The following is a 226371-nucleotide window of genomic DNA, read 5'->3' as shown; positions in this document are numbered from 1 at the left end:
CGACATTGCCCGCCGGGATTCCTGTGCTGGATACGACCGAGCTGGACACGGCCATCTGCGTCAGCCAGGCACTGATCGCGCGTTGCCTGGCCTTCGCCTCCAACGACAGCATGGGGCTGCACATTGCGGTGGCCCACGGTGTGCCCACCATCGGGCTGTTCGGCAGCAGCCCGCCCATGCATTACGCGCCGTGCCTGCACGCGCTGGCGCCGGCGCAGGGGGCGGGGATGGACGCCATCGCGCCGGCCGATGTGGCGAACGCGGTATGGAGCCGCCTGCCGGGATAGGGCTCCTATAGAATGGGGTACATCCCGACGCACTGGCTGATGCCCCCATGCCGCCCACCGAACCGGACCGTTCCAATGTCGTGAACCTCGACCGCCGCGCGCGCAAGAAGCGGCGACCGGTGCCGGCGATCGTGGTGGCCGGGGTGGTGCTGGTGGTCATCGTGCTGACCTTCCTGGTGGTCGACACTCTGCGCGAGACCACGCCGCAATGGCGCGAGCGCGTCAGCACGGCGTCGAATCAGCACAGCACGGTGTACCTGCCCGATGGATCGTTCATGGCCGTCAATGGCAACACGGAGCTGCTGGCCGAGGTGTTTCCGCGCAGACGCGAGATCGCGCTCACGCGCGGCGAGGTCTGGCTGCAGGTGAGCTACCAGTATTTGTCCACGTTCAGCGTCAAGACCGGCACCGAAGGCGTCGACATCGTGCCGGCCTCGGATTCCACGCCGGACCTCGCCTTCAACGTTCGCTACGTGCCCGGCACCGAGCTCGCCGTGCAGGTCGAGCGCGGGCCGGTGCGCGTGCGCACCCGCACCGCCGGCACGCGCGACTTCATCGAACTCAAGACCGGCGAGGCCATCAAGGTCGATCTCGAGATGCGCCGCCACAGCATCGGGCCCGTCGATCCCGACCACGTCGGAGCGTGGCGCGGCTAGGGTGATGTGCGGTCGCGATGGTGAAGACGACCAGGCGGACGAGTAAGCGCAGACGCGCACGATCGACCAGCGGCCGGCGACCAGCGACCAGCGGCCAGCGACCATCGACCAGCGACCAGCGACCGCCGACCGGCGACCATCGACCATCGACCATCGACCGGCGACCAGCGACCAGCGACCATCGACCGGCTACCAGCGACCATCGACCATCGACCAGCGACCAGCGACCATCGACCGGCGACCGGCGACCGGCGACCGGCGACCAGCGATCAGCGACCGGCGACCAGCGATCAGCGACCGGCGACCATCGACCATCGACCGGCGACCGGCGATCAGCGACCGGCGACCGGCGATCAGCGACCGGCGACCAGCGATCAGCGACCGGCGACCGGCGATCAGCGACCGGCGACCATCGACCATCGACCTTCGACCATCGACCATCGGCCATCGACCATCGACCAGCGACTAGCGACCAGCGACCAGCGACCAGCGACCAGCGACCGAGCGACCGAGCGGCCAGCGGCCAGCGACCGAGCGGCCAGCGGCCGAGCGATCGAACGCCCTCGACGGCCGCTGTCTCAGCGCGGCAGCGGCAGCACTGCCGTGGCTTCGATCTCGACCAGCATGCCATCGAGCGCGAGGCGTGGCACCGGGATCAGCGTGCAGGCCGGGGCCAGGCGCTTCTCGCCCCAGCGCCGTGCGATCTCCGCGCTGTAGTGCGCCAGCTTGGTTTCGTCGTGGTCGACGATGAGTAGTTGCAGCCGCACGATGTCGCCCAGCCCCGCATGCACGCCGCGCAGGGCCGTCTCGACGTTGTCGAGCGCCTGCCGCAACTGGCTGGGGAAGTCGCCGGCGAGTTCGCCGCGCTCGTTTTCGCCGCCCTGACCCGAGGCCAGCACGAGCCGTGCGGGCGTGTCGGCCACCGCCACGTGGGAATAGCCGTTGGCGCGCGGGTCGTACAGGCCCGGAGGATTGAAGAACACCGGGCCGGGATGGCTGGCGGGCAAGGGGAGGGAAGTGACGGCCATGAAGCGTCTCCGTGCGGCGAGCATGCAGGATCTCCGACATGCGAGGTTCTGAGGAGCTGCTAGTATCAGACCTCAACTTAACTTGAGGTCAAGTATGCCGGCCGGAAAATCTCGAGCACCCGCGAAGATCACGCGCGACCGCCCGCTGTCGGTGGGCGAGCTGGCCGAACGCACCGGGGTCGCCGTCTCGGCGTTGCACTTCTACGAATCGCGCGGGCTGATCGCGAGCGAGCGCAGCGACGGCAATCAGCGGCGCTATGCCCGGGCCACGCTACGGCGCGTGGCGGTCATCAAGGTGGCGCAGCGCATGGGCTTGCCGCTGGCCGCGATTGCCGATGCGCTGGCGCGCCTGCCGCAGGGCCGCACGCCCACGGTGGCCGATTGGCGCAAGATGTCGGCGGGCTGGCGCGGCGAGCTCGACGAGCGCATCCGCACGCTCACGCAGCTGCGCGATCAACTAGACGGCTGTATAGGCTGCGGCTGCCTGTCGCTCAAGCAATGTCCGCTGCGCAATCCGCAGGACATGATGGCGAGCCACGGCCCGGGGGCGCACTTTCCGCCCGATGCGCCGGGTGCTGCGCCATCGGCCGTGCCTGCGCCACGCAAGCGTTAGGCGGCGCGCGGCTGATCGGGATGTAAGGGGTCGGCCGGTCCGATGGGATCGTTGCCGGCGTCGGGGCGGGGGGCGAGCGGGCGCAGGCCGCGCGCCAGGCGCAGCCGCTGGCAATCCGGATTGACCTGGCCGTCGGCTTGCCACACGTCGAACTCGCGGCAGGGCGTGGGGCGCTGTTCGTAGATCGCGCAGTGGATGCCAGGCTGGCCGAGCTCGCCGCGCAAGGCCACGCAACGGCCGCCGCCCTGTTCGGTGCCCTGCATGCAGGCGCGCAGCGGACCGATCTGGGTCACGAGGTCGGCGGGCACGAGACCGCCGTCGGGGCCGGCAATCTCGCCGCAGTAAAAGGACACCCGGAAATGCGAGCAACAGGCCCCGCAGGACAGGCAGGGATTGGGGTCGAACGACACGCCTTCGAGCGTGGCGAGAGGGGTGGGCTGCGCAAACGGAGGGAGCTGCGACATGGACGTGTCCTGGAAGCCCGGCGCATGAGGTGGCCGGGCGCTGATATTAGCAGGGCGCACGGTTCGTGAGGAGCCCGCAAGTCTCTGAAATCATGAGGAAAAGCCCGGATTGTGGGCGGCGTGCAACGTCGCGTTTTCGGCACGCGCCGGGCCTGCATCGCGCCCCCGCGGGTTAGCATGGCGCCGCTACGCACAAGGAGAATGGCATGCAGGCTCGTACGGACTTCGAAGACGGCAAACCGCGCTGTGGCTGGGCCGACGGATCGCCCGAATACACGGCCTATCACGACGACGAATGGGGCTGGCCGCAGGCCGATGAACGGGCCCTGTTCGAGCAGCTTTGCCTCGAGGGCTTTCAGGCCGGGCTGAGCTGGCGCACGATTCTCAACAAGCGCGAAGCGTTTCGCCGTGGCTTCGCCGGATTCGACTACGCCAAGGTGGCGCGATATACCGAGAAGGACGTGACGCGCCTGCTGGGCGATGCGGGCATCGTGCGGCACCGCGGCAAGATCGAAGCCGTGATCAACAACGCCAAGCGCCTGCTCGAGATGCACCAGCGTGGCGAGTCCTTGGCAACGCTGGCATGGTCGCATGCCCATGCGCCGCGTGGCCCCAAGGCCGCGTTCGAAGTGCGAGCCACCTCGCCCCAGGCCACGGCGCTGTCCAAGGCGCTCAAGAAGCTGGGATGGGGCTTCGTGGGGCCGACCACGGTCTATGCGTTCATGCAATCGGTGGGCATGGTCAACGACCATCATCCCGATTGCTTCGCCTGCAAGCCCTGCGACCGCGCACGGGCGGGCTTCGAGCCCCCGCGCTGACCCCGGCGGGGATCCCCTCGGGCACGGCAGTTGCTCGACTACCATCCCCTGATGCTCCGGGTCGGGCATGACCGGTCGTTGCTTTTTGTGTCGATGCGTCCTGGCCGGCTGTGCCGGGGACAGGTCTGCGCTACCCTGATTTGAGCGGCATTCGGTGACGGATCGCAGCCCAGCTGCGCCCGGGATGCGCTGGCCGCTGCGGCATCGAGGGTGCTTCGCGCAGCGGAGCCTGGCTAAGAAAAAAGGCGGACAGACAATGACGCGTACACGCAAAACCCTGATTGGCATCCTGGTGATCCTGCTGTTGATCCCGGTTGTCCTGGTCGTGGTGATCGCCACCTTGGACTGGAACCGTTTCAAGCCCACGATCAACGAGAAGGTGTCCGCCGCCATCGGCCGTCCCTTCGCCATCAATGGCGACCTCAGCGTGAAGTGGGCGCGCGATCCCGAGGAGGGCGGCTGGCGTGGCCTCGTGCCGTGGCCGCACGTGCGTGCACAGGATCTGACCGTCGGCAACGCGCCCTGGGCCGAGGCGCCCACCTTCGCCAAGCTGAATGAGGCGTCGTTCCGCCTGTCGCCGCTGCCGCTCATCGTGCGTACCGTGCGCATCCGCAGCATCCAGCTGACGGGCGCGGAGGTCGACCTGCAGCGCCGTGAGGATGGCGAGGCGAACTGGGTGTTCAAGATGCCCGAGAGCGGCGAGCCGTCGCCCTGGACCATGGACATCGATGCGATCGGCTTCGACCAGGGGCGTATCACCTACAAGGACGTGCCGCTCAAGGCCGACCTCGAGGTGCTGATCGATCCGCTGGGCAAGCCGATTCCGTTTGCCGAGATCGCGGGCGGGCCGACGGCGGTGCCGGGCGAGAAGGACGGCGACGGCAAGAACGCGAAAGATGCGAAGGACGCGAAGGAAAGCAAGGACGCCAAGGACGCCAAGGACACGAAGGAAAGCAAGGACGCCAAGGACGCCAAGCGCGGCGAGAATGCCGCCGACAAGCCCGCCGGCAAGGCACCCGAAAAGGCCGCGGACAAGACCGCTGCCGCGTCCGACAAGGCGACGGACAAGGCCGGGGCCGAAGCCCCCGCGAAGGCCAGCGGCGCGAAGCCCGCGGACGTCCGGACGGCGGACAAGACCGCCGCCACCTCGGCCGCGAAGCCCGGCGACAAGCCGGCGGACGGAGCGACGGGCAACTCCGCGGACGCCGCCGGCCAGCCCGGCGATGCCAAGACCACCGATGCCGTTGCCGAGGCGCGCAAGGAGCAGCCGCCCCCGGACTACCTGTTCGGCTGGAAGGTCAAGGGCAAGTACAAGGACCTCGCCGTGCAAGGCGAGGGCAAGATCGGCGGTCTGCTGGCCCTGCGTGACGGCAATGTGCCGTTCCCCGTGCAGGCGGACGTCAGCGCCGGTTCGACCAAGGCCGCCATCATCGGCACCGTGACCGATCCGCTGAGCCTGGGCGCGCTGGACCTGCGCCTGAAGCTCGCGGGCAATTCCATGGCCAACCTGTATCCCCTCACCGGCGTGACGCTGCCGGACACACCGCCGTATTCCACCGACGGCCACCTCACGGCCAATCTGCAGGATCCGCAGGGCCCGGTGTTCGATTACCGCAACTTCAACGGCAAGGTGGGCGCCAGCGACCTGCACGGCGATCTGCGCTTCGCGCTGCAGGCGCCCCGGCCCAAACTGACGGGCAAGCTCACGTCCCGCCAGCTGCGCATGGAAGACCTCGGGCCGCTGATCGGCGTGCAATCGGGCGCCGGCACGACGGCCAAGACCGTGCGTGCCGAAGGCGAGAAGGCGTCCAAGCAGCCCGCCGACAAGGCCCTGCCGGTGCAGGAGTTCCGCACCGATCGCTGGCGCGACATGGACGCCAACGTCGCACTCGCGGCGGGCCGCATCATCCACAGCAGCAAGCTGCCGTTGTCGGACCTCGACACGCGCGTGGTGTTGCAGGACGGCGTGCTGAACGTCGATCCGCTCAATTTCGGCATGGCGGGCGGGCGGCTGACCTCGTCGGTGCGCCTCGATGGCTCCAAGGCGCCGATGGACGGCCGCGCCCGCATCTCGGTGCGACGATTGCAGCTCAAGCAACTCTTCCCCGAGGTGGAGTCGATGCAGAAGACGCTGGGCCAGTTGCAGGGCGACGCCAACCTGGCCGGCACCGGCAACTCGATCGCGGCGCTGCTGGGCACCGCCAACGGCGACGTGCAACTGCTCGTCAACGATGGCGTGATCAGCCGCTCGCTGATGGAGATCGCCGGCCTCAACGTGGGCAACTACGTGGTCAACAAGCTGTTCGGCGACGACGAGGTCAAGATCAACTGCGGCGCGGCCGACCTCAGCATGAAGTCCGGTCTCATGAAGACCAATCTGTTCGTGTTCGACACCGAGAACGCGCTGGTGACGGTCGACGGCACCATCAACTTCAAGAACGAGCAGATGGATCTGGACATCACGCCGGACAGCAAGGGCTTTCGCATCTTCTCGCTGCGCTCGCCGCTGTATGTGCGCGGTACGTTCAAGGATCCCAAGCCCGGCGTGCACGCGCTCCCGCTGGCCGCGCGCGGCGCGGGCGCCGTGGCGCTGGGCGTGGTGCTCACCCCGGCCGCCGGCCTGCTGGCGCTGATCGCGCCGAGCAACAACGACGAGGGCAACCAATGCGCCGAGCTGTTCGCGCGCATGAAGCAGACGCCGGCCAAGAAGCCCGCGCCGGCGAAGAAGTGAGGGATGCGGCACTGAACCGGCGGGTGCCACGAATTTGTAAAAATCCGGGGTGAGTTGGACAAGATCAAAAAATCATGTATGATTCGGCCTCTCGCAATTGCAGCAGTTCTGCGGCGGGGCTGACAGGCAAGTCTTGTTGGTCGCGAAGTTGGATAACACTGCATGCGTCGGGCTGTTAGCTCAGTTGGTAGAGCAGCGGACTCTTAATCCGTAGGTCGAGTGTTCGAGCCACTCACAGCCCACCAGAATTCTCTAGTAGTATCAAGCGCTTAGCCCACCGGAAACGGTGGGCTTTTTGCTTTCTGGGAATTTTGACCGCACTTCTAACGCACTCCGGTGTTTTGGCGGACTCTGGCAGCGACCTTCGAGCGCTGTTACAGAAAAAATTTCTGCCTCCATTTGCTGGCAGTTTTCGGCGAATCGGAGCCCCGCGAAGCAAGGGTCCACCCGCGTTGGCGCTTATACCTCAATCCTCAAATTGTGAGATAAGCAGCATGGCTAACATTCAAAAGCGCGGAGAGTACCAGTACCAAGCAGACATTCGTCGTAAAGGCTTCCCGCGGCAAACCCAGACGTTCTTGACCAAAGACGACGCCGAACGGTGGGAGCGAAAGCACGAGGGGCAAATGGACGAGGGGAAATTCAGAGACCTGCGCCCCGTCGCGAAACTGACCCTCGGCGATGCCTTGGACCGCTACATGGACGAAGTCGTCCCGACCAAGGCCGTAGGCGGGCAGCGCAACGAGCGCAATCGAATTCGACTGCTGAAAAAGCATCCACTGGCCAGGCGTGAGCTGAGCACTCTTCAGTCCTCTGACTTTGCCAAGTACCGTAATGAGCGGACCGCACAAGTAGGCAGCGCTAACACCGTGCGGCTGGAGCTGGCGCTGCTCTCGCATCTGTACACGATCTGCAAGAAAGAGTGGAACTGGCCACTCGACAATCCCTTGAAGGACGTGAGGCGACCTTCTGCTCCAGAGGGCGGTGAACGCCGGCTTCGTGGGGATGAGGAGGCCCGGCTCCTCTTGGAAGTCAGCGTCGAGCGCGTTCGGCAACCAGTTTGGCTGGAAGCATGCATTCGACTCTCGCTGGCCACAGGTTTGCGTGCCGGTGAACTGCTGACTCTCGAGTGGTCACAGGTTGATCTGAAGGGTGGCGTCATGAACCTGACTAAGGCCCGCAATGGCAGCAAGCGATCAGTGGGCTTGAACCTCGAGGCTGTACGCGTCCTTCAGAGCCTTCCTCGTTCGACTCAGAAGGTCACCAAGGGCTATCACGAGACCGGCAAGCTAGATTGCGATTTCAAAGCAGCCTGCATTGCCGCTGGTCTGGTCGACTTGCACTTTCACGATCTTCGTCACGAAGCGGCGACTCGCTTGGCTCCGCACATGATGCCTCAGGAGCTGGCCAAGATCATGGGCTGGAAAACGCTGCAAATGGCCATGAGGTACTACAACCCGACCGCACAGGAATTGGCGACGCGAATGCGTGCCGTGGAGGCGGCTAGATCGGAACCGTCACCCGGTTCGCCGAATGCTCTGGCTGTGCCCAGGGCTATCGAATTGGCTTCTGGGCCGACGCTGGATGTGCCTGTCCAGCGCGTTGGCGACCCGACCACGAGCAACGTCATTCGAGTGCAGTTCTTGCGTGATCTGCCATCGCGGACTCGCGCTATTGCCTAGTTTGGGCATCTGATAGGGATTGTTGGCGGGCAGCGGAAGAGGTCTGCTCGTCCGCCAACGATCAAGATAAAACCCGCCGCAGCGGCGAGGACATATTGCTGCTCAGTTAGGAAACATTGAATTCGTTGCGGCACGTCATTTAGGCGTGCCATGTCAGCAGCTTTGCTTGCTCGCATTGAAGCGTCTGCGCCACGTCGGCCGTGGTGTGGACCAGAGAAAGACCGTTGCCGTGTTCGGCCGTTAGCGACTGCCTTAACGGAACCCTACATTCAACTCAACCCGCCGGCGCATGTGTACTGGCTCCAGTTTGATATCGACAAGGGGGAAGCGTCTCACACCTGGGACGACTGTAATCTCCCTCCTCCCACGTATGTCGCCGTAAATCCCTCCAACGGCCATGCGCACTACGGATATGCGCTTACCAGTCCAGTCTGCAAAACGGACGCCGGTCGTCAGAAGCCCTTGGCTTATCTTGCGGCCATTGAGTACGCCTACAACCGTAAGCTTGTCGCTGATCGCGCGTTTCGAGGCCCTCTGGCGAAGAATCCGTTGCATGCTAACTGGCATCTATGGCAGCCCGCGAACGACGTTCAATACGAGCTCAGTGAACTCGCTGAATATGTTGAGCTGCCTCGCTTGGAGGAGATGAGAGCAGATCGAATCAATCCGGACTATGCCGCCTTGGGGCGGAATTGCTGGTTATTCGAAGGCTTGAGACAGCAGGCGTACTTGCAGGTAAAGGCGTTCTGGCGACCGGCGGGAGACGAGCTTTTTTATGAATGGCTCCTGCGGGAGGCTGAGTCCCTGAACCGAACTTTCCCTGCCCCATTGGACTTCGGAGAGGTGAAGAGCATTGCACGCAGCGTCTCTCGCTGGGTGTGGAAGCGATTTACGCCAGGTGACTTCCGGGCTATCTAGGCTGCTCGAGGGCGAGCCTCTGGCGTCGCGCGAAGGTTCGCCACTCAGGAGCTGCGGGAGAGGGCTGCGATGCTGACCGCCTCTGGTTTGACCTCGCGGCAAGTGGCAGGGCAGCTGGATGTGAACCAATCCACCGTGGTCAGATGGTTGCGGGCTAAAGAAGCCGGTGAGGCTTGATATGGGCCTGCCGGGATTTGCCTCTGTGGATGGTGACGGCAATTGATCTCGTGTGTCTGCGCACTCGCCGAACTCCGTTGATATACTGGCGAGGCTGAAATCGACGATGAGTCCGGCCGGAGTGACATTACGGTCGAGGCTTGTGGAACAGGACTGGAGTCACTCAGCGTAGCTGTCCAGTCGAACGGGGTGCCTCAATGAGGCGCAATTTGCGAATAGCATTTTGCGGGCGCCGTTCCGAAGAGTTAAACAGGGCCCATGCATAGCGTGGGCCTTTCCTTTGGGTGGTTCAAAGCTCAGCCCTGCTTTGGCTTATGGGGCCTCGCCACTCACAACGCTGCACGGTTCGCTTTCTCTGATGTCAGTAGGCAGACAACAAAGCTTCTGCGCCTTGGTTTGATCGGATTTCCGCAAGCGTTTCGGTGATGCACGAACCATATCAGGTAACAGCGAACTTGGGGCGCTTCTCGCCTATTCAACGGTGAGGGTGTGATCGGGTCCCTCCATAGATATCGCTATTGCAAGTTTGTGGACTCGCTATACGGCGGTTAACACTGGGTTGCCACCACGAAGCCCGAATCAAGCGCGTTACTGAGCGAGAGTGATTCGATGTTTATCTGAACGGCCTTCTCACCTTGGGATGGGCGCACAGGGAGCCGCAGAATGCGGAACTGCACGTATGGTGGGGTGGGACAAGCTGGGGGATCCCTTACCCAACCCAATGACGGTTGGTTGACATACTGACTTACTTCAGGCGGGTGAGCTTCTAGTGCGATGCACGAGCCATGTCAGGTAACAGCTTATCCCAGGCCGTTCAGCTCCCGGCCAGAGCAGGGCAGTCAGGACCATTGACGTCGTCCGCTTCCGACCCTGAGCCTCCGTTGAGCAACGGCACCCTGAAGCTGCCATCGATTTGCCGCCCGCTACTGTTGGAAATTCCGGTCTCCGCCTACTAGCAATCTATAGTGTGGCAAGTTGGCGTGTGACGGGTTTCACGGAATTCTTATATTCGTACCTTTGACTGGGTCGTCCCGTGCAAACCTTTGTCGCGAGCCTCTTCCAGGAGAAGTCAATGTCCAGAATATCCCGCACGTCCTGGTTTATTTCGTAGGTTTTGCGGGGGGCTGCGGCTTAAGGAAGCTGCGGCGGTCCACGGCGCGGCCTGAACAGCCATATTGGTCACCGACCGAGACGGCGCAACACCTCTGACTCTAAGTGACCAGAAAATGAACAGAGACTGGATTCTTCAAACACGCGAGACGCGCCGATCCTTTGCGAACGCGACATGGGTGCCGCTGCGCGCATCACAAGATGCTGAGCAGGGCAAAGCTCTGGTTACTCAAGTTGGCTATGTCAGCGAGTTCTTTGGCTGTGGATCGGTCGCGTTCCCTCCGCAACACCGAGAATTCGCAGAGACACTGGGCTGGAGCGATCTGGGCATCGGCCACAGCGCGCGACCGTACGCATATGAGGATGGCTACTACTCGCCGGTAGACCAGTACCAGTACAACGACAAAGAGCCGTTTGGAGTTGAGCTGGTATTCGTGCATGACCAGCCTGTCGTCGGAGGCACAAAGTGGATATTGAATCCAGACCTTGTCATCGCGCTCCGCCTAGTTAAGGAAGGCAACAACTGGGTGAGGCCGGAGGAAGACTTCGTTGTCGTCGCTCGCGAGTTTTTTGATGATGATGGCAGCTATCGGCTTATCGAGATCAAACGAGAGTTTCTGATTGATTATCTTGCCGCCAGAGGTCTAGCGCTACGTCTCTCCTACTATCGGCAACGTGTTGAAAATGTAGGTTCGCTTGAAGGCGCTGAGTACGAAGGGCTGGAGAACCATCAGGACGATCGAGATGGCGGTGGCTTTGAACTCCTCAGTCGAAGCCTCAATGACGTCTATGGCGGAAGTTGGGCGTCGTTCCGCATCTGGAGAACTGATGTCGATGAGGAAGAAGACGCTCCAGTGCTGGGACCGGAGAGGGACGACAACACAGAATCCGAGCAGTCGGAAGGCGTCCGATCCGGGCCCGACGGAGTCCGCGTTGAAGGTGAGTTCTGGAAAGATGAATGGATCGATCACCGAGGCGTGACCGTGCGGGTTCGCGGCGACACCGATCAATCTTTGCCGCACTTCATCATTGAGACTGATGGAACAAGGGCGGCGTCCTCAGTGCTCGACTCTGAAGATATTGGTCGCTGGCTATGGTTTCGCACAAGCGTGGTGACCGACCTACTCGGTCGTCGAGGTTTCTCCCTCAAGTGGTACACCGCAGAGACTGGTGCCATTGGGTCTACGTCTGGCTACGCACGCATTTCGGTATCAATTCCGCTGACTTGCTAACTGTCTACGCCTACGATATCGCTCGGCTCGCGGCGTGGGAGCAGCATATCTGGGCAGCACACAACGTTCCTCCCGATGGGAAGGTCTCAGGAGAACTGCTATCTGCGCAAGTTAAGGCGCAACCGGCGTCCACACATGCCGTGGAAGAGTTGCTCTTTGTGAGCATGCGAATGCTCGAACAGGGCTTCCGCAACAAGTTTGGGGTTGAGTTGTTCAGCCACAGTATCGACGACGATTCAGCCATGCAGCAGGTATCTCGCTTTCACAGCAAGGACCAAGCCTCATTGCTGCGTCTCGCGAAGGAGATCATCAGAGTCTTTTCGGATCGCCTTAACGTTCGAGAGCTCCGTAATCTCTCGACTCACAAGGAGAAGGACAAGCTTGGCTCCAACAAACTCCTTCAGGACGTACTAGCCAAGCAAGTCGGGGAGGATAGAGCGCGAACGGTGCTTGGTCCCATAGTCGGCGCTTATGAGATGAGAGTCGGCGATGCGCATCCGACTGGATCGAAGATTGGGGACGCCCTGAAACTCGCCGGGATCGACGAGAATTTCTCGTGCCTGCGCCAGGGCGAGCAACTTATCCACAACGTCGGGCGCGCCGTGTGGTGGATCGGCAAGCTACTCTTCGAGAAGAACGCGAGTCCGTGAGGGCGTCGCAAATGCCGCATAACAGGTCGGTGGACTCGGACAAGTTGCGGCAAGGCGCTGCTCACCTTCACATTGAACGTCCGCTTTCATTTGCGGTGACCGGCTGCTCCTGGCCGGCAGGGGCCTCTGTCTGGGGGCGGACCCCTTTCGGCCATCGGATTTTTCGTTGGCCATTGATTGAGCTCTGAAAATTTTCCGATTTGCCCAGACGCGACGACACTAAATTTACAACCAACGCGGCTTACTTTTGTGGTGTTAAACTACGTAATAATATTTCACATTCAGCATAGAAATCGAATTATTAACAATCGGAAGAATCATGACAGTTCGAACTGAGGAAGAGCTTGGAGAAGCACTGAAGAATGATCAAGACACCATTGAAATTGAAGGTGACCTGCAAAATAAGGTTCTCAGAATCAAAGCAACAGGCACGGTTGCCTGGGTAGTCGCCATCGGCGCAATTGGCATTGCGGTAGCTATCACTTTAGGTACTGGCGGGGCTGGTGCGCCAGTCAGCGGGCCCGTTGGTATAGGTGCCGTCACAGTACTTGGGCTCCCTACCGCTTTGTCGGCGGTAAGTATCGCAGTCGCTGCCGGTGGTGTAGGCGCTCTCAACTCCTTGCGCAGGTACAAAGTTGTTTCCAATGCCGGCGGAAAGCTGGTTTTGTCTCGCGACTGAATTTGCACTCAGGCTGAACTTCAAGACAAAGAATCGGACTTCATCTTGTCAATTGCGCTTTGGAATTGAACATATCTTCCCAGCCGAATCTAATCCGTTGGCGCTTATTACTGATAGGCGCGTTATCTGTCGAAGTAGAGAGATGGACCAGCACCTCTTAAAAGCCCTACAGGACTTATGGATCGCGGCGCCGCGGTACCGGGGTGGCGTTTTTTCTACTCCAGAACTAGCGAAAGTCATAGAAGCCTGCGGGCCGTACACCGACGGTGCGGCGCAATATTTTGGACATCAATTCGCCTTCCTCAACGCGCTCAGGTCTCTTGGCCTTCCGGCATCGACAGGGGGAGCGGTCTCGCCGGACAATCTTGAAGACGTCGCAGCCCAGCTGATAGATGCGTGTACTTGCACTCATCGGATGCGCATCCACTACTGTCCATTGGATTTGGCTGATGACTGGCCGGATCTGGCATTTGGCGAAGCAGTAGTGCGGAACTTCACGCCTCAAGAGCTTGGTGTCGCCCTGGATGCCCAACGACTCGCAGCTCATCATGTAACTAACGGAATGGACCTTCACCGTCTCTCCATGGTTAAGTGGCTGATTGTCAAAGAGACTTACTCTATTGAAAGCTCCCCGGGACGAAGGTCCAGCTTTTTCCTAGATCAATTCCTTGAACCAGACAGAGGTGTGCTGAAGCCACACGAAAATGGCTGGCCACGCGCAGTCGAAGATGCTCTCTTCTTCCTGTTACTAGCTCCCTGGGAGCAATGGGTATCGTATCCGCAGAGCAACATCTTTGGATTCGAAATCCCGTGGGTATACACGCAGGACACAGATCTCTTCACATCCCCCGTGATGCCGCCAAATCCCGACAGACTCAGCATCTACCCTAATATCTACCTCGACCCGGAAGGCAACGAACACGAGACCGATACTCCCGAGCAAATCCACCTGCATTTCAACGTAGCAGCACAACTGGCTAGGTGGGATCACGCCTATTGGGGGAAGCTCGAACAAGCTAAGTCGACTTCTTTATTCGAAACCCCAATTCAACACTTCCTGGTTAGAGGATTCCAAGCCAATGGGATCGACGAATTCCTCGCGCACATGACGACCATTGAAGCAGCAGTTGGCACCGAAGCTGACTATGGCCCCGGGAATCGTCCGTATCGACGGCTGAAGGGAGCAAAGCGAGTAGCTGCCAGGCTGGCCGGACTACTCCGCACTCCCGATGCAGCACAACAGTATGAGGAGCTGTTTCATCTTCGGAGCGTCTTCCTCCACGGGCGAGCGGGCATCGAGCCTGTCTCAGCCACGCAAAGGATCCGCGCACGCAGTCTCGCCCGACGTGCCGCAGCCGAGTTGGCCGACAGGGCCATCACCCTACCTTTAAGTAGGGAAACTTTGCTCGACGAGTTGTTGGAAACGGGCGTGCCGCTGGCTGGTTACACTGCAACGCGTTAAGCGTCTGCTCCGCGTATGGGCCAAGGACCATCTCCAAGCAAGTCTTGCCGACTGACCGGTTGGCGTCCATCGAAAACAATAGGAGGAGGCGCAGAACCCGAGGCAACCGCAGCCCCCAGGGACCGACCGCTTCTGGTCGACGCTGCCGTTTCGGGCTTAGCAACATACATGACCGGGTTTCAGCTTATACCGGACGCTGGGCTGCGCCGCGTGCGGGCGGCATATAGGCCAGCAGTGTGATTTTTATGGAGACGTTAGCCCCGCTGTTGACGCTCGCGGCTCGGCGACCAGTGCCAGCAATTGATCGACGCCCTCACGCCCTCCCGATATACGCCTTGCCTGCGCAAGGCGGAAAGGCGCTTCGACGCGACAGCGCTCTGCGAATCGGACGAAGTTCTTGTCAGCTGAGACGAACTGGTCGACCTCAACAAGGTGAGTCGCAAGTCGTGAATCACCCGGCGTGCCGTCAGTAACCTTATGCCAAGCCTGGAGGAACTCGAACGCGCCGCGCAGCCATTGGCGGGGCACATTGTGAGGATCCATCTCATGAAGCCAAAGGCGATTCATCGAAGCCGAATCACTCATCATCGCCGCGACATCGACTTCCGCGTCGATCCACTCACGCACGGGGCTGGCGTAGATGAGTAATTCGCTTTGGAAGAAGTACAAACTCGGCACTCGCCAGTAGTGCACTGGATCACCCGACCAGCCAGCGGTTCCAGCGTCGGGAAGCCCAGCGACGTACTGTAGATGCGTGTTAGCTGCCGGCCTTGCGCTGACCAAGCGCTGGCGGATTTGGTAGGACTCCTCCTTTGCAAGCGCGAATTCGCGATCAGCGCGAAGGCTCTCATCAGTTTCCTGCGATGCGACGCTCGCGCGTGCACGATGCCAGAAGCCGCCACTCCGACGCACCCAGTCATAACGTAAGCGGTTTACTTCTGCAAGTTTTGGTGACGTGACCTTCCATGCCGGGCGAAGCCGAAGAATTTCCTTCTTGACTTCGACGGACTCCGAGAAGGACTCGGGCATTAGTCGTTTCCACTGCGGATCGGTGACCAACGCCAACGCTTTCTTGCGGGCACCCTCATTGGGTAGTGCCGTCACTTCATCCACGATTGCTGGAGAAACGACAATCTCGACTTTTGAACGCCTCGCAACGCGCGCGAGATCGCTAGCCGCCCCGCAGTCAGCTACATAGCTCCAGACATTCGTATCAAGAAATAGGCGCATTTACGGTTTCTGAGCTAGTAGCCCACAATGATCGCCTGTCTGTCGTTGACCAGTCTTGACCAGACCGATCGTCCAGGCATCGAACGCGAACAATTCTCACCAGTCTGAAGCAGGCGCTCAACAGTTTACCGTGGCTGACCGGCTTTTAGCCGTGAGCCGTCGTTCGTGACTGTCCCCTACTTACCCCCCCCACACACACATTTCGGAGCCCTGTGAGAGTGATCCCCTGCCGGTACCCTCTGGCCTTCGGCGAATGTCGGTTGAATAGGTTGCTCAATGATCATCAGCATTCTCTGCCCGGACTTGTTGGGTGACCTACGCCATGCCCGTTGGAAGTCGAGATGACGCAGTAGAGAGAGCGACGCCCTGAATGTTGTAGTGCGATAACTGCCTAGAAGGCCCAGAGTGATCGCCAATCTTCCAATCAGTCTGGCCGCAGAGTTGACACTCTGGAATGCTAGATCTGAGAGCCACGTCGGCGACCATCAGGACGGTATCGGGCGTGAGTTTACGGGAGGTTCAACTCGGCGTTGGCGTAGCTCCAGTAGTGCACGCGCGAGCCCCTGGTCAGCTGGCTCATAGGGATGTTCGAAACAACCGATCCTCACCCACTGAGAATGCTGCCCGGGATGGACATATCCTTCGAAGTCATCGACAAGAAGGCATTGCTGAACCGTTGAGCCAGGGATCCATGCCAAGTCCTTGGTAGTCCCCTTCCACCGCACGTATTCAATTTGTGCAAACCAGTCGGGTGCCAGGCCTTCATCAACGAGAAGTTCTGCGATTGGGCGAAACCTCGATTCGCTTACCGTCGTGTACATCACGATTCTCGGGAAGATCTCATAGCACTGAATCAGGAACTCGTTGAGTCCAGGTCGAGGGATTTGGCTCGCCGCGTTAGAAATTAACGTGCCTTCTAAGTCGAGGGCAAGGATGTTGGGGCGAAACATAGGTGAGGCCTGTCTCAAAGGGAAGGGTGGCAATACTGAGGACATGCTCCAGCACTTGAAGTGGAGGCAGGCCGCGCCGGGAGGACTATGGAGCTCATTCTTGGCCGCCATCCTCACGGGCAGCGGGCACTTCGCTTTCCTTTGTGGCAACACGAGCTTCTAACGTGCCATCTGCGCGTAGTTCGAATTGCAGTCTGTCGCCAGGCCTAAGAGACAGTTGTTCGCGGATCGCGCGTGGGATTGTCACCCTGCCTCCGGTGCTCAGCTTCGCTGAGGTCCTCTCATCCGTCATGCTTTAGATGCATTGTCACTTCCCCGAAGTTTTTGGAGTTCCGAACGCATCGAGTTGGCTGATTTGAGGAGGTCTATGACTGAGTTCCAGTATTCCGCGCCCAAGTCCCCGTCCTCATGAGCGAGTCGCCAGAGTGTTCGAATGGCCTCGTTCAGGTCGATAGGTCGGTCAGAGTCAGCGGCTCCTGCGTTTGCCTGGCATGTGTGGTTTGGGTTTGAGGTCTCGATCATCTCGTTGCTTCCTGGCCAGCCTTGGGCGGATCCGGCACGAGTGTTGAATGACGCACTTTCGTTTGCGATTCGCGTCGGAAGAAGCGGGACAAACTTGTGCGGCCGTAGAGGAAGCAGGCGTTGCAGTTCTGACGCCGACAGTCCATAAATGGGCCGCCACAGTCGGTAGATCACTTCATCATGGTCTTGGGCGACATATTGGAAGACAGGGCAGCTTGCGTCTAGCGCGTCGTCGTCGCTGTCGTGTTCCGGCTCAAGCAAACCCAAGGCCTTCGTGCATTCGATGAGCAGGTCCCGCATTTGCGATCGACTGTCTCGTGGCAGCTCTGCTCGTCGAAGAAGTTCCTCAGCCTCCACGCGATGATGGTCTCTCTCGCCTAACTCGATTCCGATGGCCATCATTGTGTGAAGGAGTCGCTTTGCCGGATCACCTAGGTCAGAGGTGTCAAGAGCGTTGGGGTGAAAGTAGATCATCTGGGGGCCGAGAAAATATGCTCCAGCCTACTGGTCTCTACTTGGCATGGGGTCTTTATTGCTGGGGGCAATGGGATTGCACTGACGGCAATGCCTCATCGCGCGCCACATCTAGCTATACGCCTGTGGGCATGTGCCCGTTCTATTAGGCAAAAATTATGGAGAAAGGAAATAAGGGCCTTCGGCTCCGACACGCATTGCGAGTTGCTATGCGCGAACGTTCGCATACCGTTTCGCAGCTGGCCTCTCACGTCGGAGTCAGTCAGAGCTACCTGTCTCAGTTGTTGAACGGCGATAAGGCGATGGATGCAGTGAGCGATCAACATTTGCGGCGGTTAGCTGCGTATCTCGGTATGCCGGCTATCGCTGGCTTTATGCTTGCCGGACGGCTTGAGCTAGCTGATTTCATCGAGGGGACACCTACGCTGGAGCAGCAGTTGGAGTCCGGACTTGCGGTGGTTTCCGGCAGTCCATCGGCGGCCGAGGCAGGAATTGAGTTGGCCGACCTGGATCAGTTGCCTGTTCCGGTGAAGTCGCTCATCGTTTTGCTGCATCAGCGTGCTCAGGTCGAAGATATTCTCAGGCCAACGACTGCCTGGTGGTTGGCGCGGCATATCTTGATCCATGACTGATTGGTGACGAGCTCGGCCCCCACTCTCGGTAGAGGTGGGGGCCTTTGCACGGCCATAGGTGGACGCTAAGCCGCAGCTATCTGCTGTCACATCCGACTGAAGGCGCTTTCGAGCAGCTCCGCCATTCGCGTAGACCCTTCGCCGCTGCGCAAGAATGCATAGTGCTTCTCGACGGTGCCAACGCGATCGTTGAGTACAAGTGCGGCTGTCTTGAAATCGCCGCCGTCGGCTTTCAAGATGGATGTAGCAGCGAGATGACGAAACGCATGGGCGCCGAAGCCGTGGCAGCTAGGCAGATAGTTGGCGGTCAGTGTTTTGACTGTTGCGCCCATGTCGACCCAGGGCGTGTGCTTGGCGCCAGGCTTTCTAGATTTCCGCGTCAGAAACACCAGGTCAGTCGGTGCCACCATCAGGATAGGGCGGAGAGTGAACAGGTACTTTTCGATGTCGATCCGGGCTGACGCGTGCACAGGACTGTCGTAAGGCACATCCTGAGCCGCGCCGTACCAGTTCTTGAATTTGTGCTTCGGAATTCTGATCCACCAGGATTTGTCGCTCTTCTGGTAAAGCTCTCCCGTGTTGTCTGCTCGCCAAGTGAGATGAGCGAGGTTGCGGCGACGCAGCGGGTTGGACGCAAGGATCTTGATCAGCACCAAATCGCGAGCCCAGATGGCCTCCTTGCTAGGTGCCGCACCGACAGGCCGAGCCGCACGCATTCGTTGGATCATGTCTGCTACCGAATCCATGGGATTCTTCTGATCGATGAGGTGGCGGAGCGGCTCGAACGAGTCGCGCGAGACCTCGATTTCGTTGTAGTACGACGAGGCAAGCTGTTCGAGCAGATCGAACTGACGATCACACATGGCCTCCCACTTCTCCTTTCGATACCGCTTAGGCAGCGTGGCTTGCCATTCCGGATGCTGCCGCAGAAAGCCGAATCGCGGACGGACCAGGGCCGTCAGGAAGGCTAGCGCCTGGTTAGCCCCTTGATTACGCCGACCTGAGCGTGCCTTGCGCCAGTCCAGATAGGCCTCGATGTAGTCAGACACAACAAGCCATGCCATGGATTGCGTCTCCGACGGATTCAGGCCCGCTCCTCCTGCTTCGGTGCTCATCTTGAGCCACCCCAGGTACATCGCGGTGTTTCCCCAACCGTAGCGGGCTGAGGCCACCTCGCGCCCGTCCAGGAACGCCCACCAGTTTGCGTCCGTGGTCGCCGTCAAAGGGCACGGCGAGAACCGCCACCTTCCCCGCTTCGTGCGTTGAAGCCCGACAGGCAATGCTGCCGCCGTCTTGTAGCGCATGAATTCGGTCCATTGACGACGCAGGAGAGATTCAGGCGCCGGCTTCTCACCATAGATCTGGCGCGTCAGGTCCCCAAGGATCGTGCGATAGACGATAGGGGCTGGTGCCTTCCCGACGCGCGCCTGGCGTTGGCCGATCAGCCGCATGCCTGACAGTTGCACCAAGCTGTGCCTCTCAAGGCCGAAGAACGCTTCCAGCCGCAGAAGGTGATTCACGTTGTTCCCGCGGGGAATCTTGCCCTTGATCCAGCCGTACATCATGTCCCGGGGGATGCCGACTCGCTTGGCAACAGTGGCTGCCGCCCGGTTCTCCAGCAGTGCGGCCAGAGTCGACTGAAAGGGAGTGGCCTTGCCTGCGTGCGCCGCTTGGATGGTGTCATGGGCGATCACCGCGTCCTTCCAGTGGCGGAATGCCGACTTGGTGTTGGACACGGTACGGGCAGACTGCCCCAACTCTTGCAAGCCCAGCAGGAACCGTTCGAGAGCGGCGCTGTGACCGGCCCGCATCTCGTCGCCGACCACGTCGTCGATGTGGATGCCGTTGGCCTTGAGGAAACCACGCAACGCCGTCGCGCGGTTCGATGCTGTCTGTTCGTTGAGGCCCTCGCCGATCACTTGGCGTTGCTGATTGTCGAGAAGGGTTTGGTAAGTAAGTTGAGCCACGGCTCGTCTCCGAGCCCGCGCCTCCGTTGGTTTGGCCGCCTGCGAGTCAAGTAAAGGCGACGGGACGAAATACCGGACGGCGCTGTAACCATCTGATATTTTGGAGTTTTTCCTGTTCACTGTTTCCCACCCTTAAAATTAGTGGGCGGTCAGAGCGCAGGTTGTTTCCGGTCCGAGGAGGCGCGGGCATCAATGCCTCGCCGTGTGTATAGCTCCAACCGGTGGGAATAATGACCTTCGTGTGGGGCAAAGGACTTAATCGCCCCAGTTGTCTAGGCACTTCGGAGCCTCCAAACCTGAGATTCAATAGGTGGCATCAAGGAGCACTAGTACAATGCATGTATCAAAAAATTGCGGTTGTGTCTTATTGTCGTTTTAGATCGAGTGCCACTGAGAAACTAGAGAAAAGAAACGAGCCATGTCCTTTGAGAATCTGTCGATCGGTCGAATCATTATCCATGAGGTCTTTGTTCGCGGAGAAGACAGAGCGCCCGCAGAACCCAGTTACGGGACCCAACTGCTAACTTTGCCGCAGGAGGCTAGGGATGCTCTTCAAGATCGCATCACAAATACGCTGGGGAGGTCCTCTCACGGCGTCGAGATGACAATCAGCGATGCCGGGCCAGAGAGTGCTTGGCAGTCTGCCAAGGCAATTGTTGAGTCCCTGGGGAACGACGAGCAGTTTGTGAATTTGTCTCAGGCAATCACTAGCAAGCTGGCTGCCGCGCAAACCAGCCGAACAATTCCAGGAGGGATTGTCGTGGTTATCGATGGCACGTGTGGCAATCCGTCGCGGCCGTTCATGTGCGTTATCAAGGCTGAGCCGCATGGGGGGTTTACAAAGCGGCAGGTGAACAACACGCTGACGCTGGAATACCTCAAAGAGCTGATCCTCACACCCCAGGCGAAGCTCTACAAGATCGGCGCGTTTGTGCGGCAGGATCCCGATGCTGCTACCGAGCAACAGCCTACCAACGGCTGGCGTGCATTCCTCTTCGATGACCAAATTACGCAAAGTAATAAGCTGTCGGCGGCGCTCTATTTCCGCGAGACGTTCCTCGGGCTGGATTTCCCGTCAAACAGCGCATTCCAGACCAAGCAGTTCCATTCCTTGACCAAGGATTTCATTCGTAACGCAGACATTGATGCGGAACGCAAGATAGACCTTTTGAACGCACTGACCACCTATCTGAAAACGGACCAGACGGCTACGATTCAGGTAGAGGCGTTTTCCATGGCCTACCTAGGAGATGCTCCGTTGCAAGATGCCTATACGGCATACATGCAGCAAAGGAATTTTCCGGACACGGCGATCCACAAGGATCTGTCCGAGGTTCAAAGTCAGTTAAGACTGAGAAAATTGACCTTCGGCCATGACATCAAGCTGACGGCGCCAGCAGATCAATTCGAGAACCTCGTGCGACTCGAATCCATTGATGGCGATCCGGACGAGCACGGCAACATTCCTAAGTGGACCAAGATCACGGTCCGGACGCATATTCGAGACCAAGAGTGAGCGAGAAAGATATCCTGGAGCGATGGGAGAAGGACAAGCCCCTGTACAGGGCTTGGGCCTCGCTTATCGGTCAGGAAATCGAACGGCGGCTAGTACCCGCAATTGCTCCTACACCGTTGGGTTATTTCCTGAAGGTGCCGATGGAGCCACGCCTGAAAGGCGACACGAGCTTGATCGACAAAGCTCTATATCGAGGGAAGGCCTACAAGGATCCGTACGGCGACATTACTGACAAGGTCGGTATGCGCTACGTCGTCCTGCTGACGACGCACATCAACCAGTTCTGTTCGATTATTGAGAGTCCGGAATGTGGCGCATTCTGGGATTGGTCCAAAGACAAGGACTACGAAGCCGAGCGGCTGGCGAAACCCTTGGAGTTCGCATACCAGTCCGTGCATTACGTATTGCGCTCCAAGGCCGGCCTGTCGTTTGGAGATGTGATCATCCCGGAAGGGATCGCATGTGAAGTGCAGATACGCACACTCCTGCAACATGCTCACAGTGAGTTGACGCACGACACGTTGTACAAGCCGAAGACTACTGCGCAGCCGTCAGTAAAGCGCACGGTGGCGAAGAGCATGGCTCTGATCGAGGCTACGGATGAGTTTTTTGAGCAGGCCATGCGCGATTTGGCTGCCGCAGATGAGCCGCAACGCAGTCTGCTGGACTACTTGGCTACGGCCTACAGGGATGGCACAGGTTTGGAGCCGGGCCAAGAGCGCTCCAACCAGCTCGTGATTGACGCATTCAATGATCTCTTGCCAACAGACGTCATAGACGAGTTGGAAGCCTTTTTGCGAGACAAGAGTTATGTTTTCGGCAAGATCAAAGAGCAGAACGGCCAGCGGCACTTCTTTAATCAGCCGGCTGTTTTGCTAGCGTATTTCCTGTCGGAACGGATGGCGGCGCAGACACGCGAGAATTGGCCGATCGGTACTGATGACCTAGCGAAGGTGTTCAGTGACCTGGGGAAGAAGTACGACGGCTGACCAGGTGGTAGCTAGCTTCTGGCCAATCCCGGTGAAATTTCGCCAGGAAATGACCACTCGTCAAGCCCACTCAGCGCTTCTTCACCCTTGTCTCGCAACTGTCGGTACACCTCATCTACCAAGAGGTTCGCCAACCCTTTGAATACCTTTTCATGCCTCAATGCCTGGTCAGCCATGGCGTTGTGACCCTCTAGGGCATCTACGACAGCATCGTTGAGCTTGGTTTCGTAGGCGCCATTTGCGAATGCTGTAACCGTGTCGTTAGCCTCGGCCTGTTCCTTTAGAGTTGGGTCGTTGACCATCTTGCCAATCAGAGTGGTTGCATACCCGCGGAAATCCGCATCGGAGAGATTGCCCGAGAACACCTCATTCATCTTCTTGATGATGGCGGACAGTCGGTCTTCTGGGTCGTCCCAGGCCCGACCACCTCCCGTTCCCAGCGGCTTCATCGGTTCGGCTGATCCCGCTTCGAGGTTTAGCTTGTGCTTTTGCTCGTTGATCACTTTGTATCCCGCCAGCCGCACGGATTCATCCAGGGCTTCATCGCCACCAGCCTTTCCTTGTAAGCGGGGCAGCAGCATCCGGCAGAAAGCGTGTAGGCGTTCCAGATCCGCATCGTCGTAGGAGCGCAGTTGCGACAGGAAATCGTAGGCGCTGATGTACGACGAAACGTCACTACGGAACACATCCTGCACTTCCTTGGCTTGTGCCTTGAACCGTTCGTGTGCCTTCTTCAACGGCGCTTGAATCGTGGCTTGCTTGCCCTTGGGTTCGAAGTACCCCTTGGCAAATTGCAGGACCTCTTCCCAAAGGTAGATGCCTGCGTCATCTAGCTTCTGGCGCAATGTGTGAACCAGGTTGGGATCTGTGACGGCAGACATCTTCGCAGTGCGATAGAACGGAAGGAATGCTTTGAGGATGCCGTCGGCTTCGTTGCGGAAATCCAGCACGAAGGTGGTTTCCTTGCCGGGGTACATGCGATTCAAGCGTGAGAGCGTTTGCACCGCCAGCACGTTGTCCAAGCGTTTGTCTACGTACATCGCACAGAGCTTGGGTTGGTCGAATCCAGTCTGAAACTTCGATGCCACGATCAACAGCTGATAGGCATCGGTCTTGAATGCCTCCTTGATGCCGTCGTCGTGTTCCTTGCAGTCGTTGAGGTCACCTTCCTTGGCCTTGAGCACCTTCGACTCTTCGTCCGTCACTTCGCCCGAGTAGGCCACCAGTGCTTTGCAGTCGGCGTACTTCATCTTCTTGATGTAGTCGTCGAACGCTTTCTTGTAGCGCACGGCCGCGATGCGGCTGTCCGACACCACCATGGCCTTGGCTTGCCCGCCCAGTTGGTGCATGACGTGCTCGCGGAAGTGCTCAACGATGACCGTGACTTTCTGTGCGATGCTGGTCGGGTGCAGCTGTGCGTATCGGAAGAGTTTGGTTTTGGCCTTACCGGCCTTTACCGCCTTGTCGTCACCAGCTTGTTCCAACTTGAAGGCGAAACCATAGGTGGTGTAGCCCCGCAGCACGTCAAGAATGAACTTTTCCTCGATGGCTTGGCGCATCGAATATACATGGAAGGGCTCAGGTGTTCCGTCTACGCCTGTCCGCCCAAAGAGCTCCATTGTTTTGGGCTTGGGCGTTGCTGTAAAGGCGTAGTACGACACGTTGGGCGGGCGCTGGCGAGACGCCATGATCTGGTTCAAGACATCTTCGTCCGTCAGCTCTGCATCTTCCTGTGCGGCGGCGATAGCATCCTCATACGCTGTTGACGGCGAGAGTTCTACGCTTAACGGTGTGCTTTGTGTTCCCGTAGTCAGGACTTGGCGCAGTTTCACCGCGCCTTTGCCTGCTTGGCTGGAGTGAGCCTCGTCCAGGATCAGGGCGAATCGGCGGTCACCCAAATCCCCAACTTTGTCCAGCACCCACGGAAATTTTTGTAGGGTAGTGATGATGATTAGCTTGCCCTTGTCCAGGGCTTGGGCCAACTGCGTGCTGTTTTCGTCGATCTTTTCGACTACACCTTGTTGGTGGTCGAACTGGTAGATGGTGTCTTGCAATTGCGTGTCCAGTACCCTGCGGTCTGTGATTACGATCACGCTGCTGAACACTTTTTGGTCCGTCGCGTCGTAGAGGGAGGCAAGGCGGTGTGCCAACCAGCCGATTGTGTTGGACTTTCCAGATCCCGCTGAGTGTTGAACCAGGTAGGTATGTCCCACGCCCTCTGTGAGGGTAGCTGAAAGCAATCGGTTGACCGCATCCCACTGGTGGTAGCGCGGAAACAGTAGCGAGGTGCTGAATACCTTTTTACCTTTGGCGTCCTTGGTCTCAGAGACTTCGACAGACAGAAATTTGCCGATAACGGTCAACCACGCATCAGGCTGGAACACCTCGTGCCACAGGTATCCGGTGGAATAGCCCAATACGTCGTCAGATGGATTGCCTGCGCCCGCGCCACCCATGCCATCTGGGTTGCCACGGTTGAACGGCAGGAACCGGGTGGCTACGCCAGCCAGCCTAGTGGCCATCTGCACCTCATCAGTGCTGACAGCGAAATGAACCAGGGCCCTCTTGCCGAACGATAGCAAGGGCTCGGGTTGCCTGGTGTTTACGTCGATGGGGTTGCGGTCGTATTTGTACTGCCGAATCGCTTCTTCGATATTTTGCGTGGTGTCGGTTTTCAGCTCGATGGTTGCCAAGGGCAGGCCGTTGAGGAACAGCACGAAGTCGATGCATAACAGGTTGTGCATCGAGTAATGCAACTGCCGCACTACACGCAGGCGGTTCCTTTTGTAGTGCTCCCAGGTGGTGGCATTCTGCCGATTGCTAGGGGCGAATTGCGCCATCTTGAATGTGGCGTTGATATCCTTGAAGCCCTTACGCAGAACGTGGAGCGTTCCCCAGAGCTGTGGCGTTTCTTTCTTGATCGTCGGGCGGTCTTTGTCCAGCTCTTCCGCCAGCCGCTGGATGAACACAGCCTCTGGGTTCTTTGCATGGTTCTTGGAGAACTTCTCCCAGGCGTCGGGCTGTGTTTCCTTCACCCAGGCAATGGCATCCTCAGGGTACAGAGCCGTATGGCGATCGTAGCCTTCGTCATAGGCAAATCCCTTCTGATAGGGCAGAGGACCGTCAATAAGCCAGCCTTGAGCCTTCATGGCCTCGCAAATTTCGTCCTCAAACTGCTCTTCAGTGTGGATGGCTGCCATGGATGTCCCTCTCGTATTTTTCTCTGTTGTTATTGCTGCGTTGCGGTACGAACGTCGATGCGTCCTAGCACTGCGTCTGCGATGGTCGCGGCCCGGAGTTCTTTCAGCAGCGTGATTTCGTCGTTGGTGTGGGCGATGAGGTCGTCAAATGCCGCCAACTCCGCCCCTAGCTTTTTAAGCAGTGCCTTGCGCTGGTCCTTGGGCGGCAGCAGGATGGGCAGCTCCTTCACGTTTGCCTGACTGATGGATGCCAGATTGGTGCTCTGCTTGGCGTTGTTCATGAAATAGAACTTCGCGTACCGCGTTTGGGTGATGGCTGACAGCCATTCGGACAAGCTGCGCTCCACCGGTCGCACGGCAAAGACATGGTTCTGATGCAGACACGGGGAAATTTCGCCCGTCCAGACCGCCCCGCGCCCAACCTTGTCGTAGTCGCCGCCTTCATTCATGAGTACGTCACCTTCCATCAGGGAAAAGCGCTCCACGGCATCCACCTCAACCGGCATGGTTGAGATTTCGCGCAAATCAAGGCTCCCTTCCTGTACGTTGGCAACTCGCAAATACGGCAGTTCCACCGTTGGATTGCTGCCGTTGTTCTTGCCCTTGGCCAAACCCGAGCGCACTTGGGCAAGGTGTTTTAGCCGCTTTAATTCCCAGCCCTCCGGAAGGTGGGGTGCCCAGGGGTTGCCCGTGGGAGCACCGGTCAGGCCATCGCCAGAAACCAACTCGCTGATACGACTGGACCGGGCCTCCCGCAACAACCCGATCAGTTCATCCTTCTCATGAAGCAGGGTGTCGATGCGAGCAATTTCGGCATCAAGATAGTCGGCAATGGCTTGCTGCTCATCCGGGGATGGAACAGCCAAACGCGAATCAACCATTCGCTGATGTTCAATACTCTCGACGGTTGCCCCTTGCTTAACCCACTCATCTCGTAGTTCCTTCTGGCATCCCTCAATCTGGTACGCGAGATATCGGCTATCCATCCTGCCATCCGGAATGAGCGCTTTCATATCCTGATTCAACGTAACCGGAACGGTATTGATAGCTACTGGGATGGTGTGTTGCAGAATGCCTGAACGTACCACCGTTAGTACGGACGATGGGGGGATCAACGCGCAGGGGCTATTCCCAAGTCCTTCGGAAGTGATGTAGTCCTCAGTCTCCCTGATAAGGGGCTGCTTCATATCCTTTGGTGAAACCCATGGAATTTCGCCGCCCCAGTAAATTGGCTCATCCTTGCTTGGGGTGCCTCCGCCAACGAATTTGGCAAAGAACTTCAACTTCTCAACGGTCCAATCACTCGGAACATCCCCCAACCACGGTACGCCCGAAGGCTTGTAGCTCGCGTACGGCTTCATGGGCAAACTTCGCCCTTAATGCCTCGCAGCAGTTCCATGAACTTGTGCTCCTTGGCCTCGATATCCGCTGCAATGGCTTCACGGCTGCGCGGAGGCGTGTACACGTAGAACTCGCGATTGAAGTTGATTTCGGTGCCCACCATACCTGTCTTTCCGTCCGCAGAGTCCTTCACGTCGTAGTTGATCCACGCGTCTGGCCAGTGGGGGCGTACCTCTTTGTCAAAGTACGCTTCGATATCGTCGTTGAAGGGCACGTATTCGGCATCGCGCAGTTCGGAGTCACTCAGAACTTCGCCCTTTTCGTTGGTGGTCGGCTCGGCATCTTTGTCCTTGGTGCCGAAGTATTTGCGAGCCAGTTCTACGGTCTTGGCTGTAAGCTTGGCGGCCTTTCCTGTCAACTCCAGTTCGTTTGCAGCAGCTTCGGCTGCTGCATGCAGCGCGGAACGAAATGACTCCGCGTCCCTGTAGATCACGTCGTTGTCCATGCGATTCACTGCTTCGGACAACAGGATCGATTGGTCCTGAGTAAGTTTGGCGGCGGCTGTGTCGTAGCCCAAATCAACCCAGCGTTGAAGCTCAATCTGGAAGCGCATGCGCAAGGGCCGTTCAATGGTGACGCGGCGATAGAAGAAGTGCTCGTGGTCAAATACCTTGGCTTTGAGCACACGACCACTTTTTCCTTCGGGATCTTCTGACCATTCCATGGCTTTGAAGTCGGCATAGGCTTTGGTGATGCGTTCCACACAGTCGGCGGTGAACTCACGGCGCTTCTTGCCCAGGTTCTTCTTCATCAGCACACTCATGGCGGTGGCATCGATCAGCAGAACCTTGCCCTTGCGGTCAGCGGGCTTGCGGTTCGTCATGAACCACAGATAGGTGGTGATGTTGGTGTTGTAGAACATGTCCGTGGGTAGTGCGACGATGCAATCGAGGTAGTCATGCTCTAAGATGTGGCGGCGGATTTCGCTCTCGCCGCTGCCTGCGTCGCCGGTGAAGAGCGGGGAGCCGTTGTGCACCACGCCGATGCGCCCGCCGCCCTTGCCAGCAACTACGGGCTGCATTTTGGACAGTAGGTGCAGGGAAAACAGCATTTGCCCATCGCGGATGGCGGGCAGGCCAGGACCGAAACGTCCAGCAGCCCCTTTGGCGTGTTCTTTCTTGACGGCGGCTTCAGCCGGCTTCCACTCCACGCCGTAGGGCGGATTGGCTGCCTGGTATTCAAAGGTCTTGTCTGGGTGAAGATCGTTGGCCAGCGTGTCGCCGCTCTTGATGTCTGCTGGGTTTTGACCGCGGATGAGCATGTCGGCCTTGCAGATGGCGTAGGTCTCGTCTTCCAGCTCCTGCCCAAACAGTTTCAGGGTGGCACGGTCGTTGAACTTGCGTAGGTGCTCTTCGGCCACACTTAAAATGCCCCCGGTGCCTGCGGTGGGGTCGTACATGGTGCGTATCACCCCAGGAACGGACAGCGCCTCGTCGTCGCCGCTGAAAAGCAGCGTTACCATGAGCTCAATTACATCGCGAGGGGTGTATTGCTCGCCAGCAGGGGAGACGTCGTTGAACTTTCGCAGCAGCTCTTCGAATGCCTGCCCCATGTCGTGGTTCGTCACGGTGGCTGGGTCAAGGTCTGTTTCTGCAAAACGCTGGACTACGAGGTACAGACGATTTTTCTCTGCCAGTTTGTCCAGGGTGGCAGCGAATTCGAACTTGTCGAAGATGTCGCGCACATTCTGCGAGAAGCCATTGATCATCGCTTCCAGGTTGTCGCGGACGTCATCTGGAGTCTCTGCGATGTTGGGAAGGGTGAAGGAGGACGTGTTGAAGAACGGATAGCCACTGACGGGCGTCAGCATCTTGTCCAAGTCGTAGCCCTTGCTTCGTACGGCGGCATATCTAGCCCGAACGGCCTCACGGGTGGGCTGCAAGACGCAATCTAGGCGACGCAGGATGGTGAACGGCAGGATGACCTTGCGGTATTCGTTTTCCTTGTAGGCGCCGCGCAGTAGTTCGGCATTCTTCCAGATGAGGTCGGCTAACTTGGACATTCAAAGCTTCTTGGTTGTGTTCTTGTTGAGCTCGGGCTCGGCTGCTGGCAAGGCGATGCCATGGCTTGCGGCATAGGTGTGCACCATGTGCTCCATCATCGAAGCCATGCTGCGGTGCTCATGTTGCGCGCACAAGGCAAGCAGCGCTTTGCCTTGAGGTGTCATACGCAAGGACATAAGCGCGGATTTGGGCTGGGTCATGAAGGCTATACCATTCGCAATCGTTTGTATTGCAAAAGGTATCATTTGCGATTCGGTGCCGTCAAATTGGGGTTGTCACGACAAATTAAGTGCGGCCGTGTGGCGTGTTGCTGTCAGCCCCGTATTGCTTGGGAGCGGAGGCAGGAAATCTGTCCTTTAAGGTAAGGGCAGTGCATGTCGGTCTGGGCAGTCGCTACAGCTCTAGCGAGCCTGGATGGATTGTCGAGATGGGTGTCGAGCGTCTCGGTAAAGTGACATTCTCCGCCCTCCACGCGGTCGCTCGGAGGGCGGTACGATGCGGTTGAGGCGGATCCTAGGCTTGTTTTTCCAAAATCGGGTACAGAACCGAGTATGTGACGGGCAAGAACACCATGCAATGGGGGACTTTTTGGGCGATTTATGACTCAACGTCTAATCTTGCCTTGCCAGCTGCCGTCGTTGATGCTGTTCAGCCTTGGTTGGCCGCCCACGTCGGCGTGCAACCTGTGGCGCAGCTGTTGGTTCAGGTGTGGCAAGCGCTACTTGTTGGGCTTGCTGAGCTTCGCGCTGTGATACCAACCAAGTATGCACCTCCGCTTGTTCGTAGCGCAGCAGTCTGCCAACTTTCACACAAGGAGGGAGGGGCTCTCCGCGCGTGCGTCGGTTGTACAAGGTCTGCACAGACAAGCCCAGGACGGCGGCCAGTTGATCGGAGGTAAGAAGTTTGTCCATCTTTACTTTCGCGAAGGCACTGGCACATGCCAGCAAAAAGTATAGACAGGGAAGGGCAGCCATGGCCGCCTGGCAGTACCTCCCGGTAGGCCGTACAATCCGCGTCGGCGCCATCGAAATTGACCGCACTTTTAACGCACTGACCGCAGTAAAGTGCGTTAAGTCGCGGTAAGTTCCGGTAAGCTAAGCTCATGATTTTTCTAGATATTCATGTTGGTCTGCCCATGGCAAAACACCCCTAAAACGGACTCTTAATCCGTAGGTCGAGTGTTCGAGCCACTCACAGCCCACCAGAATTCTCGAGGTCACCCTCGATCAAAAAGCCCACCGGCAACGGTGGGCTTTTTGCATTGGTCTCGTTGATCGGGTGCTGCTTGGGTCTCGCTGCGTTGAGGATCGCGGATGTGCGTGGGCGTCGCCAATGAAGCGCATTGCCAGCGCCACCAGGGGCGCGCATGGCCAGCGTCTTCAGAGACGCGCGTTTCCCGCGCCATCAGGCACGCGCATGCCAGCGTCTTCAGGGGCGCGTCTTTCCTGCGCCATCATGCATGCGCATGCCAGCCGCAAAAAAATAAGCCTCCCGCGTGCGGGAGGCTTATTGCTATTGGCGTGTCGGCGCAGGTTGGGGCGACCATCACGCGCTGAACGCGGCGCAAGGCCGTGAGAGGGCGTTCTCGCCAACTTGCCGATGGAGGCGGGCTGCGCGGCCTCCATCGGGCGCCCGATGCGTCAGAAGCTTTCCCAATCGTCTTCGGCCGGCTTGCCGCGCGGGGCGGGGGGAGGCGGCGCGCTGACGGAGGGGCGCGGACGGCGCGGCGTGCGGGCGTCGGTGGCGCTGGCGGCGCGGCCGGCGGCGGTCTTCGGCGTGGCCGGGCGCGCCGTGGCGCGTGCGGGGGCGGCCACGCGAGGCGCGGCCTGTGCCGATGCGGTCGGTGCGGCGGGAGTCGATGTTGCTGCGGCCGATGTTGCGGCGGCCGACGCTCCGCCGGTCTGCGATGCGCCTGCCGAAGCGGTGCCTGCCAGAGGTGCGGCAGCGGAAGCTGCGCCGGCCGACCCAGCCGGCCCAGCCGACCCAGCCGACCCAGCCGATGCCGCGGCGGCCGATGCCGCGGCGGTCGGTACCGCGGCGGCCGGTGCCGACGCGGAGACGCGTGCGGGGGCCTGAGCGGGCGCGTGAGCGGGGGAAGTGGCCGCGGGGCGGGCGTGGGGCTGCCGCGGTGCGTGCACGGCGCCAGGCGTCGTTGCGGGCGCGGCATGCGACGCCGCGCTTTCTTCGCTGCCCAGCTGGAACACGCTGACCAGCTTCACCAGCGTGGCGGCCTGTTCGTTGAGGCTGGCGGCGGCCGCGGCGGATTCTTCGACGAGGGCGGCGTTCTGCTGCGTGGTCTGGTCGAGCTGGTTGATGGCGTCGCTGACCTGCGAGATGCCCTGGCCCTGTTCCTGGGCCGCGGCGCCGATTTCGCCGATCAGGTCCGCCACGCGGCGCACCTGGGTCACGATGTCGGTCATGGTGCTGCCGGCTTCGGACACGAGCTGCGAGCCGGTCTGGACGTTGCCCACGCTGTCGCCGATCAGCTGCTTGATCTCCTTGGCGGCGCCGGCGCTGCGCTGGGCCAGCGCGCGCACTTCGCTCGCCACCACGGCAAAGCCGCGGCCCTGTTCGCCGGCGCGCGCGGCTTCGACCGCGGCGTTGAGCGCCAGGATGTTGGTCTGGAACGCGATCGAGTCGATCACCGCGATGATGTCGACGATCTTGCGCGAGCTGGCCGAGATCTGATCCATCGTGCTCACGACATTGCCGACCACCTCGCCGCCGCGCGCGGCGGCCTGGCTGGCGGAGCCGGCCAGCTGGGTCGCGGTCTGGACCGAGTCAAGATTCTGTTTGATGGTGGCGTTCATCTGCTCCATCGAGGCGGCCGTCTCTTCGACGTTGGCTGCCTGCTCTTCGGTGCGCTGGCTCAGGTCGCTGTTGCCGGTGGAGATCTGCGTGGCGCCGGTGGCGATCGATTCGCTGGTCTGGCGCACCTGGCTCACGAGGCGGGCCAGGTTGGCGCGCATGGCCTCCATGTTTGCCAGAACGCTGGTGTCGTCGCCGTCGCGGCGTTGGACGCGCACGCCCAGGTTGCCCTTGGCCACTTCCTGCGCGATCCGCGCGGCGTAGGCGGGCTCGCCGCCGAGGCGGCGCATGACGGAGCGCACCAGCGACAGGCCGAGAATCATGCCGATCAGCGCGCACAGCACGATGAGGGCGGTGAGCGTCCAGAACGTGCGCTCGACGGCAGCGGCCGCGTCTTCGGTGTCGAGATGCGCCAGCTCTTCCTGGCGCTTGGCCGCTTCCATCAGGATGTTGCGCGCGGCCACATGCAGTTCGGCCGAGTCCTTGTGCAGCACGGTCATGGCGGTTGGGTCGTTGCGATCCGCGAGACCCTTCACGTTGTTCACGGCGGCCTTGTAGCGCGTCCAGGTGTCGGCGAGTCTGCCGCCCAGCGCGCGCAGCGCGGGATCCTGTTCCTGCAGGAGGCGGTCGCGCGCCTGCAGCACCGACTTCTCCGAGTCCTCGTTCAGCCGGAGCTCGTTCTGCCGCGCCTGCGGGTCCGTGTTCCAGATATAGACATACATGCGCCGGAAGTGCGTGGCGCCCTGGCGGGCGGCGTCGACCACCACGCGCAGCGGCATCACGGTCTCGGTGTACATGGCGCGCTGCTTCTGACTGATGCTCCAGAGCTGCTGCATGGCGATGGCGCCGACGGCCAACAGCGTCACGATGAAGAACAGCACCAGGGCAATCAGGCTGCTCCGGAGCGAGAGATTTTTGAGTTTGGACATGATGGACATGCGATGGGGGCGCGGAATGCGCCGCTACCCGAGCACTAGAGCACAGGATGTCGCAATGCAATATGCGGAACTCCGGGCGAAAAAGCCGTATCGGATGCCTTTGCATTGGCGTCGTCCCGATATTCGGGATTACCCTAGTCCAAAGCGGCTAAGCCCCTGATATCAAGCGACTCTAGGGTCGGGAGAGACCCGGGGAGGGGCGAGCGACCGAAAGCGCGCAACCAGACCGGCGCCGGCATGGAATTGCTGCGTTGCAGCATCGGGGGCGCAGACCGCTTGGAGCCGGACGACGGGCGTTCGCGGCTCCGCCAGATGCGGCCCTCCGCAATGACGAGTCCGAAAGCCGCGCGAGCGGAACCTTTCGGCAGGCGTTCGCGGCTCCAACGCAGCGCCCCGCGCAGGCGCGCCCGAAAGCCGCGCGAGCAAAATCTTTCGGCGGGCGCCGCGGCGGCGGAGGACCCTAAGCCGCCGTCCAGACGGCCAGTTCGTAGCCGTCGGGATCGATGAAATGGAAGCGGCGGCCACCCGGGAATGCGAAGACCGCGCGGCTGATCGTGGCGCCGGCGGCTACCAGGCGCTGCTGCGTCGCGTCCAGATCGTCGGCGTACAGAATGACCAGCGGGCCACCCGGGCGCACCGGTTCACCAGTGGTGAAGCCGCCCTTGAGACGGCCGTCGTTGAACTCGGTGTAGGTCGGCCCGAAGTCGATGAAGCTCCAGCCGAACGCCGCGCCGTAGAACGCCTTGCTGCGCGCGATATCGGTGACGTTGAATTCGATGTTGTCGATCTGACGGTCGGGGCCGGCCTGGCTCATGGTGTGTCCTGGTGATAGGAAAGGACGCCATTGAAGCACGACAGGCCCGGGCCTGGCCGCGGCGCGGCCCGGCCCGGAAGCGCCGGTCGGCGAAACGCGGCGCGATGAGCTATCCGGCCGCGTTTCGGAAACCCGTCTCAGGGCGCCGGGTTGGGATGGCGCGTGTGGATCTCGTCGATGGCCTTCCAGAGGTCTTCGTCGATGCCGACATCGACGCTGTCGATGTTTTCCTTGAGCTGTTCCAGGTTCGTGGCGCCGATCAGGTTGCTCGTGACGAACGGGCGCTCGTTCACGAAGGCCAGCGCCAGGTGCGTGGGCGACAGGCCGCGCGCACGGGCCAGTTCGACGTAGTCGCGCGTGGCGGCTTCGCTCTCCGGGTTGCTGTAGCGGGTAAAGCGCGTGAACAGCGTGAGGCGCGCGCCCGCCGGCTTGGCGCCGTCGAGGTACTTGCCGCAGAGCATGCCCATGGCCAGCGGCGAGTAGGCCAGCAGGCCCACGTCTTCGTGATGGCTGAACTCGGACAGGCCCAGCTCATAGGTGCGGTTGAGCAGGCTGTAGGGATTCTGGATCGAGGCGATGCGCGGCAGCTTGTCCACCTCGGCGTGCTTGAGGAACTGCGCCACGCCCCACGGCGTTTCGTTGGAGACGCCGATGTGGCGGACCTTGCCCTGGCGCACGAAGTCCTGCAGGACCTCGAGCGTTTCGGCGATCGGCACGGTGTGCTCGTCGTCGACGTAGGGGTAGTAGGGGCGGCCGAAGGTGGTGGTAGTGCGATCGGGCCAGTGCAGCTGGTACAGATCGAGGTAGTCCGTCTGCAGGCGCTTGAGACTGGCGTCGAGTGCTTCGGTCAGGTTCTTGCGGTCGAGGTAGGTCTTGCCGTCGCGGATATGGCCGGGGCGCTTGGGGTCGCGGACCGGGCCGGCGACTTTGCTCGCCAGCACGATGTCCTTGCGGCGGCCGGTCTTGGCCAGCCAGGTGCCGATGTAGGCCTCGGTGCGGCCCTGGGTCTCGGGCTTGGGCGGCACCGGATACATCTCGGCGGTATCCACCAGGTTCACGCCGCGCGACAGGGCGTAATCGAGCTGTTCGTGCGCTTCTGCCTCGGTGTTCTGTTCGCCCCAGGTCATGGTGCCCAGGCCGATGAGGCTCACCTCGAGGTCGGTGCGGCCGAGTTTGCGGTATTTCAAGTCGATGCTCCGTAATGCGAAGAAGGGGAGGCGAGGCCCGCCGGGCCCCGTCGCGTGGACCCGATCTTACTCGCCATGAGGCGCCGTTCCGGTCCTTGCGCCACGCGGCGCAGGGGTTTAAGCGTGCCGACAGTTCGCCATGGATGCTCGCAAGTCTGCGATGGTGCGGCTACAAATTGTCGCTGGCCAGACACACGCCGCTTGCTAGGATGATCCGGCCGGCATATGCCGGTTATTACCCGAGGAGGTCGTCATGCGAGCAAAAACAATACTTGGACGCGTCGCCGTCATCGGCGTGGCAGGCGCGCTGCTGGCGGGTTGCGCCACTCCGCAACAGACCAACACCGCCGTCGGCACGGGCGCGGGCGCCGCCGTGGGCGCGGGCATCGGTGCGTTGATCGGTCAGGGCAAGGGCGCGGCGATCGGCGCCGGCATCGGCGCGGTGGCGGGCGGCCTCGTCGGCTACAACTGGAAGGCGGTGCGAGACGACGTGCAGCAGTCGGCCCAGCAGTCCGGCGCGGCCTCGCTCGGCGTGGATGTGGTCGAGATGCCGGACGGCACGCTCAAGGTCAATCTGCCGGGCAATGCGTCGTTCGACACCGACAAGTACGTGCTCAAGCCCGTGATGCTGCCGGTGCTCGACAGCGTGGCACGGGCCCTGGCCCAGCATCCGGAACTGCGCACCAAGGTCGTCGGCCACACCGACAGCACCGGCGCGCTGGCGCATAACCAGACGCTGTCGGTCAATCGCGCACGCGCCGTGACCGATTACCTGGGTCAGAAGGGCGTGGCGCAGAACCGCATGAACGTCGAGGGCCGCGGTCCGAACGATGCCATCGGCGACAACAACACGCCCGAGGGCCGTGCGCTCAATCGCCGCGTCGAAGTCTATCTGTACGCGGTCAAGCAATAACGCGGCTAAATCGTGGCGGCCGATGGCGTAACATGAAGTTCGAATCACCACGCCAGGAGCCGCCATGAGCATGCTGCCTCCCGCGCCGATCGGCGCCGCCTACGCGCTGCCCGCCCTGACGGGCTGGCAGGCGCATCCCACCCGCGACGCGCTGCAGAAGCGTTACCGCTTCGAGAGCTTCAACCAGGCTTTCGGCTTCATGACCCATGTGGCGCTGTTCGCCGAGCGCCTCGATCACCATCCCGAATGGCGCAACGTCTACAACCGCGTCGACGTGCTGCTGACCACGCACGAAGCCGGCGGCGTGACCGAGCTCGACGTGCGCATGGCGCAATTCATGGATGAGGCCGCCGCGCGCCTGGGCGGCGTGGGCCTGGCGGTACCCGACTGAGCGCGGCGCGCCCGTCGCCTGAAAAGCAAAAAGCCCGGCGAGCCGGGCTTTTTGTCGTGGGGACCGGAGGTCAGCCGCGCACGTTGTAGATGCGGATGGCGACCTGCTTGTCCTGCGCATCGAGCACGCGGATCGTGACGGTGCGCGCGTTGTAGTTGTCGGGCAGCGGCATCACGCCTTGCGCGTGATCGTAGCGGGACAGGTTGAGCGGCATCGGATCGGATTTGACGCGATCACGCCGGCCGTTGGAATACGTGCCGTCGATGTCGAGTTCGACCTTGCCCTTGAACGTGTTGTCGGTGACGTTCTCGCGCATCACGAGGATCTGATAGGCGAGCCCGCCCGGCTGTTTGCGGAACGACGCGGCGCGTACGCCGATGTCGCCGCCGCGCGGATCCGGCGGCATGGCGTCCTGGAACAGCACGAGCTCCTGGTTCAGCTCTTCGATGCGGCTCTTGGCCTTGCCCAGGTCCGTGGTCAGCGTTTCGTGGGTGCTTTTGTTGTTGTCACGCTGGGTGATGGCCTCGTCGAGCTGCGCCTGCAGGCGCTGGCGCTCGACGTTCGACGCGCTCAGCTCGGTGTGCAACTGCTCGGATTGCTCGACGGTCAGGCGTTGCGGACCGTAGTTGGTCTGCAGGAACAGCACGCCGCCCGCACCGAGGCCGATGCCCACCAGCAGCAGCACCAGCCAGCGCGGCATGCGGCGCTGACGCTTGCCAGGTTGATAGACCGATGGCTTGAAAACCGATCGTTGCGAGCGTCCGAACATCCCCATGCGAGCAAACTTCCTTCAATGCGTGTCCGCCGTGGCCGCGAGGTTCGCGGTGCCGGCGATTTCGATAAAGTGCCAGAGGATACCGCGAGGCGGGGCCCGGGTCTTCATCTGACAATTCTGGTTTCTTACGTAGATACCGTGAAATACGGGACGTACGTAGCCGATCTGGGACAAAAAGCAGCCCAGTGCGTCACGACACACCGGCCGATCAAGGCGCCGTGCGCAGTGCGCTGTCGAGTTGGGCGAGACGCTCCGGGGTGCCGACGTCGGTCCAGCGGCCCGGATGACGGGCGCCGCCCACCTGCCCGCGACCCATGGCCGCGCGCATCAGCGGCGCCAGCGGCGCGGCGACGCCCGCCTCGAGTCCGGCAAACATGGCCGGATCGTAGATGCCGATGCCGGCATAGGTCAAACGGGGCTCGGTCGCGGGCGCGTCGGCGACGCGTCCGTCCGCCAGGGCGAAATCCCCGTGCGGATGCTGCGGCGGGTTGTCGACCAGCAGCAGCCAGGCCTGATCGCCCCGGGCGCGCAGGGCCTGCGCACGCGGCGCGGCCTCCGCCGGATCCCAGTCGCACCAGACGTCGCCGTTGATCACCAGGAACGGCTCCGTTCCGAGCAGCGGCAGCGCCTGGACGATGCCTCCGGCGGTCTCGAGCGCTGCCGCTTCGGCCGAGTAGCGGATGCGCACGCCCCAGAGCGTGCCGTCGCCCAGGCGGGCTTCGACCTGGGCGCCCAGCCAGGCGTGATTGATCACGACATCGCGCAATCCCGCCGCCGCCAGCCGCTCGAGATGCCAGACGATCAGCGGCTTGCCGGCGACCTCGAGCAGGGGTTTGGGGGTGTGGTCGGTGAGGGGGCGCATGCGCTCCCCGCGCCCGGCCGCAAGAATCATCGCGCGCATCCGGGATCCCTCAGAAGGTGTAGCCGACCTTGACCTCGCGGTCATCGAGCTTGTCGAGCAGGCGCAGCAGCGGCGTGAAGACGCCATAACGCTGCGCGACCTGACGCACATAGGCGTTCATGCGCGGCATGTGGGCCAGGTAGTGCGCCTTGCCATCGCGGTGGTTGAGCCGCGCGAACACGCCCATGATGCGCAGGTTGCGCTGCAGGCTCATCCATTCGTAGGCGCGATGGAACTCGGCGAAATCCGGGTCGACGGGCAGGCCGGCGGCGCGCGCCAGCTCCCAGTAGCGGATCGCCCAGTCGAGCTGTTGCGGCTCTTCCCAGGTGGTGCGGGCGTCGGTCACGAGCGAGGCCAGGTCGTAGGTGATCGGGCCGGCCAGCGCGTCCTGGAAGTCGAGGACCCCCGGATTGGGACCGTAGGCCGCCTCGTCGCAGACCATCAGGTTGGGCGAGTGATAGTCGCGATGCACCAGTACCGTGGGCTGGCTGCCGTTGGTCTGCGACAGCAGCGTGAAGATCTGCTCGAGCGCGGCCGTGGTGCGTTCGTCGAGCGTCACGCCGTGGTGCACGCCCACGTACCACTGCGGAAACAGCGTGAGCTCGTCGCGCAGGCGCGCCGTGTCGTAGGTGGCCAGGCCGGTGGTGGCGGCCTGCTGCAGCTTGACCAGCGCGGCCAGGGCGTCGCGGTAGAGCGCCTGTAACTGGCGATCGTCGATGCCGGCCTGGATGCGGTGGTAGTAGGTGTCGCGGCCGAGGTCGGTCAGGAGCAGGAAGCCCTGGCCGGCATCCTGCGCCAGGATGCGCGGCACGTTCAGGCCGGCCTCGAGCAGCAATCCGTCGACGTGCACGAACGGCCGCACGTCTTCGTGGGGCGGGGGCGCGTCCATCACCACGAGGGTGCCGGCGGCGGCCTGCAGGCGGAAGTAGCGGCGGAAACTGGCGTCGGCGGAAGCGGGCGCCAGGGTGTCGAGGTGCAGGCCGAGGTCGGCGGGCAGGCTTTGCAACCAGGCGCGCAACAGCGCCAGGCGGGGATCGTCGGGGGTGTTCAAGGAGCCGTCTCTAGAGGGAGCAGGGGGCAATTTCGGGACGCGCGAAATCCCGTAGGCCGGGGGTCGCGCGGCTTCTCTATAATACCGGGTCATTCCAGCCCCGGTGGCCGCCTTGTGGCGGGCGGGTATTCTCTGTCACAAGGTTTTCGACTCGTGCAAATGGTCAGGTGGTTGATCCTCTCTGCTCTCGGCGTTGCCGGGGCCGTCCACGCCCAGGGCACTCAGGACAACGTCAAGCCGGCAACCGCCGCCGAACCCCGTCTCACGGCCAGCCCACGCATCGAATCCGGATTGCGCCAGGACAGCCGGCTGCGCGAACGCCGCATGACCGACGACGCGGTGCCGGCCTTCATGGAAGCCGATGACATCCAGGGGGATCCCTCCTCCGAAGTCACCATGACGGGCAACGCCCAGGTCCGCCGCATCGATGGCGTGATCAAGGGCGATCGCATCAATTATCAGCACGAGACCGGCGACATCGATATCCAGGGCAGCGCGCGCATGATGCGCGACGGCACCCTGATCACGGGCCCCTCGGCCCGGATGAACGTCAATACCTATAGCGGCGAGATCGAGAAGCCCAATTTCTGGATCGGCGCCAATGGCGGCAAGGCCGTGGCCGAGCACGCCGACCTGTTCAGCAGTTCGCAGATGCGCCTGACCACGGTGACCTACAGCGGTTGCCCGTGCGAGAAGCCGTCGTGGTACATCAAGGCCAACACGGTCGACATCGACTTCGACGAGAACGAAGGCGTGGCGCGCAACGGCGTGCTGTACTTCAAGGACGTGCCGATCCTGGCCTCGCCCTACCTGACCTTTCCGGTCCGCAAGGAGCGCAAGTCGGGCTTCCTGATGCCGACCTACGGCACCTCGAGCAAGAGCGGCCTGGACATCGCGCTGCCCTACTATTTCAACCTCGCGCCCAACTATGACCTGACGCTCACGCCCCGCTACCTGGGCAAGCGCGGCATGCAGCTGGGCGGCGAAGCCCGCTACCTCGGCAACACGTACTCGGGGTTCCTGCAGGGCACCTATCTGTCGAACGACAAGGACGCCGGCTTCGACCGCTGGATGTACCGGTCGGTGCATTACCAGTTGCTCGGCAATGGCTTCTACGCCGACTGGGATATCGCCAACGTCTCCGACGACAACTATTTCCGCGACATGTCGACGCTCGGCCTGAATCAGGCCTCGACGACCTACCTGACCCGGCGCGGCCGGGTGGGCTGGAGCTCCACGTACTGGGATACCTACGCCCAGGTGCTGAAGTACCGCACCCTGCAGGATCCGGGCGCGCCGCTCGCGCCGCCGTACGACAAAGAGCCCGAACTGGTCCTGAACGGCGCGCGCTACAACTGGCTGGGCGGCTTCGACACCGAATGGAACACGCAGGCCGTGCGATTCCGCCGTCCGCTGTTCCAGGGCGGCCGCATCGGGCCCGAGGGCGACCGACTGGTGTCGGTACCGACGATTTCCTTCCCGGTCGTGCGGCCGGGCTGGTACGTCACGCCCAAGGCGGCGCTGAACTACGCCAAGTACCAGACCGACTGGTACAACCGTGACTGGTTCGGCCTGGGCAACCTGTCCGAGTACCGCCGCGGCGCGTCGCGCACCGTGCCGATCTTCTCGGTCGATGCCGGCATGACCTTCGAGCGCGACACCACGCTGTTCGGCAAGGATTCCACCCAGACGCTCGAACCGCGCCTGTTCTATCTGCGCGTGCCGTACCGCAACCAGGACGCGCTGCCGGTCTACGACACCTCGCTGGCCGACTTCAGCTTCGAGCAGGCCTTCCAGGACAACATCTATACCGGCTACGACCGCATCGCCAACGCCAATCAGCTCACGATGGCGCTGACCACGCGCTGGCTCGATGCCAACAGCGGCTTCCAGCGCGCGTCGCTGGGCGTGGCCCAACGCCTGTATTTCGAAGACCAGCGCGTGACGCTGCCGCGCGAAACGCCGCGCGAGAACGTGCGCTCCGATTTCCTGGTGGGCGCCAGCGCCGCACTGACCGACACGCTGTCCACCGACGTGGCGGCGCAGTACAACCCCTACGACAACCGCTGGTCGCGTGGCCTGGTGAGCGCGCGGTGGTCGCCGCAGCGCCTGACCACCATCGCGCTGGCCTATCGCTACCAGCGCGATCCGCAGCTCGATCAGATCTATTCGCCGCAAGGTCAGAACCAGGTCAGTCTGGGCGTGCAGTGGCCGTTCACCAACCGCTGGTATGGTGTGGGTCGCGTCGATTACTCCATGCGCCGTGACGAAAGCCAGGACGAAGGCCCCCGTATCACCCAGGCCATCGCCGGTCTGGAGTACAAAGGCGATTGCTGCTGGGTCGGACGCGTGGTTTACCAACGTTATGCCGTCGCCGCCAACGACACCAATAGCGCGATCTTTTTCCAGCTCGAGCTGACCGGCCTCGGTTCGCTCGGTACGGATCCGATCAAACTGCTTGACCGGAGCATTCCGGGTTATCAATCGGTCACGCCGCCCACTCAGGCGGGTACGACTTTTGAAAGGTATGAATGATGCGTAGGTTGCATACGTCGCGCCGTTTCTGCGGCAGCCTGCTGGCGCTCGCCCTGGGTGCCGCCCTGCCTGGCGCCGCCTCGGCCCAGTCGGGCTCGCGCCCGGCCGCGCCCGCCGCCGCGCCCGCTGCCCCGTCCAATGTGCCCGCGCCGTCGGAGCGCTTTGTCGACGGCATTGCCGCGGTGGTCAACAAAGACGTCATCACGATGCGCGAAGTGCGTGAAGCGTCCGCACAGGCCAGTGCCGACCTCAAGAAGCGCGGCATCCAGGTGCCGCCCACCGCCGACCTCGAGCGTCAGGTGCTGCAGCGTCTGATCTATGAGCGTCTCGAGCGCGGCGAAGCCGATCGACTCGGCATCCGCGTCGACAACGCGCAGGTCGATCAGGCGATCAATATGGTGGCCGCCCGCAACAAGATGACGCCGGTGCAACTGCGCGGCGAAGTCGAGAAGAGCGGCATCCCCTGGGATCAATACCGCAAGTCGCTACAGGACGAGATCCGCATGGACCGCCTGCGCCAGCGCACGATCGACTCCAACATCGTCATCTCCGATGCCGAGGTCGATGCCTTCCTGCGCGATCAGGAGCACAACCCGGCTTCGATGATGAACGCCCCGGCCCAGGCCCAGCAGGCCCCGCAGGCGCCCCAGCCGGCGCCGCAGGCCCAGACCCAGGCGGGTCCGGTGCAGATCGCGCTGGCTCAGATTCTGGTGCGCGTGCCCGAAGGCGCGAGCTCCGACGAAGTCGCGACCCTGCGCAAGAAGGCCGAAGGCCTGCTGGCGCGCGTGAAGCGCGGCGACGATTTCGCCAGCGTGGCCGCCGCCTCGTCGGATGGCCCCGAAGCGCTGCAAGGCGGCGTCATGGGTGCGCGTCCGCTCGACGGCTGGCCCGATCTGTTCGTGAAGGCCGTGGCGTCGGTGCCGGCGGGCCAGGTCTCGGGCCTGGTCCAGAGCGGCAACGGCTTCCATATCCTCAAGGTGCTGCAACGCGCCGGTGGGGGCGCACCCGCGCCGGCACCGCAGCAGCAGGCCCAGCAGCCCGCGCCGCAGCAGGCGCCGCAAGCGCCGCGTGACGCCGGCCTGGCCAAGCAGGGCCCGGTGCAGGTCACGCAGACCCATGCGCGCCACATTCTCATCAAGACCTCCACCGTGATGTCGGATGAGCAGGCTCGCCAGCGCCTCGAGCAGATCTATCAGCGCCTGGTGAACGGCAGCGTCAAGTTCGAAGACATGGCGCGCCAGTACTCGCAGGACGCAACCGCGCCGCAGGGCGGCGATCTCGGCTGGGTCAATCCCGGCGAGATGGTGCCCGCCTTCGAGGCCGGCATGAACGCGCTCAAGGACGGCCAGATCAGCCATCCGGTGATGTCGCCGTTCGGCTGGCACTTGATCCAGGTGGTCGAGCGCCGTCAGCACGACGTGGCCGACGAAATGCAGCGCATGCGTGCCCGCCAGATCCTGTACGAGCGCCGCGCGGGTCCGGCCTTCGAAGACTGGATGGAACAGCTGCGCAGCCAGGCCTACATCGACAACCGGCTCGAGAAGCGTGAGCGTCTCGAGCAGAACAACCGCTAGTTCGAGAGCTCTTCATGTCCCAGCACCAGGCGCGCAAGCGCTTTGGTCAGCATTTCCTGACCGACGAGAGCGTGGTCGAATCCATCGTGCGGGCAATCGCGCCCGCACGTGACGATCACGTCGTCGAGATCGGCCCTGGCCTGTCGGCGCTGACCGCGCCGCTTCTGCAACGCCTCGATCGCCTCACCGCGGTCGAGATCGACCGCGATCTCGCCGCGCGGCTGCGCAAGCACTATCCGCCCGAGCGTCTGACCGTGGTCGAGGCCGACGCCCTGACCGTCGACTTTGCTCAGTTCGGCGGCGCGCTGCGCGTGGTCGGCAATCTGCCCTACAACATCTCCAGCCCGCTGCTGTTCCATCTGATGGCGGCGGCCGATCAGGTGCGCGACCAGCATTTCATGCTTCAGCGCGAAGTGATCGATCGCATGGTGGCCGCACCCTCCGAGGCCGACTACGGCCGCCTGTCGGTGATGCTGCAGTCGCGCTATCGCATGGAAAAGCTGTTCGACGTGCCGCCCGAGGCCTTCGATCCGCCGCCGCGCGTGGTGTCGGCGGTGGTGCGCATGGTGCCGCTGCCGGCCGATCGGCCGCAGCCCGTCAGCGCGGCCGCGTTCGAAACCGTGGTGGCGCGCTCGTTCTCGCAACGGCGCAAGATGCTGCGCCGCGTGCTGGGCGATTGGGCGGGTCTGGTGCCCTGGGACGAGATCGGTATCGCGCCCACCGCGCGCGCCGAAGAAGTCGGCGTGCGTCAGTTCATCGCGCTCGCGGACGCGCTCGTCGCGGCCAAGGCGATCGGCGCCTGAATCGGCTTGTCTGCATGCACAAGGCGCCCCGCGGGGCGCCTTGTTTTTTGGAGCGTGGCCGGGTTCAGAGCCTGCGTTTGCCGGCAGCCAGCCAGAGTTGCGTGACGTCGCGTGCGCGGTCGGCCAGATAGCTGTCGGCATGCGCCAGCGCGTCGGCCAGCGTGACGGGGCCGGGGGCCAGGCTGAAGGCCGCCGTGATGCCGTGCGCATGCAGCTCCTGGTAGCCCGCGCCGAGCGAGCCGGCGAGCGCGACCACCGGCACGCCGCGCGCGTGCGCGACACGGGCCACGCCGGCGGGCGTCTTGCCACGCAGCGTTTGCGCGTCCATGCGGCCTTCGCCGGTGAACACCAGCGCGGCGCCTTCGATCGCGCTGTCGAGCGCGTTGAGCTCGGCCACCACCTCGACGCCGGGTCGGAAGCGCGCATCCAGAAAGGCGCGCGCGGCGAAGCCCAGACCGCCCGCGGCGCCCGCGCCGGGATGGTCGCGCGCGTCGTGGTCGAGGGTGTCGCGGGCGATGTCCGCGAGGCGGGCGAGGGCGGCGTCGAGCTGCTCGACCTGCGCTTCGGTCGCGCCTTTTTGCGGGCCGAACACATGGGCCGCACCCTGCGGACCGCACAGCGGATTGTCGACGTCGCAGGCCACCTCGACCTGCACCTCGGCCAGGCGCGCATCGAGACCGCTCAGGTCGATCGATGCCAATCGCGCGAGTGCGCCGCCACCGGGGGGCAACGCCTTGCCGTCGGCATCGAGAAAGCGCGCGCCGAGGGCGCGCAGCATGCCGGTACCGCCATCGGTGGTCGCCGATCCGCCGAGACCCAGGATGAGCCGGCGTGCGCCCGCGTCCAGCGCGGCGCGCAGCAGCTCGCCCACGCCATGGGTGTCGGCCGCGAGCGCATCGCGGCGCGCTTCGGGAATCTGGTCCAGGCCCGCCGCGGCGGCCATCTCGATGATGGCGGTGCCTTCGTCGAGTTCGCCCCAATGCGCGGTGATGGATTCGCCCAGGGCGTTGTGCGCCGGGCTGTGACGCAGCTTGCCGCCGGTGGCGGCCAGCACGGCGGAGACGGTGCCTTCACCGCCATCGGCCATCGGGATGCAGACGGTTTGCGCGCCGGGGCACGCGGCCTGTACGCCACGCGCGATCGCGCGGGCCGCGGCTTCGGCGGAAAGGCTTTCCTTGAATGAGTCGGGAGCGATGACGATCTTCACGAGCACGATCCTGATTTGAGGTTTCAATCAACGGCGGTCGAAGGGCGATGATACCCGGGCGCCGCGCTCCGGCGTACCATAGGCGTTCGTCTCAACCCTGTCAGAGAGTATCCATGCCTGTATTGCGCCGCACCAAAATCGTCGCCACGCTCGGCCCCGCCACCTCGACGCCCGACCGCCTGTCGGCATTGATCCAGGCGGGGATGGACGTGGCCCGGTTGAACTTCTCGCATGGCACCGCCGACGACCACCGCGAGCGCGCGCGGCTGGTCCGCAAGCTCGCGGCCGACCAGGGACGTTTCGTGGCGCTGATGGGCGATCTGCAGGGGCCCAAGATCCGTATCGCGCGCTTCACCGAGAAGCAGGTCATCCTGCACGTGGGCCAGCCTTTCGTGCTGTCGCGCGTGCATCCCAAGGATGCCGGCACCGACCAGATCGTGGGCATCGATTATCCCGAGCTCGTCGAAGACTGCCGCGAGGGCGATGAGCTCCTGCTCGACGATGGCCGCGTGGTGCTGGTGGTCGACCGCACCGCCGGCGACGAAGTGCACACCACCGTGACGGTGGGCGGCGTTCTGTCCAACAACAAAGGCATCAATCGCCGCGGCGGGGGCCTGTCGGCGCCCAGCCTCACCGACAAAGACCGCGCCGACATCAAGGTCGCCGCCGAACTCGAGCTCGATTATGTGGCGGTGTCGTTCCCGCGATATGGCCATGACATCGACGAGGCGCGCGCGCTGCTGCAGGCAGCCGGCAGCAACGCCTGGATCATCGCCAAGATCGAACGCGCCGAAGCCGTGGCCGACGACGAGGCGCTCGATGCGCTGATCCGTGCGAGCGACGGCGTGATGGTCGCGCGCGGCGACCTCGGTGTCGAGGTGGGCGATGCCGAGCTCGTCGGCATCCAGAAGCGCATCATTCAGCACGCCCGCACGCTCAACAAGGTCGTGATCACCGCCACGCAGATGATGGAATCGATGATCTCCAGCCCCATGCCCACGCGCGCCGAAGTGTCGGACGTGGCCAATGCGGTGCTCGACTACACCGATGCCGTCATGCTGTCCGCCGAAAGCGCGTCGGGCCAGTATCCGGTCGAGGCGGTGCAGGCCATGGCGCGCATCTGCCTGGGCGCCGAGAAGCATCCGACCACCACGCATTCGCACCATCGCCTGGGCGAAACCTTCACCCGCTGCGACGAGACCATCGCGCTCGCCGCCATGTATGCCGCCAATCATTTCCCCGGCGTGAAGGCCATCATCGCGCTGACCGAAAGCGGCCATACGCCGCTGATCATGTCGCGCATCCGCTCGGGCGTGCCGATCTATTGCTACAGCCCGCACCCGGTCACGCAGCATCGGGTGTCGATGTTCCGCGGCGTGTACACGATCCCGTTCTCGCCGGCGGATCACGATCCGGCGGTGTTGAGCGACGTGGCGATCGAAGAGCTGCGCAAGCGCGGCCGTGTCGAAGCGGGCGACTGGGTGATCCTGACCAAAGGCGATTTCTATCGCGACAGCGGCGGCACCAACGGCATGAAGATCCTGAAGGTCGAATGAGGCCAGGGCCGGGGCCGGCCCCGGCCCCGGCCCCGCTCGCGTCTGCCACGTCGCTGCGCCCCGGCCTGCCCCGGGCTCAGCCGAAGAACCAGTAGCACACGCCGATCGCGGCCAGCACGCCGGCCAGATCGGCCAGCAGCGCGCAGCCCACGGCATGGCGCGCCCGCATGATGCCCACCGCGCCGAAGTACACGGCCAGCACATAGAACGTGGTTTCGGTGCTGCCTTGCATGACGGCCGCCAGCAACGCGGGGAAGCTGTCGACGCCATGGTGCGTCATGGTCTCGAGCATCATGGCGCGCGCGGCGCTGCCCGAAAAGGGTTTGACGAGTGCGGTCGGCAGCGCGTCGACGAAGCGCGTGTCCCAGCCCGCCCCGCTGGCGATCCAGCGGATGCCGTCGAGCAGGAAGTCCAGCGCGCCCGAGGCACGCAGCACCCCGACCGCGCAGAGCATCGCCACCAGATAGGGCAGCAGATTGCGCGCGATCTCGAAGCCTTCTTTGGCCCCTTCGATGAAGGCCTCGTACACCGGCACCTTGCGCCAGGCGCCCACGACCAAAAAGGCCAGCAGCACCGCGAACAGCGTGAGGTTGCCCAGCAGCGACGACAGCGCCGCGATGGCGCTGGCCGACATGCTCGCCAGCAGCGCCATGAAGCCGCCCAGCAGCAGCGCCGTGCCGCCCAGCCAGGCCAGCACCACGGGATCCCACAGGCGCAGGCGCTGGCAGAACGCGACGGCGAGCAGGCCGGCCAGCGTGCTCATGCTGGTGGCGAGCAGAATGGGCAGGAACACCAGGGTGGGATCGGCGGCGCCTTGTTGGGCGCGGAACATGAAGAGCGTGACCGGCAGCAAGGTCAGCGACGAGGCATTCAGCACCAGAAACAGGATCTGCGCGTTGCTCGCGGTGTCGGGGCGCGGATTGAGCGACTGCAACGCATGCATGGCGCGCAGGCCGATCGGCGTGGCCGCATTGTCGAGCCCGAGGCCGTTGGCCGCGAAGTTGAGCGTGATGAGGCCGATGGCGGGGTGGTTGCGCGGCACCTCCGGCATCAGGCGTGCGAACAGCGGCCCCAGCAGGCGGGCCAGGGCCTCGACCAGACCGGCGCGCTCGGCGATGCGCAGAAAGCCCAGCCACAGCGTGAGCGTGCCGAACAACAGCACCATCACTTCGACCGAAACGCGCGCCATGTCGAACAGGCTCGCGACGATGAGGCGGAACACGTCGGCATCGCCGAGAGCGATCCAGCGATAGCCGCCGGCCAGGGCGGCAACCAGAAAAAAGGCCAGCCAGAGCTTGTTGAGCATGAGTGCGGAAAGAAGGTGGGCGTGGTGAGGCGCCGCCCATTGTCGCAGACTCGCCGGCGCAATCCAGCACGTTCGCCGTGCGGCGCGCATAGGCCGTCCCGTGCATTTCTGGTAAGTTGCCCCCTATCTGTCACCATCTGAAACGAGGACGGGCATGGACTTCAAGGATTGGCGCCGGCGCCGCATTTCCGAACCCGCATTCCGCTGGGCGCGCGCGGCGCTGCCCGGTCTGTCGGACACGGAGCGCGAGGCGATCGAGGCCGGTGATGTCTGGTGGGACGGCGATCTGTTCACGGGCAACCCCGACTGGAATCGACTGCTGGCCGTGCCGCCCGCCACGCTCACGGCCGAGGAGCAGGCCTTCATCGACGGGCCGGTGGCCGAGTTGTGCGGCATGCTCGACGAATGGGACATCACCTGGAAGCGGCGCGATCTGCCGCCCGAGGTCTGGGCCTTTCTCCGCGCGCATCGCTTTTTCGGCATGATCATCCCGAAGGAATACGGCGGGCTGGGCTTCTCGCCCTACGCGCATTCCGAGGTGGTGCGGCGCATTTCCGCATGGTCCATCACGGCCGGCGTGACCGTGATGGTGCCCAACTCGCTCGGACCCGGCGAGCTGCTGATGCAGTTCGGCACCGACGCGCAGCGCGAGTTCTGGCTGCCGCGCCTGGCCGATGGCAGCGAGATCCCGTGCTTCGGCCTCACCAGCCCCGAGGCCGGATCCGACGCCGCGTCCATGACCGACACGGGCGTCGTGTGCCGCCAGGTCGTCGACGGCCAGGAACTGCTCGGCATCCGCCTCAACTGGCACAAGCGCTACATCACGCTGGGTCCGGTCGCGACCGTGCTCGGCCTTGCCTTCAAATTGCAGGACCCCGACGGCTTGCTGGGCGGCGCCGTGGATATCGGCATCTCGGTGGCGCTCGTACCGACCGATGCGCCGGGCGTGGAGATCGGGCGGCGTCATCTGCCGTCGATGCAGGTGTTCCAGAACGGGCCCAATCGCGGGCGTGACGTGTTCGTGCCCATCGAAGCGCTCGTCGGCGGGCCGGCCCGCGCCGGTCAGGGCTGGCAGATGCTGATGAGCGCGCTGGCGGCGGGACGCGGCATTTCGCTGCCCTCGCTGTCGGCGGCCGGCGCGGTGATGTCGGCCCACGCCACCGGCATGTACGCGCGGGTGCGGCGTCAGTTCAATATTCCGGTGGGGCAGTTCGAGGGCGTGCAGGAGAAGCTCGCGCGGCTGGCCGGCAACGCCTATCTGGTCGAAGCGGCGCGGCGCCTGACCTGCGCGGCGCTCAATCAAGGCCCCAAGCCGGCCGTCGTGTCGGCCATCATGAAATACCACGCCACGGAGCGCCTGCGCGTGTCCGTGAACGACGCGATGGACGTGCACGCCGGCAAGGCGGTGATCGACGGCCCGCACAACTATCTCGGCTCGCTGTATCGCGCGCTGCCGATCGCGATCACGGTGGAGGGCGCCAACATCCTCACGCGCTGCCTGATCGTGTTCGGCCAGGGTGCGATCCGCGCCCATCCGTATCTGATGAAAGAAGTGCTGGCGCTGGGCGATGCCGACGAACGCGAGGGTCAGCGCGTGTTCGATCAGGTGTTCTGGCAGCATATGCGGCATACGGCCGGCACGGCGCTGCGCGCCTGGGGCCGTGCCTGGACCGGCGGCCTGCTGGCACCCGCGCCCGCGGCGGGCCCGGTCACGCGGCATTACCGTCAGCTCAGCCGCTATGCGGCGGGCTTCGCGCTGCTGGCCGACGCGGCCATGGGACTGCTGGGCGGCGCGCTCAAGCGGCGCGAAATGATTTCGGCCCGATTGGGCGATGTGTTGTCCGAGCTGTATCTGCTGTCGGCCGTGCTCAAGCGCTGGGACGACGAAGGCCGCCATCATGCCGATCTGCCGCTGGTGGCGTGGTGCATGGAAGAGGGCAAGCTGCGCATCGAACAGGCGCTCGACCAGGTGCTGGCCAATCTGCCCAACCGGCCGGTCGCGGTGCTGTTGCGCACTCTGATCCTGCCGGTGCGCACGGCGCGGGGGCCGTCGGATGCGCTCACGCGCGAATGCGCGGCATTCCTGATCGAACCCTCGCGTACGCGGGACCGGCTGTCGGCCGATCTGGTGCGGGGCGGCGGCAGCGATGCGCTGGGTCAGCTCGAAGATGCGTTCAGGGATGTGTGCGCCGTGCAGAGTCTGCAGGACCGGCTGCGGCGCGAGGGCGTGCGCAATTGGCGCGATGCCCATCTGGGCGGCGCCATCACCGATGAGCAGGTGGAGGCCTTGATGGCGGCCGAAGCGGCCGTCGCGCGGGTGGTGGCGGTGGACGATTTCGCACCCGACGAGCTCACGCCGCCGGGCGCGGGGTTCAGTCGTCCTGGTTCGGATCCAGATCCGGAAACAGCACCTCGGTAAAGCCGAACTGCGAGTAGTCTTCGATGCGCGAGGGGTAGAGCCGGCCGATCAGATGATCGCACTCGTGCTGTACCACGCGCGCATGGAAGCCTTCGGCTTCGCGCTCGATGGGATTGCCATCGGGATCGAAGCCGCTGTAGCGGATATGGCGCCAGCGCGGCACCAGGCCACGCAGGCCCGGCACCGACAGGCAGCCTTCCCAGCCGCTTTCGCGCTCGTCGGAGAGGGGCGTGATGACCGGGTTGCACAGCACGGTCTGCGGCACCGCAGGGGCGTCCGGGTAGCGCGGGTTGCGCTCGAAACCGAAGATCACCAGTTGCAGGTCCACGCCGATCTGCGGCGCGGCCAGACCCACGCCGTTGGCATGGATCATGGTCTCGAACATGTCGTCGATCAGCGCGCGCAGCTCGGGCGTGCCGAAGCGCTCGACCGGCGGCGCCACGCGCAGCAGGCGCGGGTCGCCCATCTTCAGGATCGGGTGGATCATGACGGCGCGCTCCGATCAGTCGTTGCGATCCTTCTTCTGGATGAACTCGATCTTGTAGCCGTCGGGATCTTCGACGAAGGCGATGACGGTGGTGCCGTGCTTCATGGGGCCCGCTTCGCGCGTGACCTTGCCGCCCTTGGCCTTGACCTTGTCACAGGCTTCGTAGGCGTTGTCGACTTCGAGGGCGATGTGGCCATAGCCCGTGCCGAGGTCGTACTTTTCGGTGTCCCAGTTGTGCGTGAGCTCGATCACGGCACCCTTGGATTCGTCTTCGTAACCCACGAAGGCCAGCGTGAAGCGGCCGTCCGGATAGTCTTTCTGACGCAGCACGCGCATACCCAGCACATGGGTGTAGAAGTCCAGGGACTGTTGCAGGTTGCCGACGCGCAGCATGGTGTGGAGGAGGCGCATGGAGGTGTCCTTTTTTGCACAATTGAAGCCAGGCCTCAATCGTAGCAGTTGCGCCCGCCGCCACGCCACGCCGCCGCGTCAGGGGAACGTCAGTTGAGCGTGGCGCCGGAGTCCTTGATCGCCACCGCCCAGTTCTTGATTTCCTGGTCGATGAAGCCGGCGAAGGCCTGTTGCCGCATGTCGGCGGCCAGGGCGCCTTCTTCGAGCAGGCGCTGCTGCACCTCGGGGCTCTTGAGCGCCGCGGTGAACGCCTGGTCGAGCTTGTCGATCACGGCCGGCGGCGTGCCCGCCGGGGCCACCACGCCGTGCCACGACAGCGCCGAGAAGCCCGGCAGGCCGGCTTCGCTCATGGTGGGCAGGTCGGGCAGCGCCGGCGAGCGTTGCGGCGAGGTCACCGCCAGGGCCTGCAGGGTGCCGGCCTTGATGTGCGGCAGGGCGCCTGGGATGGTGGTGAACATGAAGTCCACCTGCCCGCCGATCAGATCAGCCAGTGCCGGGCTGCCGCCCTTGTACGGCACGTGCGTGAACTTGAGCTTGGCCTGGCTGCGATACATCTCGCCGGCCAGGTGGCCCGGCGTGCCCGCGCCCGCCGAGGCCATGTTGAAGCTGTCGGCCTGGGCACCGATGCGTTTGCTCAACGCCGCCACGCTGTCCGCCTCGACGCCCTTGCGCACGACCAGGACGTTGGGCACGGTGGCCAGCAGCGCCACCGGCGCAAAGTCCTTGCGCGCGTCGTAGCTGATGGCGGGATAGAGGGTGGGGTTGATGCCGTGCGTGCTGGCGGTGGCCAGCAGCAGCGTGTAGCCGTCGGGCTTGGCGGTCGCCACCGTTTTGGCCGCGATGCTGCCGTTGGCGCCGCCCTTGTTTTCGACGATCACGCTCTGGCCCAGCGTTTTGGCCACTTCGGCCGCGACCGTGCGCGCCAGAATGTCGGAGGTGCCGCCCGCCGAGTGCGGCACGATCAGCGTGATCGGCCGGGCGGGAAAGTCCTGCGCCAGCGCGCCGCCGGTCATCAGGAGCAGGGGCGCGGCCAGCGCCGCCATACAGAAGCGCCGGCGTGGGGCGCGAGAGGTCCGGGAGGTCATGAGCGTCTTCTCCAATCGTTGTTATGAATACGAATGCCCGCCGGCGTCGCGCCGGCGTGGCGGATGTGCGGCGATCAGTCGGCGCCGAGCTGCAGCCGGTTGGCCTGACGCTTCTCGATCGCGAACTTCAGCAGCGCGGCGCTGCGGAAGATGCCGTGGGCGAACTTGCCGTAGGGCAGCGTGAGAAAGAGCGCCATCACCACGCCGAGATGGATGGCCAGCATCAGCCCCATCAGCGAGGTCTCGCGCAGCACCAGCAACAGCAGGCCGGTCAGGCTGGTCACGAACAGCAGGGCGATGAAGCCGCGGTCCATGGGCTTCTGCTCGGCGTCGCCGTGCTCGGGATGGCGGCGCAGGTTGAGCCAGAGCAGCCCGGCCGGGCCGACGAGCAGCCCGATGCCGCCCACGGTGCCGAGCACGACCGGCGCGCTGAGGTAGGGATAGGGCGCCTGCTGGCCCAGCACGTAGTGATAGAGCGTGGCCACGCAGGTGGCGGCGAAACACAGCATGAAGCCGTAGAAGGTCATGTGATGGAAGCGGCGGCGCCAGAGCGTGAAGGCATCGTCCGTCTCATTGCAGCCTTTGCCGTGGCCGCCATCCAGATACTTGAGCCGCAGCGCCGCGTGCGCGGCTTCGGCGGCGGCCGCGGCGCCCGCGCCTTCGCGGCCCGGGCTCACGTCCCGCCAGAAGCGCCGCACGCCGAGCGCGAGCGCCAGCATGGCGAAGCCGAACACCGCGCCGAACATCAGCGCGAGGGTGTTGTGCGGAAAGATGGCGTAGAAGTTGCCGGCCAGCGGTGCGTGCAGCAGCCCGCCGTTGATGCTGACCACCAGCACCAGGAAGAGCGCCAGCGCGGCCGCGGTGGCCAGCGAGAGCGTCAGGCCGTTGCGGCGGTACAGCAGGCCGGCCGCGCGCGGCCAGGCGTAGTCGCCGTAGGTCTGCATGCGCACCTTGGCCATCGCCTGCGGCACGTTTACCGCAAATTCGTGCGGCGGTGCGTATTGGCACGCGTGCAGACAGGCGCCGCAGTTGTGGCAGAGGTTGGCGAGATAGTTCACGTCGGCCTTGCCGAATTCGAGGCGCCGCGTCATGGCCGGAAACACCGCGCAGAAGCCCTCGCAATAGCGGCAGGCATTACAGATCTGCATGATGCGCGACACCTCGCCTTCCTGAGGACTGAGCGTGGCGCCGGCGCGTGTCGCGTCGCGCACGAACGAAATCGATTGGGCCGCCGGGGCGGCGCCTTCCGCCTCGGCCTGGCGCGCGAGGTCTTCAAGCTGCTTCACGTTGTTCTCCCTGTGCCTGGGCCAGCGCCGCCTGGGCGGCGCGTGTGCCGGCGATGCGTCCGAAGGCGGTGCCGATCGACATGCCCACGCCCGCGGTGTATCCCTTGCCCAGCACATTGCCGGCCATCATTTCGCCCGCCACGAACAGGTTGTCGCTCGGGCGATCGCCGAAGCGCACGGCGGCGGTCTCGTCGACCTTCAGGCCGAGATAGGTGAAGGTGATGCCGGGGCGCAGCGCGTAGCCGAAGTAGGGCGCGGTATCGAGCGGGCGCGCCCAGTGGGTTTTGGGCGGCGTGAGCGATTCGGTGTGGCAGTCGTCGAGCGCCGTGTGGTCGAAGGTGCCGACGCGACAGGCCGCGTTGTAGCGTTCCACGGTGTCCATGAAACGCGCATCGTCCAGGCCAAGCGCGCGGGCCAGCTCGGGCAGGGTGTCGGCGCGCACGCCCGGAAACACCGGCGGCATGAAGCGGCCGACCGCTTTGGCGTCGATGATGGAGTAGGCGATCTGGCCGGGCTGCATGGCCGTCAGCCGGCCCCAGATGGCGTAGCGCTTGGGCCAGAAATCCTCGCCTTCGTCGTAGAAGCGCTCCGCGTCGCGATTGACCACCACGCCCAGCGACACACAGTCGATGCGGGTGCAGATGCCGCCGTCGTAGAGCGGCGCGCGCGCGTCGATGGCCACGCAGTGCGATTGCGACGGGTCGCCGATGATGTCGGCGCCCGCGTCGATCATGAACTTGAGCAGCACGCCCTGGTTGTAGCGGGTGCCGCGGATCAGGAAGTTGTCGGCGGGCCATTCGCCGCGCTCGTTCTGCCCCCAGGCCTCGCGCAACCACTCGCGGTTCGACTCGAAGCCGCCCGCGGCCAGCACACAGGCGCGCGCCTCGATGCGCTCGCCGTTCACGTAGGCCGCGCGGAACCGGCCCTGCGCGTCGAGGTCGAGCCGGTCGACGGGGGCGTCATAGCGGATCGCCACGCCGAGGGCTTCGGCGCTGCGGTAGTAGGCATTGACCAGCGCCTTGCCGCCGCCCATGAAAAACGCGTTGGTGCGTGCCACATGCAGCGCGCCCGAGAGCGGCGGCTGGAAGTTCACGCCATGGCGGCGCATCCAGTCGCGGCAGGTGGACGACTCGCGAATGACGAGGCGGGCCAGTTTTTCATCGGTCAGGCCGCCCGTGACCTTGAGCAGGTCCTGCCAGTATTCCTCTTCGGGATAGGCTTCCACGAGCACGTCTTGCGGCGCATCGTGCATGCAGCGCAGGTTGCGGGTGTGTTGGGAATTGCCGCCGCGCCATTCGCGCGGCGCGGCTTCGAGCAGCAGCACGCTGGCGCCCGCTTCGCGCGCCATCAGTGCGGCACAGAGGGCCGCGTTGCCGCCGCCGATCACCAGTACGTCTGTCATGTCGCCATCCATCAATGATGCGGCGACTATAGGGAGGCGGGCGCGTGGCCGCCATCACCTCAGAGGCAAGGCGTGTTCACGCTTTGTGAAGACTTGCCCCGGGCCAATGCCCGTCGCGGACGAGTTCGGCGACGGTCTGAGCCAGCAGCACGCGCACGGCGAGGGCCGCCGGCGAGAGCTCGTCGTCGGACAGGCTGGCCAGCAGGTTGGCGCGTTTGAGCTGGCGGTCGGCGATGCGCCACAGGCCCAGCGGCTCGCCGTGCAGGCGCACCGCGGCGGCACCCGGCTGAATCGTGGCGCCGATGCCTTCGCGCACCAGCTCCATCAGCACGGTCAGGCCGTCGACCTCGGCGGCGATCGTGGGCGCGAGGCGCAGGCGGGCGAAGCCGGTGTTCACCAGCGCGCGCAGGCCGTGGCTGCCGCTGGGCAGCAGCAGCGGCACGCCCGCCAGATCGCGCAGCCGCGCCAGGTCGCCCGTCGGCAGACCGGGTTGGTCGGGCCGGGCGATCAGGAACAGGCGTTCGTCGAGCAGGGGCAGCACGCTCCAGCGCCGCGCGGTTTCGGTGTGGAAGACGACGGCCAGATCGAGCTGGCGCGCGTTGAGCATGGTGGCGAGGTGGCCCGACAGGCTTTCGACCAGTTGCACGCGCACGTCGGGGTAGCGGGCCTGCATCGCGCGCATGAACGGCACGGCCAGCACCGACGCGGTGGTCGGGGCGAGCCCCACGCTGACGTGGCCGCTCAGGCGCGACTGGCGCGCGGCCTGGGCCGCGTCGTCGGCATGGCGCAGCGCAAGCTGGGCCTGGCGCAGGAACGCCAGCCCGGCGTCGGTCGGCACCACGCCGGTGGAGGTGCGCACCAGCAGGCGCGTGGCGAGCTCGCCTTCGAGACGGCTGATCTGCTGGCTCAGCGCGGAGGTGACGATGCCCAGCTCGGTCGCGGCGCGGCCCATGCTGCCGCACTCGACCAGCTTGGCGAAATATCGGAGTTGCCGCAGTTCCATGGGCGGCGCCGCCTCAGAACTGCGGCAGCATGGCCGGGTCGTGCTGCTTGAGCACGCGCTTGGCCTGCTCGTAGTTGGGCAGGATCTGGCCGACCTCGCTCCAGAAGTTGGGGCTGTGGTTCATCTCGCGCAGATGGGCCAGCTCGTGCGCGATCACGTAATCGATGATGTCCGGGCTGAAGTGGATCAGGCGCCAGTTGAGCATGACGTTGCCGTCGCTCGTGCACGAGCCCCAGCGCGTGGTGGCCGACGACAGGCGCCAGCGGCTGATCTTGAGCCCGGAGATCTGCAGGAAATGCGCCAGGCGGGCGCCGAACCACGCGCTCGCGCGTTGCTGCAGCCAGGCCTGCGCGGCGTCGCGGATGCGCGAGCCGTCGGCATTGGCCGGCAGCGGCAGCCAGAGCGTCTGACCTTCCTCGGGCGCGTCGGCGTCGCCGTCGAAATGCGCCTGGCGGCGATCGGCGCCAAGGTCGAGCCGGATGCGCTTGCCCAGATAAGGCAGCTCGCCGCCGGCCTGCCAGCGCGTCTGCGTGAGCGCCAGTTGTTCGCGGCGGGCATGCCAGTCGCGCAGCTTGGACAGGATCCAGCGGGCCTTTTCGCGGACCGCGTCGTCGATCTGGCCCAGCGTGACCCAGTTGGGGGCCGTGACGCGCAGGCCGTCGTCGGCCACGACGAAGCCGATGCTGCGGCGGCGCGAGCGCAACAGCACGAAGCCGATGGTCTGCTGCGGCGTGGCGACCTCGCGCCAGCGCGCGCCGTGCGGCAGCGAGTCGGGGCAGGGCGTGGGGATCAGGGTGCTGCCCGGCGTGGGCGCGGGCGTGGGGCGCAGCGTGAGCGCGGGGCCGCCGGACGGGGCCGGCGCGCTATCGGAGGCGGCGCCGGTGGGGGCGCCCGATGTGGCAGGCTTGCCGGCGCGGGGGGCGTCGGGGGCGACCGGGGCGGCCGCACCCGCGCCTGCCGCCGCGCCGTGGGACGCCTCATTGGGCGGCCCGGCGTCGAACAGCAGCTCGAGCTGGTCAGTCCTGGTCATACCTTTCGGGATTGAGTACGCGCATTTCCCCTTCGATCCAGGCCTGTACTTTGGCGTTGAGCTCTTCGGGGGTGATTCCCTGGGATTCTATCGCGGGTCCGATGGACAGGGTGATGAGACCGGGCGTTTTGACGAAAGCGTTGCGGCGCCAGCATTCGCCGGCGTTGTGCGCGATCGGCACCACGCGGGCACCCGTGCGCGAGGCGAGCAGCGCGCCGCCCATCTTGAAGCGGCGGGTCTCGCCGGGCGGCACGCGCGTGCCCTCGGGAAACAGCAGCGGCCAGCGCCCTTCGTTGAGGCGGGCCTGACCCTGGCGCACCACCTGTTCGAACGCATCGCGGCCCTTGGAGCGGTCGATGGAGATCATGCGCAGCAGCGCCAGTCCCCAGCCGAAGAAGGGCACGTAGTTGAGCGACTGCTTGTAGACGAAGCAGACCTCGCGCGGCATGTAGCCCGGGAAGAACAGGGTTTCCCAGGCCGACTGGTGCTTGGACAGCAGCACGGCGGGACCGTCGGGCAGGTTTTCCCAGCCCTTGACCTGCCAGCGCAGGCCGCAGATCACCTTGGCGCCCCAGATCGCCAGGCGCGGCCAGCCTACGGTGAGGCGGTAGCGCAGGTGCAGCGGCAGCGGCGCCCACAGAATGCAGGCGAACGCGTAGGGGATGACGGTGACGATGAGGAACAGCAGATAGACGAACGAACGCAACCAGGCCATGGGCTCAGGCATCCTGTAGCAGAGTGTCGACCACGGCGGCCAGATCGGCCGCGACGCGCGTGCCCTCGGGCAGGCCGCCCTTGGCCTGGGTCTTGGGACCGTTGCCGGTCTGGACCAGCCACGGCTGGCAGCCGGCCGCCGAGGCGGCCTGCAGATCGCGCAGCGAGTCGCCGATGGCGGGCGTGGCGGTCAGGTCGACGTCGTAGCGGTGGCCGATGTCGAACAGCATGCCCGGCAGGGGCTTGCGGCAATTGCAGCCGTCGTCGGGGCCGTGCGGGCACATGAAAATGGCGTCGACATGGCCGCCCACCGCGGCCAGCTCGCGCCGCATCTTGCCGTGGATGGCGTTGAGCGTGGCCATGTCGAACAGGCCGCGCGCCACGCCGGACTGATTGGTGGCAACGACCACGGTCCAGCCGGCCTGGTTCAGGCGTGCGATGGCCTGCAGACTGCCAGGCAGCGCGATCCATTCGTCGGGACTTTTGACGAAGGCGTCGCTGTCCTGATTGATGACGCCATCGCGGTCCAGGATGATGAGTTTCACTGTGCCAGCCTGGAAAGATCCGCCACCTGGTTCATCAGGCCGTGCAGTTGGTTGAGCAGCGCCAGACGGTTGGCACGCAGTGCGGGGTCTTCGGCCATCACCATCACATCGGCGAAGAACGCGTCGACCGGGCCGCGGGCCTGGGCCAGCGTGCGCAGGTTGCCGGCGAAGTCACCGGCGGCGAGCTGGGCCTGGGCCTGCGGCGCGAGCTGCGCCACCGCGGTGGCCAGGGCCTGCTCGGCGGCATCGGTGAGGCGGGCGGGGTCGACCGCGCCGATCTCGCCTTCGGCCTTTTTGAGCAGGTTGCCGATGCGCTTGTTGGCGGCGGCCAGGCTGGCGGCCTCGGGCATCTGCTCGAAGGCGATGACCGCGCGCACGCGCTCGGCCACCTGGTGCAGCGGCGGTGTCAGGGCGATCACGGCCTCGACGGCATTGCGCTCGTATTCGCCGATCAGCTGGTTGCGGTAGCGTTCGAAAATGAAGGCGCGCACCTCGGCGACCGTGGCGGCCTCGATCTTGCCGGCCGGGAAGCTGCGTGCGGCCAGATCGAGCAGCGTGTCGAGCGACAGGGCGCCGGCCTCGCTGATCTTGAGCCAGCCACCCGCGGCGAGTTGCTCGAATGCGCTGATGACGCCCAGCGCGGCACGGCGCAGCGCGAACGGATCGCGCTCGCCCGTGGGGGCCAGGCCGATGCTCCAGATACCGATCAGCGTTTCGGCGCGTTCGGCCAGGAACAGGACGGCGGCGGTCAGGCTTTCGCGCGTGACCGGGGCGTCGTAGCGGTTGCGGTATTGCGTGCGCAGGGCTTCGACGACGCTGTCGGGCTCGCCATCACCGGCGGCATAGTAGGCGCCCATGATGCCTTGCAGCTCGGGGAACTCGCCCACCATGTTTGAGCCCAGGTCGGCCTTGGCCAGCAGGGCCGCGCGGTCGCTGGCGGCGACATCCGCGCCCAGCGCCTCGGCCACGCCGCGCGCGATCGCGCGCACGCGCTCGACGCGCTCGAGCTGCGTGCCGAGTTTGTTGTGATAGACGATGCTGCCCAGCTGCTCGACGCGCGCGGCCAGCGGGACCTTGCGGTCGGTCTGGAAGAAGAACTGCGCATCGGCCAGACGCGGACGCACCACGCGCTGGTTGCCTTCGACGATGTTGACCGGGTTGGCGACCTGCATGTTGCTCACGATCAGGAAGCGGTGCGTGAGCTTGCCGGTGGCCGGATCGAACAGCGGGAAATACTTCTGGTTGAGCCGCATCGTGAGGATCAGGCACTCCTGCGGCACCTGCAGGAACTCCTCTTCGAACTGGCCCACGTAGACGGTCGGGTGTTCGACCAGCGCGGTGACCTCATCGAGCAGCGCGGCCACTTCGGGATCCACGCCCAGCGTGGCGCCCAGGCGCGAGGCCTCGGCCTGCAACTGGCGATCGATCTCGTCGCGGCGTGCCTCGAACGAGGCGATGACGTGGCCGCGTTCGGCCAGCGTGGACACGTAGCTGTCGGCGTCGGTGATTTCGATGTCGCCTTCGCTCATGAAGCGGTGGCCCAGCGTGAGGCGGCCGGCCTGCAGGCCCAGCATGCCGACGGGCACGATGTCGGCGCCGTGCAGGGCGATCAGGCCATGCGCCGGGCGCACGAACTTGACCGTGCTCACGCCGTCGGCCAGCTGATAGCGCATGACCTTGGGGATGGGCAGGGCGTCGGTGGCGGCCTGGATGCCTTCTTGCAGGCCCGTGGCCAGCCGTGCGCCGGCGGCGGTGCCGCGCGCGACGAGGTAGTCCTGCTTGCCGTCGGATTCGCGCTCGAGCTGGTCGGGCGTGAGGTGCTCCAGGCCCTTGGCCGCGAGCTTCTTGGTGAGCGCGGGCGTGGGCTGGCCGTCTTCGGTGAGACCGACCTTGGCCGGCATCAGCTTCTCGGTGTAGGCCTGGTCGGGTGCCTGCGCCAGCACGGCGCTCAGGTGCACGGCGAGGCGGCGCGGCGTGGCGTACGGCGTGACGACGCAGCCGTCGGCCAGCAGGCCGAGGCGGGCCAGCGTGGCGCGCACGCCTTCGGCGTAGGCCTGACCCAGCTTTTGCAGGGCCTTGGGCGGCAGCTCTTCGGTGAGCAGTTCAACCAGCAGGGGGCGGATATCGGTGGTCATGTCAGGCAGCCTCCCCGGCGGCCTTGCGGCCTGCAAGCATCGGGAAGCCCAGTCGTTCGCGGGATTCGAAATAGGCCTGTGCGACGGCGCGCGACAGGTTGCGGATGCGGCCGATGTAGGCCGCGCGTTCGGTCACGCTGATCGCGCCACGCGCGTCCAGCATGTTGAAGGTGTGGGCCGCCTTCAGCGTCGCCTCGTAGGCCGGCAGCGCCAGCGGCACTTCCATCAGGCGCTTGGCCTCGGCTTCGTAGTCGTTGAAGTGCGAGAACAGCATGTCGGCCGACGAGTGTTCGAAGTTGTAGGTGGACTGCTCGACCTCGTTCTGGTGGAACACGTCGCGGTAGAGCACGGGCGTGCCGTCCCAGCCTTCGGTCCAGACCAGGTCGTAGACGCTCTCGACGCCCTGGAGATACATCGCCAGGCGTTCGAGACCGTAGGTGATTTCGCCGGTGGTGGGCGTGCAATCGAGGCCGCCGACCTGCTGGAAGTACGTGAACTGCGTCACTTCCATGCCGTTGAGCCAGACCTCCCAGCCCAGGCCCCAGGCGCCGAGCGTGGGATTTTCCCAGTCGTCTTCGACGAAGCGGATGTCGTGCTGCGTGGGATCGATGCCCAGCGCCTTGAGCGAGCCGATGTACAGATCGAGGATCTCGGGCGGAGCGGGCTTGAGCACGACCTGGTATTGGTAGTAGTGCTGCAGGCGGTTGGGGTTTTCGCCGTAGCGGCCATCCTTGGGACGGCGCGACGGTTGCACGTAGGCAGCGCGCCAGGGTTCCGGGCCGATGGCGCGCAGGAACGTGGCGGTGTGCGATGTGCCGGCCCCGACTTCCATGTCGATCGGCTGCAGCAGGGCGCAACCCTGTTTGTCCCAGTATTCCTGGAGCGTGAGGATGATTTGCTGGAAGGTAAGCATAAAGTCCGTGAAAACGGTGCGCCCGGCCGGGGCCGGAGGTGCGGCCGCGCCGGCGTGGCCGCGAGGCCGGTTGGCATGGAAAACCCGGCATTTTAACTGCCCCGGGGCCAGGATGGGCGCGCATGCCGCCCGGGCCGCCAAACCGGCGCAAATACAGGCTTTGCCGGCCGCTGTCCGACCCGCGGGACGCGGGGGCGCGCAAGCGCCGACGGACCGGGCGCACACCTTTCCGGCGCGCCGGCGCAGGGCCACGCGCCGCCCGCGGCGTGGACCTTCGCGCAGGGGGACATACCGGGCCCCGGCGCAATGGTCGTATGATTCCGTCTTTCCCAGGTCTTATATAAAACCCAGAGCCCGGGGCCACGCCCTGGAGGCCCTCACGGAAGGAGCAGGCATGTCTGAATTGATCAAGGTCGAAGTCAGCGACGGTATCCAGATCATCACGGTGAATCGCCCGGAAGCCAAGAACGCCATCAATCTCGAGACGGCGCAGGCCATGGCGGCCGCCCTGGACGAACTGGACGCGCGCGACGACATCCGCATCGGCATCCTGACCGGCGCCGGCGGCACCTTTTCCTCGGGCATGGACCTCAAGGCGTTCGCGCAAAGCGGCCAGCGTCCGCTGATCCCGGGCCGTGGCTTCGCCGGCCTGAACGAGCGTCCGCCCAAGAAGCCGCTGATCGCGGCGGTCGAGGGCTATGCCCTGGCCGGCGGTTGCGAAATGGCGCTGGCGTCCGATCTGATCGTGGCGGCCAACAATGCCAAGTTCGGCCTGCCCGAAGTGAAGCGCGGCCTGGTGGCGGGCGCGGGCGGCATGCTGCGTCTGCCGCGCCGGCTGCCGTATCACGTGGCCATGGAAGTCATCCTGACCGGTGACATGCTGGGCGCCGAGCGCGCCTACGCGCTGGGCCTGGTCAATCGCCTGACCGAGCCGGGCCAGGCGCTGGCCGGCGCGCTCGAGTTGGCCCGTGTGATCGTCGAAAACGGCCCGCTGGCCGTGCAGACGGCCAAGAGCATCGTGTCGCAGGCCACCGACTGGGAGCAGGAAGGCATGTTCGATCGCCAGCGCCCGCTGATCGCCCACATCTTCACGTCCGCCGACGCCAAAGAAGGCGCGACGGCCTTCGCCGAAAAACGCAAGCCCGTCTGGCAAGGCAAATGACTGTTAGCCCCCACGCTGCGCCTTCGGCTTGCTGCCCCCCGAGGGGGCCTTTTCGCCTAGGGGCGGCCCGTCGGCGAAAATGCCCCCACGCGGCGCCTTCGGCTTGCTGCCCCCCGAGGGGGCCTTTTCGCCTAGGGGCGGCCCGTCGGCGAAAATAAATTTTTCTCCGGCTCGCGCGCCGCGCGGGTCGGCCATTTTTTGTTCGTCACGCACCATCGATATCGCCATGACCGTCATCATCAAAGAAGAGGATCTGATTCAGTCCATCGCGGACGGGATTCAGTTCATCAGCTACTACCACCCCGTTGACTACATCCGCCATCTGGCGCGCGCTTACGAGCGCGAGGAGAGCCCCGCCGCGCGCGACGCGATGGCGCAGATCCTGACCAACTCGCGCATGTGCGCCGAAGGCAAGCGTCCGCTCTGCCAGGACACCGGCATCGTCAACGTGTTCCTGAAGATCGGCATGGACGTGCGTTTCGAGACGAAGCGCACGCTGCAGGAGCTCTGTGACGAGGGTGTGCGTCAGGGTTACCTGAACCCCGACAATCCGCTGCGCGCGTCCGTGCTCGACGATCCGATCTTCGCGCGCAAGAACACGCGCGACAACACGCCCTGTATCCTGCACGTCGACCTGGTGCCTGGAAACACCGTCGACGTGCAGATCGCTTCGAAGGGCGGTGGTTCCGAGAACAAGACCAAGTTCGCGATGCTCAACCCCAGCGATTCGCTGGTCGACTGGGTGCTCAAGACCGTGCCGTCGATGGGCGCCGGCTGGTGCCCGCCGGGCATGCTCGGCATTGGCGTCGGCGGCACCGCCGAGAAGGCCATGCTGATGGCCAAGCAGTCGCTGATGGAAGACATCGACATGTACGAGCTGCTGGCCCGCGGCCCGCAGAACAAGCTCGAAGAGCTGCGCATCGAGCTCTACGAAAAGGTCAACGCGCTGGGCATCGGCGCGCAGGGCCTGGGCGGCCTCACCACCGTGCTCGACGTGAAGATCTCCACCTTCGCGACGCACGCCGCCTCCAAGCCCGTGGCGATGATCCCCAACTGTGCCGCCACCCGTCACGCTCACTTCGTGCTCGATGGTTCCGGTCCGGCCCGTCTGGATCCGCCGTCGCTGTCCGAGTGGCCCGAAGTGCACTGGGCCCCCGACTACAACAAGTCCAAGCAGGTCGACCTCGACACGCTCACGCGTGAAGAAGTGGCGAGCTGGAAGCCGGGTCAGACGCTGCTGCTGTCGGGCAAGATGCTCACCGGCCGCGACGCCGCGCACAAGCGCATCCAGGACATGCTGGCCAAGGGCGAGAAGCTGCCCGTGGACTTCACCAATCGCGTCATCTACTACGTCGGTCCGGTCGATCCGGTCGGCGACGAAGTGGTCGGCCCGGCGGGTCCCACCACCGCGACCCGCATGGACAAGTTCACCGAGATGATGCTGGCGCAGACCGGCCTGATCTCGATGATCGGCAAGTCCGAGCGCGGCCCGGTGGCGATCGAGGCGATCCGCAAGCACGGCTCGGCCTACCTGATGGCCGTGGGCGGCGCCGCCTACCTCGTGTCCAAGGCGATCCGCGAAGCCAAGGTCCTGGCGTTCGAGGACCTGGGCATGGAAGCCATCTACGAGTTCAACGTGAAGGACATGCCCGTCACGGTGGCCGTGGATGCGCAGGGCACCTCGGTGCACACCACCGGCCCGAAGGAATGGCAGGCCCGGATCGGCAAGATCCCCGTCGCCACCGCCTGACCGGCACGGCCCCGAAGAAACCCGCCCCGGCGGGTTTTTTCATGGGCGCGCGCCGCGTTGCCCGAGCGCCCGGCACCTCTTCGCAAAGCCGAAACCCCGCCTTGAGGAAAAACGAATTTACAAGGGTGGGGCAGGGCGGGCATGCTGCCAGCCTGACTCAGTTTCATCGAAGAGGATGTGCCATGAACGACGCCAACCCCGCCGATTGGATCGGCAGCACCGAACGCGTGGCCGACACGCTCGATCCGGTGCACGCCGCCCGTATCGCCGCCACGCTGGGGGAGCCGGCGCCGGCCGCGGGCGAGGCCCTGCCGCCGCTGTGGCAGTGGGCCTACTTCATCAAGGCGGTCGAGTCCGATGGGCTGGGCAACGACGGCCATCCGGCGCGCGGGGGATTTCTGCCGCCGGCCAATGACCGCAACCGCATGTGGGCGGGTGGCCGGGTCGAATTCCGCGAGCCGCTGCGTGTCGGCGTGCCGGCCGAGCGCGTGTCCACCGTGGCCGACGTCAAGGAAAAGACCGGCCGCACGGGCTCGCTGCTGTTCGTGACCGTGCGCCACGAGTATCACCAGGAAGGCCGCGTCGCCATCCAGGAAGAACAGGACATCGTCTACCGCCAGCCCTCGCCGCCCAAGCTCGAGGGCAGCGAGCCGGCGCCGCAGGCTCAGTGGTCCGACACGATCGAGCCCTCCGCCGTGCTGCTGTTCCGCTACTCGGCGGTCACGTTCAACGGTCATCGCATTCACTACGATCATCCCTATGTCACCGGCACCGAGGGCTATCCCGGTCTGGTGGTGCACGGCCCGCTGATCGCCACCTCGATGGTGGCGGCGTTTCGCCGGGCCCAGCCGCGGGCGCGTCTGTCGCACCTCAGCTATCGCGGCCTGCGCCCGCTCATCAGCCCCGCGCCCTTCCAGGCCGCGGGCGCCATCGTCGAGCCCGGTCTGGCCCGCCTGTGGGCGGAGCAGGGCGGCACGCTGGCGCATCAGGCCGAACTGAGGTTCGAAGCATGAGCGCGGCGCCCGGGATTCTGCCACTCGAGGGCATCACGGTCGTGAGCCTGGAGCATGCCATCGCGGCGCCGTTCTGCACGCGCCAGCTCGCCGACATGGGGGCGCGCGTCATCAAGATCGAGCGTCCCGGCGTAGGCGACTTCGCGCGCGGCTACGACGAGCGCGTGCGCGGCCTGTCGTCGCACTTCGTCTGGACCAACCGCTCGAAAGAAAGCCTCGGGCTCGACCTGAAGCAGCCGGATGCCGCCGAGGTCATGGAGCGCCTGTTGGGCCAGGCCGACGTGCTGGTCCAGAACCTCGCGCCCGGCGCCGCCGCGCGCCTCGGTCTGTCGTTCGACGCGCTGCACGCGCGCTTTCCTCGCCTCATCGTGTGCGACATCTCCGGCTACGGCGAGGGCGGTCCGTACCAAGACAAAAAGGCCTACGACCTGCTGATCCAGAGCGAAAGCGGTTTCGTGTCCGTGACCGGCACGCCCCACGAAGGCGTGAAGGCGGGCTGCTCGATCTCGGACATCGCGGCCGGCATGTATGCCTACTCGTCCATCCTCAATGCCCTGCTGCTGCGCCAGCGCACGGGCGAGGGCAGCCGTGTCGACGTGTCCATGCTGGAGAGCATGGTCGAGTGGATGGGCTACCCGATGTACTACGCGTTCGACGGCGCCCCGCCGCCCGCACGCGCGGGCGCGGCGCACGCCACCATCTATCCGTATGGCCCGTTCCCCGTCGCGGGGGGCGACACCATCATGCTGGGGCTGCAGAACGAGCGCGAATGGAAGGTGTTCTGCGAACAGGTGCTGCGCCAGCCCGAGCTCGCGGCCGACGAGCGCTATGCCTCGAATTCCCGCCGCACGGCCAATCGCGATGCCTTGCGCGCGCTGATCGTGCACGCGTTTTCCACGCTCTCGATCGATGAGGTCACCGAGCGGCTGGAGGCCGCGCACATCGCCAACGCGCGCGTGAACGACATGCGCGGCGTCTGGAGCCATCCGCAGCTCGCCGCGCGCGATCGCTGGCGCGAGGTCGACAGCCCTGCGGGGCCGATCCCGGCCCTGCTGCCGCCGGCTGTCAGCAACCGCTACGAGCCGCGCATGGGCGCGATCCCCGCGGTGGGCGAAAACACCGATGCGGTGCTAGCATCGCTGGGATACGCGCCCGACGAGGTGGCGCGCCTGCGTGCAGCGGAGGTGGTGTGATGGCGACAGTGATTCGAACCGCGCTGTTTGTACCGGCCAATCGGCCGGAGCGCATTCCCAAGGCCCTGGCGGCCGGCGCCGATGCCGTGATCGTCGATCTCGAAGACGCGGTCGAGCATCTCGGCAAGGACGCCGCGCGCGAGTCGCTCTGCGACTTCCTCGGCACCCATCCCGAGGCGCGCGTGTGGGTTCGGATCAACGACGCCAGCACCCCCTGGCACGAGGCCGACATCAAGGCCTGCCGGGGCCGCGGCAATATCACCGGGCTGCTGCTTCCCAAGGCCGAGAGCCTGGCTCAGGTGCGCCATGTGGCGCAGAGCGGCATCGCCGTGCTGCCGATCATCGAAACCGCGCAGGGCCTGATCAACGTGGCCGAGGTGGCCGCCACGCCGGGCGTCGCCCGGCTCGCCTTCGGCAGCCTGGATTTCGCGCTCGATCTGGGCCTGAGTCCCGACACCGACGGGGCCGACGTCGTGCTCGATCAGGCACGGGTCCAGGTGCTGTTGCACAGCCGCGGCGCCGGCCTGGCCCAGCCGCTCGACGGCGTGTTTCCCGGCATCCAGGACAGCTCCGGCCTGCGCGCCGCCGCGATGCGCGCGCGCGACATGGGCTTCGGCGGCATGCTCTGCATTCATCCGAATCAGGTGCCGGTCATTCACGAGGCGTTCCTGCCGCCGCTGGCCGACGTGGCCTGGGCGCGCGAGGTGCTGCGCGCCGCCAAGGAGAGTGGGGCCGCCGCCTTCAAGCTCGATGGCAAGATGGTCGATGCGCCGGTGATCGCGCGCGCGCGCCGCCTGCTTGAGCTCGCGGGCGAATCGCCGGTCGCACGATGAGCGCCCGCGCGCTCTTCGTCGGCCACACCTATATCGACGTCACGGTGCTGGCCGAGCACTGGCCCACCGGCGACGACAAAGCCGTCGCGCAGGACTACGCCGTGTCGTTCGGCGGCAATGCGGTCACCGCGGCCTTTGCCTACGCCCGGCTGGGCGGCGCGCCCGACCTCATCTGCACCGAGGCGCCCGACGCCTTCGGCAGCCTGTTCGCCACGATGGCGCAGCGGCACGGTGTCGCGCTGCACGGCCGGCCCGTCGCCCGCTCTTCGTTGTCGTTCATCATGCCCAACGCGGGCCGGCGCGCCATTGTCCGCGCGCGCGATGACCACCATCTCGCCGCTTATCCCCAGCTCGATGTCGCGCCGTATCGCGTGCTTCACCTCGACGGGCATCAGCCCGACGCGGCGCTGCACTATGCGCGTGCCTGCCGTGAACGCGGCATCCTCACCTCGCTCGATGGCGGCGGTCTGCGCAGCAGTACCGAAGAGCTGCTCCAGTACATCGATGTGGCGGTGTGTGCCGAACGCCTGTGCGAGCAGATGGGCCTGTCCGCCGAAGGCTTGCTCGCGCTGCTGCGTGGCCGCGGCTGCCGGGTGGGCGCCGTGACCCAGGGCGAGCGCGGCATGCTCTGGTACGGCGAGGACGGCGTGCTGCAGCGCCTGCCGGCGCTGGCCGTGCCGGCCGAACAGGTGGTCGACACCTCGGGTGCCGGCGACGTGTTTCATGGCGCCTATGTGTGGTCGTATGCGTTGCGCCCGCAACTGCCCTGGATCGAGCACTTCCGCTGGGCGCGCGCGGCCTCGGCGTACAAGATCCAGCATCTGGGCAACGAGGCGGGCCTGCCGGGCCAGGCCGATGTCGAGGCGGTGCGGGCGCGCTATCCCGAGCGCGCACCGGCCTGATTCAGGCCAGCGGTTCGATGGCCTGATCGGCCACGCCGGCGATCAGGGCCGGCAGGGCGCCCTGCGGCAGGATCAGCGCGGGGGCCAGGTCGGCCAGCGGCCGCAGCACGAAGGCGCGCTCGTGCATGCGCGGATGCGGCAGCGTGAGCCGGGGATGATCCAGCGTCACGCCTTCATAGATCAGCAGATCGAGATCGAGCGTGCGCGGCGCGTTGCGATAAGGGCGTTCGCGGCCGTGGGCCAGCTCGAGGCGTTGCAGGACATCGAGCAACGCCAGCGGCGCCAGCGTGGTGTGCAGCGCGGCGACCGCATTGATGAAGTCGGGGCCGGTCGCGTCGACCGGCGCGCTGCGATAGAACGGGGAGACCGTGACCATCTCGATGCCCGGCGTGGCGCCGAGCTCGCCGGCCACGTGCCGCAGGGTCGCGGCGCTGTCGCCCAGGTTGGCACCCAGGCCGACGTAGGCGAGTGTCATTCGGCGGCCGGTGCCGAACCACCGGAAGAGCGGCGGCGGCGCGGGCGGCGCTTGCGCGTCGAGGCCGGCGCGTCGCCCGGCTCGCGCGGCAGGCGCGCGGTGTCTTCGATCATCTCGGCACGGGTGTCGTCGTCGGCGTTGGCCAGGTCCATCCACCATTGCGCCAGCACGCTGTCGAACTCGCCCGCGGCGGCACGCAGCTGCAGGAAGTCGCAGGCGGCGCGGAAGCGCGGCTGCTCGATCATGCGATAAATGGTCTTGCCGGCGCGGCGCTCGAAGCGCGGCTGCATGAACCAGATCTCGCGCATGTCCGACGAGAAGCGGCGCTGGATCGCGAGCTTTTCGGTCTGCTCGTCGAGCACCGAATCGGCCGCCTGGATCAGCGCGGGAATGGTGTGCTCGCCATTGGCGCGCAGCTGCTTCCAGCGCACATCCACCAACTGCCACAGCAGCGCCGCAAACAAGAAGCTGGGGCTGATGCTCTTGCCCGCGCGCACGCGCGCGTCGGTGCGCTCGAGGGCCAGTTCGACGAAGTGTTCGCCGCCGGGCTGCTCCAGCACGACGTCGAGCAGCGGCAGCAGGCCGTGATGCAGACCTTCGCCGCGCAGCTGGCGCAGACAGTCCATCGCATGACCGCAGGTCAGCAGCTTGAGCATTTCGTCGAACAGGCGCGAAGCCGGCACGTTTTCGATCAGCGCGGCCATCGTGCGGATCGGCGCGCGCGTGGCGGTGTCGATGCTGCCGTTGAGCTTGGCCGCGAAACGCACGGCGCGCAGCATGCGCACCGGGTCTTCGCGGTAGCGCTTGACCGGATCACCGATGATGCGCACCTGGCGCTTCTTCAGGTCCTGCACGCCCTGGTGATAGTCGATCACCTCTTCGGTGTGGGGATCGTAGTAGAGCGCATTCATCGTGAAGTCGCGGCGGGCCGCGTCTTCTTCCTGCGAACCGAACACGTTGTCGCGCAGGATGCGGCCGTGCTCGTCGGTCTCCTGGCTTTCGGTGGCGGGGGCGCGGAACGTGGAGGTCTCGATGATCTCCTGGCCGAACACCACGTGCACCAGCTGGAAGCGGCGGCCGATGATGCGGGCACGGCGGAACAGCGGGCGGATCTGCTCGGGCGTGGCGTTGGTGGCCACGTCGAAGTCTTTGGGTTCCAGGCCGACGATCAGGTCGCGGACGGCGCCGCCGACCACATAGGCTTCGTAGCCATGCTGGCGCAGCACTTCGCACACCTTGATGGCGTGGCGCGACACGTTGCGCCGGTCGATCCCGTGACGGTCATGCGGGATGCGCTGCGGCCCCCCTCGCAGGGCGGGGCCGAACAGACGTCCGACGAATTTTTTGATGGTCTCGGTGATCATTAGGACTTGGAATCTTCCATGTGGTCGAACAGATCCAGCACTTGCCAGCCGCGTTCGGCAGCGATGCTCCGCAGGCGCGGGCTGGGGTTGGTGGCAACGGGCTGCGTGACCACTTCGAGCAGCGGCACGTCGTTGACCGAATCGCTGTAGAAGAACGATTCGCTGAAATCGGCGAGCGACAGGCCGAGACCGGCCAGCCACTGGTTCACGCGCACGACCTTGCCTTCCTTGAAGGCCGGCGTGCCCTCGATACGGCCGGTGTAGCGGCCGCCGAGATACTGGGGATCGGTGGCGATCAGGACCGGCACGCCGAACGCGCGCGCGATCGGCGCGGTCACGAAGCTGTTGGTGGCGGTGACGACCGCGCACAGGTCGCCGGCGGCGAGGTGGCGTTCGACCAGCTCGCGCGGACGCGCCTCGAAAGCCGGGCGGATCACCTGCGTCATGAATTCTTCGTGCCAGGCCGCCAGCTCGAACGGTGAGTGCGCGGCAAGCAGACCCAGCATGAACTCGGCCGCCTGCTCGGCGGTCAGCTCGCCGCGGTTGTACTGCTCCATCAGGTCGTCGTTGCGGCGACGCGCCTCGTCCGGGTCGCCGGCGCGGCCGGTGCGGGCCAGGAAGTCGGCCCACTGATAGTCGCTATCGAGCGGCAGCAGGGTGTGGTCCAGGTCGAACAGGGCGAGGCGGCGGGTGGTCATGTCGATGAGGAGTGGGGGTCTGCGAGCATGGCGCGCAACAGAGCGGTGGTGATCGGGCGGCCCGTGGCCAGCGAGTAGCGGTCCAGCGCGTCGAGCAGGGCGGCAAGCTTGCGGATGTCGCGCTCGTGGTGCGTCAACATCCAGTTGATGATCTCGGGCGCCAGGTGCAGGCCACGGTCGGCAGCCTGCGCGGACAGCGCCGCCAGCTTGTCGGCGTCGGACAGCGGATCGAGGCGGAACACGAGGTCCCAGCCCAGCCGCGTACGCAGGTCTTCGCGCAACGGCAGCGACATCGGGGCGCGGTCGCCCGATACGGCCAGCGCGAACGCACGGTCGGTCGCGGCGGATTCGCGCCAGCGATTGTACAGGGCGAACAGGCCGGCCTGCCGCCGTTCATCCATCCGGTGCACGTCGTCGACGGCGATGAACTTCGGCATCGGCGCCGTGGAATCGGCTTCGGCCAGCGTGCGCAGGGCCTGCAGGCCGCGCTCGGCATCGATGTAGATGGCGTCTTCGCGAGCGGTCAGGCCACGCAGCAGGTGCGAGCGGCCGCAACCGGCCGGGCCCCAGAGGTAGATGGCACGGCCGGCACGCAATGCGCGCGCCGCTGCCAGCGCCTCCCCGTTGGGGCCGGCAATATAGTTGTTCAGCGAGGGCGCTGGCGCAGGAAGAACGTCGAGCAGCAGCTGGCGGTTCATGAAATGGCGATAAATCGGGCTTCGGTACGCGCGGCCCGCGAAAGTCCACGGAAAGCCGGCCGCGCGCGGCCAACCCCGAACTTTAAACCACGGCGGGCGGTATGTCGCGCGCGCGCTACCGCGCGAGGCCGGGAAGCGGGCCACTCGCGGGCCGTACAGCCAGTCTGCATGCGCTTTTGCGCGGTATTCGGCGCTTTCGGCGGCTAACGTCGTAAAATCCCGAAGTTCCACCTAATTCCGCAATTGTTACAACCCCCACGGTTTCTCCATGACGACTGAACACTCCGCTCCCCTGACCTACCGCGACGCCGGGGTCGACATCGACGCGGGCGACGCGCTGGTCGACCGCATCAAGCCCCTGGCCGCGCGCACCATGCGCGCCGGTGTGCTGGCCGGGATCGGCGGCTTCGGCGCGCTGTTCGAAGTGCCCAAGAAGTACCGCGAGCCGGTGCTGGTCTCGGGCACCGACGGCGTGGGTACCAAGCTGCGCCTGGCGTTCGAATGGAACCGTCACGACACCGTCGGCATCGACCTGGTCGCCATGAGCGTCAACGACATCCTGGTCCAGGGCGCCGAGCCGCTGTTCTTCCTCGACTACTTCGCCTGCGGCAAGCTGTCGGTCGACACCGCCGCTTCGGTGGTGGGCGGCATCGCCCGCGGCTGCGAGCTGGCCGGCTGCGCGCTGATCGGCGGCGAAACCGCCGAAATGCCGGGCATGTACCCCGATGGCGAATACGACCTGGCGGGCTTCGCCGTCGGCGCCGTCGACAAGTCGGCCATCATCGACGGCAAGTCGATCCAGCCGGGCGACGTGGTGCTGGGCCTGGCATCGAGCGGCGCGCATTCCAACGGCTACTCGCTGGTGCGCAAGATTCTCGAACGCGCGGGTGCCCGTCCCGACCAGGACTTCCACGGCCAGCCGCTGGTCGACGTCGTCATGGCGCCCACCCACATCTACGTCAAGCAGGTGCTGGCCGCGCTGGCCGCGCACGGCTCGGCGATCAAGGGTCTGGCCCACATCACCGGCGGCGGTCTGGTCGACAACGTGCCCCGCATCCTGCAGAACGGCCTGACGGCCAAGCTGCACCGCGATGGCTGGGAAATGCCCAAGCTGTTCCAGTGGCTGCAGCAGCAGGGCGGCGTGGCCGACGCGGAAATGCACCGCGTGTTCAACTGCGGCATCGGCATGGTGCTGGTGGTGTCGGCCGATCAGGCCGACGCCGTCGCGGCCACGCTGCGCGCGCAGGGTGAAACGGTCAACCGCATCGGCGAGATCGTGCCCCAACAAGACGGCATGGCCCAGACCATCGTGGTCTGAGCGCGGGCGGCCGCGGCCGCATCGCATCGAAAAAGCCTGGCCCGGAAACGGCGCCAGGCTTTTTTGTTTGCCGCGCGGCGAACGCGTGCGACGGGGTGCGGCGGTTGCGCGGAGGATGCGCGCTGGCTGCCGCGTCAGCGCGTCAGGCGCAGGGGCGGCACGTCGGCGAGCCGGGATTCGGCAATGGGCGCGCCGTCGTTCAGATGCGCCGCGAGATCGCGGGTCGTGGAGCGGCGGGTCAGCATCAGGCAGCGCGCCTCGGCGCCGGCGGTGCGCGTGGCGTGCCACGTGCCAGGCTTCATGCAGATGCCCTGGCCCTGCGGCACCAGGAAGGCTCTGAGCGTGCCGAGGTCCGGCGTGCCGGGGGCCGTGCTCGCCGCCACGACCTGCACGATGGCGGCGGTCAGCGGCACGACCGCCTGCTCGGTCAGGTCATGCACCTCGAGACGGGCGATCACCGGCTCGGCCGAGCGATAGTCCACCCACAGAATCTCGGGCTCGCCACCCGTGCCGGTATCGAAGACATGCTCCTGCCAGAAGTCGGAGGCCGGGCTGGCGAACGCGGTGCCGGCGGGCGCCGACTCGACCGGCTTGCCCAGCATCCACCCGTAGGGCAGCACGGCGGTGGCGTGGAGGGGTTCGATGCGCAGCGGAAGGGTTTCGTTCATGGGTGCGGTGGCGTTGGGCGAAGCACGGCGGGGCGGCGCGGGCTGCTCAGCGCGGCTCGAGCAGGCGGGCGGCGTGGTCGATCGTGCGCGCGACCGCGTCGGGCGCGAGGCAATCCACCACGAGACGATCGGGTTGCGCGCGCAACCAGGTGAGCTGACGCTTGGCCAGCTGGCGCGTGGCGGCGATGCCTTGTTCGCGCGCGGTGTCGAGGTCGATCTCGCCGTCGAGGTGCGCCCACATCTGGCGATAGCCCACGCAGCGCACGGACGGCAGGGCCGGGTGCAGATCGGGGCGGGCATGCAGGCCGCGCACTTCGTCGAGCAGGCCGGCCGCGAGCATTGCGTCGAAGCGTTGCGCGATGCGTGCATGCAGGCCCGCGCGATCGCCGGGTTCGAGGCTGAGCGTGACGTAGCGATGCGACTGCGGCGTGGCGCGCGGGCCGGTGAGCAGTGCCGACATCGGCCGCCCCGAGAGGATGCAGATCTCGAGCGCGCGCGAAATGCGCTGACTGTCGTTGGGCGCGAGGCGCGTCGCGGTGACCGGATCGAGGCGGGCCAGTTCGGCATGCAGCGCCGGCCAGCCGGACTGGGCGGCGCGCGCGTCGATCTCGGCGCGCAGGGCGGCATCCGCCTGCGGCAGGTCGTCCAGGCCCTCGCGCAGCGCCTTGTAGTACATCATCGTGCCGCCCGCGAGCAGCGGAATGCGGCCGCGTGCCTCGATCTCCGTGATGAGGCGCTCCGTGTCGTCGCGGAACTCGGCGGCGGAATACGACTGCGCCGGATCGCGGATATCGAGCAGATGCTGCGGCACGCGGGCCTGTTCGGCGGCGGAAGGTTTGGCCGTGCCGATGTCCATGCCACGGTAGATCGTGGCCGAATCGACGTTGATGATCTCGAGCGGCCAGCGCTCGGCCAATGCGAGGGTCGATGCGCTCTTGCCGGCGGCGGTCGGGCCCGCCAGGCACAGGATCGGACGATTGCTCATCGGTCGTCCTACTGACCGCGCAGGAACAGCTTGTCGAGGTCGGAGATCGACCACTGCACCCAGGTAGGCCGGCCATGATTGCACTGATCGGCGCGCTCGGTGGCTTCCATCTGGCGCAGCAGGGCGTTCATCTCTTCGATCGTGAGCTTGCGGTTGGCGCGCACGGATCCGTGGCAGGCCATGGTGGCGAGCAGTTCGTTGCGTTGCTCGGTGAGCAGGCGCGATTCGCCCACGGCCGCGAGGTCGCGCAGCATGGCGCGGGCCAGGCTTTCGATGTCGCCGCGGGCCAGCAGCGCGGGCACGCTGCGCACCGCGATCGAGGTGGGGCCCGACGGCCGCATCTCGAAGCCGAGCTCGGCCAGCTGTTCGCCGTGTTCTTCGACCAGGGCCACGTCTTTTTCCTGGGCATGGAACACCACCGGCACCAGAAGATCCTGGCGCGGCAGGGCGCGCGCATCGAGCGCGCGCTTGAGCTGTTCGTAGACCACGCGCTCGTGCGCGGCGTGCATGTCCACCAGCACCATGCCGCGCGCGTTCTGGGCGAGCACGTAGATGCCGTGGACCTGGGCCAGGGCCATGCCGAGCGGATGCTCTTCGTCGGCGGGCAGGGGCGTGGCCGGGGCCGAGAAGGCGCGCGCCACGGGCGCGGGCGCGGTCTCGGCAGGCGCGGCCGGCGCCTGCCAGGCGGCCACGGTGGCCGAGGCCGGCGGCGCGGCGTCGTCGGGCAGCGGCCGGTACAGGCTCTGCCAATCGCGCACCGGCACGCCCTCTGGCTCGGCGAGGCGGAACGGAACCTGGCTGTGCGCGGGGCGCGCGGCGGGCGCGGTGTAGGGCTGGGGGCGGCTCGCGGACTCGGCCATGGCCGGGCTGGCGCCGCCCGCGCCGGCGGCGTCGGTGTGGACTTCGCCGGTGGCGGGATCGGCAGCGACGGCGGCGCCGCCGGTCTGGGCCAGGGCCTGGCCGATCACCTGATTGACGAAGCGGTGGACCGCGCCGCTGTCACGGAAGCGCACTTCGCTCTTGGCGGGGTGGACGTTGACGTCGACCGCCGTGGGATCGATGTCGAGGTACAGCACATAGGCCGGCTGGCGGTCGCCGTGGAGCACGTCGGCGTAGGCCGAACGCAAGGCGTGGCTGACGGTGCGGTCGCGCACGTAGCGGCCATTGACATACAGGTATTGGCGATCGGCGCGGGCGCGCGCGGCGGTGGGCCGCGTGACCATGCCGATCAGGCCGATGGCGCCAAAACGCGTATCGACGGGCAGCGCCTGGCTGGCGAACTCGGCGCCCAGCACGTCGCGGATGCGCTGGCCGTGGTCGGCCGGCAGCCATTGCTTCTGCGCGCGATCGTGATGAAACAGGCGGAAGGCGATCTCGGGGTGGGCCAGTGCGATGCGTTCGAGTGCGTCGACGCAGTGGCCGAACTCGGTGGCCTCGGCCCGCAGGAACTTGCGGCGTGCCGGCACGGCGTCGAACAGCTGGCGCACATCGACCGTGGTGCCGGCCGGGCCCGAGGCGGGCGTGATCTCGCCGCTAGACGCGTCGATCTGCCAGGCGTGTTCACCGTTGCGCGTGCGCGAGATGATCGACAGCCGCGCGACCGATGCGATCGAGGCCAGTGCTTCGCCGCGGAATCCCATCGATGCGACGGACTCGAGTTCGTTGAGCGAGCGGATCTTGCTGGTCGCGTGGCGCGCCACGGCCAGCGGCAACTCGTCGGGCGGGATGCCGCCACCATCGTCGCTCACGGCGATGCGGCGGATGCCGCCGCCCTCCAGCCGCACCTCGATGGCCCGGGCGCCCGCGTCGATCGCGTTCTCAAGGATTTCCTTCAAGACCGACGCCGGACGTTCGATCACCTCGCCGGCGGCAATCTGGCTGATCAGCAGGTCGGGGAGCGGGGCGATGGAACGGCGTTCGGACATGAGGCGCAGGGCTTGGGCCGCGCGGGGCGGCGACAGTATGGGCAGACTCGACGATTTTAGCGCTGCCGTGGCGGGGCCGCGCGGCGGGTATAGTGAGGCCCCAATTCGGGCGCAGTACGCCCTATCGAGATGGTGATGGAATTTCTGAATATGGTGCTCCATATCGATCAGACCTTGGGCGTCTGGATCGAGAACTACGGAGCATGGGTGTATCTCGCGCTCTTCGCGATTGTGTTCGCCGAGACCGGGCTGGTGGTGCTGCCGTTTCTGCCCGGCGATTCGCTGTTGTTCATCGCGGGCGCGTTCGGCGCCACCGGCGCGATCAATCCGCTGTGGATGGCGGCGCTGCTGGTGGTCGCGGCCATCACGGGCAACAGCCTCAATTACGCGATCGGCCGCGCGATCGGTCCGCGTGTGTTCACCATGAACGTGCGTTTCCTCGATCGCGGCGCGCTGATGCGCACGCACATGTTCTACGACCGCCACGGCGGCAAGACCATCGTGATGTCGCGCTTCATCCCGGTGGTGCGCACCTTCGCGCCTTTCGTGGCGGGCGTGGCGCAGATGCCGATGGGGCGGTTCCAGTTCTTCAACGTGAGTGGCGCGCTCCTGTGGGTGGTCGGCCTGGTCACGCTGGGCTACTTCTTCGGCAACATCCCCATCATCAAGGATCACCTCAACACGATCGTGCTGCTGGGCCTGGCCGCGGCCATCGTGCCGCTGATCGCCGCCGCGGTGGTGCGGCTGTGGCAGCGGCGCCGGGGTCGGCCGAACACCTGATATCGACCAGCCAAAAGAAAACCTGCCCGAGGGCAGGTTTTCTTTTGGCCGCTACGCGCGGTGCCGGAAGCGAACTCAGCCGGCGTCGCCCAGCCGCGCGAGCGGCGGGTTGGCGGTGAAATAGCGCGAGATGCCGGTCATCATGGCCTGCGCGAGCGCGTCCTGGTGCGAGGCCGAGCGCAGCTTGGCCTCTTCCTGGGGATTGCTGATGAAGGCGGTCTCGACCAGGATCGACGGGATGTCGGGCGCCTTGAGCACCGCGAAGCCCGCCTGTTCGACGCTGTTCTTGTGCAGGCGGTTGATCTTGCGGATCTCGTCCAGGAAGGCCGAGCCGACCTTCAACGAGTCGTTGATCTGCGCCGTGGTCGAGAGGTCGAGCAGCACGCGTTGCACCTGGCGGTCGTGGCTGCCGAGGTTCACGCCGCCGATCAGGTCGGCTGCGTTTTCCTTGTCGGCCATGTAGCGCGCCTGCGCGCTGGTCGCGCCGCGCTCGGACAGCGCGAACACCGACGAGCCGTTTGCCGTGGGCTTGATCCAGGCATCGGCGTGAATCGAGATGAACAGATCGGCGCGTACGCGGCGGGCCTTCTGGACACGCACGTGCAGCGGCACGAAGTAATCGTCGTCGCGCGTGAGGTAGGCGCGCATGTAGGGCTGCGCGTCGATCAGCGTCTTGAGGCGCCGCGCGATCCGCAGCACCACGTCTTTTTCGCGCAGACCGCTCTTGCCGACGGCGCCGGGGTCTTCGCCGCCGTGGCCCGGATCGAGCGCGATGGTCAGCATGCGCTTGCGGCCCGCGCTGGCGCGGCCGGGCGAGGGCGCCGGGCTCGTGATTGCCGGAGAGGGCAGCGTGGGCGCCTGCTGCTGGCCACGCGCGAGCGGCGCGGGCGCGGGGGCCTGCTGGCCCGGCGAGGGCGTGACCGGATTGCGCGAGATCTCATCGAGAATGCGCGCGAGCGGATCCTCGACGTCGGGACCGGCGCCTTGCTTGTTCAGGATGGCGACCAGCGGATCCTGCGCCACCTTGGGATAGAGGTCGAGCACCAGACGGAACTGGTAGTCGGCCACGGGCTTGAGGGTGAAGACCTGCGGCGCGACGGCCTGCTTCAGGTCGAACACCATGCGCACGACATTGGGGCGGTTCTGCGCCACGCGCAGGCCCTGGATGTAGGGATCGTCGGGGCGGACCTTGGAGACCAGATCGTTGAGCGCGGGGCTCAGCGACAGGCCTTCGATGTCCACCACGAGACGGTGCGGATTTTCGAGCGTGAATTGCTCGGCCTTGAGCTCGTGATCGAGTTCGAGGGTGACGCGGGTGTATTCGTCGGCCGGCCAGGTCCGCACGGCAAGAATGGTGGCGGCCTGGGCAAAACGGGGGATGACGGGGAGAACGAGCAGGGTTGCGGCGACGCTGATCAAGCGTCGCCGGGTGGCTGAGCGGGGCGAGGATGCGCCGCTTGCCGTATTGCCATCGCGTTCAACCATTTTTGTCCTCGGGCGGTAAAGGCAGACAGATCAGCGTTCCGTCCCTGGTCCGCGTATACCAGGGCAATCTGCAGGTCCGGCGGAGGCAAAAGCCCTCCCGCACGTTCGGGCCATTCGATCAAAACTACCGCGTCGTCACGCAGCAAATCCCGGAATCCGGCGTCCAACCATTCGCGCGAATCGCTAAATCTATAGAAATCAAGGTGATAGAAGTATAAGTTAGAAACTTTATAGGATTCAAGCAGGGCGTAGCTCGGACTTTTGATCCGGCCCTTGATACCGCTCGCCCGCAGTAGTGCGCGACTGAACGCCGTCTTGCCGGCGCCGAGATCGCCGCGCAGATGTATGTGTCCCCCGACGTTCCCTTCGCGGCCGTCGAGAAAGGGGGCCAGTTGCTGCGCGAGCGCGTCGGTCGCGGCCTCGTCGGGCAGGTGCAAAGCCAGCGTCGCTAGCGGGGGCGTGGAGGACATGGGCGTGGGCCGGTGGTAAAACGATCAGGGATGCCGATTATAGAAAGTGAGTTTCTGGTACGCTTGCAGTTGAAAGTAATTCTTATTCAATAAGCCTTGCCGATGGAGCAGCGATTCATGAAGACCCGCACCGAAAAAGACACTTTCGGACCGATCGAAGTGCCCTCCGACCACCTCTGGGGCGCGCAGACGCAGCGCTCGCTGCACTTCTTCGCGATCTCGACCGAGAAGATGCCGGTGCCGCTCGTGACCGCCGTGGCGCGCCTGAAGCAGGCCGCCGCCAAGGTCAACGCCGAGCTGGGTGAGCTCGACGCCACCATCGCCGACGGCATCGTGCGCGCCGCCGACGAGGTGATCGCGGGCAAGTGGCCGGACGAGTTTCCGCTGTCCGTGTGGCAGACCGGCTCGGGCACGCAGAGCAACATGAACATGAACGAAGTGCTGGCCAACCGCGCTTCGGAGCTGCTGGGCGGCGAGCGCGGCGAGGGGCGCAAGGTTCACCCCAACGACCACGTCAATCGCGGCCAGTCGTCCAATGACACCTTCCCCACCGCCATGCACGTGGCGGCCGCGGTCGAGGTCGAGCACCACCTGCTGCCGGCGCTCAAGGCGCTGCGCGCCACGCTGGCGGCCAAGAGCGCCGAGTTCTTCGACATCGTGAAGATCGGCCGCACCCACCTCCAGGACGCCACGCCGCTCACGCTGGGCCAGGAGCTCTCGGGCCACGTCGCCCAGCTCGACCTGGCCGAGCAGCAGATCCGCGCGACGCTGCCGGGCCTGCACCAGCTGGCCATCGGCGGCACCGCCGTCGGTACCGGGCTGAACGCCCATCCTGAGTTCAGCGCCAAGGTCAGCGCCGTGCTCGCGCACGACACCCGCACGGCCTTCGTTTCGGCGCCCAACAAATTCCAGGCGCTGGCATCGCACGAGGCCCTGCTGTTCGCGCATGGCGCGCTCAAGTCGCTGGCCGCCGGCCTCATGAAGATCGCCAACGACGTGCGCTGGCTGTCGAGCGGCCCGCGTTCGGGCCTGGGCGAAATCAGCATCCCCGAAAACGAACCGGGCAGCTCGATCATGCCGGGCAAGGTCAACCCGACGCAGTGCGAAGCCATCACCATGCTGGCCGCGCAGGTCCTGGGCAACGACGTCGCCATCAACATCGGCGGCGCGAGCGGCAATTTCGAGCTCAACGTCTACAAGCCGCTCGTCATCCACAATTTCCTGCAATCGGTGCGCCTGCTCACCGACGGCATGCACAGCTTCGACCAGCATTGCGCGCAGGGCATCGAGCCCAACCGCGAGCGCATCGCCGAGCTGGTGGATCGTTCGCTGATGCTCGTCACCGCGCTCAATCCGCACATCGGCTACGACAAGGCCGCTCAGATCGCCAAGAAGGCGCACAAGGAAAACCTGTCGCTCAAGGAATCGGCGCTGGCCCTGGGCCACGTGACCGAGGCGGAGTTCGAAGCCTGGGTCGTGCCGGCCGACATGACCAACGCCAAGCGTTGATCAGCCGCCGATGACAAGGCCGCGCCCTGACAGGCGCGGCCTTTTTCATGGCCGCTGCCGCCACGGCGCGTCAGAGCATCAGCAGCCAGAGCGGGATGGTGACGGCCGAGAACAGCGTGCCCAGCGAGATCAGCACGGCCACCATGCGGCCGTCGCCGCCCATGCGCATGGCCAGCACATAGGCCGCGGAGGCGGTGGGCAGGGCGCCGAACAGCACCAGCATGCGGGTGGCGAGCGGATCGAGGCCGAGCAGCCAGGCCGCGCCCAGCGCCACCAGGGGCATCAGCCCGAGCTTGACGACCAGCATCCAGCTGATGAGCCGGCCATGGCCCTTGCCGCCTTCCCAGGAGAGGCTGGCGCCCACGCAGATGATGCCGAGTGCGATGGCCGCGCTGCCGAGCCGGCTGAACACGATATCGACGGGGCCCGGCAGGTGCAGGCCCGCGAGGTTGCAGAGCAGCGCGAGCACGGTGGAGACGACGAGGGGATTGCGCAGCAGCTCGCCGAAGAGGTTCTTGCCGTTGTGCCGCGCCAGCCCGTACACGGCCGAGAGATTGGCCATGGGCACCGCGAAGCCGATGATCAGCGCCATGACCGTCTGGCCCGGCTGCCCGCCCAGGCTCGCGGCCAGCGCGAGGCCGATGTAGGTGTTGAAGCGATAGCCGCATTGCGCCGCCGACGCCAGCGCCACCGGGGCCGGCCGCAGTATCGGGCCCGCCAGCCACGACAGCAGCGTGCCGGCGCCGATCATGATGGCCGCGGCCTGCAGAAGCAGGGCGGCGTTGCCGGCGCTGATCGGGGTGCGCAGGATGGACTGGAACAGCAGCGCGGGGAACAGCACGAAGTAGACGAGGCGCTCGGTGCCGGCGAAGAATTCGCGCGCGAAACCCAGTCTGTGACGCAGTACCCAACCCAGGGCGACCAACAGAAAATCCGGCAGGACCAGCAGTGCGACCGACATGGTGTTTCGTTCAGGACTCGGAAAGGAATGCTGGCGGGCATGCTACCGCAATCGCGCGATTTGCTGCTATTCTCCATGGTTCTGACGTGGCGGGGCCCGCCCTGGGCTTGCATGAGACACACCGCATTTCACGTCCGCAAACAATCATAGATATCGCTCATCCACAGAGGGCGATCGGCACATCGGCATCTCTCACGCGGGGACGCCGTAAATCTAGGAGGAAGCACACCCATGATCAAAGTCCGCACCCTGGTCCAGGCCATTGCCATGGCCGCAGGTATCGCTGCCGTAACGAGCGGCGCACAAGCCGCCAATTTCCCGGACAAGCCCATTCGTGTGATCGTGCCGTTCGCGCCGGGTGGCTCGACGGACATCATCGCGCGCATCGTGACCCAGCGCATGAGCCAGGAGCTCGGCCAACCCATGGTGGTCGAGAACAAGGGCGGCGCCGGCGGCGCCATCGGCGCATCGGAAGCCGCGCGTGCCGCGCCCGATGGCTACACGCTGTCGATCGCCACGGTCTCGACCATGGCCGTGAACCCGGCCTGCCGTCCCAAGGATCTGCCCTACAACCCCCTGACCGACTTCCAGCCGGTCACGAACTTCGCGAACACGGCCAACGTCGTTGCCGTGAACCCCAAGTTCCCCGCCAAGGACTTCAAGGGCTTCCTCGAAGAGCTGAAGAAGAACCCCGGCAAGTACTCGTACGGCAGCTCGGGCACCTGCGGCGTGCTGCACTTGATGGGTGAGTCCTTCAAGATGGCCACCGGCACCGACATCGTGCACGTGCCCTACAAGGGTTCGGGCCCGGCCGTGGCCGACGCCGTCGGCGGTCAGATCGAAATCATCTTCGACAACCTGCCGTCGTCCATGCCGCAGATCCAGGCCGGCAAGCTCAACGCCATGGCCATCGCCTGGCCCGAGCGCATCGACTCGATCAAGGACGTCCCGACGTTCAAGGATGCCGGCTTCCCGGTGCTGAACCAGCCCGTCTGGTATGGCCTGCTGGCGCCCAAGGGCACCCCGATGGAAGTCGTGAACAAGCTGCGTGACGCCGCTGTCGTGGCCCTGAAGGATCCGAAGGTCATCAAGACCCTCGCCGATCAGGGCTCGGCCCCGTCGGGCAACACCCCGGAAGAATTCGCCAAGGAAATCAAGGCGCAATACGACTGGGCTGCCGACGTGGTCAAGAAGCAGAACATCAAGCTCGACTGATCCCGGGCCCGCCTCGCGCGGGCATGCCGGATCTGACAGGGGCACCCGCGAGGGTGCCCTTTTTCATGGCGCGGCGGTGCAGGCCGTGCGCAGGCGTTCGATAAAGTCGCGGTGCAGCGCCGACAGCGCTTCGTGGCTGCGCGTGAGCAGGCTGATCGGCACCCGCAGCGGCGGCTCGAGACGCCGCGACACCATGCCGGGCCGCAGCATCGCGCGCGCGGTGTAGGCGTCGACGATGGCCTCGCCGCAGCCGGCCTCGGCCAGCGCGCACGCGACGTAGTGCGTCTGGACCTGGATCGCCACCGGCGGCGCCAGGCCTTGCGCGTCGAGCGCCATCTGCAGCATCGAGCCCGAGGCATCGCGCGCGTCGAGCACGATCAGCGTGTCGCCGGACAGGTCGGACAGACGCGTGGGCGCGTCGTCATCGGTGGCCGGGCGCCGGCTCAGATGCACCAGTTCCGTGTGGCCCAGCGGCGCGCGGGTGAGGCCGGCGTAGTCGTTGGTATCGAACGTGATCGCCAGATCGAGCTCGCGGGCCATCAGGCCCTGCACCAGCTCGGCGCTGTGATGGGTGTGAATATCGAACGTGATGCCGGGCTGGGCATCGCGGCTGGCGCGGATCACGCCGGGCAGCAGGCCCAGGCCCAGCGCGGGCGCGCAGCCCACGCGCAGATGGCCGTTGGGGCTGTCGCGCAGGCTCGCGGCGAGGCGTCGCACGCTGTTGAGATCCTGATTCAGCCGTGCCACCTCGGGCGTCAGGATCTCGGCCTCGCGCGTGGCCACCAGCCTGCCCTTGACCCGTTCGAACAGCTTGAATCCCAGCTGCGTTTCGGCATGCGCCAGCAGCTTGCTGGCCGCGGGCTGCGAGATATGCAGCGCGGCCGCCGCTTCGGTCAGGGAGCCGGTGCGGCGGATGGCTTCGAAGATTTCGATGTGACGCAGGCGCATGGTGGAAGGAATGGATCGGTCCAGCAGCGATTCTATGCGAGACCCGGGCGCCGCTTGGCTATCATGGGGTCTCCGAGGCGAGGGGACAGGGATGACGATGCAAATGAAATGGGCGGCCGGTCTGGTGCTGCTGGCCACGCTGGGACTGAGCCCGGCACAGGCGCGCCAGCCCGCCGCCGACGTGAACCCCGAGGGCGCGTCCGGTTTTCAGGCGAAGCCGCTGGTGCAGACGCGCCAGGAGATGATCGCCACGGCCAATCCGCTGGCGAGCGAGGCCGGCGCGGCGGTGCTGCGCGAAGGCGGCAGCGCCGTCGATGCCGTGATCGCGGCGCAGCTCGTGCTGAATTTGGTGGAGCCGCAATCGTCGGGCATCGGGGGCGGCGCCTTCATGATGCATTACGACGCGGCGAGCGGCGAGCTCGTGTCATACGACAGCCGCGAGACCGCGCCGGCCGCCGCCCGCCAGGACCGCTTCTGGCGCGACGGCAAACCGCTGTCGTTCGCCGAGTCGGTGAACAACGGCCGCGCGGTCGCCACGCCCGGCCTGCTGCGCGGACTGGAGCTGGCGCATCGCGCGCACGGCAAGCTGCCCTGGGCGCGTCTGTTCGAGCCCGCCATCGCCCTGGCCGAGCAGGGCTTCGCGGTGTCGCCACGGCTGCACGAAATGCTGCGCCAGACCCCCGCACTGGCAAAGCAGCCGGCCGCGGCGGCGTATTTCCTGGACGCGGCGGGGCAGCCCTGGCCGGTGGGGCACCGCCTGCGCAACCCCGCGCTTGCCGAGGTGTTGCGCCGCGTGGCGGCGCAGGGCGCCGATGCCTTCTATCAGGGCGAGATCGCGCGCGACATCGTGGCGGCCGTGCACGGCCACGCGCAACCCGGCGACCTCACCGAAGCGGACCTCGCCGGCTTTCGCGCCCAGATCGAGCAGCCGGTGTGCAGCCGCTATCGCGGCTATCGCCTGTGCGGCCCGCCGCCGCCGTCCAGCGGTCCGCTGGCCGTGCTGCAGATGCTGGGCATCCTCGAGCACACGCCCATCGCCCGCCTCGCGCCCGACAGCGTCGAGGCCGTGCATTACTTCGCCGAGGCCGGCCGCCTGGCCTACGCCGATCGCGATTTCTATGTGGCCGACCCGCGCTTCGTGTCCGTGCCGGTCGCGCAGATGCTGGCGCCGGGCTATCTGCGTCAGCGTGCCGCCCTGATCCGGCCGGACCGCAGCATGAAGGTGGCCCTGCCCGGCGATCCGGCCGGGATGCTGGCCGAACGCGCCCGCGACGATGCGCTCGAGCTGCCGTCCACCACCCATCTGACCGCCGTCGACGCGGCGGGCAACGTGGTGTCGATGACGTCGACCATCGAATCGGCGTTCGGCAGCAAGATCTTCGTGCGCGGCTTTCTGCTCAACAACGAGATGACGGACTTTTCTTCGTCGTGGCGCGATCCGGAGGGACGCGCCGTGGCGAACCGCATCGAGCCCGGCAAGCGTCCGCGCAGCTCGATGGCGCCCATGATCGTGTTCCGTGGCGGCAAGCCCTATCTCACGGTGGGCTCGCCCGGCGGCAGCGCCATCATCAACTACGTCGCCAAGACGCTGGTGGGCGTGCTCGACTGGAATCTCGATATCCAGCAGGCCATCGCGCTGGCGAATCGGGGCAGCCGCAACAAGGCCACCGAGCTCGAGGCCGGCAGCGCGCTGGAAGCCCTGGCGCCGCGGCTGCGCGCGATGGGTCACGAGGTGAAGATGGAGGCCTTCCCCAGCGGCCTGCAGGGCATCGTGATCGGACTCGATGGCCTGCAGGGCGGCGCGGATCCGCGCCGCGAGGGTGTGGCGCTGGGACGCTGAGCCGGCTCAGGACGACGGGGCGTCGTGCGCCGCGTTGTCCTCGCCCAGGGCGGGAGGCAGGCGGCGCAGGGTGGCCGGTGTGCGCGACAGCTTGATCGGGCTGCCGATGCCGAGGTAGTCGCCGTGTTCGATCACCATGCCGCGATGGCGCGTGTGCGGGTGCGCCAGTACCTCGGCCACGTCCTGCACCGCGGCGGCGGGCACGCCGCGCGCCAGCAGCACCTCGGCGAATCCCGCGGCCTCCTTGTCGGCCAGCAACGCCGTCAGCGCCTCGTGCAGCGCCGCGCGGTGCGCCAGGCGGGCCGCGTTGCTGGCGTAGCGCTCGTCTTCGGCCAGCGCGGGCGCGCCCAGCGTGGCGCACAAGGTGGCGAACTGACGCTGGTTGCCCACCGCCAGAAACAGCGTGCCCTGCGCCGTGGCGAAGGTCTCGTACGGCGCGATGTTGGGATGCGCATTGCCGCTGCGCCCGGGCACCTTGCCGCCGTAAAAATAATTGGGCGCGTGCGGATGCAGCAGGGACACCGCGCAGTCGTACAGCGTGATGTCCAGAAACTGGCCCAGGCCACTGCGCACGCGCTCGTTGAGCGCCAGCAGGATGGCGACCGTCGCGTTCAGCCCCGTCACCATGTCGACGACGGGCAGCCCGACCCGCGTGGGCTCGCCCTCGGCATCGCCATTCACACTCATCAGCCCGCACATGGCCTGCGCGCACGCGTCGTAGCCGGGCAAGCCGCCCAGGGGGCCGTCGGCGCCGAAGCCGCTGACACGGCAGTGGATGAGGCGCGGAAAGTCGTCTTTGAGCGTGTCGTAGCCCAAGCCCCACTTTTCCATGGTGCCCGGCTTGAAGTTTTCGACCAGCACGTCCGCCTCGGCCAGCAGACCGCGCAGAAACGTGCGGCCGGCCTCCTGCGAGAGGTCGAGCGTGAGCCCCTGTTTGTTGCGGTTCACGCCCACGAAATAGGCCGCCGTGTCGCCGCCCACCCCCTGCGCGAACGGCGGGCCCCAGCCGCGGGTTTCGTCGCCCGAGGGCGGCTCGATCTTGAGCACGTCGGCGCCGTGATCGGCGAGCACCTGCGTGCAGTAGGGCCCGCCCAGCACGCGCGAGAGGTCGATGATGCGGCAGCCGGCGAGCGCGCCGGCCTGCGGTATGGAAGGATGCATGGCGTCAGTCGATCGAGATGTTGGCGTCGCGGATGACCTTGCCCCATTTGTCCACCTCGGCCGAGATGAAGGTGGCCAGGGCCTGCGGCGTGCGGTCGGTCGCGGGCACGATGCCCTGCTTCGTGAGCGTGTCCCGCACGGCCGGCGAGTCCAGGGTGGCGATGAAGGCGCGGTTCAGGCGGGCGACCACGTCGGGCGGCGTGTCCTTGGGAGCGACGATGCCGAAGAACACGCTCACGTCGTAGCCGGCGAGGCCCTGTTCGGCCAGCGTGGGAAGCTCGGGCAGGGCGGTGGAACGATCCGCGCTCGCCAGGCCGATGGCGCGCAGGCGGCCGCTCTGCACGAACGGCAGCGCGGTCAGGATGTCCGTGAACGACATCGACACCTGGCCGCCGAGCAGATCATTGAGCGCGGGCCCGGTGCCCTTGTAGGGCACGTGCATGATGCGCGTGCCGGCCATGCGATTGAACAGCACGCCCGCCAGGTGCGACGAGGCGCCGTTGCCGGACGAGGCATAGCTGAGTTGATCGGGATGGCTGCGGGCGTAGGCGATCAGCTCCTGCGCGTTGTCGGCCTTGACCGAGGGATGCACCACGAGAATGTTCGGCAGGTGGCCGATACGCACGATGGGCGCGAAGCTGGTGCGCGGGTCGTAGCCCTGGTTTTTGTAGAGGCTGACGTTGATCGCAAGCGGACCGGACGTGCCGAACAGCAGCGTGTAGCCGTCGGCTTTGGCGCGCGCCACGGCCTCGGCGCCGATGTTGCCGCCGGCGCCGCCCCGGTTCTCGACCACGACGGTCTGGCCGAGCTCCTGTTTGAGGCCTTCGGCCAGGCGGCGGGCCATGGCGTCGGTGGGGCCGCCCGGCGGGAAGGGCACGATCAGCGTCACGGGGCGATCGGGAAATTCGGCGTGGGCCGGGGCGGCCAGAACGCCCGCGCCGAGCGCGAGCGCGGCGCCGAAACGGGCCAGGCGGGAAAGCAGAGGCTGGGTCATGGTGGATGTCTCCTGTGTTGTGGACACGCGGCGGATCGAGCCGCCGGTGGTCGAGCATGCGGTGGCGTGCGCCACCGTTGAAATCAGGGTTGGGCCGCGAGCACGCGCTGGTTGAGGGCGTCGTCGTCCTGGGCCGGTGCGCAAGGATCCTGGGGCATCAGGCGATGGCGCAGCACCTGGTCGGCCAGCAGCGCGCGCCCCGCCAGTCCGTCGGCGCGGGCTTCGTGCCTGAGCGCCGCGATCGACAGCGCGTGATACAGCGCCGACGCGGCCTGCCGCGCCAGGGCATCGAGATTCTCCTGCGCGGCGCGGTCGGCCAGCCCGAAGGCCGCGTCGATCGCCGCATCCTGTTGCGCGCGCAACGAGTCGGGGCAGGGCACCCCTTGCGCCAACAGGCGGTCGACATGGGCGCGCAGCGCCGGCAACGACTGCTCGCGGCGGATCGCGCGCAATACGTCGAGCGCCACGATATTGCTGGTGCCTTCCCAGATCGAGCCGAGATGGGCGTCGCGCAGCAGGCGGGGTTCGACCCATTCTTCGATGTAGCCGCAGCCGCCGCGCACTTCCATCGCGTCCCCGGTGACCTTGCGCGCATCGCGGCAGGCGCGAAACTTGATCAGCGGCGTCATGATGCGGGGCAGCGCCGGGTCGCCGCGGCCCGCCTCGGCGTCGGCCAGGGCCTGCGCGGTCTGATACATCACGCTGCGGGCCTGCTCGGCCCACAGCATCATCTTCGCCAGCTGGCGCCGCATCAGCGGCATGTCGGCCAGCGCCTGCCCGAAGGCGCGCCGCTCGCGCGCCACGTACATCGCCTCCGCGCAGGCGCGCCGCATGAGGCCGGCCGCGCGCATCCCGTTCGACAGGCGCGAGTTGTTGATCATGTCCGCCATCTGCTTGAAGCCGCGGCCCCTTTCGCCCACCAGCCACGCGTGCGCGCCTTCGAGGCGGATCTCGCCGCTGGCCATCGAGCGCGTGCCGAGCTTGTCCTTCAGGCGCAGGATGCGGTAGTGATTGTGGCGGCCGTCGGGCAGGTCGCGCGGCAGCAGGAACAGCGACACGCCCTTGAGCCCCGGCTCGCGCTCGCTGCGCGCCAGCACCATGGCATAGCCTGCGTCCGGATTCGAGCAGAACCACTTGTCGCCCTGCAGCAGCCAGTTGCCGTCGGCGTCCTGATGCGCCTCGGTGGTGGTGGCGCTGACGTCGGAGCCCGCGCCTTGTTCGGTCATGAACATCGCGCCCTGGCGCAGCGTGTCGAAGTCCAGGCTGGTGACCTCGGGCAGCACCTGTTCGACCAATGCCGGATCGCCATAGCGGCGCAGCGTGCGCGCCAGCGAGTCCGTCATGCTCACCGGGCAGCACAGGCCGAACTCGGCCTGCACGAAAAGGTGGCTCAGCGCGTACTTGGCCGCGGCGGGCATCGGGTCGGCCCAGCCCAGCACACCGCCGCGATGCGAGAGCGCGGCGAGGCCGAATTCGCTGTAGGCAAGGCGCTCGAGCGCCACGTAGTCGGGGTGTTTCTCGACCCGCGACGCATCCACGCCCGTGCGATGCCGCACCGCCAGCGTGGGCGGATGCTGATCGGCCGACATGGCCAGCGCGTCCATCTCGCCGCCGGCGAGTGCGCCGAGTCTGTGCAGATGCGGCAGCAGATGGGCATACAGGTCGGCGGGCAGATAGCGCGCGGCCATCGGGCCGGCGTACGGATCGCAGTCGAAGAGATTCTGGCCGCGCGAGTCGGGTACGGCCGTGTCGGCGGGCAAGGTGGCAGGCATGTCCATGGCAGATCGCAAAGGGATATGCCTGGCATGGTGCGCCGGTGGATTGATCTATACAAATACCGTTTAGGTGTTGAACAATACAGAGAAAATATAGATCGGAGACGCGTATGGACCTCGACCCCCGGCTGTTGCGGTACTTCATCGCGGTGGCCGAAGAACGGCATTTCAGCCGCGCGGCGCAGCGCCTGCACATATCGCAGCCCCCGCTGTCGTACGCCATTCGCCAGCTCGAGACGCAGCTGGGCGCGCGCCTGCTCGAGCGCACGAGCCGCCACGTCGCGCTGACGCCGGCAGGGCACACGCTCTATACGCAGGCCCTGGCCCTGTTGCGGCAGTCGGAAGAGATCGGGGTGCTGGTGCGGCGCGTGGACGCCGGGCTGCAGGGACGATGCCGCATCGGCTTCGTGGGCTCGATGCTGTATCGCGGGCTGCCGCGGCTGCTGGCCGAGTTGCGCCAGGCCATGCCACAGGTGGAGCACGTGTTGAGCGAGCTGAACTCACACGACCAGATCGAAGCCGTGCGGCGCGGTGAGCTGGACCTGGGTTTCGTGCATGCCAATCCCCTGCCGCCGCAGGTGCGCGGCCAGGATCTGATGGCGGAGCCCTTCGTGGTGTGCCTGCCGCAGGATCATCCGCTGGCGCATCGGCGCCGTATCGATCTGGCGGCGCTGGCCCATGACGATTTCGTGTTCTTCGCGCGGGAGGCCTCGCCCAGCTATCACGAGACGGTGCTGTCGCTATGCGTGGCGGCGGGGTTCCGGCCCGCGGTGCGGCACGAGGTGCGGCATTGGCTCAGCGTGTGTTCGCTGGTGTCGCAGGGCCTGGGGGTGTCGATCGTGCCGGCCTGCCTGCGCCGCAGCGGGCTGGCCGGCACGCGCTTCGTGAACTTCGCCCACACCGCGCGTTCGCAGAGTCAGCTGATCTGGCCGGCCGGGCCGGCGAGTCCGCTGGCCGCCCGGGCCCTGGCCAGCGTGCGGCGGCACTTCGGCGCGCCGGCGCAAGGCTGAAAACCGATCAGCGGAACACGACGGTCTTGTTGCGGTTGAGCAGGATGCGGTGTTCGACGTGGCTGCGCACGGCGCGCGAGAGCACCAGCGATTCGACGTCGCTGCCGACCTGCGTGAGCGCCTGGGCGGTCATGCCGTGGTCGACGCGCTCGATGTCCTGCTCGATGATCGGGCCTTCGTCGAGGTCCGAGGTCACGTAGTGCGCGGTCGCGCCGATGATCTTCACGCCGCGGGCGTGGGCCTGGTGATAGGGCCGCGCACCCTTGAAGCTCGGCAGGAAGCTGTGATGGATGTTGATCGCGCGGCCGGTGAGGGCCTGGCACATCTCGGCCGACAGAATCTGCATGTAGCGCGCCAGCACCACCAGATCGATGTTCTCGCGATCGACGATCTCCAGCACCTGGCGTTCTTGCTGCGTTTTGGTGTCGGGCGTGACCGGCAGGTGATGGAACGGGATGCCATACGACGCGGCCAGGCCGGCGTAATCATTGTGGTTGGACACGATGGCGGCGATCTCGGCCGGCAGCTGGCCGCTGCTCACGCGGAACAGCAGATCGTTGAGGCAGTGCCCCTGCTTGCTCACCATGATGAGCAGGCGCGACTTCTTCTTGGCGTCGTGGATCTGCCAGTCCATCGCGGCGTCGGCCATCGCGGCGAAGCGCTCACGCAGGGAGTCCGCGCTGATGGCGGTGGGCAGGTCGAAGTGCACGCGCAGAAAGAAGCGGCCCGTTTCGTCGTCGCCGAACTGCTGCGAGTCGAGAATGTTGCAACCGAGTTCGAACAGCAGGCCGCTGACGCGGTACACGATACCGGTGCGGTCAGGGCAGGACAGGGTAAGGATGTAGTCGTTGTGCTGCATGTTCGAATGAGATCGCGGTGAATGCGGTGGAAAACGGGGCAAGCCGGGGATTTTAGCCCGACAGCGCCGTGAGGGTTTCTTCGGCCAGCGCCAGGCTGGACGTGAGGCCCGGCGATTCGATGCCGTACAGGCCGACGTAGCCGTCGATGCCGTGGTCGGCCGGACCCGAGATCATGAAATCGGCGGCCGGCTCGGTGGGGCCGGAAATCTTCGGGCGGATGCCGGTGTAACCCGGCGCCAGCGCGTGATCGGGCAGGGCGGGCCAGTACGTGCGCACGGCCGCGTAGAACACCTCGGCGCGGCGCGGGTCGAGGGTGTAGTCCTCGGTGTCGATCCACTCGGTGTCGGGGCCGAACTTGGCCTGCCCGCCCATGTCGAGCGTCAGGTGCACGCCCAGGCCGGCATGTTGCGGCACGGGGTAGATCAGGCGCGAGAACGGCGCGCGGCCGCTCAAGGTGAAATAGCTGCCCTTGCACAGATACTCGGGCGGGATGCTCGCGGCCGGCAGGCCCTCGATGCGGCGCGCCAGCGTGGGCGCGTGCAGTCCGGCCGCGTTGATCAGCGTGTGACAGGTGAGGCTCATCGGCTCGGCGCCGCCGAACGACAGCGCGAAGCCGCCCTGCGGCAGGACCTCGGCGCGCTCGAGCGGCGTATGGAAGACCACCTGTGCGCCGGCCTGTTCGGCGTCGCCCTGGTACGACAGCATCAGAGCGTGGCTGTCGACGATGCCGGTGGAGGGCGAGAGCAGCGCGGCGGTGCACGACAACGCGGGCTCGTCGCGCATGGCCTGCGCGCCCGAGACGAGCTGCATGTCGTCCACGCCGTTGGCGGCCGCACGCTTGGCAATGCCGTCGAGCAGCTCGGCCTCGGCCGCGCTCGTGGCCACGATGAACTTGCCGAGCCGCTTGTGCGGCAGGCCGCGCTCGGCGCAGTACGCGTACAGCAGATGCTTGCCGCGCACGCAGAGCCGCGCCTTCAGGCTGTTGGCGGGGTAATAGATGCCGGCATGAATGACTTCGGAGTTGCGCGAGCTGGTGCCCGTGCCGATGGCCTCGGTGGCCTCGGCGACCAAGACCTCGCGGCCTTGCAGCGCGAGCGCGCGGGCGATGGCCAGCCCGACCACGCCGGCGCCGATCACCACGCAGTCGATGTCTTTTTGCGTTGAACTCATCGAAAAATACTCAGGATTGACGTTCGCGTGCCGGGGTGAGGTCGAAGCCGCCGGCATGGAACACCAGCGGGTCTTCGCGCGAATGACCGCAGGCCAGCACTTCGCCCACCATGATCACGTGATCGCCTTCGACGTAGCGGCTGCGATTGCGGCATTCGAACCAGGCCGCGTTCAGCGCGTCGAGCATGGGCGTGCCGCCGGGCGCCTCGATCCGCGGCAGGCCGTTGAAGCGCTCGGCGGTCTTGCCGGTGGCGAAGCGCCGCGCCAGTGCCAGCTGCTCGGCCGACAGGACGTTGATCACGTAGCGCTCGCATTGCTCGAACGCCGCGAGCGACGAGGACGCGCGCGACAGGCTCCAGAGCACCAGCGGCGGCTCGAGCGAGACCGAGTTGAACGAGCTCACGGTCAGGCCGATGCGCTCGCCCTCCAGGCCCGTGGTCGTCACGACGGTCACGCCGGTGGCGAAACGGCCCAGCGCGGTACGGAAAAACTTGGCGTCGAATTCGGTAAGGGCAGCGGACATGCAGAGGCGGCTAGAAAAATCGGTCAGGGCGAGAGGCGGTCGAGCGTCCAGCCCGCGCCGCCGGCGTCGCGCTGATAGCGCAGACGGTCGTGCAGACGCGAGGGGCGGCCTTGCCAGAATTCGAAGCGGGTCGGGGCGAGGCGGTAGCCGCCCCAGTGCGGCGGCCGCGGGGGCGCGTCGCCGTAGCGTTCGCGGAACTCGCGTTCGCGCGCTTCGAGCGCCTCGCGGGTGATCGGCCGGCTTTGTTCGGAGGCCCAGGCGCCGATGCGCGAGCCCACCGGGCGGCTGTTGAAGTAGGCGTCGGACTCGTCGGCCGCGACACGCTCCACCACGCCTTCGATGCGGACCTGGCGCTCGAGCGGCTGCCAGAAGAACAGCAGCGCGGCGCGCGGGTTGGCCAGCAGGTCGCAGCCCTTGCGCGATTCGTAGTTCGTGAAGAACGTGAAGCCGTGGTCGTCGTAGCCCTTGATCAGCACGATCCGCGCCGAGGGCTGGCCGCTCGCGTCGACGGTGGCGAGCGTCATGGCATTGGGCTCGGGGCCGCCGGCCACCAGGGCCTCGTCGAACCAGAGCTTGAACTGATCGAACGGCGAGGCAGCGGCCTGGCCTTCGAGAAGAACGCTTTTTTCGTAGCTTTGACGCAGATCGGATACGGACATGGGAGCGTGCGAACCGGCGGTTGGGGGAGCTATGAGTGTACCTGTAACGCTGGTACGGATCAGGGATAGCCCTGAGCGCCGCGCAGGCTCCGGGCTATGGAGGGACGGATCACGCCCTCAGGTCTGGGCTTCGGGCAGGACCTGGGCGTCGCGCTCGAGTTCGCGGGCGATCGCGTCGAGGCGGGCGTCGTGGATGCCCGCCGACCGCAGCGCCTGGGCGGTTTGCACCACGTATTCGGTGCAGGGGCCGTAGCGGCCGGCGGCGCGGCGCACGATGGCCAGCAGCTCGCCCTCGGGCAAGGCGCTGATATACGCGGGGTTGGCGCGGTTCATCACGAAGACCAGCGCCCGCACATTGCCGTGCTCGGTGGCGCAGGTGATCCAGCGCGGCAGATAGGCGCCGGTGGACATCTCGCGGTCCCAGAGGGCCGGGAAGTAGTCGGGCACCTGCTTGCCCGCCAGGCGATACACGACGCCACGGCACGAGCCGCCGCGGTCCAGCCCGAACACGAGGCCGGGGCACTCCGGCGTGCCGCGGTTGACGCGCGACCAGAGGCACAGCGCGCGATGATGGCCGCGCAGGGTGGCGAGACGGCGCTCGAGAAAATCGAAGTCAGGCCGCCAGATCAGCGAGCCGTAGCCGAACACCCACACGTCTTCGTCGCTGCGCCAGTCGGCCAGCGCCGCCTCCATCGAGGCGCGCCTTTCTTCGGCCGTCCAGAGACGAAACGGCGTATCGGCACCGGAAACCAAGGGGACGGATGAAGCGGGAGAAGAAGACTGCGTGTTCACGACTGGCGTTCGGACTCTTGCGGCGGATTACGGTTGAACCACCCGCCCGCGACCAGCGCGAGCGAGTAGGCCCAGAAGAGGGGGGCTACCCCAATTACCGCACCGAGTGCGCCGAAGGTCAATGGCAGGGACACCTGCGAGCCGTTGATCAGCGCCATGCGCAGACCGACCGCTTCGGCGGCGCGGCCGGGCGGGGAATACTGATGCAGCAGCGACAGCATGCTCGGCTGACAACATCCCAGGGCGAGCCCGAGGATGAACGACAGCACGATCAAGGTCGTAACGTCGGTGAACATCGGGTAAATCAAAAAGTCGCATGCAGCGGTGGCCATCGCGACCCGGACCAGCGTCCAGGATCGCACGCGGTTCTGGATGAAGGGCAGAAGCAGGCGGATGACGAACGTTGCCAGCGCGAACGACGCCAGGATCATGCCGATGGTGGTGGCGGACAGCCCGATCGCGACGCCGAAGATGGGCACCACGAACAGATGGGTGTCCCAGGCGCCCGACAGGATCGTATTCACCATCAAGACCCGCCGCAGCGGCGGCACCGCGAGCAGCTCCGTGATGCGGCGCCGCTCTTTTTCGCGGTTGCCACTGCCGCGCAGGTGCTCGTTTGCGGCGCGCAACTGATGGCGCAGCAGATACAGGCCGCCCAACGAAAGGATCGGGCCCAGCGCGAGCAGGCCGAAGGCGATGCGGTTGCCGAGATGGTCGATGGCCAGGCCGGCGATCAGCGGGCCGGAGAAGCCCGAGCCGGCGAGCGCCAGCGACATCCAGGAAAAGTTGCGCAGCCGCTCCTTGGGCTCGGCGTGGCCGAGCAGGTCCTGGGTGGCGACCTGATGCAGCATGAAGCCGATGCCGATGGAACAGGACGCCACCAGCAAGGCGAAGGGATCTGGGAACAAAAACGGCAGAACGGTGCCGAACGAGACCAGGGCAGTGCCGATCACCAGCGGCCGCAGGATGCCGACCTTGTCGACCCAGCGCCCGGCATGCACGGAGGCGAGCATGGGCAGGATCGCGAATACCGCCACGAGGGTGCCAACCTTGAAGGTCGAGAGCCCGAGCTGCAGCGCGGTGAGCGAGACCGTGATCCGTCCCCCCGTGAGCGCCACGTGGTTGAGCATGGCCAGCACGCACAACAACGCGGCCCCTGAAAAGACAGGGGCGCCGTGTTTGGAAGAGGGGGAAGAGGCAGGATTAGGCACGGTGTAACTGCTACGATTCTGTGCCTATCGTCTGGCAATGTCGAGACGCCTGTCTATGCCGCGCTGCAGCATACAGACGGGGCGTCTGGCTTATGACTTTGGAATATAGGATCAGGTTGCAAACGATATGGCGGCATAACTGCGCGGTTCGGCGCAGCTTGGCGACGGCGCTGTCCTGCAAGATGGAATGATGTTCTGTCCCTTCTACTGTGTCAGGTTTGCAACGTCGGGCCTGCCGGCGCCCCATGAAGCCGGTTCCTTGCGTTGCCATACGCAATTTCACAGTTGCGACGGCCCTGACACGTAGAATCCGTCAGGCATGACCCCTTTTTCAGCCCTCTGGACTATCCACCTTCAGCATGACGACCACGCCCGGGCAAGCCACGCGCGCACGTAAGAGCAAAAGAAAACGCTATATCTGGATCGCGATCGCGATCGTGCTGCTGTTGTTGGTGGCGCGGGGAGTCTTCTTCAGCAAGCCTCCGGCACCGTCCTACGCGACGGCCGAGGCCCGCGTCGCGGATATGGAGAACAGCGTGCTGGCGTCCGGCACGCTCGAGGCCGTGCGGCAGGTCAGCGTCGGCGCCCAGGTCTCGGGCCAGGTCAAGTCGCTCAAGGTGAAACTCGGCGACGAGGTGCGCCAGGGGCAGCTCGTGGCCGAGATCGACGACCTGACGCAGCAGAACGACCTGCGCAATGCCCAGGCCGCGCTCGAGACGCGCAAGGCCGAGCGGCGCGCCAGGCAGGCCACGCTCAAGCAGGCCGAGCTGGCGTTCCGGCGCCAGCGCGACATGCTGGCGCGCGACGCCAGCTCCCGCGCCGACTACGAGGAGGCCGAAGCCACGCTGGCGGTCACGCGCGCCGACATCGCCGCGCTGGACGCGCAGATCGCGCAGGCCGGCATCGAGGTCGACACCGCGACGGTGAACCTCGGCTACACCCGGATCAGTTCCCCGATGGACGGCAAGGTCGTGGCCATCGTGACCAAGGAAGGGCAGACGGTGAACTCGTTCCAGACCGCGCCCACCATCATCAAGGTGGCGCAGGTCGACACCATGACCGTCAAGGCGCAGATCTCCGAGGCCGATGTGACCCGGGTGCGCGCGGGACAGAAAGTCTACTTCACCATTCTCGGCGAGCCCGATCAGCGCTACGAGGGCACCTTGCGCGCCATCGAGCCCGCGCCCGATTCGATCCAGCGCGACGAGAGCACCGCGGCGCTGACCGGGTCCAGCACGAGCGGGGGCTCGAGCAGCGCCGCGGTCTATTACAACGGCCTGTTCGACGTGCCCAACCCCGACCAGACGCTGCGCATCTCGATGACGGCGCAGGTCTTCATCGTGCTAGGCGAGGCCAAGCAGACCCTCGTCATTCCGGCGTCGGCGCTGGGCAAGCGCGGCGCCGATGGACGCTACACCGTGCAGCTGGTGAACGCGGACGGCACCCTGACGCCGCGCGAGGTCAAGGTGGGCATGAACAATAACGTCAGCGCGCAGATCCTCGAGGGGCTGACCGCGGGCGACAAGGTGGTGTCCGCCGAGGCGGCCACGCTGCCGCAACCGGGCGCCGCGCCGCGATGACGGCAAGCCAGAACCCTGGCGCCGGGCAGCCGGGCGCCGGGCAGACGAACGCCGGGCAGACGAACGCCGGGCTGCCGGGCGCCGTGCCAGCCGACGCGGCCGACATGCCACTGATTTCGCTCGTGGACGTGTGGCGCGAGTTCGCCGCCGGCGACCAGACCGTGGCGGTGCTGCGCGACGTGAACCTCACCATCGCCGCGGGCGAGATGGTGGCCATCGTGGGCGCGTCGGGCTCGGGCAAGTCGACCCTGATGAACATCCTGGGCTGCCTGGATCGACCCAGCCGCGGCGCGTACCGCGTCGATGGCAGGGCGACCTCGGACATGGATCCGGACGAGCTCGCCGAGCTGCGCCGTGAACATTTCGGCTTCATCTTCCAGCGCTATCACCTGTTGTCGGACCTGACCGCCCAGGGCAACGTCGAGATGCCGGCGGTGTACGCCGGTTTGGGCCGCTTGCCGCGTCACGAACGCGCGCAGGCCCTGCTCGAGCGGCTGGGCCTGGGCGAGCGCCTGGATTACCGGCCGGGGCAGCTCTCGGGCGGGCAGCAGCAGCGCGTGAGTATCGCGCGCGCCCTGATGAACGGCGGCCGCATCATCCTGGCCGACGAGCCCACCGGCGCGCTCGATACCCACACCGGCCAGGAAGTGCTGCGCATTCTCGAGGAGCTGAACGCGGCCGGTCACACCATCGTGCTGGTCACCCACGATATGAACGTGGCGCGCCACGCGCGCCGCATCATCGAAATCAGCGATGGCCGTATCGTGGCCGATCGCGCCAATCCCGATGCGCCCGCGCTTGCCGCCGCGCCGGAGGCGGCCACGCGCGCGTCCACGCGCATGGCCAGGCCCTGGCAGGCCACGCTCGACCGCGCCAACGAGGCATTGCGCATGGCGTTGCTGGCGATGAACGCCCATCGGCTGCGCACCTTCCTGACGATGCTGGGCATCGTGATCGGCATTGCCGCGGTCGTGTCGGTGGTGGCGCTGGGCGAAGGGTCGCGCCAGAAGATCCTGGCCGACATCAGCCAGATCGGCACCAACACCGTGGACGTGTACCCCGGCAAGGACTTCGGCGACGAGAAGGCCGCCACCATACGCACGCTGGTGCCCGCCGACGCGGCGGCGCTGGCGCGGCAGAGCTACGTCGACAGCGTGACGCCCGAGGTCACGACGAGCGCGTCGCTGCGCTATCGCAACATCTCGGTGAACGGCTCGATCCAGGGTGTGGGCGAGCAGTTCTTCCGCGTGCGCGGCCTGACGCTCTCGCAAGGAAAGTTCTTCGATGCCGAGGGCGTGAACCGGCGGGCGCAGGAGGCCGTGATCGACGAGAACACGCGTAAGACGCTGTTCGGCACGCACACCGAGGCGATCGGCCAGGTGATCTTTCTGGGCACCGTGCCCGTGCGCGTGATCGGCGTGACCGAGCGCAAGGAAAGCATGTTCGGCAACGCCGAGACGCTGAACGTCTGGATCCCGTACACCACGGCCCTGAGCCGGGTGCTGGGCCAGCAGCATCTGCGCAGCATCACCGTGCGGGTGCGCGACGACGTGCCGACCAAGGCCGCCGAGCAGGCCATCACCGAGTTGATGACGCAGCGCCACGGCACCAAGGACTTCTTCGTGTTCAACACCGACACGATCCGGCAGACCATCGAACGCACCACCGCCACCATGACGCTGCTGGTGTCGGCCATCGCCATCATCTCGCTGGTCGTGGGCGGCATCGGCGTGATGAACATCATGCTGGTGTCGGTCACGGAACGCACCCGCGAGATCGGCGTGCGCATGGCGGTGGGCGCGCGCCGGGGCGACATCATGCAGCAGTTCCTCATCGAGGCCGTGCTGGTCTGCCTGATCGGCGGCATGCTCGGCATCCTGCTGTCGTTGGGGCTGGGCGTACTGGTGTCGCAGGCGACGCGCGGCGCATTTCAGCTCATCTATTCGGGGACCTCGATGGTGGCCGCGTTCGTCTGCTCCACGCTCATCGGCGTGGGTTTCGGCTACCTGCCGGCGCGCAACGCCGCCCGGCTGGATCCCGTGCAATCTCTGGCTCGAGAATGAAGATCACCATGCAACCGGCGCGCCGCGCCGTGCTCGTCGGCCTGCTGGCCGTGCCGCTCCTATTGTCGGGCTGCGGCCTCATGCAGACCGACTATCAGCGTCCCGCCGTCGCCACGCCGCCGGCCTGGCAGTACGCGACCCAACAGGACATCGGCGCGGGCGGGCTCTGGTGGCGCCATTTCGACGATCCCGTGCTCACGGATCTGGTGGCGCTCGCGCTCGAACGCAACAATGATCTCGCGGCCGCGGCGCTGCGGGTGCGACAGGCGCAGCTGCGCGCGGGTCTCGCGCGTTCGGATCAGTTTCCGACCGTCGGCGCCGGCGTCGATGTGCAGCGCCAGCGCCAGCTCGACGGCGACCGCGTTATCTCGCGCAACAACACCGCCCAGCTCACGGTGAGCTACGAGCTCGACCTCTGGAACCGGCTCGACAGCCTCACCGACGCCGCCGAATGGGAGGCGGCCGCCACCGAGCAGGATCGGGCGAGCGCCGAGCTCAGCCTGATCGGGACCACCGCCACGCTGTATTGGCGCATCGCGTTCATCAACCAGCGCATCGCCACCAGCCTGCAGAGCATCGCCTATGCGCAGCGCACGCTGGATCTGGTGCTGGCGCAATACGAGGCCGGCGGCACGTCGGCGCTCGAGGTGGCCGAGGCGCGGCGCAATCTCGCGAGTCAGCAGGCCGCGCAGACCGACCTGGTGCAGTTGCGGGTCGAGTACATCAACGGCCTGACGATCCTGTTCGACAGCCCACCGGACCGCGTCATGGCGAACCCGGCGCGTCTGCCGCTCGCCACGCTGCCGGTCGTGCCGGCGGGTCTGCCCGCGGACCTGCTGGCCCGCCGGCCGGATCTGCGCGCGGCCGAATTCCGCCTGCGCCAGGCGCTGGCCCAGACCGATGCGACGCGGGCCAGTTTCTATCCGCCGCTGACGCTGACGGGCGCGCTGGGCACCGGCAGCACGGCCCTCGGCAACCTGCTGCAGAATCCGGTGGCCACCTTGGGGGCGGCGCTGACCCTGCCGTTCCTCAACTGGAATCAGATGCGGCTGTCGATCCGCGTGTCCGAGGCCGAGTACGCCGTGCGCGTGGTGCAGTTCCGCCAGGCGCTTTACCAGGCCATGACCGATGTCGAGAACGCCCTGTCGGCGCGCACCCAGCTCGCGCTGCGCGCCGAGCGGCTCGAGGCGGCGCTGGCGGCCGCGCGTCAGGCCGAGAGCCTGTACGAGGTGCGGTACCGCGCGGGCGCGGTGTCCCTGCGGTTCTGGCTCGACGCGCAGGAGCAGCGCCGGCTGGCCGAGGTCGAGCGCGACCAGAACACGCTCGATCGCCTGCTCAATCAGGTCACGATCTACCAGGCGCTGGGCGGCGACATGGTCACGCCGCCCGTGGGACAATGACGCCCATGACGATTGCCCCGCCCGACCTCTCCGCCTCCTGTGACATCGACGCCGAACGCCGCTTCGGCGGGCTGTCTCGGCTGTATGGCCCGGACGGCCCGGCACGGCTGCGCGGCGCGCATGTGGCCGTGGTGGGCCTGGGCGGCGTCGGCTCCTGGACGGCCGAGGCGCTGGCGCGTTGCGGCGTGGGCGCCCTCACGCTGATCGACCTGGACCACATCGCCGAGTCCAACGTCAACCGCCAGATCCACGCGCTGACCGGCACGCTGGGCCAGGCCAAGGTCGAGGCCATGGCAGACCGCATCGCGGCGATCAACCCCGAGTGCGTGGTGACCCGCATCGACGATTTCGTGGATCCGGCCAACGTCGCCACGCTGCTCGCCGGCCACTACGCGATGATCATCGATTGCACCGATCAGGCGGCCGCCAAGATCGCCATGATTCTGCACGCCCGCGCGCGTGGCATTCCGATGCTGCTGTGCGGCGGCGCGGGCGGCAAGACCGATCCGCTGGCGCTGCGCGCGGGCGATCTGTCGCAGTCGCTGAACGACGCGCTGCTGTCCAAGCTGCGCAACAAGCTGCGCCGCGAGCATGGCTTTCCGCGCGCCAGCGACCAGAACGGCCGGGCGCTCAAGCGCGTGCCGCGCATGGGTGTGCGGGCGTTGTGGTTCGATCAACCAGCCATCCTGCCCGCCGCCTGGACGAGCGCGAGCGAGGCCGAAGACGACATGGGCGCCGATGTGCGGCCCGCCGCGCCGCAGGGTCTGTCGTGCGCGGGTTATGGATCGGTGGTGATGGTGACGGCCGCGATGGGCCTGGCAGCCGCCAACGAGGCGGTGCAGACCATCCTGGCCCAGGCGGCCGGCGCCGGCACCTGAGGGCTCAGGCGTCCCGCAGCACCACGTCGAACCAACCTCGCAACGCATTCGAGAGCCGCAGGGCGCGCGCTTCGCGCAGGTCCTGTACGGTCAGCACGCGCTCGTGCACGTCGTTGGCATCGAGCAGCGCGGCGCGTTGCACGCCGGGCAGGCAACCGCTGTCGATGGGCGGCGTGTACCAGCGCTCACCCTGTTGCACGTAGACATTGCTGCGGCTGCCTTCGCAGACCTCGCCGCGCTGGTTGATATAGACCAGATCGAAAATGTGGGGATGCGAGGGCAGCCATTCGATGGTCTTGGTGTACCAGGGCCGATGCGTGGTCTTGTAGCGCAGCAGCGGCTCGGAAGCATTCAGCGTTTCGGGGGCGATCAGGATTTCCTGGACCAGCGGCAGAGGCGCGAGCGGCGCCGTCTGGATGGTGCACTGGCCCGCCCGATCGAGCAGCAGGCGCAAGCGGTGCGGCCCCGGGGCGGTGAGCGCGCGGGCCGCGGCCCGCACCTGGGTCTCGACGCCCATCTCGTCGCAGCGGTAGCCCAGGTCCTGGGCGCTGCTCGCCAGGCGCACCAGATGGCGCGGCAACAGCGGCATGTCGCGCGTGGCGGTGACGAGGATGGTTTCGATGAGTTCGGGCGACATGGGCGGCTCCGGATGAACGAGGTGCGTCAGCGCGCGGGCGATTCCGCAAGAATACGCGCTTTCCAGTGGCATTCCTCCCATTCGAGCGCCGGGTCGGAATCGTGCACGATGCCGCCGCCCACGCTGTACACGCCGCGGCCCTGCGCATCGAGCACCAGGGTGCGGATCGCCACGTTGAGCGAGAAGTCGCCGTCGGGCGCGAGCCAGCCCACGCTGCCGCAATAAAGGCCGCGCGGCGCGATCTCCATCTGGCGGATGCGGCGCATGGCCGCGATCTTGGGCGCGCCCGTGATCGAACCGCACGGAAACAGGGCGGCCAGCACGTCGGCCAGGCCGGCGTCCGGCACATGCGCGCTCACCGTGGACGTCATGGTCCAGACCGAGGGGTACTGCTCCAGCGTGAACAGCGCATCCACCGTGACCGAGCCGGGCTCGGCCAGCCGGCCCAGATCGTTACGCAGCAGATCCACGATCATCAGATTCTCGGCGCGGTCTTTCTCGCTGGCCAGCAGCGCGGCGCGCAGGCGCGCATCCTCGGCGGGATCCGCAGAGCGCGGCGCCGTGCCCTTCATGGGGCGGGTGACGAGGCGCTCGCCCTGCCGCGCCACGAACAGCTCGGGCGAAAACGACAGCACGGTGCGCCCGCCGTCTTCGATGTAGGCCGCGTGCGGCACCGGATGGCGGGCGGCGATATCGCGATAGAGCGCGGCGGGATCGCCGTCGACGCGCACGGCCAGCGGTTGGGTGTAGTTGATCTGGTACTGCTCGCCGGCCGCGATCTGGGCGCGGATGCGCGAGATCGCCGCCAGGTAGTCGTCGCGTGCGAGCCGGGGCTGCACTGACGTCACGCGCGCCGGCACGGCCGGGGCCGGCGCCTGCCAGCACGCGCCGTGTTCCGCGCGGCCGAACACCAGCGCGGTCAGCCGCGCGCTGCCGTCGTCGGCCGGCGGCGGGCAGGGCCCGTCGGGCGCGGGCAGCAGCGACTCGGGCGCGAGCCACTCGCCCAGTTCGTAGTCCAGCAGCAGGGCGACCCAATGGCCGGCCGCACGTGCGGCGTCGATCTCGTGCCAGACGCGCGGCAGGTCGTCGCGCCGCCGCGCTTCGATGCGCGCGATCGGATCGGCCAGGCGCAAGGCGCGCCCGGCCAGCCGATCTTCAAACCAGCACTGTGTCATTGAGAGGAAGCGGCCAGAAACTCTTTGAGCACACGGCCCGTATGCGAATCCGGCGCCTTTTCCATGACGTCTTCGGGCGAACCTTCGCCCACCAGCTGGCCGCCGCCGGTGCCGCCCTCGGGACCGAGGTCCAGCAGCCAGTCGGCCTCGGCGATCACGTCGAGGTTGTGTTCGATCACGACCACCGTATTGCCCGCCTCGACGAGGCGATGCAGCACGTGGATCAGCTTCTCGACGTCGGCCATCGACAGGCCCACCGTGGGTTCGTCCAGCACGTAAAGCGTGTGCGGGATGCGCGAGGCGCGGCCGGTCTTGATGAGGCCGTCGGTCAGGCGCGCCTTGGAGAGCTCGGTGACCAGCTTGATGCGCTGCGCCTCGCCGCCCGACAGGGTCGGCGAGGGCTGCCCGAGGGTCAGGTAGCCCAGACCCACGTCCTGCATGAGCTGCAGCGGGCGGTGGATCTTCGGATGGGCCGCGAAGTATTCGAGGGCATCGTCGACCTCGAGCTTGAGCACCTCGCCCGCGTTCTTGCCGCGCATCTGCACGCTCAGCGTGTCGGCGTTGAAGCGCGCGCCGCCGCAGGCATCGCAGGGCACCTTGACGTCGGGCAGGAAGCTCATCTCGATGGTGCGCATGCCCTGGCCTTCGCAGATCGGGCAGCGGCCGTCGCCGGTGTTGAACGAGAAGCGCGCCGCGCCCCAGCCGCGCATGCGGGCCTCGCGCGTATCGGCGAATTGCTTGCGCACGTCGTCCCAGAAGCCGACATACGTGGCGGGGCAGGAGCGCGGCGTCTTGCCGATGGGGGTCTGGTCGACCTCGAGCACGCGGTCGATGGCCTCCCAGCCGCTGATGCGGGCGCAGCCGTTCCAGGCCGGCGCCTTGCCCTGCGAGACCGCGTGGACCAGGTTGTCGAGCAGCACCTCGCGCGCCAGCGTCGACTTGCCGGACCCCGACACGCCGGTGACCACCGACAGGCGGCCGACCGGAATGCGGGCATCGACATTGCGCAGGTTGTGCAGGTGCGCGCCCTTCACTTCGATCATGGGCGTGTCGGCCGTGACCGGCCGGCGGCCTTCGAGCGGATGCGCGAGCGGCTTGGCCAGATAACGGCCCGTGACGGACTCGGGCGAGGCGATCAGGTCTTCGGCCGTGCCCTGGGCCACGACGCGGCCGCCGCGGATGCCCGCGCCCGGACCGATGTCGATGATGTGCGAGGCGCGCTTGATGGTGTCGTCGTCGTGCTCGACCACCACCAGCGTGTTGCCGTTGCCCTCGAGGCGCGCGAGCGCGTCGAGCAGGATGCGGTTGTCGCGCGGATGCAGGCCGATCGTGGGTTCGTCGAGCACGTAGCACACGCCCTGCAGATTGGAGCCCAGCTGCGCGGCGAGCCGGATGCGCTGCGCCTCGCCGCCCGAGAGGGTGGGGGCCGCGCGGTCCAGCGCCAGGTAGTTCAGGCCGACTTCCTGCATGAAGTCGAGGCGGCCGCGGATCTCGGCCAGGATGTCGCGCGCGATCTCGCCTTCGCGGCCACGCGTGACGAGGCCCGTGAAGAACGTGTGGGCATCGGACACCGGCAGCGACGCGAGCTCGGCGATGGAACGATCGCGCCAGCGGACGGCCAGCGCGGTGCGGTTGAGCCGCTGGCCATGGCAGACCTTGCAGGTCTGCGCATCGCCCTCGTACCAGGCGTTCCAGGCGGTTTCTTCGCCGGTCTGCTCTTCGTCGAAGCCGCTGAGCTGCAGCCCGGTGCCGAAGCAGCCCGTGCACCAGCCGTGCTTGGAGTTGTAGGAGAACAGGCGCGGATCGGGCTCGGGGAAGCTGATGCCGCACGAGGGGCAGGCGCGCTTGACCGAGAAGTGCTGCTGCGTGGCCTGGGCGGCAATGCCGCCGTCGCGGCGCTCTTCGAGCGATCCGCCGCCCTGCGTCAGGTCGGTGAGCACGCTCATGGTGCCCTGGCCGAACTCGAGCGCGGTGCGAACGGCGTCACGCAGGCCTGCTTCGTCGGCCGGATCGACCAGCACGTCGGCCACCGGCAGTTCGATGGTGTGCTCCTTGTAGCGGTCGAGGCGGGGCCACGGGCTCACGGGAATGAATTCGCCGTCGACGCGCAGGTGCGAGTAGCCCTTGCCCGACGCCCATTTCGCGAGGTCGGTGTAGTAGCCCTTGCGCGCGGTGACCAGCGGCGCCAGCACGCCGATGTGCGTGCCTTTGTGCTCGCGCATCAGGCGCGCCACGATCTGGTCGGTGTTCTGCGGCTCGACCGGCACGTTGCAGTCGGGGCAGTATTGCGTGCCCAGCTTGACGTAGAGCAGCCGCAGGAAATGATGGATCTCGGTCATCGTGGCCACGGTCGACTTGCGGCCGCCGCGGCTGGTGCGCTGCTCGATCGCCACCGTGGGGGGAATGCCGAAGATCGCGTCCACGTCGGGCTTGCCCGCGGGCTGCACGATGGCGCGCGCGTAGGCATTGAGCGATTCGAGGTAGCGGCGCTGGCCTTCGTTGAACAGGATGTCGAAGGCGAGGGTGGACTTGCCCGAGCCCGACACGCCCGTGATCACGGTGAACTTGTCGCGCGGAATCTCGACGCTGACGTTTTTGAGGTTGTGCTCGCGGGCGTTTTTGATTTCGATGGCGCGCGTGGCCTCGCGGCGATGGCGCAGGTGCGATTGCAGCGGCGTGCCGTAGTCGGCGTCGGGCTCGGCGACACGCGCCACCAGCCCGGCCTGCTCGGCCTCCTGGCGGTCGGCGTCGCTGGACACCACCACGTCGGCCGGCAGGATGCTGACCTCGTAGTCGCGCAACGCGGCGCCGGTGTAGGAGCGCGGGTTGTCCATCAGGTCTTGCGGCGTGCCCACGCCCACCAGTTCGCCACCGGCGTCGCCGCCGTCCGGACCCAGGTCGATGAGCCAGTCGGCCGCGCGGATCACGTCGAGGTTGTGCTCGATCACCAGCAGCGTGTGGCCGGCCGCCAGCAGCTTGCGGAACGCGCGCATCAGACGCGCGACATCGTCGAAGTGCAGACCGGTGGTGGGCTCGTCGAACAGGAACAGGCTGCCCTTCTTGGCCACCTTGGCCGTCGAAATGCCGGAGCGCGCCGCTTCGGCCAGATGGCCCGCGAGCTTGAGGCGCTGCGCCTCGCCGCCCGACAGCGTGGGCACGGGCTGGCCCAGCCGCACGTATTCGAGACCGACATCGGCCAGCGGCGCGAGGCCGGTCTGCACGTCGCGCAGACCACGGAAGAACTCGACCGCTTCGCTCACGGTCATTTCGAGCACCTGGTCGATCGAGGCCGATTTGTTCAGGTGCTCGATGCGGACCTCGAGCACTTCGGGGCGGAAGCGCTTGCCGTCGCAGTCGGGGCAGCGGAGGTAGACGTCGGACAGGAACTGCATCTCGACGTGTTCGAAGCCGGTGCCGCCGCAGGTGGGGCAGCGGCCGTCGCCACTATTGAAACTGAACGTGCCGGCGGTGTAGCCGCGCTCCTTGGCCACCGGGGCCTGGGCGAACAGCTTGCGGATCGCGTCGAAGGCGCCCACGTAGCTGGCCGGGTTGGAGCGGGCGGTCTTGCCGATCGGGGTCTGGTCGACCATCACGACCTCGGCGATCTGCTCGGCGCCCAGCAGACGATCGAACTCCCCGGGGCTCTCGGACGGCTTGCCCTGGTGCTTGAGCAGCGCCGGATACAGCACGTCCTGGACCAGCGTGGACTTGCCCGAGCCCGACACGCCGGTCACGCAGACCAGCCGGCCCAGCGGCAGCGCGATCGAGACGTTTTTCAGGTTGTGCGCCCGTACGCCTTCGAGCAACAGCTTGGGCGTGTTGGCCGCCACCGGCATGGGCCGCGGCGCTTCGACGCGCTGGCGCGCGCCGAGGTAGTCGCCCGTGAGCGTGGGCGCCGTGCGCAGCTGGGCCGGCGTGCCGTCGAAAACGATCTGGCCGCCGCGCTCGCCCGGACCCGGGCCGATATCGATGATGCGGTCGGCCGCCACCATGACCTGCGGGTCGTGCTCGACCACCACCAGCGTGTTGCCGGCGTCGCGCAGGCGATGCATGACCTCGACCACGCGATGCATGTCGCGCGGATGCAGGCCGATCGACGGCTCGTCGAGCACGAACAGCGTATTGACCAGCGAGGTGCCCAACGCGGTGGTGAGGTTGATGCGCTGCACCTCGCCGCCCGACAGCGTACGGCTCTGGCGGTCGAGCGTGAGATAGCCGAGGCCCACGTCGCACAGGAATTTGAGGCGCGCGCGCGCTTCGGTGAGTAGCAGATCGGCGGCGGCGTCGAGCGCGCCCTCGAAGCGCAGCGTGTCGAAGAACGTTCGCACGCGCTCGATCGGCAGCAGCATCACGTCGTGCAGCGACAGGCCATCGAGCTGCTCGAGCTGTTCGCGCGACCAGTTGGTGCCGGCCGGCATGAAGCGGCGATAGCGGCCGTCATCGGGCGGCAGAACCGTATCGGCCTCGGCCTTGCTGCCCAGGCGCCACAACAGCGAATCGGGCTTGAGGCGTGCGCCGTTGCAGGTGGGGCAGGGCGTGTAGCTGCGGTACTTAGACAGCAGCACGCGCACGTGCATCTTGTACGACTTGGTTTCGAGCCAGTCGAAAAAGCGGCGCGCGCCGTACCACTGGTTTTTCCAGGCGGAGTCGGCGCCCTTCCAGTCGGGCGTGCCGCGGATGACCCATTCACGCTGTTCTTCGGTGAGCGCCTTCCAGGGCACGCCGAGCGGAATGCCGGCCTTGGGCGCGTACTTCACCAGGTCGTCCTGGCATTCCTTGAACGACGGCGTCTGCCAGGGCTTGACCGCGCCCTCGAGCAGGGTCTTGTTTTCGTCGGGGATCACCAGGCCGTAATCGATGCCGATCACGCGGCCGAAGCCGCGGCAGCTCTCGCACGCGCCGAGCGGGGAGTTGAACGAAAAGCTGCTGGGCAGCGAATCGCTGTATTCGATGTCGCAATCGGCACAGTGCAGCCGATCGCTGAACTTCCAGACGGCCGCGTCGGCGCCGTCGTCGTCCATCACATGGATCGCGAGGTGGCCGGCGCCCATGCGCAGCGCGGTGTCGAGCGCTTCCATGACCCGGTCGCGCTCGGCATTGCCCATGCGCAGCCGGTCCTGCACGACGTGCAGCACGCGGCGGGCCTCGGTGGCCTGCTTGTCGGCCTTCTTGCCCTTGCCCTTGGCGGGAGCGGCGGCCCGCGCCGGCGCCGCGTCTTCGGCGTGCACGCGCGTATAACCCTGGCCTTCGAGAAAGCCCTTCACCTCATCTTCGGAGAAGTTGGCCGGCACCGCGATCGGGAAGGTAATCACGAGGCGCGGATCGCCGGCCTCGGCGGCGCGGTGCGTGAGCGCGTGAAAGATCGATTCGGGCGAGTCGCGGCGCACGAGCTTGCCGCAACCGCGGCAATACAGCTTGGCGCCGCGCGCGAACAGCAGCTTGAGGTGATCGTTGAGCTCGGTCATGGTGCCGACCGTGCTGCGCGAGCTGCGCACCGGATTGGTTTGGTCGATGGCGATCGCGGGCAGGATGCCCTCGATGCGATCGACCTGCGGCTTGTCCATGCGGTCGAGGAACTGCCGCGCGTAGGGCGAGAAGGTCTCGACATAACGGCGCTGGCCCTCGGCATACAGGGTGTCGAACGCGAGCGAACTTTTGCCCGACCCCGAGACCCCGGTCACGACCACGAGCTCGCCGGTGGCGATCTCCAGGTCCAGGTTCTTCAGGTTGTTCTGGCGGGCGCCAACGATGCGGATATGGGAGCTCATGAAGCGTAATCGTAGCCTGAGGGGTGGGCCGGCCTGCCGCGGCCGCGAGATCGGGTGGCCGGGAAGGATACTGTGGAATAATTGGCTATATCGTGAACGCCATGACCACATTGTGGATAAACCAGATGTGGGCGAGCGCGCGGATTTCAAGCCTGCCACTCTGTAAGCGGCGAAGGTACGACACCGCAAGCCGCGCGCCCGGCACGGGGGCATGGTGCGCGGCAAGCTGTATGGATAAACAGTATCGCAGATTTTGCGCACCGCCGCGCCGGCGCCGCGCATCAGGAGACGTCTTGTCCGAATCGACCGTGGCCGGGACGGCCGCCTTCGCCAAATTCATGGCCATTCTCCAGGCCGTGGCCGACGCCGCGCAGCCGCTGTCGATCGCCGATCTCGCCCGCGCCAGCGGCTATCCGCGTTCCACCGTGCATCGCATTGTGGCGGCGCTGGCCGAGCACGGGATGCTGCGCGAGATGCGAGGCGGCTATGGCATCGGCACGCGCGTGCTGGGCCTGGCGAGCCGCGCATGGTCGCAGTTCGACGTGCGCGAGGCCCTGGCCGGAGAGCTGCGCGCATTGCGCGACCTCACCGGCGAGACCGTGCATCTGGCCGTGCCGGCGGGCACCGCCATGATGTACATCGACAAGCTCGAGAGCCCGGGTCCGCTGCGCATGGTGTCGCGCGTGGGCGCGACGGTCGCGGCGCACCGCAGCGCGGTGGGTCGCGCCTGGCTCGCGGCGCTGACGCCCGAACTGTGCGAGGCGCGCCTTGCCGCATTGCCCGATTGCGACGACGCGGCGCGGGGCTTGCTGTCCAGCACCACGCTGCCGCAGGCGCGCGCCCGTGGCTATGCGCTCGATGACCAGGAAAACGAAGCCGGTATCTGCTGCTATGGCGTGGCGCTGCAGGCGCCCGATGACACAGTGGTAGCCTGCGTCAGTGTGAGCGTGCTGTGCTTCCGCACCCACGCCGACCCGCTGCAGGCCTATGTCGCCCCTTTGCTGGCGCTGCGCGAGCGCTCGCGCGCGCTGCTCGGACTGCTGCCGCCGCAGGGCGGCTGAGTCCCCGCTCTTCCTTTTGCTGTTTCCACGTTTTCAGCGAGGTATTCCGTGACTGCTCCTTCCGATCATCCTGCCCTGACTGCCTTGCACACCGCCCGGGTGGTGCCCGTGCTGCGCTACGACGACGCCGCGACCGCCGCCTACGCCGCCGAGGTCGCGTTCAACGCCGGCTGCACCACGCTCGAGCTGACCTGGACCATCCCCGGCGTGACGGACCTCGTGCGCGCGCTGCGCGACAAACACGGCGACCAGGTGGTGCTGGGCGTGGGCACCATCCTGGATGAATCGCAGGCGCGCGACGCCCTGACGGCGGGCGCGGACTTTCTGGTGTCGCCCGGCCATACCCCGGGCATCGTGGAGCTGGCGCATGCCGCGGGCGGGCTGTGCCTGCTGGGCGCCTTCACGCCCACCGAAGTGCTACAGGCGGTGCGCGCCGGCGCGGACATCGTGAAGGTGTTCCCGGCCGACACGGGCGGGCCGCGCCATCTGGCCGCGCTCAAGGCGGTCTTTCCGGACGTGGCGTTCTGCCCCACGGGCGGGGTGACCGCACAGAACATGGGCGATTACTTCGCGGCCGGCGCGGCGATGGTGGGCATCGGCAGCAATCTCTATGACAAGACCGCCTTCGCGGCGCGCGATACCGGCACGCTGGTGCGGCAGATCGTTCAGACCCTGGAGGCCGCCCGTGGCTGATTTCGACATTGTCGGTCTGGGCGAGCCCCTGATCGAGTTCAACCAGACCCAGGCCGGCGAGCGCCAGTATCTGCAGGGCGTGGGCGGCGATACCTCCAACGCGGTGATCGCCGCCGCCCGGCAGGGCGCGCGCTGCGCCTATCTGACCCGGGTCGGCGACGACGCCTTCGGTGAGCAACTGCTCGAGCTGTGGCGCGCCGAGGGCGTGGACACGCAGGGCGTGCTGACCGACAGCGGCGGCCACACCGGCATGTATTTCGTGCAGCACGGCCCCGACGGGCATGTGTTCAGCTATCTGCGCGCGGGTTCGGCGGCGAGCCGCATGCAGCCGGACGATCTGGAGCTGGGCCTGGTGGAGCGCGCGCGCTTTCTGCATGTGTCCGGCATCAGCCTCGCCATCAGCGCCAGCGCGTGCGACACCGTGTTCGCCGCGATGGCGCGCGCCCGCGCCGCGGGCACCGAGGTCAGCCTCGATTCGAATCTGCGTCTGCGGCTCTGGCCGCTGGCGCGGGCGCGCGCCATCCTGCGCGAGGCGCTCACACAGGCCGATCTCTTCCTGCCCAGCATGGATGACCTGCGTCACCTCACCGGGCACGAGGATCCCGAGCGCACGCTCGACTGGATCCGCGAGGCCGGCGCGCCCGGCGTGGTGGTGCTCAAGCTCGGCAAGGACGGCGCGGTGATCGACGATGGCGAGAGCCGGGTGCGTGTGCCCGGCCATCCCGTGAAGGCGGTGGATGCCACCGGCGCGGGCGATTGCTTCGCCGGCAATCTGCTGGCGCGCCGTTGCCTGGGCGACGATTGGCGCGCCGCGGTCACCTACGCCAACGTGGCGGCGGCCCTGTCGACCCAGGGCTATGGCGCGGTCGAGCCGCTGCCCCGCGCGGAGGCCGTGCTGGCGAAGATGGCGGAAGGCTGAGGGCCACCGGGAGACGGATCCCTGGCGCGGCCGAACGCCCACAGCTGAGCCGCCGTCTCCGCGTGGACAATTGGCCGCCTTGCCGGCCCCACCGATTTCCGGCTAGAATGCCAAGTTACCTGAATTTCGCCGCACGCCAGCAAGCAGTTTGATTGCGGGTGTCGCTGTACTGGATATGTCCGGTTGCGCGGCGGCTTTTTCGAATCAACCCGCGAACCCTATACCGGAGTCATCATCATGGCAGAACGCAAGCGCGTGCGTCGTAACACCCTGGAACGTCGTTGCCTGGGCAAGAGCTTCAAGCGTCTTTTCGTGACCGCGCCCAAGGGCGTGTTCAAGATGCTGGAAAAGATCAAGCGCGTCTAAGCGCCTTCGGTCCAGACCAACAAAACGCCGGCATAGCCGGCGTTTTGCTTTTGTGCCGGCTAAGCCGGCGTTTTGCTTTTGCGCCGTGCGCGCCACGGCCTCAGTCGGGATTCTTGAACTGCGGCATGGCCGCGTGCGGCGCGTCGGTCGGCAAACGCCGTGCGCCGGTGTCGACCGGCGCGCTCGACGGCGGGGGCGCACCGGCCGGGCCGAGCTGCGGGCGGATGAAGTCCATGAAGGCGCGGGTCTTGGCCGGCAGGATGCGCGACGGGAAGCGGGCGTAGATCGAAATCGGCTGGACCTTCCAGTCGGGCAGGATGCGGCGCAGCGAGTTGCGCTCGATCACCGGATCCAGCGCCAGGCACGAGGGCAGGCGCGTGATGCCCAGCCCCAGACCCGAGAGCGTGCCCATGACGCTGATGTTGTTGCCGGCGAGCTGCCCCTGCACGTCGACGCGCTCGGTCCGCACGCCGTTGTTCAGGATCCAGTACGAGTGCGCGTCGTCGATCGCGGTGCGCAGGCACTGATGATGCGCGAGGTCGGCGGGTTGCTCGGGCTCGCCATGACGCTCGAGATAATCCGCCGAGGCATACAGATAGTTATCAAGTGCGATGATCTCGTGTTCGACGCTGCCCGGGGTGTCGGGTTCGCCGTCGCCATCGCGGCCGAAGCGCAGGATGACGTCGAACGGCTCGCCCTGCGAATCCGCGCTCGACTTCATGCTCAGATCGAATTCGCATTCGATGTCGGGATAGGCATCGGTGAAGTCGCGGATCGACGAAGGCAGCAGCCAGATGGCGAGGCTGTACGGAATCGAGATGCTCAGGCGGCCTTTGGGGCGGCTTGCGAGCGAGCGCAACTGCTCGTGCGCCAGCCGGGCCTCGTCGATCAGGCCCTGGCAGCGGCGCAGATAGATATCGCCGGCGTCGGTGAGCTCGAGACGGCGGGTGTTGCGGTTGATCAGGCGCAGGCCGATCGCCCGCTCCAGCTGGCTGATGCGGCGCGACAGCGTGGAAGTGGGGATGTGCAGCGCCCGGGCGGCCAGGCTGAAGCTCTTGCGCTTGGCCACTTCCACAAACAGGGCGATGTCGTTGAGCTGTACGGGACTCGGTTCCATGGCGGGCAGGCGGGGGCAACGCGGCAGTGTACCTGCTCGCGCGCTGGCCCTGCATCCCCGATGCCCCGACATATGTGAATTCGTGACATATTCGTTTTCAAAATCCGCGCAAGCCCGAATATCGTGGTTCAGGCGGATTCCGTACACTGCCTTCGTGACCTGCCTGCCGCCCCACGTGCCCTCTCATCTTCGTCCCGCCGCATGATCGAACCGACCTATCGATTCACGGTCCTGACGCCCACGTTCAACCGCGCAGCGACACTGTCCCGGGTCTACGACTCGCTTTGCCGCCAGACCCTGCGCGACTTCGAATGGGTGGTGGTCGACGACGGCTCCACCGACAACACCCGCGAGGTCGTCCTGGCCTGGCAGGCCCGCGCCGATTTTCCGATCCGCTATTTCTGGCAAAACAACCAGCACAAGAAGGCGGCGTTCAACCGGGGCGTGCGTGAGGCGCGCGGCGAATTCGTGGTGGCGCTCGACAGCGACGACGCGATGCCCGCCGACGCGCTGGCCATCCTCGATGCCGCCTGGGACGAGATCCCGGCCGACCGCCGCGAGTCGTACGTGGCCGTCACCGGACTGTGCGCGCGGCCCGACGGCAGCATCGTGGGCGAACGCTTTCCCAAGGATCCGCTCGACGCCACCGCCGTGGAGATGTACTTCCGCTACCGCGTGCCGGGCGAAAAATTCGGCTGCATGCGCACCGACGTGCTGCGCGCGTATCCCTTTCCGCAGGATGTCGCGGGCTTCGTGCCCGAGAGCCTGGTGTGGTGGGCGATCGCGCGGGCCGGCTTCATGACGCGCTTCATCAACCGCGTGGTGCGCGTCTATCACGACACGCCGGGCGGCCTGATGAACAGCGGCGTCTCGATCCGCAACAACGTGCAGGGCCTATATCTGCTGGCCTGGGACATGCTGCAGCATCACATGGACCAGATCCTGCACCGGCCGCGCGAGTTCCTGCTGGCGGCGGCGCGCTACACGCGCTTTCGCCTGCACCTGCAGAATTCCGGGCTGCCCACCGCCGTGTCCAACTACCGGCTGACCAATGTGTGGGCCGGTATGCTGGTCACGGTGATGTGGCCGCTGGGCTATGTCATGTACCGGCGCGACCGGCGCCGCGGCCTGGCCTGACGCGCGTCAGGCCGCCTGAGCGTGCCCCAGCCCCAGATACACCTCCACCACGCGCGGGTCGCGCGCCACCTCGGCGGCCGGCCCTGACAGCGTCACCTTGCCCATTTCCAGCACATACGCATGGTCGGCCACCTGCAGCGCCGCCCTCGCGTTTTGCTCGATGAGCAGGATCGACACGCCGCGGCGGCGCAGCTCCGCCACGATCAGGAACACTTCGCGCACGATGCGGGGCGCCAGCCCGAGGCTGGGCTCGTCCAGCATCAGCAGCCGCGGCCGCGCCATCAGCGCGCGGCCCACGGCCAGCATCTGGCGCTCGCCGCCCGACAAGGTGCCGGCGAGCTGCCCGCGCCGCTCGCGCAGGCGCGGGAACAGCTCGAACACTTCCGCCATGCATTCCTGCTGGTCGCGCTGACCGGTGCGGTAGCGATGGAAGCCCCCGAGCAGCAGGTTGTCCTCGACGCTCATCTCCGCGAACAGCTCGCGCTTCTCGGGCACGAGGTTCATGCCGGCCGCGACCATTTCCTCGACATCGGCGTGGGCATGCGAGGTGCCGCCGAACTGGATCTCGCCGCGCGACGGCAGCACGCCCATGATGGCCGACAGCAGCGTGGTCTTGCCCGCGCCGTTGGGGCCGATCACGGTCACGATCTGGCCTTCGCCCACCTCGAGGTCGACGCCGGCGACGGCTTCGATCTTGTCGTAGGCCACGTGCAGGCCGCGCACTTGCAGAAGGGGTGCGCTCATGTCGTCGCTTCCATATCGATACCGTTTTCCACGCCGCCCAGATACGCCTCGAGCACCGCGGGGTCGCGCTGCACCTCGGCCGGCAGGCCCTGTGCGATCTTCTGGCCGAAGTCCATCACCACCACGCGGTCGGCCAGGCCCATCACGAATTCCATATCGTGCTCCACCAGCAGGATGGCCATGCCTTCGCCGCGCAGGCGGTCGAGCAGCGCGGCGAGTTCACGCTTTTCCTGGTAGCGCAGGCCGGCCGCGGGCTCGTCGAGCAGCAGCAGACAGGGATCGGCGGCGAGCGCCCGCGCGATCTCCAGGATGCGTTGCTGGCCCAGCGCCAGCGAGCCGGCGGGGTCGAGCAGATGCGGGCCCAGCCCGACCCGCTCGATCTGGCGCGCGGCCTCGGCGAGCAGGCGCTGCTCTTCGGGACGGTCCATGCGCCAGGCCGAGCGCAGCACGCCGCTCTCGCCGCGCAGATGCGCACCGATCGCCACGTTCTCGAGCGCGCTCATGCGCTTCATCAGCTTGACGTGCTGGAAGGTGCGCGAGAGCCCCATGCGGGCGATCCGGCGCGCGCCGAGTCCCGCGACCTCCTGGCCGAGGAAGCGCACGCTGCCCGAGGTGGGCGTGTCCACGCCCGAGAGCTGGTTGAACATGGTGCTTTTGCCCGCGCCGTTCGGGCCGATGAGCGCAAGCACCTCACCGGCGTGGATCTCGAGGCTCATCGCATCGTTGGCCACCAGGCCGCCGAACTTGCGCGTCACCTCGTGCGCCACCAGAACCACCTCGCCGCGCGGCGGCATGGTCCGCCGGGGCAAGGGTTCGGCCTGCGTGTCGACGCGGCGGGGCGGCACGCGCACCGGCACGATGCGCGCCAGCGCCGGCCAGATGCCGCCGCGCCAGCGGTGCAGGAGCAACACCATGCCGAAGCCGAACACGATCACTTCGAAGTTGCCGCTCTGGCCCAGCAGTCGCGGCAGCCAGTCCTGCAACCATTGCTTGAGCACGGTGAAGACGCCGGCGCCGACCAGCGCGCCCCACACGCTGCCGGCGCCGCCGATGACGGTCATGAACAAATACTCGATGCCCATCTGCAGGCCGAACGGATTCGGATTCACGAAGCGCTGCATGTGGGCATAGAGCCAGCCCGAGGCGCAGGCCTGCAGCGCGGCGATGATGAAGATCACCATGCGCGCGCGCGCCGTGTCCACGCCCATCGACTCGGCCATCACGCGGCCGCCCTTGAGCGCGCGGATCGCGCGGCCCTCGCGCGAGTCGAGCAGGTTGCGCGTGGTCCAGATGCCGATCAGCAGGAACGCCCAGATCAGGTAGTAGATCCGGTCGCCCTGGTGCAGGCTGATGCCGAAGAGCGAGATGGCCGGGATGTCGGTGAGGCCGGTGTGCCCGCCCAGCCCTTCGGCCGAGCCGAAGGCGAAGTACAGGCTCAGGCCCCAGGCGATCGTGCCCAGGGGCAGGAAGTGTCCCGAGAGCCGCAGGGTGAGCGCGCCCAGCAGCCACGCGACCAGCAGCGTGAGCAGCAGGCCGGCCAGCAGCGTGAGCCACGGCGACAGGCCGAGCCAGGCCACGACGGACGGCAGGGCGTCGGCGCGCGTGGTCAGCACGGCGGTGGTATAGGCGCCCAGGCCCACGAACGCGGCCTGGCCGAAGCTCGTGAGGCCGCCCACGCCGGTCAGCAGCACCAGGCCGATGGCCACCAGCGCGTACAGACCGATGTAATTGAGCAGGGTGACGTAGAACGCGGGCAGACCCAGCGGCGCCAGCGCGAGCAGGATCAGAAAGACGGCGAGGAGGCGGCCGGACGTCATGCTTCGTCCTCCTCTTCTTCGACCGTGTGGCTCTTGAGCGAGCGCCACAGCAGCACGGGAATGATCAGGGTGAAGACGATGATCTCCTTGTAGGCGCTGGCCCAGAAGGCGGAGAAGGCTTCGATCAGGCCCACCAGCACGGCGCCCAGGGCCGCCACGGGGTAGCTCACCAGGCCGCCGATGATGGCGCCCACGAAGCCCTTGAGGCTGACGAGAAAGCCCGAATCGAAATACATGGTGGTGATCGGCGCGATCAGGATGCCGGAGACGGTGCCGATCAGGCCCGCCAACAGGAAGGTGATGCGGCCGGCGAACACCGGCGAGATCCCCATCAGCCGCGCACCGGCGCGATTGAAGGCGGCCGCCCGCAGCGCTTTGCCATACATGGTGCGTTCGAAGAACTGGTAGAGCACAAGGATCAGCACCAGCGACACGGCCAGCACCCACAGCGCCTGGCTATTGACGTTGAGCGGGCCGAGCGCGAACTGCGCGTCCGAGAAGGGGCGCGTGCGCGCGCCCTCGGCGCCGAATGCCAGCAGGCCCAGGCCGACCAGCGCCAGGTGCACCGCGACCGAAACGATCAGCAGCACCAGCGTGGAAGCCGCCGCGATCGGTTGATAGAACAGCCGGTAGAGCTGAGGGCCGAGCGGAACCACGATCGCCAGCGTCAGCAGCGCCTGCACCGCCATGGGCAAGTCGGCCAGCGGCAGCGTGTACAGCAGCCCCGCCAGCACGAACGGATAGACCAGCCGCGCGCCCCAGCGCCAGTCGGGCCGCATGCGGCCGTAGCGGCGCCGCTGGGCCAGCAGATCGGCCAGCGCTTCCGCCACGGCGAACGCGACCACCAGCCAGACCAGCAGCACGGGTTTGCCGGCCTGCAGCGCGGCCATGGTGAGGGCGCCAAAGGCGACGAATTCGCCCTGCGGGATGAACAGCACCCGCGTGACGGTGAAGACGAGCAGAATGGCCAGGGCCAGCAGCGCGTAGATCGCGCCGTTGGTCAGGCCATCCTGCCCGAGGATCAGGGCTATCTGAGCATTCATGCGTCGTGGTTCCGGCCCGGCGTCTTACTTGACCAGCGTCCAGTTGCCGTCACGCACGGTGATCAGCTCGCGTCCGCGTTCGTCGAAACCGCTGTGGTCGGCGGCGCTCATGTTGTAGACGCCCTGCGTGCCCACCAGCTCCTTGGTCTGTTCCAGCGCATCGCGCAGCGCGGAGCGGAACTCCTTGGTGCCCGGCTTGCCGGCCTTCTCAGCAATCGGAACGGCCTTCTCGAGCAGCAGGCCGGCGTCGTAGACGTTGGCGCCGAAGGTGGCGGGCACCGAGCCGTGCAGCTTCTGGTAGGCGGCGATGTAGTCGGAGGCGACCTTCTTGGACGGGTTGCTGTCGGGCATTTCCGGCAGCACCAGCATCAGGCTGGCCGCGAGGATCGTGCCTTCGACCTTCTTGCCGCCGAGCTTCAGGAAGTCGGGCAGCGCGGCGCCGTGGGTCTGGTAGAACTTGCCCTTGTAGCCCTGATCGAACAGGGTGGTCTGCGGCAGCACGCTGGCCGCGCCCGGAGCGGCGATCAGCACCGCGTCCGGCTTGGCGGCGAGGATCTTGAGCGCCTGGCCGGTCACCGAGCTGTCGAAGCGCAGGTAGCGTTCGTTGGCGCTGATCTTGATGCCTTTCTCGGTCGCCATGGCCGAGAACACCTTGTACCAGTTCTCGCCGTAGGGATCGTTCAGGCCGATGAAGCCCACCGTCTTGATGCCGGTCTTGGCCATGTGGTCGACCAGCGCACGGGCGATGATGTCGTCGTTCTGCGTGGTCTTGAACACCCACTTCTTCTGGTCGTTCATCGGCAGCACCACCGCGGCGGTACCCACCGGCGCCAGCATGGGCACGCCGGCCTCGGCGGCGAACTGGATCACGCCCATCGCGTTGGGCGAGCCCGACGGGCCGATCAGCGCGTCGACGTTCTGCTCCGAGATCAGCTTCTTGAACGCGGTGACCGATTGCGTGGAGTCGCTGGCGTCATCGAGCGAGATGTACTCGACCGTCAGGTCGCCGATCTTCTTGGGCAGCAGCGGGACCGTATTTTTTTGTGGGATGCCGACCAGGGCGGTGGGGCCGGTGGACGACGTGACCACGCCGACCTTGACCTGGGCCAGGGCGGGGAAGGCGATCAGGGCGGCGGCGGCCGCGGCCGCCAGGGAGAGCTTGTTCGACAACATGGCAATTCCTCCGTGCTTTGGAGAGGGTGGATGCTGCGCTTGCCGCGGGCGCCGGGAAGGGCGTCCGCGCTTCGTGGGACTGCTTGTTAGACGGGGTGAAACGTTCAGATCGTGATCGAGCCCACGCTCGCGCCGCCGCAGACATACAGCGTCTGGCCGGTCACGAAGCTATTGGCGGGATCGGAGAAAAACATGACCGCGCGCGCGACGTCGTCGCTGCGGCCGATGCGCTTGACCGGGATGTTGTTCGCGAGCGCGCGCTCGCGTTCGCTGCCGGGTTCGATGACCTCGTAGAACATATCGGTCTGGATCGGGCCGGGCGCCACCACGTTGACGGTGATGCCGCTGGGCGCGAGCTCCAGCGCCCACGTGCGCGCCATGCCGATCATGCCGGCCTTGGTGGCGGAATAGGCCGTGCGCGTGGGCAGGCCCAGCGCGCCGCGCGACGACAGCAGCACGATGCGGCCGTAGCCGCGCTCCTGCATGCCCGGCAGCGTGGCCTGCACCAGCGCCAGCGCCGCGCCCAGATGGATCTGCGTCAGTCCCTGCAGCTCTTCGGGCTTCACGTCGGGCAACAGATTCGGCCAGATCACGCCGGCGTTGTGGATCACGTGGCTCACCGGATGCCGGGCGGCCACCTCGGCGGCGGCCTGCGCCGTGGCGGCGGCGTCGAGCAGGTCCACCTGCACATGATGCAGGCGCGCATGGCGCTGTTCGCCCGTGCGGCGCGCCAGCGAAATCACCTCGTAGCCGGCCTCGAGCATGCTGCGGCAGATTTCGGCGCCGATGCCGGCGCTGCCGCCGGTGACGATGGCCACATTTTCATTGTTCATTGTGTTCCCCTTGCGTGGCGCTTGCGTCAGACCGGCGCCATGGCCAGCACGCGCAGCGGGCTGCCCGAGCCGTTGCGGATCTTCAGCGGCGCCGAGAAGATCACCGCGCCCTTGGGCGGCAGCTGATCGAGATTGGTCAGGCACTGCAGGCCATAGCGGTTGTTGCCGTGCATGAAGTAGTGGCAGGGATAGGGCGGATCCAGGTGCGCCGCCTGTCCCGCGTCGGTGCCGACCGACTCGGTGCCGAACCCATGCACGTCGCGCTCCTTGATGAGCCACGGCACGACATCCGCGTCGGGGCCCGGCGAGTGGGCGCCATCGGCCTGCATGTTCAGATATTCGGCGGGCTTGGCGCGCTTGGACCAGTCGGTGCGCATCAGCACCCACGAGCGGGCAGGAATCTCGCCATGCTCGGCTTCCCAACGCTTGACGAAGTCGATGGTGAGCAGGAAATCGAGGTTGTCGCGCGATTCGCGCGAGCAGTCGATCACGCAGGCGTTCGCGACGAAGGCCTCGACGGGGATGGTGTCGACGGTATTGTCGGGCTGGTCCTTGCCGCTGATCCAGTGGGCCGGCGCGTCGAAGTGCGTGCCGGTGTGCTCGGAACACGAGAAGTTGTTCCAGTACCAGGCCGGGCCGCGCTCGTCATAGCGCGAGATTTCTTCGATGCGGAACGGCCACGCCTGGCCGAACTCGGGCGGCAGCACGATGGTCGGAAACTCGGGCGTGAGGGTTTCGGTCAGGTCGACCACGCGGATCCGGCCTGCGGCCAGGTCGCCGACGAAACGGGCGAGGGTGTCTGCGCTCAATGGTTGCTCCTTGTCGATGCGGCGGGCTCAGGCGCCCAGCTCGCGTTCCAGTCCCTTGGGGTTGTCGGCCAGACGGGCGAGGAATTCCTCGGCCACGTCGCCCACGTACACGTCTTCGGTGCCCGCCTCGAGCGCGCGCACGATCGCGGCGGCGATCGCCTTGGGCGCCACGCGCGGGGGCGGCGTGCGCTGCTCCCATTCGTGGTCGACCGGGCCCGGGAAGACGTTGATCACGCGCACGCCCGCGGGCCGGAACTCGGCGCGCAGGCACTGCGCCAGCGACAGCGCGGCGGCCTTGCTCGCCGACCACACGCCGCGCGCGGGCAGATTCATCTGCGCATAGATGCTCAGCACGTTGACCCAGGCGCAGGCGTTGTTCAGTCCGTCGGCGGCGCGGCCGCACATCCCGGGGCCGAACGCCTGCGCCAGGCGCATGAGGCCGAGGCAATTGACGTCCAGCGCATCCCGCGCGCGGTTCACATCGCGCGCGCCGAGCAGCCCGCCCTCGCGTTCGTAGTCGGCCGTGTTGACGAGAATGTCGACCTTGCCGCCGATCGACGCGGCGGCGCGATCCACGGCGTCGGTGTCGGTGATGTCCAGCGGCAGGACGCTCACGCGCTCGTCCGTGCGCAGCGCCTCGAAGGCGGCGTCGCCGCGCCAGGCCTGCGGGTCGCCCACGAAGACCCGGGTGGCGCCGGCCTGCAGCAACGCGCCGACCAGGGCCTGGCCCACCGCGGAGCGCCCGTCGGTGACCAGGACGCGTCGCAGCTTCGGCGTGCAGGAGGTCTCGCGCAGCGTCTTGTCGTCTTCCATATGGGGTGTGTCCTTGGGCGGCAGGGCGATCATCACGGCCTGGCCGCTGCGATCCAGTTTGAGTACCAGGCGCACCGGCTCGCCGTCGCGGCAGTCCTCGTGCAGATGGGCCACCACGCTGGGGCCGGCGTCCATCACGACGGTGCCGACGTGCCAGGGCAGGCGCTCGCGGAAATAAAGGTCGTTGCTGTGCTGCAGGGTGGTGCGGGCGATGAGGGTGCCGCGTGGCGACACGTCGCGCCAGGGCAGCTCATGATGCAGGCAGGCGCCGCACACTTCGCGCGGCGGATACTGAACCGTGCCGCAGGCGGCGCAGACCTGCAGGCGGAACTGGCCGAGCGCCGCCGCGGCGGTCAGCCCCAGCGCGGCACGGCTGCGCGCGCCGGGCGGCAGCGTGGGCTGGCGCGTACGCGCGACCGGGTTTTTGCGCCCGGGGGGCTTGAGCGGGGCGGTCATGATGCGCTCCCGAGCAGCGCCGCGCCGGTGCACAGGCCGCGGTCGTAGTTGATCATGCCGAAGCCGCTCACCAGCGCGGTGCGCGCGTCGGCCACCTGCGTGCGGCCCGCGCCGCCGGTGAGCTGGCGCAGCGCTTCCACCGTGCCGAGATAGCCGCCGGCGGCGCCGGCCTGGCCGACCGAGAGCTGTCCGCCGTTGGTGTTGAACGGAAAGCTGCCGTCCACCGTGAAGGTGTGACGGCGCACGAACTCGGGCGCTTCGTTCTTGGCGCAGAAGCCCAGGTCTTCGAGCTGCATGAAGTTGATCACCGGGTAGTCGTCGTAGGCCTGCATCACATCGACATCCGCGGGGCCCCGGCCGGCTTGTGCGTAGAGGTCGTCCACGTCGAGCGTCCAGCCGCCGCGCGTCTGGATCGGATCCTCGCTCCAGGCGTTATGGCGCTCGATCGTGCCCAGCAGCCGCGCGTAGGGCAGGCCGAGCGCCCGGGCGCGTTCGTCGCTCATCACCAGGAAGGCGTCGGCGCCGGCGCAGGGCATGACGCAGTCGAAGAGGTGGATCGGGCTCGCGATCTCGCGCGCGCCCAGGTATTGCTCGAGCGTGAGCGGCTTCTTCATCAGCGCGTGCGGATAGCGCAGCGCGTTGTCGCGCTGGGCCACGCAGAGCTTGCCGAAGTCGGCACGGGTGGCGCCGCTCTCGCGCATGTAGTGGTCGGTGAGCAGCGCGAAGCTGGCGTTGGGGCCGCCCGCCCCGTAGGGATAGACGCCGTCCTGGGCAAAGCGGGAGAACTGGCTCACCGTGTTGCGGAACGAGTCGACATGGTTGGTATCGCCCGCGACGCAGGCGACGATCGAGGCGTCGCCGGCCTGCACGGCACGCGCCGCGCGGCGCAGCGCCACCACGCCCGAGGCGCCGCCCATCGGGATATGGTCGAGCCAGCGGGGCTGCATGCCCAGATGCTGCATCAGGCCGACCGCGCTGTCCGGCGCGAGCGTGAAGCTCGATACGCATACGCCGTCGACGTCGTGCTTGCGCAGGCCGGTGGCGCGCAGCAATTCGGCCAGCGCGCGTCCGAGCCACCAGTGCGCGGCATGCGTGCTGTAGCGGACGTAGGGCACCGTGACCGGCACGGCCACCGCGACGCCGTCGTAACCCTTGCGGCTCATGCGGCGTGCTCCTGGCGCTTCTTGAGCGCGCGGGTGTCGATGCAGCGTTCGGTGCCGAGCAAGGTCGGCGCCCAGTTTTTCATCTCGCCCCGCTGGATCTTGTTGGTGGTGGTGAGCGGCAGCGCATCCACGAACGCCACATAGCCGGGCGCCTTGTAATAGGCCAGTTGCTCCAGACACCACTGCACGAGTTCCTGCGCCGCGGCGGCGCGGCCGTCCGGGTCGGCGGGTTCGCTGTCGGCGACCACGCAGGCCAGGACCTCGTCGCCGCGCACGGGATCGGGCACGGCCGCCACGGCCGCGGTCTTGACGTTGGGGTGACGCAGCAGCACCGCCTCGACCTCGACGGCCGAGATGTTCTCGCCGCTGCGGCGGATCACGTTTTTCTTGCGATCGACGAAGCGCAGCGCCCCGTCGGCATCGCGGCGCACGATGTCGCCGGTATGAAACCAGCCGCCTTCCCACGCGGCATCGGTGGCCTCGGCGTCTTTCAGATAGCCGGCGAAGAAACCGTAGCGGGGGTCGTCGCCCGCATGGCGCACGAGCAGTTCGCCGGGCTGGCCCGCGGCCGCGTCGGTGCCATCGTCGGCCACGATGCGGACCTGAACGTCGGCCTCTTCGCGACCGAAGCAGTTCGATCCGATGTGGCGCGGCTCTTCGTTGGCGATGACGACGGCGCCGGCGCCGGTTTCGGTCATGGCCCAGGCCTCCAGCAGCGGGAAGCCGAAGCGGGCCTCGAAGGGCTCGTGCAGGCCGCGCTCGACGCCGGCGCCGAAGCCGAAGCGCACACGATGCTTGAGGTCCTGCGCGCTGTCGGGCGCCTTCATCAGCATGGCCGGCATCACGCCCAGGTAGTGCAGCACCGTGGCGCGCGAGGCGCGCACGCTGTCCCACCAGCTGCGCGGGTGGAAGCGGTCGAGCGGGATGAGGCAGCCGCCGGTCAGCACCATCGCCATGGCCGAATACGCCATGGCGTTCATGTGCACCAGGGGCAGCGGCGTGATCATGCGTTCCACGCCCGGGCGCAACGCGGCCAGGCCGCCGGCGCGCGCGTACCACCGGCCCGCGTGCAGGAAATAGCGATTGGGCAGGATGCAACCCTTGGGCCGGCCCGTCGTGCCCGAGGTGTAGAGCAGGGCGCATTCGCTCAGCTCGTCCGGCGCTTCGTTCGCGCGCGGGGCCGCGAACGGCGCGACCGGCACCGCGTCGGCCGGGCCCATCACGGCGAGCGGCCGGCCCGCCCGGCCGGCGGCGGCGCGCAGGTCGTCGTGCCGTTGCGGCAGCGCGACCGCCAGCGCGATCTCGGAGTGTCCCGTCAGGTACTCGAGTTCGGCGGCGCGCAGATCGGCGTTGATCGGCACGACCGACACGCCGAGCGCGTTCAGCGCGAACCAGTGCAGAAAGAAGTCGGGCCGATTCTCGAGCAGCAGGCCGGCGCGGTGGCCATGGCCGTAGCCCGCCGCCGCATAGGCGCTGCGCAGCGCTTCTACGCGGACCGCGGCGTCGGCATAGGCGAGCTCGCCTGCCGCGATGCCGTACAGGCCCGCCGTCTCCGGCAGGATACACAGGAAAGCGTGCTCCGGCCATTGGCGCGCGCTGTCGGTGAAAGCCTGGTGAACCGTTGCGTTCATGTCGCGCTCCTCACATGAACAGTTGAATGTTGCCGAAGGCCGCGTCGCAGTTCAGCAGATCGACGCGCTTGAGGCGCATGCGCAGCGCGCCGTCCTGGTCGACCAGGTGATGCGTGGCCCAGCCCGCGTAGAGGGTCTGCTCGTCCTGGCGCGACTCCACGTAATGGAAGGCGCTGCGCACCACGTAGCGGCCCTCGTCGGGCTGATGTTCGGGGTGGTCGTGTTCCACGGTGGGCGCCTGCAGCAGGTGATGCGAGCGGCTGCGCGGCTGTTGCGAGAACGTGCGGTTGCCCGTCAGGCGTTCGATCCGCACGCGTAGCAGCAGCTGGTCTTCGTACATCAGCGACGCATGCAGGCGCGCGTCCTGCTGGTCGTGGGCGAGCGGCATCCAGTAATGGCCATCGGCGGTGAAAAGCGCCAGCCACGCGTCGAACCGCTGCTCGTCGAGCAGGCGGGCTTCGGCGTAGACGAAATCGGCGAGGCGTTGGTCGAGCGGCGCGTTCATGCGCGGGCCTCCATGCTGTCGGTGAGGTAGCGGGCCCAGGCCCGGTACTGGTTGCGCATCTGCCATTCGTTGGTGCCGTTGGTGACGACGTTGCGCTGGCTCTGCTCGTCGGCCTGCCACAGCCGCGCCACGTTGACCCAGTCGTGCGAGCGGGCCGCCAGGCCTTGCTGGGCGCGCTCGTACATCTCCAGGTCGTCGTGGCCCACCACCGAGGTGGGCGCGTTGATCAGGCGGTTGTACATGAGGGTGCGTTCGAGCAGCAGGTCGGGCGCGCCGACCAGCCGGAAGGTCCACGACTCGACCAGCGTGCGGTCGGCGGCCAGCGGCTTGAAGATGCGCAGCGTCTGGATCGGGCCCTTGACCATGATGTTGGGGAAGTACACGGTGTTGTGGCGGACCTCGCCCAGGATGGCGTGGGCCCGGTCCTCGCCGTAGGCTTTCACCATCGCGTCCCAGTAGCCCGGGATCGTGGAGTACGACGCGTGAATGGAATCCGACACGCCGGTATGACCGTGGCCGTTTTCCCAGACGCGAATGCCCATGTTCTCGAAGAATTCGTAGGGCGAGATGAACGGCGCGAAGAGCTCCACGGCCATGGGCTTGGGCGTGCCCTCGGGTGCGGCCTCCCAGACCCTCACGGCGGTACCCGCCGAGGACTCGTGCGCCACCATCGGGTGGCAGGTGTCGGTCTGGTTGTCGACCAGCATCTTCCAGTTGCAGCGGTGCACGTAGCGGAACACCCCGCCCGCCACCTCGAGCCGGCCCTCGGGCGAGCGGTCGACCATGTTGTCGAGGGTGCTGAGCGACTCGCCGAAGAACGCCGCGAAATCCTGGCCCTGCGCGTTGAGGCGGCAGAAGATGAAGCCGCGATAATTTTCCACGGCGCCCACGGCCGCCATGCCGCTGCTGGCCTCGCAGGACGACAGCACCTCGGGGTCGTAGCCCTTCTTGAGCGGGATCGACAGGAGCGATCCGTCGGTCTTGAAGGTCCAGGCGTGGTAGGGGCAACGGAAGAATTTGCCGGTATTGCCGCAGGCATCGCCCGCCACCATGGTGCCTTTGTGCGGGCAGCGGTTGTACAGCACGCGTACCGATTTGTCGGTGTGGCGCACCATCACCACGGGCTGCGCGCCCACGGTGGTCGTGATGTAGTCGCCGTTGTTCGGCACCTGGCTCTCGTGGCCCACGTACACCCAGGTCGCGGCGTACAGGTGTTCCATTTCGAGATCGAACAGCTCGGGGCTGGTGAACAGATCCTTGTGCACTTCGGTCTCGCGCACCAGGGCGCGGACGGCGTCGGGATTGTCGCGGTAGCGTGGGCTCGCCATGTCTGCCTCTACAGGTCCAGCACCAGGCGGGCCGACTTGGCGCGCGAGATGCACATCTGAATGACCGTGCCGCTGGCCTTCTCGGCCGCTGACAGGTAGTAATCGCGGTGGTCCGGCTCGCCCTCCAGCACGGTGGCCTGACAGACGCCGCACTCGCCGCGCTTGCAGTCGTACAGCGGGTCGCAGCCGGCCTCTTCGAGCACATCCACGATGGTCTTGTCGGCCGGCACGGTAAGAACCTTGCCCGACTGGCGCAGCTCGACTTCGAAGGGCTGGTCGCCGGCCTGGGCCGTCGCCGTGGTGAAGAGTTCGAAATGGACGTGTGCCGGCGGCCAGCCGCGCTCGGCCGCCTTGGCGATCACCGCGTCGATCAGGCCCTTGGGACCGCACACATACAGGTGCTGATGCGGCGTGCTCGCCGCCAGCAGGGCATCGAGGTCGAAGCGGGCGGCGGGCTCGTCGTCGGCGTACAGGCGCAACGCGCCGCCCGCCAGACCCTCGAGCTCGCCGGCGAACGCCAGCTGCTCGCGGCTGCGCCCGGTGTAGTGCAGCGCGTAGTCGCGGCCGGCGCCGGCCAGCGCGGCGGCCATGGCGGCGATGGGGGTGATGCCGATCCCGCCCGCGATCAGCACCACAGGCGCTTCGCCGGCCGGGGCCTCGTGCAGCGGGAAGTCGTTCTTGGGGCCCTCGGCTTCGAGCTCATCGCCCACGGCTAGCGCGTGCATGTGGCGCGAACCGCCCTGGCTGTTGTCTTCGAGGCGCACGCCGAGGCGGTAGCGCGCCGGTTGTGCGAAACCGGCGGCGCCGCCTTCGGTGGCGATCAGCGAATAGCAGCGCGGCTCGGCCAGGCCGGGGATCGTGATCTTCAGGTGCGCGCCGGGTCCGAAGGCGGGCAGCGCGCCGCCGTCGGACCGCTCCAGACAGATCGAGCGGATCAGCGGGGATTCTTGGCGGATGTCACGTACGACGAGTTTCAGCGGAGCCACGATGGATCTCGATTCAAATGTCAGGCGGGAAGGTGTTCGGCGGCGCGGCGTTCGAGCGGCGCGCAGCTGGCCTGGGCCAGCGCCAGCTCGCGCAGTTCGCGCAGCCGCGCCGCGGCGTCGGGCTGGCCCAGCATGCGGCCCGCCGCGTCGATCAGCGTGTGGTACTTGCTCTGGCCGCGGGCGTGGGTGTCGCTGTAGCCCTTGACCAGACGGCGGCATAGCGTGGTTTCGACCGCCAGCGCGTAGTCGGTGGGCGCGATGCGGGCGATCAGCGCGAGCCAGGTCTGCAGGGCCTCGCTTTCGATCTGGTGGCGCAGGGTGGTGCGCCGGAAGCGTCGCATGCCGGCCAGTCCGTAAAACGCCAGAAAGCCCGGGAGCGTGCCCAGCCGCATGCGTTTGCCGCGCGCGAGCCGCTTTTCCACGAAGCGGCCGAAGCCCCGCGAATGCTCGAGCCAGCGGCCCAGGCGCACGGGCAGGGTGCCGCAGATTTCCTCGAGCCGGGGATGCACGAATTCGGTGGTGTAGACCAGCTGATCGGGCTTGGCGCCGACCTCGGCGCGCACGCGCTCGGTGCGGGTGCCGCGCGTCTTGAGGTCGGCGACACGGATCACGTCGTCGTACGCCATCGCCACCGCGAGGTGGCGCGCGGCCGCACAGGTCAGCGCCCAGCCCGCCGCGTCGCCGCCGTGCTGACGGTCCAGGGCGGCCAGCGTGTCCATGCGATCGAGGTACTCGCCGGCATAGGCCGGGTCCTGGTAGTCGATCAGCCGGCGCAGCGCCGCCACCATCAGCGGCTGGGCCGCGCCCGGGAAGTCGCGCCGCACCCGATCCAGCAGCGTCTGCGTGGCGGGGGAGGCGGCGTGTTCGGGCACCTCGGGCAGATGATCGGGCGCCACGATGGCATCGGGCTGGGCCGGCGCCTGCACCGCGGCGGCGTAACCGGCGCCGAAGGCGTGCAGGCTGGCCTGCACCCCGACACCGGCGCGCTCGATGGTGGCTTCGTAGGCATCGCGCGCAAACGGCAGGGCGCCGCTGCCGGCGACGGCGCCGAACAGGCTGGCGCTGATCACGCTGCCGTTGCGGTCGGCCAGCTCCTGCAGATCGAAGCAGAGAAAGCGGCGGGCGGCTTCGCGGCCGGCATCCAGCACCTTGTTCGGATCGGCGATGCCGTTGCCCGGCGCGGATTTCTCGCTCACCGCATAACTGCGGTGCGATGAGCTGATGAGCGTGGTGCGCTCCGGGGTGACGAGCCCGCGGGTAATGGCGCGGCCCCCTTCCATCAGCTCGGCGGCGACCACGAGATCGACGTCGCCCGGCGTGGGCATGAGCGCCAGCGCGGGTTGTCGTCCGGCGCGCGCGACTTCGGTCTCCGGCAGCAGTTCGAGGTAGTAGATGGTGGCGCCGGTGCGCTGGGCCACGCCCGGCACCGAGGTGGTCTGTGCCCACCATCCGGCATGCTCTGCCAGCTCCACGATCCAGTCTGCGAGCACGCCGCCGCCCTGGCCGCCCATGGCCAGGATGGCGATCTTGATCGGTTCGGTGCGGGCGGTATCGGTCAGGCTCATCGGGCGCTCACAGGGCGTAGCGGTTGAGGCGGGCGGCGCGGCGGCGTTGCAGGAAGCCGATCACGCCGTTGCGCACGCGGGCGAGCAGGCGGTCGCCCGCGCTCGGGTTGTGCACGATGTCGGCGCGGTAGAACGACGGGCACAGCACGGCGGCGTGCGCGACCTCGCCGCAGTTGCCGCAACCCACGCAGCTGCTTTCGACGTGTGCGACCGGGTCGGGCTTGAGCGGGTCGCCGCTGTCCTTCACCGAGAGCGAAGGGCAGCCCGACAGCCGGATACAGGCGTGATCGCCGGTGCAGACGTCGGGGTCGACGCCGAAGCGCTCCTTGACCACGCGCTTGCCTTCCTTGACCGCGCGATTGAACAGCGGCTTGATCCGGCGCTGCTTGTTCAGCATGCATTCCGACTGCGCAATGATGACCTTGGGCCCGCCCTCGTCGGTGGTGAGCGCCTCTTCGAGCACGGCGCGCACGCGCGACACGTCGTAGGTGTGGTCGATCGTGCGCACCCATTTCACGCCGACGCCACGCACGGCCGCGTCGATCGGATTGTTGGTGGAGCGGTCGGGATTCTCGGCGCGCGATGACAGGATGTCCTGCCCGCCGGTGGCCGAGGAATAGAAGTTGTCGACGATGACGATCACGCCATCGTATTTGTTGAACACGGCGTTGCCGATGCCCGAGGCGAGGCCGTTGTGCCAGAAGCCGCCGTCGCCCATGATCGATATCGGCCGCTTGGCCGCCGGCACGTTGAACGCCGCGGCGCTCGACGCGCCCAGGCCGTAACCCATCGTGGTGGCGCCCAGATTGAAGGGTGGCAGGATCGAGAACAGATGGCAGCCGATGTCACAGGAGATGTGATGCTGGCCGAGCTTTTCCTGGGCCAGGGTCAGGGCCGAGAAGATCGGTCGCTCGGGACAGCCGGTACAGAAGCCGGCGGGCCGAGGCGGCACGACGCTGGCCAGGTCGGCCGCATGGCGCATGAACGTGACGGGCTGCTCGGCCGGGCGTGCGGCCGGGGCGGGGCGCGCGCGCGTCACCTCGGTGGCCTGAAGCTGGCGCTCGCCCTGGGCGTCCGCGGCGGCGGGCGCGTGGGTCTGCAAGGCCTCCGGCGCATGGGCCGCCATGAATCGGCGGATGCCGTCGCGCATCACCTGGGTCGTGTACTCGCCCGCCATCGGCAGGACATCCTTGCCGGAAAGCTGAGTCGTGACACCGGCACGCCGCAGCACGGCGTGAAGATTCTGTTCGATGTAGTCGGGCTGCCCTTCTTCGAGCAGCAGCACCGCGCGCTTGTCGCGGCAGAAGTCCAGCACCTCGTCTTCGATCACGGGATACGTGACGTTCATCACATAAAGCGGAATGCGGCTGTTGCCGAAGTGATCGGCCAGGCCCTGCAACTGCAGCGCGCGGATCACGCCGTTGTACAGCCCGCCCTGCAGGATCAGGCCCACGTCCTGCAGCTCGCCATCGAAGAACTCGTTGAGCTTGCGCTCTTTGATGAACGAGATGGCGGCAGGCCAACGCTCTTTGATCTTTTCCTGTTCGTGCAGGAACGAGGCCGGCGGCAGCACGATGCGGCTGGTGTCGCGTTGCGGCGCTTCGAGCGCCTGCGCGAGCGAGAAGGCGGGGCGCTGGTTGTCCTTGGCGATGAAGCGGCCATGCACGTGACAGCCGCGGATGCGCAGTTGCAGCATGACGGGCGTCTTGCTCGCCTCGGACAGCGAGAAGCCGTCTTCGACCGCCTGCACCATGCTTTCGAGGTTGGGGCGGGGATCCAGCAGCCAGATCTGCGACTTCATCGCGAACGCGTGGGAGCGCTCCTGCATGATGGAGGAGCCTTCGCCGTAGTCTTCGCCCACGATGACCAGCGCGCCACCCGTCACGCCGCCCGAGGCCAGGTTGGCCAGGGCGTCGGAGGCGACGTTGGTGCCCACCGTGGATTTCCAGGTGACGGCGCCGCGAATGGGGTACATGACGGAGGCGGCGAGCGTGGCCGCGGCGGTGGCCTCCGAGGCGCTGGCCTCGAAGTGCACGCCCAGCTCCTGCAGGATCTCGTTGGCATCCGCCAGCACGTCCATCAGATGCGAGATGGGCGAGCCTTGATAGCCGGCGACATACCCCACGCCGGACTGCAGCAGGCCCTTGGTGACGGCAAGAATGCCTTCGCCGCGGAACTCTTCGCCCGCGCCAATGCGCAACTGCTGGACTTCTTTCTTGAACGACCTTTCCGCCATCGAGAAACCCCTTGAGCACGGACCTCAGGCCCGCGTTGGAATGTTGCGTGGCAACACGCACTTCCTGTTTTTCTGGCACCGCGAAAATACTTTAGAAGTCAACTTTTTAGCTGTCAATGAAAAACATGAAATTTCATTGAAAGAAAAAAATATCACGCTAAAACAAGGGTGTATATACTCGTTGTCCTGTGCTTTCGCTGCTGGCACGATGCCTGAAAGTGGTGCAGACGGCGGGTTTTATTCAGGGCTAACCCTATGCTGCGCAACAGCATCCCGACACGATGTGGTGCAGACCTGACCGAGGCGGCACCGGGCTGGTGCGCAGGCTGCTGCGATGCGTCAGCCGTGCGGGTTCGGCGGCCCGTTACGGACGCTGCGCGGGTCACGAATCAGCGGTGGTGCAATTCAGCAACGATGGGCGCGGACGACTCATGAAGAAAAACACAGCGACATCCGAGGCAGGCGAAGGCAGTCCCCGTTTCGTCGACAACTACCTGGCGTATCTGCTCGCGCAGGCGAGCCATCGCATCTCGGCCGAGTTCCACCGCCAGGCCAAGGAGGCCGGCATCTCGGTGACCGAGTGGCGGGTGCTGGCCAGTCTCGAAGGCAGCCCCGGTGAAACCATCGGTTCGCTCGCGGCGCTCGCGCTGACCAAGCAACCCACGCTCAGCAAGGTGGTGCAACGACTCGAGGCCGACGGCCTGGTGGTGCGCGCCGGGGTTCGCAGCGACCGGCGCCAGACGCGTGTGCGCATCACGGCGAAGGGCCACGCGCTGGTGGGCTCGCTCTGCGCGGCCGCGCTCGAGCATCAGGATGCCGTGCTGCGGCCCTTCGGCCACGAGCGCGCGGCCCAGTTGATGGAAATGCTGCGCGCCCTGATGGGTACCCCCCTCGAGCCCGCCGACGACGAAGAAACCTGACCGCGCCGGCGCCGCACGGCGCTCGATGCGGGCTCAGCCCGAATGGGGATCCAGGGGGCCAGACAGGTACTGCATGCAGAGCTCGCCGAGGCGCAGCAGGGCGGGCGGCAGCGTCTTGCCCTCCAGCGTCACGAAGACGAACTGCGATGACAACGCCAGCTCGGGCCGCAGTTCCATCTGCACCAGCTCGCCGCGCGCGATCGCCGGTTGCGCCACCTGCAGCACACCGAAGAACACGGTATCGGTCGTGCGCACCAGATCGACCAGCGCCTGGATGTCGTTCGACTGATATTGGATGGCGTCGATGAAGTGCACCGGCGGACCGAAATAGGCGTTGAGCCGGTGCATCACCTCGTCGCTGATCGCGCGGCCGCTGGCCGCGACGGCATAGCGGCGCAGGGCATCGAAATCGAGCGCGTGCCGGCCGGCGAGCGGATGGCCGGCGCGCACCACGAAACCGAGCGGCGTGCGCGGGAAGAAGCGCAGGTGCAGGTCGGCGTCGGCGGGGATGTGATTGCGGTGTACCACCAGCGCGTCGACCGCACCCTCGCGCAGTTCCTGCACCTGCATCTCGGGCGTGCCCCCGCTCAGCAGCAGCTTGATCGCCGGGTAGCGCTCCTTCATCTCGCGCAGCAGCGGCAGCGACAGGATCGCGGTGGGCGTGGGTCCCAGACCCAGTCGCAGCGTGCCGCCCGCGTAATCGGCCAGCAGGCTGGCGCTGCGGCGCAGCTCGGCGAGTTCGACCCGGATACGGCGCGCGCGGACGATGGCCAGCTCGCCCAGCGCCGTCAGTGTTTTCCCTTTGTCGCGCTCGAGCAGGCGGCCGCCGAGCGTCTCTTCGAGCGCCTGGATGCTGCGGCTCAGGGCGGGCTGCGTGAGATGCAACTTGGCCGCCGCGCGGCTGAAAGACTGGGTTTCCACGAGGACGAGGAAGTGTTCGAGCTGCTGCAGGTTCATCCGCGCCCCTTGTTTTATTACGTTCTGATTATGCTTTGATGATGAATTATGCATTGGACGTAATGAAAACGGCCTTCCAGAATGCGGGCCTTCACTGTCCGAATTCTCTGGAGCAACCGGCCATGGCCCATCGTTCGCCCTTTCCGCAGTCGGTTTCACCCCTGGTTCAACGTCTGTTGGGACTGGCCGCGGCCGGCACGCTCGCGCTGAGCATTGCCGCTCCGGCTGCCGCCGCCAACTGGCCGGTGCGTCCGGTATCGGTGGTGGTGCCGGTGGCCGCGGGCGGGGCGGCCGATGCGCTGGCCCGGGCCTGGGCCGCCTACGCCAGCAAGGAAATCGGCGGCACCGTGGTGGTCGAGAACAAGCCCGGCGCCAACGGCAGCATCGCGGCCGCCTTCGTGGCCAAACAGCCGGCGGACGGTCATGCGCTGCTGTTCGGCAGCACCTCCAACATGTCGGTCAATCCGTTCACCTACTCGCAGCTGGCCTACAACCCCACGCGCGATTTCGATCCGATCACGAAGATCGCCGGCACCTCGCAGGTGCTGGTGGCCAATCCCAAGACCGGGATCCGCTCCGTGGAGGATCTGGTGAAGAAGGCCAAGGCCGATCCCGGCCATCTCAACTACGGCTCGGCCGGCATCGGTAACTCGACCCATCTGAACGTCGCGTTCCTGGCCGAACATTTCAACATCAAGATGTCGCATGTGCCGTACAAGGGCGCAGCGCCCGCGATGATGGATCTGATCGGCGGCCAGATCGACCTGACCTCCGACGCGCTGACCGGCGCGGTGCCGCAGGTCAAGACCGGCAAGGCCGTGCCGCTGGTGATCTTCGGCACCGACCGCGTCGCGCAGTTGCCCGACGTGCCTACGATCGCCGAAGTGGGCGTGCAAGGCTTCCCCGGCGATGCCTGGTACGGCCTGATGGCGCCCAAGGGCACGCCGCCCGAGATCGTGACGCGGCTCACCGAGGCCACGCGCAAGTTCTGGGCCGACCCGGCGGTGCGCAAGCAGATGGACGAGATCTACATGACGCCGCCGAAGGCCCTGGGGCCCGAGTCGGTGGCGCAATCCATGACGACCGAAGCCGAGGTTTGGGGCCCCATCGTCAAACGCCTGGGCATCCGCAACGACTGAGTCATGCCGGGCCGCGCGCCCGGCGTTTTCTTGAGACACCATGAACGCCATTCCCACTCCGCCCCTGGCCGAGGCCGTCGAGCATCTGCCGCGCGGCGAAGACTTCCTGCTGTGGCCGCCTTGCCTGCAGTCGTACGGCTATCGCATCGTCGACCGCCTGTTCGCCACCCGCACCATCCGCCGGGGCGCGCAGCCCCGGCCCATGCCGCGCGCGCCCGAGATCGACGTGCGCTTCGATCAGGCCGGCGAGACGCTGGGCGTGGCCGACCTGATGGACCGCAACAACGTGGCCGGCCTGATCGCGATTCATCGCGGCCACATCGTGCTCGAGCGCTATGGGCTGGGCTTTCGCCCGCAGGAGCGCTGGTCGACCATGTCGACGGTCAAATCCATGACCGCCATGCTCACCGGCGCGGCGCTGCACGATGGCGCGATCGCCAGCCTCGATGACCCGGTCACCGCTTATGTGCCGGCGCTGGCCGGCTGTGCCTACGACGCCGTCACGGTCCGCCATCTGCTCACGATGTCGTCGGGCATTGCCTGGGAAGAGAACTACACCGACAAGGCGTCGGACGTGAACCGCTACAGCAAATCGCTGGCCGACAAGGTGCCGGGCGGTGTGCTGGCGCTGTTGCGGGCCTGCCATCGCGCGCACGACGCAGGGCGCATCTGGCACTACAACACGGGCGACACCTATCTGCTGGGCGCCGTGCTGAGCGCGGCCACCGGCGGCACGCTGGCCGACTACATGTCGCGCCGCATCTGGCAGCCGTGCGGCATGGAGTTCGACGGGTTCTACACGCTCGAATCTGACGACGGTCAGGAGATCGGCGGCAGCCGCGCGGGCATGACGCTGCGCGATATCGGCCGCTTCGCGCAGTTCGTGCTGGACGACGGCGTGGTCGGCGGCGAACGCATCCTGCCCGAGGGCTGGGTGGCGCAATCCGGCACGCCGGCGTTCCGGATTCCGGCTGACCTGCACACGGCGCAACGCCAGGCGCTGGGGCTGACCGCCTACGGCTACAGCTGGTGGCTGCGCGAGGACGGCGCGATGATGGCCATGGGCCATTCCGGCCAGCGCATCTTCATCGATACGCGCGCGCAGCTGGCGGTCGTGCAGCTCGCGGCCTATCCCGAACCGCGCTACGTGAGCCCCAACGAGCCCGACCGCGACGCCGCGCTCAACGCCTTCATCCTGGCCCTGCGCGACGCCACCGGAGCCCGCGCGTGAGTTCGCGCCGCGCCATGATCTGCGCGGCCCAGCCCGAGGCCGCGGAGGCCGGCGCGCGCGTGCTGATGGACGGCGGCAACGCGGTGGATGCCGCCGTGGCCGCCGCGTTCACGCAGTGCGTGGTGGACCCGATGATGGCCGGCATCGCGGGCTACGGCACCTTGCAGATCGCGCTGCCCGCACGCGGCGTGCACACCTGCATCGACTTCTGCGCCCGGGCGCCGGCCGCGGCGCGCCCGGATATCTGGGCGCATCTGCCCCTGAACGAAACGCCCGATGGTTACGCCTTCGTGGTCGAGGGCAACGTGAACGAGGCCGGCTATCAGTCGATCGGGACGCCCGGCACGCTCGCGGGCCTCGATCATGCGCTGTCGCGCTACGGCACGTGGTCGTTTGCCGACGCGCTGGCGCCGGCCCTGCGGCATGCGCGCGAAGGCGTGGTGGTGCGCCCGCACATGTACCAATACGGCGCGCTCGACCGCGCGCGCGGCGGCATGCTGGAGACGCGCGAGCGGCTTGCGCTGACGGCCACCGGCCGCGCGGTGTACCTCGATGCCGAAGGCCAGTTCAAGCGGCCCGGCGAGCGCCTGCACAACCCCGACCTCGCCGCCACGCTGGAACATCTGGCGCGCGTCGGCGCGGCGGATTTTTACCGCGGCGAGATCGCCGGGCGCATCGCCGACGACATGCGCGCGCACGACGGCCTGCTCACGCTGGCCGACCTGAACGCGTATCGGGTCGCCGAAGTGGCGCCGCTGTGGGGCGAGTATCGCGGCTGGCGCGTGGCCGGTTTTCCGCCGCCCGCCGGCGGCCTCACGCTGATCCAGGCGCTGCACGTGCTGGCGCAATTCGACGTGGCCGCGCTCGGTCACAACAGTCCGGCCTACCTCGATCTGCTGGCCCGCGCGCTCAAGTGGGTCACGATCGACAAGGACACGCTGATCGGCGATCCCGAGTTCGTCACCGTGCCCGTCGAGCAACTGCTGTCGCAGGCACACGCGGCGTCGATCGCCGCGCGCATCCGCGACCGCGTGCCCGCGGAGCTGGCCCGGCTCGCGCCCGGCATCGCCGCCGAACCGCGCGACACCACGCAGGTCTGCGTGATCGACGCCGCGGGCAACGCGGTCACGCTCACGCATAGCCTGGGCACCAGCTCCGGCATCATCACCGACGGCCTGGGCGTGCTTTACAACGGCCTGCTCAGCGGCTTCGACCCGCGTCCGGGCCGGCCCGCCTCGATCGGCCCGGGCAAGCGCCGCACCAGTTCGCAATGCCCGCTGCTGCTGTTTCGCGACGGCGAAGTCCAGGCGGCGCTCGGCGCGCCGGGCGGCACGGCCATCGCGTCGGCCCTCACGCAGACGGTCGTGAATCTGGTGGATTTCGGCATGAGTGCCTTCGAGGCCGTGGCCGCGCCGCGCATCTCGGTCACCGGCAACGCGATTGACGTGTCCAACCGGATCCCGCGTTATGTGACCGACGCCGTCGAGGCGCAAGGTCAGACGATCCATCGCTCCTGCCATAGCTACGCCTTCGCCGCGCCCCACGTGGTGTCGCGCATGACCGGCACGCTGCAAGGCGGCGCCGACCCCCAGCGCGACGGCGTCGCGCTCGCTGTGGCGCTCTGAAGAGACGCCCGTCTCACTGTCCCCGGTTTCACAACCTGCGGTAATAAGTGGCCCGCATGGGCAGAAACCCCTAATTGACGGCGCTGTCGGGCCTAGGCAATATCCGCCGGTCTTTAATATTCAGATACCTGTCAGGAGCTATCATGCGCCGCACCTTGATTGCTATCGCGATCGCCGCCGCCGTCGCTGCCCCCACCATCGGGCACGCCAAGACCTTCCGCTGGGCTGCCCAGGGCGACATCCTCACGATGGATCCGCACTCGCAAAACGAGGGCATGACCATCGCGGCGAACAGCTACATCTACGAGCCGCTGGTCGACTACGACGCCTCGTTCAAGGTCGTGCCGCGCCTGGCCACCTCCTGGGAGCAGGTTTCCCCCACGCTGTATCGCTTCAAGCTGCGCGAAGGCGTGAAGTTCCACGACGGCGCCGCCTTCACGGCCGACGACGTGGTGTTCTCGGTGCACCGCGCCATGGCGCCCACCTCGAACTACAAGGCCTACACCACCGGCATCAAAGAGGCGCGCAAGATCGACGACCTGACGGTCGAGATCGAAACGTCCGCCCCGAACCCGGTCCTGCTGCGCCAGCTGCCCAACGTGTTCATCATGAACAAGGCCTGGGCCGAAAAGCACAACGTCACCAAGCCGCAGGACTTCGTCAACAAGGAAGAAACCTTCGCGGCGCGCAACACCAACGGCACCGGCCCCTACCAGCTCAAGTCGCGTGAAGTCGACGTGCGCACCGTGTTCGCCGCCCACGCCGGCTGGTGGAACAAGGACAAGAAGGTCGGCAACGTGACCGAAGTGGTCTTCACGCCGATCAAGCAGAACGCCACCCGCACGGCCGCGCTGCTGTCGGGCGAAATCGACTTCGTGCTCGACCCGGCCGCCCAGGATCTGGATCGCCTGCGCCGCGAAGCCAAGGTGGTCGAAGGCAACGAATACCGCACCATCTACATCGGCTACGACCAGAAGCGTCCGGAGCTGCTGTACTCGAACATCAAGGGCAAGAACCCGTTCCAGGACGTGCGCGTGCGCGAGGCCCTGTACCGCGCCATCGACGTCGACGCCATCAAGCGCGCCGTGATGCGCGGCCTGTCGGCCCCGACCGGCACGATGATCGCGCCGCAGGTGCACGGCTGGACCGAAGCGCTGGCCAAGCGCGTGCCCTACGATCCCGAGAAGTCGCGCGCCCTGCTGAAAGAAGCCGGCTACGACGGCACGCTCAACTTCACGCTTGATTGCCCGAACAACCGCTACATCAACGACGAAGCCATCTGCCAAGCCGTGGTCGGCATGTGGGCCAAGGTCGGCGTGAAGGCCTCGCTCAACGCGATGCCGCGCGCCACGTACTTCCCCAAGGTGCAGAACCGCGACACCAGCGTGTATCTGTTCGGCTGGGGCGTGCCGACCTTCGACGCGATGTACACGCTGCAGAACCTGATCCGCACCAAGGGTGAAGGCGCCGACGGCATGTACAACCTCGGCGATTACAGCAACAAGGAAGTCGACGCCATCATCGATCGCGTCAAGACCGAAACCGACGTGGCCAAGCGCGACGCCGACATTCACAAGGTGCTGGAGATCCACGCCAAGGAGTTCGGCCACATCCCGCTGCATGACCAGGTCATCCCGTGGGCCATGCGCAAGAATGTCAGCGTGACGCACCGCGCCGACAACCGCCTCGTGGCCGAGTGGGTCAAGGTCGACTGACCTCGGTTTTTCCTCTCCAGCGGCGGCGTCGTGAGACGCCGCCGCGTCTTGCTTTCCATTCCCCATGTTCGCATTCATTCTTCGCCGCCTGTTGCAGGCAGGCGCGGTCATGCTTACGGTGGCCCTGTTGGCGTTCGTGCTGTTCCAGTATGTGGGTGACCCCGTCACCATCATGCTCGGGCAGGACGCCACGGACGCCGAACGCGTAGAGCTGCGCCAACGACTCGGCCTGGACGATCCCGCCCCGGTCCAGTTCGCGCGCTTTGTCGGCAACGCCGTGCAAGGCGACTTCGGCATGTCGCTGCGCCAGAGCGAGCCGGTCTCGTCCCTGATCCGCAGCCGCCTGCCGGCCACCCTCGAACTCTCCTTCGCCGCCGCGCTGCTGGCGCTCGTGGTGGGATTGCCGCTCGGCGTTTACACCGCGCTGCGCCGCAACGGCATGCTGTCCCAGATCGTGCTGGCCGGCTCGCTGCTGGGCGTATCGCTGCCCACCTTCCTGATCGGCATTCTGCTCATCATGATCTTTTCGGTCACGCTGGGCTGGCTGCCGAGCTACGGCCGGGGCGAGACCGTGGCACTGGGCTGGTGGACCACCGGGCTGCTCACCCCGACCGGCTGGAAGCACCTGATCCTGCCGACCATCACGCTGTCGCTGTTCCAGATGACGCTGATCCTGCGACTGGTGCGCTCGGAGATGCTGGAGGTGCTGCGCACCGACTACATCAAGTTCGCGCGGGCGCGCGGCCTCAAGCGCCGGGCCATCCACTTCGGTCACGCCCTGAAGAACACCATGGTGCCGGTCATCACGATCACCGGCCTGCAGCTCGGCGGCATCATCGCCTTCGCCATCGTGACCGAGACCGTGTTCCAGTGGCCCGGCATGGGTCTGCTGTTCATCCAGGCGGTGCAGTTTGCCGACATTCCCGTCATGGCAGCCTACCTCTGTCTGATCGCACTGGTGTTCGTGGTGATCAACCTGGTGGTCGATCTGCTGTATTTCGTTGTCGATCCGCGTCTGCGCGCGGGTCTGGGCCGTGCCCGGGGAGGTCACTGATGCAAGCCACGCTCAAACGCTGGTGGAACAGCGACCTCTGTTGGTCCTGGCGCCACGCGCCGGTCGCCATCGTGGCGACCGTGATTCTCGTCCTGCTGCTGATCGGTTCGTTCGGCGCGGGTTGGGTGGCGCCGCATAATCCGTTCGACCTGACCACGGTGGAGCTGCTCGACGCGCTGCTGCCGCCGGCATGGGAAGAGAACGGCTCGTCCAAGTATCTGCTCGGTACTGACAGCCAGGGCCGCGACCTGTACTCGGCGCTGCTGTACGGCACCCGGGTGTCGCTGCTGATCGGCCTGGCGTCGGTGGCGCTGTCGATGGTGATCGGCATCGTGCTGGGCCTGCTCTCGGGTTACGTGGGCGGCCGTGTCGATGCGTTCATCATGCGCGTCGCCGATGTGCAGCTGTCGTTTCCCGCCATCCTGATCGCGCTGCTGATCGATGGCGTGGCGCGTGCCGCCGTGCCGCGCGAGCTGCACGAGGTGATCGCGTTCCCGGTGCTGATCGGCGCGATCGCGCTGGCCGGCTGGCCGCAATATGCCCGCACCGTGCGCGGCTCGACCCTGGTCGAGAAAAACCGCGAATACGTGCAGGCGGCCCGCGTGATCGGCGTGTCCACGCCGGTCATCATGTTCCGCCACGTGCTGCCGAATGTGATGGGGCCCGTGCTGGTGCTGGCGACGGTGCATCTGGCCACCGCCATCATCACCGAGGCGACGCTGTCGTTCCTCGGGGTGGGTGTGCCGCCGACCTCGCCGTCGCTGGGCACCCTGATCCGCATCGGCAACGATTTCCTGTTCTCGGGCGAATGGTGGATCACCATCTTCCCGGGAGTGGCGCTGGTGCTGCTGGTGCTGTCGGTCAACCTGTTGGGCGACTGGCTGCGCGATGCGCTCAACCCGCGACTGAATTGAGGCGACCATGAGCGCATTGTTGGAAGTAAAGAATCTATCGGTCGAATTTCCGAACCGTCATGGCGTGCTCAAGGCGCTCGATGACGTTTCGTTTTCGATCGCGCCGGGCGAAGTGCTCGGCGTGGTGGGCGAGTCCGGCGCGGGCAAGTCCCTGACCGGGGCCGCCATCATCGGCCTGCTCGAGCCGCCGGGCCGCGTGAGCGGTGGCGAGATCCTGCTGTCGGGCCGCCGCATCGACAACCTCGGCGACGAGGCCATGCGGCGCGTGCGCGGGCGCGAGATCGGCGCGGTCTTCCAGGACCCGCTGACCTCACTCAACCCGCTCTACACCGTGGGGCACCAGCTGGCCGAGACCATCGTCACGCACCTGCCCATGACCTGGAGCCAGGCGCGCACGCGTGCGATCGAGCTGCTCGCGTCCACCGGCATCCCGGCGGCGCGCGAGCGTATCGACCACTATCCGCACCAGTTCTCGGGCGGCATGCGTCAGCGCGTGGTGATCGCACTGGCGCTCGCCGCCGAGCCCAAGCTGGTGGTGGCCGATGAGCCCACCACCGCGCTCGACGTGTCCATTCAGGCGCAGATCATCGATCTGCTCAAGAAGCTGTGCCGCGAGCAGGGCGCCTCGGTCATGCTGATCACGCACGACATGGGCGTGATCGCCGAGACCGCGGATCGCGTGGCGGTGATGTACGCGGGCCGCCTGGCCGAGATCGGCCCGGTCGCCGATGTGATCCATCAGCCGCAGCACCCGTACACGGTGGGCCTGATGGGATCGATCCCGAGCATGAAGGGGCACGTGGAGCGTCTGGTGCAGATCGACGGCAGCATGCCGCGTCTGACCGCGATCCCGCCGGGCTGCGCATTCAATCCGCGCTGCACGCGGCGCATGCCGCGCTGCACGCAGGAGCGTCCCGAGTTGTTGCCGGCGGGCACGTCCCGCGCGGCCTGTTGGTTGCACGATGTGGAGGTGGCGGCATGACGGCCCCCCTGATTTCCGTACGCGACGCGGCGCGCTGGTTCGACGTGTCGCAACCCTGGCTGGAGCGCGTGATGGCGCGCAAGCCGCGCCAGATGTTGCGCGCCGTCGACGGCGTCTCGTTCGACATCGCGCGTGGCGAAACACTGGCGCTGGTGGGCGAGTCGGGCTGCGGCAAGTCCACGGTGGCCCGCATGCTGGTGGGCCTGTACGGCCTGACCCGCGGCGAGATCCAGTTCGACGGGCAACCGGTCGAGCGCATGCAGGGCCGTTCGGGGCGGGCGTTGCGGCGCCGGCTGCAGATGATCTTCCAGGATCCGTTCGCCAGCCTGAATCCGCGCTGGCGCGTGGGCCGCATCATCGCCGAGCCGATGCTCACCCACACCGACATGAGCGCGGCCGAGCGCCAGATCCGCGTGGCCGAGCTGCTCACGCAGGTGGGGCTGGACCCGGCCGATCAGAGCCGCTATCCCCACCAGTTCTCGGGTGGTCAGCGCCAGCGTATCTCGATCGCGCGCGCGCTCGCCGTGCGGCCGGAATTCCTTGTGTGCGACGAGCCCACCTCCGCGCTCGACGTGTCGGTGCAGGCGCAGGTGCTCAACCTGATGAAGGAGCTGCAGCGCGAGCTGGGGCTGACGTACCTGTTCATCTCGCACAATCTGGCGGTCGTGCACCATGTGGCCGACCGCGTCGGCGTGATGTATCTGGGCCGCATCGTGGAGGTGGCGCCGCGCGACGACGTGTTCGCCACGCCGCGGCATCCCTACACCCGGATGCTGCTCGAGGCCATCCCCGACCTGGAAGGCACGGGCAAGCGCCGCACGGCCGTGGCGGGCGAGGTGCCCAACCCGCTCAACCCGCCCACGGGCTGCACGTTCCATCCGCGTTGCCCGCATGCCAACGAGCGCTGCAAGCAGGAAGTGCCGGTCCTGATGCCCGCCGGGCCCGGCGTAGTGGCATGTCACGCGGTCCAGGAAGGACGACTATAGGACAGCGAGACGCCGCGCCTTTGCAAAAAACGGCGTGGCCTTGGCCACGCCGTTTTGCGTCAGGGGCTCGCTGCGATCAGTGGCGGTGCGGGCTCGGCGGCAGGGCGCGGCGCAGGGCGTCTTCCTCGCCGTCGTCTTCGTCGTCCTCGTCCTCGTCGTCTTCATCGTCCTCCGGCTCGAGCGGATCTTCGCTCAGGGCGAACGGCAGGACGTCGGCCAGCTCGTCCGACCAGGCGCATTCTTCGCCTTCCTGGTCGAGTTTGACGAAGCGCTCGCCCTCCACCAGTGAAATCTGCACGGCCCACAGGTAGATGCAGTCGTAGGTCTGCGTGGCGGCGTCGGGCAGGCCGCCCAGGCCGCCGAGCAGGCGCGCGTCCTTGCCGCCCATCTGCACGTGAGGCTGATCGTCGTCGGCCTCTTTGCCATCGGTATCGAGCGCCACGCCGAACGTGACCCACTCGGTGCCCTCGTCGCCCTTGCCGACTTCGGCGAGGACGGGGCGGCCCATGTAGGCGGACATGGCGTCGGCGGTCTTGGCGAGCATGTCGAGCTCGGCCGTGCTGAAGGTGACGATCGAGGCGGGAGCTTGGCTGGAGGCGGGCATGGTGGGTCTGGGTGCGGGCAAATGCGCGTACTATGCGCGGGTTTTCCCGTGAATTTTGCCATGACCGCCGCACCCTCCGCCCGCCACATGCTGTTTCCGTTGTTCGCCGCCCTGATCTGGTCGGTGAATATGGTGGTCACCAAGATGGCGGCGAGCACGATTTCGCCGGCGGCCATCGGCTTCTATCGCTGGGCGCTGGCGGCCCTGCTGCTCGCGCCGTTCGCCCTGCCGGGCGTGGTGCGGCAATGGCACCTGATCCGTCCCAACCTCTGGCGTCTGGGCGTGCTCGGCGCACTGGGCATGGCGCTGTATCAGGGGCTCGCCTATGTGGCGGCCGCCACCACCACGGCCACCAACATGGGCATCATCACGGCGATGGTGCCCCTGCTCACCATCGGGGTGGGCACGCTGGTGTTGCGCGAGCGGCCCGCCGCCACGGCCCTGATCGGGGCGCTGGTGTCCCTGTTCGGGCTGGCGCTGTTGTTGGGCAAGGGCGATCCCTTGCAGCTGCTGCGCGCGGGGGTGAACCTCGGCGACGGGCTGATGGGCCTGGCCGCGCTGGCCTACGCCTTGTACGGCATCCTGCTGCGCAAGTGGTCGTTGCCGATCGGCGCATGGCAGTCGTTGTTCGTGCAGGTGATGTTCGGCGTGCTGCTCCAGATTCCGACTTTCGTGCTGGCCGAGCCGTCGCCACTGAACGCACAGAACATCCCGCTGGTGCTTTATGCCGGCATCTTTCCGTCGCTGTTCGCGCCGTTTTTGTGGATGCAGGGCGTGCGGCATCTGGGGCCCAACCGGGCCAGTCTGTTCCTGAACCTGATGCCGGTCGGGACCGTGGCGATCGCCATGGTGGCGCTGGACGAGCAGCCGCACCTCTATCACGTGACGGGCGGGCTGCTGGCCCTGGCCGGCGTCAGTCTGGCGCAGTGGCGGCCGGGCCGCGCCGCTGCCGTGTAGTAACCGGGCGCCGGGCACCGGGCGCCGGGCACCGGGCGCGAGGCCCTCACGGGCGCGGAGAACAGGCGCGCCGCCGTCTGAAATCCGGGCCATGCCAAGGTGGCCTACAATCCAGGGTTTCGCATCCTGTCTCTCTACGAGCCCATGGCCCAATACGTCTACACCATGAATCGCGTGGGCAAGATCGTGCCGCCCAAGCGGCAGATCCTGCGCGACATTTCGCTGTCCTTCTTCCCCGGCGCCAAGATCGGCGTGCTCGGCCTGAACGGCTCGGGCAAATCGACGCTGCTCAAGATCATGGCCGGCGTGGACAAGGAGATCGAGGGCGAAGCCGTCCCGATGCCGGGCCTGAACATCGGCTATCTGCCGCAGGAGCCCGAGCTCGATCCCACCCACACCGTGCGCCAGTCGGTCGAAGCCGGCCTGGGCGCCGTGTTCACCGCCAAGCAGCGCCTCGATGAGGTGTACGCCGCCTACGCCGAGCCGGACGCCGATTTCGACGCGCTGGCCGCCGAGCAGGCCAACCTCGAAGCCATCATCGCCGCCGCGGCCTCCAGCGGCGCCGACGATATCGAGCACCAGATGGAAATCGCCGCCGATGCGCTGCGCCTGCCGCCCTGGGATGCCATCGTCGGCAATCTGTCGGGCGGTGAAAAGCGCCGCGTCGCGCTGTGCCGTCTGCTGCTGTCCAAGCCCGACATGCTGCTGCTCGACGAACCGACCAACCACCTGGATGCCGAAAGCGTCGAGTGGCTGGAGCAGTTCCTGCACAAGTTCCCGGGCACCGTCGTGGGCGTGACCCACGATCGCTACTTCCTCGACAACGCCGCCGAGTGGATTCTCGAACTCGACCGCGGTCACGGTATCCCCTGGAAGGGCAACTACAGCACCTGGCTCGAACAAAAAGAAGCTCGCCTCAAGCAGGAAGAGGCTTCCGAGTCCGCGCGCCAGAAGACCATCAAGAAAGAACTCGAGTGGGTGCGCCAGAATCCGAAGGGCCGCCAGGCCAAGGCCAAGGCCCGTATCGCCCGCTTCGAAGAACTGTCGTCCTACGAATACCAGAAGCGCAACGAGACCCAGGAAATTTTCATTCCGGTCGGCGAGCGCCTCGGCAACGAAGTCATCGAGTTCAACAACGTCAGCAAGGCCTACGGCGATCGGCTGCTGATCGACAACCTGAGCTTCAAGGTGCCCCCGGGCGCCATCGTGGGCATCATCGGCCCCAACGGCGCCGGTAAGTCCACGCTGTTCCGCATGATCGCGGGCCGCGAGCAACCCGATTCGGGCGAAGTGAAGATCGGTCAGACGGTCAAGCTCGCCTACGTCGACCAGTCGCGCGACTCGCTCGCCGATGCCAAGACGGTGTTCGATGCCATCTCCGACGGCGCCGATCTGCTGACCGTGGGCAAGTTCGAGATGTCGTCGCGCGCCTACCTGGGCCGCTTCAACTTCAAGGGCGGTGACCAGAACAAGATCGTCGGCCAGCTCTCCGGCGGTGAGCGCGGCCGTCTGCATCTGGCCAAGACGCTCGTGGCCGGCGGCAACGTCCTGCTGCTCGACGAACCGTCCAACGACCTCGACGTCGAAACGCTGCGCGCGCTCGAAGATGCGCTGCTCGAGTTCCCCGGCAGCGTGATGGTGATCTCGCACGATCGCTGGTTCCTCGACCGTATCGCCACGCACATCCTGGCTTTCGAAGGCGACTCGCAAGTGGTCTTCTTCGACGGCAACTACCAGGAATACGAGGCCGACAAGAAGAGCCGCCTGGGCGACGAGGGCGCCAAGCCCAAGCGCCTGCGCTACAAGGCACTGAAGTAAACCCCAGGCAATGGGGCGAGGAGGCCGGATGCATGTCCGGCCTTTTTCATGGGCGGCGCGTGCGCGATCACGGCGTGGCCGCGGGATCCCTCCTGGCCGGGCGTGCGGCCAGCGGCGCCCCTCGCGGGTCAGTGACGGCGCATCTGGTATACGCTGAGGCATGTGCCGCCCGCCGGTGGCCGCTGCGGAGGATGTCCGTCATGAGCAAGCTGCTGCAGGCCGACTCGGCCACCCTGTTGATCGTCGACATGCAGGCCCGGCTCATGCCGGCCATCGAGCGGGGCGACGCGGTGCTCGCCGCCGCGCACAAGCTGGCGCAGGCCGCGCGGCTGCTGGATGTGCCGGTCGTGGCGACCGAGCACAACGCCGCCACCCTGGGCGCGACGGTCGAACCGCTCGCGGGCCAGATCCAGGCCGCGTTCCACAAGATGCATTTTTCGGCGGTACGCGAAGCCGGATTCGAAGCCTGGCTGCCGCCGGCGCGCAAGACGGTCCTGGTGGCCGGCTGCGAAGCCCACGTCTGCGTGCTGCAGACCGTGATCGGGCTGGCGGAGCAGGGCTGGCACGCGGTGCTGGTGGCCGACGCCACCGGCTCCCGCCGCGCCTCGGATCACCATGCGGCGCTGCGGCGGGCGCGCTCGGCGGGGGCCGATATCGTGACCACCGAGATGGCGATCTTCGAATGGCTGGGCACCTGCGAGCACCCGCGCTTCCGCGACGCGTTACGACTCGTCAAATAGGGACGGGTCCGGCGCAACAATTGTGTGTGGCGATCGAACAATTCCTATAGCTGGACACAATAATTGGGCAAACCTCACAGCAAAACGCGGATCCTTTTGCGATCCTGAAGGCTCTGAATCAATAAGACAACGCATCTTGCGCAGGGCGGGCCCGAAACTTGCGGGTAGGGCACCACCTCCGCGCGACGGTCCGGCCGTAAAGGGCGATGCGCGGTCCCGGCACAACAAAAGGAGCCCATCATGAAACTCGCTACTTTGTCCAAAGTCTGCATTGCCGCCACCCTCGCGGCGACCATGGCCGGTTGTTCCTCCTGGGACGGCATGAGCCATCGTCAGAAGAGCGCCGTCGGCGGCGCCGCCATCGGCGGCGTGGCAGGCGCGGTGATCACCAATGGCGGTGTGCTGGGTACCGTCGGCGGCGCCGCCCTGGGCGGCGTGATCGGCGATCAGGTCGGCAAGCGCTGATCCCCGGGCGGCATAGCCGCCCAAGCAAAGCGGGGCCCGTCCGGTGATGCCGGACGGGCCCCGCTTTATTTCATGGCACGCGATTCGCTGTTTGCGCCGGCTTACGACACGGCCGCGGCCGCGGTTTCCATGTCGGCGCAGGCGCGGGTGTACAGCCGCTGGGCGTAATCCAGCTCCACGCCGAGTTCTTTCAGGTGCCCGCTCTGGTCATCGAGGCAATTGTCGTACTTGGTTTTGGCTTCGATGTAGCTCAGGCCGGTGTTGCGCAGGCTGTTGATGAAGTTCTCGCGCGACTCGCGCAGGAGATTCAGGTTTTTCTCGCCGTAATCGTAGATGTAGCGAGCCCGGGTGAGGCGATCGGCGGCCTGGCGCAGCTGTTCGCGCAGCGCCTGCTCCCGGTCTTGCGTCACGTCGGTGAGATCCTGATCCATCATGCCCGGCATCTTAACCGGACGGGCAAACGCCCGTTCGGCAAGACAGGGCCGGGATTTCGGTTCAGAGCGCCGGATCGACCCGGGCGCTCCCGCTGCTTAGCGGCGGAACTGCGGACGCGACGTGGGCGGGGGACCGCTACGCTCGTCTTTGTGGCGGAAATTGATCCGGCCCTTGGTCAGGTCGTAGGGCGACATTTCGAGGGTCACGCGATCGCCCGCCAGGATGCGGATACGGTGCTTGCGGATGCGGCCGGAGGCGTATGCGCCCACTTCGACGCCATTGTCCAGCGTCACGCGGTAGCGGCTGTCGGGCAGCACTTCGTCCACGATACCGTTCAGTTCGATGAGTTCTTCTTTCGCCATCTTTTATATCTCCTTGTCGAGCGCGGCGGTGGCAACCACAAGCGCTGCGGGGCGTTCCCAGACGGGGGACAGATTGAGACCGGACGCGAACGCCGGATACTGACTCGGGTACGGGCCATGACGCCTGGCTGGGACCAGGGGGGGGGCGGGTACTCGCCGCTGGGGCAATGTGCGCCAGGTGGCGCGGCTAGGTCGCAACGGCCAAACCGTTGGAAGAAGCGGTGGATGCAGAACGTCGGAGCGGTCCGTCGCAGGGCATCCGGGTCGTCGAGCCGGCAGGGGCGCCTCGGGGATCGTGCAGTGACACGGACCGGGTAAGCAGCGCAAATGCAGGCTTCCTGCGGAAAATCAACGACTTATTGTAGCGCGGATACCACGTTTTAGCCAGATGCCCGGGAATCTGCCGCGAGCAGGCCGCCGCGACCGTGGCATCGAGGCCACAGGCGGGCCGCCACGACGCGGGCGGCCGGTGCGCACCAGGGCGGGGCCGTGTCAGGGCAGCGGGCCCGGATGCTGCGGCAGGGTGTCGGTGATCTCGTGCCAGGGGGCCTTGTCGGCCACATGTACGTGGCACGCCGGGCGCACGCCCGGGTCGTCGTCGAGTGCGCCGAGGGGCAGGCCGTAGACCTCGGGCGTGGCGTCGAAGCGCGACAGCAGCGGCGAGCCGCAGGCACCGCAGAAGCCCCGGTAGCTGCCCGGCGACGAGCTGTACCAGGTGATATCGCTCTCGCCGCGTGTCCAGGTGAAATCGCTCACCTGCACGGTGGCGCGGCTGCGGTAGGCGCCGCCCTGGCTTTTGCGGCACATCGAGCAATGGCAGTTGAGGGCATTGGTGAGCGGGCCGTTGATTTCGTAGGCCACGCGGCCGCACAGGCAGGAACCATGCAACATGATGTAGACGTCCGGTACGCAGAGGAGGGAAGTCGGGTTTACCAGACTATACCGAGAACCGCGCCGGCCGTGGCTCTGCGCCGATTGTGACGCTCAGGTTTCAAGACCTGATCCGGCCCTGTCATTTTTTCGACAAATGGAACGGCGCACGTCATCAGGCGGTCACCCCCGATCGACAAAATCCCCTCCGTCAACAAACAACCAAGGGGGCGTCATGCCGAACTACGCGATCGAAGTCGAAGGGCTGTCCAAAACCTTCGCCGGCAAGCCGGCCCTCCAGCGCGTCGATCTGAAGATCGCCGAAGGCGAGATGGTGGCGCTGCTCGGCGCGTCCGGCTCGGGCAAGTCGACGCTGCTGCGGCATCTCGCCGGCTTCGTCGCGGGCGATGCGGGCGCGGGCCGCGTGACGGTCAACGGCTGCCTGATCCAGCACAACGGCCGCATCAGCCGCGGCGTGCGCGGCGCCCGCGCCGGCATCGGCTTTGTCTTTCAACAGTTCAATCTGGTGGGCCGCCTGCCGGTGATCACCAATGTGCTGACCGGCATGCTGCCGCGCGTGCCGCTGTGGCGCAGCCTGCTGCGCGTGTTCCGCCGCGACGAGATCGCGGCCGGCTGCGAGGCGCTGGCGCAGGTCGGCATCGGCGAGCACGCCTGGCAACGCGCCTCGACGCTGTCGGGCGGTCAGCAGCAGCGCGCGGCCATCGCCCGCACCCTGGTGCAGAACGCACGCGTGATCCTGGCCGACGAGCCCATCGCCTCGCTCGATCCCGAGTCGTCGCGCCGCGTCATGGACACGCTGGCTCAGATCAATCGCGACCGCGGCGTGGCCGTGGTGGTGTCGCTGCATCAGGTCGATGTGGCGCTGCGTTATTGCCCGCGCGTGGTGGCCCTGCGCCATGGCCGCGTGGTGTACGACGGCCCGGCGCGCGAGCTCACGCCGGCCATGCTGCAAGACCTTTACGGCGCCGATCTGGGCGAGCTGCTGCCCGCCGCCAACGGTGCGCGCGCGCCGCTGCTGGAGCCCGCGCTGGCCCTGGCCTGAACGCCGCGCGACCCCGACCGATTTCCCCACCCTGGCTTACCTACGGAGCCTCTTCATGCTGCGCAGAACCTTCTGCTTCCTGCTGGCCTCGGCCGCCCTGTCCGCCGGCGCCCACGCGCAGGATCTCAAGACGCTGAACTTCGGCATCATTTCCACCGAATCGTCGAGCAACCTCAAGTCGGCCTGGCAGCCGCTGGTCGACGATCTGAGCAAGGCGCTCGGCGTCGAGGTCAAGCCGTTCTTCGCCTCCGACTACGCCGGCATCATCGAAGGCATGCGCTTCAACAAGGTGCAGGTCGCCTGGTACGGCAACAAGTCGGCCATGGAGGCCGTCGACCGGGCCCAGGGCGAGGTCTTCGCGTCCGTTATCGACAAGGACGGCAACCCGGGCTACTGGTCGGTGCTGCTGGTGAACAAGTCCAGCCCGATCAACAGCGTCGAAGACGTCATCAAGCAGGGCAAGACCCTGAGCTACGGCGCCGGCGACCCCAACTCCACGTCGGGCACGCTGGTGCCGGGCTACTACCTGTGGGCCGCCAACAAGGTCGATCCCAAGACGCTGTTCAAGAACGTGCGCGTCAGCAACCACGAAACCAACCTCCTGTCGGTCATCAACGGTCAGGTCGACGTGGCGGTCAACAACACCGAAGCGCTCGAACGCTATCGCATCAGCACGGGCAAGAATCCGCAGGATCAGGTCAAGGTGATCTGGAAGTCGCCGCTGATCCCGGCCGACCCGATGGTGTATCGCACCGACCTGCCGGCGGACGTGAAGACGAAGCTGCGCGACTTCTTCGTGAACTACGGCAAGGGCGCCAATGCCGAGCACGAGCTCGCCGTGCTCAAGGGCCTGACCTACAAGGGCTTCCGCGCCTCGGACAACGGCCAGCTCGTGCCGATCCGCCAACTGGAATACGCCAAGGAAAAGGCGCGCGTCGAGGCCGACACCGCGATGAACGCCGGCGAGAAGTCCAAGCGCATCGCCGACCTGGACCAGAAGCTGGCCGCGCTCGAGAAGCAGGCCCCCACCGCCAAGCAATAAGCGGCACGGGCGGACGCGGCGACCGCCGCGTCCGCGCCCTCGCCACCTTTACCGGATCTTCCTCATGTCCCTGGCTGCTTCCAGCACCGTCTCCCTGCCCACGGGCCCTCGTTCCTCGCTTCCCATGATGCTCGGCTGGGCCGTCCTGCTGGCCCTGTTGATCGGCTCCTGGAATGGCGCGGACATGCGTCCGCTGGACCTGTTGCGCGATTCCGGCAATATGGCGCAGTTCGCGTCCGACTTCTTCCCGCCCGACTTCCGCGACTGGCGCATGTACCTCGACGAGATGATCGTGACGGTGCAGATCGCGGTGTGGGGCACCTTTCTTGCCGTCGTGTGCGCGGTGCCGCTGGCGCTGCTGTGCTCGTCGAACATCGCACCGGTCTGGATCTACCAGCCGATGCGCCGGCTGATGGACGCGTGCCGCGCCATCAACGAGATGGTGTTCGCCATGCTGTTCATCGTGGCGGTCGGCCTGGGGCCGTTCGCCGGCGTGCTCGCGCTGTGGGTGCACACCACGGGCGTGCTGGCCAAGCTGTTCTCCGAGGCCGTCGAGGCTATCGACCCGCGGCCGGTCGAGGGCGTGCGCGCCACCGGCGCCAATGCCGTCGAGGAGATCGTCTATGGCGTGATCCCGCAGGTGCTGCCGCTCTGGATTTCGCTCTCGCTCTATCGCTTCGAGTCCAACGTGCGGTCGGCCTCCGTCGTGGGGATCGTGGGCGCCGGCGGTATCGGCACTCTGCTCTGGGAAATCATCCGCAGTTTCCGCTACGCTGAGACCTGCGCGATCATGATCATCATCATCGCGTTCGTGGCGTTCATCGACATCGTCTCGGCCCGCATCCGCGCCATGCTGATCTGAGCCGCCGACATCGTATTGTCATGCGCCGGCCTCAGAATGGCGCTTCCGAATCATTGCCGTGCCCGACACCGGGCCCGGCCCCTCACGTGGCGTCCCGCCTGCAGACCAGGCCGGGGCGCCACTTTTTTTATTCGGCGCAATCGGATTCGAGCGCGCGCAGCAGGGCATCGGCCGCATGCTGTGGCGCGCTGTTGTTGAGGATCACCACGTGGCGGCAGCTCGCGGGAATGGGGTAGTCGGCGCTGGCGCGCGCCAGACGCTCGGCGATCTGGGTCGCGTCTTCGCGGCCCCGGCCGACCAGCCGCGCGCGCAGCACCGCGGCGTCCACCTGCAGACTGACCGCCGTCAGGCCCGGATAGCGCGCATGCGCCTGGGCCAGATGGGCGCGCGAGCCGTTGATCACCACCGTGGCGCCGATGGCGAGCCAGGTATCGATTTCGACGCCGATGCCGTAGCGCAGGCCATGGCTGTGCCAATGCAGCGCGAAGCAGCCCAGGCCCGCGCGCCGGTCGAATTCATCGGGCGGCAGGTGCAGCGACGCTTCGTCGGCGCCGCCGGGTCGGGTGATGTAGCGATGCGCGACGAGCAGCGGGCGGTGCGCGGGCTGGCGCTCGCGCAACAGGCGCAGCACCGTGTCCTTGCCGCTGCCCGACGGCCCCATGAGGTACACCAGGCCGTGACCGTTCATGATCGAACGGGCAGCCAGGCAGCGCCCGCGCCATCGCGCACGCTGCCATCGAAGCCGTAGTGGCGGGCGATCAGGAAGTCGGCGCCGGGCTCGGGCTGCACATACAGGCTGACGGCGCTGGCCGGCATCGGCTCGGCCGCCAGCGGCGCACTGAGCGTGGTCAGCGCCGCTTCGGCGGCATGCAGCGCGGGTTCCGCCAGCATGCCGCTCAGCGTGATGTGAAAGCGGTAGGTGTCGAACGCGTAGGGGTAACCCCAGCGCATCAGCATCGCGCGTTCGGCGTCGGGCAACTGTTCGGGACGGCGCCTTGCCAGCTCGGCCTCGGTGGCGGGGGCGCGCAACGGGTCGAGAAAGGCGATGGCATCGTCGGCGAGGGCCTGCATCGCGCGACGGCCGGTGTCGTCGTCGGCGGCGATGCACCAGGCCAGAAATCCGCGCAGCCGGCGCAGCGCCAGCCGCACCTGGAAGGGCGCGTGGCGGCGGGCCAGCGCGCGCAGCGCGGCGTCGAGTTCGGTGGCGTCGGCGCCATCGGCCAGCCGCAGCGGCGCCTTGAGCGTGGCATGCAGGCCGTACAGGCGGGGTGCGCTTGTCCAGTCGGCCGGCGCCTCGGAAGGCAGGGCGGCGCCGGTCTGCGCGCAGCGGCCCAGCCAGGCGCTGCCGTGGTCCCACCACGCGCCCTCGGGCGCGAGGTAGACCGCGTAGCGATGGGCGAGGGGAGGGGGCATGATTCAGGCGGCCAACGCGGCGGCGCGCTCGGCCTCGAATTGGCGCGTGGCATAGCGCAGCGCACCGCCGACCACGGCCGCGCAGACGCGGGGCATGCCCGGCACGCTGTCGTCGACCACGATCAGGTCGGCGATGCGGCCCGGCGTGAGGCTGCCGCGGTCGCGCAGGCCGGCGGCGCGCGCCGGGTTGGCCGACACGAGGGCCCAGGCGTCGACCAGAGGCAGCACACCGGTGTCGGCCAGCTTCAGCGCGGCGAGCAGCGGTGCGGGGTAGTAGTAATCGGAGGTCAGGACATCGCACAGGCCGGCACGCACCATGTCGGTCGCGCCGGGCGCGCCGGTGTGGCTCTTGCCGCGCACCACGTTGGGCGCGCCGAAGATCACCGAGTTGCCCAGGTCCCGCGCGACGCGGGCGGCTTCGGGCGTGAGCGGAAACTCCGCGACTTCGCAGCCCAGGCCGTGATAGTAGCGGCGGGTGCTTGCGTCGGGGTCGTCGTGCGAGGCGACCTTCAGGCCGGCCTCGTGCGCGCTGCGCACCAGATCCCGCATGGCGCTCGCCACGCGGTCGGCGCCGCTCATGGCCTGGCGGATGCGCTCGCGGAAGGTGTCGAGATCGCACTCGGCGCGATCCGCATACTGCAGCAGCTTGCGGTCGTCGCCCAGCCGGCGCGCCATGCCGGGCAGATGATCGTTGAGCGCAAGAAACCGCACGCGGCCCGCGCGGATCCAGTCCTGTGCGAGCGCCACGCCATCGAGATGGTGGGTTTCGAAGCGCAGATGCACATAGTGCCGTGCGGCCAGCTCGTCGCGCAGCGTGTCGAGCGCGCCGAACATGTGTTCGGCGTACGGCTCGCCGCGCAGCCCGCCTTCCCACGACAGCGTCACGCCATGAAACTCGGTGGTGATGCCGTTGGAGAGCAGCTGGCGGTCGACGTCGAGCAGCGCGTTGTTGTACGGGAACGCGACACCGGGCCGGGGCATGACGGCGCGTTCGAAGGCGTCGCCGTGCAGGTCCACGATGCCGGGCAGCACCAGCAGGTCGCCTGCGTCCAGCCATTGGCCGTGGCGCCGCGCGGGGCCACCCGCGTCGTCGATGAGCCCGCCATGAAAGCGCAGGCTGGCGACGCCGGGCCCGGAGGGCGTCAGGATGCGCTTGCCGGTAATGCCGGCCAGCAGGGGGGCTGGAGCAGAAGAAGGATTCATGCGGCGTACCTTACCGAAGCCACATTACAGCTAAATGTCTAGACGAATCGGGCGGGTCATGCGGGCACGGTGTCGTCGTCGCTGATCACCAGTTGCACCCAGTCGCCGACGAAGCGCGTGAGGCTGTACTGGAGCGGAACGCCGGCCTGGTCCACATTGAGCGATTCGATCTGCAGGATCGGGCGCGTCTTGGGCTGACCCAACAGGCGCGTCACCTCGGCGCTCGGGAGCGCGGCGGTGATGCGCGACCACTTGCGGGTGTAGTCGTCCACCCCGAAATGAGCATAGACCTTCGACACCGAACGCTGGCGCGCGAGCTCGTCGGCAAAGTCCGGAAAGCGGCGTTCGTCGAAAAAATGTTCGGAGACGTTGATCGGCGTGCCCTCGGCCTTGCCGATCAGTTGCACGCGCAACAAGGGATGGCTGCGCGGCAGGCCGAGATGGCGCGCCACGTCGGCATTGCGCAACACCAGGCTGTCGATCACTTCGACATGGCCGTGCAGGCCCTGGTTGCGGAGGTTCTCGGAGAAGCGGGTGCGCCGGCCGATGACGTAATCGATCGCGTGCTCCTGCACGAAGGTGCCACGCCCCTGCTCGATCCGCACCAGACCATGCTGCTCGAGCTCGGCCATTGCGCGGCGGATCGTGTGCCGATTGACCGAGAAACGCGCGGCCAGCTCCGGCTCGGGCGGCATCTGTTCGCCCGCGGGATAGCGCTTCTTGCGGATGTCTTCGGCGAGCTGTTCGCCGATCTGGCGCCATACCGCGATGCCGGAGCCTCTTTCTACCATGGTCTTGTACCTGTCATGTGCGCAACATATCGTCGGCGAGATTGTGCACCATCGCCGCGCGCCGCGCCCTGGTCACGCGGCCGAATCGGGGCCTGTCATCAAAGCTTAATCCTGCCCTGCAAAACTGCCGCCATTCGTGTTTCACTTTGGCTATATTCATCTAGACGTTTAGAGGACGCACATGGATTCCTGCCCGAACCCCAACGATGCCGAGCGGGCCGCCTGGATGCGCGTGCTGGCGCTGGCCGATCCCCAGCGGCTCGACGTGCTCTACGACGCGCTCGAGCCCATTCCCGATTACCGCATGCTGCGCGAGCCGCAGACAGGCATGGCGATGGTGCGCGGCCGCAGCGGCGGCACGGGCGAGCCTTTCAACCTGGGCGAGGTCACGGTGACCCGCTGCGCCATCACGCTCGATCCCGGCGTGATGGGCGTGGCCTATGTGCAGGGGCGTGGCCGGCGGCATGCGCGGCAGGCCGCCGTGGCGGACGCCCTCATGCAATTGGCGGATTGGCGGCCGCGCATCGAACGTGATCTGCTGGCGCCCCTGGCGCGCGAACAGGCCGAGCGGGCCGGCCGCCGCGCCGGCGCCGCCGCGCAGTCGCGGGTGGAGTTCTTCACGATGGTGCGAGGAGAGGATTGATGCAGCCGCAACGCCAACCCCAGACCTCCCCGGCGGTGCAGACGGGCGCCGTGCAGACGGGCGCCGTGCAGACGGGCGCCGTGCACACGGGCGCCGTGCATACGGGCGTCGTGCACACGAGCGCCGTCCCGCTGCCCGGCTTCACCGATCCGGTGGCCGACGCGCAGCAGGCGTTCCGCCTCGCCCTGCAAGCCATGGCGGCGCCCGGCCGCGTCCATACGCTCGAGCCGACCTGCGCGGTGCCGGCCGGCTTCGCGCCCGCGCTCACCGCGCTGCTGCTCACGCTGGCCGATACCGACACCCCGCTGTGGTTGCCGCCGGACAGCAGTGCCCAGGCGCTGGCGTTCGTGCGCTTTCATTGCGCCAGCCCGCTGGTCGACCTGCCGCTCGCCGCGCGCTTCGTCGCGGTACCGGCCGGCGCCAGGGCGCCGGCCCTGACCGACCTCGACGCGGGCCAGCCCGATTACCCCGACCGCTCCGCCACGCTGATCCTGGAGGTGGAGAGCCTCGAACAGGGGCAGGCGGTCACGCTGCGTGGCCCGGGCATCCGCGACACGCAGACGCTGCGCGCGGCGGTGCCGGAGGGCTTCTGGCGCGAATGGCGCCACAACCATGCGCGTTTTCCGCTCGGCGTGGACCTGTTCCTGACCTGCGGCGCGCGGTTCTGCGCCTTGCCGCGCACCGCCATCGTGGAGGAATGACATGTACGTAGCCGTGAAAGGAGGCGAACGCGCCATCCTCAATTCGTACCGCCTGCTGGACGCCTATCGCCGCGGCGACGTGGCCCTGCCCGAGCTGAGCGTGGCGCAGATCCGCGAACAGATGCCGCTGGCGGTGTCGCGCGTGATGGCCGAAGGCGCGCTGTACGACCGCGATCTGGCGGCCCTGGCCATCAAACAGGCCGCGGGCGACACGCTCGAGGCCGTCTTCCTGCTGCGGGCCTATCGCACCACGCTCTCGCGATTCGGCTACACGGAGCCCGTCGACACCGGCCGCATGCGGCTGGACCGGCGCATCTCGGCCACGTTCAAGGATCTGCCCGGCGGCCAGATGCTGGGTCCGACCTACGACTACACCCAGCGCCTGCTCGATTTTTCGCTGATGGACGAGGGCGAGCCGGACGCGCCGGGCGATGCGGCGCAGGCCGATGCCGCCCGCGCCGAGGCGGCCGTGCAGGCCCATACACCGCGCGTCACCGATCTGCTGGCCCAGGATGACCTGATCGACCCGGAGCTGCCGACACCGGATGCGCCCGCGCCGTTCGATCTGACGCGCGAGCCGCTCAGTTTCCCGGCGCCGCGCTCGGCGCGCCTGCAGAATCTGGCGCGCGCCGACGAGGGTTTTCTGCTGGCGATGGGCTATTCCACACAGCGCGGTTATGGCAATACCCACCCCTTCGCGGCCGAGATCCGTTACGGCAGCGTCGAGGTGGAGCTCATGGTCGAGGAACTGGGCTTCGCCGTCACCATCGGCGAGATCGAGCTGACCGAATGCCAGATGGTGAGTCAGTTCGGCGGCGCGCCGGGCGAGGCGCCGCGATTCACGCGCGGCTATGGCCTGGTGTTCGGCTACGGCGAACGCAAGGCCATGTCGATGTCACTGGTCGATCGCGCGCTCAAGGCGGCCGAACTCGGCGAAGCCGCCGATTCGCCGGCAAACGACCAGGAATTCGTTCTCTATCACAGCGACAACGTCGAGGCCTCGGGCTTCGTCCAGCATCTGAAACTGCCGCATTACGTGGACTTCCAGGCCAACCTGGAACTGGTGCGACGCCTGCGTGGCGAGCACGCGCAAGCCGAGGCCCGCGCGCAGCCGCCGGCCGGGGCTCCCCTTTCTCCCGTCACCGAGGCCGCCGCATGAGCCACGCCAGCCCCCTTACCGAAGGCGAGTACAACTTCGCCTATCTCGACGAGTCCACCAAGCGCATGCTGCGCCGCGCCCTGCTGAAGGCGGTGGCCATCCCCGGCTACCAGGTGCCGTTCGGTGGCCGCGAAATGCCCTTGCCCTACGGCTGGGGCACCGGCGGCATCCAGGTCACGGCGGCGATCATCGGCCAGCAAGACGTGCTCAAGGTGATCGATCAGGGATCGGACGACACGACCAACGCCATCAACATCCGGCGTTTCTTCGCCCGCGTGACCGGCGTGCGCACCACCGAGGCGACGCGCGAGGCCAGCATCATCCAGACGCGCCATCGCATTCCGGAAACGCCGCTCGCCGAAGGCCAGATCATGGTCTATCAGGTGCCGATCCCCGAGCCGCTGCGCTGGCTCGAGCCCAGCGAAACCGAGACCCGCACGATGCACGCGCTGGCCGAGTACGGCGGCATGCACGTCAAGCTTTACGAAGACATCGCGCGCCATGGCCATATCGCCACCACCTACGACTATCCGGTCATCGTGAACGATCGCTACATGATGCGGCCCTCGCCCATCCCCAAGTTCGACAATCCCAAGCTCGACGCCAGCCCGGCGCTGATGCTGTTCGGCGCCGGCCGCGAGAAGCGTGTGTACGCGGTGCCGCCGTACACCCGCGTGCGCAGCCTGGACTTCGAGGATCACCCGTTCGAGGTCGAGCGCTGGGACGGCAGTTGCGCGCATTGCGGCGCCACCGACAGCTATCTCGACGAGATCATTCTGGATGACCAGGGCACGCGCCGGTTCGTGTGTTCCGACACGGAGTATTGCGCCACGCGCCAGGCCGAAGGCCATCACGGCTGCGACACCGCGCCGGTGGAGGTGCAGGCATGAGCGCGCATCCCTTGTTGTCGGTACGCGGCCTGACGCACACCTGGGACGGTGTGCACGGTTGCCGCGACGTGAGTTTCGATCTGTGGCCGGGCGAAGTGCTGTGCGTGGTGGGCGAATCGGGATCGGGCAAGAGCACCTTGCTGCAGGCGCTGTCGTGGCAGGTCGTGCCGCAGGACGGCAGCATCTGGTTCGACACGCGCGACCAGGGGCCGGTGTCGCTCGCGTCGCTCACCAGCGCGCGGCTGCGCTTGCTGGCGCGCACCGATTGGGGCTTCGTGCGGCAGAACCCGCGCGATGGCCTGCGCATGCGGGTGAGCGCGGGCGCCAACGTGGCCGAGCGATTGATGGCGATCGGCGATCGCCATTACGGCGAACTGCGCGGCGCGGCCTCGGAATGGCTGCGCAAGATGGAGATCGATGTGGCGCGCCTGGACGACGCGCCGGCGAAATTCTCGGGCGGCATGCAGCAACGCCTGCAGATCGCGCGCAACCTGGTCACGCATCCGCGCCTGGTGTTCATGGACGAGCCCACCGCGTCGCTCGACGTGTCGGTGCAGGCGCGTCTGCTCGACCTGTTGCGCCAGCTCGTCGCCGATCTCGGTCTCGCGGCCATCATCGTGACGCACGATCTCGCGGTCGCGCGCCTGCTGGCGCACCGCACGCTGGTGATGCGCGGCGGGCGTGTCGTGGAGAGCGGCCTCACCGACCAGATCCTCGACGATCCGCAGCACCCCTACACCCAGTTGCTCGTGTCTTCCATCCTGCAGAGCTGATCATGACCGACCTTTCCCTCGTTTCCGGCGCCATGGTCTCGGTGCACGGACTGAGCAAGACTTTCACGCTGCACAACCAGGGCGGAACGGCGCTGCCGGTACTCGACGCGGTGGATTTCACCGCGCATGCCGGCGAGTGCGTGGTGCTGGACGGCCCCTCGGGCACGGGCAAGAGCACCTTGCTGCGCTGTCTGTATGGCAACTATCTGGCCAGCGCGGGCTCGGTCCGGGTGCGCGATGGCGCGGCCAGCGTCGAACTCACCCAGGCGGCCGAGCGCGAGGTGCTGCGGCTGCGGCGCGACGTGATCGGCTACGTCAGCCAGTTTCTGCGCGCGGTACCGCGCGTGAGCGCGCTCGACGTGGCGGCCGAGCCGCTGCGGGCCCGGGGCGTGGCCGCGGCCGAGGCGCGCGATGCCGCCGCGGCCTTGCTGGCACGGCTCAACCTGCCCGAGCGGCTCTGGTCGCTGCCGCCCGCCACGTTCTCCGGCGGCGAGCAGCAGCGCGTGAACATTGCACGCGGCTTCATCGGCGGTCATCCGATCCTGCTGCTCGACGAGCCGACGGCCTCGCTCGACGCGGACAACCGCAATGTGGTGGTGGGCCTGATCCGCGAGGCGGTGGCCGAAGGCCGCTGCCTGATCGGCATCTTCCACGATGAAGCGGTGCGCCACGCCGTGGCCACGCGTCTGTTGTCGCTGCGCCCGGCCGCCGTGCCGGCCTGCGCGGCCTGAATCGAATCCAGGAGCATGATGATGAGCAAGCAATACCTGACCGGTGCGCGCGTGGTGCTGCCGGATGCCGTGCTGGACGATGGCGCGGTGCTGATCGAGGACGGCCGCATCGCCGCCGTGAATCCGGTCAGCGGCATGGCGGGCGCCCAGGAGTTCCGGCTCGACGGCCAGACCCTGCTGCCCGGGCTGATCGACCTGCACTGCGATGCGATCGAGAAGGAGGCGGAGCCGCGCGCCAGCGTGCTGTTTCCGCTGGACTTCGCCGTGGCGCAGGTGGATCGCCGCAATGCCGCGGCCGGCATCACCACGCCGTTTCATGCGATGTCGTTCGCCAACAAGGAATGGGGCGTGCGCAACAACCAGACCGCGGCCGAGATCATCCGCCTGGTGCATGCGTTCCGCGGACACAGCCTGGTCGATAACCGCGTGCATTGCCGCTACGAGGTCACCGATCCGGCGGCGGTGGAGGTGCTTTGCGCGCTGATCCGCGAGGGCGTGGTGGACCTGCTCTCTGTCATGGATCATTCGCCCGGTCAGGGTCAGTTCAAGACGCTCGAAGCCTATCTCAAGTACATGATGGGCAATCACGCCATGACGCGCGACGAGGCCGAAGCGGCCGCCAGCGCCAAGCTCGACGGTCAGGCCGGCGCGAGCGGCCGGGTGGAGCGATTGCTGGGCGTGGCGCGCGAGTGCGGCATTCCCACGGCCAGCCACGACGACGATTCGGTGCATCGCATCGCCACCATGCGCAACCTGGGCGTGGCGATGAGCGAGTTCCCGATCAACCTCGACACGGCCACGGCGGCGGTGTCCTGCGGTCTGCCCACCATCTTTGGCGCGCCCAACGTGCTGCGAGGGCAGAGCCAGAGCGGCTCGATGCGCGCCATCGACGCCGTGCGCGCCGGCGTGGCGAGCTGCCTGTGTTCGGATTACCAGCCCTCGACCCTGATCGCCTCGGTGTTCAAGGTGATCGAGCAGACCGATCTCGGTCTGCCGCAGGCGGCCGCGCTGGTCACGGCCAATCCGGCGCGCGCCGCCGGCCTGCATGACCGCGGCCGCATCGAGGCCGGGCTGCGTGCCGACCTGGTGGCGGTGATGCCGGTGGGCAGCATGCCGCTCGTGAGTCAGACCTGGTCTGCCGGCAGGCTGGTGTTCGGCGCGCACTACGCGCCCGCGGTGCCGGCGCGCGTGGTGGCAGGCGCCGACATGCTGGCCGCCTGAGCGCGTGCGAGGGCCGCTCAGGGCGGCCCGCTGCTAACTCAGGCGCGCTGACGCCCGGCGGCGGATGCCACCGGAGCCACGGCCGATTGCGGCTCGGTCTCTTCCGCCGAGGCCTCGGCGATCTCCTCGGGCGAGGCGCGATCGCCTTCCAGCTTGGCGATCACGGCGGTGGCCAGGCTGTTGCCCACCACGTTGGTGGCAGTGCGGCCCATGTCGAAGAACTGGTCGATGCCCATGATGAGCAGCAGGCCGGCTTCGGGCAGGTTGAACATCGGCAGCGTGGCTGCCACCACCACCAGCGACGCGCGCGCCACGCCGGCCATGCCCTTGCTGGTGATCATCAGCACCAGCAGCAGCATGAGCTGCTGGCTCAAGCTCATCGGAATCTCGTAGGCCTGCGCGATGAAGAGCACCGCGAACGACTGATACATCATCGAGCCGTCGAGGTTGAACGAATAGCCCAGCGGCAGCACGAAGCCCGAGATACGCTTGGACACGCCGAAGCGCGACAGGGCTTCGATGGTCTTGGGATAGGCGGATTCGCTGCTCGCGGTGGAGAAGGCCAGCAGCGTGGGCTCTTTGATGAGCCCGCCCAGCCGCACGATGGACCGGCCCAGAAACAGGTAGCCCACGCCGAACAGCACGGCCCACAGCAGGGCGAGGCCGAGATAGAACTCGCCGATCAGGAGGCCATAGCCCACCAGCACGCCGAGGCCTTCGGTGGTGATGGCGGCCGCCATCGCGGCGAACACGCCGATCGGCGCGAAGCGCATCACATAGTCGGTGACGCGGAACATGACCTTGGCCAGCTCATCGATCGCATTGACGATGGTGGTATGACCCTGGCCGCGCACATAGGCCAGACCGGCGCCGAAGAACAGCGAGAACACGAGAATCTGCAGGATCTCGTTGGTCGCCATCGCCTCGATGATGCTGCGCGGGAACACGTGCGTGATGAAGGCCTTGAGCGTGAAGTCACCGGTCTTGAGCGCCGTGTGCGCCGCCGCGTCGGGCAAGGTGAGATTCATGTGCGTGCCGGGCGAGAAGATGTTCACCAGCAGCAGGCCGAGCAGCAGCGAAGTCACCGAGGCGAGCACGAACCAGATCATGGCGCGCAGGCCGATGCGGCCCACGGCGCTCGAGTCCGTCATGCTGGCCAGGCCCGACACCAGCGTGGCGAACACCAGCGGCGCGATGATCATCTTGATCATGCGCAGGAAGATGTCGGTGACCATGCTGAAGTAACCCGCCAGTTGTTTGGCGTGGGCCGCGTCCTGGGCCGTGCGATTGCAGATGTATCCCACTACGATGCCCAGCACCATGGCGATGCCGATGTAGCGAGTCAACTTCTTGGTATTCATGATAGGCAGAACTGAGGGTTGGAGCAGGTCGCCGGCGCCGCGCATCAGCGGGCGAACAAGGGCCGGCGGGTGGGTGGCCCGGGCAGCCTGGGCCTGAATGCGGCGAGGCGGCGAGGCAGCGGGCACGCGTCGGGCGACGCGGACGGCCCCGATGAGGGGGGCCCGGCGCGATAGTAAGCGCGGCTGGCTGACAGACAGTTGTCAGTGCGGCCCGGCGCCATGGGGGCTGGGGCGGCGCGGTAACAACCAATGACAAAATGGCCGGGGTAGGCCGACGTTGCCGTCGGTCGGCGGCGGGATGCCGGCGGTAAGTGAGGGCGGGCCGCCGCCGCCGGGCCGGGGAGGCGGGTGGCATCGGGCCGGGAAGTACTGCGCGCGAGCCCGTATTGGCGCGGCGGCGGGGCCGCCGGACAGGCGCCGGGGCGGGTTTGGTTACGCCTTGTCGGCTCGTGCACAAGACCTGGTTTCAAAGCACGGCTAAAATCGCTGCATTCAGCCGCATTTCAACCATCACAATCACCCGGTAATCAAGGAGGTCCTTTCATGGCCCTAGTTTCCATGCGCCAGTTGCTCGACCACGCCGCCGAGCACGGTTATGGCATCCCCGCCTTCAACGTCAATAACCTGGAACAAGTCCAGGCCATCATGGAAGCGGCCGCCGAGACCGACAGTCCGGTGATCATGCAGGCCTCCGCCGGTGCACGCAAATACGCGGGCGAAGGCTTCCTCAAGTATCTGATCCAGGCCGCCGTCGAGTCGTATCCGCACATCCCCGTGGTGATGCACCAGGATCACGGCCAGTCGCCGTCCGTCTGTCAGGGTGCGATCAATCTGGGCTTCTCCAGCGTCATGATGGACGGTTCGCTGAAAGAAGACGGCAAGACCATCGCCGACTACGACTACAACGTCGACGTGACCCGCAAGGTCGTCGACATGGCGCACAAGCTGGGCGTGACGGTCGAAGGCGAACTCGGCTGCCTGGGCTCGCTCGAAACCATGGAAGGCGACAAGGAAGACGGCCACGGCGCCGACGGCAAGCTGACCATGGATCAGCTGCTGACCGATCCCGAGCAGGCCGCCGACTTCGTGCGCCAGACCCAGCTCGACGCCCTGGCCATCGCCATCGGCACCAGCCACGGCGCCTACAAGTTCACGCGCAAGCCCACCGGCGACATCCTGTCGATCAAGCGCATCAAGGAAATCCACGCCCGCCTGCCCAACACCCACCTGGTGATGCACGGCTCGTCGAGCGTGCCGCAGGAGCTGCTGGCCGAGATCCGCGAATTCGGCGGCGACATGAAGGAAACCTACGGCGTGCCCGTCGAAGAGATCCAGGAAGCCATCAAGTTCGGCGTGCGCAAGATCAATATCGACACCGATATCCGTCTGGCCATGACCGGCGCGATCCGCCGCTTCTTCGCCGAGAACCCCACCAAGTTCGACCCGCGCGAATACCTCAAGCCCGCCCGCGCCGCCGCCAAGGCGATCTGCGTGGCCCGCTACACCGAGTTCGGCACGGCCGGCAACGCCAGCAAGATCAAGGCGCTGCCCCTGACCGAGATCGCGCAGCAGTACGCCAGCGGCAAGCTGGCCCAAGTCGTGCAGTAATGCGATCCATGAGCCGCGCGTGCGGCTCGGGTATCGATGCCGGACCCTTCGGGGTCCGGTTTTTTTTTGTCTTAGGGCCGCCCCAAGACAAAAAATCTCCCTCGGGGGCGGCAGGCCGACGTCGCGGCGTGGGGGCCTTTCCCGTTTTTCCTGCAGCGCGGGCGGTCAGATCAGGTAGTCCTTGTAGCGCTGGATCGAATCGCGCGCGCCCTGGTTGAGCGCGCGCACGCAGCGCTCGGCCCGGTCGTAGTCGCCGGCCACCATCGCCGCGAGCAGGTCGCGGTATTGCAGGATCCCGGTGTCGGCACGGCCGGGCAGCAGCGCCACGCGCCGCATCGTCACGCGCGTGCGCTCGTAGATGCGTTCGATGAGGTCGCTGAGCACGGGGTTGGCGGCCAGCTCGGCCAGCCGGTCGCGAAACCGCATGATGGTGTTCACGTGGGCCTCGATATCACCGTCGCGCAGGCTCTGCTCGAACGGCGGGCCCAGCCATTCCTGCAGCTCGACCCAGTCTTCGGGCCGGGCGTGTTGCATGGCGAGGCGCACGGTCAGGCTATCGAGCGATTCACGCACTTCGTACAGACGATAAGTGGTCTCCATGTCCACCGGCACCACGACCGCGCCCTTGTTGGGAACGCGCTCGATCAGGCCGCGGTCTTCGAGGGTGGCCAGCACCTCGCGCGCCTTCGCGCGGGTGATGCCGTAGTGCTGCGCCAGATCTTCCTCGGGCAAGCGCGAGCCCGGCAGCACTGACTGCGACGCGATGCGGGCGCGCACATCGCGCAGCACCGCCTGGGTCGACACCATGGGTCGCTTCGGCGCCGGGTCGGCACTGTCTACGGGTTTGTCTCGGGTTGCCATTTTCACGTCCCTGATCGCCATTTTTTTGAGGAGAAAATCATATCATCGCATCGAACTCAAAATTGTGCACAATCAAGATAACTAAATTGTGATTTGGAATTGACACAATATTGTTCCGGGAATAACCTGCAGTCGTCCGATGTCTTGGGACGCACGATTTCAGGAGAATGGCTTTGCAGATCGAATCTTCGAAGGCGGCCGGCCCGGGCCCGCGCTGCCAGGAATACATGTCACGGCGCGCGGCGCATGTCGCGCGCGGCGTGGTCAACGGCCCCCCCGTGTTCGCCCGCCATGCCAGCGGCGCCACGATCACGGACCTGGATGGTCGGGAGTACCTGGATTTCGCGGGAGGCATCGGCACCTTGAACGTGGGCCATGCGCATCCGGAAGTGGTGGAGGCCGTGAAGGCCCAGGCGGATGCCTACCTGCATACCTGCTTCAACATCGTGATGTATCCCGGCTACATCGAACTCGCCGAAGCGCTGATCGAGCGCGTGCCCGGTGATTGGCCCAAGAAGGTCATGCTGCAGAGCACCGGCGCCGAAGCGATCGAAAACGCCATCAAGATTGCGCGCCGCGCCACGGGCCGCGCCGCCGTGGTCGCATTCGAAAACGCATTTCACGGCCGCACCTTCATGGCCTTGTCGCTCACGGCCAAGGCGCCGGGCTACAAAACGGGCTTCGGGCCGCTCGCCTCCGAGGTGTACCGGGCGCCGTTCCCGGTGGCCTATCGCAGCCGGGACGACGCCGAGGCCAGCGGCCGGCACGCGTTCGATCGCCTGCGGCGCATGATCGAAAGCGAGATCGGCGCGGATCAGGTCGCGGCTGTCGTGATCGAGCCGGTGCAGGGGGAGGGCGGTTTCCATGTCGCGCCGCCCGAGTTCATGCGCAGCCTGCGCGATTACTGCACCCGGCACGGCATCGTGCTGATCGCCGACGAGATCCAGTCGGGCTTTTGCCGCACCGGCCATTGGTTCGCCACCGAGCATGCGGGCGTGCAGGCCGACCTCTACACGCTGGCGAAGTCGATGGGCGGCGGAATGCCGATCGCGGCGGTCGTCGGCCGTGCCGAATTGATGGACGCGCCCGACCTCGGCGGGCTGGGCGGCACCTATGCCGGCAACCCGCTGTCGTGCGCCGCCGCGCTCGCCACGCTGAAGGTGATGGCGCGCGACGACTACGCGGGCAAGGCCCGGCGCATCGGCGAAATCCTGGAGGCGCGGTTTGCACGCTGGGTCCGCGAGATCGAAATCGTGGGCGACGCGCGCGGCGTGGGCGCGATGCGCGCCGTCGAGATCGTGCAGGACAAGGCCGGCGCGGAGCCCGCGTCGGCGCTGGCCGCGCGGATCGTGCAACGGGCGTACGAGGCCGGCCTCATTCTGGTCAAGGCGGGCTTTCACGGCAATGTGCTCCGTTTTCTCGGACCCCTGTGCATGAGCGAGGCCGAGCTCGCGCGCGGCCTCGACATCCTGGAGCAGGCCATCGTGCACGTCGCCGGGGAGGCACGCGCATGAATACCCTGCTCAAACTCGACAATGCGCGCAAGGTCACCCACGTATTGGGCGGCGCGCGCCAGGGCATGAACGTGCTGGTGCTCTACGACTTCTATACCGAGCACAATGTGCAGCCGCTTGCGATCGCCCTGCAGGAGTGCGGCGCGACCCTGCATCTGTTGCAGATCGCCGGCAGCCGCCAGCATGGCGGCGGCTTCTCGGAAGTGGTGGCCCAGGCCATGCGCGCCGCCGATCTCGTGATTGCGCTGACGCGCGCCAATGCGGCGCACACCGAAGCGCGGCAACAGGCCACGAAGGCGGGCGTGGGCGTGATCGTGCTGCCCGAATCGGACAAGCCCGACTTCTTCCTTGCCGAAGGCTGGAAGGCGGATTTCGACGCGCTCAGACCCGAGATTCAGGGGCTTGCCGATGCGCTCACGCAGGCCAGCCATGCGCGTGTCACGAGCGCGGCGGGTACGGATATCCGCATGAGCATCGCCGGGCGGCGCGGTCGCGCGCTGCACGGGTTTGCCAACACGGTCGATATCTCGGCCGGCTACTGCCTCGAATCCAGCCTCGCGCCGGTCGAAGGCACCGCCGAGGGCGTGATCGTGGTCAATGCCAGCATTCCCGGCGTGGGCCTGGTGCAGAACGAGCCGGTGCGCATCGTATTCGAACGCGGCATGGCGGTATCCATCGAGGGTGGCGCGCTCGCCACGCGTTTTCGCGAGCTGCTCGCCGGTTTCGAGGATCCGCTGGTTTACAACCTCGGCGAGCTGGGCGTGGGCATGAACCCCTGCTGCACGCTGGACGGGACCATGCTGTCCGACGAAAGCGTCTATGGTTCGATCCAGCTCGCGCTCGGCACCAGCGCTTATATCGGCGGCACCGTCAAGGCGGCCGCGCACTACGACACCATTGTGACCGAGGCGCAGCTCTGGCTGGACGACAGGCTCGTCCTGGACGGCACGCGCCTGCTGCTGGAGCCACGGCCATGACCGTACGCCTGACCATCGAAGACAACGGGGTGGCCCGGGTCCTGTTCGACCGGCCCGCCAAGCGCAATGCCTTCACCCTGGAGATGTATCGCGAGTTCGGCGCCGTCTTCGATGCGCTCAATGCGGACGACGCCGTCCGCTGTATCGTCCTGCGCGGTGCCGGCGGCGCGTTCTGCGCGGGCAGCGACATCGGCGGATTCGACGAAGACCGGGAAGGCGCGGCGCAGGCGCGCGACTATGCCGAATTCACGCTCGCCATGACCGATCGCCTCAAGCTCGTGCGCCATCCCACGGTGGCCTGCATCGAGGGCGCCTGCGTGGGCGGCGGGCTCGAGATCGCCGCCATGTGCGATGTGCGGATCGCCGCGCGCAGCGCGCGGTTCGGAATCCCCATCAATCGCATCGGCCTCACCCTCGATTACCGCGAGCTGGCCGATCTCGTCGCGCTGATCGGGCCGGCGCACGCCCTGGAGATGCTGCTCGAAGGCTCGGTTTTCGACGCCGCCGAGGCGATGTCGAAGGGGCTGCTCACGCGCGTGGTCGACGACGCGGCGCTCGAAGAGGCCGTGGCGCAGTGCGTGGAGCGGATCGTGCGCGGGGCGCCGTTGGCCAATCGCTGGCACAAGCGCTTCGTGCGCCGGCTGGCCTCGGGCGAGACCCTGAGCGAGGCGGATCTGCTCGAGCCCTACGCCTGTTTCGACACCGAAGATTATCGCGCCGGCAAGGCCGCGTTCCTGCGCAAGGAAACGCCGGTCTTCGTCGGTCGCTGACAGGAGCGAATTCATGACGACTTCCGCAACGCAGCCCCTGGCCGGCCTGAAGGTTCTCGATCTGTCGCAGATCATGGCCGGTCCGTACTGCACGATGGTATTGGCCGACCTCGGCGCCGAGGTGATCAAGGTCGAGAAGCCGGGCAGTGGCGATGACTCGCGCGAGATGGGCCCTTATGTGAACGGCGAATCGACCTGCTTCGCGCAGATCAATCGCAACAAGCTCGGCATCTCGCTCAACCTCAAGCATCCGGCCGTGCGCGAGATCGTGCTCGATCTGGTGCGCTGGGCCGATGTCCTGGTCGAAAACTATCGGGTGGGCGTGACGCGCTCGCTCGGGCTCGATTATGAAACCCTGAGCGCCATCAACCCCCGCCTGGTGTATTGCTCCATCTCGGGCTATGGACAGACCGGCCCGTACTCGGGCAAGGGCGGCTTCGACCTGGTGGCGCAGGGGATGACCGGCATCATGAGCATGACCGGCGAGCCGGACGGCCGACCGCTCAAATCCGGGATCGCCATCTACGACATCGGGGCGGGCCTGACCGCCTCCTACGCCATCCTGGCCGCCTGCATGCACCAGCGCAGCACCGGCGAGGGCCAGCTCATCGATATCTCGCTCGCCGAGTGCGGCCTGCCGTGGTTCATCTGGGAGGCGGCCGCCTACTTCGCGGAGGGCACGATTCCGCGCGCCACGGGCAGCCGGCATCGCGTGTCCGCGCCCTACCAGGCCTTCCATACGGGCGACGGCTACATCATCGTCGGCGCGGCCAACCAGCGCACCTGGGAGCGGCTGTGTGCGGACGTGCTGGGTCATCCCGAATGGATCACCGATCCCCGCTTCGTCACGAACACGGAGCGAATGGCGAACATCGAGGTGCTCGAGGCGCTGCTGGAGGCGGAGTTCGCCCGTGCGGGCGCCGCCGAGTGGATCCGCCGTTGCGAGGAGGCCGGTGTGCCGTGCGGGCCGATCAACGACTTCGGCCAGACGGTCAACGATCCCCACTACGCCGCGCGCGGCATGATCCAGGAGCTCGATCACCCGACCATCGGCCGCATGAAGACGATCGGCATTCCGACCCACTTCTCGCGCACCCCCGGACGCGTGACGCGGCCCGCGCCGCTGCATGGTGAGCACACCGACGAGGTCCTGGCGCGCTTCGGCGTGGATGCCGGACGCCGGGAGCAGTTGCGGCGGGAGGGCAGCATCCAGTAAGACGAACCTGTTCCAGCGTCGGGACGCAGCCGCGTCCGTGCGCCAGGCACGAGACCCCGCAGCGCACGATAGGGGTCGATAACAACAGCATCAAGGGGCCGGGCAATCCTTGCCGGCATATTCGAAGCAGCGAAATGCGCACTGCGCAGAAAGGAACGAATATGAAGCCGAGTACCACTTTGAACCGCCGTCAGTTTGTTGCCACCAGCGTCGCGATGGGAACGCTCGCTATGCTGCCCTGGGCAGCCCGGGCACAATCCGGCGCCCTGGCGCCGTTCCGCCTGGGGGCGCTGAACTCGATCACCGGGGTGGGCGGACCGTACGGCGGCGCGATGCTGCAATCGATACGCATCGCGGTCGACGAGGTCAACGAGGCCGGAGGCGCCGCGGGTCGCAAACTCGCGCTCTATGCCGAGGACGACCAGACCAAGCCGGATGCGGCCGTGCTGGCGGTCAAGAAGCTGATCGAGATCAACAAGGTCGAGGCGGTGGTGGGGATCTGGCCGTCGGCGGTCGGGCTGGCGGTGATGCCCATCACGAACAACGCGGGCGTCATCATGATGAACACCTGCGGCGCGCCGGAAATGCAGACCGAGAACAAGCGCGGCCTCGCATGGATGTTCCAGGCGTCTAACGCGGTGTTCGGCAAGGCCTTCGCCGAAACCGCGCGCCGCCGCGGGTTCAAGCGTCCGGCGGTGATGGCGTTCAACAACTCCACCTTCGTGGGCCTGGCGAATTACTTCCGCGAAACCTGGGAGGCGGGCGGGGGCAAGGTCAGCGAACTGATCATCTACGAGCCCAACCAGACCACCTATCGCACCGAGCTCTCGCGGGTGCTGGCGACCAAGCCCGATGTCATTGCGCTGGGCTCGTACCGGCCCGACGCCACCATTCTGCTCAAGGAGTGGTACCAGAGCGGGCAGGACTGCAAGTTCATCATGCCCGGCTGGACGGCCAATGAAGACCTGGTCAAGGCGCTGGGCAAGGACGCCACCGAAGGCATCATCTCGATCTCCAACGTCGCGGCCTACGATCACCCCACGTACAAGAGCTTCGCCGAGCGCTTCCGCGCCAAGACGCGCCGCGAACCCGATATTTTCTCGGCGCAGAGCTACGACATGGTCATCGCCCTGGCGCTCGCGATCGAGGCCGCCGGCGCCAACGCCACGCCGCTCGAGGTGAATGAGCGCATCAAGCCGGTCACGGGCCAGGGCGGGCAGAAGGTCAGTTCCTTCGCGCAGGGCCGCGACGCGCTGAAGGCGGGGCAGGACATCGACTACGACGGCGCATCCTCCGGCCTGCAGTTCGGCGCAAAGGGCGAGACGGTGCCCGACTTCGGCGTGTTCGAGATCAATCAGGGCAAGCTCGTTCTCAAGGAGACGTTGCCTGGGTCGCTGGCCTGAGGCGGGAGCGCACATGGACGCTATCGCCATCCTCAATGCCACCATCAATGGCCTCGTGCTCGGAACGCTGCTCGCGCTTCCGGTCCTGGCCATCACGATGGTCTTCGGCATCGCGCGCTTTCCCAACGCCGCCACCGGTGACTACATGACGCTGGGCGCCTACACGGCCATCGCCGTGCAGACCTTCGTCGGCAGTTCGCTGGTGCTCGGGGTGGTGGCCGCCTGCCTGGTCACCGCGCTGGTATCGGTCGGGTTCTATCTCTGGGTATTCCGCGCGCTCGCCCATCGGTCCAATGTCTCGCGGCTGGTGGCCTCGCTCGGTGTGGCGTTCGTGGTGCGCAACACCATCACGTTCTTCGCCGGCCAGGATCAGTACAACCTGGACGTGCCGCTGGTGCGCGCATGGAACTTCAACGGCGTGCGCATCCTGCCGACCGACGTCTACATCCTCGCCACCGCCGCGGCGGCCCTGGTGCTGGTGTTCGTGCTGCTGCATGCCACGCCGCTGGGCCGGCGCATGCGGGCGGTGGCCGACAACCCCGACCTCGCCGCGGCGAGCGGAATCCGTTCGCGCCGCGTGATGCTGTGCCTCTGGACGCTCTGCGGCGTCTTCTGCGGGCTGGGTGGCGTGCTGCTCGGCATCAAGGCGGTGGTGGTGCCCGAACTCGGTTTCGAACTCCTGATGCCGATGTTCGCGGCGGTCGTGCTGGGCGGTATCGGCCATCCGGTGGGCGCGGTCGTGGGCACCTTGCTGTTCAGCGTGTCCCAGGAAATCGCGAGCCTGTATGTCGAGCCGTCGTACAAGATCGTGCTGGCCTTTTCCGTCCTGCTGGTGGTGCTGCTGGTTCGCCCGCAGGGTCTGTTCGGCCGCCCGGTCGCAGCGAGGTAAGCAACATGGAAGCCTATCTGATCGCCATTTCCATTGGCATCCTGATCTACATGCTCCTGGCCGTCGGCCTGTCGCTGCACTATGGCTTCACGGGCCTGGTGAACTTCGGCCACGTGGGGTTCTTCGCCATCGGCTCGTATGCGTCGGCCTTGCTGTCGATGCAAGGCGTGCCGATCCCGCTGGCGATGGCCGGCGCCACCGTGCTCACCGCGCTGGCGGCCTGGCCGCTCGGCATGGTGGCCTTGCGGCTCGGCAGCGATTATCTCGCCATCGTGACGCTGGGTTTCTCGGAAACCGTACGCATGATGCTGCAGACGGAAGAGTGGCTCACGCGCGGCATGCATGGCCTGCCCGGGATCCCGCGCCTGTTCGACGGTCTCGTGCCGGCCTCGCAGATCGACTTCTGGATTCTGATGAGCCTGCTTGCCGCCAATGCGGTGGTGTTCTGGCTGGTGACGCGGGTCGTGCGCAGCCCCTTCGGCCGGGTGATCGGCGCGATCCGCGACAACGAGGTAGCCGTCCGTGCGCTGGGCAAGGATCCGGCGCGGTTCAAGACGCGGTCCCTCATGCTGGGCGCGGGCCTGGCCGGTCTGGCGGGTGCGTTCCAGGCGCACTACCTGACCTTCCTCAGCCCCGACCAGTTCGTGCCGCTCATTACGTTCTACATCTGGATCGCCGTGTTTGTCGGCGGTGTCAACCGGCTGCGCGGCGTTGCCCTGGGCACGGTGATCCTGGTGGGCTTTCTCGAAGGATCGCGCTTCGTGCGCGAGTTCATGGGAGGGATCTCCGAGGTCCAGATGGCGAGCGTGCGCATCTGGGTGATCGGGATGGCGCTCATTCTCGTGGTGCTCTACCGGCCGCAGGGTGTGCTGGGCGAGCCGGCGGGAGGGAAGAAGTCATGAAAATGCTCGAAGTCAGTAACGTGAGCGCAAGTTTTGGCGGCTTCAAGGCGCTCGACGGCGTGAGCCTGCATCTGGACCGGGGCGAGCTGCTCGGCCTCATCGGCACCAACGGCGCGGGCAAGAGCACGCTGTTTTCGGTGATCACCGGCTATGTGCCGAAGCAGTCGGGCCAGATCCGCTTCGAGGGGCAGGACATCGACGACCTGCCGGTCCACCGGCGCGTGCGGCGCGGCCTGGCCCGGACGTTTCAGGTGCCGCGCGAATTCTCGCAGCTGTCGGTGCTGCACAACATGATGGCCGCCGCGCCCGACATGCACGGCGAGAAGCTGCTCGGCCTGTTTTTCTCGCCCCGCCAGGTCGCGCGCGAAGAGCGCCGCGCGGCCGAGATGGCCCGCGAATGGCTGGATTTTCTCAACCTGACGCGGGTGATCGATCAGCCGGCCGGAAAACTCTCCGGCGGGCAGAAGAAGCTTCTCGAACTGGGCCGCCTGCTCATGCTGGAGCCCCGCTGCATCATGCTCGACGAGCCGTTCGCGGGCGTCAACCCCGTGCTGATCGGCGAGCTCTCCGAGCGCATCGTGGCCCTGAACCAGCGGGGCATGACCGTGCTGATCATCGAACACAACCTGGAAGAGCTGGCCCGCATCGTGCCCCGCATGTATGTGATGGATCGTGGCCGGGTCATCGCCGAGGGCGGCCCCCGCGCGGTGCTGGCGCAGCCCGCGGTGCGCGAAGCCTACATGGGAGGCGTGATATGAGCGGCAACGCAACGATCGGGCAGGGCCTGCTCTCGGTGCAGGACATGGCGGCCGGCTACGGCGACGTCGACATCGTGAGCGGCATCGACCTGCATGTGGGGGCGCGCGAGATCGTCACCATCGCGGGCACCAATGGCGCGGGCAAATCCACGCTGATCAAGGCGGTGATGGGCCTGTTGCCGCGCATGAGCGGAAGCCTGCGATTCGATGGACATGACCTGCGGGCCATCGACGTCGAAGACCGGGTGCGCGTGGGCATCTCCTACGTGCCGCAGGTGCAGAACGTGTTCGGCGACCTCACCGTGCTCGAGAACCTCCAGGTCGTCGAACACGTACGCGAGCCGCGCGCACGCATCGAGGCCATGCTGGAGATGTTTCCGGCGCTGGCGCAGCGGCGCCGCACGCACGCCGGCAATCTCTCCGGGGGAGAGCGCCAGCAGCTCGCCTTCGCGCGCGCGCTGATGCCCTCGCCGCGGCTCATCCTGCTCGACGAACCCTCGGCTGCCTTGTCGCCGGCGCTGACCGAACAGGTCTTCGACGAAGTGCGCCGGCTGCCCGGCCTCGACGTGGCGGTACTGATGGTGGAACAGCGCGCGCGCCAGGCGCTGCAGTTCAGTGATCGCGGCTACATCCTGGATTCGGGGCGCATCGTGCTGACCGATACGGGCGCCAACCTGCTCGCCAATGAAGACATGGCCGAGTTGTACATCGGCCGCGGCCATGCCGCCTCCGAAGAAGGAACTCACGCATGAACACCGAAGCTAGACAGGGGCCGCGTCGCCCCGCGCCCTCCGATATCGCCCGTCTCACCATGGCGCAGGGGTTGCGCGCACTGGATGCGGGAACGCTGACCTGCGAGGCCTGGGCGAGGGCCTGCCTCGAGCGCATCGCCCTGCGGGACGCCGAGGTCCATGCGTGGGTGCATGTGGCGCAGGCCGCCGCGATCGAGCGCGCCCGCACCGTCGACCGGCTGGGCCGCACGCGGCCGTTCGACGGCGTGCCGCTGGGCATCAAGGACACGATCGACACGGCGGACATGCCGACCGAACTGGGCGACCCGGCCATCTTTCCGGGCCGGCAACCCACCGTCGACGCGCCCGTGGTGGCGCGCGCACGCGCGCTCGGATTCAATCTGCTCGGCAAGAACACCGTGTCGCGCCACGCCATCATGCTGCCGGGCCCGTGCCGCAACCCGCACGACGTGAGCCGCACGCCGGCCGCTTCCTCGGCCGGCTCGGGCGCGGCGGCGGCCGACTTCATGGTGCCGCTGTCGATCGGCACCCAGACCGCCGGCTCGATCCTGCGTCCCGCCTCATTCTGCGGCGCCGTGGGCTTCAAGCCCACGCTGGATCTGATCCCTTATGTGGGCATCCGCACCTATTCGCGGCCGCTCGATGTGGTCGGCCCGCTGTGCCGGTCGGTCGAGGACGTGCAGTATTTCATGCGCGGTTTTGTCGGCGACCCGCGTTACGCCTCTCCGGTGCCGGGCGGCATGCCGCGTCTGGGCGTGTGGCGGCCGCGCGACTGGCCGCAGGCCGACGCCGTGGCGCAGCGCATCTTCGAGGAAAACCTGCGCACGCTCGCGGACGCGGGCGCGGTGCTCACCGAGCTGTCCATGCCGGCGTCGTACGAGCAGATCGGCGATCTGCAGGATGTCATCATGGCCTACGATCTCGCCCGCGAATACGACGCCATCCGCCGCGATCATGCCGAGCACTGCGATCCCGAGCTGCTCGCCTATCTGGATCTGGGCCGCACGTACAGCGATGCCGATTACGCGCGCGCGCTGGACGCGGCCGATGCCTGCCGGCGCCAGTTTCACGATATCGCGCGCGACATTGACGCCATCGTCATGCCGGCGACGCTGGGTGAGGCCCCCACGGCGGACAGCACCGGAAGCTCGGTGTTCATTCGTGCGTGGTCGCTTCTGCACAACCCGTCGATCTCGCTGCCGGTGGCGCGTGGCGACCTGGGGCTGCCCATCGCGATCCAGCTGGTCGGCTTCCGTCACGAGGATCCGGCCCTGCTCGCCTGGGCACGACGGGTGGAAGCGGTGCTCGGCTCGCGGGCCCACGACGACTGAAGGGCAGGGCGGCCAGCGTCAGCCCGGCGCGTTGTGCGGAAAGTGCGGGTGCGCGGTGTCGATGGTGTGCCAGGGCGGCGCCGACGCGGTCCAGAGGGTGAGCTGGTTGGCGAAGCGGGCCGGTTCGTCCAGCGCGCCCGCCCGCACGATCACGTAGTCTGCGCCTTCGGCCTGGCCGAACAGCGGCGTGCCGCAGGCGGGGCAGAAGCTGCGCATGACCTGGCGGCCCGAGTCGCTGCGATACACATACTCCTGCGGGGCGCCACGTTCGATCTTCAGGCTGGCGGCGGCCAGCAACAGCGCATGGGCCGGCGCACCACCGCTCAGAAACTGGCAGTCGCGGCAGTGGCAGGTCGCGGCGGTCAGCGCGGGGCCGGTCGTGCGAAAGCGCACCGCCTGGCAATGGCAGCCGCCGGTGTGAGGCTTGAATGCGGTATCTGTGCTCATGCGGGTCTCGGTGAAAGAGAGCAGGGAGAGGGCAGGATCGGGCCAACAGCGGCGCCTGCGGCATGGCCGCGCACCGGTGAACCCGAGGCTAACGGCGGGGCGGCGGCGCGTCCATCGGCGGACAGGACTAGGGTATTTGCAGTAACCTATCGCCTGCGCGAACCGCGCCTCCTGCCTCCGCCGCGCGTCCCCTGGTGTTCGCATGCGGCCGTAACACCGGGCAGCCGCGGCAGCCCCCTTTTCTTTCTCTTTCCGTCAGGCATGCGCGCAGCGGCGCGCACCGGCGGGACGCTTATTTTTTGCCATAGGCCATCTCCGTGACTTCCGCTTTGCACGAATCCAGCATCAAGTCCCTGCCGCTCCTGGGTCGCGGCAAGGTGCGTGACATGTACGCCGTCGGCGACGACAAGCTGCTGATCGTCGCGTCCGACCGCATTTCCGCGTTCGACGTCATTCTTGATGATCCCATTCCGGGCAAGGGCCAGGTGCTCACCGAGCTGACCGAGTTCTGGCTGCAGAAGCTCGCTCACATCCTGCCGAACCACTCCACCGGCGTGCGTCCCGAAGACGTGGTCGCCCCCGACGAAGTCGATCAGGTGCGCGGTCGTGCCGTCGTGGTCAAGCGCCTCAAGCCCATCCTGGTCGAGGCGGTCGCGCGTGGCTATCTGATCGGATCGGGCTGGAAGGACTACCAGACGACCCGTTCGGTGTGCGGCATCTCGCTGCCGGCCGGTCTGCAGCAGGCCGGCAAGCTGCCCGAGCCCATCTTCACGCCGGCGGCCAAGGCCGAGTTCGGTCTGCACGACGAAAACGTCGACTTCGCCCACGTGGTCAACGAAGTCGGCCAGGAAATGGCCGAGCGCATCCGCGACGTCACGCTGCGCCTCTACAGCGAGGCCGCCGCGTTCGCCGCCACCAAGGGCATCATCATCGCCGACACCAAGTTCGAATTCGGTCTCGACGACAACGGTACCCTGCACCTGATGGACGAAGTGCTGACGCCCGATTCCTCGCGCTTCTGGCCCGCGGACGGCTACCGCGTCGGCATCAGCCCGCCGTCCTTCGACAAGCAGTTCGTGCGCGACTGGCTCGAAACCCAGCCCTGGGACAAGACCCCGCCCGCGCCGCGCCTGCCGCAGGAGGTCCTCGAAAAGACCGCCGCCAAGTATCGCGAAGCGCTGGATCGCCTGATGGCCTGAGCGCCATCCGCGCCACAAAACCCGCCCGCGCGCCTGCGCCGGCGGGTTTTTTCTTGCCTGCGTTACGCACAATCGACAAAATTGGAAAGTTTGCTGGCAGTCACATATATTGCTGTTTGTTACGTTATACTCCGGCGCAGCCCTGCGACGAGGAGGCCGATTTTGTTGATGATTTTGCCCTTCCTGACGGGCGGCCTGGCCGTCTGGTTCGCCATTCTGGGCCGACGCCAGCCCTGCTTCACATTCTGGTTGCTGACGCTGGGCCTGTTCATCGCCGGCGTCGGCACTCATATGAGCGGCCCGCTGCCGTTCACGCTCTGACGCCCCGGGTTCCGTCATGATCTTTCTGCACAACCCGGCGCGCGGATCGCGTTGGCTCAACAGCCTGTTTCTGATCATCGTGAGCCTGATGCTGCTGGGCAGCCTGGCGCTGCATTGGCGCGCCGGACGTGGCGTGCCGCCGCTCGCGCTGTTGCAGCAGGCCGCCTACGTGATGGCGGGCATCGGCCTGCTGCTCAATATGCGCCTGGGCCCGTCGCCCCTGCACTACGCCATGGTCACGGCATCGGCGCTGGGCGGCATGGCCGCGAGCGCCTGGGTGCTGCTGCAAACACAGGCCGGGCTCGCCGCGCCGTGGGGCGGGCTGCGCGCCGATACCTGGCATTTCCTGGTGTGCGCCAGCCTGGTCGGCTTCGCCGTGCTGATGCAGGCCAAGGATCGCAAGTGGGGCGACAACGCCATCAAGAAGCCCGTCTCCGTGCCGATGGGTGTGGTGATGGGGTTCTTCGCGCTGGCGGTGCTGGCACAGCTGGGCCATACCGGCTATGCCTGCGGCGTGGCGGAATGCGCGGCCACGTCTTCCACAGGCTCCACGGCCTCCACGGGCCCCACGGGCCCCGCAGCCTCCACGACGCCCGCGACGTTCACCGCCCCCACGGCTTCCACGGCCGCGCCGCAGCCCGCCGCCGACGCGGGCGCCGCCCTGCAGGGCGCCGAGGCGCCGGAGTCTGCCCGAGGCGGGTAAAATACCGGGTTTCGCGGCGTCGAGCCGCCAATCCCCGCACGCGCACAGCCCTTGTCCGCGTGCCTACCCGCAACGGTCATGAACACTAAGGTAACTGCTACCGGCGCTCCGGTCGTCGGCGTCATCATGGGCTCTTCCAGCGACTGGGAGGTCATGAAAAATGCCGTCTCGATGCTCGAGTCGTTCGGCGTGCCCTACGAGGCGCGCGTGATTTCTGCGCATCGCATGCCGCAGGACATGGCCGATTACGGCGCCGCGGCTCGCTCGCGTGGCCTGCGCGCCATCATCGCGGGCGCCGGCGGCGCCGCGCACCTGCCCGGCATGATGGCCGCCCTGACCGAAGTGCCCGTGTTCGGCGTGCCGGTGCCGTCCAAATACCTGCGTGGCGAAGATTCGCTGCTGTCCATCGTGCAGATGCCCAAGGGCGTGCCGGTGGCCACCTTCGCGATCGGTGAAGCCGGTGCGGCCAATGCCGCGCTGCACGCCATCGCGACCCTCGCTTGCACCGACGATGATCTGCATGCCAAGCTGGTGGCGTTCCGCGCCGCGCAGACCGAGACGGCGCGCAACATGAAGGTGCCGCCCGAGGCCTGATTCGTGGGCCGGCCATCGTGATGCGCCGGCCCGGCTTTTTGTCATTCGCGACCCCTCATCGGGTCGACCTGCGAACCCCCATCGAGGGGCTGTGATCCATGTCGCAACACTCCACCGCAATCGTCGCTCCGGGCGACTGGCTCGGCCTTCTGGGCGGCGGTCAGCTCGGCCGCATGTTCTGCCACGCCGCGCAAAGCCTCGGCTACAAGGTCGCCGTGCTCGACCCCGCCGACGAGTGCCCGGCCGGCATGGTTGCCGATCTTCACATCCAGGCAGCCTATGACGACACCGCGGGCCTCACGCGCCTGGCCGAGCGTTGCAGTGTGGTCACCACCGAATTCGAAAACGTCCCGGCCGACAGCCTGCGCTTCCTGCAGGCGCGCTGCCGGGTGAGCCCGTCCGCCGACGCAGTCGCCATCGTCCAGGATCGCAACGCCGAAAAGGCGTTCATCGCGAGCCAGGGCATTGCCGTCGCGCCCAACGTCCCGGTGCTGAGCGAGGCCGACCTCGCCGCCGCGCCAGACAACCTGTTTCCCGGCATTCTCAAGGCCGCGCGCCTCGGCTACGACGGCAAGGGGCAGGCCCGCATCGCGTCGCGCGAGCAGGCCATCGAGGCGTTCCGCGAGTTCGGTGGCGTCGCCTGTGTCCTCGAGGCACTGATGCCGCTCGACCACGAGATCTCGGTCGTGATCGCGCGGGGCTTCGACGGCGCCGATGTGGTGTTTCCGATCGCCCGCAACGAACACCGCGACGGCATCCTGGCCGTGTCGACGGTGTCCGGAGGCGGCGCCGACGCGTCGCCGCAGGCCCAGGCCACCCTGGCCGCGCAAAAGATCGCGGCCGGCCTCGGCTACCACGGCGTGTTGTGCGTCGAGTTCTTCGTGCTCACCGATGGCAGCCTGATCGTCAACGAGATCGCGCCGCGTCCGCACAACAGCGGCCACTACAGCATGGATGCCTGCGTCACGAGCCAGTTCGAACAACAGGCCCGCGTGATGGCCGGGCTGCCGCTGGGTACCACGCGTCTGTTCGCGCCGGCCGTCATGCTCAACATCCTGGGCGACGTCTGGTTCGAGCCGGGCAGCGACACCCCGCGCGAACCCGACTGGGCCGGCGTGCTGGCGGTCGAGGGCGCCAAGCTGCATCTGTACGGCAAGGCCGAGGCGCGCCGCGCCCGCAAGATGGGCCACGTCAACATCACCGGCGTCACGCTGGCCGACACGCAGGCCGCCGCCGCGCGCGTGGCGCGGGTGCTGGGCATTGCGCCCGCGGAATCGCACGCATGAGCGCGGCCGCGGATCCGCACGAGATCGCCCTGGCCGCGCAGCGGCTGATGGCGGGCGAGCTGGTGGCGTTTCCCACCGAGACCGTCTATGGGCTGGGCGCCGACGCCGAGAATCCCGAGGCGGTGGCGCGCATCTATGCCGCCAAGGGCCGGCCGTCCAATCATCCCGTCATCGTCCACATCGCGCCCGAGGGCGACGTGGGCTACTGGGCCGTCGACGTTCCGCCCGAAGCACGGGCGCTGATGCAGGCCTTCTGGCCGGGCCCGCTCACGCTGATCCTCAAGCGTGCGCCGCACATCGGCGACGCCGTCACCGGCGGCCAGGACAGCATCGGGCTGCGTTGCCCTTCGCATCCCGTGGCGCAGGCCCTGCTGCGTGCGTTTGCCGCGGCCATGCCCAACGGGCAGGGCGGGGTGGCCGCGCCGTCGGCCAACACGTTCGGCCATGTGTCGCCCACGCAGGCCGAGCACGTGCGCGCCGAGTTTCCGCGGGAAGTCGCCGAGGGCATGCCGGTCCTCGAAGGCGGGGCCGCCGAGGTCGGTATCGAATCCACCATTCTCGATCTGTCGCGCCTGGCGCAAGGCGTGGGACCCGTGCTGCTGCGTCCGGGGCACGTGAGCGCCGCGCAGATCGAAGCGGTGCTCGGTGTGCCGGTGCGCCGCCCCGACGCGGCCGCGCCGCGCGCCTCGGGCACGCTCAAGGCGCACTACGCGCCGCGCACGCCGCTCGAGCTCGTCGACGGCGCGCAGCTGGCCCAGGCCGTGGCCGCGCGGGCGTCCGCGGGCAGGCTCGCGGTCGTGGCCTTCGAGGCGCCCGCCGCCGGCGTCACGCCGTCGTCCACGCTCGAGTGGGTGCGCGTGCCGGCCGACCCCGCGCACTACGCGCAGTCGCTGTATTCCCGGCTGCGCGAGCTCGACGCGCAAGGCTATGCCCGCATCCTGGTGCAGGCGCCGCCCACGGATTCCGCCTGGGATGCCGTGAACGATCGCATCGGCCGCGCGGCCGCTGCCTTCTCGCTCGATACCACCGATCTCTCCGCCACCTGAGCGTGGCGTCGCCCGCCTAGGGTAGCCGCGCATTGTGGCGCGGCCGCCCCGGGCGTACTCTCCTTGCGCCGGGCAAAATCCGCCTGGCGAAACAGCGCGGGCCGGCCTTTATCCAGGGCCGCCACTGCGCAACATCACCGAGGAGACGATTCATGAAGCGGCAATTTGCCATGGTGGCGGGCGCGCTCGCGCTCGCATGCGCGACCCAATCGGCCATCGCCGGCCCCACGCTCGACGCCGTCAAGAAAAAAGGCTTCGTGCAATGTGGCCTGACCGATGGCGTATCCGGTTTCAGCGCCACCAACAGCAAGGGCGAATGGGAAGGCATGGACGTCGACATCTGCCGCGCGGTCGCGGCAGCGGTGTTCGGCGATGCCACCAAGTTCAAGGGCACGCCGCTGTCGACGCAGCAGCGCTTCACCGCACTGCAATCCGGCGAGGTCGACGTGCTGCTGCGCACGGTCACGCTCACCCAGACGCGCGATACCTCGCTGGGCCTCGCCGCGGTGGCGCCGAGCTTCTACGACGGCCAGGGCGTGCTGGTGCGCAAGTCGCTCAACGTCAAGTCGGCCAAAGAGCTCAACGAGGCCACGATCTGCGTGCAGCCGGGCACCACCACCGAACTCAACCTGGCCGACTGGTTCCGCGCCAACGGCATCAAGTTCACGCCGGTCGTGATCGACAAGGTCACCGAGGTGGTGCGCGCGTTCGAATCGGGACGCTGCGATGCGTTCACCGACGACGCCTCCCAACTCGCCGCGGTCCGTGCGACGCAGGTCGCCAAGGCCGACGACTTCGAGATCCTGCCCGAGCGCTTCTCCAAAGAGCCGCTCGGCCCCATGGTGCGCCAGGGCGATGAAAACTGGCTGGGTATCGTGCGCTGGACGCTGTTCGCCCTGATGGAAGCCGAGGAATACGGCATCAACCAGAAAAACGTCGACGAGATGCTCAAGAGCAAAAACCCCAACGTGCTGCGCATCCTCGGCGTGACCCCGGGCGCCGGCAAGAACATGGGCGTGGACGAAAAGTGGGCCTACAACGCGATCAAGGCCGTGGGCAACTACGGTGAGATCTTCGAGCGCAACGTCGGCAACGGCAGCAAGCTGGGCCTCGAGCGCGGCGTGAACGCGTTGTGGAACCAGGGTGGCGCCATGTACGCCTGGCCAGTGCGCTGAGGCATTGCCAGGCGGTTCGGTGCCCCTCGGATCGCCAGGCGATACGAACGGTTCGGAATGCGGTACGCTACGGCTACCCTGACCGAACCGTTTCTTTATGGCCCATCCCGAGGATTCGCCCCTGTTCGTGGCCGCGCTGGCGCGTGGCATCACCTTGCTCACGGCCTTCAACGAAGGCCGGCCCGCCATGACGCTGCCCGAGCTGGCCGAAGCCACCGGTCTCACCAAGAGCGCCGTGCAACGCTTCGCCCACACGCTCTGGACGCAGGGCTATCTGCGCAAGCACCCTCAGACCAAGCGCTTTTCGCTGGCGCCTCAGTCGCTCGAGCTCGGCATGCGCTACGCCCAGACCAGCGCGCTCGTGCTGGGCGGCAACCCGTTCCTGCATTCGCTCAACCGCACCAGCCAGGAAACCTGCAGCCTGGCCGAGCCCGACGGGCTGGACATGGTGTATGTCGCGCGCTTCGCCACCCACAAGCAGATGTTCGTGCACATGCCGGTCGGCATGCGCCTGCCGATTCATTGCACCGCCGCCGGTCGGGCGGTGCTGTCGCGCCTGGATCCGGAGCGCGCGCGGGCGCTCTTGCTGCGCTGCGAGCGCAAGCCCTACACGGCCAACACGCTCACCGAGATCGAGGCGCTGATGGCGGAGCTCGATTTCGCGCGGGCCAGCGGTTTCGCCCGCGCCAACGGCGAGTTCTATCAGGGCGACATCACCATCAGCGCGCCGGTGCTTGACCCGGTCGGCACCCCGGTGGGCGCGGTCAATGTGTCGGTACCCTCGAGCCGCTGGACCTTCGAACAGGCGCAGACCGTGTTCGGTCCGCAGGTGCTCGAAACGGCCCACGCCATCAGCGCGTCGCGCACCATCGGACTCACCCAGCCGTTCTATGCGATGGAGTCCGCCGCCTAGCCACGGCGCCCCAACTGCAACACCCCGACCCGGCCATGGCCGGGTTTTTTATTGCGGTGCGTCAATCGGACGTCGGCCATGCGGGAGCCGGGCAATCCCTAGTACCCGAGCCCGCCGCGCCGGATTAATCTATTTGCGACACGATCATATCGCAGAGCGATACGATAAATAATGCATCCGCTACGAGGCGGTCGCGGCAAACCTGGGAGTTGTGCTGTGCAGCAAATCACGTCGGCCTGGACCGATTCCACGCTTTACACCCCGGCCGCCGGGTTCATGGGACTGCCGGCGCCGTCCTCCACGCAGGCTTCGGCGCCGCGCGCCTGCGTGCTGGGCATTCCGTTCGACTGCGGTACCCATCCGTTCCGCGTGGGCTCGCGGCAGGGCCCCGATGCCATTCGCGAACAATCGCGGCTGCTGCGCCCGTTCGACCTGTTCCGCCGTGCCGGTCTGGACAATCCGCCCGAGTACCTGCGCGTGGTCGACGCCGGCAATGTCGTGTGCTGGCCCGGCGACCCCGAACGCTCGTATCCGCAGATCGAAGCCGCGCTCGGCCGTGTGCTCGATGCGGGCGCGATCCCGATCACCATGGGTGGCGACGGCGCGGTCACGTTGCCGCAGCTGCGCGCCGTGGGCCAGCGCCATCCCGGCGTGGTCGTGCTGCATTTCGACTCGCATACCGACACCTATCCGATCGCCGGCTACAACACCGCCACCACCTTCACGCGGGCGGCCGAAGAGGCCGTGGTCGACGTTGCCGCGAGCTATCACGTCGGCACGCGCGGCAATTCCTTCATGGGCGGCGTGGTCGAGTACGGGCGCGAGGTGGGCTACACGGTGGTGCCGTTCGACGAGTTCGATCGCGATCAGGCTGCCGTGCTCGACGACATCAAGCGCCGCGTCGGCGACCGCCCGGTGTACCTGTGTTTCGACATGGACATTTTCGATCCGTCCTGCGCGCCCGGCGTGTGCACGCCGGAGTGGGGCGGGCTGTCGGCCAAAGAGGGGCTGGCGTTGCTGCGACGCCTGCACGGCCTCAACTTCGTCGCATTCGATGTGAATACGGTGTCGCCGCCGCAGGACGTGGGCGGCGCCACGGCGTTTCTTGCCGCCACCGTGATGCAAGAGTTCTTCGCCCTGGCCGCCAGCGCGGTCCAGGCGTATCCGCAAGGCCGGCCCGCCTGACGGGCGGTCAACGATTCAAGGGGAAAATATGAAAACCACGAAACTTCTGGCCAGCCTGATGGCGGTCGCCACGCTGGCCTGCGCCGGCACCGCGCTCGCGCGTCCGCTCGACGAGATCAAGGCGGCCAAGACGCTGAATGTGGTCACGACCGCATCGGCGCCGCCGCACGGCTTCAAGAATCCGGCCAGCAATCAGCTCGAAGGCATCATGGTCGACGTGGCGCGCGCCGTGGCCGCCCACCTCAAGGTCGAGATGAAGCTGGCCGACGTGCCGTTCTCCGGCCTGATTCCGACGCTGACCTCGGGCCGCGCCGACGTGATGTCGGCACCGCTCTTCATCACCGAAGAGCGTGCCCGCGCGATCGACTTCTCCGCACCCGTGTACGAGTGGGGCGAGGGCATCGTGGTCAACGAAAAGAACACCCGTCAGTACCCGCGCTTCCAGGACATGAAGGGCCAGCGCGTCGGCGTGCTCGTGGACTCCGTGCAGTTCAACATGATCAAGGACATGCCGGACACCAAGGTCACCACCTATCAGGACTACGCCACGCTGCTGGCCGATGTGCGCGCCGGCCGCATCGACCTGGGCATCGTCGATCCGCCCAGCATCATCTACCAGATCACCACGCGCAAGATTCCCGGCGTGAAGCTCTACAACGGCTACGTGCCCGAGAAGAAATGGCAGGTGGGCATGGCGGTCGAGAAGGGCAACAAGGCGCTGCTCGACGCCGTGAACGCCGCGCTGGCCGACATGAAGAAGAGCGGCGAGCTGGCCGAGATCGGGCGCAAGTGGGGCGTCTCCGATCTGATGAGCAAGTAAGCGACAAGGAGGCACGACAATGGACCTCGAAACCCTGCGCATGTACCTGACGCCGCTCGCCGAGGGCTCGGTCTGGACCCTCGCGCTCTTTTTCTGCTCGGCGTTTCTGGCGGTGGGGGTAGGCCTGGTCGTCTGTCTGTGCCGACTGTCGAAGTCGCCGGTGCTCTCGCGCGCCGCCCGCTTCTACATCGAAGTGATCCGCGGCACGCCGCTGCTGCTGCAGCTCTTCTACATCTATTACGGCTTGCCCGAAATGGGCGTGGTGATCGACGGCTTCACGGCCGGCGTGCTGGGGCTCACGCTCAATTTCGGCGCCTACCTGGCCGAGCTGTTCCGCAGCGGCATCCAGTCGGTCGACTCGGGGCAGTACGAGGCCGCGCGGGCGCTCGGCCTGAGAAAGGTCGACCGGCTGCGCCGCATCGTGCTGCCGCAGGCGCTGCGCACCGTGTTTCCGGCGTTGGGCAACTATGCGCTGGTGCTCGTGAAAGAAACCTCGCTGGTCGCGGTGATCAGCGTCTACGAGCTGATGCGGGCGGGCGAAATGCTGGCCGGGGCGACCTTCCAGGCGCTGACGGTCTACACCATGGTGGGCGTCATCTACTTCGCCATGTGCAGCGTGCTCTCGTATTTGTTTCGCCGCTCCGAAAAGCGGCTCGCGGTGCCCGGCTACTGGAATGGCGGCGGCGAAAACCACGACATCTCCAAGGCCTGACCCATGCTCACGACTTCCACTTCCGCACCCGTCATCCGCCTGCGCAATGTGAGCAAATGGTATGGCGACTTCAAGGTGATCGACGACCTCTCGCTCGATGTGCACGCCGGCGAAAAGCTGATCCTGTGCGGCCCGTCGGGCTCGGGCAAGTCCACCACCATCCGGCTCATCAACCGGCTCGAAGAACACCAGGAGGGCAGCATCGTCGTCAATGGCGTCGAGCTCGACGACACGCTGTCCAACATCGAACGCATCCGCGCCGATGTGGGCATGGTGTTCCAGCACTTCAATCTCTTTCCGCATCTCACGGTGCGCGAGAACTGCACCATCGCGCCGCGCCTGGTGAAGCACGTGTCCGAGGCCGAGGCCGACGCGCGCGCGATGCAGTTTCTCGAGCGCGTGCACATTCCGCATCTGGCCGACAAGTACCCCGGCCAGCTGTCCGGTGGCCAGAAGCAGCGCGTGGCGATCGCGCGTGCGCTGTGCATGCAGCCCAAGGTCATGCTGTTCGACGAACCGACCTCGGCGCTCGATCCCGAAATGGTGAAAGAGGTGCTCGAGACCATGGTGGAGCTGGCGCGCGATGGCATGACCATGATCTGCGTGACGCACGAGATGGGCTTTGCGCGCGAGGTCGGTGATCGCGTGGTTTTCATGGACGGCGGCCGCATCGTCGAGACGGCCGCGCCGCAACGCTTCTTTTCCGCGCCGCAGACCGAGCGTGCCCAGGCCTTTCTGGGGCAATTGCTGCCTGCGATGTGAGGCACGCACGCCGCGTCTCAGGGTCTACCCTAGGCGCGGCGGCCGTGCGCGGAGTGGTTCCATGCCGCCACCCCGAAATGGACCTAGCCGCGGTGCCGGTCTATCCCTATCATGGGTCCCATCCTGCGGCCGCACTCCGGCCCGCGTCCCCGTACCCCACTTTTCATTGCACATCACAGACCATGAACGGCGCCGATAGCCTTTGCGATACCCTGCTGGCCAACGATATTGATGTCTGCTTCGCCAATCCCGGCACCTCCGAGATGCACTTCGTGGCGGCGCTCGATCGCAAGCCGCGCATGCGTTGCGTGCTGGGCCTGTTCGAAGGCGTGGTCACCGGCGCGGCCGACGGCTATGCCCGCATGGCCGACAAGCCCGCCGCCACGTTGCTGCATCTGGGCCCGGGCCTGGGTAACGGCCTGGCCAATCTGCACAACGCGCGCCGCGCCCGCACGCCCATGGTCAACGTGGTGGGCGATCACGCCACCTATCACGTCCAATACGACGCCCCGCTCACGAGCGACGCCGAGGGCGTGGCGCGGCCCATGTCGCACTGGGTCGATCGCATCACCGACGCGGCGTCGGTCGCACGCCAGACCGGCGAAGCGATCCGCGTGGCGCGTAGCGCTCCGGGCAACGTCACCACGCTGATCCTGCCGGCCGACGCGGCCTGGACCGATCTGCCGGACAACACGCCGGCGCCCACGCCGGTCCAGCCCGACGCCCCGAAGCCGGTCGCGGCCGAGGCCGTGCGCGCGGCGGCCGATGCGATCCGCTCGGGCCAGAGCACCACGCTGCTGCTGGGCGGCACCGCACTGCGCGGTCGCGCGCTCGCCGCCGCCGGTCGCATCGCGCAGGCTTTCGGCGTGCGCCTCGTGAGCGAAACCTCCAACCGTCGTATCGAGCGCGGCATCACGCGCGCGCCCGTCACGCGTCTGCCGTATCCGGTGGATCAGGCTGTGGCGTTCCTGAAGGATGTCAAGCATCTGATCATGGTGGGTTCGCGTTCGCCGGTGGCGTTCTTCGCCTATCCCGGCAAGCCCAGCCTGCTCGCCCCCGAAAGCGCCAACCAACTGGTGCTGGCCGCGATCGACCAGGACCTGACCCAGGCGCTGGAGTGGCTGGCCGAAGAGCTGGGCCTCAAGAGCGACGCGCCCGGCCTCATCGCCAAGCCGCTGACCGACGGCCCGCCCACCAGCGGCAAGCTCACCGGCGCGGCCATCAATCGCGTGGTGGCCAGCCTGATCCCCGACAATGCGATCCTGGTCGACGAGTCGATCACGCAGGGCCGCGAGTTCGGCAACTTCAGCGAAGTCTCGGCGCCGCACGATCTGCTGCAACTGACGGGCGGTGCCATCGGCATCGGCCTGCCGATGGCGGCCGGCGCGGCCGTCGCCTGCCCGGATCGCAAGGTCATCACGCTGCAGGCCGATGGCAGCGGCATGTACACGGTGCAGGCGCTCTGGACCCAGGCCCGTGAAAGCCTCGACTGCCTGACGGTGGTGTACGCCAACCGCACCTACGCCACGCTGCACGGCGAGATGAAAAACGTGGGCGTGCAGGAGCCCGGCGTGAACGCGCGCCGCATGCTCGATCTGGATCAGCCCGAGCTCGATTGGGTGTCGCTCGCCCGCGGTCTCGGTGTCGAAGCCGTGCGCGTGGATTCGATCGAAGCCTTCACGAGCGCCGTGCAGGCCGGCCTGGCGCGCAAGGGCCCGTTCCTGATCGAAGCCCTGATCTGACCGCACCGTGGACCATCGAGGGTTTTCGCCTGCGGGCCGCGTCTAGGCCACACGCCCCAAGGCGAAACGCCTCTTCGATGGCCGGCAGGCCGAAGGCGCGGTGTGGGGACTGACAACTCCCCATTGGTGCGCGCCCTCGCTTGGTCTATCCTGGATTCAGGACCACGCACGCACGGAGGAGTACATGAAGTTCGCCGAGTTTCGTCAGGGCATGGTGATCAAGGGCGGCCCGATGGTCGTCAAGGAAGACGAGATCCTCGAGTTTGCCCGGCGCTACGATCCGCAGTGGTTCCACACCGACGTGCAGCGCGCCGCCGAAGGCCGCTGGGGCGGCCTCATCGCGAGCGGCTGGCACACCTGTGCCATGGCCATGCGCATGGCGGTCGATGCCGTGCTGCATGATTCCGAATCCTTTGGCTCGCCCGGCCTGGGCGAGGTGCGCTGGCGTGTGCCGGTGCGGCCGAACGACACGCTCACGCTGCATATGCGCGTGCAGGGGGCACGCAGCTCCTCGTCGCGCGAGGACCTCGGCATCGTGACCTGGGTCTGGGTCGTCTACAACCAGCACGACGAGGCCGTCCTCGAGCTCGACGCCACCAGCCTGTTCGATCTGAGCGAAGCCTGAACCGCACGTTCGCAAACAAAAGGCCCCGCGGCGCGAGCCACGGGGCCTTTTTTTCGCCTGAGCGCCCGCCGGGGCGGGCCGCCCGCCGCGATCAGAAGAACGCTTGCAGGCCGGTCTGGGCGCGGCCCAGGATCAGCGCGTGCACGTCGTGCGTGCCTTCGTAGGTGTTGACCACTTCGAGGTTGACCAGGTGACGGGCCACACCGAACTCGTCGGAGATGCCGTTGCCGCCCAGCATGTCGCGCGCGAGGCGGGCGATGTCCAGAGCCTTGCCGCACGAGTTGCGCTTCATGATCGAGGTGATTTCGACGGCGGCGGTGCCTTCGTCCTTCATGCGGCCCAGGCGCAGGCAGCCTTGCAGCGCCAGCGTGATTTCGGTCTGCATGTCGGCCAGCTTCTTCTGGATCAGCTGGTTCTGGGCCAGGGGGCGGCCGAACTGCTTGCGATCCATCGTGTACTGGCGGGCGGTGTGCCAGCAGGCTTCGGCGGCGCCGACGGCACCCCAGGCGATGCCGTAGCGGGCCGAGTTCAGGCACGTGAAGGGGCCGCGCAGGCCGCTCACGCCAGGCATCATCTGGTCTTCGCTGATCTCGACTTCGTCCATGACGATTTCGCCGGTGATCGAGGCGCGCAGGCCGACCTTGCCGTGGATGGCCGGGGCCGACAGACCCTTCATGCCCTTTTCGAGGATGAAGCCGCGGATCTTGCCGTCGAATTCACCGCCCACGCACTTGCCCCACACCACGAACACGTCGGCGATCGGCGAGTTGGTGATCCACATCTTGCTGCCGCTCAGCTTGTAGCCGTCGGCAGTCTTGACCGCGCGGGTTTCCATGCCGTTGGGGTCGGAGCCGTGGTTGGGTTCGGTCAGGCCGAAGCAGCCGATCCACTGGCCGCTGGCCAGCTTGGGCAGGTACTTCTGCTTTTGCGCTTCGCTGCCGAATTCGTTGATCGGCACCATGACCAGCGACGACTGCACGCTCATCATCGAGCGGTAGCCCGAATCGACGCGCTCGACTTCGCGGGCGATCAGGCCGTAGCTCACGTAGTTCAGGCCAGCGCCGCCGTATTCGACGGGGATGGTGGCGCCCAGCAGGCCCAGCTCGCCCATTTCGGCGAAGATCGCCGGGTCGGTCTTTTCGTTGCGGAAGGCTTCGAGCACGCGCGGCGCCAGCTTGTCCTGGGCATAGGCCTGGGCAGCGTCACGCACCATGCGTTCTTCTTCGGTGAGCTGCTGGTCCAGCAACAGGGGATCTTGCCAGTGGAAGGAGGGCGTCGAGGACATGCGGTACTCCGGTACGGGATGCGAAAGTTTAAATGTAAAGTATTTTGCCGACGGGCACGCGCGGGGTTTACCCGCGCGCGGCCCTTATTTGCCGGCCTGTTGCGCGGCCGCGCGGATCTTGTCCAGCGTGGTCGACGGCGTGATGGTCTGCGGATCGATCATGCAGTGCAGGATGGCCGGCTTGCCGCTGGCCAGCGCGCGTTCGTAGGCCGGGCCGAATTCCTCGGCCGTCTCGACGCGCTCGCCATGACCGCCGAAGGCGCGGGCATAGTCGGCGAAATCGGGGTTCTTCAGTTCGGTGGCCGACACGCGGCCGGGGTAGTGCTTTTCCTGGTGCATGCGGATCGTGCCGTACATGCCGTTGTCGACCAGCACCACGATGATGGGCAGATCGTATTGCACGGCCGTGGCGAACTCCTGGCCGTGCATCAGGAAGCAGCCATCGCCGGCAAAGCAGATCACGGTCTTGTCGGGCCAGACGCGCTTGGCGCCCACGGCGGCCGGCAGGCCATAGCCCATCGAGCCCGAGGTCGGGGCGAGCTGGGTACCGAAACGCGTGAAGCGGTGGAAGCGGTGCAGCCAGGTGGCGTAGTTGCCCGCGCCGTTGGTCATGATGGCGTCGGCCGGCAGCTTGTCTTCGAGGTAGGCCATGACTTCGCCCAACTGCAGGCGGCCCGGCGTCTTGACCGTCGTGGGATCGCTCCACTTCAGGTAGCTCTCGCGCATCGTCTTCGTGCCCTCGGCCCAGGCCGGGGTGGCGGCGGGCGCCGGCACGGCGGCAAGCGCGGCGCAGAACGCCGACGGCGAGACGTTGACGGCCAGGTGCGGGCGATACACACGCGCCAGCTCGGCGCTGTCGGGATGCACGTGTACCAGCTTCTGGCGCGGCACGGGGATGTCGAGCAGGGTGTAGGCCTGGCTCGGGTTTTCGGACATGCGGCCGCCCACCAGCAGGATCAGGTCGGCGTCGTTCAGGCGCTGGAGCAGCGCGGGATTGATGCCCAGACCCACGTCGCCGATGTAGCAGGGGTGATCCGCCGGGAACAGCATCTGACGGCGGAACGACACGGCCGTGGGCAGCGCGTGCGCACGGGCGAAATCGGCGAACTGTTGCACCGCGCGGGCATCCCAGCGGGTGCCGCCCAGGATGGCGACCGGATTGCGCGCGCCGGCCAGCAGGCTGGCGAGCTCGTCGATCTGGCCCGCGGCGGGCGCGGCGTCGATCACTTCGTAATGCGGCGCGTCCGGCACGGAGGCGAACTCGACCAGCATGTCTTCGGGCAGCGCGATCACGACCGGGCCGGGGCGGCCCGAGGTGGCGATATGAAACGCGCGCGAGAGCAGTTCGGGAATGCGTTCGACCTGATCGATCTCGGTGACCCACTTGGCCTGCGTGCCGAACACGGCGCGGTAGTCCATTTCCTGGAAGGCTTCGCGCTCCCGCATGCCGCGTTCGATCTGGCCCACGAACAAAATCAGCGGCGTGGAATCCTGCTTGGCGATGTGCACGCCGGCCAGCGCGTTGGAGGCGCCGGGGCCGCGCGTGACCATGCAGATGCCGGGCTCGCCGGTCAGCTTGCCGTGCGCGTCGGCCATCATGGCGGCGCCGCCTTCCTGGCGGCAGACCGTCACATCGATGTTGGCATCGTGCAGACCGTCCAGCACCGCGAGATAGCTTTCGCCGGGCACGCAGAACACATGCTTGACGCCGTGGGCGACCAGTTGGTCGACCAGGATGTGGCCGCCCATGCGGGCGGCGGGAGTGGAAGAGGTTTGGGTGTTCATTGGACAGGCCACGGGGGAATATCACGCGAGGATAGTGTTCCTCACTTGCACAACGCAATTGATAAAATTGCACATCATGTTGACCTGCGGACACGTCAGCCGGTGCTGCGTTGCAGCAACCGGGGCTGGCTGCGGGGATGGCGGCGATTCCTCGCTAGGAGGCTGCCGCCGCGAACCAGGAGGGGGCCGCGAGCCCGGGCCATGAGAAACGGAATTCCCAATCTGAGCGCGCTACAGGCTTTCGAGGCGTCCGCCCGCCTGGGCAGCTTCTCGAGGGCGGCCGAAGAGTTGTCGCTCACCCACAGCGCCGTCTACCGCCAGGTGGCCAGCCTCGAGGCCCGGCTCGGCGTGGAGCTGTTCACCCGGGTGCGGCGCCGCATCGTGCTGACCGATCATGGCGCCGAGTACGCCGGCCGTATCCGTCACCATTTAGATCAGATCGAGAAAGATACCTTCGGTCTGGTCAGCCGCACCGGCATGGGTCGCAGCATCCACATCGCGGTCGTGCCGACGCTGGCCACCACCTGGCTGATTCCGCGCCTGGCCCGGTTCCAGGAGGCCCAGCCCGACATCACGGTGAGTCTGTCGGTGCGCACACTGCCGTTCCAGTTCAAGGACCAGCCCTTCGACGGCGCGCTCTACCATGGCGACGGCATCTGGCCCGGCACGCAGGGGGCGTTGTTGTTTCCCGAGCGCGAGCTGGTGCCGGTGTGCGCGCCGCATCTGGCCGCCGGGCTGGCCGAGGAGGGCGGTGCCGCGCGCGCCACGGAGCGCGGCGCCGCGCCGTTGCCGGGTCTGATGCATCTGCACCTGGCCTCGCGGCCGGATGCGTGGCGGCAGTGGTACACGGCCAACAATCATGTCTACGGCCCGCAGGCGGCGGGCGGCCCGCGCTACGAGCTGTTCACCATGGTGATGGCCGCGGTGCAGGCCGGCCTGGGCGTGGGCCTCATGCCGCGTTTTCTGGCGCAGCCCGCGCTGGACGCCGGCACGCTGGTGATGCCGGTGCCGCAATCGCTCGCGGTCAGTCAGGGCTACTACTTCGGCTATCCGCAGCGCAGCGAGCGATCCGGCGCGCTGCGGGTCTTCGAAGACTGGCTGCGCGCGCAGGCCTGAACGCCGCGTTCCGTGCCATTCCGGACGCCTCCACTAGAATGAGCCGCTTCCTCCGACCCGTGACGTCCCACCCATGACCGACCGCGCCACCCTGGTTTCGCAAGCCGACATCGACGCCTTCATCGATGCCGTCTGGCTCGAGGACGGCCTTGCCGCCAACACGCTGGCCGCCTACCGGCGCGACCTGAGCGCGTTCGCGCACTGGCTCGAGCATCCGGGCGAGCACGGCGGGCAGGCCTGCGCCGGCCAGCTCCGCGAGGCGGGCGCCGCAGACATCTCGGCCTGGTTCGCCGCGCGTCACGAAGAAAGCCGTCCCACCACCGCCAACCGCCGGCTCGCGGCCTTGCGCCGCTTCTATGCCTGGGCGTTGCGCGAACACCTGGTTCAGGCCGATCCCTGTCTGACGCTGGTGGCGGCCAAACAGCCGCTGCGCGTGCCGAAGACCCTGTCGGAGAATCAGGTGGAGGCGCTGCTGGCCGCGCCCGATCTCAAGACCGCGCGGGGCCTGCGCGATCGGGCCATGCTCGAAACCCTGTATGCCACGGGCTTGCGCGTCAGCGAGCTCGTTGGCGTGAAAGTGCTCGACGTGAGTCTGAACGAGGGCGTGGTGCGCGTGGTGCAGGGCAAGGGTGGCAAAGACCGGCTCGTGCCGCTGGGCGCCGAGGCCGCGCACTGGCTCGATCAGTATCTGCGCGAGGCGCGACCCGAGCTCGCGGGCGGGCGTGCCGCCGACGCGATGTTTCTCACGGCGCGCGCCGAGGCGATGTCGCGGCAGGCCTTCTGGCAGTTGGTGAAAAAATACGCGCTGCTCGCCGACGTGCGCGCGCCGCTGTCGCCCCACGTGCTGCGCCATGCCTTCGCCACGCATCTGCTGAACCACGGCGCCGACCTGCGCGTGGTGCAGCTGCTGCTCGGCCACGCCGATATTTCCACCACCCAGATCTATACTCACGTCGCGCGTGAACGCTTGCGCGCGTTGCATGCGGCGCATCATCCGCGCGCCTGAGCTCACTTCCCGATGCCATCATGAGCAAGACCAGCCGTCACGTCTCGGAAACCCCCGCCACCCAGTTCCTCAAGCAGAACAAGGTGGCCTATACCGAGCACACCTATGACTACGTCGACCACGGCGGGGCGCGGGAGTCCGCGCGCCAGCTGGGCGTGGATCCGCATGCGGTGGTCAAAACGCTCATCATGGAAGACGAGGCGGCGCGGCCGCTCGTGGTGCTGATGCACGGCGACCGCGAGGTCTCCACCAAGAACCTCGCGCGGCAGGCGGGCCTGAAGAAGGTGGCGCCCTGCCAGCCCGAGGTGGCGCAGCGTCACTCCGGCTATCAGGTGGGCGGCACCTCGCCCTTCGGCACGCGCAAACGCATGCCGGTATTCGTGGAGGCCACCGTGCTGGACCACGAGCACATCTATATCAACGGCGGACGCCGGGGCTACCTGATCGGCATCGCGCCGCGGGTGCTGGTGGACCTGCTGGGCGCCAAGCCCGTCAACGTCGGCCTCGAAGCCTAGCCGCCATCGCGGCCGGCGCGGGTCGCACCCGGTGGGCGAGGCGCTTCAGGCCGTCACGCGCTTTGCGCTCGCTTGCGCCAGCTGCGCGTGCCGCGCCGCGATCGCCGCCGCCGTCTCGCGCATCCGCGCCGTCACCATCCCGAAGCGTTGCGGCGCCAGGCGCTCCGCCATCGCCGTGACCGTCACCGCGCCCAGGGCCTCGCCCGCCGGTGTCAGGATCGGCAACGCGACCGCGCTGGTGCCGGGCATCAGGCCGGCCGGCGCATGCGCCAGCCCGCGCTCGCGGGCCTGTTCGACACGCGCGAGGATGTCGTCGACCCGTTCGCCCAACACGCCGAGCCGGGCGGCGTTGTCTTCGACCAGCACGCGGCTCAGCGCCGGGTCCAGGTTCGCCAGCAGGGCCACGCCCGACACGCCCACGCCCAGCGGCCGGCGCACGCCCACCTCGATGGACAGCACCTGAATTGGATGATGACCGGTGCAGCGGCCGATGCAGATCGAATCGTGTCCGTGGCGGATGCTCAGGAACACCGTGTCGCCGACTTGATCGGCCAGCTCGGCCAGATACGGCTCGGCCAGCGTCAGCAACGGAAATCGCCGCGTGCGCGCCAGGCCCAGCAAGCTGACCTCGGGCCCGATCAGATAGCGCCGCGTCGCCGCGTCCTGTTCCACGGCGCCTTCCTGGATCAGCGTTTTCAACAACCGGTGCACGGTCGGGCGGTTCAGCCCGGACATCCGCTCCAGGTCGACCAGGCGCACACCGCGCTCCTGGCCGCACGCGACCAGGCGCAGCAAGGCCAGCGCGCGGCGCACGGTCTGGGCGCCGCCGGCGCCTTCGTCGGCAGCGGTGGTCATGGGGTCTCGGACGGCATGAGGGACTTGGCCGTCTGGCGGATCGCGCGCTTGGTCACGATCGGACCGAGCGAGGCGTAGTTGGGGCCGCCGATGCGGCACACCGGGCGCAGCAGCGTGGTGTCGATCTTGCCGTCCTGCAGCAGGCCATCGCGGATATGGAAGCGCAGCACCTCGCCCACGAAGAACTCTGCGCCGGTGGCGCCGAACGGCGTGACACTGTGATAACGGCACTCCAGGCTGATCGGCGCGTCGGCCAGGCGCGGCGTGGCGATGGTCTCGCCGGGCAGCACCGCCAGGCCCAGCAGCTCGGCCTCGCTGATCTCGGGCGGGTGTTCCTCCGCGCTCGCGTGGATGGCGTCGAGCAGCGACTCATCGCCGATGTTCACGACGAAGTGGCCGTGCGCGAGGATGTTGCTCGCGGTGTCCTTGCGCACGCCCGCCTTGCGGCCGATGTTCACGCCCACCATGGGCGGCGTGTTCGACACGAAGGTGTAGCAGCTGAAGGGTGCGAGGTTGACGCCGCCCGCGGGGCTCAGGGTGCTGATCCAGGCGATGGGCCGGGGCACCACGATGCCGCTCATGAGGCGGTAGGTCTGTTCGGGATTCAGGTCGCTGGCGTCCAGGCGCATGGCAGTCTCGCTTCGTAGTCCGGATATTGAACCATCAATTGCGCGGGGCGCTCGCGCGGCCTCGCGGAAAACCGCTTTATTTTCGGTCTCGGAACCGCCGAGTGGCGGGCGTGGATCAGAGGCATCCGGCCGATAAGTCCAATATTCGGAACTTTTTGCCAATTCGGCGTTGTCCGCGCGCCGCCAAATTCCTAGAGTCTCATCACACAACAACAAAACGTGATTCAACGATCAGGAGACAAACCATGAACCGCAGCATGCGCCTTTGCGCCGCCGTGGCGTTGACCGCCTTCACTTCCCTGGCTCACGCGGCCTGGCCCGACAAACCCGTCAAGATCGTGGTGCCCTATCCGCCGGGCGGCAATGTGGACGTGGCCGCGCGGCTGATCGCGCCGGGGCTGCAGGCCGCGCTGGGCCAGCCCTTCATTGTCGAAAACAAGCCCGGCGCCGGCGGCATGATCGCGGGCGAGCAGGTGGCCCGCAGCGATCCCGATGGCTACACGCTCTTCATGGCGGCCAATGGTCCGCTGCTGTTCTCGCCGCTGATCTTCAAGCGCGAGGCCTACAAATGGGATCGCGACTTCGCGCCCATCAGCTCGATCTCGTATACGCCGCTGGTGCTGCAGGTCAAACCGGCGCTGCCGGCCAAGACGCTCGGCGAGCTCATCGAGCTGGCCAAGAAAGAGCCCGGCAAGCTCAACATGGCCTCGCCCGGCGCCGGCACGACCAATCATCTCGTGAGTGAGCTGCTGCAGTCGCTCACCGGCGCGCGCTGGACCACCGCGCAATACAAGGGCAATGCGCCGGCCACCACCGACCTGCTGGGCGGCCAGGTGGACTTTAACTTCGATCAGATTTCGGTGGCGCTGCCGTACGTGAAAGAAGGGCGCCTGCGCGCCCTCGCGGTGACCACGGCCAAGCGGGTGCCGTCGATGCCCGATGTGCCGACCTTCGCCGAGGCCGGCGTGCAGGGCATGGAGGCCGCCACGTTCACGGGACTGCTGGCCCCCAAGGGCACCTCGCCCGAGATCCTGGCGCAGCTGAGCGCGGCGCTCACCAAGATCCTCGCCGAACCCGGCATCGTGCAGCGCTTCGCGGATCTCGGCGCCGAGGCGCGCGGCAGCACGCCCGAGGAATTCACCCGCTATCTGGCCGCGGAAGACGCGCGCTGGACCCCGATCATTCAGCGCGCGAACATCACGGCCAACTGAGGCCGCTCGCCCGCGCCACTCTCACGACACGGATAACGCCATGAGCAGACGCAGCATCTATGCCGAAGGCTTCAGCCACAAGAACCCGATCCCGGCCGCGTGCCGCATCGGCCCGATGCTGTATTCGGGCAGCATCCAGGGCACCGATCCCGCCACGGGCGCCTACGGCGACACGCTCGAGCGCCAGTGCGAGCTGATGTTCGACCACGTGCGGCGCATCGTCGAGGCCGGGGGCGGCTCGCTCGCCCACATCGCCAAAATGACCGTGTGGATGCGGGATCGCGGACAACGCGCCGCGCTGAACGCCGTGTGGTTGCGGGCCTTTCCCGACCCGCAGGACCGGCCCGCGCGCCACACCATGCAGGCCGACCTCGATGGCGACAAGCTGATCGAGTGCGACTTCGTCGCCGTGATCGATTGAGGAGACGCCGATGACGCAATATCAGGCATTCAATCCCAACCCCACGGCGCCGGCCACGCGGCTGCCGCCCCTGTCCTGCGACAGCCAGTTCCACGTGTTCGGGCCTGCCGAGCGCTATCCGGTGCGGCCCGGCGCGGCCTACACCATGCCGAGCGCCACGATCGATGTCGCGCTGAGCCTGCATCGCCTGCTCGGGATCGAGCGCGGCGTGATCGTGCAGGCCACCACGTACGGCGCCGACCACGAGGTGGTGCTCGACGGCCTGGCCGCGGCCGGGCCCAACTATCGCGGCTGCGCCAATGCCGTCGTGCTGGCCGAGCGCGACGACGCCTACCTGGCCAGGCTGCACGATGCGGGCGTGCGCGGTGCGCGCTTCACGCGCCAGGGCCTGGGCATCAGCATGGCGCCCGCGGTGTTCGAGCGCGCCATCGCGCGCATCCGCGAACTCGGCTGGTACGCGAAATTTCAGCCCGAGCCCGACGGCATGATGGCGCAGGTCGCGCAGTTCGAACGCCTGGACATTCCGGTGCTGCTCGATCACATGGGCCGCGCCGATCCCACGCTGGGCGAGGCAGACCCGACGCGCCAGAAGCTCGTCGAGCTGCTCGAGCGCGGCAACTTCTGGGTGATGCTGTCGCTGACCGAGAAGCTCTCGCGCGGCGGCCCGCCCTGGGACGACGTCACGCCGCTCGCGCAGGCCCTGATCGCCGCCAATCCCGACCGGGTGGTGTGGGGCAGCGACTGGCCCCACCCCGTGTCGGTCAAGGCCACGCCCGACGAAGGCCGGCTGGTGGACCAGCTGGTGCGCTACGCCGGCGATGCCGCCACCCTGAAAAAAATCCTGGTCGACAACCCGGCCCGCCTGTTTGGATTCGACGCATGAAACTGCTTACCTTTTCGCATCAGGGCCGCACGCGCTTCGGCGCGCTGCGCGGCGATCACGACATCGTCGCGCTCGACGAGCTGGGCCACGCCAGCCTGCACACCGCGCTCGCAGCCGGTGCGCTCGACGAGCTGGCGCATGCCGCGCAGGCCCGCCCGGTCACGCACCGGCTGGCCGACGTGCAGCTGCTGCCGCCGATTCTCGCGCCCGAAAAAATCATCTGCGTGGGCGTGAACTACGGCAAGCGCAACGAGGAGTACCAGGACGGCAGCGCGCCGCCGGCCTATCCCAGCGTGTTCCCGCGCTTTCCGGGTTCCTTCGTGGGCCACGGCCAGGCGCTGCTGCGTCCGCCCGAGTCTGAGCAGCTCGATTACGAGGGCGAGATCGCCATCGTGATCGGCAAGACCGGCCGGCGCATCGCCGCCGAGGACGCCTGGCAGCACGTGGCCGGCCTGACCTGCCTGAACGAAGGCACCGTGCGTGACTGGCTGCGGCACGGCAAATTCAATGTGACGCAGGGCAAGAACTTCGACGCCAGCGGCTCGATGGGGCCGTGGCTGGTGACGGCCGACGAGTTCGACCCGGCCGCGCCCCTGACCGTGAGCACGCGCGTCAACGGCGAGCTGCGCCAGCAGGACAGCACCGACAACCTGATGTTTCCGTTTGCCGAGCTGATCCGCTACATCTCGATCTGGACCACGCTCAAGCCGGGCGACGTGATCTCGACCGGCACGCCCATCGGCGCCGGCGTGCGCTTCACGCCGCCGCGCTTCTTGAAGCCCGGCGATGTCGTCGAGGTGGAGGTCTCGGGCATCGGTGTGCTGTCCAACCCGGTGGCCGACGAGGCCGTCACGCCTGCAGGAGCCTCGCATGCTGAATGACGCCGACCGCGACCGCGCCGCGCAACTGCTGATCGAGGCCGAGCGCACCGGCGTGCCGACCACGCAGCTCGATCAAATCTTCCCGGGCATCGAGATCGCCGATTCCTACGCCATCCAGCAGCGCATCATCGACGAGAAACTGGCCGCAGGCGCGCGCCTGCGCGGCCACAAGATCGGCCTCACCTCCAAGGCGATGCAGAGCACGGTCGGCATCGACGAGCCCGATTACGGCCATCTGCTCGACACGATGTTCTTCCAGGACGGCGAGACCATCTCCACCGAGAAGCTCATCGTGCCGCGCGTCGAAGTGGAGCTGGCCTTCGTGCTGGGCAAGCCGCTGCGCGGGCCCGGCGTCAGCCTGTTCGATGTGCTGGACGCCACCGATTACGTGGTGCCCGCCCTCGAACTGATCGATGGCCGCAGCAAGTATCCGCGCCGGATCGTCGACAACATCGCCGACAACGCCGCCTGCGCCGGCATCGTGCTCGGTGGCCGCCCGGTGCGGCCGCTCGACATCGATCTGCGCTGGGTCGGCGCGCTGCTCTTCAAGAACGGCGTGATCGAGGAGTCGGGCGTGTCGGCCGCGGTGCTCGGTCATCCGGCGCTGGGCATCGCATGGCTGGCCAACAAGCTGGCGCTGCACGACACCGGGCTGGAGGCGGGCCACATCGTGCTGGCCGGCTCCTTCACGCGCACGGTGGCCGTGGCGCGCGGCGACACGCTGCACGCCGACTACGGCAAGCTCGGCAGCATCTCGGTGCACTTCTCCTAGGACACGGCGTATGGACCTCCCGATCAATCCGTTCAAGCGCGCGTTGCGCGAGCAGCGGCACCAGACTGGCCTGTGGGTCACGCTGGGCCACCCCAACAGCACCGAGCTGGTCGCGGCCAGCGGCTTCGACTGGCTGCTTATCGATACCGAGCACACGCCGGTGGTGTTGCCCACCGTGATGGCGCAGCTGCAGGCCGCCGCCGGCTACGGCAGCCACGCCGTGGTCCGCCCCTCGTGGAACGACAAGGTCCAGATCAAACAGTACCTGGACATCGGCGCGCAGACCCTGTTGCTGCCCTATGTGCAGAACGCCGCCGAAGCCGAGAGCGCGGTGGCCGGCATGCGCTACGCGCCGCGCGGTGTGCGCGGCGTGAGCGGCACCATGCGCGCCACCCGCTATGGCCGCGTGCCGGATTACATGCGGCGCTGCGAAGAAGAACTCTGCCTGCTGGTGCAGGCCGAGACCGGCGAGGCGCTCGAGAACCTCGACGCCATCATCGCGGTGGATGGCGTCGATGGCGTCTTCATCGGCCCCGCCGATCTCGCCGCCAGTCTGGGCTATCCCGGTGAGCCGGGGCATCCCAAGGTGGTGGCGGCGGTGGAAGGGGCGATCGCGCGGGTGCGCGCGGCGGGCAAGGCGCCCGGCGTGCTCACCCCCGACGAAACGCTGGCGCGCCGCTATATGGCCGCCGGCAGCCTGTACACCGCCGTGGGCGTGGACGCCGCCATTCTGGTGCGGCACTGCGACGCGCTGGCGCAGCGGTTCCGCGCGGACTGAGCGCCGCCGCATTCTGTAGCAGCTGCGGTACGGGAATACCACCCGTACCGCGCGGCGGTCTCGCACAATGCTCCGACAAGAACAACGACACGCCGCCGCATTCGCGCGCGGCCCATCCTGTCCTCACCGGAGACGCTCATGAGCAAGACACTGCTGATGCTGGTCGGCGATTACGCCGAAGACTACGAAACCATGGTGCCGTTCCAGACCTTGCTGGCCGTGGGCCACAAGGTGCATGCCGTGTGCCCCGACAAGAAGGCCGGCGACAGCGTCGCCACCGCGATCCACGATTTCGAGGGCGCGCAGACCTACAGCGAAAAGCGCGGTCATAACTTCGCGCTCAATTACGACTTCGACCGCGTCGAGCCGGAAAACTACGACGGGCTCGTGATTCCGGGCGGCCGCGCGCCCGAGTACCTGCGGCTGAACGAGCGCGTGCTCGAGATCGTGCGCCACTTCGACCAGGCCAAAAAGCCCATCGCGGCCGTCTGCCACGGCGCGCAGCTGCTCGCCGCCGCCGGCATCCTGAAAGGCCGCACCTGCTCGGCCTATCCGGCCTGCGCGCCCGAGGTGAAGCTGGCCGGTGGCACCTATGCCGAGATCGGCATCGATCAGGCCCACACCGACGGCAATCTGGTCACCGCGCCCGCGTGGCCGGCCCACCCAGCCTGGCTGGCGCAGTTCCTCGCCGTGCTGGGCACGCGCATCTCGCACTGAGGCCGCGGGGGCCGGGCGCAGGCCTTGCCCCCATTGCCCTGGCGGGCCGCCCGGCCTACATTCAAGGGATCCCCACACTCGCGGCGGGAGCCCCCATGTGCGAAATCTTCGTGCGCGCCAACGCGCAATCCTATGCCACCGAAGCCCGGTCACTGCGTCTGCACGGCGTGGCCACCAGCGTGCGCATGGAAAAGCTCTTCTGGGACGTGCTGGAGGAGATCGCGGCGCGCGACGGCATGCGCGTCACGCAGCTGATCGAGCGGCTCTACGACGAGCTGAGCGAGTACCGCGGCGAGGCCGCCAACTTCACCTCGTTCCTGCGCGTGTGCTGCCTGCGGTACCAGATGCTGCAGGCCGATGGCCGCATCCCGCGCGATGCCTCGGTCCCGATTCGCGGGCTCGACGCCCGCACCGTGTTGCAGGGCCTGCCGGCAAACCTCTACGACGAGCAGCCGCTGCGCGTGCCCGCGCATACCGCCTGATACCGGCCCAGCCTGCCGCCGCCGGCGCTGCACGCGCCTGGCGCGATTCTGCAAAAAAAACGCCGCTGTGTGAGCAGCGGCGATTTTTGTTATTGAGCGCGAGGTCTTAGAGCATGGCCACGTCGCTTTGCAGAATGCGTCGGATGCGCACGGCGTCGCCGATGCGGGACAGCTTTCCTTGCGAGTCGAGCAGCACGATGGCGACATCGCGGCCGTTGATCCGCGCCAGCATGACGAGGCATTCGCCCGCTTCGTTGATGAAGCCGGTCTTGGAAACCTTGATATCCCAGTCGGGCTTGCGCACCAGCAGATTGGTGTTGCGGAAGGTTTGCGTGCGCTTGTTGATCTCGACGTCGTATTCCGTGTCGGTGGAATAGCGGTGGATCAGCGGACGCTGCGCCGTGGCACGCAGCAACCGCGCCAGATCGTGCGGCGACGACACGTTTTCGCTCGACAGCCCGGTGGGCTCGACGAAATGCGTGCTCAGCATGCCCAGCGAGCGGGCCTTGGCGTTCATCGCGGTCACGAAGGCCGACAGGCCCCCCGGGTAGTTGCGGCCCAGCGCGTGCGCCGCCCGGTTTTCGGAGGACATCAGCGCCAGATGCAGCATGTCGCCACGCGACAGGCGCGTGCCCACACGCAGGCGCGACGTGGTGTGCTTGAGCGTGTCGACGTCGTCATCGGTGACCTCGATCACCTCGTCCATCGGCAGGTTGGCGTCCACCACGACCAGGGCGGTCATGAGCTTGGAAATCGAGGCGATCGGGCGCACCACGTTTTCGTTCTTGGCGAACATCACCGTGGAGGTTTCGAGGTCCTGCACGTACGCCGTGCTGGAGCGCAGCGCGCGCGCCTCGGCGGCCGGCGAGGCGGCGACCGGCGGCATGGCCGCATCGGTGGCCACGGCGGCGGCGCCAGCCCTGGCGGCCTGCTTGCGCGTGGATGCCTTGATCTTGCTGTTGGGGTTCTTGCTGGCGGACGCCGTCTTGGCGCCGCTCTTGCTGCTGCTCTTGGCCGAGGATTTGCTGGAAGACTTGCTGGTCGGTTTCGCGGCGCTGGTTTTTTTCTTGGCTTGCGCCGCCTTGCAGGCGGACGACTTCGCGTTGGTCTTGCAGGGATCCTTGGCAGGGGCCGCGTGGGCGGCCACGGGCAGGAGCGCAGCGGCTGCCAGCGCCAGGGGCGCCAGAGCCGTCGAGATCGCTCTCATCCAGAAAAATGCCATGGGATACAAACCTTGTCTGAATGTTCAGATGTCTTGCCCGGATCTGTTTCAGTAATGCACTGAAAAAATCCAGTTGAATTAGGGGGTTACGCGCCAAATTTAAACAGCAATTTGAACTTGTGCGCAAGTGGAACTTCAACGCAGCCGCGCATGAAATAAAGGGACATATTGGCGCGCATGACAGCGGTGACGTACCGGCGCCGGCAAGCGTATACCGGAACGGCCTGCGGCAGGCTGAATGGCGGTGTCGGGCGCGGGTATATCCCGAATGGGGACGAAGCGCAGGAAGCTGATCTCGGACGGAACGCTTCACAAGGCGCAGGACGGCGTAGCGCGAGGCGTGTGCGGCGCGGGAAGGGAGCTGGCCTCGCCGGGTGGAATCGAACCACCAATTGACCCTTAGGAGGGGCCGGTTATATCCGTTTAACTACGGCGAGCGCGCGGCAGACGGGCGGTCGGGGCAAAGCGCCCGCGCCCGTGTGGCGGAGTGCCGCATTCTAGCACTGGCGGGTGCGCGTCACCGGGGCGGGCCCCGGCCGTCAGCGGGTGCCCGCGTGGCGCGCCGCGATGGCCGCCGCGGCGGTGCGGGTTTCCACGCCCAGCTTCACGAATATGTGTTCCAGGTGCTTGTTCACGGTGCGCGGCGCCATGCCCAGGATGTCGGCGATGTCGCGATTGGTCTTGCCCTTGGCGAGCCAGTCCAGCACATCGAGCTCGCGCGGGGTGAGGCCGTAGGCGGTGGCCAGCGACTCCGACGGGGGCGCCGGGTGCGGGCGTTCTTCGAGCAGCAGCAGCGTTTCGCCCGACCGGCGCGAGGCCGACAGGCTCACCACCAGATTGCCGCGCACGCCGGGCACCACCCACGGCGGCGCGGCGGGCCCCTGCGGCAGATGGCTGGCGATCCAGTCGGCCAGGGGCACCGGCAGATCGGGAGCGTCGTCCGGGCTGCCCAGGTAATCCGACAGCCACAGCCGCGCCCGCCCGGTCTTCCAGATGGCGCGGCCCCGCGCGTCCAGTACCACCACGGCGCGCGCGGCGGCGTCCAGCGCATCGTAGGCCGCCGACAGATGGCGCGCATTGCGCAGATGCGTGTCCAGGCGCGCCAGCACCACGTCCGGGTCGAGCGGCTTGGTCACGTAATCGACGCCGCCGCTGCGAAAGCCCCGCAACACATGCTCCGGGTCGGTGAGTCCGGTCATGAAGACCACCGGCACCTGCGCGGCCGCGTGATGGGCCTTCAGGCGCGCGCAGGTCTCGAAACCGTCCATGCCGGGCATCACGGCATCCATGAGCACGATGTCCGGCACCACGTAATCCACCCGCTCGATGGCGCTGAGGCCGTCGGTCGCGATCAGCACGCGGTACCCGGCCTCGTCCAGCGCGGTGGACAGCATCTTGAGATTGTCGGGCGCGTCGTCGACCAGCATGACGAGGTTTTTATCGGGCGAGGGCATGATGGCGCTGTACATGGTCTTTGAGCAGTCGATTGAACTCGGCGAGCTGGAATTCGCTGGCCAGGGTGTGCAGGTGGCGCGTGAGCCGTGCGGCGTGCGGTTGCCGCTGGCCGATCTCGTCGAGCTTGGCGAGAATGCCCTTGATGTAGCCCATGGCGCCGAGTTCGAGCAGCGCTTCGGCGTCTTCGCGTTCCAGCGCCACGCCGTGCAGTTCGCCGTCGCTCACCGGCTGCACCGGCGCCGCGGCCTCGGTGATCCAACGCAGGCGCAGATGCGTGCCGATGCGCGCCAGCAGATCATCGAGGATCACGGGCTTGGCGATGAAGTCGGTGTGGCCGCTCTGGGCGGTCTCCTTGGGATCCAGGCCATGCACATTGGCCGACAGCATCACGATAGGCACCGCGACGCCTTCGGCGCGCAACGCGCGGCACACGTCCCAGCCGGCCATCGCGGGCATCGAGACGTCCATCAGGATCAGGGCGGGGCGCAGCGTGTGCACGCACGCCAGGCAGGCGGGTCCGCCGTCCGCTTCGTGCACGGCGAAGCCCAGCGGTTCGAGCATGTCGCGGACCAGACGGCGCTGCGACGCCTGATCGTCGACCGTGAGGATGCGCAGCCGTTCGCCCTCATACCCGATCACCGGTCCCGCGGGACGCGCGTCGCCGCGCGGCGAGCGCACTTCGGGCAGGAACAGCTTGAGCGTGAACGTGCTGCCCGCGCCGACCTGGCTACGCACGCGGATCTCGCCGCCCATGATGTTGGTGAGCATGCGGCAGATCGTGAGGCCCAGCCCGGTGCCGGTGTCGGCCTGTTCGGCCGCGGCCCAGCTGCGCTCGAAAGGCAGAAAGATGCGCTCCATGTCGGCCTCCGGGATGCCCATGCCCGTGTCGCTCACCGCGAACTGCACCATGTCGGCGGCGTACTGGACGCGCAGGGCCACCTCGCCCGCCTGCGTGAACTTGACCGCATTGCTGAGCAGGTTGATCAGGATCTGGCGCAGACGCTTCTCGTCGATGTGCACGATCTGCGGCAGATCGGGCGCGCATTCATAGCGGAAATGCAGGCCCTTGAGCGAGGTCTGCGGCCGGAACATCTGGACCATCTGCTCCAGGAATTCGGGCAGGCGCAGCTCGCTGTTCTCGAGGCGCAACTTGCCGGCTTCGATCCGCGCGATATCCAGCAGCCCGTCGATCAGGCCGACCAGGTGCCTGCCGCTGCGGTGGATCACGTCGATGGCCTCGCGGCGCGGCGCGGGCAATGTCGGGTCGCGTTGCAGGATCTGGGCATAGCCCAGGATGCTGTTGAGCGGCGCCCGCAGCTCGTGGCTCATGCCGCTCATGAAGCGGCTCTTGGCGAGGTTGGCGCTTTCGGCGGCCTCTTTCGCCTGCTGCAACTGCGCGTCGGTATGGCCGTGCGCCTCGATCTCGCGCAGCAGCAGCGTGGTCTGGCGATCCGACTCTTCCTGCGCCACGCGCCGGCTCTCCTGCGTGAGCACCAGCCACCAGGCCGCCACCCCGGCGATCAAAAGCAGCGCCGCGTAGAGCTTGAAGAAGGTGGCGCGCAGCGTGGCGAGTTCCAGCGCCGCATGACGATAGCTCACGGCTTCCTGGTAATAGATCAGCCCCAGGATCGCGCCCAGCAACAGCGCGATGCCCGTCACGATGAGCAGGTAGTGCACCAGACGGGTGTGAAGCACGCCGCTCAGACCCGCGGGCAGGATGCGCTGCAAGGCGCCGCCGACCTGGTCCTGCAGCCGCGACTGCGGTTTGCAGCGGTCGTGGCAGCGTGCGTCCAGCGTGCAGCACAAGGAACAGATGGCGCCGTTGTAGGCCGGGCAATGCGCCATGTCGGGCGGCTCGAAGGGGTTGGCGCAGATCACGCAGGCCAGCGCCTGCGTGCCGGGCAGGATCTGCGGAGGGCGCGCCAGGTTGTAGCGCCCGCGCGTGGCCCAGGCGATCAGCGGCGCGCAGGCAAACGCGGCCAGCAGCGCCACGAACGGCGACAGCGCCTGGGCCAGCGCGCCCGCCGTACCCGGAAACACGCCCGCGAAGGCCAGCAGCGCCAGCGAGATCGCGATCAGCATGCTGCCCACGCCCACGGGGTTGATGTCGTACAGATAGGCACGGCGAAACTCGATGCGGGCGGGCGACAGGCCGAGCGGCTTGTTGATGACCAGGTCGGCCACCAGCGCGCCGATCCAGGCCAGCGCCACATGCGAGAACAGCGCGAGCACATGCTCGAGCGCGCCGAACACGCCCATCTCCATCAGCACCACCGCGATCAGCACGTTGAACACCAGCCAGACGACGCGGCCCGGGTGGCTGTGCGTGACGCGGGCGAAGAAGTTGGACCAGGCCAGCGAGCCGGCATAGGCGTTCGTGACATTGATCTTGATCTGCGACACCACCACGAACAGCGTCACCAGCGCCAGCGCCAGCCCGCCATGGTCGACCACATAGCCGTAGGCGATCAGATACATGTGGTTGGGGTCGGCAGCCTTCTCGGCGCTCACGCCGTGCCCGAGCGCCAGGTAGGCGAGGAACGCGCCGCCCAGGATCTTGGCCGCGCCGGGCAGGATCCAGCCCGGGCCCGCGCAGAGCAGGGCGGCCCACCAGCGCACGCGGTTGGCGCGCGTGCGGGGCGGCAGGAAGCGCAGGTAGTCGACCTGCTCGCCGATCTGCGTCACGAGCGAGGCGGCCACCGCCACCGCGGCGCCGAACATGAGCAGGTTGAAGTTGCCGCCGCGGCCGTCGTAGCCCTCGAAGCGCAGGAAGTCGGCGACCGCGCCGGGATCCTTGAACAGGATGAACGCATACGGCAGCAGCAACAGCAGCAGCCAGACCGGCTGGGTCCAGGCCTGCAGGCGGTTGATGAAGGTGATGCCGTAGGTCACGAGCGGAATCACGACCACCGCGCACATCAGATAGCCGATCGTGAGCGGCAGGCCCGTCGCCAGCTCCAGGGCCAGCGCCATGATGGCCGCCTCGAGCGCGAAGAAGATGAACGTGAACGACGCGTAGATCAGCGAGGTGATGGTCGAGCCGATGTAGCCGAAGCCCGCGCCGCGCGTCAGCAGGTCCATGTCCAGGCCTTCGCGCGCCGCGTAATACGCGATGGGCAGGCCCGTCAGGAAGGTGACGATCGCCACGGCCACGATGGCCCAGAACGCGTTGACGAATCCGTAGTTCAGCGCGAGCGCCCCGCCGATCGCCTCCAGGGCGAGGAACGACACCGCGCCGACGGCTGTGTTCGCCACGCGAAACTCCGACCACTTGCGAAACGACACCGGCGTGAAGCGCAGCGCATAGTCTTCGAGGGTCTCGTTCGAGACCCAGGTGTTGTAGTCGCGGCGAATCTTGACGATGCGTTGCGGTGCACGGGTTGACAAGACAGGACTCCGGCGAGGACGCGGGACAGGGCGCGGCCGCGATGAGTGCGCTTGCGGCATGCGTCGTTTGACGTACGACGTTTTGTAGCCCGGGCGGCGCGGCGTGCCTGTACGTCAATCAACGTATGTTGCAGTGCGTCATGGGTTCCTAGTATGCACCCAAGCTCCGGGCCGCGGTCTGCTCCGCACATGCTCGGTTTCCCTGGTCGTGATCTCTCGTTAGGAGTTCCCCGATGTCTGGCAAATCCCCCTTCGATCGGGCCGGCGCCGGCCCCGTGTCGCCCTCGCGCCGCCGTGTCGCGCTGACCCTGGCCGGCCTGCCGCTGCTGGGCGTTCCGGCCCTGGCGCGGGCGGCCGCCCCGGCCACGTCCGCCATCAACACCACGGGCCTCGCCATTACCGATACCGAGGTCACCGTCGGCCAGCTGCATTCCGCCACGGGCACGATGGCCATCAGCGAAACGGGATCGATCCAGTCCGAGCGCCTGGCGATCGAGCAGATCAACGCAATGGGCGGGATCCTGGGCCGCAAGATCAAGGTCATCCAGGAAGACGGCGCGTCCGACTGGCCGACCTTCGCCGAGAAGGCGCGCAAGCTGCTGGTGAGCGACAAGGTGGCGACCGTGTTCGGGTGCTGGACCTCGGCCTCGCGCAAGGCGGTGCTGCCGGTGTTCGAGAAGGAAAACGGCCTGCTCTACTACCCGACCTTCTACGAAGGCCTGGAGCAATCCAAGAACGTGTTCTACACGGGGCAGGAGGCCACGCAGCAGATCCTCTCCAGCCTGGACTGGCTGGCACGCGAGCAGAAGGCCAAGAGCTTCTACCTGATCGGCTCGGATTACATCTGGCCGCGCACGTCGAACAAGATCGCCCGCAAGCACATCGAAAACGTGCTCAAGGGCCAGGTCGTGGGCGAGGAGTATTACCCGCTGGGCCACACGCAGTTCGGTTCGCTGATCAACAAGATCAAGCTGCGCAAGCCCGACGTGGTCTTCGCCGTGGTGGTGGGCGGCAGCAACGTGTCGTTCTACAAGCAGCTCAAGGCGGCCGGCGTGACCAGCGACAAGCAGAAGCTGCTCACGATCTCGGTCACCGAAGACGAGTTGCTGGGGATCGGCGGCGAGAACGCCGAAGGCTTCTGGTCGTGCATGAAGTACTTCCAGAGCCTGGACAACCCGAACAACAAGAAATTCGTCGAGGCGTTCAAGGCCAAGTACGGCGCCAACGCCGTGATCGGCGACGTGACCCAGGCCGCGTACCTGGGGCCGTGGCTCTGGAAGATGGCCGTCGAGAAGGCCGGCAGCTTCGATGTGGACAAGGTCGTGGCGGCCTCGGCGAACCTGGAGTTCAAGGAAGCGCCCGAAGGCTACGTCAAGATCGATCCGAACCACCATCTCTGGAGCAAGACGCGCATCGGCCAGATCCGCAAGGATGGTCAGTTCAACGTGATCTACGAAACCGCGGATCTCATCAAGCCCGATCCCTTCCCCAAGGGTTATCAGTAAGCCGCGCGGACACCGCGGTGTCCGTCGCCGATCCGTGCGCGCCGAGGGCGCGCACGGCCTGTTTCATGCCGGGAGTGCGAAATGGAATCCTTCTCCGACCTCGGGGCCATTCTGCTGATGCAGGGCTTCAACGGCTTGTCGGTGTTCAGCGTGTTGTTGCTGATGGCGCTGGGGCTGGCCATCATCTTTGGCCAGATGGGCGTCATCAACATGGCGCACGGCGAGTTCCTCGCGGTGGGTGCGTACTGCACGTATCTGCTGTCCGACCTGGTGCAGCAGTTCGCGCCCGGCCTGATGCCCGTGTACTTCTTCCTTGCCATCGCGCTCGCCTTTGCCGTGACCTTCGCACTCGGATGGCTGGTGGAGTGGGCCATGATCCGCCATCTCTACCGCCGCCCGCTCGACACGCTGCTGGCGACCTGGGGGCTATCACTCATCCTGCAGCAGTCGCTCCGATCGCTTTTCGGCCCGCGTGAGGTCAGCCCCACGCTGCCCGACTGGCTGATGGGCTCCTGGCAGCCGCTGGACGGCGTGGACATTCCGATCAACGGGCTGTTCGTCATGTCCATCACCCTGGTGCTGACGGCCGGCCTGCTACTCGCGCTGTTTCGTTCCAACTGGGGGCTGCATGTGCGCGCGACGGTGCAGAACCGCGCCATGAGCGGCGCGGTCGGCATCGACACCAAGCGCGTCGATCGCGTCACGTTCGCGCTGGGCTGCGGCATTGCCGGCATCGCGGGCGCGGCATTCACCACGATCGGCTCCACCGGGCCCACCAGCGGATCGCTCTACATTGTCGACACCTTCCTGACCGTGGTGTTCGGTGGCGCCGCGAGCCTGTTCGGCACCATCGCCTCCGCGTTCGTCATCGCACAGACGCAGTCGGTGTCGGAATTCTTCATGACCGGTTCCATGGCCAAGGTGCTCACGCTGTCGGCGGTGGTCCTCATCCTGATGCTGCGCCCGCAGGGCCTGTTCAGCGTCAAGGTCCGCAAGTGAATCGACGGGAGACCTTCATGCAGACGCTCTATCGCAACGTGCTGGGCGGACGCCACGGCCTCATCGGCCTGGGGCTGCTCGCCGCGCTGATATTCGTGGTGTTCCCGCTGGCGCTGGACGTGTTCCGGCTCAATCTGATCGGCAAATACCTGACCTATGCGTTCGTGGCCCTGGGGCTGGTGCTGTGCTGGGGTTATGGCGGCATCCTGAGCCTGGGGCAGGGCGTGTTCTTCGGCCTCGGCGGCTATTGCATGGCGATGTTCCTCAAGCTGGAGGCCTCCACGCCAGAGGCCACCAAGATCCAGTCCACGCCGGGCATCCCGGACTTCATGGACTGGAACCAGCTGACGGAGCTGCCCTGGTTCTGGGTGCCGTTCAAGAGCCTCTGGTTCACCTTGATGGCGGTGCCGCTGGTGCCGTGCCTGCTGGCGCTGGTGCTGGGGCTCGCGATGTTCAAGCGGCGGGTGGGCGACACCTACTTCGCCATCGTGACGCAGGCCGTGGCGCTGATCCTGTCGGTGCTCATCATCGGCCAGCAGGGCTGGACCGGCGGGGTGAACGGCATCACCGATCTCAAGACCCTGCTCGGCTGGGACATCCGCACCGACAGCGCGCGCCTGACGCTGTACTTCATCAACGGCGGCCTGTTGTTCGCCTGCATCCTGATCGGCCGCTTTCTGCTCGCCTCCAAGCTCGGAAAGCTGCTGATGGCGATGCGCGACAAGGAAGAGCGGGTGCGCTTCTCGGGCTACGACGTGGCGAGCTTCAAGGTGTTCGTGTTCTGCGTGGCGGCCGTGTTCTCGGCCATCGGCGGGGCGATGTTCACCCTGCAGGTCGGCTTCATGTCGCCGTCCTTCGTCGGCATCGTGCCCTCGATCGAGATGGTGATCTTCGCCGCGGTGGGCGGCCGGCTCTCGCTGCTGGGCGCGGTGTACGGTACGCTGTTGGTGAACTTCGGCAAGAGCTACTTCTCGGAAAGCTTTCCGCAGCTGTGGCTGTTCCTGATGGGCGGTCTGTTCATTGCGGTAGTGATGGCGTTTCCCAACGGTCTGGCCGGCCTGTACGGTCAGTACATCAAGCCCCGGCTGGCGCGCAGGCGCAAAGCCGATACGGGCAGCGGTGTGACGGAGGCAGCATGAGCACGCAAGCGTTCGCACTCTACATCGAAAGCCTGACCGTCTCGTTCAACGGCTTTGTCGCCGTCAACGACCTGAACCTGTACGTCGATCAGGGCGAACTGCGGGTCATCATCGGTCCCAACGGCGCCGGCAAGACCACGCTGCTCGACCTCATCTGCGGCCGCACGCGCGCCACCTCCGGCTCGATCCGGTTCAAGGACGCCGAGCTCACCCGCATGGCCGAGTACGAGATCGTGCGCGCCGGCGTGGGCCGCAAGTTTCAGACGCCCTCCATCTACGAAACCCTCAGCGTGCGCGAGAACCTCGAGGTGTCGTTTCCGCGCGGCCGCAGCGTGTGGGGCGCGCTCGCGTTCCGCCGCACGCCGGATGTGGTCGAGCGGGTCGAGCAGGTCGCAGAAGAGATTTTCCTGTCGGGCATGCTCGATCGCTCCGCCGAGCTGCTGTCGCATGGGCAAAAGCAGTGGCTGGAGATCGGCATGCTGCTGATGCAGGAGCCCGAGCTGATGATGCTCGACGAGCCCGTGGCCGGCATGAGCGTGTCCGAGCGAGAGCGCACCGCCGAACTACTCACGCGCATCAGCCGCAATCGATCGCTCATCGTGATCGAGCACGACATGGAGTTCGTGAAAAACATCGCGCACAAGGTGACGGTATTGCACCAGGGCCAGGTACTCGCCGAGGGCAGCATGGACCACGTCCAGTCGGATCCCCGCGTGATCGAAGTCTATCTCGGCCATTGACGGGCCACGGAGGCGAAATGTTCAACGCAAACGGGCTGATGTCGGGCTACGGCCAGAGCCGGGTGATCCACGGCGTGGACCTGCATGTGGGGCAGGGCGAGATCGTGGCGATCATGGGGCGCAACGGCATGGGCAAGACCACGCTGTTCAAGACCCTGATGGGACTGCTGCCCGCGATGCACGGCTCGATGTCGATCGACGGCAAGGACCTCGGCGGCCTGGAAAGCCACCAGCGTGTGCGCAGCGGCGTGGCCTATGTGCCGCAGGGCCGCATGATCTTTCCCACGCTCACGGTCGAGGAGAACATCCGTACCGGCCTGCGGGGGCGGGCGCTGCGCGATGCCGTGCCGGCGGATATCTACGCGCTGTTTCCGGTGCTGCACGACATGCGCAACCGGCGCGGCGGCGATCTGTCGGGCGGACAGCAGCAGCAACTCGCGATCGCGCGGGCCCTCGTGACCGAGCCCAAGGTGCTGCTGCTGGACGAGCCCACCGAAGGCATCCAGCCGTCCATCATCAAAGACATCGCGCGCAGCCTGCTCGAGATCCGCCAGCTCAAGAACCTGGCGATCGTCGTGTCGGAGCAGGTACTCAGTTTCACGATGCAGATCGCGGATCGTCTGATCGTCATCGACAAGGGCCGATTCGTTCACGAAGACCTGCGCGATAACGTCGACGAGCAGTCGATCAGCAAGTACCTGTCGGTCTGAGGCCGACGCTGTTCATCCCCAAAGGAGCAAGCCATGCCTGAAACGTTGATCAAGGTGGACCTGGCGCAATCGCCCTACGAGAACGAGATGGTGCACAACCGCTGGCACCCCGACATCCCGCTGGCGGTGTGGGTCAAGCCGGGCGACGACTTCGTGCTCGAGACCTACGACTGGACCGGCGGCGCCATCAAAAACGACGATGACGCCTCGGACGTGCGCGACGTCGATCTTTCCACGGTGCATTTCCTGTCCGGGCCTGTCGGCGTCGAAGGCGCGGAGCCCGGCGATCTGCTGGTCGTCGATCTGCTCGACATCGGCGCCAAGCCCGACAGCCTCTGGGGCTTCAACGGCTTCTTCAGCAAGAAGAACGGCGGCGGCTTCCTGACGGATCATTTTCCGCTTGCGCAGAAATCCATCTGGGACTTCGAGGGCATGTTCACGCGCTCGCGCCATATCCCCGGCGTGCGCTTCGCCGGCCTCATCCATCCCGGGCTGATCGGCTGCCTGCCGGATCAGGCCATGCTCGATACGTGGAACAAGCGCGAGCAGGCGTTGATCGACACCGAACCCGACCGCGTGCCGCCGCTGGCCAATCCGCCGGCGCCCAAGACCGCCCACATGGGCAAGCTGCAAGGGGAGGCGCGCGACCGCGCCGCGGCCCAGGGCGCGCGCACGGTGCCGCCGCGCGAGCACGGCGGCAACTGCGACATCAAGGATCTGTCGCGGGGCTCGCGCGTGTTTTTCCCGGTGTATGTGAAGGGCGGCGGGCTCTCGGTGGGCGACCTGCATTTTTCGCAGGGCGATGGCGAGATCACCTTCTGCGGCGCCATCGAGATGGCGGGATGGGTGCACATGCGGGTCTCGCTCATCAAGGGCGGGATGGACAAGTACGGCATCCGCAATCCGATCTTCAAGCCCAGCCCGATCGTGCCCAACTACAAGGATTACCTGATTTTCGAGGGGATCTCGGTCGACGAAGGTGGCAAGCAGCATTACCTCGACGTGCACATCGCCTACCGGCAGGCCTGCCTTAACGCGATCGAGTATCTCAAGAAGTTCGGCTATTCCGGCGCTCAGGCCTATTCGATCCTGGGCACGGCGCCGGTGCAGGGGCACATCAGCGGGGTGGTCGACATTCCCAATGCCTGCGCCACCCTGTGGCTGCCGACCGAGATCTTCGAGTTCGACATCCAGCCGCAGGCGTCCGGTCCCGTCAAACACATCAAGGGCGACGTCGACATGCCCATCGCCCAGGACCGCTGAGGAGACCGGCATGCCGCTCTACGATTACCGGTGTGAAGCGTGCGGCGAGTTCGCCGTGCTGAGGCCATTGGCACAGTGGCGCGATCCGGCGGCCTGCCCGGACTGCGGCGCATCGTGCGCGCGGTACGTCAGTGGCGCGCCGGCGGTGTCTGCGCTGTCCTCGGCGGTCAACCGCGCCCGCGCCCTCAACGAGCGCAACGCGGCCGAACCGCGCAGCTCGCGTGGCGGCCATGGGATGGGTTGCGGTTGCTGCCAGGGGGGCAAACTGCCTTCCAAGACGCGCCGCACGGCCGACGGCGGCAAGACGTTCGCCGGGGCACGACCCTGGATGATCAGTCACTGACCCGCGCCGGCCGGCGCGCGGGGCGGTCCCTGGCGGGGCCGCCCTTTTTGTTGCGCGTGCGCCAAACGGCGGAGGGCCTGCCCAGACGCCGGCCGACAGGACTATGATGGAGCGGCCCGCGCTTCACGGCGCGGGCCGCCCACGGGAAAGGGGGGCGGATACCAACAGCAGCGGCGCCAGGCTCGCAGTGTGGGCAGGGGTGCCAGCGGCACATAACACGCGAGACAAACCTGCTTATGTCCAATACAGAAGCGGTATCCGTACGCACGATCGTCATCGGCACGATCGTGGTGTTGCTGGCGATGGGCGTGCGCGCCACGTTCGGGCTCTTCATGCAGCCCATGGGCCTCGATCGGGGCTGGGGGCGCGAGGTTTTTTCCTTCGCCTTCGCGCTGCAGAATCTGGTCTGGGGTATCTCCTGTATTTTCATGGGCATGCTGGCCGACCGCTACGGCTCGGGCCGCACGGTTGCGCTCGGCGCCTTGCTCTATGTGCTGGGCCTGATCGGCACCCGCTATGCCGCCGATCCCTTCACCCTCTGTTTCATGAGCGGCGTCGTCGTCGGCCTGGGACAGGCGGGCACCACCTTCCCGATCATCCTTCCCGTCATTGCCCGCGCGGTGCCGCCGGCCTACCGCAGCACCGCCATGGGCGTCGCCAGCGCGGGCGGATCGCTGGGGCAGTTTCTGGTGGTGCCGGCCGGTCAGCAGATGATCGTGCACGCCGACTGGACCGGTGCGCTCTGGCTGCTGTCGCTGCTCGTGGCGGTGGCGCTGCCGCTGGCGTGGTTCCTGCGCGGCAAGCCCGCGCCGCACACGGGTCCGCAGGCGCTCGGCTTCGCCGTGCGCCAGGCCATCACGCATCCCTCGTTTCACTTTCTGTTCGGCAGCTACTTCGTCTGTGGTTTCCACACGGCGTTCATCACGCTGCATCTGCCCGCCTTCGTGGGCGACGCGGGTCTGAACGCCGGGCAGGGCGCCACCGCCATCGCGCTGATCGGGCTCTTCAATGTGTTCGGGTCGTTCTATGCCGGCAAGCTGGGCGGGCGCTACAGCAAGAAGTGGCTGCTGGCCATCATGTATGCGATGCGGGCCGTGGGCATCGCGCTGATCCTGGTGCTGCCGCTCACGCCCTGGGTGCTGTATGGCTTCGCGGCCTGGATGGGGCTGTTCTGGCTCGGCACGGTGCCGCTCACGCAGGGGCTGATCGGCGAAATCTACGGTTTGCGCTATGCCGCCACGCTTTCGGGTATCGTCTTTCTTGGCCATCAGATCGGCAGTTTCATCGGCGTGTGGCTGGGCGGTTATGTCTATGCCCAGACCGGCGCCTACACCTTGATCTGGTGGATCGGTCTGGTCCTGGCGGTCGTCGCCGCGCTGCTCTGCCTGCCGGTGCGCGAGCGCCCGGTCGGCTCGGCGCACCCGCCGGGCTTGGTGCGCAGCGTGTAACGCGCGCCGAGTCCGCGTCGCCGCCGTCCTCGCATTGCCTTGCACACTCGCCTCTCGCCCTGAGTCATGACCTCGCCCGCCGACGTTCGCGCTTCGTCTCCCCGCCGCTCCGCCTGGCGCTGGACAGGCTATGGCGCGCTCGCGCTGGTCATGGCGCTGGGCTTCTGGGGCTATCTGAGCCCGTCCATGCGGCTCAACTGGGAAAGCGTCGCCGCCTTGTGCGGCTTCTGATCGCCCCGATTTGTTCGGTATCCTAGGGCCCATTCGCTGGCGCTCGCGCCGGCGCTTCCCTTGTTGCCCGCCTCGCCGGGCTTCCGTGAGCCGAATTCATGCAGGACGACCTGCTTTCTTCATTGCCCGTGTGCCCCTCGGATGCGTTGGGCGAGCTGCCCGCCGATGGCACGCTGGTCCTGACCGTCAACAACCGTCTTGCGCGCCGCCTCACGCTCGAGGTCGCTGCGCGCTTGCGGCACGAGCGCCAGGTGAGCGAGTTGCCGCGCATCCTGCCGCTGTCGGCCTGGCTGGTCGAGGCCGCCGCCGAGCTGGCCTTCGCACCGCAGGCGGAGCTGCCCGCGTACCGCCTGGGATCGTTCGCGACCCAGCTGGTGTGGCGCGAGGCGATCCTGGCCGAGCAGCGCGATCATGTGCTGCTCGATACCGATCAGGCGGCCCGGCTCGCGCTCGACGCCGATCTGTTGTGCGACGAATGGCAGCTCGACGTCCCCGAGCCCGCCCAGACCGACGAGTACCGGGGCTTTCTGCGCTGGCGCGCCCGCTACCGCGCGATGCTGGCGCAGCTCGATGCCGAAGACGCCAACCAGGGCTATGCGCGGGTGGCGCGCGCCGTGATGCAGGGCGAGCTGCGCCTGCCCGAACGCGTGGTGCTGGCCGGCTTCGGCGAGCTCTCGCCGCGTTTCGCGGCCCTGCTGACGGCCCTGCAGTCGCAGGGCGTTGCGCTGTCGTCGTGGCGGGAAGCCCAGCGCGAGGCCGCGCCTGCGGGCCGCTACGCCGCCCATGACCGGGGCGCGGAGTGGCGTGCCGCCGCGGCCTGGGCCGCGGAACGTCTGCGCGCGCAACCTCACGGACGCTACGCCATCGTCTCGGCCTCGCTCGAGGCCGAGGCGCCGTTCGCGCGGCGGGTGCTGAGCCACGCGCTCGCGGCCGCCGGCGGGCAGCCCGCCTTGCCCTTCAACGTCGCGGTGGGCCGCTCGCTCATCGAGTGGCCGGCCGTGCATGCCGCGCTGTGCTGGCTGGAGGCGCTGGCCGCGTTCGCCGCCGACGGACATGTCGATGCGCCGGCGCTGGGCGCGGCGCTGCTGGCGGGACATTGCGCCGGAGATCGGAGCGAGGGCGCCCGCCTGGGCGCGATCGATGTGCGCTGGCGCCGCCAGGGCCGTGTGCGCGTGACCGCCGAGGGCTGGAAAAAAGACCTGGAGCTGTCGCCGCGGCTGGCGCAGGGCTGGGAGGCGGCGCTCGCCACCTGGCGTGATGGCCCCGGACGGGCGCCCTGCGATGTCTGGGCGCCGCGCATCAAGGCCACGCTCAAGGCGCTCGGATTTCCGGGCGAGCACGCGCTCGATAGCGTGGGCTATCAGGTGATGGGCGCCTTCGGCGAGCTGCTGGGCGATTTCGCCGCGCTGGCGCCCGCCGTCGGCCCGATCAACGGCAAGGGCGCCGTACGCCTGCTGGCCAGCGCGGCGCGCGCCGGTGCGTTCCAGCCGCAGCGCGATCCCGCGGCGCGGCTCGACGTGCTCGGTCTGCTGGAGGCCGAAGGCGGCGCCTGGGACGGGGTCTGGATGCTGGGCCTCACCGATGATGTGCTGCCCGCCTCGCCCAAACCCAATCCCCTGATTCCGCTGGCCGTGCTGCGCCAGGCCGGCGCGCCGCGCGCCACGCCCGAGCGCGAGCGCCTGTGGGCCGACACGCTGTTCGACGCGCTGTCGCGCTGCGCGCCCGAGCTGGTGGTGAGTCATGCCGAGATGGATGGCGAGCGCGAACTGCGGCCGTCGCCGCTCATTGCCGAGGTGCCCTTGCTGCGCTGGCAACCCGCCTCGGGCGATGCGGCCGAGCCCTGGGCCCAGCAGTCGCTCGACGATCATCAGGGCCCGCCGCTCACCTCCGACAACACCAGTACGGGCGGCCTGGACGTGCTCGACACCCAGGCGCGCAATCCCTTGTGGGCGTTCGTGCGGCACCGCCTCGGCGCGCGCGCGCTGGCGCCGTACGCGGATGCCGCCAGCGTCAACGTGCGCGGCCAGTTTTTGCACGGCGCGCTCGAAGTGATCTGGCGCATGCTGCCCGATCAGGAGGCGCTGCATCAGGCCATGACCGAGGGCCGTCTGGCGGCCCTGGTCGATGGCGCCGTGGCGCAGGCAGCGGATGTCGAGCTCAAGGCCTATCCGGCCGCGCTGCGCGCGCTCGAGTGCGATCGCGCACGCAGCGTGATCTCGCGCTGGCTCCAGCTCGAGGCCAGCCGTCTGCCCTTTGCCGTGGCGCAGGTCGAAGAGACGCATCAATGGCGCCGTGGCGCCCTTGCGCTCAAGGTGCGCCTGGATCGCATGGACACGCTGGCCGATGGCCGCGCCGTCATCATCGACTACAAGACCGGCGCCAATGCGGCCCGGCCCGAATCCGACTGGGCGCGCGCGCGGCCGGTCAATCTGCAACTGCCTTTTTACGCCTCGGTGCTGGCGGGCGACGCGCCCGACACGCGCGTGGCCGGCCTGTTGCTGGCCCAGGTGCATGCGCGCCAGGTCACCGCACAAGGCCTGGCCGAAGAAGACCTCGGCATCGACGGCGTGACCGAAGCGGCCGACAGCAAAGCGTTCGAAGGCCGGCCCTGGAACGACATCGTGCGGCATTGGCGCGATGCGATCGAGATGCTGGCCGACGAGTACGCGAGCGGCCACGCGGCCAACCTGAGCTGGCGCCGCGACGATCTGAAGTATTGCGATGCCGGGCCGTTCCTGCGCCTGGACCTGGAAGACGAGGAAGCCTGAGCGCATGGCCCATCACGACGAACGCCTGCCGCAGGACCACGAAGCCCGCCTGCGCGCACTGGATCCGCAGCGCTCCTACCTGGTGCAGGCGCCTGCCGGCTCCGGCAAGACCGAGCTGCTGACCGACCGCATCCTCGCGCTGCTCGCCACGGTGAACAAGCCCGAAGAGATCGTGGCCATCACCTTCACGCGCAAGGCCGCCTCCGAGATGCATGCCCGCGTGCTGCAGAAGCTCGCGCGCGCGCGGCCCGGCGAACCCGAGCCCGAAGCCGCGCACGAGCATCGCAGCTGGGTGCTGGCGCGCGCCGCGCTGGCCCGCGACGCCGAGCGCGGCTGGCATCTGCTGCAGCATCCCGCGCGGCTGGCGATCCGCACCATCGATTCGTTCTGCGCGGGGCTGGTGCGCGGGATGCCGTGGCTGTCCGGCCTGGGCGGCATGCCCGAGATCGCCGACGACGCGCGCGTGCATTACGAAGCGGCCGCGCGCGCCACGCTGGCGCTGGCCGATCAACACGAGGCCGTGCGGACCTTGCTCGCCCACCTCGACGTCGACGTGCAGGCGGCGCAGCAGGCGATCGCCGACATGCTGGGTCAGCGCGATCAGTGGCTGCGCCTGCTGCATCACGGTCTCGACCGCGAAGGGCTGGAGCGCGCGATGGCCGAAACGCTCGCCGCCGAGCTTGCGGGCCTGGACGACAGCCTGCCCTTCGGCTGGGACGAGACCCTCTGCGGCATCGCGCGTCTGGCCGCGGCGCAGCTGGGCGACATCGGCGACGCGCGGCTGCAGGCCCTGTGCGATTGGGATGGCCCGATCGAGGTCGACGCCGAGGCCTTGCCGCAGTGGCGTGCGCTCGCCCATCTGCTGCTCACCGGACAGGACGAGCTGCGCAAACCCAAAGGCATCAACAAGAATCTCGGCTTTCCGGCCGGCTGCGCGCACAAGGATCCGTTCACGGTCTGGCTGGCCGGCTTCGACGGCAGCGAGCCCTGGGTGCGCCGGCTCGCCTCGGTGCGCAGCATGCCCGACGCGCGCTTCACCGATGCGCAGTGGGATGTGCTGTCGGCCCAACTCATCACGCTGGCGCTGGCGGCCGGGCAGTTGCAGCACGTTTTCGGCGCCGCGGGCGAGGTCGATTTCATCGAGATCGCGCAGCGCGCGTCGCGAGCCCTGGGCAGCGCCGATGATCCGGGCGAGCTGCTGCTCAAGCTCGACGCCTCCATCCGTCATCTGCTGATCGATGAGTTTCAAGACACCAGCCAGACACAGATCGAGCTGCTGCGCACGCTGACCGCGGGCTGGCAGGAAAGCGATGGCCGCACGCTGTTCCTGGTGGGCGACCCGATGCAGTCGATCTACCGCTTCCGCAAGGCCGAAGTGGGCCTGTTCCTCGAGGCCGCCGCGGGCGGCGTCGGCGAAGTGCCGCTCGATTTCCTGCAGCTCACCGACAACTTCCGCTCGCAGGGCGGGGTGGTCGACTGGGTCAATGCCTCGTTCGCGCGGCTGCTGCCGGCCGACAACGATCCCCAGGCGGGCGCGATCCGCTATAGCGCCTCGGCGGCCTTCCATCCGGTGCTGCCGGGCCCCGCCGTGCGCTTTCATCCGGCCTGGAGCCCCGACGGACTGTCGTCCGGCGACGCGCTGGCCGAAGACATCGCGGTGGAACTGGTGCGCGAGGCCCTGGCGGAATACGCCGGCGCGGCGCATCCGGTCGCGATCCTGGTGCGCGCGCGCTCGCATCTGGGCAGCCTCACGCGCCGGCTGGCGCAAGAGGGCATCCCGAGCCGGGCGGTCGAGCTGGTGCCGCTGGCGCAGCGTCCGGTCGTGGCCGACCTGGTGCAACTGCTGCGCGCGCTCACGCATCCCGGCGACCGCATGGCGTGGCTGTCGGTTTTGCGCGCGCCGTGGTGCGGCCTCACGCTGCGTTCGCTCGAAAGCCTGTGCGGCGCCGACCACATCACGCCGATTCCAGATCTGCTCGCCCGCAGCCTGCGGCCGCAGACCGACGTGCCGGCGCAGGGCGGACTCTTCGGCGACGAGACCGACGCCGTGGCGCCGGTGACTACCCTGGGCGACAGCGCGGCGCGGCAACGCCTCGCCCCCGACGAATACGCCCGCCTGACCCGGGCGGCCGCGATCCTGCTCGACCGCGCCAACGCCGCGGGCACGCTGCCGCTCGCGACCTGGCTCGAAACCGTCTGGCGCCGCCTGGGCGGGCCGCGCCTGTATGGCGGCGGCGCCGCCAACACCGATGCCGAAAGCCTGTTCCAGCTGGTCGAGCGGCTCGCGCCGCACGGCGCGCTCGACATGACGGCCTTCGACACCGCCGTGGCGCGTCTCTTTGCCGCGCCCGATGCCGTGGGGCAGGGCGGCGCGGTCGAGATCATGACCATGCACAAGTCCAAGGGTCTGCAATTCGAGTCCGTGATCCTGTTCGGCCTGCACAAGGCGCCGCGCGGCGATCAGGCGCCGCTGGTGCGATTCGAGCAGCAGGGCGGCAAGGTGCTGCTGGGCCCGATCAAGCCGCGCGCCGAATCCGAAGCCGATCCGGTGTCGCGCTATCTCGGCGCCCGCGAGGCCCGCCGGGCGGCCTTCGAGACCGATCGTCTGCTGTACGTGGCCGCCACCCGTGCGCGCAAACGCCTGCACCTGGTCGGCAACGTGGCGCTCGACCGCGCCAGCGGCGCCGTGCGCGATCCCGCCGCCGCCAGCCTGCTGGCGCGCCTGTGGCCCTACGTGGGGCCAGTGGCCGCGCCCGAAGGCATCCAGCCGCCCGCCGCCGACGAACAGGCGCAACCGCAATGGCGCGGCGAACCGCTGCGCCGCATCGACGCCAGCGTGCTGCGGCAGGCCGAGGCGCCCATCCTGCCCGCCGGTCTGGTCGGCGTGACGGGCGCACAGGCCGGCGAACACCCGGCCTGGCAACTCGACGCCGGCTACGAGGCCGCCGTCGGCACCCTCGCGCACGCCTGGCTCGCCCGCATGGGCGAGGAGGGCGCCGCCGCCTGGAGCGCAGACCGCCTGGCGCACAGCCTGCCCGCCATGCGCCGCCAGCTCACCCGCGCCGGCATTCCCGACAGCCAGGCCGACGAAGCCGCCGACGCCGTCCTGCACACCCTGCAGGCCACACTCGACGACGAGCGCGGCACCTGGCTCCTGGCCCAATCCCGCGCCCGCCGCGAATGGCCCCTGATCGACGCCGCCGGCCGCGTCTCCGTCATCGACCTCGCCCTCTCCACCGACGCAGGCTGGCTCATCGTCGACTACAAAACCGGCCAACCCCACCCCGGCGAATCCCCCGACGCCTTCGCCCAACGCATGCGCCTGCGCCACGCAGACCAACTCGCCCGCTACTGCGCCCAAGTCACAGCCCTGGACGGCCGCCAAGCCCAAGCCGCCCTCTACTTCCCCAGAGCCAAAACCTGGATCGAGGTGTAGTCAGCACGCAATGCGTTGAAGAGGAAACTGCAAGCGGGCAAAGCCCGCGAGCAGTTTCCAAACCCCTGGGAGACGAGCGGGCAAAGCCCGCAAGGCTCCCCCAACCACAAAAGCTCCCTCCCCCTCGGGGGGAGGGCGGGGGGCGGGGGCACACCGTCAGGCCCCCCGGGGCCCGCCAAATGAGAGGCTGGCAAGCGGGCGAACGCCCGCTCTGCTAGAATCTCATTTGGCGGGCCCCTTCGCATGGTTCGACGGTGAACCTGGTCAGGTCGGGAACGAAGCAGCCATAGTCGTTTAGGACCAGTGCCGGAGTAAGGCTCGCCTCCGGTTTCCCCAGAAAAGGGGCGCCGCGAGCGGAATCCTCGATGCCCAGCGCATCGTGCAGGTTTCGCCCGCGGCGCCCCTTTTTTGCATTTCACGCGCCCTCCGTCCCCCAGTCCGGCTGCGGTGGCCCGGGGCGCCCAGAGGCTCTACAATCCCGGCATGACTTATCTGGTACTGGCCCGCAAGTGGCGCCCGCGATCGTTCGACACCCTGGTGGGCCAGGATCACGTGGTGCGCGCGCTCACCCACGCGCTCGACACCCAGCGCCTGCACCATGCCTGGCTGTTCACCGGTACGCGCGGGGTCGGCAAGACCACGCTGTCGCGCATCCTGGCCAAGTCGCTCAACTGCGAAACCGGCATCACCTCCAAGCCTTGCGGCGTGTGCCGGGCCTGTACCGAGATCGATGCCGGGCGTTTCGTCGACTACCTCGAGCTCGATGCCGCCTCCAACCGCGGCGTCGAAGAAATGACCCAGCTGCTGGAGCAGGCGGTGTACTCGCCCGGCGCCGGCCGCTTCAAGGTCTACATGATCGACGAAGTGCACATGCTCACCGGGCACGCGTTCAACGCGATGCTCAAGACGCTCGAAGAGCCGCCCCCGCACGTCAAGTTCATTCTCGCCACCACCGATCCGCAGAAGATCCCGGTCACGGTGTTGTCGCGCTGTCTCCAGTTCAATCTCAAGCAGATGCCGTCCGACTCCATCGTCGGGCATCTGCAGGCCGTGCTCGGGCAGGAGCAGGTCGCGTTCGACGTGCCGGCCCTGCGTCTCATCGGCCAGGCCGCGGGCGGTTCGATGCGCGACGCGCTCTCGCTCACCGACCAGGCCATCGCCTATAGCGCCGGCAATCTCACCGAAGACGCCGTGCGCGGCATGCTGGGCACGATCGATCAGCGCCATCTCGTGCGCCTGCTCGACGCCCTCGCCGCGAACGACGCCGCCGGCGTGCTGGCCGTGGCCGACGAGCTGTCCACCCGCGGGCTCTCATACGCCGGCGCGCTGGCCGACCTGGCCGTGCTGCTCTCGCGCGTCGCGATCGAGCAGCGCGTCACCGGCGTCACCGCCGCCGATGATCCGCTGGCCGCCGACATCGCGCGCCTGGCGCTCGCCCTGCATCCCGATGCGGTGCAACTGTTCTACTCGGTCGCCGTGCACAGCCGCGGCGAGCTCACGCTCGCGCCCGACGAATACGCCGGCTTCATCATGGCCTGCCTGCGCATGCTGGCACTGCATGGCGACGCCGGTCCGGCCACGCAGGCCGAATCGCCCGCGCGTGTCGCGCCGGTGCCGCGCGCCGAGCCGGTCGCCGCCGCCGCGCCCGCGGCCGTCGCGGCTCCGGTGACGCCGGCCCAGCCCGCCCCGCAGCCCGCACCCTCTGCGGTCGAGGCCCGGGCGCCCGAGGCTGCACCCAGCCCCGCCGCCGACACTCCCGCTGCCGCTGCCGCTACGCCCGCCACCGGTACGCCGGCCGCCGGTATGCCGGCCACCGGTACGCCGGCCGCCGGTACGCCGGCCGCCGACGCGCCGCCGCAGAGCGCGGCGCTGGCGCGCAATCCCGTCGCCGCGGTCGTGTCGGCCCCGGCCACGCCTCCGGCACCCCCCGCGCCGCCCGCCGTCTCGGCCGGCCCCGCGGGCGTGCCGCCCTGGGAAGACAATCCCGCGGCCACGTCTGACGCGGCCGCGTCGGGCACCGTTGCGTCGGGCGCCGCTGCGTCGGGCGCCGCCGCGTCGGGCGCCGCTGCGCCTGAACAGGCCGCACCTGTACAAGCCGCATCCGCGCAAGCCGCGACTATGCAAGCCGCGCCTGTGCCGGCCGCGCCTATGCCGGCCGCGCCTATGCAGGCCGCGCCTATGCCGGCCGCGCCCCAATCCACGGCGGTGGTTGATGCACGGCAGGCCGGCGCTACGCCCGACGTCGCGACCTCCGCCGCGCCCGCCGACGACGACGGCCCGCCGTCGTGGGTCGACGAAGCCATCCCGGACGAGGCCGAAGGGGGCTATGCCGCCGAGGCCTTCACCCAGGATCCGGACGACGATTTCGAAACGCTCGCGCCCGCCGCCAGCGCCGAGCGCGCGCCGCCGCCCAGCCGCGGCCCCGCCG

201 protein-coding genes, 2 tRNA genes, 1 other RNA gene and 1 pseudogene (2 of these 205 running past the window's edge) are annotated in these 226371 nt (G+C 67.0%); 117 read left to right on the top strand and 88 right to left on the bottom strand.

Annotated elements, in window-relative coordinates:
- Both CAL25_RS19680 and CAL25_RS19675 read left to right on the top strand, forming a co-directional pair.
- Nucleotides 1-287: the final stretch of a glycosyltransferase family 9 protein gene (locus CAL25_RS19680; RefSeq protein WP_249279162.1), read on the top strand. It extends 724 nt beyond the left edge of the window; the window shows 287 of its 1011 coding nt (coding positions 725-1011); the start codon falls outside the window, past its left edge; its stop codon occupies nucleotides 285-287.
- A gap of 47 nt (nucleotides 288-334) precedes the next feature.
- Complete coding sequence (locus tag CAL25_RS19675) at nucleotides 335-943, top strand: FecR domain-containing protein (protein ID WP_094803094.1); 609 nt, start codon at nucleotides 335-337, stop codon at nucleotides 941-943.
- A gap of 578 nt (nucleotides 944-1521) precedes the next feature.
- Here CAL25_RS19675 and CAL25_RS19665 read toward each other — a convergent pair.
- Nucleotides 1522-1971 carry a RidA family protein gene (locus CAL25_RS19665; RefSeq protein ID WP_094803092.1) on the bottom strand — a complete coding sequence of 150 codons (450 nt, stop codon included), beginning with the start codon at nucleotides 1969-1971 and terminating at the stop codon, nucleotides 1522-1524.
- 94 nt (nucleotides 1972-2065) lie between these two features.
- Here CAL25_RS19665 and soxR point away from each other — a divergent pair, with 94 nt between their 5' ends.
- Nucleotides 2066-2584: a redox-sensitive transcriptional activator SoxR gene (gene soxR, locus CAL25_RS19660; protein ID WP_094803090.1), complete on the top strand. Its 519-nt coding sequence runs from the start codon at nucleotides 2066-2068 to the stop codon at nucleotides 2582-2584.
- On the opposite strand, the gene CAL25_RS19655 is transcribed toward soxR, so the two are convergent.
- Nucleotides 2581-3048, bottom strand: coding sequence for a YkgJ family cysteine cluster protein (locus CAL25_RS19655; protein WP_094803088.1), 468 nt, complete (start codon nucleotides 3046-3048; stop codon nucleotides 2581-2583). The two genes, soxR and CAL25_RS19655, sit on opposite strands and share 4 nt — an antisense overlap.
- A 206-nt stretch (nucleotides 3049-3254) precedes the next feature.
- Here CAL25_RS19655 and CAL25_RS19650 point away from each other — a divergent pair, with 206 nt between their 5' ends.
- The 10 genes from CAL25_RS19650 (at nucleotide 3255) to CAL25_RS24105 (ending at nucleotide 14507) form a co-directional block, all read left to right on the top strand.
- Complete coding sequence (locus CAL25_RS19650) at nucleotides 3255-3866, top strand: DNA-3-methyladenine glycosylase I (protein WP_094803086.1); 612 nt, start codon at nucleotides 3255-3257, stop codon at nucleotides 3864-3866.
- 256 nt (nucleotides 3867-4122) lie between these two features.
- Complete coding sequence (locus tag CAL25_RS19640) at nucleotides 4123-6597, top strand: AsmA family protein (RefSeq protein ID WP_249279161.1); 2475 nt, start codon at nucleotides 4123-4125, stop codon at nucleotides 6595-6597.
- A 169-nt stretch (nucleotides 6598-6766) separates the two neighbouring features.
- Nucleotides 6767-6842, top strand: a tRNA-Lys gene (locus CAL25_RS19635).
- Between the two features lie 249 nt (nucleotides 6843-7091).
- Nucleotides 7092-8279 (top strand): tyrosine-type recombinase/integrase, encoded by a 1188-nt coding sequence (locus CAL25_RS19630; protein WP_094803084.1) that lies wholly within the window; start codon nucleotides 7092-7094, stop codon nucleotides 8277-8279.
- A gap of 150 nt (nucleotides 8280-8429) precedes the next feature.
- Nucleotides 8430-9197, top strand: a complete 768-nt coding sequence (locus CAL25_RS24615; RefSeq protein WP_094803082.1) for a replication initiation protein — start codon at nucleotides 8430-8432, stop codon at nucleotides 9195-9197.
- A 51-nt stretch (nucleotides 9198-9248) separates the two neighbouring features.
- Entirely contained in the window at nucleotides 9249-9374 is a 126-nt protein-coding gene (locus CAL25_RS24610; RefSeq protein ID WP_432759253.1) for a helix-turn-helix domain-containing protein, read from the top strand.
- Nucleotides 9375-10600: 1226 nt separating this feature from the next.
- Nucleotides 10601-11716: a hypothetical protein gene (locus CAL25_RS24455; protein ID WP_249279160.1), complete on the top strand. Its 1116-nt coding sequence runs from the start codon at nucleotides 10601-10603 to the stop codon at nucleotides 11714-11716.
- A gap of 140 nt (nucleotides 11717-11856) precedes the next feature.
- Nucleotides 11857-12366, top strand: coding sequence for a hypothetical protein (locus tag CAL25_RS24450; RefSeq protein ID WP_249279159.1), 510 nt, complete (start codon nucleotides 11857-11859; stop codon nucleotides 12364-12366).
- Nucleotides 12367-12685: 319 nt separating this feature from the next.
- Complete coding sequence (locus CAL25_RS19610) at nucleotides 12686-13045, top strand: hypothetical protein (RefSeq protein WP_094803078.1); 360 nt, start codon at nucleotides 12686-12688, stop codon at nucleotides 13043-13045.
- A gap of 142 nt (nucleotides 13046-13187) precedes the next feature.
- Nucleotides 13188-14507: a hypothetical protein gene (locus CAL25_RS24105; protein WP_141217956.1), complete on the top strand. Its 1320-nt coding sequence runs from the start codon at nucleotides 13188-13190 to the stop codon at nucleotides 14505-14507.
- Nucleotides 14508-14750: 243 nt separating this feature from the next.
- Here the strand turns inward: CAL25_RS24105 and CAL25_RS19600 are convergent, their stop codons facing one another.
- The 3 genes from CAL25_RS19600 to CAL25_RS24600 all read right to left on the bottom strand — a co-directional run bounded on the left by CAL25_RS19600 (nucleotide 14751) and on the right by CAL25_RS24600 (nucleotide 16979).
- Complete coding sequence (locus tag CAL25_RS19600; protein ID WP_094803074.1) at nucleotides 14751-15737, bottom strand: PIN domain-containing protein; 987 nt, start codon at nucleotides 15735-15737, stop codon at nucleotides 14751-14753.
- A 485-nt stretch (nucleotides 15738-16222) separates the two neighbouring features.
- Complete coding sequence (locus CAL25_RS24605) at nucleotides 16223-16687, bottom strand: NIF family HAD-type phosphatase (protein ID WP_094803072.1); 465 nt, start codon at nucleotides 16685-16687, stop codon at nucleotides 16223-16225.
- A gap of 94 nt (nucleotides 16688-16781) precedes the next feature.
- Nucleotides 16782-16979 (bottom strand): AbrB/MazE/SpoVT family DNA-binding domain-containing protein, encoded by a 198-nt coding sequence (locus CAL25_RS24600; protein ID WP_094803070.1) that lies wholly within the window; start codon nucleotides 16977-16979, stop codon nucleotides 16782-16784.
- 862 nt (nucleotides 16980-17841) lie between these two features.
- On the opposite strand from CAL25_RS24600, the gene CAL25_RS19585 reads away from it, so the two are divergent.
- On the top strand, nucleotides 17842-18315 hold the full coding sequence (locus CAL25_RS19585; protein ID WP_094803068.1) for a helix-turn-helix transcriptional regulator: 474 nt from the start codon (nucleotides 17842-17844) through the stop codon (nucleotides 18313-18315).
- Between the two features lie 86 nt (nucleotides 18316-18401).
- Here CAL25_RS19585 and CAL25_RS24445 read toward each other — a convergent pair whose 3' ends face one another.
- Entirely contained in the window at nucleotides 18402-20282 is a 1881-nt protein-coding gene (locus CAL25_RS24445; RefSeq protein WP_249279158.1) for a hypothetical protein, read from the bottom strand.
- Nucleotides 20283-20700: 418 nt separating this feature from the next.
- Between CAL25_RS24445 and CAL25_RS19575 the strand changes: the two genes are divergently transcribed.
- Both CAL25_RS19575 and CAL25_RS19570 read left to right on the top strand, forming a co-directional pair.
- Nucleotides 20701-21798, top strand: coding sequence for a nucleoid-associated protein (locus CAL25_RS19575; protein ID WP_094803066.1), 1098 nt, complete (start codon nucleotides 20701-20703; stop codon nucleotides 21796-21798).
- Complete coding sequence (locus CAL25_RS19570) at nucleotides 21795-22787, top strand: GTP pyrophosphokinase (protein WP_094803064.1); 993 nt, start codon at nucleotides 21795-21797, stop codon at nucleotides 22785-22787. Before CAL25_RS19575 ends, CAL25_RS19570 begins: the two co-directional genes overlap by 4 nt.
- Nucleotides 22788-22798: 11 nt before the next feature.
- Here CAL25_RS19570 and CAL25_RS19565 read toward each other — a convergent pair whose 3' ends face one another.
- The 8 genes from CAL25_RS19565 to CAL25_RS19530 form a co-directional block, all read right to left on the bottom strand.
- The gene (locus CAL25_RS19565) at nucleotides 22799-25987 is read right to left on the bottom strand and encodes a type I restriction endonuclease subunit R (RefSeq protein ID WP_094803062.1); all 3189 of its coding nucleotides are present in this window, start codon (nucleotides 25985-25987) and stop codon (nucleotides 22799-22801) included.
- Between the two features lie 29 nt (nucleotides 25988-26016).
- On the bottom strand, nucleotides 26017-27348 hold the full coding sequence (locus CAL25_RS19560) for a restriction endonuclease subunit S (protein WP_094803060.1): 1332 nt from the start codon (nucleotides 27346-27348) through the stop codon (nucleotides 26017-26019).
- The gene (locus CAL25_RS19555) at nucleotides 27345-29390 is read right to left on the bottom strand and encodes a type I restriction-modification system subunit M (RefSeq protein ID WP_094803058.1); all 2046 of its coding nucleotides are present in this window, start codon (nucleotides 29388-29390) and stop codon (nucleotides 27345-27347) included. Before CAL25_RS19555 ends, CAL25_RS19560 begins: the two co-directional genes overlap by 4 nt.
- On the bottom strand, nucleotides 29391-29591 hold the full coding sequence (locus tag CAL25_RS19550; protein WP_141217955.1) for a hypothetical protein: 201 nt from the start codon (nucleotides 29589-29591) through the stop codon (nucleotides 29391-29393).
- A 411-nt stretch (nucleotides 29592-30002) separates the two neighbouring features.
- Entirely contained in the window at nucleotides 30003-30302 is a 300-nt protein-coding gene (locus CAL25_RS19545; RefSeq protein WP_094803322.1) for a helix-turn-helix transcriptional regulator, read from the bottom strand.
- A gap of 729 nt (nucleotides 30303-31031) precedes the next feature.
- Entirely contained in the window at nucleotides 31032-33128 is a 2097-nt protein-coding gene (locus CAL25_RS19540; protein ID WP_141217954.1) for a methyl-accepting chemotaxis protein, read from the bottom strand.
- Nucleotides 33129-33597: 469 nt separating this feature from the next.
- Nucleotides 33598-33951: a VOC family protein gene (locus tag CAL25_RS19535; RefSeq protein WP_094803054.1), complete on the bottom strand. Its 354-nt coding sequence runs from the start codon at nucleotides 33949-33951 to the stop codon at nucleotides 33598-33600.
- 137 nt (nucleotides 33952-34088) lie between these two features.
- The gene (locus tag CAL25_RS19530) at nucleotides 34089-35138 is read right to left on the bottom strand and encodes an NADP(H)-dependent aldo-keto reductase (RefSeq protein WP_094803052.1); all 1050 of its coding nucleotides are present in this window, start codon (nucleotides 35136-35138) and stop codon (nucleotides 34089-34091) included.
- 253 nt (nucleotides 35139-35391) lie between these two features.
- Between CAL25_RS19530 and CAL25_RS19525 the strand changes: the two genes are divergently transcribed.
- Nucleotides 35392-36051, top strand: coding sequence for an OmpA family protein (locus CAL25_RS19525; protein ID WP_094803050.1), 660 nt, complete (start codon nucleotides 35392-35394; stop codon nucleotides 36049-36051).
- A 64-nt stretch (nucleotides 36052-36115) separates the two neighbouring features.
- Nucleotides 36116-36442: a 4a-hydroxytetrahydrobiopterin dehydratase gene (locus tag CAL25_RS19520; protein WP_094803048.1), complete on the top strand. Its 327-nt coding sequence runs from the start codon at nucleotides 36116-36118 to the stop codon at nucleotides 36440-36442.
- Nucleotides 36443-36512: 70 nt separating this feature from the next.
- Here the strand turns inward: CAL25_RS19520 and CAL25_RS19515 are convergent, their stop codons facing one another.
- From CAL25_RS19515 to CAL25_RS19505, 3 genes are all read right to left on the bottom strand, one after another.
- The gene (locus CAL25_RS19515; RefSeq protein WP_170948550.1) at nucleotides 36513-37211 is read right to left on the bottom strand and encodes a DUF6776 family protein; all 699 of its coding nucleotides are present in this window, start codon (nucleotides 37209-37211) and stop codon (nucleotides 36513-36515) included.
- Nucleotides 37212-37425: 214 nt separating this feature from the next.
- Entirely contained in the window at nucleotides 37426-38118 is a 693-nt protein-coding gene (gene murU, locus CAL25_RS19510) for an N-acetylmuramate alpha-1-phosphate uridylyltransferase MurU (RefSeq protein ID WP_094803044.1), read from the bottom strand.
- 10 nt (nucleotides 38119-38128) lie between these two features.
- Nucleotides 38129-39169 (bottom strand): aminoglycoside phosphotransferase family protein, encoded by a 1041-nt coding sequence (locus tag CAL25_RS19505; RefSeq protein ID WP_249279157.1) that lies wholly within the window; start codon nucleotides 39167-39169, stop codon nucleotides 38129-38131.
- Nucleotides 39170-39322: 153 nt separating this feature from the next.
- On the opposite strand from CAL25_RS19505, the gene CAL25_RS19500 reads away from it, so the two are divergent.
- From CAL25_RS19500 to rsmA, 3 genes are read left to right on the top strand one after another with little or no spacing between them, the layout of a single operon-like run.
- Entirely contained in the window at nucleotides 39323-41704 is a 2382-nt protein-coding gene (locus CAL25_RS19500; RefSeq protein WP_094803040.1) for an LPS-assembly protein LptD, read from the top strand.
- On the top strand, nucleotides 41701-43278 hold the full coding sequence (locus tag CAL25_RS19495) for a peptidylprolyl isomerase (RefSeq protein WP_094803038.1): 1578 nt from the start codon (nucleotides 41701-41703) through the stop codon (nucleotides 43276-43278). The genes CAL25_RS19500 and CAL25_RS19495 overlap by 4 nt, the downstream gene beginning before the upstream one ends.
- Before the next feature lie 14 nt (nucleotides 43279-43292).
- Nucleotides 43293-44081: a 16S rRNA (adenine(1518)-N(6)/adenine(1519)-N(6))-dimethyltransferase RsmA gene (gene rsmA / locus CAL25_RS19490; protein ID WP_094803036.1), complete on the top strand. Its 789-nt coding sequence runs from the start codon at nucleotides 43293-43295 to the stop codon at nucleotides 44079-44081.
- A gap of 64 nt (nucleotides 44082-44145) precedes the next feature.
- Here rsmA and CAL25_RS19485 read toward each other — a convergent pair whose 3' ends face one another.
- The gene (locus CAL25_RS19485; protein ID WP_094803034.1) at nucleotides 44146-45288 is read right to left on the bottom strand and encodes a glycerate kinase; all 1143 of its coding nucleotides are present in this window, start codon (nucleotides 45286-45288) and stop codon (nucleotides 44146-44148) included.
- 113 nt (nucleotides 45289-45401) lie between these two features.
- Here CAL25_RS19485 and pyk point away from each other — a divergent pair, with 113 nt between their 5' ends.
- On the top strand, nucleotides 45402-46844 hold the full coding sequence (gene pyk, locus CAL25_RS19480) for a pyruvate kinase (protein ID WP_094803032.1): 1443 nt from the start codon (nucleotides 45402-45404) through the stop codon (nucleotides 46842-46844).
- A 76-nt stretch (nucleotides 46845-46920) separates the two neighbouring features.
- Here the strand turns inward: pyk and CAL25_RS19475 are convergent, their stop codons facing one another.
- Nucleotides 46921-48150 (bottom strand): nucleoside recognition domain-containing protein, encoded by a 1230-nt coding sequence (locus CAL25_RS19475; protein ID WP_094803030.1) that lies wholly within the window; start codon nucleotides 48148-48150, stop codon nucleotides 46921-46923.
- Nucleotides 48151-48304: 154 nt separating this feature from the next.
- On the opposite strand from CAL25_RS19475, the gene CAL25_RS19470 reads away from it, so the two are divergent.
- Entirely contained in the window at nucleotides 48305-50569 is a 2265-nt protein-coding gene (locus CAL25_RS19470; RefSeq protein ID WP_094803028.1) for an acyl-CoA dehydrogenase, read from the top strand.
- Here CAL25_RS19470 and def read toward each other — a convergent pair.
- The 11 genes from def to glyQ form a co-directional block, all read right to left on the bottom strand.
- On the bottom strand, nucleotides 50523-51056 hold the full coding sequence (gene def / locus CAL25_RS19465; protein ID WP_094803026.1) for a peptide deformylase: 534 nt from the start codon (nucleotides 51054-51056) through the stop codon (nucleotides 50523-50525). The two genes, CAL25_RS19470 and def, sit on opposite strands and share 47 nt — an antisense overlap.
- Before the next feature lie 15 nt (nucleotides 51057-51071).
- Nucleotides 51072-51467 (bottom strand): lactoylglutathione lyase, encoded by a 396-nt coding sequence (gene gloA / locus CAL25_RS19460; RefSeq protein WP_094803024.1) that lies wholly within the window; start codon nucleotides 51465-51467, stop codon nucleotides 51072-51074.
- 89 nt (nucleotides 51468-51556) lie between these two features.
- Nucleotides 51557-52552, bottom strand: a complete 996-nt coding sequence (locus tag CAL25_RS19455; protein ID WP_249279156.1) for a Bug family tripartite tricarboxylate transporter substrate binding protein — start codon at nucleotides 52550-52552, stop codon at nucleotides 51557-51559.
- Nucleotides 52553-52626: 74 nt separating this feature from the next.
- Nucleotides 52627-53838 carry a tricarballylate utilization 4Fe-4S protein TcuB gene (gene tcuB, locus CAL25_RS19450; protein ID WP_094803020.1) on the bottom strand — a complete coding sequence of 404 codons (1212 nt, stop codon included), beginning with the start codon at nucleotides 53836-53838 and terminating at the stop codon, nucleotides 52627-52629.
- The gene (gene tcuA / locus CAL25_RS19445) at nucleotides 53825-55240 is read right to left on the bottom strand and encodes an FAD-dependent tricarballylate dehydrogenase TcuA (RefSeq protein ID WP_094803320.1); all 1416 of its coding nucleotides are present in this window, start codon (nucleotides 55238-55240) and stop codon (nucleotides 53825-53827) included. The genes tcuB and tcuA overlap by 14 nt, the downstream gene beginning before the upstream one ends.
- 76 nt (nucleotides 55241-55316) lie before the next feature.
- The gene (locus CAL25_RS19440) at nucleotides 55317-56243 is read right to left on the bottom strand and encodes a LysR family transcriptional regulator (protein WP_094803018.1); all 927 of its coding nucleotides are present in this window, start codon (nucleotides 56241-56243) and stop codon (nucleotides 55317-55319) included.
- Nucleotides 56244-56256: 13 nt separating this feature from the next.
- On the bottom strand, nucleotides 56257-57273 hold the full coding sequence (locus CAL25_RS19435) for a M48 family metallopeptidase (RefSeq protein ID WP_249279155.1): 1017 nt from the start codon (nucleotides 57271-57273) through the stop codon (nucleotides 56257-56259).
- Nucleotides 57260-57988, bottom strand: coding sequence for a lysophospholipid acyltransferase family protein (locus CAL25_RS19430; RefSeq protein ID WP_094803016.1), 729 nt, complete (start codon nucleotides 57986-57988; stop codon nucleotides 57260-57262). The genes CAL25_RS19435 and CAL25_RS19430 overlap by 14 nt, the downstream gene beginning before the upstream one ends.
- Nucleotides 57989-57992: 4 nt before the next feature.
- Nucleotides 57993-58532 carry a D-glycero-beta-D-manno-heptose 1,7-bisphosphate 7-phosphatase gene (gene gmhB, locus CAL25_RS19425; protein WP_094803014.1) on the bottom strand — a complete coding sequence of 180 codons (540 nt, stop codon included), beginning with the start codon at nucleotides 58530-58532 and terminating at the stop codon, nucleotides 57993-57995.
- The gene (gene glyS / locus CAL25_RS19420) at nucleotides 58529-60667 is read right to left on the bottom strand and encodes a glycine--tRNA ligase subunit beta (protein ID WP_094803012.1); all 2139 of its coding nucleotides are present in this window, start codon (nucleotides 60665-60667) and stop codon (nucleotides 58529-58531) included. Before glyS ends, gmhB begins: the two co-directional genes overlap by 4 nt.
- 1 nt (nucleotide 60668) lies before the next feature.
- Complete coding sequence (gene glyQ / locus CAL25_RS19415; protein ID WP_094803010.1) at nucleotides 60669-61580, bottom strand: glycine--tRNA ligase subunit alpha; 912 nt, start codon at nucleotides 61578-61580, stop codon at nucleotides 60669-60671.
- A 394-nt stretch (nucleotides 61581-61974) separates the two neighbouring features.
- On the opposite strand from glyQ, the gene CAL25_RS19410 reads away from it, so the two are divergent.
- The 6 genes from CAL25_RS19410 to CAL25_RS19385 all read left to right on the top strand — a co-directional run bounded on the left by CAL25_RS19410 (nucleotide 61975) and on the right by CAL25_RS19385 (nucleotide 68433).
- Nucleotides 61975-62742, top strand: a complete 768-nt coding sequence (locus tag CAL25_RS19410; protein WP_094803008.1) for a crotonase/enoyl-CoA hydratase family protein — start codon at nucleotides 61975-61977, stop codon at nucleotides 62740-62742.
- Between the two features lie 226 nt (nucleotides 62743-62968).
- Nucleotides 62969-64492: a fumarate hydratase gene (locus CAL25_RS19405; protein ID WP_094803006.1), complete on the top strand. Its 1524-nt coding sequence runs from the start codon at nucleotides 62969-62971 to the stop codon at nucleotides 64490-64492.
- A 182-nt stretch (nucleotides 64493-64674) separates the two neighbouring features.
- A complete protein-coding gene (locus CAL25_RS19400; RefSeq protein WP_094803004.1) occupies nucleotides 64675-65505 on the top strand; it encodes an FAS1-like dehydratase domain-containing protein in 831 nt (276 codons plus the stop codon).
- Nucleotides 65502-66698, top strand: a complete 1197-nt coding sequence (locus CAL25_RS19395; protein ID WP_094803002.1) for a CaiB/BaiF CoA transferase family protein — start codon at nucleotides 65502-65504, stop codon at nucleotides 66696-66698. The genes CAL25_RS19400 and CAL25_RS19395 overlap by 4 nt, the downstream gene beginning before the upstream one ends.
- Nucleotides 66695-67531, top strand: coding sequence for an HpcH/HpaI aldolase/citrate lyase family protein (locus CAL25_RS19390; RefSeq protein WP_094803000.1), 837 nt, complete (start codon nucleotides 66695-66697; stop codon nucleotides 67529-67531). The genes CAL25_RS19395 and CAL25_RS19390 overlap by 4 nt, the downstream gene beginning before the upstream one ends.
- Nucleotides 67528-68433 carry a sugar kinase gene (locus CAL25_RS19385; protein WP_094802998.1) on the top strand — a complete coding sequence of 302 codons (906 nt, stop codon included), beginning with the start codon at nucleotides 67528-67530 and terminating at the stop codon, nucleotides 68431-68433. The genes CAL25_RS19390 and CAL25_RS19385 overlap by 4 nt, the downstream gene beginning before the upstream one ends.
- A gap of 1 nt (nucleotide 68434) precedes the next feature.
- On the opposite strand, the gene CAL25_RS19380 is transcribed toward CAL25_RS19385, so the two are convergent.
- The 4 genes from CAL25_RS19380 to hda are packed head-to-tail and all read right to left on the bottom strand — an operon-like array spanning nucleotide 68435 to nucleotide 71668.
- A complete protein-coding gene (locus CAL25_RS19380) occupies nucleotides 68435-68908 on the bottom strand; it encodes a 2-amino-4-hydroxy-6-hydroxymethyldihydropteridine diphosphokinase (protein WP_094802997.1) in 474 nt (157 codons plus the stop codon).
- A complete protein-coding gene (gene pcnB, locus CAL25_RS19375) occupies nucleotides 68905-70272 on the bottom strand; it encodes a polynucleotide adenylyltransferase PcnB (protein ID WP_094802995.1) in 1368 nt (455 codons plus the stop codon). Before pcnB ends, CAL25_RS19380 begins: the two co-directional genes overlap by 4 nt.
- Entirely contained in the window at nucleotides 70272-70970 is a 699-nt protein-coding gene (locus CAL25_RS19370) for an HAD family hydrolase (protein ID WP_094802993.1), read from the bottom strand. Before CAL25_RS19370 ends, pcnB begins: the two co-directional genes overlap by 1 nt.
- Nucleotides 70967-71668 carry a DnaA regulatory inactivator Hda gene (gene hda, locus CAL25_RS19365; RefSeq protein WP_094802991.1) on the bottom strand — a complete coding sequence of 234 codons (702 nt, stop codon included), beginning with the start codon at nucleotides 71666-71668 and terminating at the stop codon, nucleotides 70967-70969. Before hda ends, CAL25_RS19370 begins: the two co-directional genes overlap by 4 nt.
- A 268-nt stretch (nucleotides 71669-71936) precedes the next feature.
- On the opposite strand from hda, the gene purM reads away from it, so the two are divergent.
- Nucleotides 71937-72986 (top strand): phosphoribosylformylglycinamidine cyclo-ligase, encoded by a 1050-nt coding sequence (gene purM, locus CAL25_RS19360; RefSeq protein ID WP_094802989.1) that lies wholly within the window; start codon nucleotides 71937-71939, stop codon nucleotides 72984-72986.
- A gap of 134 nt (nucleotides 72987-73120) precedes the next feature.
- On the opposite strand, the gene CAL25_RS19355 is transcribed toward purM, so the two are convergent.
- The 3 genes from CAL25_RS19355 to mutL are packed head-to-tail and all read right to left on the bottom strand — an operon-like array spanning nucleotide 73121 to nucleotide 76564.
- On the bottom strand, nucleotides 73121-73654 hold the full coding sequence (locus tag CAL25_RS19355; protein ID WP_094802987.1) for an ureidoglycolate lyase: 534 nt from the start codon (nucleotides 73652-73654) through the stop codon (nucleotides 73121-73123).
- A gap of 46 nt (nucleotides 73655-73700) precedes the next feature.
- Nucleotides 73701-74639, bottom strand: coding sequence for a tRNA (adenosine(37)-N6)-dimethylallyltransferase MiaA (gene miaA / locus CAL25_RS19350; RefSeq protein WP_094802985.1), 939 nt, complete (start codon nucleotides 74637-74639; stop codon nucleotides 73701-73703).
- A gap of 8 nt (nucleotides 74640-74647) precedes the next feature.
- The gene (gene mutL / locus CAL25_RS19345; protein ID WP_094802983.1) at nucleotides 74648-76564 is read right to left on the bottom strand and encodes a DNA mismatch repair endonuclease MutL; all 1917 of its coding nucleotides are present in this window, start codon (nucleotides 76562-76564) and stop codon (nucleotides 74648-74650) included.
- 132 nt (nucleotides 76565-76696) lie between these two features.
- On the opposite strand from mutL, the gene CAL25_RS19340 reads away from it, so the two are divergent.
- A complete protein-coding gene (locus CAL25_RS19340) occupies nucleotides 76697-77344 on the top strand; it encodes a VTT domain-containing protein (RefSeq protein WP_094803316.1) in 648 nt (215 codons plus the stop codon).
- A gap of 75 nt (nucleotides 77345-77419) precedes the next feature.
- Here the strand turns inward: CAL25_RS19340 and CAL25_RS19335 are convergent, their stop codons facing one another.
- Nucleotides 77420-78829, bottom strand: coding sequence for an N-acetylmuramoyl-L-alanine amidase (locus CAL25_RS19335; RefSeq protein ID WP_141217953.1), 1410 nt, complete (start codon nucleotides 78827-78829; stop codon nucleotides 77420-77422).
- On the bottom strand, nucleotides 78760-79299 hold the full coding sequence (gene tsaE / locus CAL25_RS19330) for a tRNA (adenosine(37)-N6)-threonylcarbamoyltransferase complex ATPase subunit type 1 TsaE (RefSeq protein WP_094802981.1): 540 nt from the start codon (nucleotides 79297-79299) through the stop codon (nucleotides 78760-78762). Before tsaE ends, CAL25_RS19335 begins: the two co-directional genes overlap by 70 nt.
- Before the next feature lie 117 nt (nucleotides 79300-79416).
- Here tsaE and fumC point away from each other — a divergent pair, with 117 nt between their 5' ends.
- The gene (gene fumC / locus CAL25_RS19325) at nucleotides 79417-80808 is read left to right on the top strand and encodes a class II fumarate hydratase (RefSeq protein WP_094803313.1); all 1392 of its coding nucleotides are present in this window, start codon (nucleotides 79417-79419) and stop codon (nucleotides 80806-80808) included.
- Nucleotides 80809-80878: 70 nt separating this feature from the next.
- On the opposite strand, the gene CAL25_RS19320 is transcribed toward fumC, so the two are convergent.
- Nucleotides 80879-81769, bottom strand: coding sequence for an AEC family transporter (locus tag CAL25_RS19320; RefSeq protein ID WP_094802979.1), 891 nt, complete (start codon nucleotides 81767-81769; stop codon nucleotides 80879-80881).
- Nucleotides 81770-82000: 231 nt separating this feature from the next.
- Between CAL25_RS19320 and CAL25_RS19315 the strand changes: the two genes are divergently transcribed.
- Nucleotides 82001-82984, top strand: a complete 984-nt coding sequence (locus CAL25_RS19315) for a tripartite tricarboxylate transporter substrate binding protein BugE (RefSeq protein ID WP_094802977.1) — start codon at nucleotides 82001-82003, stop codon at nucleotides 82982-82984.
- A gap of 63 nt (nucleotides 82985-83047) precedes the next feature.
- Here the strand turns inward: CAL25_RS19315 and CAL25_RS19310 are convergent, their stop codons facing one another.
- The gene (locus CAL25_RS19310) at nucleotides 83048-83932 is read right to left on the bottom strand and encodes a LysR family transcriptional regulator (protein WP_094802975.1); all 885 of its coding nucleotides are present in this window, start codon (nucleotides 83930-83932) and stop codon (nucleotides 83048-83050) included.
- Between the two features lie 97 nt (nucleotides 83933-84029).
- On the opposite strand from CAL25_RS19310, the gene ggt reads away from it, so the two are divergent.
- Entirely contained in the window at nucleotides 84030-85772 is a 1743-nt protein-coding gene (gene ggt, locus CAL25_RS19305) for a gamma-glutamyltransferase (RefSeq protein ID WP_170948549.1), read from the top strand.
- A gap of 6 nt (nucleotides 85773-85778) precedes the next feature.
- Here ggt and CAL25_RS19300 read toward each other — a convergent pair whose 3' ends face one another.
- From CAL25_RS19300 to CAL25_RS19290, 3 genes are all read right to left on the bottom strand, one after another.
- Nucleotides 85779-86933, bottom strand: coding sequence for a CaiB/BaiF CoA transferase family protein (locus CAL25_RS19300; RefSeq protein ID WP_094802971.1), 1155 nt, complete (start codon nucleotides 86931-86933; stop codon nucleotides 85779-85781).
- Nucleotides 86934-86937: 4 nt separating this feature from the next.
- Nucleotides 86938-87927: a Bug family tripartite tricarboxylate transporter substrate binding protein gene (locus CAL25_RS19295; RefSeq protein ID WP_094802969.1), complete on the bottom strand. Its 990-nt coding sequence runs from the start codon at nucleotides 87925-87927 to the stop codon at nucleotides 86938-86940.
- A gap of 83 nt (nucleotides 87928-88010) precedes the next feature.
- A complete protein-coding gene (locus tag CAL25_RS19290) occupies nucleotides 88011-89705 on the bottom strand; it encodes an acyl-CoA dehydrogenase family protein (RefSeq protein ID WP_094802967.1) in 1695 nt (564 codons plus the stop codon).
- A 107-nt stretch (nucleotides 89706-89812) separates the two neighbouring features.
- Between CAL25_RS19290 and CAL25_RS19285 the strand changes: the two genes are divergently transcribed.
- Nucleotides 89813-90712 carry a LysR family transcriptional regulator gene (locus CAL25_RS19285; protein ID WP_094802965.1) on the top strand — a complete coding sequence of 300 codons (900 nt, stop codon included), beginning with the start codon at nucleotides 89813-89815 and terminating at the stop codon, nucleotides 90710-90712.
- Nucleotides 90713-90719: 7 nt separating this feature from the next.
- Here CAL25_RS19285 and purU read toward each other — a convergent pair whose 3' ends face one another.
- The 6 genes from purU to CAL25_RS19255 form a co-directional block, all read right to left on the bottom strand.
- A complete protein-coding gene (gene purU / locus CAL25_RS19280) occupies nucleotides 90720-91571 on the bottom strand; it encodes a formyltetrahydrofolate deformylase (protein ID WP_094802963.1) in 852 nt (283 codons plus the stop codon).
- A 52-nt stretch (nucleotides 91572-91623) separates the two neighbouring features.
- On the bottom strand, nucleotides 91624-92742 hold the full coding sequence (locus CAL25_RS19275; RefSeq protein WP_094802961.1) for an NAD(P)/FAD-dependent oxidoreductase: 1119 nt from the start codon (nucleotides 92740-92742) through the stop codon (nucleotides 91624-91626).
- Nucleotides 92743-92752: 10 nt separating this feature from the next.
- Nucleotides 92753-93265 carry a flavin reductase family protein gene (locus tag CAL25_RS19270; RefSeq protein WP_094802959.1) on the bottom strand — a complete coding sequence of 171 codons (513 nt, stop codon included), beginning with the start codon at nucleotides 93263-93265 and terminating at the stop codon, nucleotides 92753-92755.
- 23 nt (nucleotides 93266-93288) lie between these two features.
- The gene (gene pdxH / locus CAL25_RS19265) at nucleotides 93289-93924 is read right to left on the bottom strand and encodes a pyridoxamine 5'-phosphate oxidase (RefSeq protein ID WP_094802957.1); all 636 of its coding nucleotides are present in this window, start codon (nucleotides 93922-93924) and stop codon (nucleotides 93289-93291) included.
- A 117-nt stretch (nucleotides 93925-94041) separates the two neighbouring features.
- Nucleotides 94042-94716 (bottom strand): gamma-glutamylcyclotransferase, encoded by a 675-nt coding sequence (locus CAL25_RS19260; protein WP_432759251.1) that lies wholly within the window; start codon nucleotides 94714-94716, stop codon nucleotides 94042-94044.
- Nucleotides 94713-95846 carry an MFS transporter gene (locus tag CAL25_RS19255; RefSeq protein WP_249279175.1) on the bottom strand — a complete coding sequence of 378 codons (1134 nt, stop codon included), beginning with the start codon at nucleotides 95844-95846 and terminating at the stop codon, nucleotides 94713-94715. The genes CAL25_RS19260 and CAL25_RS19255 overlap by 4 nt, the downstream gene beginning before the upstream one ends.
- A gap of 440 nt (nucleotides 95847-96286) precedes the next feature.
- Here CAL25_RS19255 and CAL25_RS19250 point away from each other — a divergent pair, with 440 nt between their 5' ends.
- The 4 genes from CAL25_RS19250 (at nucleotide 96287) to CAL25_RS19235 (ending at nucleotide 101848) form a co-directional block, all read left to right on the top strand.
- Entirely contained in the window at nucleotides 96287-97507 is a 1221-nt protein-coding gene (locus tag CAL25_RS19250) for an efflux RND transporter periplasmic adaptor subunit (RefSeq protein ID WP_094802952.1), read from the top strand.
- A 104-nt stretch (nucleotides 97508-97611) separates the two neighbouring features.
- Nucleotides 97612-99570 (top strand): MacB family efflux pump subunit, encoded by a 1959-nt coding sequence (locus tag CAL25_RS19245; RefSeq protein ID WP_094803309.1) that lies wholly within the window; start codon nucleotides 97612-97614, stop codon nucleotides 99568-99570.
- Nucleotides 99567-100970, top strand: a complete 1404-nt coding sequence (locus CAL25_RS19240) for an efflux transporter outer membrane subunit (protein WP_249279154.1) — start codon at nucleotides 99567-99569, stop codon at nucleotides 100968-100970. The genes CAL25_RS19245 and CAL25_RS19240 overlap by 4 nt, the downstream gene beginning before the upstream one ends.
- A gap of 5 nt (nucleotides 100971-100975) precedes the next feature.
- On the top strand, nucleotides 100976-101848 hold the full coding sequence (locus tag CAL25_RS19235) for a tRNA threonylcarbamoyladenosine dehydratase (RefSeq protein WP_094803307.1): 873 nt from the start codon (nucleotides 100976-100978) through the stop codon (nucleotides 101846-101848).
- Nucleotides 101849-101852: 4 nt separating this feature from the next.
- Here CAL25_RS19235 and CAL25_RS19230 read toward each other — a convergent pair whose 3' ends face one another.
- From CAL25_RS19230 to uvrA, 3 genes are read right to left on the bottom strand one after another with little or no spacing between them, the layout of a single operon-like run.
- Nucleotides 101853-102485 carry an aminotransferase class IV family protein gene (locus CAL25_RS19230; RefSeq protein WP_094802950.1) on the bottom strand — a complete coding sequence of 211 codons (633 nt, stop codon included), beginning with the start codon at nucleotides 102483-102485 and terminating at the stop codon, nucleotides 101853-101855.
- 26 nt (nucleotides 102486-102511) lie between these two features.
- Complete coding sequence (locus tag CAL25_RS19225) at nucleotides 102512-103660, bottom strand: aminodeoxychorismate synthase component I (RefSeq protein WP_094802948.1); 1149 nt, start codon at nucleotides 103658-103660, stop codon at nucleotides 102512-102514.
- A complete protein-coding gene (gene uvrA, locus CAL25_RS19220) occupies nucleotides 103657-109428 on the bottom strand; it encodes an excinuclease ABC subunit UvrA (RefSeq protein ID WP_094802946.1) in 5772 nt (1923 codons plus the stop codon). Before uvrA ends, CAL25_RS19225 begins: the two co-directional genes overlap by 4 nt.
- 293 nt (nucleotides 109429-109721) lie before the next feature.
- Here uvrA and CAL25_RS19215 point away from each other — a divergent pair, with 293 nt between their 5' ends.
- The 4 genes from CAL25_RS19215 (at nucleotide 109722) to CAL25_RS24530 (ending at nucleotide 112467) form a co-directional block, all read left to right on the top strand.
- A complete protein-coding gene (locus CAL25_RS19215; RefSeq protein WP_249279153.1) occupies nucleotides 109722-110489 on the top strand; it encodes an IclR family transcriptional regulator in 768 nt (255 codons plus the stop codon).
- Between the two features lie 48 nt (nucleotides 110490-110537).
- Nucleotides 110538-111182, top strand: coding sequence for a bifunctional 4-hydroxy-2-oxoglutarate aldolase/2-dehydro-3-deoxy-phosphogluconate aldolase (locus CAL25_RS19210; protein WP_249279152.1), 645 nt, complete (start codon nucleotides 110538-110540; stop codon nucleotides 111180-111182).
- Nucleotides 111175-112101: a sugar kinase gene (locus CAL25_RS19205; protein WP_094802941.1), complete on the top strand. Its 927-nt coding sequence runs from the start codon at nucleotides 111175-111177 to the stop codon at nucleotides 112099-112101. The genes CAL25_RS19210 and CAL25_RS19205 overlap by 8 nt, the downstream gene beginning before the upstream one ends.
- Nucleotides 112102-112338: 237 nt before the next feature.
- Nucleotides 112339-112467 (top strand): hypothetical protein, encoded by a 129-nt coding sequence (locus CAL25_RS24530; RefSeq protein ID WP_255176191.1) that lies wholly within the window; start codon nucleotides 112339-112341, stop codon nucleotides 112465-112467.
- A 100-nt stretch (nucleotides 112468-112567) separates the two neighbouring features.
- Here the strand turns inward: CAL25_RS24530 and CAL25_RS19195 are convergent, their stop codons facing one another.
- The gene (locus CAL25_RS19195) at nucleotides 112568-113584 is read right to left on the bottom strand and encodes a LysR family transcriptional regulator (protein ID WP_094802937.1); all 1017 of its coding nucleotides are present in this window, start codon (nucleotides 113582-113584) and stop codon (nucleotides 112568-112570) included.
- A gap of 201 nt (nucleotides 113585-113785) precedes the next feature.
- Here CAL25_RS19195 and CAL25_RS19190 point away from each other — a divergent pair, with 201 nt between their 5' ends.
- Nucleotides 113786-114721, top strand: coding sequence for a glycosyltransferase family 2 protein (locus CAL25_RS19190; protein ID WP_094802935.1), 936 nt, complete (start codon nucleotides 113786-113788; stop codon nucleotides 114719-114721).
- Nucleotides 114722-114727: 6 nt separating this feature from the next.
- Here CAL25_RS19190 and CAL25_RS19185 read toward each other — a convergent pair whose 3' ends face one another.
- The 14 genes from CAL25_RS19185 to CAL25_RS19120 all read right to left on the bottom strand — a co-directional run bounded on the left by CAL25_RS19185 (nucleotide 114728) and on the right by CAL25_RS19120 (nucleotide 131823).
- On the bottom strand, nucleotides 114728-115465 hold the full coding sequence (locus CAL25_RS19185) for an ABC transporter ATP-binding protein (RefSeq protein ID WP_094802933.1): 738 nt from the start codon (nucleotides 115463-115465) through the stop codon (nucleotides 114728-114730).
- Entirely contained in the window at nucleotides 115462-117282 is a 1821-nt protein-coding gene (locus CAL25_RS19180; RefSeq protein ID WP_094802931.1) for a branched-chain amino acid ABC transporter ATP-binding protein/permease, read from the bottom strand. Before CAL25_RS19180 ends, CAL25_RS19185 begins: the two co-directional genes overlap by 4 nt.
- Complete coding sequence (locus CAL25_RS19175) at nucleotides 117279-118325, bottom strand: branched-chain amino acid ABC transporter permease (protein WP_094802929.1); 1047 nt, start codon at nucleotides 118323-118325, stop codon at nucleotides 117279-117281. Before CAL25_RS19175 ends, CAL25_RS19180 begins: the two co-directional genes overlap by 4 nt.
- A gap of 24 nt (nucleotides 118326-118349) precedes the next feature.
- A complete protein-coding gene (locus tag CAL25_RS19170) occupies nucleotides 118350-119498 on the bottom strand; it encodes an ABC transporter substrate-binding protein (RefSeq protein WP_094802927.1) in 1149 nt (382 codons plus the stop codon).
- Nucleotides 119499-119602: 104 nt separating this feature from the next.
- Entirely contained in the window at nucleotides 119603-120331 is a 729-nt protein-coding gene (locus CAL25_RS19165; protein ID WP_094802926.1) for an SDR family NAD(P)-dependent oxidoreductase, read from the bottom strand.
- 26 nt (nucleotides 120332-120357) lie between these two features.
- Nucleotides 120358-121140 carry a cyclase family protein gene (locus CAL25_RS19160; RefSeq protein ID WP_094802924.1) on the bottom strand — a complete coding sequence of 261 codons (783 nt, stop codon included), beginning with the start codon at nucleotides 121138-121140 and terminating at the stop codon, nucleotides 120358-120360.
- Between the two features lie 27 nt (nucleotides 121141-121167).
- Entirely contained in the window at nucleotides 121168-122409 is a 1242-nt protein-coding gene (locus tag CAL25_RS19155) for an SDR family NAD(P)-dependent oxidoreductase (protein WP_094802922.1), read from the bottom strand.
- The gene (locus CAL25_RS19150) at nucleotides 122406-123572 is read right to left on the bottom strand and encodes a thiolase family protein (protein WP_094802920.1); all 1167 of its coding nucleotides are present in this window, start codon (nucleotides 123570-123572) and stop codon (nucleotides 122406-122408) included. The genes CAL25_RS19155 and CAL25_RS19150 overlap by 4 nt, the downstream gene beginning before the upstream one ends.
- Nucleotides 123569-125203 carry an AMP-binding protein gene (locus CAL25_RS19145; RefSeq protein ID WP_094802918.1) on the bottom strand — a complete coding sequence of 545 codons (1635 nt, stop codon included), beginning with the start codon at nucleotides 125201-125203 and terminating at the stop codon, nucleotides 123569-123571. Before CAL25_RS19145 ends, CAL25_RS19150 begins: the two co-directional genes overlap by 4 nt.
- Nucleotides 125204-125213: 10 nt before the next feature.
- A complete protein-coding gene (locus CAL25_RS19140) occupies nucleotides 125214-125708 on the bottom strand; it encodes an aromatic-ring-hydroxylating dioxygenase subunit beta (RefSeq protein ID WP_094802916.1) in 495 nt (164 codons plus the stop codon).
- Nucleotides 125705-127036, bottom strand: a complete 1332-nt coding sequence (locus CAL25_RS19135; protein WP_094802914.1) for an aromatic ring-hydroxylating dioxygenase subunit alpha — start codon at nucleotides 127034-127036, stop codon at nucleotides 125705-125707. Before CAL25_RS19135 ends, CAL25_RS19140 begins: the two co-directional genes overlap by 4 nt.
- Nucleotides 127037-127044: 8 nt before the next feature.
- On the bottom strand, nucleotides 127045-128022 hold the full coding sequence (locus CAL25_RS19130; protein WP_094802912.1) for a PDR/VanB family oxidoreductase: 978 nt from the start codon (nucleotides 128020-128022) through the stop codon (nucleotides 127045-127047).
- A 20-nt stretch (nucleotides 128023-128042) separates the two neighbouring features.
- Nucleotides 128043-129587, bottom strand: coding sequence for an indolepyruvate oxidoreductase subunit beta family protein (locus CAL25_RS19125; protein WP_094802910.1), 1545 nt, complete (start codon nucleotides 129585-129587; stop codon nucleotides 128043-128045).
- Between the two features lie 7 nt (nucleotides 129588-129594).
- Nucleotides 129595-131823, bottom strand: a complete 2229-nt coding sequence (locus CAL25_RS19120; RefSeq protein ID WP_094802908.1) for an indolepyruvate ferredoxin oxidoreductase subunit alpha — start codon at nucleotides 131821-131823, stop codon at nucleotides 129595-129597.
- On the opposite strand from CAL25_RS19120, the gene CAL25_RS24095 reads away from it, so the two are divergent.
- Together CAL25_RS24095 and CAL25_RS19115 are read left to right on the top strand one after the other, a co-directional pair.
- Nucleotides 131804-132121, top strand: a complete 318-nt coding sequence (locus CAL25_RS24095; RefSeq protein ID WP_141217952.1) for a hypothetical protein — start codon at nucleotides 131804-131806, stop codon at nucleotides 132119-132121. The two genes, CAL25_RS19120 and CAL25_RS24095, sit on opposite strands and share 20 nt — an antisense overlap.
- A 133-nt stretch (nucleotides 132122-132254) precedes the next feature.
- Nucleotides 132255-132743, top strand: a complete 489-nt coding sequence (locus CAL25_RS19115; protein ID WP_094803305.1) for a MarR family winged helix-turn-helix transcriptional regulator — start codon at nucleotides 132255-132257, stop codon at nucleotides 132741-132743.
- Nucleotides 132744-132776: 33 nt separating this feature from the next.
- Here the strand turns inward: CAL25_RS19115 and CAL25_RS19110 are convergent, their stop codons facing one another.
- Nucleotides 132777-133700 carry a LysR family transcriptional regulator gene (locus CAL25_RS19110; protein WP_094802906.1) on the bottom strand — a complete coding sequence of 308 codons (924 nt, stop codon included), beginning with the start codon at nucleotides 133698-133700 and terminating at the stop codon, nucleotides 132777-132779.
- Nucleotides 133701-133822: 122 nt separating this feature from the next.
- Here CAL25_RS19110 and CAL25_RS19105 point away from each other — a divergent pair, with 122 nt between their 5' ends.
- From CAL25_RS19105 to CAL25_RS19070, 8 genes are all read left to right on the top strand, one after another.
- The gene (locus tag CAL25_RS19105; RefSeq protein WP_249279151.1) at nucleotides 133823-134839 is read left to right on the top strand and encodes a Bug family tripartite tricarboxylate transporter substrate binding protein; all 1017 of its coding nucleotides are present in this window, start codon (nucleotides 133823-133825) and stop codon (nucleotides 134837-134839) included.
- A gap of 40 nt (nucleotides 134840-134879) precedes the next feature.
- Nucleotides 134880-136070: a serine hydrolase domain-containing protein gene (locus CAL25_RS19100; RefSeq protein WP_094802904.1), complete on the top strand. Its 1191-nt coding sequence runs from the start codon at nucleotides 134880-134882 to the stop codon at nucleotides 136068-136070.
- A complete protein-coding gene (locus CAL25_RS19095; RefSeq protein WP_249279150.1) occupies nucleotides 136067-137695 on the top strand; it encodes a gamma-glutamyltransferase family protein in 1629 nt (542 codons plus the stop codon). The genes CAL25_RS19100 and CAL25_RS19095 overlap by 4 nt, the downstream gene beginning before the upstream one ends.
- Before the next feature lie 143 nt (nucleotides 137696-137838).
- Nucleotides 137839-139410 (top strand): ABC transporter substrate-binding protein, encoded by a 1572-nt coding sequence (locus CAL25_RS19090; RefSeq protein ID WP_094802902.1) that lies wholly within the window; start codon nucleotides 137839-137841, stop codon nucleotides 139408-139410.
- Between the two features lie 64 nt (nucleotides 139411-139474).
- The gene (locus CAL25_RS19085) at nucleotides 139475-140464 is read left to right on the top strand and encodes an ABC transporter permease (RefSeq protein ID WP_094802900.1); all 990 of its coding nucleotides are present in this window, start codon (nucleotides 139475-139477) and stop codon (nucleotides 140462-140464) included.
- Nucleotides 140464-141378 (top strand): ABC transporter permease, encoded by a 915-nt coding sequence (locus CAL25_RS19080; RefSeq protein WP_094802898.1) that lies wholly within the window; start codon nucleotides 140464-140466, stop codon nucleotides 141376-141378. Before CAL25_RS19085 ends, CAL25_RS19080 begins: the two co-directional genes overlap by 1 nt.
- Nucleotides 141379-141385: 7 nt before the next feature.
- On the top strand, nucleotides 141386-142360 hold the full coding sequence (locus CAL25_RS19075) for an ABC transporter ATP-binding protein (RefSeq protein ID WP_094802896.1): 975 nt from the start codon (nucleotides 141386-141388) through the stop codon (nucleotides 142358-142360).
- Nucleotides 142357-143346, top strand: coding sequence for an ABC transporter ATP-binding protein (locus CAL25_RS19070; RefSeq protein ID WP_094802894.1), 990 nt, complete (start codon nucleotides 142357-142359; stop codon nucleotides 143344-143346). The genes CAL25_RS19075 and CAL25_RS19070 overlap by 4 nt, the downstream gene beginning before the upstream one ends.
- A 76-nt stretch (nucleotides 143347-143422) precedes the next feature.
- Here CAL25_RS19070 and CAL25_RS19065 read toward each other — a convergent pair whose 3' ends face one another.
- A complete protein-coding gene (locus tag CAL25_RS19065) occupies nucleotides 143423-143950 on the bottom strand; it encodes a hypothetical protein (protein WP_094802892.1) in 528 nt (175 codons plus the stop codon).
- A 60-nt stretch (nucleotides 143951-144010) separates the two neighbouring features.
- Here CAL25_RS19065 and CAL25_RS19060 point away from each other — a divergent pair, with 60 nt between their 5' ends.
- From CAL25_RS19060 to CAL25_RS19045, 4 genes are all read left to right on the top strand, one after another.
- Entirely contained in the window at nucleotides 144011-144907 is an 897-nt protein-coding gene (locus CAL25_RS19060; RefSeq protein WP_249279149.1) for a DMT family transporter, read from the top strand.
- A gap of 144 nt (nucleotides 144908-145051) precedes the next feature.
- Nucleotides 145052-146725, top strand: coding sequence for an energy-dependent translational throttle protein EttA (ettA, locus tag CAL25_RS19055; RefSeq protein WP_094802890.1), 1674 nt, complete (start codon nucleotides 145052-145054; stop codon nucleotides 146723-146725).
- Nucleotides 146726-146925: 200 nt separating this feature from the next.
- Entirely contained in the window at nucleotides 146926-147465 is a 540-nt protein-coding gene (locus CAL25_RS19050; protein WP_094803297.1) for an isochorismatase family protein, read from the top strand.
- Nucleotides 147466-147705: 240 nt separating this feature from the next.
- Nucleotides 147706-147930 carry a glycine zipper 2TM domain-containing protein gene (locus tag CAL25_RS19045; RefSeq protein WP_094802888.1) on the top strand — a complete coding sequence of 75 codons (225 nt, stop codon included), beginning with the start codon at nucleotides 147706-147708 and terminating at the stop codon, nucleotides 147928-147930.
- A gap of 101 nt (nucleotides 147931-148031) precedes the next feature.
- Here the strand turns inward: CAL25_RS19045 and CAL25_RS19040 are convergent, their stop codons facing one another.
- From CAL25_RS19040 to CAL25_RS19030, 3 genes are all read right to left on the bottom strand, one after another.
- Nucleotides 148032-148364: a hypothetical protein gene (locus CAL25_RS19040; protein WP_249279148.1), complete on the bottom strand. Its 333-nt coding sequence runs from the start codon at nucleotides 148362-148364 to the stop codon at nucleotides 148032-148034.
- Nucleotides 148365-148460: 96 nt separating this feature from the next.
- Nucleotides 148461-148727 (bottom strand): translation initiation factor IF-1, encoded by a 267-nt coding sequence (gene infA / locus CAL25_RS19035; RefSeq protein WP_094802886.1) that lies wholly within the window; start codon nucleotides 148725-148727, stop codon nucleotides 148461-148463.
- Between the two features lie 492 nt (nucleotides 148728-149219).
- A complete protein-coding gene (locus tag CAL25_RS19030; protein WP_094802885.1) occupies nucleotides 149220-149618 on the bottom strand; it encodes a GFA family protein in 399 nt (132 codons plus the stop codon).
- Nucleotides 149619-149832: 214 nt separating this feature from the next.
- On the opposite strand from CAL25_RS19030, the gene phnC reads away from it, so the two are divergent.
- The 3 genes from phnC to phnE all read left to right on the top strand — a co-directional run bounded on the left by phnC (nucleotide 149833) and on the right by phnE (nucleotide 152564).
- On the top strand, nucleotides 149833-150660 hold the full coding sequence (phnC, locus tag CAL25_RS19025) for a phosphonate ABC transporter ATP-binding protein (RefSeq protein WP_094802883.1): 828 nt from the start codon (nucleotides 149833-149835) through the stop codon (nucleotides 150658-150660).
- Between the two features lie 55 nt (nucleotides 150661-150715).
- Nucleotides 150716-151702, top strand: coding sequence for a phosphonate ABC transporter substrate-binding protein (gene phnD / locus CAL25_RS19020; protein WP_094802881.1), 987 nt, complete (start codon nucleotides 150716-150718; stop codon nucleotides 151700-151702).
- 64 nt (nucleotides 151703-151766) lie between these two features.
- Nucleotides 151767-152564, top strand: a complete 798-nt coding sequence (phnE, locus tag CAL25_RS19015) for a phosphonate ABC transporter, permease protein PhnE (protein ID WP_094802879.1) — start codon at nucleotides 151767-151769, stop codon at nucleotides 152562-152564.
- A gap of 127 nt (nucleotides 152565-152691) precedes the next feature.
- On the opposite strand, the gene phnN is transcribed toward phnE, so the two are convergent.
- Genes phnN through phnF form a run of 4 tightly spaced genes read right to left on the bottom strand, consistent with a single transcriptional unit; the run spans nucleotide 152692 to nucleotide 155971 of the window.
- Nucleotides 152692-153252 (bottom strand): phosphonate metabolism protein/1,5-bisphosphokinase (PRPP-forming) PhnN, encoded by a 561-nt coding sequence (phnN, locus tag CAL25_RS19010; protein ID WP_094802877.1) that lies wholly within the window; start codon nucleotides 153250-153252, stop codon nucleotides 152692-152694.
- Nucleotides 153249-153977 carry a DUF1045 domain-containing protein gene (locus CAL25_RS19005; protein WP_094802875.1) on the bottom strand — a complete coding sequence of 243 codons (729 nt, stop codon included), beginning with the start codon at nucleotides 153975-153977 and terminating at the stop codon, nucleotides 153249-153251. Before CAL25_RS19005 ends, phnN begins: the two co-directional genes overlap by 4 nt.
- 3 nt (nucleotides 153978-153980) lie before the next feature.
- Nucleotides 153981-155180: an alpha-D-ribose 1-methylphosphonate 5-triphosphate diphosphatase gene (locus CAL25_RS19000; protein ID WP_094802873.1), complete on the bottom strand. Its 1200-nt coding sequence runs from the start codon at nucleotides 155178-155180 to the stop codon at nucleotides 153981-153983.
- A gap of 56 nt (nucleotides 155181-155236) precedes the next feature.
- Nucleotides 155237-155971, bottom strand: a complete 735-nt coding sequence (gene phnF / locus CAL25_RS18995) for a phosphonate metabolism transcriptional regulator PhnF (RefSeq protein WP_094802871.1) — start codon at nucleotides 155969-155971, stop codon at nucleotides 155237-155239.
- Between the two features lie 181 nt (nucleotides 155972-156152).
- Between phnF and phnG the strand changes: the two genes are divergently transcribed.
- Genes phnG through CAL25_RS18960 form a run of 7 tightly spaced genes read left to right on the top strand, consistent with a single transcriptional unit; the run spans nucleotide 156153 to nucleotide 162089 of the window.
- The gene (gene phnG, locus CAL25_RS18990) at nucleotides 156153-156614 is read left to right on the top strand and encodes a phosphonate C-P lyase system protein PhnG (protein ID WP_094802869.1); all 462 of its coding nucleotides are present in this window, start codon (nucleotides 156153-156155) and stop codon (nucleotides 156612-156614) included.
- The gene (gene phnH, locus CAL25_RS18985) at nucleotides 156614-157315 is read left to right on the top strand and encodes a phosphonate C-P lyase system protein PhnH (RefSeq protein WP_094802867.1); all 702 of its coding nucleotides are present in this window, start codon (nucleotides 156614-156616) and stop codon (nucleotides 157313-157315) included. Before phnG ends, phnH begins: the two co-directional genes overlap by 1 nt.
- 1 nt (nucleotide 157316) lies before the next feature.
- Nucleotides 157317-158474 (top strand): carbon-phosphorus lyase complex subunit PhnI, encoded by a 1158-nt coding sequence (locus CAL25_RS18980; protein ID WP_094802865.1) that lies wholly within the window; start codon nucleotides 157317-157319, stop codon nucleotides 158472-158474.
- The gene (locus tag CAL25_RS18975) at nucleotides 158471-159364 is read left to right on the top strand and encodes an alpha-D-ribose 1-methylphosphonate 5-phosphate C-P-lyase PhnJ (protein ID WP_094802863.1); all 894 of its coding nucleotides are present in this window, start codon (nucleotides 158471-158473) and stop codon (nucleotides 159362-159364) included. The genes CAL25_RS18980 and CAL25_RS18975 overlap by 4 nt, the downstream gene beginning before the upstream one ends.
- On the top strand, nucleotides 159361-160137 hold the full coding sequence (phnK, locus tag CAL25_RS18970; RefSeq protein WP_094802861.1) for a phosphonate C-P lyase system protein PhnK: 777 nt from the start codon (nucleotides 159361-159363) through the stop codon (nucleotides 160135-160137). Before CAL25_RS18975 ends, phnK begins: the two co-directional genes overlap by 4 nt.
- Before the next feature lie 2 nt (nucleotides 160138-160139).
- Nucleotides 160140-160868: a phosphonate C-P lyase system protein PhnL gene (phnL, locus tag CAL25_RS18965; RefSeq protein WP_094802859.1), complete on the top strand. Its 729-nt coding sequence runs from the start codon at nucleotides 160140-160142 to the stop codon at nucleotides 160866-160868.
- Nucleotides 160869-160889: 21 nt separating this feature from the next.
- A complete protein-coding gene (locus CAL25_RS18960) occupies nucleotides 160890-162089 on the top strand; it encodes an alpha-D-ribose 1-methylphosphonate 5-triphosphate diphosphatase (RefSeq protein ID WP_094803293.1) in 1200 nt (399 codons plus the stop codon).
- A gap of 38 nt (nucleotides 162090-162127) precedes the next feature.
- Here CAL25_RS18960 and CAL25_RS18955 read toward each other — a convergent pair whose 3' ends face one another.
- Nucleotides 162128-163450 carry a dicarboxylate/amino acid:cation symporter gene (locus tag CAL25_RS18955; RefSeq protein WP_094802857.1) on the bottom strand — a complete coding sequence of 441 codons (1323 nt, stop codon included), beginning with the start codon at nucleotides 163448-163450 and terminating at the stop codon, nucleotides 162128-162130.
- Between the two features lie 543 nt (nucleotides 163451-163993).
- Between CAL25_RS18955 and fba the strand changes: the two genes are divergently transcribed.
- Entirely contained in the window at nucleotides 163994-165058 is a 1065-nt protein-coding gene (fba, locus tag CAL25_RS18950; RefSeq protein WP_094802855.1) for a class II fructose-bisphosphate aldolase, read from the top strand.
- Nucleotides 165059-165223: 165 nt separating this feature from the next.
- On the opposite strand, the gene CAL25_RS18945 is transcribed toward fba, so the two are convergent.
- On the bottom strand, nucleotides 165224-165865 hold the full coding sequence (locus CAL25_RS18945) for a GntR family transcriptional regulator (protein WP_249279147.1): 642 nt from the start codon (nucleotides 165863-165865) through the stop codon (nucleotides 165224-165226).
- Between the two features lie 227 nt (nucleotides 165866-166092).
- On the opposite strand from CAL25_RS18945, the gene gabT reads away from it, so the two are divergent.
- The 10 genes from gabT (at nucleotide 166093) to CAL25_RS18895 (ending at nucleotide 176431) form a co-directional block, all read left to right on the top strand.
- Nucleotides 166093-167433 carry a 4-aminobutyrate--2-oxoglutarate transaminase gene (gene gabT / locus CAL25_RS18940; protein WP_432759250.1) on the top strand — a complete coding sequence of 447 codons (1341 nt, stop codon included), beginning with the start codon at nucleotides 166093-166095 and terminating at the stop codon, nucleotides 167431-167433.
- Nucleotides 167430-168410, top strand: a complete 981-nt coding sequence (locus CAL25_RS18935; RefSeq protein WP_094802851.1) for an aminopeptidase — start codon at nucleotides 167430-167432, stop codon at nucleotides 168408-168410. Before gabT ends, CAL25_RS18935 begins: the two co-directional genes overlap by 4 nt.
- The gene (locus tag CAL25_RS18930) at nucleotides 168407-169180 is read left to right on the top strand and encodes an enoyl-CoA hydratase/isomerase family protein (protein WP_094802849.1); all 774 of its coding nucleotides are present in this window, start codon (nucleotides 168407-168409) and stop codon (nucleotides 169178-169180) included. Before CAL25_RS18935 ends, CAL25_RS18930 begins: the two co-directional genes overlap by 4 nt.
- Nucleotides 169181-169193: 13 nt before the next feature.
- The gene (locus CAL25_RS18925; protein WP_094802847.1) at nucleotides 169194-170396 is read left to right on the top strand and encodes a CaiB/BaiF CoA transferase family protein; all 1203 of its coding nucleotides are present in this window, start codon (nucleotides 169194-169196) and stop codon (nucleotides 170394-170396) included.
- Nucleotides 170397-170557: 161 nt separating this feature from the next.
- Nucleotides 170558-171799, top strand: a complete 1242-nt coding sequence (locus CAL25_RS18920; RefSeq protein WP_249279146.1) for an ABC transporter substrate-binding protein — start codon at nucleotides 170558-170560, stop codon at nucleotides 171797-171799.
- 13 nt (nucleotides 171800-171812) lie between these two features.
- Nucleotides 171813-172688 (top strand): branched-chain amino acid ABC transporter permease, encoded by an 876-nt coding sequence (locus CAL25_RS18915; protein ID WP_094802843.1) that lies wholly within the window; start codon nucleotides 171813-171815, stop codon nucleotides 172686-172688.
- A gap of 5 nt (nucleotides 172689-172693) precedes the next feature.
- Nucleotides 172694-173590 (top strand): branched-chain amino acid ABC transporter permease, encoded by an 897-nt coding sequence (locus CAL25_RS18910; protein WP_094802841.1) that lies wholly within the window; start codon nucleotides 172694-172696, stop codon nucleotides 173588-173590.
- Entirely contained in the window at nucleotides 173587-174348 is a 762-nt protein-coding gene (locus CAL25_RS18905) for an ABC transporter ATP-binding protein (RefSeq protein WP_094802839.1), read from the top strand. Before CAL25_RS18910 ends, CAL25_RS18905 begins: the two co-directional genes overlap by 4 nt.
- Nucleotides 174345-175100 carry an ABC transporter ATP-binding protein gene (locus tag CAL25_RS18900; RefSeq protein ID WP_094802837.1) on the top strand — a complete coding sequence of 252 codons (756 nt, stop codon included), beginning with the start codon at nucleotides 174345-174347 and terminating at the stop codon, nucleotides 175098-175100. Before CAL25_RS18905 ends, CAL25_RS18900 begins: the two co-directional genes overlap by 4 nt.
- Nucleotides 175097-176431, top strand: coding sequence for an amidase (locus CAL25_RS18895; protein WP_094802835.1), 1335 nt, complete (start codon nucleotides 175097-175099; stop codon nucleotides 176429-176431). Before CAL25_RS18900 ends, CAL25_RS18895 begins: the two co-directional genes overlap by 4 nt.
- Before the next feature lie 18 nt (nucleotides 176432-176449).
- Here CAL25_RS18895 and CAL25_RS18890 read toward each other — a convergent pair.
- Nucleotides 176450-176913, bottom strand: a pseudogene (locus tag CAL25_RS18890) (GFA family protein).
- Between the two features lie 282 nt (nucleotides 176914-177195).
- Here CAL25_RS18890 and CAL25_RS18885 point away from each other — a divergent pair.
- From CAL25_RS18885 to CAL25_RS18825, 14 genes are all read left to right on the top strand, one after another.
- Nucleotides 177196-178077, top strand: coding sequence for a phosphoribosylaminoimidazolesuccinocarboxamide synthase (locus tag CAL25_RS18885; RefSeq protein ID WP_094802833.1), 882 nt, complete (start codon nucleotides 177196-177198; stop codon nucleotides 178075-178077).
- A 168-nt stretch (nucleotides 178078-178245) separates the two neighbouring features.
- On the top strand, nucleotides 178246-178398 hold the full coding sequence (locus tag CAL25_RS24265) for a DUF5993 family protein (RefSeq protein WP_170948523.1): 153 nt from the start codon (nucleotides 178246-178248) through the stop codon (nucleotides 178396-178398).
- Between the two features lie 16 nt (nucleotides 178399-178414).
- Nucleotides 178415-179101 carry a disulfide bond formation protein DsbB gene (locus CAL25_RS18880; RefSeq protein WP_249279144.1) on the top strand — a complete coding sequence of 229 codons (687 nt, stop codon included), beginning with the start codon at nucleotides 178415-178417 and terminating at the stop codon, nucleotides 179099-179101.
- 78 nt (nucleotides 179102-179179) lie between these two features.
- Entirely contained in the window at nucleotides 179180-179695 is a 516-nt protein-coding gene (gene purE, locus CAL25_RS18875; protein ID WP_094802831.1) for a 5-(carboxyamino)imidazole ribonucleotide mutase, read from the top strand.
- A gap of 98 nt (nucleotides 179696-179793) precedes the next feature.
- A complete protein-coding gene (locus tag CAL25_RS18870) occupies nucleotides 179794-180981 on the top strand; it encodes a 5-(carboxyamino)imidazole ribonucleotide synthase (protein ID WP_094802829.1) in 1188 nt (395 codons plus the stop codon).
- On the top strand, nucleotides 180978-182027 hold the full coding sequence (locus CAL25_RS18865) for an L-threonylcarbamoyladenylate synthase (protein ID WP_094802827.1): 1050 nt from the start codon (nucleotides 180978-180980) through the stop codon (nucleotides 182025-182027). The genes CAL25_RS18870 and CAL25_RS18865 overlap by 4 nt, the downstream gene beginning before the upstream one ends.
- Nucleotides 182028-182179: 152 nt before the next feature.
- Nucleotides 182180-183202 carry an amino acid ABC transporter substrate-binding protein gene (locus CAL25_RS18860; RefSeq protein WP_094802825.1) on the top strand — a complete coding sequence of 341 codons (1023 nt, stop codon included), beginning with the start codon at nucleotides 182180-182182 and terminating at the stop codon, nucleotides 183200-183202.
- Nucleotides 183203-183299: 97 nt separating this feature from the next.
- Nucleotides 183300-184115 (top strand): IclR family transcriptional regulator, encoded by an 816-nt coding sequence (locus CAL25_RS18855; RefSeq protein WP_094802823.1) that lies wholly within the window; start codon nucleotides 183300-183302, stop codon nucleotides 184113-184115.
- Between the two features lie 276 nt (nucleotides 184116-184391).
- A complete protein-coding gene (locus CAL25_RS18850) occupies nucleotides 184392-185300 on the top strand; it encodes an arginase family protein (RefSeq protein ID WP_094803289.1) in 909 nt (302 codons plus the stop codon).
- 28 nt (nucleotides 185301-185328) lie between these two features.
- The gene (locus CAL25_RS18845; protein ID WP_094802821.1) at nucleotides 185329-186120 is read left to right on the top strand and encodes an ABC transporter substrate-binding protein; all 792 of its coding nucleotides are present in this window, start codon (nucleotides 185329-185331) and stop codon (nucleotides 186118-186120) included.
- Between the two features lie 19 nt (nucleotides 186121-186139).
- A complete protein-coding gene (locus CAL25_RS18840; RefSeq protein WP_094802819.1) occupies nucleotides 186140-186832 on the top strand; it encodes an amino acid ABC transporter permease in 693 nt (230 codons plus the stop codon).
- A gap of 3 nt (nucleotides 186833-186835) precedes the next feature.
- Nucleotides 186836-187594 carry an amino acid ABC transporter ATP-binding protein gene (locus tag CAL25_RS18835; RefSeq protein WP_094802817.1) on the top strand — a complete coding sequence of 253 codons (759 nt, stop codon included), beginning with the start codon at nucleotides 186836-186838 and terminating at the stop codon, nucleotides 187592-187594.
- A gap of 182 nt (nucleotides 187595-187776) precedes the next feature.
- Entirely contained in the window at nucleotides 187777-189336 is a 1560-nt protein-coding gene (locus CAL25_RS18830; protein WP_094802815.1) for an acetolactate synthase large subunit, read from the top strand.
- Between the two features lie 184 nt (nucleotides 189337-189520).
- Nucleotides 189521-189961 carry a MaoC family dehydratase gene (locus tag CAL25_RS18825; protein ID WP_094802813.1) on the top strand — a complete coding sequence of 147 codons (441 nt, stop codon included), beginning with the start codon at nucleotides 189521-189523 and terminating at the stop codon, nucleotides 189959-189961.
- A gap of 91 nt (nucleotides 189962-190052) precedes the next feature.
- Here the strand turns inward: CAL25_RS18825 and CAL25_RS18820 are convergent, their stop codons facing one another.
- Together CAL25_RS18820 and CAL25_RS18815 are read right to left on the bottom strand one after the other, a co-directional pair.
- On the bottom strand, nucleotides 190053-191246 hold the full coding sequence (locus CAL25_RS18820; RefSeq protein ID WP_094802811.1) for an acyl-CoA dehydrogenase: 1194 nt from the start codon (nucleotides 191244-191246) through the stop codon (nucleotides 190053-190055).
- A gap of 84 nt (nucleotides 191247-191330) precedes the next feature.
- On the bottom strand, nucleotides 191331-193031 hold the full coding sequence (locus tag CAL25_RS18815) for a thiamine pyrophosphate-binding protein (RefSeq protein ID WP_094802809.1): 1701 nt from the start codon (nucleotides 193029-193031) through the stop codon (nucleotides 191331-191333).
- Between the two features lie 201 nt (nucleotides 193032-193232).
- Here CAL25_RS18815 and CAL25_RS18810 point away from each other — a divergent pair, with 201 nt between their 5' ends.
- From CAL25_RS18810 to ybaK, 3 genes are all read left to right on the top strand, one after another.
- On the top strand, nucleotides 193233-194147 hold the full coding sequence (locus tag CAL25_RS18810) for a LysR substrate-binding domain-containing protein (RefSeq protein ID WP_094802807.1): 915 nt from the start codon (nucleotides 193233-193235) through the stop codon (nucleotides 194145-194147).
- Between the two features lie 73 nt (nucleotides 194148-194220).
- On the top strand, nucleotides 194221-195153 hold the full coding sequence (xerD, locus tag CAL25_RS18805; protein WP_094802805.1) for a site-specific tyrosine recombinase XerD: 933 nt from the start codon (nucleotides 194221-194223) through the stop codon (nucleotides 195151-195153).
- Nucleotides 195154-195173: 20 nt separating this feature from the next.
- The gene (ybaK, locus tag CAL25_RS18800; protein ID WP_094802803.1) at nucleotides 195174-195668 is read left to right on the top strand and encodes a Cys-tRNA(Pro) deacylase; all 495 of its coding nucleotides are present in this window, start codon (nucleotides 195174-195176) and stop codon (nucleotides 195666-195668) included.
- A 45-nt stretch (nucleotides 195669-195713) separates the two neighbouring features.
- Here the strand turns inward: ybaK and CAL25_RS18795 are convergent, their stop codons facing one another.
- Both CAL25_RS18795 and CAL25_RS18790 read right to left on the bottom strand, forming a co-directional pair.
- Complete coding sequence (locus tag CAL25_RS18795) at nucleotides 195714-196523, bottom strand: IclR family transcriptional regulator (RefSeq protein ID WP_094802801.1); 810 nt, start codon at nucleotides 196521-196523, stop codon at nucleotides 195714-195716.
- Nucleotides 196520-197152, bottom strand: a complete 633-nt coding sequence (locus tag CAL25_RS18790) for a flavin reductase family protein (protein WP_094802799.1) — start codon at nucleotides 197150-197152, stop codon at nucleotides 196520-196522. Before CAL25_RS18790 ends, CAL25_RS18795 begins: the two co-directional genes overlap by 4 nt.
- 245 nt (nucleotides 197153-197397) lie before the next feature.
- Between CAL25_RS18790 and CAL25_RS18785 the strand changes: the two genes are divergently transcribed.
- The 8 genes from CAL25_RS18785 to CAL25_RS18750 all read left to right on the top strand — a co-directional run bounded on the left by CAL25_RS18785 (nucleotide 197398) and on the right by CAL25_RS18750 (nucleotide 203297).
- Complete coding sequence (locus tag CAL25_RS18785; protein WP_094802797.1) at nucleotides 197398-198363, top strand: Bug family tripartite tricarboxylate transporter substrate binding protein; 966 nt, start codon at nucleotides 197398-197400, stop codon at nucleotides 198361-198363.
- Nucleotides 198364-198403: 40 nt separating this feature from the next.
- Nucleotides 198404-198784: a RidA family protein gene (locus CAL25_RS18780; protein WP_094802795.1), complete on the top strand. Its 381-nt coding sequence runs from the start codon at nucleotides 198404-198406 to the stop codon at nucleotides 198782-198784.
- Nucleotides 198785-198794: 10 nt separating this feature from the next.
- Complete coding sequence (locus CAL25_RS18775) at nucleotides 198795-199667, top strand: amidohydrolase family protein (RefSeq protein WP_094802793.1); 873 nt, start codon at nucleotides 198795-198797, stop codon at nucleotides 199665-199667.
- A complete protein-coding gene (locus tag CAL25_RS18770; RefSeq protein WP_094802791.1) occupies nucleotides 199664-200548 on the top strand; it encodes a fumarylacetoacetate hydrolase family protein in 885 nt (294 codons plus the stop codon). Before CAL25_RS18775 ends, CAL25_RS18770 begins: the two co-directional genes overlap by 4 nt.
- Entirely contained in the window at nucleotides 200538-201320 is a 783-nt protein-coding gene (gene hpaH / locus CAL25_RS18765; protein ID WP_094802789.1) for a 2-oxo-hept-4-ene-1,7-dioate hydratase, read from the top strand. Before CAL25_RS18770 ends, hpaH begins: the two co-directional genes overlap by 11 nt.
- Nucleotides 201321-201330: 10 nt before the next feature.
- The gene (locus CAL25_RS18760; RefSeq protein ID WP_094802787.1) at nucleotides 201331-202098 is read left to right on the top strand and encodes an HpcH/HpaI aldolase family protein; all 768 of its coding nucleotides are present in this window, start codon (nucleotides 201331-201333) and stop codon (nucleotides 202096-202098) included.
- A 138-nt stretch (nucleotides 202099-202236) separates the two neighbouring features.
- The gene (locus tag CAL25_RS18755) at nucleotides 202237-202815 is read left to right on the top strand and encodes a DJ-1/PfpI family protein (RefSeq protein ID WP_094802785.1); all 579 of its coding nucleotides are present in this window, start codon (nucleotides 202237-202239) and stop codon (nucleotides 202813-202815) included.
- A 95-nt stretch (nucleotides 202816-202910) separates the two neighbouring features.
- On the top strand, nucleotides 202911-203297 hold the full coding sequence (locus CAL25_RS18750; protein ID WP_094802783.1) for a ribbon-helix-helix domain-containing protein: 387 nt from the start codon (nucleotides 202911-202913) through the stop codon (nucleotides 203295-203297).
- A gap of 106 nt (nucleotides 203298-203403) precedes the next feature.
- On the opposite strand, the gene pbpG is transcribed toward CAL25_RS18750, so the two are convergent.
- The 4 genes from pbpG to CAL25_RS18730 all read right to left on the bottom strand — a co-directional run bounded on the left by pbpG (nucleotide 203404) and on the right by CAL25_RS18730 (nucleotide 209361).
- Complete coding sequence (pbpG, locus tag CAL25_RS18745) at nucleotides 203404-204519, bottom strand: D-alanyl-D-alanine endopeptidase (RefSeq protein ID WP_094802781.1); 1116 nt, start codon at nucleotides 204517-204519, stop codon at nucleotides 203404-203406.
- 362 nt (nucleotides 204520-204881) lie between these two features.
- A tRNA-Arg gene (locus tag CAL25_RS18740) sits at nucleotides 204882-204956 on the bottom strand.
- Nucleotides 204957-205058: 102 nt separating this feature from the next.
- On the bottom strand, nucleotides 205059-205973 hold the full coding sequence (locus tag CAL25_RS18735) for a response regulator transcription factor (protein ID WP_094803287.1): 915 nt from the start codon (nucleotides 205971-205973) through the stop codon (nucleotides 205059-205061).
- Nucleotides 205957-209361, bottom strand: a complete 3405-nt coding sequence (locus CAL25_RS18730) for a hybrid sensor histidine kinase/response regulator (protein WP_094802779.1) — start codon at nucleotides 209359-209361, stop codon at nucleotides 205957-205959. Before CAL25_RS18730 ends, CAL25_RS18735 begins: the two co-directional genes overlap by 17 nt.
- A gap of 233 nt (nucleotides 209362-209594) precedes the next feature.
- Here CAL25_RS18730 and urtA point away from each other — a divergent pair, with 233 nt between their 5' ends.
- The 13 genes from urtA to dnaX all read left to right on the top strand — a co-directional run.
- Complete coding sequence (gene urtA / locus CAL25_RS18725; RefSeq protein ID WP_094802777.1) at nucleotides 209595-210866, top strand: urea ABC transporter substrate-binding protein; 1272 nt, start codon at nucleotides 209595-209597, stop codon at nucleotides 210864-210866.
- Nucleotides 210867-210947: 81 nt separating this feature from the next.
- Nucleotides 210948-211865 carry an urea ABC transporter permease subunit UrtB gene (gene urtB / locus CAL25_RS18720; RefSeq protein ID WP_094802775.1) on the top strand — a complete coding sequence of 306 codons (918 nt, stop codon included), beginning with the start codon at nucleotides 210948-210950 and terminating at the stop codon, nucleotides 211863-211865.
- 17 nt (nucleotides 211866-211882) lie between these two features.
- A complete protein-coding gene (gene urtC / locus CAL25_RS18715) occupies nucleotides 211883-213004 on the top strand; it encodes an urea ABC transporter permease subunit UrtC (protein ID WP_094802773.1) in 1122 nt (373 codons plus the stop codon).
- Complete coding sequence (gene urtD / locus CAL25_RS18710) at nucleotides 213001-213744, top strand: urea ABC transporter ATP-binding protein UrtD (protein WP_094802771.1); 744 nt, start codon at nucleotides 213001-213003, stop codon at nucleotides 213742-213744. Before urtC ends, urtD begins: the two co-directional genes overlap by 4 nt.
- Nucleotides 213745-213761: 17 nt before the next feature.
- A complete protein-coding gene (urtE, locus tag CAL25_RS18705; protein ID WP_094802769.1) occupies nucleotides 213762-214454 on the top strand; it encodes an urea ABC transporter ATP-binding subunit UrtE in 693 nt (230 codons plus the stop codon).
- Between the two features lie 33 nt (nucleotides 214455-214487).
- The gene (fmdA, locus tag CAL25_RS18700) at nucleotides 214488-215717 is read left to right on the top strand and encodes a formamidase (protein WP_094802767.1); all 1230 of its coding nucleotides are present in this window, start codon (nucleotides 214488-214490) and stop codon (nucleotides 215715-215717) included.
- 10 nt (nucleotides 215718-215727) lie between these two features.
- Nucleotides 215728-216060, top strand: coding sequence for an FmdB family zinc ribbon protein (locus CAL25_RS18695; RefSeq protein ID WP_094802765.1), 333 nt, complete (start codon nucleotides 215728-215730; stop codon nucleotides 216058-216060).
- Nucleotides 216061-216296: 236 nt separating this feature from the next.
- Nucleotides 216297-217508, top strand: coding sequence for an MFS transporter (locus CAL25_RS18690; RefSeq protein WP_094802763.1), 1212 nt, complete (start codon nucleotides 216297-216299; stop codon nucleotides 217506-217508).
- Nucleotides 217509-217574: 66 nt separating this feature from the next.
- Nucleotides 217575-217739 carry a hypothetical protein gene (locus CAL25_RS24260; protein ID WP_170948535.1) on the top strand — a complete coding sequence of 55 codons (165 nt, stop codon included), beginning with the start codon at nucleotides 217575-217577 and terminating at the stop codon, nucleotides 217737-217739.
- Nucleotides 217740-217837: 98 nt separating this feature from the next.
- Nucleotides 217838-220507, top strand: a complete 2670-nt coding sequence (locus CAL25_RS18685) for a PD-(D/E)XK nuclease family protein (RefSeq protein WP_094802761.1) — start codon at nucleotides 217838-217840, stop codon at nucleotides 220505-220507.
- A 4-nt stretch (nucleotides 220508-220511) separates the two neighbouring features.
- On the top strand, nucleotides 220512-223943 hold the full coding sequence (locus tag CAL25_RS18680; protein WP_094802759.1) for a UvrD-helicase domain-containing protein: 3432 nt from the start codon (nucleotides 220512-220514) through the stop codon (nucleotides 223941-223943).
- A gap of 228 nt (nucleotides 223944-224171) precedes the next feature.
- Nucleotides 224172-224269, top strand: an RNA gene (ffs, locus tag CAL25_RS18675) — signal recognition particle sRNA small type.
- A 157-nt stretch (nucleotides 224270-224426) separates the two neighbouring features.
- A protein-coding gene (dnaX, locus tag CAL25_RS18670; protein WP_094802757.1) for a DNA polymerase III subunit gamma/tau crosses the window boundary here: on the top strand, nucleotides 224427-226371 show its 5' portion. It continues 443 nt past the right edge of the window; the window shows 1945 of its 2388 coding nt (coding positions 1-1945); its start codon is at nucleotides 224427-224429; its stop codon lies beyond the right edge, outside the window.

The organism is Bordetella genomosp. 5, from assembly GCF_002261315.1.
Classification (GTDB): domain Bacteria; phylum Pseudomonadota; class Gammaproteobacteria; order Burkholderiales; family Burkholderiaceae_B; genus Bordetella.
This window is presented reverse-complemented; position numbering and strand designations above follow the sequence as displayed.

Excerpts from the sequence above, each read along its gene's own strand:
- CAL25_RS19675 (WP_094803094.1), top strand. The coding sequence starts at position 335 with ATGCCGCCCACCGAACCGGACCGTTCCAATGTCGTGAACCTCGACCGC.
- CAL25_RS19665 (WP_094803092.1), bottom strand. The coding sequence starts at position 1,971 with ATGGCCGTCACTTCCCTCCCCTTGCCCGCCAGCCATCCCGGCCCGGTG.
- soxR (WP_094803090.1), top strand. The coding sequence starts at position 2,066 with ATGCCGGCCGGAAAATCTCGAGCACCCGCGAAGATCACGCGCGACCGC.
- CAL25_RS19655 (WP_094803088.1), bottom strand. The coding sequence starts at position 3,048 with ATGTCGCAGCTCCCTCCGTTTGCGCAGCCCACCCCTCTCGCCACGCTC.
- CAL25_RS19650 (WP_094803086.1), top strand. The coding sequence starts at position 3,255 with ATGCAGGCTCGTACGGACTTCGAAGACGGCAAACCGCGCTGTGGCTGG.
- CAL25_RS19640 (WP_249279161.1), top strand. The coding sequence starts at position 4,123 with ATGACGCGTACACGCAAAACCCTGATTGGCATCCTGGTGATCCTGCTG.
- CAL25_RS19630 (WP_094803084.1), top strand. The coding sequence starts at position 7,092 with ATGGCTAACATTCAAAAGCGCGGAGAGTACCAGTACCAAGCAGACATT.
- CAL25_RS24615 (WP_094803082.1), top strand. The coding sequence starts at position 8,430 with ATGTCAGCAGCTTTGCTTGCTCGCATTGAAGCGTCTGCGCCACGTCGG.
- CAL25_RS24455 (WP_249279160.1), top strand. The coding sequence starts at position 10,601 with ATGAACAGAGACTGGATTCTTCAAACACGCGAGACGCGCCGATCCTTT.
- CAL25_RS19610 (WP_094803078.1), top strand. The coding sequence starts at position 12,686 with ATGACAGTTCGAACTGAGGAAGAGCTTGGAGAAGCACTGAAGAATGAT.
- CAL25_RS24105 (WP_141217956.1), top strand. The coding sequence starts at position 13,188 with ATGGACCAGCACCTCTTAAAAGCCCTACAGGACTTATGGATCGCGGCG.
- CAL25_RS19600 (WP_094803074.1), bottom strand. The coding sequence starts at position 15,737 with ATGCGCCTATTTCTTGATACGAATGTCTGGAGCTATGTAGCTGACTGC.
- CAL25_RS24605 (WP_094803072.1), bottom strand. The coding sequence starts at position 16,687 with ATGTTTCGCCCCAACATCCTTGCCCTCGACTTAGAAGGCACGTTAATT.
- CAL25_RS24600 (WP_094803070.1), bottom strand. The coding sequence starts at position 16,979 with ATGACGGATGAGAGGACCTCAGCGAAGCTGAGCACCGGAGGCAGGGTG.
- CAL25_RS19585 (WP_094803068.1), top strand. The coding sequence starts at position 17,842 with ATGGAGAAAGGAAATAAGGGCCTTCGGCTCCGACACGCATTGCGAGTT.
- CAL25_RS19575 (WP_094803066.1), top strand. The coding sequence starts at position 20,701 with ATGTCCTTTGAGAATCTGTCGATCGGTCGAATCATTATCCATGAGGTC.
- CAL25_RS19565 (WP_094803062.1), bottom strand. The coding sequence starts at position 25,987 with ATGGCAGCCATCCACACTGAAGAGCAGTTTGAGGACGAAATTTGCGAG.
- CAL25_RS19560 (WP_094803060.1), bottom strand. The coding sequence starts at position 27,348 with ATGAAGCCGTACGCGAGCTACAAGCCTTCGGGCGTACCGTGGTTGGGG.
- CAL25_RS19555 (WP_094803058.1), bottom strand. The coding sequence starts at position 29,390 with ATGTCCAAGTTAGCCGACCTCATCTGGAAGAATGCCGAACTACTGCGC.
- CAL25_RS19550 (WP_141217955.1), bottom strand. The coding sequence starts at position 29,591 with ATGACCCAGCCCAAATCCGCGCTTATGTCCTTGCGTATGACACCTCAA.
- CAL25_RS19545 (WP_094803322.1), bottom strand. The coding sequence starts at position 30,302 with ATGGACAAACTTCTTACCTCCGATCAACTGGCCGCCGTCCTGGGCTTG.
- CAL25_RS19540 (WP_141217954.1), bottom strand. The coding sequence starts at position 33,128 with ATGTCCAAACTCAAAAATCTCTCGCTCCGGAGCAGCCTGATTGCCCTG.
- CAL25_RS19535 (WP_094803054.1), bottom strand. The coding sequence starts at position 33,951 with ATGAGCCAGGCCGGCCCCGACCGTCAGATCGACAACATCGAATTCAAC.
- CAL25_RS19525 (WP_094803050.1), top strand. The coding sequence starts at position 35,392 with ATGCGAGCAAAAACAATACTTGGACGCGTCGCCGTCATCGGCGTGGCA.
- CAL25_RS19520 (WP_094803048.1), top strand. The coding sequence starts at position 36,116 with ATGAGCATGCTGCCTCCCGCGCCGATCGGCGCCGCCTACGCGCTGCCC.
- CAL25_RS19515 (WP_170948550.1), bottom strand. The coding sequence starts at position 37,211 with ATGTTCGGACGCTCGCAACGATCGGTTTTCAAGCCATCGGTCTATCAA.
- murU (WP_094803044.1), bottom strand. The coding sequence starts at position 38,118 with ATGCGCGCGATGATTCTTGCGGCCGGGCGCGGGGAGCGCATGCGCCCC.
- CAL25_RS19495 (WP_094803038.1), top strand. The coding sequence starts at position 41,701 with ATGATGCGTAGGTTGCATACGTCGCGCCGTTTCTGCGGCAGCCTGCTG.
- rsmA (WP_094803036.1), top strand. The coding sequence starts at position 43,293 with ATGTCCCAGCACCAGGCGCGCAAGCGCTTTGGTCAGCATTTCCTGACC.
- pyk (WP_094803032.1), top strand. The coding sequence starts at position 45,402 with ATGCCTGTATTGCGCCGCACCAAAATCGTCGCCACGCTCGGCCCCGCC.
- CAL25_RS19475 (WP_094803030.1), bottom strand. The coding sequence starts at position 48,150 with ATGCTCAACAAGCTCTGGCTGGCCTTTTTTCTGGTTGCCGCCCTGGCC.
- CAL25_RS19470 (WP_094803028.1), top strand. The coding sequence starts at position 48,305 with ATGGACTTCAAGGATTGGCGCCGGCGCCGCATTTCCGAACCCGCATTC.
- def (WP_094803026.1), bottom strand. The coding sequence starts at position 51,056 with ATGATCCACCCGATCCTGAAGATGGGCGACCCGCGCCTGCTGCGCGTG.
- gloA (WP_094803024.1), bottom strand. The coding sequence starts at position 51,467 with ATGCGCCTCCTCCACACCATGCTGCGCGTCGGCAACCTGCAACAGTCC.
- CAL25_RS19455 (WP_249279156.1), bottom strand. The coding sequence starts at position 52,552 with ATGACCTCCCGGACCTCTCGCGCCCCACGCCGGCGCTTCTGTATGGCG.
- tcuA (WP_094803320.1), bottom strand. The coding sequence starts at position 55,240 with ATGACAGACGTACTGGTGATCGGCGGCGGCAACGCGGCCCTCTGTGCC.
- CAL25_RS19440 (WP_094803018.1), bottom strand. The coding sequence starts at position 56,243 with ATGGAACTGCGGCAACTCCGATATTTCGCCAAGCTGGTCGAGTGCGGC.
- CAL25_RS19435 (WP_249279155.1), bottom strand. The coding sequence starts at position 57,273 with ATGACCAGGACTGACCAGCTCGAGCTGCTGTTCGACGCCGGGCCGCCC.
- CAL25_RS19430 (WP_094803016.1), bottom strand. The coding sequence starts at position 57,988 with ATGGCCTGGTTGCGTTCGTTCGTCTATCTGCTGTTCCTCATCGTCACC.
- glyS (WP_094803012.1), bottom strand. The coding sequence starts at position 60,667 with ATGACCACCGATATCCGCCCCCTGCTGGTTGAACTGCTCACCGAAGAG.
- glyQ (WP_094803010.1), bottom strand. The coding sequence starts at position 61,580 with ATGCTTACCTTCCAGCAAATCATCCTCACGCTCCAGGAATACTGGGAC.
- CAL25_RS19410 (WP_094803008.1), top strand. The coding sequence starts at position 61,975 with ATGTCTGAATTGATCAAGGTCGAAGTCAGCGACGGTATCCAGATCATC.
- CAL25_RS19405 (WP_094803006.1), top strand. The coding sequence starts at position 62,969 with ATGACCGTCATCATCAAAGAAGAGGATCTGATTCAGTCCATCGCGGAC.
- CAL25_RS19400 (WP_094803004.1), top strand. The coding sequence starts at position 64,675 with ATGAACGACGCCAACCCCGCCGATTGGATCGGCAGCACCGAACGCGTG.
- CAL25_RS19395 (WP_094803002.1), top strand. The coding sequence starts at position 65,502 with ATGAGCGCGGCGCCCGGGATTCTGCCACTCGAGGGCATCACGGTCGTG.
- CAL25_RS19385 (WP_094802998.1), top strand. The coding sequence starts at position 67,528 with ATGAGCGCCCGCGCGCTCTTCGTCGGCCACACCTATATCGACGTCACG.
- CAL25_RS19380 (WP_094802997.1), bottom strand. The coding sequence starts at position 68,908 with ATGACACTCGCCTACGTCGGCCTGGGTGCCAACCTGGGCGACAGCGCC.
- pcnB (WP_094802995.1), bottom strand. The coding sequence starts at position 70,272 with ATGATCACCGAGACCATCAAAAAATTCGTCGGACGTCTGTTCGGCCCC.
- CAL25_RS19370 (WP_094802993.1), bottom strand. The coding sequence starts at position 70,970 with ATGACCACCCGCCGCCTCGCCCTGTTCGACCTGGACCACACCCTGCTG.
- hda (WP_094802991.1), bottom strand. The coding sequence starts at position 71,668 with ATGAACCGCCAGCTGCTGCTCGACGTTCTTCCTGCGCCAGCGCCCTCG.
- purM (WP_094802989.1), top strand. The coding sequence starts at position 71,937 with ATGACGACTGAACACTCCGCTCCCCTGACCTACCGCGACGCCGGGGTC.
- CAL25_RS19355 (WP_094802987.1), bottom strand. The coding sequence starts at position 73,654 with ATGAACGAAACCCTTCCGCTGCGCATCGAACCCCTCCACGCCACCGCC.
- miaA (WP_094802985.1), bottom strand. The coding sequence starts at position 74,639 with ATGAGCAATCGTCCGATCCTGTGCCTGGCGGGCCCGACCGCCGCCGGC.
- mutL (WP_094802983.1), bottom strand. The coding sequence starts at position 76,564 with ATGTCCGAACGCCGTTCCATCGCCCCGCTCCCCGACCTGCTGATCAGC.
- CAL25_RS19335 (WP_141217953.1), bottom strand. The coding sequence starts at position 78,829 with ATGGTTGAACGCGATGGCAATACGGCAAGCGGCGCATCCTCGCCCCGC.
- tsaE (WP_094802981.1), bottom strand. The coding sequence starts at position 79,299 with ATGTCCTCCACGCCCCCGCTAGCGACGCTGGCTTTGCACCTGCCCGAC.
- fumC (WP_094803313.1), top strand. The coding sequence starts at position 79,417 with ATGAAGACCCGCACCGAAAAAGACACTTTCGGACCGATCGAAGTGCCC.
- CAL25_RS19320 (WP_094802979.1), bottom strand. The coding sequence starts at position 81,769 with ATGTCGGTCGCACTGCTGGTCCTGCCGGATTTTCTGTTGGTCGCCCTG.
- CAL25_RS19315 (WP_094802977.1), top strand. The coding sequence starts at position 82,001 with ATGATCAAAGTCCGCACCCTGGTCCAGGCCATTGCCATGGCCGCAGGT.
- CAL25_RS19310 (WP_094802975.1), bottom strand. The coding sequence starts at position 83,932 with ATGCGCCTGCGTCACATCGAAATCTTCGAAGCCATCCGCCGCACCGGC.
- ggt (WP_170948549.1), top strand. The coding sequence starts at position 84,030 with ATGCAAATGAAATGGGCGGCCGGTCTGGTGCTGCTGGCCACGCTGGGA.
- CAL25_RS19300 (WP_094802971.1), bottom strand. The coding sequence starts at position 86,933 with ATGCATCCTTCCATACCGCAGGCCGGCGCGCTCGCCGGCTGCCGCATC.
- CAL25_RS19295 (WP_094802969.1), bottom strand. The coding sequence starts at position 87,927 with ATGACCCAGCCTCTGCTTTCCCGCCTGGCCCGTTTCGGCGCCGCGCTC.
- CAL25_RS19290 (WP_094802967.1), bottom strand. The coding sequence starts at position 89,705 with ATGGACATGCCTGCCACCTTGCCCGCCGACACGGCCGTACCCGACTCG.
- CAL25_RS19285 (WP_094802965.1), top strand. The coding sequence starts at position 89,813 with ATGGACCTCGACCCCCGGCTGTTGCGGTACTTCATCGCGGTGGCCGAA.
- purU (WP_094802963.1), bottom strand. The coding sequence starts at position 91,571 with ATGCAGCACAACGACTACATCCTTACCCTGTCCTGCCCTGACCGCACC.
- CAL25_RS19275 (WP_094802961.1), bottom strand. The coding sequence starts at position 92,742 with ATGAGTTCAACGCAAAAAGACATCGACTGCGTGGTGATCGGCGCCGGC.
- CAL25_RS19270 (WP_094802959.1), bottom strand. The coding sequence starts at position 93,265 with ATGTCCGCTGCCCTTACCGAATTCGACGCCAAGTTTTTCCGTACCGCG.
- pdxH (WP_094802957.1), bottom strand. The coding sequence starts at position 93,924 with ATGTCCGTATCCGATCTGCGTCAAAGCTACGAAAAAAGCGTTCTTCTC.
- CAL25_RS19255 (WP_249279175.1), bottom strand. The coding sequence starts at position 95,846 with ATGCTCAACCACGTGGCGCTCACGGGGGGACGGATCACGGTCTCGCTC.
- CAL25_RS19250 (WP_094802952.1), top strand. The coding sequence starts at position 96,287 with ATGACGACCACGCCCGGGCAAGCCACGCGCGCACGTAAGAGCAAAAGA.
- CAL25_RS19245 (WP_094803309.1), top strand. The coding sequence starts at position 97,612 with ATGCCACTGATTTCGCTCGTGGACGTGTGGCGCGAGTTCGCCGCCGGC.
- CAL25_RS19240 (WP_249279154.1), top strand. The coding sequence starts at position 99,567 with ATGAAGATCACCATGCAACCGGCGCGCCGCGCCGTGCTCGTCGGCCTG.
- CAL25_RS19235 (WP_094803307.1), top strand. The coding sequence starts at position 100,976 with ATGACGATTGCCCCGCCCGACCTCTCCGCCTCCTGTGACATCGACGCC.
- CAL25_RS19230 (WP_094802950.1), bottom strand. The coding sequence starts at position 102,485 with ATGTCGCCCGAACTCATCGAAACCATCCTCGTCACCGCCACGCGCGAC.
- CAL25_RS19225 (WP_094802948.1), bottom strand. The coding sequence starts at position 103,660 with ATGACACAGTGCTGGTTTGAAGATCGGCTGGCCGGGCGCGCCTTGCGC.
- uvrA (WP_094802946.1), bottom strand. The coding sequence starts at position 109,428 with ATGAGCTCCCATATCCGCATCGTTGGCGCCCGCCAGAACAACCTGAAG.
- CAL25_RS24530 (WP_255176191.1), top strand. The coding sequence starts at position 112,339 with ATGGCAGAACGCAAGCGCGTGCGTCGTAACACCCTGGAACGTCGTTGC.
- CAL25_RS19195 (WP_094802937.1), bottom strand. The coding sequence starts at position 113,584 with ATGGAACCGAGTCCCGTACAGCTCAACGACATCGCCCTGTTTGTGGAA.
- CAL25_RS19190 (WP_094802935.1), top strand. The coding sequence starts at position 113,786 with ATGATCGAACCGACCTATCGATTCACGGTCCTGACGCCCACGTTCAAC.
- CAL25_RS19185 (WP_094802933.1), bottom strand. The coding sequence starts at position 115,465 with ATGAGCGCACCCCTTCTGCAAGTGCGCGGCCTGCACGTGGCCTACGAC.
- CAL25_RS19180 (WP_094802931.1), bottom strand. The coding sequence starts at position 117,282 with ATGACGTCCGGCCGCCTCCTCGCCGTCTTTCTGATCCTGCTCGCGCTG.
- CAL25_RS19175 (WP_094802929.1), bottom strand. The coding sequence starts at position 118,325 with ATGAATGCTCAGATAGCCCTGATCCTCGGGCAGGATGGCCTGACCAAC.
- CAL25_RS19170 (WP_094802927.1), bottom strand. The coding sequence starts at position 119,498 with ATGTTGTCGAACAAGCTCTCCCTGGCGGCCGCGGCCGCCGCCGCCCTG.
- CAL25_RS19165 (WP_094802926.1), bottom strand. The coding sequence starts at position 120,331 with ATGAACAATGAAAATGTGGCCATCGTCACCGGCGGCAGCGCCGGCATC.
- CAL25_RS19155 (WP_094802922.1), bottom strand. The coding sequence starts at position 122,409 with ATGACCGCCCCGCTCAAGCCCCCCGGGCGCAAAAACCCGGTCGCGCGT.
- CAL25_RS19150 (WP_094802920.1), bottom strand. The coding sequence starts at position 123,572 with ATGAGCCGCAAGGGTTACGACGGCGTCGCGGTGGCCGTGCCGGTCACG.
- CAL25_RS19145 (WP_094802918.1), bottom strand. The coding sequence starts at position 125,203 with ATGAACGCAACGGTTCACCAGGCTTTCACCGACAGCGCGCGCCAATGG.
- CAL25_RS19140 (WP_094802916.1), bottom strand. The coding sequence starts at position 125,708 with ATGAACGCGCCGCTCGACCAACGCCTCGCCGATTTCGTCTACGCCGAA.
- CAL25_RS19135 (WP_094802914.1), bottom strand. The coding sequence starts at position 127,036 with ATGGCGAGCCCACGCTACCGCGACAATCCCGACGCCGTCCGCGCCCTG.
- CAL25_RS19125 (WP_094802910.1), bottom strand. The coding sequence starts at position 129,587 with ATGAGCCTGACCGATACCGCCCGCACCGAACCGATCAAGATCGCCATC.
- CAL25_RS19120 (WP_094802908.1), bottom strand. The coding sequence starts at position 131,823 with ATGGCGGAAAGGTCGTTCAAGAAAGAAGTCCAGCAGTTGCGCATTGGC.
- CAL25_RS19115 (WP_094803305.1), top strand. The coding sequence starts at position 132,255 with ATGAAGAAAAACACAGCGACATCCGAGGCAGGCGAAGGCAGTCCCCGT.
- CAL25_RS19110 (WP_094802906.1), bottom strand. The coding sequence starts at position 133,700 with ATGAACCTGCAGCAGCTCGAACACTTCCTCGTCCTCGTGGAAACCCAG.
- CAL25_RS19105 (WP_249279151.1), top strand. The coding sequence starts at position 133,823 with ATGGCCCATCGTTCGCCCTTTCCGCAGTCGGTTTCACCCCTGGTTCAA.
- CAL25_RS19100 (WP_094802904.1), top strand. The coding sequence starts at position 134,880 with ATGAACGCCATTCCCACTCCGCCCCTGGCCGAGGCCGTCGAGCATCTG.
- CAL25_RS19090 (WP_094802902.1), top strand. The coding sequence starts at position 137,839 with ATGCGCCGCACCTTGATTGCTATCGCGATCGCCGCCGCCGTCGCTGCC.
- CAL25_RS19085 (WP_094802900.1), top strand. The coding sequence starts at position 139,475 with ATGTTCGCATTCATTCTTCGCCGCCTGTTGCAGGCAGGCGCGGTCATG.
- CAL25_RS19080 (WP_094802898.1), top strand. The coding sequence starts at position 140,464 with ATGCAAGCCACGCTCAAACGCTGGTGGAACAGCGACCTCTGTTGGTCC.
- CAL25_RS19075 (WP_094802896.1), top strand. The coding sequence starts at position 141,386 with ATGAGCGCATTGTTGGAAGTAAAGAATCTATCGGTCGAATTTCCGAAC.
- CAL25_RS19070 (WP_094802894.1), top strand. The coding sequence starts at position 142,357 with ATGACGGCCCCCCTGATTTCCGTACGCGACGCGGCGCGCTGGTTCGAC.
- CAL25_RS19065 (WP_094802892.1), bottom strand. The coding sequence starts at position 143,950 with ATGCCCGCCTCCAGCCAAGCTCCCGCCTCGATCGTCACCTTCAGCACG.
- CAL25_RS19060 (WP_249279149.1), top strand. The coding sequence starts at position 144,011 with ATGACCGCCGCACCCTCCGCCCGCCACATGCTGTTTCCGTTGTTCGCC.
- ettA (WP_094802890.1), top strand. The coding sequence starts at position 145,052 with ATGGCCCAATACGTCTACACCATGAATCGCGTGGGCAAGATCGTGCCG.
- CAL25_RS19050 (WP_094803297.1), top strand. The coding sequence starts at position 146,926 with ATGAGCAAGCTGCTGCAGGCCGACTCGGCCACCCTGTTGATCGTCGAC.
- CAL25_RS19045 (WP_094802888.1), top strand. The coding sequence starts at position 147,706 with ATGAAACTCGCTACTTTGTCCAAAGTCTGCATTGCCGCCACCCTCGCG.
- CAL25_RS19040 (WP_249279148.1), bottom strand. The coding sequence starts at position 148,364 with ATGATGGATCAGGATCTCACCGACGTGACGCAAGACCGGGAGCAGGCG.
- infA (WP_094802886.1), bottom strand. The coding sequence starts at position 148,727 with ATGGCGAAAGAAGAACTCATCGAACTGAACGGTATCGTGGACGAAGTG.
- CAL25_RS19030 (WP_094802885.1), bottom strand. The coding sequence starts at position 149,618 with ATGTTGCATGGTTCCTGCCTGTGCGGCCGCGTGGCCTACGAAATCAAC.
- phnC (WP_094802883.1), top strand. The coding sequence starts at position 149,833 with ATGCCGAACTACGCGATCGAAGTCGAAGGGCTGTCCAAAACCTTCGCC.
- phnD (WP_094802881.1), top strand. The coding sequence starts at position 150,716 with ATGCTGCGCAGAACCTTCTGCTTCCTGCTGGCCTCGGCCGCCCTGTCC.
- phnE (WP_094802879.1), top strand. The coding sequence starts at position 151,767 with ATGTCCCTGGCTGCTTCCAGCACCGTCTCCCTGCCCACGGGCCCTCGT.
- phnN (WP_094802877.1), bottom strand. The coding sequence starts at position 153,252 with ATGAACGGTCACGGCCTGGTGTACCTCATGGGGCCGTCGGGCAGCGGC.
- CAL25_RS19005 (WP_094802875.1), bottom strand. The coding sequence starts at position 153,977 with ATGCCCCCTCCCCTCGCCCATCGCTACGCGGTCTACCTCGCGCCCGAG.
- CAL25_RS19000 (WP_094802873.1), bottom strand. The coding sequence starts at position 155,180 with ATGAATCCTTCTTCTGCTCCAGCCCCCCTGCTGGCCGGCATTACCGGC.
- phnF (WP_094802871.1), bottom strand. The coding sequence starts at position 155,971 with ATGGTAGAAAGAGGCTCCGGCATCGCGGTATGGCGCCAGATCGGCGAA.
- phnG (WP_094802869.1), top strand. The coding sequence starts at position 156,153 with ATGGATTCCTGCCCGAACCCCAACGATGCCGAGCGGGCCGCCTGGATG.
- phnH (WP_094802867.1), top strand. The coding sequence starts at position 156,614 with ATGCAGCCGCAACGCCAACCCCAGACCTCCCCGGCGGTGCAGACGGGC.
- CAL25_RS18980 (WP_094802865.1), top strand. The coding sequence starts at position 157,317 with ATGTACGTAGCCGTGAAAGGAGGCGAACGCGCCATCCTCAATTCGTAC.
- CAL25_RS18975 (WP_094802863.1), top strand. The coding sequence starts at position 158,471 with ATGAGCCACGCCAGCCCCCTTACCGAAGGCGAGTACAACTTCGCCTAT.
- phnK (WP_094802861.1), top strand. The coding sequence starts at position 159,361 with ATGAGCGCGCATCCCTTGTTGTCGGTACGCGGCCTGACGCACACCTGG.
- phnL (WP_094802859.1), top strand. The coding sequence starts at position 160,140 with ATGACCGACCTTTCCCTCGTTTCCGGCGCCATGGTCTCGGTGCACGGA.
- CAL25_RS18960 (WP_094803293.1), top strand. The coding sequence starts at position 160,890 with ATGAGCAAGCAATACCTGACCGGTGCGCGCGTGGTGCTGCCGGATGCC.
- CAL25_RS18955 (WP_094802857.1), bottom strand. The coding sequence starts at position 163,450 with ATGAATACCAAGAAGTTGACTCGCTACATCGGCATCGCCATGGTGCTG.
- fba (WP_094802855.1), top strand. The coding sequence starts at position 163,994 with ATGGCCCTAGTTTCCATGCGCCAGTTGCTCGACCACGCCGCCGAGCAC.
- CAL25_RS18945 (WP_249279147.1), bottom strand. The coding sequence starts at position 165,865 with ATGGTGTCGACCCAGGCGGTGCTGCGCGATGTGCGCGCCCGCATCGCG.
- CAL25_RS18935 (WP_094802851.1), top strand. The coding sequence starts at position 167,430 with ATGAATACCCTGCTCAAACTCGACAATGCGCGCAAGGTCACCCACGTA.
- CAL25_RS18930 (WP_094802849.1), top strand. The coding sequence starts at position 168,407 with ATGACCGTACGCCTGACCATCGAAGACAACGGGGTGGCCCGGGTCCTG.
- CAL25_RS18925 (WP_094802847.1), top strand. The coding sequence starts at position 169,194 with ATGACGACTTCCGCAACGCAGCCCCTGGCCGGCCTGAAGGTTCTCGAT.
- CAL25_RS18920 (WP_249279146.1), top strand. The coding sequence starts at position 170,558 with ATGAAGCCGAGTACCACTTTGAACCGCCGTCAGTTTGTTGCCACCAGC.
- CAL25_RS18915 (WP_094802843.1), top strand. The coding sequence starts at position 171,813 with ATGGACGCTATCGCCATCCTCAATGCCACCATCAATGGCCTCGTGCTC.
- CAL25_RS18910 (WP_094802841.1), top strand. The coding sequence starts at position 172,694 with ATGGAAGCCTATCTGATCGCCATTTCCATTGGCATCCTGATCTACATG.
- CAL25_RS18905 (WP_094802839.1), top strand. The coding sequence starts at position 173,587 with ATGAAAATGCTCGAAGTCAGTAACGTGAGCGCAAGTTTTGGCGGCTTC.
- CAL25_RS18900 (WP_094802837.1), top strand. The coding sequence starts at position 174,345 with ATGAGCGGCAACGCAACGATCGGGCAGGGCCTGCTCTCGGTGCAGGAC.
- CAL25_RS18895 (WP_094802835.1), top strand. The coding sequence starts at position 175,097 with ATGAACACCGAAGCTAGACAGGGGCCGCGTCGCCCCGCGCCCTCCGAT.
- CAL25_RS24265 (WP_170948523.1), top strand. The coding sequence starts at position 178,246 with ATGATTTTGCCCTTCCTGACGGGCGGCCTGGCCGTCTGGTTCGCCATT.
- CAL25_RS18880 (WP_249279144.1), top strand. The coding sequence starts at position 178,415 with ATGATCTTTCTGCACAACCCGGCGCGCGGATCGCGTTGGCTCAACAGC.
- purE (WP_094802831.1), top strand. The coding sequence starts at position 179,180 with ATGAACACTAAGGTAACTGCTACCGGCGCTCCGGTCGTCGGCGTCATC.
- CAL25_RS18870 (WP_094802829.1), top strand. The coding sequence starts at position 179,794 with ATGTCGCAACACTCCACCGCAATCGTCGCTCCGGGCGACTGGCTCGGC.
- CAL25_RS18865 (WP_094802827.1), top strand. The coding sequence starts at position 180,978 with ATGAGCGCGGCCGCGGATCCGCACGAGATCGCCCTGGCCGCGCAGCGG.
- CAL25_RS18860 (WP_094802825.1), top strand. The coding sequence starts at position 182,180 with ATGAAGCGGCAATTTGCCATGGTGGCGGGCGCGCTCGCGCTCGCATGC.
- CAL25_RS18855 (WP_094802823.1), top strand. The coding sequence starts at position 183,300 with ATGGCCCATCCCGAGGATTCGCCCCTGTTCGTGGCCGCGCTGGCGCGT.
- CAL25_RS18850 (WP_094803289.1), top strand. The coding sequence starts at position 184,392 with ATGGGACTGCCGGCGCCGTCCTCCACGCAGGCTTCGGCGCCGCGCGCC.
- CAL25_RS18845 (WP_094802821.1), top strand. The coding sequence starts at position 185,329 with ATGAAAACCACGAAACTTCTGGCCAGCCTGATGGCGGTCGCCACGCTG.
- CAL25_RS18840 (WP_094802819.1), top strand. The coding sequence starts at position 186,140 with ATGGACCTCGAAACCCTGCGCATGTACCTGACGCCGCTCGCCGAGGGC.
- CAL25_RS18835 (WP_094802817.1), top strand. The coding sequence starts at position 186,836 with ATGCTCACGACTTCCACTTCCGCACCCGTCATCCGCCTGCGCAATGTG.
- CAL25_RS18830 (WP_094802815.1), top strand. The coding sequence starts at position 187,777 with ATGAACGGCGCCGATAGCCTTTGCGATACCCTGCTGGCCAACGATATT.
- CAL25_RS18825 (WP_094802813.1), top strand. The coding sequence starts at position 189,521 with ATGAAGTTCGCCGAGTTTCGTCAGGGCATGGTGATCAAGGGCGGCCCG.
- CAL25_RS18820 (WP_094802811.1), bottom strand. The coding sequence starts at position 191,246 with ATGTCCTCGACGCCCTCCTTCCACTGGCAAGATCCCCTGTTGCTGGAC.
- CAL25_RS18815 (WP_094802809.1), bottom strand. The coding sequence starts at position 193,031 with ATGAACACCCAAACCTCTTCCACTCCCGCCGCCCGCATGGGCGGCCAC.
- CAL25_RS18810 (WP_094802807.1), top strand. The coding sequence starts at position 193,233 with ATGAGAAACGGAATTCCCAATCTGAGCGCGCTACAGGCTTTCGAGGCG.
- xerD (WP_094802805.1), top strand. The coding sequence starts at position 194,221 with ATGACCGACCGCGCCACCCTGGTTTCGCAAGCCGACATCGACGCCTTC.
- ybaK (WP_094802803.1), top strand. The coding sequence starts at position 195,174 with ATGAGCAAGACCAGCCGTCACGTCTCGGAAACCCCCGCCACCCAGTTC.
- CAL25_RS18795 (WP_094802801.1), bottom strand. The coding sequence starts at position 196,523 with ATGACCACCGCTGCCGACGAAGGCGCCGGCGGCGCCCAGACCGTGCGC.
- CAL25_RS18790 (WP_094802799.1), bottom strand. The coding sequence starts at position 197,152 with ATGCGCCTGGACGCCAGCGACCTGAATCCCGAACAGACCTACCGCCTC.
- CAL25_RS18785 (WP_094802797.1), top strand. The coding sequence starts at position 197,398 with ATGAACCGCAGCATGCGCCTTTGCGCCGCCGTGGCGTTGACCGCCTTC.
- CAL25_RS18780 (WP_094802795.1), top strand. The coding sequence starts at position 198,404 with ATGAGCAGACGCAGCATCTATGCCGAAGGCTTCAGCCACAAGAACCCG.
- CAL25_RS18775 (WP_094802793.1), top strand. The coding sequence starts at position 198,795 with ATGACGCAATATCAGGCATTCAATCCCAACCCCACGGCGCCGGCCACG.
- CAL25_RS18770 (WP_094802791.1), top strand. The coding sequence starts at position 199,664 with ATGAAACTGCTTACCTTTTCGCATCAGGGCCGCACGCGCTTCGGCGCG.
- hpaH (WP_094802789.1), top strand. The coding sequence starts at position 200,538 with ATGCTGAATGACGCCGACCGCGACCGCGCCGCGCAACTGCTGATCGAG.
- CAL25_RS18760 (WP_094802787.1), top strand. The coding sequence starts at position 201,331 with ATGGACCTCCCGATCAATCCGTTCAAGCGCGCGTTGCGCGAGCAGCGG.
- CAL25_RS18755 (WP_094802785.1), top strand. The coding sequence starts at position 202,237 with ATGAGCAAGACACTGCTGATGCTGGTCGGCGATTACGCCGAAGACTAC.
- CAL25_RS18750 (WP_094802783.1), top strand. The coding sequence starts at position 202,911 with ATGTGCGAAATCTTCGTGCGCGCCAACGCGCAATCCTATGCCACCGAA.
- pbpG (WP_094802781.1), bottom strand. The coding sequence starts at position 204,519 with ATGGCATTTTTCTGGATGAGAGCGATCTCGACGGCTCTGGCGCCCCTG.
- CAL25_RS18735 (WP_094803287.1), bottom strand. The coding sequence starts at position 205,973 with ATGCCCTCGCCCGATAAAAACCTCGTCATGCTGGTCGACGACGCGCCC.
- urtA (WP_094802777.1), top strand. The coding sequence starts at position 209,595 with ATGTCTGGCAAATCCCCCTTCGATCGGGCCGGCGCCGGCCCCGTGTCG.
- urtB (WP_094802775.1), top strand. The coding sequence starts at position 210,948 with ATGGAATCCTTCTCCGACCTCGGGGCCATTCTGCTGATGCAGGGCTTC.
- urtC (WP_094802773.1), top strand. The coding sequence starts at position 211,883 with ATGCAGACGCTCTATCGCAACGTGCTGGGCGGACGCCACGGCCTCATC.
- urtD (WP_094802771.1), top strand. The coding sequence starts at position 213,001 with ATGAGCACGCAAGCGTTCGCACTCTACATCGAAAGCCTGACCGTCTCG.
- urtE (WP_094802769.1), top strand. The coding sequence starts at position 213,762 with ATGTTCAACGCAAACGGGCTGATGTCGGGCTACGGCCAGAGCCGGGTG.
- fmdA (WP_094802767.1), top strand. The coding sequence starts at position 214,488 with ATGCCTGAAACGTTGATCAAGGTGGACCTGGCGCAATCGCCCTACGAG.
- CAL25_RS18695 (WP_094802765.1), top strand. The coding sequence starts at position 215,728 with ATGCCGCTCTACGATTACCGGTGTGAAGCGTGCGGCGAGTTCGCCGTG.
- CAL25_RS18690 (WP_094802763.1), top strand. The coding sequence starts at position 216,297 with ATGTCCAATACAGAAGCGGTATCCGTACGCACGATCGTCATCGGCACG.
- CAL25_RS24260 (WP_170948535.1), top strand. The coding sequence starts at position 217,575 with ATGACCTCGCCCGCCGACGTTCGCGCTTCGTCTCCCCGCCGCTCCGCC.
- CAL25_RS18685 (WP_094802761.1), top strand. The coding sequence starts at position 217,838 with ATGCAGGACGACCTGCTTTCTTCATTGCCCGTGTGCCCCTCGGATGCG.
- CAL25_RS18680 (WP_094802759.1), top strand. The coding sequence starts at position 220,512 with ATGGCCCATCACGACGAACGCCTGCCGCAGGACCACGAAGCCCGCCTG.